The 230,686-nt window shown below is 63.1% G+C and carries 213 protein-coding genes, 5 tRNA genes, 1 pseudogene and 1 riboswitch (1 of these 220 running past the window's edge); of the genes and pseudogenes, 88 read left to right on the forward strand and 131 right to left on the reverse strand.

The genetic code is table 11. From position 1 onward, the window contains the following. Window positions 1-267: 267 nt before the first annotated feature. The 3 genes from EV664_RS06350 (at window position 268) to EV664_RS06360 (ending at window position 6,298) form a co-directional block, all read left to right on the forward strand. Entirely contained in the window at window positions 268-2,013 is a 1,746-nt protein-coding gene (locus EV664_RS06350; RefSeq protein ID WP_133494854.1) for a DEAD/DEAH box helicase, read from the forward strand. Between the two features lie 347 nt (window positions 2,014-2,360). Beyond that, window positions 2,361-5,411 carry a ligand-binding sensor domain-containing diguanylate cyclase gene (locus EV664_RS06355; RefSeq protein WP_133494855.1) on the forward strand — a complete coding sequence of 1,017 codons (3,051 nt, stop codon included), beginning with the start codon at window positions 2,361-2,363 and terminating at the stop codon, window positions 5,409-5,411. A 203-nt stretch (window positions 5,412-5,614) separates the two neighbouring features. Then, complete coding sequence (locus EV664_RS06360) at window positions 5,615-6,298, forward strand: HPP family protein (protein WP_229668151.1); 684 nt, start codon at window positions 5,615-5,617, stop codon at window positions 6,296-6,298. A gap of 317 nt (window positions 6,299-6,615) precedes the next feature. On the opposite strand, the gene EV664_RS06365 is transcribed toward EV664_RS06360, so the two are convergent. The 3 genes from EV664_RS06365 to lon all read right to left on the reverse strand — a co-directional run bounded on the left by EV664_RS06365 (window position 6,616) and on the right by lon (window position 9,588). Beyond that, a tRNA-Val gene (locus EV664_RS06365) sits at window positions 6,616-6,690 on the reverse strand. 75 nt (window positions 6,691-6,765) lie between these two features. Further along, window positions 6,766-7,038, reverse strand: coding sequence for an HU family DNA-binding protein (locus EV664_RS06370; protein WP_133495063.1), 273 nt, complete (start codon window positions 7,036-7,038; stop codon window positions 6,766-6,768). 153 nt (window positions 7,039-7,191) lie between these two features. Further along, window positions 7,192-9,588 (reverse strand): endopeptidase La, encoded by a 2,397-nt coding sequence (gene lon / locus EV664_RS06375; RefSeq protein ID WP_133494856.1) that lies wholly within the window; start codon window positions 9,586-9,588, stop codon window positions 7,192-7,194. Between the two features lie 166 nt (window positions 9,589-9,754). Between lon and EV664_RS06380 the strand changes: the two genes are divergently transcribed. Further along, the gene (locus EV664_RS06380; protein ID WP_133494857.1) at window positions 9,755-11,470 is read left to right on the forward strand and encodes a M1 family metallopeptidase; all 1,716 of its coding nucleotides are present in this window, start codon (window positions 9,755-9,757) and stop codon (window positions 11,468-11,470) included. A 616-nt stretch (window positions 11,471-12,086) separates the two neighbouring features. Here the strand turns inward: EV664_RS06380 and clpX are convergent. The 5 genes from clpX to EV664_RS06405 all read right to left on the reverse strand — a co-directional run bounded on the left by clpX (window position 12,087) and on the right by EV664_RS06405 (window position 17,066). Continuing rightward, complete coding sequence (clpX, locus tag EV664_RS06385; RefSeq protein WP_133494858.1) at window positions 12,087-13,364, reverse strand: ATP-dependent Clp protease ATP-binding subunit ClpX; 1,278 nt, start codon at window positions 13,362-13,364, stop codon at window positions 12,087-12,089. 211 nt (window positions 13,365-13,575) lie between these two features. Continuing rightward, on the reverse strand, window positions 13,576-14,235 hold the full coding sequence (locus EV664_RS06390; protein WP_133494859.1) for an ATP-dependent Clp protease proteolytic subunit: 660 nt from the start codon (window positions 14,233-14,235) through the stop codon (window positions 13,576-13,578). A 79-nt stretch (window positions 14,236-14,314) separates the two neighbouring features. Further along, a complete protein-coding gene (locus EV664_RS06395; RefSeq protein ID WP_133494860.1) occupies window positions 14,315-15,247 on the reverse strand; it encodes a glycosyltransferase family 2 protein in 933 nt (310 codons plus the stop codon). Window positions 15,248-15,282: 35 nt separating this feature from the next. Continuing rightward, window positions 15,283-16,917, reverse strand: coding sequence for a trigger factor (tig, locus tag EV664_RS06400; RefSeq protein WP_133494861.1), 1,635 nt, complete (start codon window positions 16,915-16,917; stop codon window positions 15,283-15,285). 64 nt (window positions 16,918-16,981) lie between these two features. Further along, window positions 16,982-17,066: transfer RNA gene (locus tag EV664_RS06405), tRNA-Leu, on the reverse strand. 115 nt (window positions 17,067-17,181) lie between these two features. Here EV664_RS06405 and EV664_RS06410 point away from each other — a divergent pair. Genes EV664_RS06410 through EV664_RS06425 form a run of 4 tightly spaced genes read left to right on the forward strand, consistent with a single transcriptional unit; the run spans window position 17,182 to window position 18,762 of the window. Continuing rightward, the gene (locus EV664_RS06410) at window positions 17,182-17,412 is read left to right on the forward strand and encodes a hypothetical protein (RefSeq protein WP_133494862.1); all 231 of its coding nucleotides are present in this window, start codon (window positions 17,182-17,184) and stop codon (window positions 17,410-17,412) included. A gap of 17 nt (window positions 17,413-17,429) precedes the next feature. After that, window positions 17,430-17,639: a hypothetical protein gene (locus EV664_RS06415; protein ID WP_133494863.1), complete on the forward strand. Its 210-nt coding sequence runs from the start codon at window positions 17,430-17,432 to the stop codon at window positions 17,637-17,639. An 11-nt stretch (window positions 17,640-17,650) separates the two neighbouring features. Then, entirely contained in the window at window positions 17,651-18,124 is a 474-nt protein-coding gene (locus tag EV664_RS06420) for an NUDIX domain-containing protein (protein WP_133494864.1), read from the forward strand. Between the two features lie 38 nt (window positions 18,125-18,162). Beyond that, window positions 18,163-18,762, forward strand: coding sequence for an SCO family protein (locus EV664_RS06425; protein WP_162848782.1), 600 nt, complete (start codon window positions 18,163-18,165; stop codon window positions 18,760-18,762). On the opposite strand, the gene EV664_RS06430 is transcribed toward EV664_RS06425, so the two are convergent. From EV664_RS06430 to gatC, 6 genes are all read right to left on the reverse strand, one after another. Next, window positions 18,759-19,721: a cytochrome c oxidase assembly protein gene (locus EV664_RS06430; RefSeq protein WP_133494866.1), complete on the reverse strand. Its 963-nt coding sequence runs from the start codon at window positions 19,719-19,721 to the stop codon at window positions 18,759-18,761. The genes EV664_RS06425 and EV664_RS06430 overlap by 4 nt on opposite strands. A gap of 385 nt (window positions 19,722-20,106) precedes the next feature. After that, window positions 20,107-20,391: a hypothetical protein gene (locus tag EV664_RS06435; RefSeq protein WP_133494867.1), complete on the reverse strand. Its 285-nt coding sequence runs from the start codon at window positions 20,389-20,391 to the stop codon at window positions 20,107-20,109. A 117-nt stretch (window positions 20,392-20,508) separates the two neighbouring features. After that, entirely contained in the window at window positions 20,509-21,159 is a 651-nt protein-coding gene (locus tag EV664_RS06440) for a peptidylprolyl isomerase (RefSeq protein ID WP_133494868.1), read from the reverse strand. Window positions 21,160-21,258: 99 nt separating this feature from the next. Further along, window positions 21,259-22,755, reverse strand: coding sequence for an Asp-tRNA(Asn)/Glu-tRNA(Gln) amidotransferase subunit GatB (gatB, locus tag EV664_RS06445; RefSeq protein WP_133494869.1), 1,497 nt, complete (start codon window positions 22,753-22,755; stop codon window positions 21,259-21,261). Between the two features lie 100 nt (window positions 22,756-22,855). Beyond that, the gene (gatA, locus tag EV664_RS06450) at window positions 22,856-24,337 is read right to left on the reverse strand and encodes an Asp-tRNA(Asn)/Glu-tRNA(Gln) amidotransferase subunit GatA (protein WP_133494870.1); all 1,482 of its coding nucleotides are present in this window, start codon (window positions 24,335-24,337) and stop codon (window positions 22,856-22,858) included. Then, window positions 24,337-24,624: an Asp-tRNA(Asn)/Glu-tRNA(Gln) amidotransferase subunit GatC gene (gene gatC, locus EV664_RS06455; RefSeq protein ID WP_133494871.1), complete on the reverse strand. Its 288-nt coding sequence runs from the start codon at window positions 24,622-24,624 to the stop codon at window positions 24,337-24,339. Before gatC ends, gatA begins: the two co-directional genes overlap by 1 nt. 173 nt (window positions 24,625-24,797) lie before the next feature. On the opposite strand from gatC, the gene EV664_RS06460 reads away from it, so the two are divergent. The 5 genes from EV664_RS06460 to EV664_RS06480 all read left to right on the forward strand — a co-directional run bounded on the left by EV664_RS06460 (window position 24,798) and on the right by EV664_RS06480 (window position 29,225). Continuing rightward, window positions 24,798-25,922, forward strand: coding sequence for a DUF3089 domain-containing protein (locus EV664_RS06460; protein ID WP_133495064.1), 1,125 nt, complete (start codon window positions 24,798-24,800; stop codon window positions 25,920-25,922). Between the two features lie 103 nt (window positions 25,923-26,025). Continuing rightward, the gene (locus EV664_RS06465) at window positions 26,026-26,421 is read left to right on the forward strand and encodes a DUF4168 domain-containing protein (RefSeq protein WP_162848783.1); all 396 of its coding nucleotides are present in this window, start codon (window positions 26,026-26,028) and stop codon (window positions 26,419-26,421) included. A 105-nt stretch (window positions 26,422-26,526) separates the two neighbouring features. Next, window positions 26,527-26,994, forward strand: a complete 468-nt coding sequence (gene ruvX, locus EV664_RS06470; RefSeq protein WP_133494873.1) for a Holliday junction resolvase RuvX — start codon at window positions 26,527-26,529, stop codon at window positions 26,992-26,994. A gap of 42 nt (window positions 26,995-27,036) precedes the next feature. Then, a complete protein-coding gene (locus EV664_RS06475) occupies window positions 27,037-28,026 on the forward strand; it encodes an aspartate carbamoyltransferase catalytic subunit (RefSeq protein WP_133494874.1) in 990 nt (329 codons plus the stop codon). Then, window positions 28,023-29,225, forward strand: coding sequence for a dihydroorotase (locus EV664_RS06480; RefSeq protein WP_133494875.1), 1,203 nt, complete (start codon window positions 28,023-28,025; stop codon window positions 29,223-29,225). Before EV664_RS06475 ends, EV664_RS06480 begins: the two co-directional genes overlap by 4 nt. Window positions 29,226-29,262: 37 nt before the next feature. Here EV664_RS06480 and EV664_RS06485 read toward each other — a convergent pair whose 3' ends face one another. Next, a complete protein-coding gene (locus tag EV664_RS06485) occupies window positions 29,263-30,465 on the reverse strand; it encodes an SPOR domain-containing protein (protein ID WP_133494876.1) in 1,203 nt (400 codons plus the stop codon). Between the two features lie 167 nt (window positions 30,466-30,632). Here EV664_RS06485 and EV664_RS06490 point away from each other — a divergent pair, with 167 nt between their 5' ends. After that, on the forward strand, window positions 30,633-31,595 hold the full coding sequence (locus tag EV664_RS06490; protein ID WP_229668149.1) for an SPOR domain-containing protein: 963 nt from the start codon (window positions 30,633-30,635) through the stop codon (window positions 31,593-31,595). Between the two features lie 7 nt (window positions 31,596-31,602). Here EV664_RS06490 and serB read toward each other — a convergent pair whose 3' ends face one another. After that, window positions 31,603-32,487 carry a phosphoserine phosphatase SerB gene (serB, locus tag EV664_RS06495; RefSeq protein ID WP_133494877.1) on the reverse strand — a complete coding sequence of 295 codons (885 nt, stop codon included), beginning with the start codon at window positions 32,485-32,487 and terminating at the stop codon, window positions 31,603-31,605. A 50-nt stretch (window positions 32,488-32,537) separates the two neighbouring features. Here serB and miaA point away from each other — a divergent pair, with 50 nt between their 5' ends. From miaA to leuA, 6 genes are all read left to right on the forward strand, one after another. After that, entirely contained in the window at window positions 32,538-33,461 is a 924-nt protein-coding gene (miaA, locus tag EV664_RS06500; RefSeq protein ID WP_133494878.1) for a tRNA (adenosine(37)-N6)-dimethylallyltransferase MiaA, read from the forward strand. Window positions 33,462-33,545: 84 nt separating this feature from the next. Continuing rightward, entirely contained in the window at window positions 33,546-35,291 is a 1,746-nt protein-coding gene (locus EV664_RS06505) for an acetolactate synthase 3 large subunit (RefSeq protein ID WP_133494879.1), read from the forward strand. A gap of 94 nt (window positions 35,292-35,385) precedes the next feature. Continuing rightward, window positions 35,386-35,901: an acetolactate synthase small subunit gene (ilvN, locus tag EV664_RS06510; RefSeq protein WP_133494880.1), complete on the forward strand. Its 516-nt coding sequence runs from the start codon at window positions 35,386-35,388 to the stop codon at window positions 35,899-35,901. A 101-nt stretch (window positions 35,902-36,002) separates the two neighbouring features. Further along, a complete protein-coding gene (gene ilvC, locus EV664_RS06515; RefSeq protein WP_133494881.1) occupies window positions 36,003-37,022 on the forward strand; it encodes a ketol-acid reductoisomerase in 1,020 nt (339 codons plus the stop codon). A 104-nt stretch (window positions 37,023-37,126) separates the two neighbouring features. Next, the gene (locus EV664_RS06520) at window positions 37,127-37,744 is read left to right on the forward strand and encodes a YceI family protein (protein ID WP_133494882.1); all 618 of its coding nucleotides are present in this window, start codon (window positions 37,127-37,129) and stop codon (window positions 37,742-37,744) included. A gap of 501 nt (window positions 37,745-38,245) precedes the next feature. Beyond that, on the forward strand, window positions 38,246-39,913 hold the full coding sequence (gene leuA, locus EV664_RS06525) for a 2-isopropylmalate synthase (RefSeq protein WP_133494883.1): 1,668 nt from the start codon (window positions 38,246-38,248) through the stop codon (window positions 39,911-39,913). 450 nt (window positions 39,914-40,363) lie between these two features. Here leuA and EV664_RS06530 read toward each other — a convergent pair whose 3' ends face one another. The 5 genes from EV664_RS06530 to EV664_RS06550 form a co-directional block, all read right to left on the reverse strand. Continuing rightward, window positions 40,364-40,990: a Pycsar system effector family protein gene (locus EV664_RS06530; RefSeq protein ID WP_133494884.1), complete on the reverse strand. Its 627-nt coding sequence runs from the start codon at window positions 40,988-40,990 to the stop codon at window positions 40,364-40,366. Further along, window positions 40,987-41,742, reverse strand: coding sequence for an adenylate/guanylate cyclase domain-containing protein (locus EV664_RS06535; RefSeq protein ID WP_133494885.1), 756 nt, complete (start codon window positions 41,740-41,742; stop codon window positions 40,987-40,989). Before EV664_RS06535 ends, EV664_RS06530 begins: the two co-directional genes overlap by 4 nt. Window positions 41,743-41,744: 2 nt before the next feature. Next, window positions 41,745-42,707, reverse strand: coding sequence for an adenylate/guanylate cyclase domain-containing protein (locus EV664_RS06540; protein WP_133494886.1), 963 nt, complete (start codon window positions 42,705-42,707; stop codon window positions 41,745-41,747). A gap of 525 nt (window positions 42,708-43,232) precedes the next feature. After that, entirely contained in the window at window positions 43,233-43,850 is a 618-nt protein-coding gene (folE, locus tag EV664_RS06545) for a GTP cyclohydrolase I FolE (protein ID WP_133494887.1), read from the reverse strand. A gap of 98 nt (window positions 43,851-43,948) precedes the next feature. Then, a complete protein-coding gene (locus EV664_RS06550; protein ID WP_211338479.1) occupies window positions 43,949-44,752 on the reverse strand; it encodes an ABC transporter substrate-binding protein in 804 nt (267 codons plus the stop codon). 95 nt (window positions 44,753-44,847) lie between these two features. Between EV664_RS06550 and EV664_RS06555 the strand changes: the two genes are divergently transcribed. The 8 genes from EV664_RS06555 (at window position 44,848) to cobS (ending at window position 52,363) form a co-directional block, all read left to right on the forward strand. Beyond that, window positions 44,848-45,840 carry a FecCD family ABC transporter permease gene (locus EV664_RS06555; RefSeq protein ID WP_133494888.1) on the forward strand — a complete coding sequence of 331 codons (993 nt, stop codon included), beginning with the start codon at window positions 44,848-44,850 and terminating at the stop codon, window positions 45,838-45,840. After that, window positions 45,834-46,604, forward strand: coding sequence for an ABC transporter ATP-binding protein (locus EV664_RS06560; protein WP_133494889.1), 771 nt, complete (start codon window positions 45,834-45,836; stop codon window positions 46,602-46,604). Before EV664_RS06555 ends, EV664_RS06560 begins: the two co-directional genes overlap by 7 nt. Window positions 46,605-46,628: 24 nt before the next feature. Continuing rightward, a riboswitch (cobalamin riboswitch) is annotated at window positions 46,629-46,822 on the forward strand. A 103-nt stretch (window positions 46,823-46,925) separates the two neighbouring features. Beyond that, window positions 46,926-48,914: a TonB-dependent receptor plug domain-containing protein gene (locus EV664_RS06565; RefSeq protein ID WP_133494890.1), complete on the forward strand. Its 1,989-nt coding sequence runs from the start codon at window positions 46,926-46,928 to the stop codon at window positions 48,912-48,914. A gap of 58 nt (window positions 48,915-48,972) precedes the next feature. Beyond that, a complete protein-coding gene (locus tag EV664_RS06570) occupies window positions 48,973-49,512 on the forward strand; it encodes a hypothetical protein (RefSeq protein ID WP_133494891.1) in 540 nt (179 codons plus the stop codon). A gap of 9 nt (window positions 49,513-49,521) precedes the next feature. Beyond that, window positions 49,522-49,929 carry a DUF1636 domain-containing protein gene (locus EV664_RS06575; protein WP_133494892.1) on the forward strand — a complete coding sequence of 136 codons (408 nt, stop codon included), beginning with the start codon at window positions 49,522-49,524 and terminating at the stop codon, window positions 49,927-49,929. Next, entirely contained in the window at window positions 49,926-50,936 is a 1,011-nt protein-coding gene (gene cobT, locus EV664_RS06580; RefSeq protein WP_133494893.1) for a nicotinate-nucleotide--dimethylbenzimidazole phosphoribosyltransferase, read from the forward strand. Before EV664_RS06575 ends, cobT begins: the two co-directional genes overlap by 4 nt. Window positions 50,937-51,095: 159 nt before the next feature. Next, window positions 51,096-51,659 (forward strand): histidine phosphatase family protein, encoded by a 564-nt coding sequence (locus EV664_RS06585; RefSeq protein WP_133494894.1) that lies wholly within the window; start codon window positions 51,096-51,098, stop codon window positions 51,657-51,659. Then, window positions 51,647-52,363 carry an adenosylcobinamide-GDP ribazoletransferase gene (cobS, locus tag EV664_RS06590; protein WP_133494895.1) on the forward strand — a complete coding sequence of 239 codons (717 nt, stop codon included), beginning with the start codon at window positions 51,647-51,649 and terminating at the stop codon, window positions 52,361-52,363. Before EV664_RS06585 ends, cobS begins: the two co-directional genes overlap by 13 nt. Here the strand turns inward: cobS and EV664_RS06595 are convergent. The 3 genes from EV664_RS06595 to EV664_RS06605 are packed head-to-tail and all read right to left on the reverse strand — an operon-like array spanning window position 52,348 to window position 55,714. Beyond that, window positions 52,348-53,802 (reverse strand): cobyric acid synthase, encoded by a 1,455-nt coding sequence (locus EV664_RS06595; protein ID WP_133494896.1) that lies wholly within the window; start codon window positions 53,800-53,802, stop codon window positions 52,348-52,350. The genes cobS and EV664_RS06595 overlap by 16 nt on opposite strands. After that, window positions 53,790-54,728, reverse strand: a complete 939-nt coding sequence (gene cbiB / locus EV664_RS06600) for an adenosylcobinamide-phosphate synthase CbiB (RefSeq protein WP_133494897.1) — start codon at window positions 54,726-54,728, stop codon at window positions 53,790-53,792. The genes EV664_RS06595 and cbiB overlap by 13 nt, the downstream gene beginning before the upstream one ends. Further along, the gene (locus EV664_RS06605) at window positions 54,725-55,714 is read right to left on the reverse strand and encodes a threonine-phosphate decarboxylase (protein WP_229668148.1); all 990 of its coding nucleotides are present in this window, start codon (window positions 55,712-55,714) and stop codon (window positions 54,725-54,727) included. The genes cbiB and EV664_RS06605 overlap by 4 nt, the downstream gene beginning before the upstream one ends. Window positions 55,715-55,768: 54 nt before the next feature. Between EV664_RS06605 and cobU the strand changes: the two genes are divergently transcribed. From cobU to EV664_RS06625, 4 genes are all read left to right on the forward strand, one after another. Next, entirely contained in the window at window positions 55,769-56,287 is a 519-nt protein-coding gene (gene cobU, locus EV664_RS06610) for a bifunctional adenosylcobinamide kinase/adenosylcobinamide-phosphate guanylyltransferase (protein WP_229668163.1), read from the forward strand. Between the two features lie 21 nt (window positions 56,288-56,308). Then, window positions 56,309-56,914, forward strand: coding sequence for a cob(I)yrinic acid a,c-diamide adenosyltransferase (gene cobO, locus EV664_RS06615; protein ID WP_133494899.1), 606 nt, complete (start codon window positions 56,309-56,311; stop codon window positions 56,912-56,914). 97 nt (window positions 56,915-57,011) lie between these two features. Continuing rightward, complete coding sequence (locus tag EV664_RS06620) at window positions 57,012-59,390, forward strand: TonB-dependent receptor plug domain-containing protein (protein ID WP_133494900.1); 2,379 nt, start codon at window positions 57,012-57,014, stop codon at window positions 59,388-59,390. Between the two features lie 18 nt (window positions 59,391-59,408). After that, a complete protein-coding gene (locus EV664_RS06625; RefSeq protein WP_133494901.1) occupies window positions 59,409-60,680 on the forward strand; it encodes an aminotransferase class V-fold PLP-dependent enzyme in 1,272 nt (423 codons plus the stop codon). 3 nt (window positions 60,681-60,683) lie between these two features. Here EV664_RS06625 and EV664_RS06630 read toward each other — a convergent pair. From EV664_RS06630 to EV664_RS06650, 5 genes are all read right to left on the reverse strand, one after another. Then, window positions 60,684-60,760 (reverse strand) — tRNA-Arg (locus tag EV664_RS06630). Between the two features lie 36 nt (window positions 60,761-60,796). Beyond that, on the reverse strand, window positions 60,797-61,258 hold the full coding sequence (locus EV664_RS06635) for a DUF1178 family protein (protein ID WP_133494902.1): 462 nt from the start codon (window positions 61,256-61,258) through the stop codon (window positions 60,797-60,799). After that, entirely contained in the window at window positions 61,255-62,079 is an 825-nt protein-coding gene (locus EV664_RS06640) for a carbon-nitrogen hydrolase family protein (protein ID WP_133494903.1), read from the reverse strand. The genes EV664_RS06635 and EV664_RS06640 overlap by 4 nt, the downstream gene beginning before the upstream one ends. Next, window positions 62,076-62,333: a glutaredoxin 3 gene (grxC, locus tag EV664_RS06645; RefSeq protein WP_133494904.1), complete on the reverse strand. Its 258-nt coding sequence runs from the start codon at window positions 62,331-62,333 to the stop codon at window positions 62,076-62,078. The genes EV664_RS06640 and grxC overlap by 4 nt, the downstream gene beginning before the upstream one ends. A 31-nt stretch (window positions 62,334-62,364) precedes the next feature. Further along, on the reverse strand, window positions 62,365-63,099 hold the full coding sequence (locus EV664_RS06650) for a ComF family protein (protein WP_133494905.1): 735 nt from the start codon (window positions 63,097-63,099) through the stop codon (window positions 62,365-62,367). A gap of 44 nt (window positions 63,100-63,143) precedes the next feature. Between EV664_RS06650 and EV664_RS06655 the strand changes: the two genes are divergently transcribed. Continuing rightward, a complete protein-coding gene (locus EV664_RS06655; protein WP_133494906.1) occupies window positions 63,144-63,980 on the forward strand; it encodes a class I SAM-dependent methyltransferase in 837 nt (278 codons plus the stop codon). Between the two features lie 157 nt (window positions 63,981-64,137). On the opposite strand, the gene EV664_RS06660 is transcribed toward EV664_RS06655, so the two are convergent. The 5 genes from EV664_RS06660 to EV664_RS06680 form a co-directional block, all read right to left on the reverse strand. Next, window positions 64,138-64,776, reverse strand: a complete 639-nt coding sequence (locus tag EV664_RS06660) for a glutathione S-transferase family protein (RefSeq protein WP_133494907.1) — start codon at window positions 64,774-64,776, stop codon at window positions 64,138-64,140. A 698-nt stretch (window positions 64,777-65,474) separates the two neighbouring features. After that, entirely contained in the window at window positions 65,475-66,152 is a 678-nt protein-coding gene (locus EV664_RS06665) for a DUF1013 domain-containing protein (RefSeq protein WP_133494908.1), read from the reverse strand. A 104-nt stretch (window positions 66,153-66,256) separates the two neighbouring features. Further along, window positions 66,257-67,279 (reverse strand): glycosyltransferase family 4 protein, encoded by a 1,023-nt coding sequence (locus EV664_RS06670; protein ID WP_133494909.1) that lies wholly within the window; start codon window positions 67,277-67,279, stop codon window positions 66,257-66,259. A gap of 5 nt (window positions 67,280-67,284) precedes the next feature. Continuing rightward, window positions 67,285-68,163: a UDP-2,3-diacylglucosamine diphosphatase gene (locus tag EV664_RS06675; protein ID WP_133494910.1), complete on the reverse strand. Its 879-nt coding sequence runs from the start codon at window positions 68,161-68,163 to the stop codon at window positions 67,285-67,287. A 120-nt stretch (window positions 68,164-68,283) separates the two neighbouring features. Then, a complete protein-coding gene (locus EV664_RS06680; RefSeq protein WP_229668147.1) occupies window positions 68,284-69,285 on the reverse strand; it encodes an NAD(P)H-quinone oxidoreductase in 1,002 nt (333 codons plus the stop codon). 83 nt (window positions 69,286-69,368) lie between these two features. On the opposite strand from EV664_RS06680, the gene EV664_RS06685 reads away from it, so the two are divergent. The 5 genes from EV664_RS06685 to EV664_RS06705 all read left to right on the forward strand — a co-directional run bounded on the left by EV664_RS06685 (window position 69,369) and on the right by EV664_RS06705 (window position 75,890). Beyond that, window positions 69,369-69,566 (forward strand): DUF1192 domain-containing protein, encoded by a 198-nt coding sequence (locus EV664_RS06685; protein ID WP_133494911.1) that lies wholly within the window; start codon window positions 69,369-69,371, stop codon window positions 69,564-69,566. Window positions 69,567-69,747: 181 nt separating this feature from the next. Next, window positions 69,748-72,066 carry an ATP-dependent Clp protease ATP-binding subunit ClpA gene (gene clpA / locus EV664_RS06690; protein ID WP_133494912.1) on the forward strand — a complete coding sequence of 773 codons (2,319 nt, stop codon included), beginning with the start codon at window positions 69,748-69,750 and terminating at the stop codon, window positions 72,064-72,066. A gap of 345 nt (window positions 72,067-72,411) precedes the next feature. Continuing rightward, window positions 72,412-73,878, forward strand: coding sequence for a sensor domain-containing diguanylate cyclase (locus EV664_RS06695; protein WP_133494913.1), 1,467 nt, complete (start codon window positions 72,412-72,414; stop codon window positions 73,876-73,878). Window positions 73,879-73,947: 69 nt separating this feature from the next. Continuing rightward, window positions 73,948-74,151 (forward strand): hypothetical protein, encoded by a 204-nt coding sequence (locus EV664_RS06700; protein WP_133494914.1) that lies wholly within the window; start codon window positions 73,948-73,950, stop codon window positions 74,149-74,151. Window positions 74,152-74,189: 38 nt separating this feature from the next. Further along, window positions 74,190-75,890, forward strand: coding sequence for a long-chain-fatty-acid--CoA ligase (locus EV664_RS06705; protein ID WP_133494915.1), 1,701 nt, complete (start codon window positions 74,190-74,192; stop codon window positions 75,888-75,890). A gap of 216 nt (window positions 75,891-76,106) precedes the next feature. On the opposite strand, the gene EV664_RS06710 is transcribed toward EV664_RS06705, so the two are convergent. Next, the gene (locus EV664_RS06710) at window positions 76,107-77,471 is read right to left on the reverse strand and encodes an NAD-dependent succinate-semialdehyde dehydrogenase (RefSeq protein ID WP_133494916.1); all 1,365 of its coding nucleotides are present in this window, start codon (window positions 77,469-77,471) and stop codon (window positions 76,107-76,109) included. Window positions 77,472-77,561: 90 nt separating this feature from the next. Between EV664_RS06710 and EV664_RS06715 the strand changes: the two genes are divergently transcribed. The 7 genes from EV664_RS06715 to ychF all read left to right on the forward strand — a co-directional run bounded on the left by EV664_RS06715 (window position 77,562) and on the right by ychF (window position 83,288). Beyond that, window positions 77,562-77,807, forward strand: coding sequence for an exodeoxyribonuclease VII small subunit (locus EV664_RS06715; RefSeq protein WP_133494917.1), 246 nt, complete (start codon window positions 77,562-77,564; stop codon window positions 77,805-77,807). An 8-nt stretch (window positions 77,808-77,815) separates the two neighbouring features. Further along, the gene (locus EV664_RS06720) at window positions 77,816-78,715 is read left to right on the forward strand and encodes a polyprenyl synthetase family protein (RefSeq protein WP_188656376.1); all 900 of its coding nucleotides are present in this window, start codon (window positions 77,816-77,818) and stop codon (window positions 78,713-78,715) included. Between the two features lie 38 nt (window positions 78,716-78,753). Beyond that, the gene (gene coaD, locus EV664_RS06725) at window positions 78,754-79,260 is read left to right on the forward strand and encodes a pantetheine-phosphate adenylyltransferase (protein WP_133494918.1); all 507 of its coding nucleotides are present in this window, start codon (window positions 78,754-78,756) and stop codon (window positions 79,258-79,260) included. Window positions 79,261-79,346: 86 nt separating this feature from the next. Then, on the forward strand, window positions 79,347-80,051 hold the full coding sequence (locus EV664_RS06730; protein WP_133494919.1) for a peptidylprolyl isomerase: 705 nt from the start codon (window positions 79,347-79,349) through the stop codon (window positions 80,049-80,051). Between the two features lie 10 nt (window positions 80,052-80,061). Beyond that, window positions 80,062-81,087, forward strand: a complete 1,026-nt coding sequence (gene queA / locus EV664_RS06735; protein WP_133494920.1) for a tRNA preQ1(34) S-adenosylmethionine ribosyltransferase-isomerase QueA — start codon at window positions 80,062-80,064, stop codon at window positions 81,085-81,087. Between the two features lie 54 nt (window positions 81,088-81,141). Next, window positions 81,142-82,113: a cation diffusion facilitator family transporter gene (locus tag EV664_RS06740; protein ID WP_133494921.1), complete on the forward strand. Its 972-nt coding sequence runs from the start codon at window positions 81,142-81,144 to the stop codon at window positions 82,111-82,113. Between the two features lie 74 nt (window positions 82,114-82,187). After that, on the forward strand, window positions 82,188-83,288 hold the full coding sequence (ychF, locus tag EV664_RS06745) for a redox-regulated ATPase YchF (RefSeq protein WP_133494922.1): 1,101 nt from the start codon (window positions 82,188-82,190) through the stop codon (window positions 83,286-83,288). Here ychF and EV664_RS06750 read toward each other — a convergent pair. Further along, window positions 83,278-83,796, reverse strand: coding sequence for a TspO/MBR family protein (locus tag EV664_RS06750; protein ID WP_133494923.1), 519 nt, complete (start codon window positions 83,794-83,796; stop codon window positions 83,278-83,280). The genes ychF and EV664_RS06750 overlap by 11 nt on opposite strands. A gap of 96 nt (window positions 83,797-83,892) precedes the next feature. Here EV664_RS06750 and EV664_RS06755 point away from each other — a divergent pair, with 96 nt between their 5' ends. After that, window positions 83,893-85,173: an alkaline phosphatase family protein gene (locus EV664_RS06755; RefSeq protein WP_133494924.1), complete on the forward strand. Its 1,281-nt coding sequence runs from the start codon at window positions 83,893-83,895 to the stop codon at window positions 85,171-85,173. 40 nt (window positions 85,174-85,213) lie between these two features. Next, window positions 85,214-85,663 carry a MaoC family dehydratase gene (locus EV664_RS06760; protein ID WP_133494925.1) on the forward strand — a complete coding sequence of 150 codons (450 nt, stop codon included), beginning with the start codon at window positions 85,214-85,216 and terminating at the stop codon, window positions 85,661-85,663. 39 nt (window positions 85,664-85,702) lie between these two features. Here EV664_RS06760 and EV664_RS06765 read toward each other — a convergent pair whose 3' ends face one another. The 5 genes from EV664_RS06765 to petA form a co-directional block, all read right to left on the reverse strand. Continuing rightward, window positions 85,703-86,347 (reverse strand): putative RNA-binding protein, encoded by a 645-nt coding sequence (locus tag EV664_RS06765; protein WP_133494926.1) that lies wholly within the window; start codon window positions 86,345-86,347, stop codon window positions 85,703-85,705. 729 nt (window positions 86,348-87,076) lie between these two features. Beyond that, on the reverse strand, window positions 87,077-87,625 hold the full coding sequence (locus tag EV664_RS06770) for an adenine phosphoribosyltransferase (RefSeq protein WP_133494927.1): 549 nt from the start codon (window positions 87,623-87,625) through the stop codon (window positions 87,077-87,079). Continuing rightward, window positions 87,622-88,482 carry a cytochrome c1 gene (locus EV664_RS06775; protein WP_162848796.1) on the reverse strand — a complete coding sequence of 287 codons (861 nt, stop codon included), beginning with the start codon at window positions 88,480-88,482 and terminating at the stop codon, window positions 87,622-87,624. The genes EV664_RS06770 and EV664_RS06775 overlap by 4 nt, the downstream gene beginning before the upstream one ends. A gap of 27 nt (window positions 88,483-88,509) precedes the next feature. Then, the gene (locus EV664_RS06780) at window positions 88,510-89,814 is read right to left on the reverse strand and encodes a cytochrome b (protein ID WP_133494929.1); all 1,305 of its coding nucleotides are present in this window, start codon (window positions 89,812-89,814) and stop codon (window positions 88,510-88,512) included. An 11-nt stretch (window positions 89,815-89,825) separates the two neighbouring features. Next, window positions 89,826-90,428: a ubiquinol-cytochrome c reductase iron-sulfur subunit gene (gene petA, locus EV664_RS06785; protein WP_133494930.1), complete on the reverse strand. Its 603-nt coding sequence runs from the start codon at window positions 90,426-90,428 to the stop codon at window positions 89,826-89,828. A gap of 181 nt (window positions 90,429-90,609) precedes the next feature. Between petA and EV664_RS06790 the strand changes: the two genes are divergently transcribed. The 3 genes from EV664_RS06790 to EV664_RS06800 are packed head-to-tail and all read left to right on the forward strand — an operon-like array spanning window position 90,610 to window position 92,508. Beyond that, window positions 90,610-91,062: a tRNA (cytidine(34)-2'-O)-methyltransferase gene (locus tag EV664_RS06790; protein ID WP_133494931.1), complete on the forward strand. Its 453-nt coding sequence runs from the start codon at window positions 90,610-90,612 to the stop codon at window positions 91,060-91,062. Beyond that, window positions 91,059-91,904 (forward strand): oxygen-dependent coproporphyrinogen oxidase, encoded by an 846-nt coding sequence (gene hemF, locus EV664_RS06795; RefSeq protein ID WP_133494932.1) that lies wholly within the window; start codon window positions 91,059-91,061, stop codon window positions 91,902-91,904. Before EV664_RS06790 ends, hemF begins: the two co-directional genes overlap by 4 nt. Before the next feature lie 4 nt (window positions 91,905-91,908). After that, a complete protein-coding gene (locus EV664_RS06800) occupies window positions 91,909-92,508 on the forward strand; it encodes a GNAT family N-acetyltransferase (protein ID WP_133494933.1) in 600 nt (199 codons plus the stop codon). Here EV664_RS06800 and EV664_RS06805 read toward each other — a convergent pair. Further along, complete coding sequence (locus EV664_RS06805) at window positions 92,472-93,203, reverse strand: hypothetical protein (RefSeq protein ID WP_133494934.1); 732 nt, start codon at window positions 93,201-93,203, stop codon at window positions 92,472-92,474. The genes EV664_RS06800 and EV664_RS06805 overlap by 37 nt on opposite strands. After that, window positions 93,200-94,042, reverse strand: a complete 843-nt coding sequence (locus EV664_RS06810; RefSeq protein WP_133494935.1) for a hypothetical protein — start codon at window positions 94,040-94,042, stop codon at window positions 93,200-93,202. The genes EV664_RS06805 and EV664_RS06810 overlap by 4 nt, the downstream gene beginning before the upstream one ends. 47 nt (window positions 94,043-94,089) lie before the next feature. On the opposite strand from EV664_RS06810, the gene lipB reads away from it, so the two are divergent. The 3 genes from lipB (at window position 94,090) to EV664_RS06825 (ending at window position 95,959) form a co-directional block, all read left to right on the forward strand. Further along, window positions 94,090-94,788, forward strand: coding sequence for a lipoyl(octanoyl) transferase LipB (gene lipB / locus EV664_RS06815; RefSeq protein ID WP_425326418.1), 699 nt, complete (start codon window positions 94,090-94,092; stop codon window positions 94,786-94,788). Between the two features lie 70 nt (window positions 94,789-94,858). Further along, a complete protein-coding gene (locus EV664_RS06820) occupies window positions 94,859-95,107 on the forward strand; it encodes a hypothetical protein (RefSeq protein ID WP_133494936.1) in 249 nt (82 codons plus the stop codon). Between the two features lie 165 nt (window positions 95,108-95,272). After that, window positions 95,273-95,959, forward strand: coding sequence for a hypothetical protein (locus tag EV664_RS06825; RefSeq protein ID WP_133494937.1), 687 nt, complete (start codon window positions 95,273-95,275; stop codon window positions 95,957-95,959). On the opposite strand, the gene queE is transcribed toward EV664_RS06825, so the two are convergent. The 7 genes from queE to EV664_RS06860 all read right to left on the reverse strand — a co-directional run bounded on the left by queE (window position 95,951) and on the right by EV664_RS06860 (window position 102,065). Next, window positions 95,951-96,586, reverse strand: coding sequence for a 7-carboxy-7-deazaguanine synthase (gene queE / locus EV664_RS06830; protein ID WP_133494938.1), 636 nt, complete (start codon window positions 96,584-96,586; stop codon window positions 95,951-95,953). The two genes, EV664_RS06825 and queE, sit on opposite strands and share 9 nt — an antisense overlap. Next, the gene (queC, locus tag EV664_RS06835; protein ID WP_133494939.1) at window positions 96,583-97,272 is read right to left on the reverse strand and encodes a 7-cyano-7-deazaguanine synthase QueC; all 690 of its coding nucleotides are present in this window, start codon (window positions 97,270-97,272) and stop codon (window positions 96,583-96,585) included. Before queC ends, queE begins: the two co-directional genes overlap by 4 nt. Window positions 97,273-97,332: 60 nt before the next feature. Further along, complete coding sequence (locus tag EV664_RS06840; protein WP_229668146.1) at window positions 97,333-97,743, reverse strand: hypothetical protein; 411 nt, start codon at window positions 97,741-97,743, stop codon at window positions 97,333-97,335. Window positions 97,744-97,818: 75 nt separating this feature from the next. After that, complete coding sequence (gene hslO / locus EV664_RS06845) at window positions 97,819-98,724, reverse strand: Hsp33 family molecular chaperone HslO (protein ID WP_133495072.1); 906 nt, start codon at window positions 98,722-98,724, stop codon at window positions 97,819-97,821. 145 nt (window positions 98,725-98,869) lie between these two features. Beyond that, window positions 98,870-99,817 carry an ornithine carbamoyltransferase gene (gene argF, locus EV664_RS06850; RefSeq protein ID WP_133494940.1) on the reverse strand — a complete coding sequence of 316 codons (948 nt, stop codon included), beginning with the start codon at window positions 99,815-99,817 and terminating at the stop codon, window positions 98,870-98,872. A 91-nt stretch (window positions 99,818-99,908) separates the two neighbouring features. Next, entirely contained in the window at window positions 99,909-101,099 is a 1,191-nt protein-coding gene (locus EV664_RS06855) for an aspartate aminotransferase family protein (RefSeq protein WP_133494941.1), read from the reverse strand. A 132-nt stretch (window positions 101,100-101,231) separates the two neighbouring features. Beyond that, a complete protein-coding gene (locus EV664_RS06860) occupies window positions 101,232-102,065 on the reverse strand; it encodes an ABC transporter permease (protein ID WP_133494942.1) in 834 nt (277 codons plus the stop codon). Between the two features lie 74 nt (window positions 102,066-102,139). Between EV664_RS06860 and EV664_RS06865 the strand changes: the two genes are divergently transcribed. Next, window positions 102,140-102,826, forward strand: a complete 687-nt coding sequence (locus tag EV664_RS06865; RefSeq protein ID WP_133494943.1) for a GcrA family cell cycle regulator — start codon at window positions 102,140-102,142, stop codon at window positions 102,824-102,826. Window positions 102,827-102,898: 72 nt separating this feature from the next. Here EV664_RS06865 and EV664_RS06870 read toward each other — a convergent pair whose 3' ends face one another. After that, a complete protein-coding gene (locus EV664_RS06870) occupies window positions 102,899-103,279 on the reverse strand; it encodes a hypothetical protein (protein ID WP_133494944.1) in 381 nt (126 codons plus the stop codon). Window positions 103,280-103,381: 102 nt separating this feature from the next. Between EV664_RS06870 and parE the strand changes: the two genes are divergently transcribed. Next, complete coding sequence (gene parE, locus EV664_RS06875) at window positions 103,382-105,364, forward strand: DNA topoisomerase IV subunit B (RefSeq protein WP_133494945.1); 1,983 nt, start codon at window positions 103,382-103,384, stop codon at window positions 105,362-105,364. 8 nt (window positions 105,365-105,372) lie between these two features. On the opposite strand, the gene EV664_RS06880 is transcribed toward parE, so the two are convergent. Next, window positions 105,373-105,621, reverse strand: a complete 249-nt coding sequence (locus EV664_RS06880; protein ID WP_133494946.1) for a hypothetical protein — start codon at window positions 105,619-105,621, stop codon at window positions 105,373-105,375. A gap of 309 nt (window positions 105,622-105,930) precedes the next feature. On the opposite strand from EV664_RS06880, the gene rpoB reads away from it, so the two are divergent. The 4 genes from rpoB to EV664_RS06900 all read left to right on the forward strand — a co-directional run bounded on the left by rpoB (window position 105,931) and on the right by EV664_RS06900 (window position 117,042). After that, a complete protein-coding gene (rpoB, locus tag EV664_RS06885; protein ID WP_133494947.1) occupies window positions 105,931-110,079 on the forward strand; it encodes a DNA-directed RNA polymerase subunit beta in 4,149 nt (1,382 codons plus the stop codon). 80 nt (window positions 110,080-110,159) lie between these two features. Further along, window positions 110,160-114,437 (forward strand): DNA-directed RNA polymerase subunit beta', encoded by a 4,278-nt coding sequence (gene rpoC / locus EV664_RS06890; RefSeq protein ID WP_133494948.1) that lies wholly within the window; start codon window positions 110,160-110,162, stop codon window positions 114,435-114,437. 192 nt (window positions 114,438-114,629) lie between these two features. Further along, window positions 114,630-116,417, forward strand: a complete 1,788-nt coding sequence (locus EV664_RS06895) for a methyl-accepting chemotaxis protein (protein ID WP_133494949.1) — start codon at window positions 114,630-114,632, stop codon at window positions 116,415-116,417. Window positions 116,418-116,595: 178 nt separating this feature from the next. Beyond that, window positions 116,596-117,042, forward strand: a complete 447-nt coding sequence (locus tag EV664_RS06900) for a hypothetical protein (RefSeq protein ID WP_133494950.1) — start codon at window positions 116,596-116,598, stop codon at window positions 117,040-117,042. A 376-nt stretch (window positions 117,043-117,418) separates the two neighbouring features. Here EV664_RS06900 and EV664_RS19160 read toward each other — a convergent pair whose 3' ends face one another. Genes EV664_RS19160 through modA form a run of 4 tightly spaced genes read right to left on the reverse strand, consistent with a single transcriptional unit; the run spans window position 117,419 to window position 119,678 of the window. Beyond that, the gene (locus tag EV664_RS19160) at window positions 117,419-117,580 is read right to left on the reverse strand and encodes a hypothetical protein (protein WP_162848785.1); all 162 of its coding nucleotides are present in this window, start codon (window positions 117,578-117,580) and stop codon (window positions 117,419-117,421) included. Between the two features lie 52 nt (window positions 117,581-117,632). Further along, complete coding sequence (locus tag EV664_RS06905; protein ID WP_133494951.1) at window positions 117,633-118,238, reverse strand: ATP-binding cassette domain-containing protein; 606 nt, start codon at window positions 118,236-118,238, stop codon at window positions 117,633-117,635. Beyond that, a complete protein-coding gene (gene modB, locus EV664_RS06910) occupies window positions 118,228-118,917 on the reverse strand; it encodes a molybdate ABC transporter permease subunit (protein ID WP_133494952.1) in 690 nt (229 codons plus the stop codon). Before modB ends, EV664_RS06905 begins: the two co-directional genes overlap by 11 nt. Then, window positions 118,917-119,678 (reverse strand): molybdate ABC transporter substrate-binding protein, encoded by a 762-nt coding sequence (gene modA / locus EV664_RS06915; protein ID WP_133494953.1) that lies wholly within the window; start codon window positions 119,676-119,678, stop codon window positions 118,917-118,919. The genes modB and modA overlap by 1 nt, the downstream gene beginning before the upstream one ends. Window positions 119,679-119,738: 60 nt before the next feature. On the opposite strand from modA, the gene EV664_RS06920 reads away from it, so the two are divergent. Beyond that, window positions 119,739-121,064: an alginate export family protein gene (locus EV664_RS06920; protein ID WP_162848786.1), complete on the forward strand. Its 1,326-nt coding sequence runs from the start codon at window positions 119,739-119,741 to the stop codon at window positions 121,062-121,064. Between the two features lie 13 nt (window positions 121,065-121,077). On the opposite strand, the gene EV664_RS06925 is transcribed toward EV664_RS06920, so the two are convergent. From EV664_RS06925 to EV664_RS06935, 3 genes are all read right to left on the reverse strand, one after another. Further along, window positions 121,078-121,410, reverse strand: coding sequence for a phasin family protein (locus tag EV664_RS06925; protein WP_133494955.1), 333 nt, complete (start codon window positions 121,408-121,410; stop codon window positions 121,078-121,080). A gap of 281 nt (window positions 121,411-121,691) precedes the next feature. Then, the gene (lepA, locus tag EV664_RS06930) at window positions 121,692-123,488 is read right to left on the reverse strand and encodes a translation elongation factor 4 (protein ID WP_133494956.1); all 1,797 of its coding nucleotides are present in this window, start codon (window positions 123,486-123,488) and stop codon (window positions 121,692-121,694) included. A 92-nt stretch (window positions 123,489-123,580) separates the two neighbouring features. Next, entirely contained in the window at window positions 123,581-125,869 is a 2,289-nt protein-coding gene (locus tag EV664_RS06935; protein WP_133494957.1) for a TonB-dependent receptor, read from the reverse strand. 248 nt (window positions 125,870-126,117) lie between these two features. Between EV664_RS06935 and EV664_RS06940 the strand changes: the two genes are divergently transcribed. From EV664_RS06940 to EV664_RS06955, 4 genes are all read left to right on the forward strand, one after another. Beyond that, window positions 126,118-127,419 (forward strand): FAD-dependent oxidoreductase, encoded by a 1,302-nt coding sequence (locus tag EV664_RS06940; protein WP_133494958.1) that lies wholly within the window; start codon window positions 126,118-126,120, stop codon window positions 127,417-127,419. Between the two features lie 102 nt (window positions 127,420-127,521). Continuing rightward, window positions 127,522-127,598: transfer RNA gene (locus EV664_RS06945), tRNA-Pro, on the forward strand. A gap of 96 nt (window positions 127,599-127,694) precedes the next feature. Beyond that, a complete protein-coding gene (locus EV664_RS06950) occupies window positions 127,695-127,901 on the forward strand; it encodes a hypothetical protein (RefSeq protein ID WP_133494959.1) in 207 nt (68 codons plus the stop codon). Window positions 127,902-128,088: 187 nt separating this feature from the next. Beyond that, the gene (locus EV664_RS06955; RefSeq protein ID WP_133494960.1) at window positions 128,089-128,487 is read left to right on the forward strand and encodes a cupin domain-containing protein; all 399 of its coding nucleotides are present in this window, start codon (window positions 128,089-128,091) and stop codon (window positions 128,485-128,487) included. 260 nt (window positions 128,488-128,747) lie between these two features. Here the strand turns inward: EV664_RS06955 and EV664_RS06960 are convergent, their stop codons facing one another. From EV664_RS06960 to EV664_RS06985, 6 genes are all read right to left on the reverse strand, one after another. After that, a complete protein-coding gene (locus tag EV664_RS06960; RefSeq protein WP_229668145.1) occupies window positions 128,748-130,796 on the reverse strand; it encodes a glycoside hydrolase domain-containing protein in 2,049 nt (682 codons plus the stop codon). A gap of 2 nt (window positions 130,797-130,798) precedes the next feature. Beyond that, on the reverse strand, window positions 130,799-131,125 hold the full coding sequence (locus tag EV664_RS19405) for a hypothetical protein (RefSeq protein ID WP_211338481.1): 327 nt from the start codon (window positions 131,123-131,125) through the stop codon (window positions 130,799-130,801). A gap of 121 nt (window positions 131,126-131,246) precedes the next feature. Beyond that, window positions 131,247-131,456, reverse strand: a complete 210-nt coding sequence (locus EV664_RS06970; RefSeq protein ID WP_133494961.1) for a hypothetical protein — start codon at window positions 131,454-131,456, stop codon at window positions 131,247-131,249. Between the two features lie 62 nt (window positions 131,457-131,518). Then, a complete protein-coding gene (locus EV664_RS06975; protein WP_133494962.1) occupies window positions 131,519-132,082 on the reverse strand; it encodes an FKBP-type peptidyl-prolyl cis-trans isomerase in 564 nt (187 codons plus the stop codon). 107 nt (window positions 132,083-132,189) lie between these two features. Beyond that, window positions 132,190-132,396, reverse strand: a complete 207-nt coding sequence (rpsU, locus tag EV664_RS06980; protein WP_007404630.1) for a 30S ribosomal protein S21 — start codon at window positions 132,394-132,396, stop codon at window positions 132,190-132,192. Between the two features lie 260 nt (window positions 132,397-132,656). Beyond that, entirely contained in the window at window positions 132,657-132,989 is a 333-nt protein-coding gene (locus EV664_RS06985) for a hypothetical protein (protein ID WP_133494963.1), read from the reverse strand. 371 nt (window positions 132,990-133,360) lie between these two features. On the opposite strand from EV664_RS06985, the gene EV664_RS06990 reads away from it, so the two are divergent. Next, window positions 133,361-133,804, forward strand: a complete 444-nt coding sequence (locus tag EV664_RS06990; RefSeq protein WP_229668144.1) for a GtrA family protein — start codon at window positions 133,361-133,363, stop codon at window positions 133,802-133,804. A gap of 12 nt (window positions 133,805-133,816) precedes the next feature. Here EV664_RS06990 and xth read toward each other — a convergent pair whose 3' ends face one another. From xth to EV664_RS07030, 10 genes are all read right to left on the reverse strand, one after another. Further along, window positions 133,817-134,593, reverse strand: a complete 777-nt coding sequence (gene xth / locus EV664_RS06995; protein WP_133494964.1) for an exodeoxyribonuclease III — start codon at window positions 134,591-134,593, stop codon at window positions 133,817-133,819. Window positions 134,594-134,599: 6 nt separating this feature from the next. Next, window positions 134,600-134,944, reverse strand: a complete 345-nt coding sequence (erpA, locus tag EV664_RS07000; protein WP_133494965.1) for an iron-sulfur cluster insertion protein ErpA — start codon at window positions 134,942-134,944, stop codon at window positions 134,600-134,602. Window positions 134,945-135,122: 178 nt separating this feature from the next. Further along, on the reverse strand, window positions 135,123-136,142 hold the full coding sequence (locus EV664_RS07005) for a M23 family metallopeptidase (protein ID WP_229668143.1): 1,020 nt from the start codon (window positions 136,140-136,142) through the stop codon (window positions 135,123-135,125). A gap of 227 nt (window positions 136,143-136,369) precedes the next feature. After that, complete coding sequence (locus tag EV664_RS07010) at window positions 136,370-137,185, reverse strand: ferritin-like domain-containing protein (protein WP_133494967.1); 816 nt, start codon at window positions 137,183-137,185, stop codon at window positions 136,370-136,372. After that, window positions 137,182-137,655 carry a peroxiredoxin gene (locus tag EV664_RS07015; protein ID WP_373287498.1) on the reverse strand — a complete coding sequence of 158 codons (474 nt, stop codon included), beginning with the start codon at window positions 137,653-137,655 and terminating at the stop codon, window positions 137,182-137,184. The genes EV664_RS07010 and EV664_RS07015 overlap by 4 nt, the downstream gene beginning before the upstream one ends. Before the next feature lie 2 nt (window positions 137,656-137,657). Beyond that, complete coding sequence (locus tag EV664_RS07020) at window positions 137,658-140,327, reverse strand: bifunctional [glutamine synthetase] adenylyltransferase/[glutamine synthetase]-adenylyl-L-tyrosine phosphorylase (protein WP_133494969.1); 2,670 nt, start codon at window positions 140,325-140,327, stop codon at window positions 137,658-137,660. Window positions 140,328-140,458: 131 nt separating this feature from the next. Continuing rightward, complete coding sequence (locus EV664_RS19165; protein ID WP_162848787.1) at window positions 140,459-140,608, reverse strand: hypothetical protein; 150 nt, start codon at window positions 140,606-140,608, stop codon at window positions 140,459-140,461. 25 nt (window positions 140,609-140,633) lie between these two features. Beyond that, window positions 140,634-141,269 (reverse strand): sigma-70 family RNA polymerase sigma factor, encoded by a 636-nt coding sequence (locus tag EV664_RS07025; protein ID WP_133494970.1) that lies wholly within the window; start codon window positions 141,267-141,269, stop codon window positions 140,634-140,636. A 112-nt stretch (window positions 141,270-141,381) separates the two neighbouring features. Beyond that, entirely contained in the window at window positions 141,382-141,525 is a 144-nt protein-coding gene (locus EV664_RS19170; RefSeq protein ID WP_162848788.1) for a hypothetical protein, read from the reverse strand. A gap of 43 nt (window positions 141,526-141,568) precedes the next feature. After that, window positions 141,569-142,369 carry a response regulator gene (locus tag EV664_RS07030; RefSeq protein WP_133494971.1) on the reverse strand — a complete coding sequence of 267 codons (801 nt, stop codon included), beginning with the start codon at window positions 142,367-142,369 and terminating at the stop codon, window positions 141,569-141,571. A 239-nt stretch (window positions 142,370-142,608) separates the two neighbouring features. On the opposite strand from EV664_RS07030, the gene EV664_RS07035 reads away from it, so the two are divergent. The 3 genes from EV664_RS07035 (at window position 142,609) to EV664_RS07045 (ending at window position 144,913) form a co-directional block, all read left to right on the forward strand. Further along, window positions 142,609-142,794: a NepR family anti-sigma factor gene (locus tag EV664_RS07035; RefSeq protein WP_133494972.1), complete on the forward strand. Its 186-nt coding sequence runs from the start codon at window positions 142,609-142,611 to the stop codon at window positions 142,792-142,794. 12 nt (window positions 142,795-142,806) lie between these two features. Next, window positions 142,807-144,390: a sensor histidine kinase gene (locus EV664_RS07040; protein ID WP_133494973.1), complete on the forward strand. Its 1,584-nt coding sequence runs from the start codon at window positions 142,807-142,809 to the stop codon at window positions 144,388-144,390. A gap of 385 nt (window positions 144,391-144,775) precedes the next feature. Next, complete coding sequence (locus tag EV664_RS07045; protein ID WP_133494974.1) at window positions 144,776-144,913, forward strand: entericidin A/B family lipoprotein; 138 nt, start codon at window positions 144,776-144,778, stop codon at window positions 144,911-144,913. 79 nt (window positions 144,914-144,992) lie between these two features. Here EV664_RS07045 and tatC read toward each other — a convergent pair whose 3' ends face one another. The 34 genes from tatC to EV664_RS07215 all read right to left on the reverse strand — a co-directional run bounded on the left by tatC (window position 144,993) and on the right by EV664_RS07215 (window position 183,746). Beyond that, window positions 144,993-145,757, reverse strand: a complete 765-nt coding sequence (gene tatC / locus EV664_RS07050; RefSeq protein WP_133494975.1) for a twin-arginine translocase subunit TatC — start codon at window positions 145,755-145,757, stop codon at window positions 144,993-144,995. Beyond that, window positions 145,754-146,206, reverse strand: a complete 453-nt coding sequence (gene tatB / locus EV664_RS07055) for a Sec-independent protein translocase protein TatB (protein WP_133494976.1) — start codon at window positions 146,204-146,206, stop codon at window positions 145,754-145,756. The genes tatC and tatB overlap by 4 nt, the downstream gene beginning before the upstream one ends. A gap of 56 nt (window positions 146,207-146,262) precedes the next feature. Continuing rightward, a complete protein-coding gene (locus tag EV664_RS07060) occupies window positions 146,263-146,511 on the reverse strand; it encodes a twin-arginine translocase TatA/TatE family subunit (RefSeq protein WP_133494977.1) in 249 nt (82 codons plus the stop codon). A gap of 63 nt (window positions 146,512-146,574) precedes the next feature. Then, complete coding sequence (gene scpB / locus EV664_RS07065) at window positions 146,575-147,171, reverse strand: SMC-Scp complex subunit ScpB (RefSeq protein ID WP_133494978.1); 597 nt, start codon at window positions 147,169-147,171, stop codon at window positions 146,575-146,577. Then, window positions 147,168-147,911 carry a segregation and condensation protein A gene (locus EV664_RS07070; protein ID WP_133494979.1) on the reverse strand — a complete coding sequence of 248 codons (744 nt, stop codon included), beginning with the start codon at window positions 147,909-147,911 and terminating at the stop codon, window positions 147,168-147,170. Before EV664_RS07070 ends, scpB begins: the two co-directional genes overlap by 4 nt. Window positions 147,912-148,297: 386 nt before the next feature. Further along, window positions 148,298-149,305, reverse strand: a complete 1,008-nt coding sequence (nagZ, locus tag EV664_RS07075; protein WP_133494980.1) for a beta-N-acetylhexosaminidase — start codon at window positions 149,303-149,305, stop codon at window positions 148,298-148,300. Between the two features lie 69 nt (window positions 149,306-149,374). Further along, window positions 149,375-150,103, reverse strand: a complete 729-nt coding sequence (locus tag EV664_RS07080) for an SPOR domain-containing protein (RefSeq protein WP_229668142.1) — start codon at window positions 150,101-150,103, stop codon at window positions 149,375-149,377. Then, entirely contained in the window at window positions 150,103-151,830 is a 1,728-nt protein-coding gene (argS, locus tag EV664_RS07085) for an arginine--tRNA ligase (RefSeq protein ID WP_133494981.1), read from the reverse strand. Before argS ends, EV664_RS07080 begins: the two co-directional genes overlap by 1 nt. A gap of 45 nt (window positions 151,831-151,875) precedes the next feature. Further along, a complete protein-coding gene (gene rarD, locus EV664_RS07090) occupies window positions 151,876-152,784 on the reverse strand; it encodes an EamA family transporter RarD (protein ID WP_133494982.1) in 909 nt (302 codons plus the stop codon). 43 nt (window positions 152,785-152,827) lie between these two features. Continuing rightward, the gene (locus tag EV664_RS07095) at window positions 152,828-153,991 is read right to left on the reverse strand and encodes a deoxyguanosinetriphosphate triphosphohydrolase (RefSeq protein ID WP_133494983.1); all 1,164 of its coding nucleotides are present in this window, start codon (window positions 153,989-153,991) and stop codon (window positions 152,828-152,830) included. After that, the gene (locus tag EV664_RS07100) at window positions 153,988-155,628 is read right to left on the reverse strand and encodes an SPOR domain-containing protein (protein ID WP_162848789.1); all 1,641 of its coding nucleotides are present in this window, start codon (window positions 155,626-155,628) and stop codon (window positions 153,988-153,990) included. Before EV664_RS07100 ends, EV664_RS07095 begins: the two co-directional genes overlap by 4 nt. 222 nt (window positions 155,629-155,850) lie before the next feature. Beyond that, window positions 155,851-157,398: a cell division protein FtsZ gene (ftsZ, locus tag EV664_RS07105; protein ID WP_133494985.1), complete on the reverse strand. Its 1,548-nt coding sequence runs from the start codon at window positions 157,396-157,398 to the stop codon at window positions 155,851-155,853. Window positions 157,399-157,508: 110 nt separating this feature from the next. Next, entirely contained in the window at window positions 157,509-158,768 is a 1,260-nt protein-coding gene (gene ftsA / locus EV664_RS07110) for a cell division protein FtsA (RefSeq protein WP_133494986.1), read from the reverse strand. 13 nt (window positions 158,769-158,781) lie between these two features. Further along, a complete protein-coding gene (locus EV664_RS07115) occupies window positions 158,782-159,720 on the reverse strand; it encodes a cell division protein FtsQ/DivIB (RefSeq protein WP_133494987.1) in 939 nt (312 codons plus the stop codon). Next, window positions 159,717-160,658, reverse strand: coding sequence for a D-alanine--D-alanine ligase (locus tag EV664_RS07120; RefSeq protein ID WP_133494988.1), 942 nt, complete (start codon window positions 160,656-160,658; stop codon window positions 159,717-159,719). Before EV664_RS07120 ends, EV664_RS07115 begins: the two co-directional genes overlap by 4 nt. Then, window positions 160,658-161,149: a DUF4262 domain-containing protein gene (locus tag EV664_RS07125; RefSeq protein ID WP_133494989.1), complete on the reverse strand. Its 492-nt coding sequence runs from the start codon at window positions 161,147-161,149 to the stop codon at window positions 160,658-160,660. The genes EV664_RS07120 and EV664_RS07125 overlap by 1 nt, the downstream gene beginning before the upstream one ends. Continuing rightward, window positions 161,146-162,075, reverse strand: a complete 930-nt coding sequence (gene murB / locus EV664_RS07130) for a UDP-N-acetylmuramate dehydrogenase (RefSeq protein ID WP_133494990.1) — start codon at window positions 162,073-162,075, stop codon at window positions 161,146-161,148. The genes EV664_RS07125 and murB overlap by 4 nt, the downstream gene beginning before the upstream one ends. Further along, entirely contained in the window at window positions 162,039-162,233 is a 195-nt protein-coding gene (locus EV664_RS07135; RefSeq protein ID WP_133494991.1) for a hypothetical protein, read from the reverse strand. Before EV664_RS07135 ends, murB begins: the two co-directional genes overlap by 37 nt. Further along, window positions 162,230-163,663, reverse strand: coding sequence for a UDP-N-acetylmuramate--L-alanine ligase (gene murC, locus EV664_RS07140; RefSeq protein WP_133494992.1), 1,434 nt, complete (start codon window positions 163,661-163,663; stop codon window positions 162,230-162,232). The genes EV664_RS07135 and murC overlap by 4 nt, the downstream gene beginning before the upstream one ends. After that, entirely contained in the window at window positions 163,660-164,778 is a 1,119-nt protein-coding gene (murG, locus tag EV664_RS07145) for an undecaprenyldiphospho-muramoylpentapeptide beta-N-acetylglucosaminyltransferase (RefSeq protein WP_133494993.1), read from the reverse strand. Before murG ends, murC begins: the two co-directional genes overlap by 4 nt. Then, entirely contained in the window at window positions 164,778-166,013 is a 1,236-nt protein-coding gene (locus EV664_RS07150; protein WP_373287497.1) for an FtsW/RodA/SpoVE family cell cycle protein, read from the reverse strand. Before EV664_RS07150 ends, murG begins: the two co-directional genes overlap by 1 nt. Next, window positions 166,010-167,293, reverse strand: a complete 1,284-nt coding sequence (gene murD, locus EV664_RS07155; RefSeq protein ID WP_133494994.1) for a UDP-N-acetylmuramoyl-L-alanine--D-glutamate ligase — start codon at window positions 167,291-167,293, stop codon at window positions 166,010-166,012. Before murD ends, EV664_RS07150 begins: the two co-directional genes overlap by 4 nt. Further along, complete coding sequence (gene mraY / locus EV664_RS07160; protein WP_133494995.1) at window positions 167,290-168,360, reverse strand: phospho-N-acetylmuramoyl-pentapeptide-transferase; 1,071 nt, start codon at window positions 168,358-168,360, stop codon at window positions 167,290-167,292. The genes murD and mraY overlap by 4 nt, the downstream gene beginning before the upstream one ends. After that, window positions 168,360-169,736, reverse strand: a complete 1,377-nt coding sequence (locus tag EV664_RS07165; protein ID WP_133494996.1) for a UDP-N-acetylmuramoyl-tripeptide--D-alanyl-D-alanine ligase — start codon at window positions 169,734-169,736, stop codon at window positions 168,360-168,362. The genes mraY and EV664_RS07165 overlap by 1 nt, the downstream gene beginning before the upstream one ends. 48 nt (window positions 169,737-169,784) lie before the next feature. Then, window positions 169,785-171,200, reverse strand: coding sequence for a UDP-N-acetylmuramoyl-L-alanyl-D-glutamate--2,6-diaminopimelate ligase (locus EV664_RS07170; protein ID WP_133494997.1), 1,416 nt, complete (start codon window positions 171,198-171,200; stop codon window positions 169,785-169,787). Continuing rightward, entirely contained in the window at window positions 171,197-172,915 is a 1,719-nt protein-coding gene (locus EV664_RS07175) for a peptidoglycan D,D-transpeptidase FtsI family protein (protein WP_133494998.1), read from the reverse strand. Before EV664_RS07175 ends, EV664_RS07170 begins: the two co-directional genes overlap by 4 nt. Then, the gene (locus EV664_RS07180) at window positions 172,912-173,505 is read right to left on the reverse strand and encodes a hypothetical protein (RefSeq protein ID WP_133494999.1); all 594 of its coding nucleotides are present in this window, start codon (window positions 173,503-173,505) and stop codon (window positions 172,912-172,914) included. Before EV664_RS07180 ends, EV664_RS07175 begins: the two co-directional genes overlap by 4 nt. Then, window positions 173,505-174,455, reverse strand: coding sequence for a 16S rRNA (cytosine(1402)-N(4))-methyltransferase RsmH (rsmH, locus tag EV664_RS07185; protein ID WP_133495000.1), 951 nt, complete (start codon window positions 174,453-174,455; stop codon window positions 173,505-173,507). The genes EV664_RS07180 and rsmH overlap by 1 nt, the downstream gene beginning before the upstream one ends. Further along, the gene (locus tag EV664_RS07190) at window positions 174,452-174,958 is read right to left on the reverse strand and encodes a division/cell wall cluster transcriptional repressor MraZ (RefSeq protein ID WP_133495001.1); all 507 of its coding nucleotides are present in this window, start codon (window positions 174,956-174,958) and stop codon (window positions 174,452-174,454) included. Before EV664_RS07190 ends, rsmH begins: the two co-directional genes overlap by 4 nt. 580 nt (window positions 174,959-175,538) lie before the next feature. Then, on the reverse strand, window positions 175,539-176,252 hold the full coding sequence (locus EV664_RS07195; protein WP_133495002.1) for a CPBP family intramembrane glutamic endopeptidase, BDIM_20840 family: 714 nt from the start codon (window positions 176,250-176,252) through the stop codon (window positions 175,539-175,541). A 75-nt stretch (window positions 176,253-176,327) separates the two neighbouring features. After that, window positions 176,328-178,169, reverse strand: a complete 1,842-nt coding sequence (locus EV664_RS07200) for an acetyl-CoA hydrolase/transferase C-terminal domain-containing protein (RefSeq protein WP_162848790.1) — start codon at window positions 178,167-178,169, stop codon at window positions 176,328-176,330. Beyond that, the gene (locus EV664_RS07205; protein WP_211338475.1) at window positions 178,169-180,244 is read right to left on the reverse strand and encodes a 3-hydroxyacyl-CoA dehydrogenase NAD-binding domain-containing protein; all 2,076 of its coding nucleotides are present in this window, start codon (window positions 180,242-180,244) and stop codon (window positions 178,169-178,171) included. The genes EV664_RS07200 and EV664_RS07205 overlap by 1 nt, the downstream gene beginning before the upstream one ends. Next, window positions 180,244-181,506 carry an acetyl-CoA C-acetyltransferase gene (locus EV664_RS07210; protein WP_229668140.1) on the reverse strand — a complete coding sequence of 421 codons (1,263 nt, stop codon included), beginning with the start codon at window positions 181,504-181,506 and terminating at the stop codon, window positions 180,244-180,246. Before EV664_RS07210 ends, EV664_RS07205 begins: the two co-directional genes overlap by 1 nt. Then, window positions 181,503-183,746 carry an acyl-CoA dehydrogenase gene (locus tag EV664_RS07215; RefSeq protein WP_133495006.1) on the reverse strand — a complete coding sequence of 748 codons (2,244 nt, stop codon included), beginning with the start codon at window positions 183,744-183,746 and terminating at the stop codon, window positions 181,503-181,505. Before EV664_RS07215 ends, EV664_RS07210 begins: the two co-directional genes overlap by 4 nt. Before the next feature lie 421 nt (window positions 183,747-184,167). On the opposite strand from EV664_RS07215, the gene EV664_RS07220 reads away from it, so the two are divergent. From EV664_RS07220 to aat, 3 genes are all read left to right on the forward strand, one after another. Continuing rightward, complete coding sequence (locus EV664_RS07220) at window positions 184,168-184,548, forward strand: hypothetical protein (protein ID WP_133495007.1); 381 nt, start codon at window positions 184,168-184,170, stop codon at window positions 184,546-184,548. A 148-nt stretch (window positions 184,549-184,696) separates the two neighbouring features. Beyond that, a complete protein-coding gene (locus EV664_RS07225; RefSeq protein WP_133495008.1) occupies window positions 184,697-185,434 on the forward strand; it encodes a ParA family protein in 738 nt (245 codons plus the stop codon). After that, window positions 185,431-186,159: a leucyl/phenylalanyl-tRNA--protein transferase gene (gene aat / locus EV664_RS07230; protein ID WP_133495009.1), complete on the forward strand. Its 729-nt coding sequence runs from the start codon at window positions 185,431-185,433 to the stop codon at window positions 186,157-186,159. Before EV664_RS07225 ends, aat begins: the two co-directional genes overlap by 4 nt. A 35-nt stretch (window positions 186,160-186,194) precedes the next feature. Here aat and EV664_RS19720 read toward each other — a convergent pair. The 5 genes and pseudogenes from EV664_RS19720 to EV664_RS07255 all read right to left on the reverse strand — a co-directional run. Beyond that, a pseudogene (locus EV664_RS19720) lies at window positions 186,195-186,677 on the reverse strand (DUF2155 domain-containing protein); the annotation flags it as partial. Beyond that, window positions 186,659-187,051, reverse strand: a complete 393-nt coding sequence (locus EV664_RS07240; protein WP_133495010.1) for an NADH:ubiquinone oxidoreductase subunit NDUFA12 — start codon at window positions 187,049-187,051, stop codon at window positions 186,659-186,661. The pseudogene EV664_RS19720 and the gene EV664_RS07240, both read right to left, overlap by 19 nt. A gap of 222 nt (window positions 187,052-187,273) precedes the next feature. Then, on the reverse strand, window positions 187,274-187,780 hold the full coding sequence (locus EV664_RS07245) for a DUF192 domain-containing protein (protein WP_133495011.1): 507 nt from the start codon (window positions 187,778-187,780) through the stop codon (window positions 187,274-187,276). A 5-nt stretch (window positions 187,781-187,785) separates the two neighbouring features. Next, a complete protein-coding gene (locus EV664_RS07250; protein ID WP_373287496.1) occupies window positions 187,786-188,358 on the reverse strand; it encodes a cold-shock protein in 573 nt (190 codons plus the stop codon). A 69-nt stretch (window positions 188,359-188,427) separates the two neighbouring features. Then, window positions 188,428-188,955, reverse strand: coding sequence for a regulatory protein RecX (locus tag EV664_RS07255; RefSeq protein WP_133495012.1), 528 nt, complete (start codon window positions 188,953-188,955; stop codon window positions 188,428-188,430). A gap of 141 nt (window positions 188,956-189,096) precedes the next feature. Here EV664_RS07255 and EV664_RS07260 point away from each other — a divergent pair, with 141 nt between their 5' ends. From EV664_RS07260 to nusG, 5 genes are all read left to right on the forward strand, one after another. Then, complete coding sequence (locus EV664_RS07260; protein WP_133495078.1) at window positions 189,097-190,845, forward strand: fatty acyl-AMP ligase; 1,749 nt, start codon at window positions 189,097-189,099, stop codon at window positions 190,843-190,845. A gap of 265 nt (window positions 190,846-191,110) precedes the next feature. Further along, the gene (locus EV664_RS07265) at window positions 191,111-193,339 is read left to right on the forward strand and encodes a putative bifunctional diguanylate cyclase/phosphodiesterase (RefSeq protein WP_229668139.1); all 2,229 of its coding nucleotides are present in this window, start codon (window positions 191,111-191,113) and stop codon (window positions 193,337-193,339) included. A 45-nt stretch (window positions 193,340-193,384) separates the two neighbouring features. Continuing rightward, window positions 193,385-193,460 (forward strand) — tRNA-Trp (locus tag EV664_RS07270). 246 nt (window positions 193,461-193,706) lie between these two features. Beyond that, entirely contained in the window at window positions 193,707-193,907 is a 201-nt protein-coding gene (gene secE, locus EV664_RS07275) for a preprotein translocase subunit SecE (protein WP_133495014.1), read from the forward strand. A gap of 7 nt (window positions 193,908-193,914) precedes the next feature. After that, window positions 193,915-194,451 carry a transcription termination/antitermination protein NusG gene (nusG, locus tag EV664_RS07280; protein WP_133495015.1) on the forward strand — a complete coding sequence of 179 codons (537 nt, stop codon included), beginning with the start codon at window positions 193,915-193,917 and terminating at the stop codon, window positions 194,449-194,451. A gap of 1,046 nt (window positions 194,452-195,497) precedes the next feature. On the opposite strand, the gene EV664_RS07285 is transcribed toward nusG, so the two are convergent. From EV664_RS07285 to EV664_RS07300, 4 genes are all read right to left on the reverse strand, one after another. Further along, window positions 195,498-197,030 (reverse strand): SulP family inorganic anion transporter, encoded by a 1,533-nt coding sequence (locus EV664_RS07285; RefSeq protein ID WP_133495016.1) that lies wholly within the window; start codon window positions 197,028-197,030, stop codon window positions 195,498-195,500. Between the two features lies 1 nt (window position 197,031). Further along, entirely contained in the window at window positions 197,032-197,715 is a 684-nt protein-coding gene (locus EV664_RS07290) for a carbonic anhydrase (protein WP_133495017.1), read from the reverse strand. Between the two features lie 76 nt (window positions 197,716-197,791). Beyond that, window positions 197,792-199,168: a sensor histidine kinase gene (locus EV664_RS07295; protein WP_133495018.1), complete on the reverse strand. Its 1,377-nt coding sequence runs from the start codon at window positions 199,166-199,168 to the stop codon at window positions 197,792-197,794. Window positions 199,169-199,181: 13 nt separating this feature from the next. Continuing rightward, entirely contained in the window at window positions 199,182-199,886 is a 705-nt protein-coding gene (locus tag EV664_RS07300; protein WP_133495019.1) for a response regulator transcription factor, read from the reverse strand. A 244-nt stretch (window positions 199,887-200,130) separates the two neighbouring features. On the opposite strand from EV664_RS07300, the gene rplK reads away from it, so the two are divergent. Next, window positions 200,131-200,562: a 50S ribosomal protein L11 gene (rplK, locus tag EV664_RS07305; protein WP_133495020.1), complete on the forward strand. Its 432-nt coding sequence runs from the start codon at window positions 200,131-200,133 to the stop codon at window positions 200,560-200,562. A 4-nt stretch (window positions 200,563-200,566) separates the two neighbouring features. Beyond that, window positions 200,567-201,265, forward strand: coding sequence for a 50S ribosomal protein L1 (gene rplA / locus EV664_RS07310; protein WP_133495021.1), 699 nt, complete (start codon window positions 200,567-200,569; stop codon window positions 201,263-201,265). A gap of 462 nt (window positions 201,266-201,727) precedes the next feature. Here rplA and EV664_RS07315 read toward each other — a convergent pair whose 3' ends face one another. The 3 genes from EV664_RS07315 to EV664_RS07325 form a co-directional block, all read right to left on the reverse strand. Beyond that, entirely contained in the window at window positions 201,728-202,504 is a 777-nt protein-coding gene (locus tag EV664_RS07315; protein ID WP_162848791.1) for an Hpt domain-containing response regulator, read from the reverse strand. Next, window positions 202,501-202,803: a hypothetical protein gene (locus EV664_RS07320; RefSeq protein WP_133495023.1), complete on the reverse strand. Its 303-nt coding sequence runs from the start codon at window positions 202,801-202,803 to the stop codon at window positions 202,501-202,503. Before EV664_RS07320 ends, EV664_RS07315 begins: the two co-directional genes overlap by 4 nt. Before the next feature lie 149 nt (window positions 202,804-202,952). Next, entirely contained in the window at window positions 202,953-203,465 is a 513-nt protein-coding gene (locus EV664_RS07325) for a L,D-transpeptidase family protein (protein WP_244923125.1), read from the reverse strand. Between the two features lie 569 nt (window positions 203,466-204,034). Here EV664_RS07325 and rplJ point away from each other — a divergent pair. Together rplJ and rplL are read left to right on the forward strand one after the other, a co-directional pair. Continuing rightward, on the forward strand, window positions 204,035-204,550 hold the full coding sequence (rplJ, locus tag EV664_RS07330) for a 50S ribosomal protein L10 (protein WP_133495024.1): 516 nt from the start codon (window positions 204,035-204,037) through the stop codon (window positions 204,548-204,550). 48 nt (window positions 204,551-204,598) lie between these two features. Beyond that, complete coding sequence (rplL, locus tag EV664_RS07335; RefSeq protein WP_133495025.1) at window positions 204,599-204,976, forward strand: 50S ribosomal protein L7/L12; 378 nt, start codon at window positions 204,599-204,601, stop codon at window positions 204,974-204,976. A gap of 503 nt (window positions 204,977-205,479) precedes the next feature. On the opposite strand, the gene EV664_RS07340 is transcribed toward rplL, so the two are convergent. From EV664_RS07340 to EV664_RS07350, 3 genes are all read right to left on the reverse strand, one after another. Then, a complete protein-coding gene (locus EV664_RS07340; protein WP_133495026.1) occupies window positions 205,480-206,097 on the reverse strand; it encodes a hypothetical protein in 618 nt (205 codons plus the stop codon). A gap of 100 nt (window positions 206,098-206,197) precedes the next feature. Further along, a complete protein-coding gene (locus EV664_RS07345; protein ID WP_133495027.1) occupies window positions 206,198-207,850 on the reverse strand; it encodes an amidohydrolase in 1,653 nt (550 codons plus the stop codon). After that, the gene (locus EV664_RS07350) at window positions 207,847-208,713 is read right to left on the reverse strand and encodes an NAD(P)-dependent oxidoreductase (RefSeq protein WP_133495028.1); all 867 of its coding nucleotides are present in this window, start codon (window positions 208,711-208,713) and stop codon (window positions 207,847-207,849) included. The genes EV664_RS07345 and EV664_RS07350 overlap by 4 nt, the downstream gene beginning before the upstream one ends. A 134-nt stretch (window positions 208,714-208,847) precedes the next feature. Here EV664_RS07350 and EV664_RS07355 point away from each other — a divergent pair, with 134 nt between their 5' ends. Beyond that, window positions 208,848-210,092 carry a threonine ammonia-lyase gene (locus tag EV664_RS07355; RefSeq protein WP_133495029.1) on the forward strand — a complete coding sequence of 415 codons (1,245 nt, stop codon included), beginning with the start codon at window positions 208,848-208,850 and terminating at the stop codon, window positions 210,090-210,092. A 169-nt stretch (window positions 210,093-210,261) separates the two neighbouring features. Then, a complete protein-coding gene (locus tag EV664_RS07360; RefSeq protein WP_133495030.1) occupies window positions 210,262-211,038 on the forward strand; it encodes an arginyltransferase in 777 nt (258 codons plus the stop codon). Between the two features lie 174 nt (window positions 211,039-211,212). Here EV664_RS07360 and EV664_RS07365 read toward each other — a convergent pair whose 3' ends face one another. From EV664_RS07365 to EV664_RS07380, 4 genes are all read right to left on the reverse strand, one after another. Beyond that, complete coding sequence (locus tag EV664_RS07365; protein ID WP_133495080.1) at window positions 211,213-212,022, reverse strand: transglutaminase family protein; 810 nt, start codon at window positions 212,020-212,022, stop codon at window positions 211,213-211,215. Then, the gene (locus EV664_RS07370) at window positions 212,022-212,957 is read right to left on the reverse strand and encodes an alpha-E domain-containing protein (RefSeq protein WP_133495081.1); all 936 of its coding nucleotides are present in this window, start codon (window positions 212,955-212,957) and stop codon (window positions 212,022-212,024) included. The genes EV664_RS07365 and EV664_RS07370 overlap by 1 nt, the downstream gene beginning before the upstream one ends. A 13-nt stretch (window positions 212,958-212,970) precedes the next feature. Further along, the gene (locus tag EV664_RS07375) at window positions 212,971-214,449 is read right to left on the reverse strand and encodes a circularly permuted type 2 ATP-grasp protein (protein ID WP_133495031.1); all 1,479 of its coding nucleotides are present in this window, start codon (window positions 214,447-214,449) and stop codon (window positions 212,971-212,973) included. Between the two features lie 124 nt (window positions 214,450-214,573). Then, complete coding sequence (locus tag EV664_RS07380; protein WP_133495082.1) at window positions 214,574-216,688, reverse strand: protein-disulfide reductase DsbD family protein; 2,115 nt, start codon at window positions 216,686-216,688, stop codon at window positions 214,574-214,576. A gap of 35 nt (window positions 216,689-216,723) precedes the next feature. Here EV664_RS07380 and EV664_RS07385 point away from each other — a divergent pair, with 35 nt between their 5' ends. Further along, window positions 216,724-218,355 carry an alkaline phosphatase family protein gene (locus tag EV664_RS07385; RefSeq protein WP_133495032.1) on the forward strand — a complete coding sequence of 544 codons (1,632 nt, stop codon included), beginning with the start codon at window positions 216,724-216,726 and terminating at the stop codon, window positions 218,353-218,355. 528 nt (window positions 218,356-218,883) lie between these two features. On the opposite strand, the gene EV664_RS07390 is transcribed toward EV664_RS07385, so the two are convergent. Next, window positions 218,884-219,834 (reverse strand): right-handed parallel beta-helix repeat-containing protein, encoded by a 951-nt coding sequence (locus EV664_RS07390; RefSeq protein ID WP_133495033.1) that lies wholly within the window; start codon window positions 219,832-219,834, stop codon window positions 218,884-218,886. A 205-nt stretch (window positions 219,835-220,039) separates the two neighbouring features. Between EV664_RS07390 and EV664_RS07395 the strand changes: the two genes are divergently transcribed. The 5 genes from EV664_RS07395 to EV664_RS07415 are packed head-to-tail and all read left to right on the forward strand — an operon-like array spanning window position 220,040 to window position 228,536. Continuing rightward, window positions 220,040-222,538, forward strand: a complete 2,499-nt coding sequence (locus EV664_RS07395; RefSeq protein WP_162848792.1) for a TonB-dependent siderophore receptor — start codon at window positions 220,040-220,042, stop codon at window positions 222,536-222,538. 4 nt (window positions 222,539-222,542) lie between these two features. Next, a complete protein-coding gene (locus tag EV664_RS07400) occupies window positions 222,543-224,564 on the forward strand; it encodes a glycoside hydrolase family 97 protein (protein WP_133495035.1) in 2,022 nt (673 codons plus the stop codon). Then, complete coding sequence (locus EV664_RS07405) at window positions 224,564-226,342, forward strand: alpha-amylase family glycosyl hydrolase (RefSeq protein ID WP_133495036.1); 1,779 nt, start codon at window positions 224,564-224,566, stop codon at window positions 226,340-226,342. Before EV664_RS07400 ends, EV664_RS07405 begins: the two co-directional genes overlap by 1 nt. Beyond that, window positions 226,309-227,223, forward strand: coding sequence for an ROK family protein (locus EV664_RS07410; RefSeq protein WP_229668137.1), 915 nt, complete (start codon window positions 226,309-226,311; stop codon window positions 227,221-227,223). The genes EV664_RS07405 and EV664_RS07410 overlap by 34 nt, the downstream gene beginning before the upstream one ends. Continuing rightward, entirely contained in the window at window positions 227,220-228,536 is a 1,317-nt protein-coding gene (locus EV664_RS07415; protein WP_229668136.1) for an MFS transporter, read from the forward strand. Before EV664_RS07410 ends, EV664_RS07415 begins: the two co-directional genes overlap by 4 nt. 3 nt (window positions 228,537-228,539) lie before the next feature. On the opposite strand, the gene EV664_RS07420 is transcribed toward EV664_RS07415, so the two are convergent. Then, window positions 228,540-229,568 carry a LacI family DNA-binding transcriptional regulator gene (locus EV664_RS07420; RefSeq protein ID WP_133495037.1) on the reverse strand — a complete coding sequence of 343 codons (1,029 nt, stop codon included), beginning with the start codon at window positions 229,566-229,568 and terminating at the stop codon, window positions 228,540-228,542. Between the two features lie 104 nt (window positions 229,569-229,672). Then, on the reverse strand, window positions 229,673-230,686 hold the 3' portion of the coding sequence (locus EV664_RS07425; protein ID WP_133495038.1) for a CitMHS family transporter. Its footprint extends 303 nt past the window's final position; only the last 1,014 of its 1,317 coding nucleotides appear in the window; the start codon falls outside the window, past its right edge; its stop codon occupies window positions 229,673-229,675.

Raw genomic sequence — 230,686 nt, forward strand, 5'->3', positions numbered from 1 at the left:
GCGCAGTATACGCAAATATCCGGCTTTTAAAGAAACCAATTTGCTTTATGGCTGGAGATGCGCGGCTCGTCGACCCTTTGGTGATGCGTAATGGCCCTCGCCGCACTGCACAAAAGAATTGAAGCCAAGCCCGCGAAAATATTGTATGACCCTTCGCCAAGCCGTCGTTGCGTTCGACTGGCAGGCCATGCGGAACCCGAGCCCGTGGCCGTTATCCGAACAAATCCCGCCCGCCGCGCCATGCGGTCCGGCCAATTCGTGAGCATCATGACCTTTTCCGCCCTACCGCCCGTTTTCGGCGAAGCCCTTGCCGAACGCGGCTATGAAACGCCCACCGCCGTGCAGGCCGCCGTTCTGGAGGCCGAAGCCGCAGGGCGCGACCTGATCGTTTCGGCGCAGACCGGATCGGGCAAGACCGTCGCGTTCGGCATTGCGCTGACCAGCGACCTTGCCGAAGCGCTGGGCGATTCCGCCGCCGCGCCGCTCGCGCTGATCATCGCGCCGACTCGCGAACTGGCGCTTCAGGTTAGCCGCGAACTCAGCTGGCTGTACGGCAAGACCGGCGCGCGCATCACGACCTGTGTCGGCGGCATGGATGCGTCGAAGGAACGGCGCGCATTGCGTAGCGGCGCGCATATCGTGGTGGGCACGCCGGGACGGCTTCGCGACCATCTCGAACGCGGCGCGCTCGATCTGTCGGCGATCCGTGCGGTCGTGCTCGATGAAGCCGATGAGATGCTCGACATGGGCTTTCGCGAGGATCTGGAGGAGTTGCTCGACGCGACGCCCGACGGGCGCCGCACGCTGCTCTTTTCCGCCACCATGCCCAGACCGATCGTCGCGCTCGCCAAACGCTATCAGCGCGATGCCCTGCGCATCTCGACCGCGGGCGACGATCGCGGCCATGGCGACATCGCGTTTCAGGCAGTGACCGTCTCGCCGTCGGAGATCGACGCCGCTGCGATCAACCTGCTGCGCTTTCATGAAGCCGAAACCGCGATTCTGTTCTGCGCCACGCGCGACAATGTCCGCCGCCTTCACGCCACGTTGCTCGAACGCGGTTTCGCAGCCGTGGCGCTGTCGGGCGAACATTCGCAGTCGGAGCGCAATCAGGCGCTTCAGGCGCTGCGCGACCGGCGGGCGCGCGTCTGCGTCGCTACCGATGTCGCGGCGCGCGGGATCGACCTTCCCAGCCTCAGCCTCGTCATCCATGTCGAGATTCCGCGCGATGCCGAAACGCTGCAGCATCGTTCGGGTCGTACCGGCCGCGCGGGCAAAAAGGGCACGGCGGTGCTGATCGTCCCCTATCCGCGCCGCAAGCGAGTCGAATCCATGCTGCGCGGCGCGAAGATCAAGGCGGACTGGATCGACGCCCCCACCCCCGAAGCGATTCGCGCGCAGGACCGCGAGCGGCTGATCGCCGACCTGCTTCGCCCGGTCGAGTTCGACGAAGAGGATCGCGCGATCGCGCAGCGCCTGATCGCCGAACGCTCGCCCGAAGACATTGCCGCTGCACTGGTTCAGGCGCATCGCGCCGCCATGCCGCAGCCCGAAGAGCTGATCGAAAACACGCCCGAAGCGCGGCGCGCTGCGCAGCAGGAAAGCCATCGTCCCGGCTTCGAGGATGTCGTCTGGTTCCGCCTCGATATCGGGCGCCGCCAGAATGCCGATCCGCGCTGGCTGCTCCCGCTGCTGTGCCGCCGCGGTCATATCACCCGCAACGAAGTCGGCGCGATCCGCATCGGCCCCAACGAAACCCATTTTCAGGTGCCGAGCACCATCGCGGGCAAGTTCCGCTCCGCGCTGGAACGCACTGCGAAGGAAGAGGGCGACGAAGCCAGCGTGCAGATCGAGCCTTCGAACGGGCCGAGCGATATGGGTCGCCGCGCCAATTCTGGGCGTCCGAACAAGCCCCCGCGCCATCACGCCAAACCGCGTGGCAGCGCGCCGGGTGCGAAGCGTCATGGTACAGCGAAGGACAAGCCGCGCGGGCGCAAGGACCGTCAGTCCTGATCCTCTGACGGCGCCCGGCATCGCGCCCGGGCGTCGTCGTTAAGGTTTCCGCGTCGGTAGCGGCCCCGGCGCGCCCGTGCTGAGCAGGTTGCCCCGGCCTCGCTCCGGTCAATCGGGTATCGGGCGGAAATCGATATTGTTCAGTTCGGTCGTGGCTGAGGCGATTTGCATCGTCTGACGGCCCCCTCCCCGCGCCACCGTTCGATGTCAGCCCGTATAGCTGACGCGGCACGGGGCGCGCCGATGGCCGCTTTCGCCCCGTGGAGTTTCGCGATACCAACCGGCCGGACCTGCCGGACTTAACCGGATATTCACCATGAACTGGCAGTTCTGATCTGGGGAGTTCGATGCGCCGGTTTGTCAATTCTGCGGTTCTGGCGGTGTTTTTCTGCGCCGCGCCTGCGACACGGGCCAGCGCGGCGGATATATGGCAGGCGTGGCGATCGCCCTCCTTTTCCACGCTGAAAGACCGATCGGCGCTCCCCCATCCCACCACGACCGCCATCATTCAGGACACGAGCGGTTTTATCTGGATCGGCACCCGGCGCGGCCTTGCCCGCTATGATGGTCAGCGCGTGCTGACATTCCTGCAAAAGCCGGGTGATCCTTCCGGCCTCACCGACAATTATGTCCGCAACCTGCTGGCGCTTCCCGGCGGCCGCGTGCTGGTCGGGACCAATGTCGGCGGCTTGCTGCGGTTCGACCCGACGACGAACCGGTTTGCCCGGTTGCAGTTGCAGGAAGCGGAAATCGGGGAGCGCATCTTCGGGCTGGCCGCCGACCATCGGGGCGGTGCGTGGATCGCATCTGATCGCGGCGTGGGTCATTTGCTTCCCGGTTCGGACAAAATCGAAGGAATATGGCGGGGCAACGGCAAGACCGTCCGCGCATTCGCCGTGCATCAGGACCGCGACGGTACCGTGTGGATCGGTTCGGGCAGCGGGCTGCTCGTCCGGCGACCGGGCGAATCGAATGTCCGGCAGTTCAGGGCACATGGCGCTGGAGCCTCGATCCTCAACAGCGATGCCATCTGGGCGCTGATGCGGGATCGTGCGGGACGGCTTTGGGTCGGAACCGGGAGCCATGGGATCATTTGTCTGACAGGGAAGGAGGCCAGGATTGCGGACGGCCTGTCGGCCGATTCGCCTCTTGTCCACCACCGAACGATCCGCGCCATCGCGCAGGACCGAAAAGGCCGCATCTTCATCGCCACGGACGGGATCGGTATGATCATGATCGACGGCGATCGCCCCCCGATCGCCTTGCGTCACGATGCCGAGCGGGAAAATTCCCTGCCGGGCGACACCGTCCGCGACATCTTCGTGGATCGCGACGGCGGAGTCTGGGCCGCGACCGACGTCGGCCCGGCATATCTTTACGCGAAGCAAAAGCCCGCATTCACGATTACGTCCGGCATGTCCGAACGGCGTAAATCGCTGGCTTCGAACGATGTGCGCGGATTGGGCGTGGATCGGCAGGGCCGGATATGGGCAGGGCTCGACAATGGCCGCATCGACATTCTCGACGGGAAAGCCGGTCTGGTGCGCCATATCGCACTGACCGGCGAATATGCCGGTCAGGACGTCAAATCGCTGGCAATCGCTCCGGATGGCACGGTGTACGCAGGGGCGCGGGGGCTGGTTGCCATCGACAGCAAAACCCTTGGCTGGCACGGAATTGATGTGCCCGGGGTGAACGGCGCGGCGGTAATTTCGCTTCTGCTGTTCGGCCATCGGCTGATGATCGGCACCTATGAAGGTCTGTTCATACGCGATCTACAGACCGGACGTTTAACCCGTTATGTTCAGAAGGGCGATGAAACCGGCGGGCTGCCCGGTAACGAGGTTATCAACATTACCGCCATCGGTGACAGCGTCTGGCTGTCCACCTCACGCGGGATCAGTCGCTTCGATCCACAGTCCGGAACGTTCGAGAATTATCGCAACCGGCCCGGCAACCCGAAAAGCCTGCCGCAGGACTATACGAGTTCAATCATAAAGGCGCACGGCCGGCTTTGGGTCGGGACCTATGGCGGGGTCGCCTATGCGCGGCTGGGAAAGGGACCCTTACGCTTCGGCGCGGTGACCGAACGCGATGGCCTTGCCGGCAACGATGTTTCATCCCTGGTTGCCGACGCTTCGGGAAAAATCTGGGTCGCAAGTTCGGGAGGATTGTCGGTCATTGACCCGGCGCGTGGCACCGCACGTTCGGCCAGCACGGTCGACGGGCTGCCGCAAACGACGTTCAATCGCCGCACGGCCGAACCGATGGCTGACGGAACATTGCTCTTTGGCGGAACCGGCGGCCTTACGGTCGTACAACCGAAGGCCATGCAACATGAACATACGAACGCGGCGGCGCTCGTCCCCACCACGCTGGAAATCGATGGTCACGTCCTGCCATTTGGCACGTTGGCAGGCGATGAAGCGGTCAATATCGGATCGGACGTTCGCAGCCTGCGCCTCGGTTTTGCGCTGCTGGACTTCGCAGCGCCGCAGGATATCCGCTACAGCTATCGCCTCGACGGGTTCGACGCGAACTGGGTATCGGTTCCGTCGGACACCCCCGCCATAGCGGCCTATACCAATCTGCCCGGCGGCGATTACACCTTACGATTGCGCGCGCGGGTGCCGGGGCTGGAGGGGCAGACCGTCGAGCATGTCCTGTCGCTGCACGTCGCGCCCGCCTGGTATCAGACATGGACGGCGCGTCTCGCGTTCATCATCGCGGCGATTTTCGCGATCATCGGGCTCATCCAGATTCGCACCGCGTTCATGCGGCACCGTACCCGCATGCTGGAACGTATTGTGGAAGAGCGCACCCAGGCGCTGGTGGAAGCCAATGCGGAACTGGACCGTCAGGCACGCACCGATGCGCTGACCGGCCTGCTCAATCGCCGCAGCATGATGGATCGACTGTCCGAAGAGCATGTGCGCGCCACCCGCTCAAGACCGCCGTTTTCGCTCGCGCTGGTCGATATCGACCGGTTCAAGGCCATCAACGACCGGTACGGCCATCATGTCGGCGACATGGTGCTGCGGGAGGTCGCTGCCAGACTGGCCGGCGCGGTTCGACCCGTCGACATTGTCGCCCGACTGGGAGGGGAGGAATTTGTCGTCCTGCTGCCCGAATGCGGCAGGGAAGACGCCGTGCTGCATGCAGAGCGCCTTCGCGACGTGATTGCCGACCCTCAGGTCGACGTCGACGGAGCCTGTGTTCCCGTCACCGTCAGCATCGGCGTGGCGGACTGGGTCGTCCTCGAATCTCCTTCCGCTACGCTTCAGCGTGCGGATAAGGCGATGTATCAGGCCAAACAGTCCGGTCGTAACGCAGTATTCGCTGCGCCGCCCGACGATTATCAGCCAGATGCCGACAGAACGGCACGGAAGCGGACATAGCACCGGTCGGGCCTTTCTCCGGTAATCGGCAGAGAGGAACTACCGGGTGCAGGGGCCGCCAGTTTGCACATGGTGGCGACGCGCGGCATCGCCCTGAAACCAGCCCGAAAAAGATTTCTTAAGCGGCAGTCACGATTTCGATGATGCACAGCGCAGGGCTATGCGGCATGCCGCGGGCGATCAGAATAGCGTAAGAGATTAGTTTGTTCCGCCTGACCAGTGCCCGTTTCACCGCTCTCCTGCCCCAACACGCGTTCGATCGTCTCGACTGGCTGCGTTCGGCCGCAGGCGCGTCGATCGGCATCGCTGCCGCGGCAACGATCACCATGATGCTGCTGGGAGGGGACCGGACCACTCTGCCCTGGCTGGTCGCGCCGATGGGCGCCTCTGCCGTGCTGATCTTCGCTGTGCCGGCCAGCCCGCTGGCCCAGCCATGGTCGGTGATCGGCGGCAATCTGTTCTCCGCAGCGATCGGGCTGGCATTCGGCCTCTGGGCGGGCTCACCGGCGCTGGCAGCCAGCCTCGCCGTCGGCACTGCGATCGCCGTGATGATCTTTGCGCGTTGCCTGCATCCCCCCGGCGGTGCCTGCGCTCTGCTCTGCGCGCTGGGCGCTGCGGGAGCGGACGGGTGGAGCTGGCCCTATCTCTGGCCCATCGCTGCCAATGTTCTGGCGCTCTCGCTGGCTGGGTTCGTGTTCAACAATGCCACCGGCCACAAATGGCCGCACCGCGCTCCGGCGAGCGATACCGCCAAAGCGCAGGCGGACATGCGCGAGGATATCGAAGCCGTGCTCACCGAATGGGACGAAGTGCTCGACGTGGATATCGACGATCTGCATGCCTTATTGCAGGCGACGAATGCCCGCGCGGCGCGGCGAACGGCATAGGCTGAGCTGTGCGATCACCAAGGGCCTGGCCGCAGCATCATCTAACGAGCGCCATTGATCCCGACCTGCCGCGCGATCGTCATTGCGAGCCCCGAAGCCGCGCGGTGATCCAGAGCATCCGCGCCTCGCTGGATCGCCGCGCGGCTACGCCGCTCGCAATGACGATCCGTAGTACGTCACATATGCTGGAATACAGTATCAGCGAGATGCTCAGCGTCGCCACATCGCTCCCGCACAGCCCGATCCGGTACCGGAAACGATCCAGTCGCCATCAACGCAAAAACCCCGCCTATCCCATGGGACGGCGGGGTTTTTGATGGTGGGCGCGGCTGGGATTGAACCAGCGACCCCTGCGGTGTGAACACAGTGCTCTACCACTGAGCTACGCGCCCGACGCCCGGCTTGTCAGCCGGACAGGTCGGGAGCCTCTATTGAAGCACCCGACCCTTGTCCAGTCCAAAGACTGATTAGTTCACCGAATCCTTCAGGCCCTTGCCGGCCTTGAACTTCGGCTGGGTCGACGCCTTAATGGTCATCGGCTCGCCGGTGCGCGGGTTGCGGCCGGTCGATGCCTTACGCTTGCTCACGGAAAAGGTGCCGAAACCAACCAGACGAACCTCATCACCCTTTTTCAGAGCGCCGGTGATCGAATCGAAAACCGCTTCCACGGCCTTGCTCGCATCGCCCTTGCTCAGCCCCGACTGGTCAGCGACCTGTCCGATGAGTTCCTGCTTGTTCATATTCGTCGAACCCCTGTTATCTTTAGTGGTTTGAAAAAATTCGTAGCCGCGTGACAGCGGGCACGTGGCCGAACGCGCAGTAAGGCCGCTCACATGCCCGCTGTCAAAAGGAAAATAACGATTTTCCGCGATAAACCATGAAAATACGGTGGATTAATGGGGTAGCGCGCCGCCTACCCCCCCAACCGGCTGCTGCGGCTGGGCAGCAAGCTCGTCCGCATCGGTCCAGTCGATCGGCTCCAGCGAATCGGTGAGAGCGATTCGCAGCACCTCATCGACATGGCTCACCGGGATGATTTCCAGCGCCTCGCGGATATTGGCCGGAATTTCGGCGAGATCCTTTTCATTCTCTTCGGGGATCATCACCAGCTTGATGCCGCCGCGCAGCGCGGCAAGAAGCTTTTCCTTCAGTCCGCCGATCGGCAGAACGCGCCCGCGCAGCGTGACCTCACCGGTCATCGCGACATCCTTACGCACCGCAACCCCTGACAGGGTCGAGATGATCGAGGTGACGAGACCGATGCCCGCCGATGGCCCGTCCTTGGGCACCGCGCCTTCGGGCAGGTGGACATGGACATCCTTGCGCGCGAAAATGCTGGGCTTGATGCCGTATTGCGGGGCCCGCGCCTTGACGAAGCTCAGCGCCGCCTCGACCGATTCCTTCATCACATCGCCCAGCTTGCCGGTCGTCTTGATGCTGCCCTTACCCGGCACGGTGACGCTTTCGATGGTCAGCAGTTCGCCGCCCACTTCGGTCCAGGCAAGCCCGGTAACCGCGCCGATCTGATGCTCTTCCTCAGAAATGCCGAAGCGATATTTGCGTACGCCCGAAAAGTCGCGAAGATTGTCGGGCGTGATGACTACGCTCTCGGCCTTGTTCTCGAGGATACTGCGCAGCGCCTTGCGCGCCAGCTTCGCGATTTCGCGCTCCAGCGTACGGACGCCCGCCTCGCGCGTGTAAAAGCGGATCAGGTCGCGCAGCCCCGCCTCGGTCAGTTCGAACTCGCCTTCTTTCAGGCCATGCATCTCGACCTGCTTTTCGATCAGATGACGCTGCGCGATTTCGACCTTTTCATCCTCGGTATAGCCCTCCAGCCGGATGATCTCCATCCGGTCGAGCAGCGGCTGCGGCAGGTTCAGCGTGTTCGCGGTGCACACGAACATCACGTCCGAAAGATCGATATCGATCTCCAGATAATGGTCGTTGAACTTGTTATTCTGTTCCGGATCCAGCACTTCGAGCAGCGCCGATGCGGGATCGCCGCGGAAATCCTGACCCAGCTTGTCGATCTCGTCGAGCAGGAACAGCGGATTGCCCGTGCCCGCCTTTTTCAGATTGGTGACGATCTTGCCCGGCAGCGATCCGATATAGGTCCGGCGATGGCCGCGTATCTCGGCCTCGTCGCGCACGCCGCCCAGCGACTGGCGAACGAATTCGCGTCCCGTCGCGCGAGCGATCGATTTGCCGAGCGAGGTCTTGCCGACCCCCGGAGGGCCGACCAGGCACAGGATCGGGCCTTTCAGCTTGTTGGTGCGCGCCTGAACCGCGAGATATTCGACGATCCGGTCCTTCACCTTTTCCAGCGCATAATGATCTTCGTCGAGCACCTTTTCGGCCTCGGTCAGATCCTTTTTCAGCTTGGATTTCTTGCCCCAGGGAAGGCCCAGCAGCACGTCGAGATAGTTGCGGACAACCGTCGCCTCGGCGCTCATCGGCGCCATGGTTTTCAGCTTTTTCAGCTCCGACTGCGCCTTGGCGCGCGCTTCCTTCGACAGTTTCAGCGCGCCGATCTTCTGGGTCAGCTCGGCGATCTCGTCGCCTTCGCCTTCTTCGCCCTCATTGCCGAGTTCGCGCTGAATCGCTTTGAGCTGCTCGTTCAGATAATATTCGCGCTGCGTCTTTTCCATCTGACGTTTGACGCGGCTCTTGATCTTCTTCTCGACCTGCAGAACGCCGAGCTCGCCCTCCATGAACGCGAAGACCATTTCGAGCCGCTTGGCGGGGTCGGTTTCGACGAGCAGCGATTGCTTATCGGCAACCTTGATTGCGATATTCGCCGCCACTGCATCGGCAAGCCGCGACGGATCGTCGAGCTCCCCCAGCTGCCCCGCCGTTTCGGACGGCAGCTTGCGGTTGAGCTTGGCGTAATTTTCGAACTGATCGATCACCGAGCGCATCAGCGCCTCGACCTCGGTGCCGTCGGCCTCCTGATCGTCGATCGGGGTAACATGCGCAGTCAGATAGTCGCCGGTCGCTTCGATCTTGTCGAGGCTGGCGCGATCCTTGCCCGCGACCAGCACGCGCACCGTGCCGTCGGGCAGCTTGAGCAGCTGCATCACCTCTGCCGATACGCCGGTATCGTACAGATCCTCGCGATCGGGATCGTCTTCCGCCGGGTCGAGCTGCGCGACGAGAAAGATTTCCTTATCGTCCGCCATCGCGGCTTCCAGCGCGGCAACCGATTTTTCACGGCCGACGAACAGCGGCACGATCATATGCGGAAAGACGACGATGTCGCGAAGGGGAAGGACGGGATAGGACTGTTTCATGCATACTCCGGATGACGCCGTACGCGGCGCTTGGTCTGACGTCATATATGGGGGATCGTAAAGCCTCCATCAACGTCAGCGCAACTTTCCGCAGGCGAAGCGCTTGCCAGCGCCCGTTTCCTGACCGAAACTACCGGCAATTCATTTGAGAATGGGGGCCGATACAATGAAATTTGGTAGCTTGTGCGCTGCCGGTCTGGTGACGCTGGCCGTGACGCCTGCGGCGCCCGCGCTGGCCGAAAAGGGAAAGCCCGAACTGACCGAACAGACGATGCGGTCGGGCGGCGCAATCCCTGAAGATCAGGCGAAGCTGCGCTTTACCGCCGCTGATCTGGCCTTCGAGGTGTTTCCGCAGACCGAGACGCTGCAGGGTGTGGCGACGCTCGATTTCACCACCACCGCAGCGCTCGACCGGCTGCTGATCGATCTCGACCGCAACCTGCCGGTCAGCGCGGTTTCGATCAACGGCCGGACGCTGAAGCCGGACGCATGGTCCAATCCGGAAGGGAAGCTGACCATCCGCCTGCCGCGCCGGATCGCGAAGGGCGGCGCGATCAAGGCGCGGATCGTCTATGGCGGCACGCCGCATGTCGCAGTGCGCGCGCCCTGGGACGACGGCATGGTCTGGTCGAAGACGCCCGACGGCAAACCCTGGGTCGCCACCACGGCGGAGGGCTATGGCTGTGACCTGTTCTGGCCGTGCCTCGACTTCCCCACCGGAGAGCCGGGCCGGGTCGATCTGCACATCACCGTGCCGAAGGGGCTGAAGGCGCCGTCGAACGGCGTATTGCGCGGCGTCGATACTCTGCCGGACGGTCGGACCCGCTGGAACTGGTCGGTCACCAATCCCAACACCTATGCGATCGCGCTTAACGTGGGTCCGTATGAGCAAATGAGCGGAACCTATAAGAGCCGATACGGCAACGAAATCCCAATGCAGCTCTGGTATCTGCCGGAGCATGAAAAGGGCGCGAAGCAGCTCTTCGCCGAATTCGCCCCCACGCTCGATTTCTTCGAAAGCGAGATCGGCCCCTATCCCTTCCGCTCCGAAAAAGTCGGCGTGGTCGAAACGCCCTATCTCGGCATGGAGCATCAGACGATCAACGCCTATGGCAATGACTATAAGCCTGCCGCCGAAGGGTTCGACTGGCTGTTCCAGCATGAATTTTCGCATGAATGGTTCGGCAATCAGCTGACCGCCGCGAACTGGGACGATTACTGGCTGCACGAAGGCTATGGCACCTATATGCAGCCCTTTTACGGTCGCTGGCGCGAGGGAGAGGCACGCTATGCCGCGATGATGCTGAAAATCCGCACCGGCATCGCCAATCGCGTTCCCATCGTCCGCGATAAGCTGCTGACCGAGGAAGAGGTCTATGAAGCCGGCGATGGCGGCCCCGGCCTCGATATCTACAACAAAGGCGCGTGGATGCTCCACACGCTGCGCAATCTGATCGGCGACGCCGCCTTTCGCGAAGTTACGCAGCGCGTCGTCTACGGCACCCCGGATCCGCGCCCCGGCAATTTCCGCCCCCGCTTCGGATCGACCGACGAATTCATCCGCACGGTGAATGACGTGACCGGGAAGGATTATGGCTGGTTCTTCCAGGTCTATCTGAAACAGGCAGCGCTGCCGCGACTGGAGCAGGAGCGCAGCGCCGATCGCCTGTCGCTGCATTGGGATGTGCCGGGCAACGGCCCCTTTCCGCTTCCGGTCGAGGTGCAGATCGGCGACCGGATCGAAACCCTCCCCATGACCGGCGGCAAGGGCAGCATCGCCATCCCCGAAGGCGCGCATGTGATCATCGATCCCTATGCCCGCATCCTGAAGGCCGATCCGGCAATCGAGCGGCTGCACGCATGGGAAGCGGCGCAGAAATAAGGGGGGCGGCTTATGCCGACCTGCCGAACCTATTATAACATCGTCAGGCGATCCACATCGCCCGCAGCCTCGCATCATCGACCGTAGCGGCCCACGCCGTCGGCCCCGGCCTCCGCCGGGGCGACGCATGGGGTTAACGGATTATATGCCCCGCGCTTTTCCACAATCGTCGCCCCGGCAAAGGCCGGGGCCACAAACGTCTGCCCTAATACCAGGCTGCGTTGATGTGCACCTATTCGCGTATTGCGATCCTCGCCAATAGTCGTCACCCCAGCGAAAGCTGGGGTCTGCGGGAGGCTTGGGGAAAACCGAGCCGCGCACCTGCAGCAGATGCCAGCTTGCGCTGGCATGACGGCGGGGGATGGGTCGCCATCCATGCAGCTCGGTATAACGCGCACCACGCCGTCGCCCCGGGGCAGGCCGGGGCCGCTACCGTCTGCCACAACCGAACCCGAACCCGCTTTTGCGGGGAGCGCAGCGACAATGCCGAACCATGAAGGGGCGCCGCAATCCGGAACCGCACGCGCGCGTCGCTCCGGATCACCGCAAAACAAAAGGGCCGAAGCATCCCTGCGGTGCTTCGGCCCTCTCAGACGGTCAATCCGCCGTCATCAGGTCAGGCAGCGTCCCCGCCGCCCGATCCGGCTTTCTTCTTTTCGGCATAGACGCGGACGGGTTCCTTGCGGCCCTCGACCACATCCTTGTCGATCATCACTTCATCGACGCCGTCCATGCCCGGCAGGTCGAACATGGTGTCGAGCAAAATGCCCTCGAGGATCGACCGAAGCCCGCGCGCACCGGTCTTTCGATCGATCGCCTTTTTCGCGATCGACACCAGCGCATCGTCGTTAAAGCCCAGATTGACCCCTTCCATGTCGAACAGCTTGCCATATTGCTTGACCAGCGCGTTCTTCGGTTCGGTCAGGATCTTGATGAGCGCATCCGAATCCAGATCCTCCAGCGTCGCGATCACCGGCAGGCGACCCACAAATTCGGGGATCAGGCCGAATTTCAGCAGATCCTCCGGCTCGACCTGACGCAGCACTTCGCCGGTGCGACGCTCGTCGGGCGAAGCGACATAGGCGCCGAAGCCGATCGACTTGCGCTGCAAGCGGTCGCCGATGATCTTGTCCAGCCCGGCGAACGCACCGCCGCAGATGAACAGGATGTTCGTCGTATCGACCTGCAAAAACTCCTGTTGCGGATGCTTGCGCCCACCCTGCGGCGGGACCGAGGCGACAGTGCCTTCCATCATCTTCAGCAGCGCCTGCTGCACGCCCTCGCCCGAAACGTCGCGGGTGATCGACGGGTTCTCCGCCTTACGGCTGATCTTGTCGATTTCATCGATATAGACGATGCCGCGCTGTGCACGCTCAACATTGTAATCCGACGCCTGAAGCAGTTTCAGGATGATATTCTCGACATCCTCGCCGACATAGCCCGCTTCGGTCAGCGTCGTGGCATCCGCCATGGTGAACGGCACATCGAGGATGCGCGCCAGCGTCTGGGCGAGCAGCGTCTTGCCGCAGCCCGTGGGGCCGACGAGCAGAATGTTCGATTTGGCGAGCTCGACATCGGCACCCTTCGCGCCATGGTTGAGCCGCTTGTAATGATTGTGCACCGCAACCGACAGGACGCGCTTCGCCTGCTTCTGACCGATGACATAATCGTCCAGAACGTCGCAGATTTCCTGCGGCGTCGGAACGCCGCCGTCCTTTTTCGACACCAGTGCCGACTTGGTTTCTTCGCGAATGATGTCGTTGCACAGCTCGACACATTCGTCGCAGATGAAGACGGTGGGGCCGGCGATCAGCTTGCGCACCTCGTGCTGGCTCTTGCCGCAGAAAGAGCAATACAAAGTGCTCTTCGAGTCGCCACCGCTCAATTTCGTCATAAAATCCGTACCTTTTCAGTCCGGTATTGTGGCCGCGAAGGACGATTTGGACACCGCCCCGGCGACCGGCCGGACTCGCTTACTTTACCCGACACCTTTGCGTGTCGATAGCCAATATGTCTATCCGATGATTGGCAAACAACCCGTTACACTGCAATAGCGCGCGGCACGAAGCGAAAGCTTGTTCGCCTCCGAGCCGCGCGCGCCATGATCAGCTGTCCGAAGACGGGGTCGGGGTCGTCGAACCTTCGTCCTTACCCGGGGCGGGGCGCTTTTCATATACTTCGTCGACGAGACCGAATGCTTTGGCTTCATCGGCTTCGAGGAAGGTATCGCGGTCCATCGCCTTTTCGATCTTTTCGAGCGGCTGACCGGTATATTTGCAATACAGATCGTTCATCCGGCGGCGAATGCGCAGGATTTCCTTCGCCTGAATCTCAATATCCGACGCCATGCCCTGTGCGCCTCCCGACGGCTGATGCACCATGATTCGGGCGTTGGTCAGCGCCACGCGCATGCCCGGTTCCCCGCTCGCGAGCAGGAAGCTGCCCATCGATGCTGCCTGGCCGATGCACACCGTGCCGACGCGCGGGCGGATATATTGCATCGTGTCGTGGATCGCCATGCCGGCCGTGACCACGCCGCCCGGCGAGTTGATGTACATCCAGATATCCTTGGTCGGATTTTCCGATTCCAGGAACAGAAGCTGGGCAGTGATGAGAGACGCCATCTGGTCCTCGACGCCGCCGGTCACGAACACGATCCGCTCGCGCAGCAGGCGCGAATAGATGTCGAAGCTGCGTTCGCCGCGGCTCGACTGTTCGATCACGATCGGAACGAGGGCATTCATGGGGTCGAAATTGTTCTGCATAAAATCCCGCTCGGTTGATTGGCCCGGCCAACATCGGCGCTCAGGCCGCGCGGCGCAAGGGGCCACGAAAAGGATGCGTTCAAACGCCCGGCGGCGGCTGCGCGAGATAGGCAAGCCTGCGCACCTCACGCCGCCCGCGCACCACGGTATCGAGGATCAGCCCGGTGAACAGGTTGAGCGCGGCGAGCAGCATCAGGCCGGTCGCAAGGATCGCGGTGGGAAAGCGCGGCACCAGCCCGGTCTGCGCATAGGTCAGCAGCAGCGGAACCGCGAGGATGATCGCCGCCAGCGCCAGCGCCCCCGCAATCGCGCCGAAAAACAGCATCGGCTTTTCTACGCGGTAGAGCGTCAGAATCGTCCGGACGATCCGCAAGCCGTCGCCATAGGTGCTGAGCTTCGACTCCGAACCTTCGGGCCGGGCGAAATAGCGCGTCTCCACCTCACCCACCGGCATTTTCAGCTCCAGCGCATGAACGCTGATCTCGGTCTCGATCTCGAACCCGCCGGTCAGTACCGGAAAGCTCTTCACGAACCGGCGGGAAAACACGCGGTAACCCGAAAAAATGTCGGTGAAGCTGCGTCCGAACAGCCGTGCGAGCAGCCCGGTCATCATCCGGTTGCCGGTGACATGGCCGCGGCGATAGGCGGCCGCTGCCTCATGCACGCGCGATCCCACCACCATATCGAGCCGCCCGGCGATCAGGCGTTCGACCATTTCGGGAGCAGCCGCCGCATCATAGGTCGCGTCGCCATCGGCCATGACATAGATATCGGCATCGACATCGGCGAACATGCGCCGCACGACATTGCCCTTGCCCTGACTGCGTTCGGACCGGACGATCGCTCCCGCTTCGGCAGCGCGCTCACGCGTATGATCGCGCGAATTATTGTCATAGACATAGATGGCCGCGCCCGGCAGCGCGGCGCGGAAGGCGGCGACCGTCTGCGCGATCGCCGCTTCCTCATTATAACAGGGCAGGAGCACCGCGACGCGCGGCGTGTCGTCGGTCATGGCTCCCGCCCCGATTCGATTCCCTTAATCCGGGATCAGTCTTCCTTCTTGGCAGCAGCCTTCTTGGCCGGCGCCTTCTTTGCAGCGGGCTTGGCTTCGCCGTCATCCGCCTTTTTGGTCGCTGCCTTTTTGGCCGGAGCCTTTTTCACCGGCTCAGCCGCTTCGGCATCGTCAGCCTTTTCCGCCGCCTTTTTGGCAGTTGCCTTCTTTGCGGGCTTTTCTTCTTCGGCGGGCTTTTCGTCAGCAGCCGCATCTTCAGCCTCGTCGGCCTTCTTGGCAGCTGCCTTCTTGGCCGGAGCCTTTTTCTTCGCGGCGGGCTTCGCCTTTTCGCCTTCGGCTTCGTCCTCGGCCTCGATCGCAGCTTCCAGCTCTTCGCGGGTTACTTCGCGATCGGTGATGTCGGCCTTTTCGAACAGGAAGTCGACGACCTTGTCCTCATAGAGCGGCGCGCGAAGCTGAGCAGCAGCCATCGGCTCCTGCTGAACATACTGCATGAACCGCTCACGGTCTTCGGGGCCGTACTGCTGCGCTGCCTGCATGATCAGGCGGCTCATTTCCTGCTGGGTTACTTCGACGCCATTCGCCTGACCGATTTCGGACAGGAGAAGGCCCAGACGCACGCGGCGCTCGGCGATCGAACGATATTCGTCGCGATCGTTTTCGAGTTCCTGCTTCGCGGCTTCCGGATCTTCCTCATGGCTCGCTTCATGCTCGAGCTGGTGCCAGATCTGCTGGAATTCCTGCTCGACCATGGTCGGCGGAACCGGGAAGTCATGACCGGCAGCGAGCTGATCGAGCAGCTTGCGCTTCATGTGCGTGCGGGTGAGGTTGTTGAGCTCCTGCTCAATCTGCCCCTTCATCAGCCCGCGAAGCTGTTCCAGGCTCTCAAGGCCCAGATTCTTGGCGAATTCGTCGTCGACCTTGGTTTCGCCCGCAACCTTCACTGCCTTGATGGTGAGGTCAAACGTCGCTTCCTTACCGGCCAGTTCCTTGGCGCCATAATCTTCGGGGAAGGTGACGGTGATCGTCTTTTCCTCACCAGCCTTCACGCCGACGATCTGATCTTCGAAGCCGGGGATCAGGCGGCCCGAACCGATTTCGACCGCCATGTCTTCACCGGTGCCGCCGTCAAAGGGCGTGCCGTCGACCTTGCCGACGAAATCCATGACGACCTGATCGCCTTCCTTCGCCTTGCGCGTCTTGGGCGCATCCTCGAACTGCTTCTGCTGGCTGGCAAGCTGTTCGAGCTGCTCGTCAATCACCTTTTCATCGGCGGGGACCGTCAGACGTTCGAGCGTCAGCCCGTCGATCGAGGGCGTGGGAACGTCGGGAAGCACTTCCAGCTCGACCGCGATTTCCGCGTCGTTGCCCGGCTCATAGCCATCCTTCAGCTCGACCGAAGGCTGCATCGCGGGGCGCAGCTTGTGCTCGGCGATCAGCGAATCGATGCCTTCACGAATCGAGGCGTTGAGCGCGTCCTGCGCAAGCGCTTCGCCGTGCATCTTGCGGATCAGGTTCGCGGGCACCTTGCCGGGCCGGAAACCGGGCATCCGCACCTGCGGAGCGACGCGCTTCACCTCTGCATCGACCTTTTTGTCGATATCCTTGGCGGTGATCGTCATGGTGTAGGCGCGCTTCAGGCCTTCGTTCAACGTCTCGACAGTCTGCATTCCCACGCTTTCAATAAAATTCCAGGATCTTTTTGGCAGGCGTCGCACTCACAGGGGCGGAAACTGGTGCGGGCGAAGGGACTCGAACCCCCACATCTTTCGATACTGGAACCTAAATCCAGCGCGTCTACCAGTTCCGCCACGCCCGCTTACGGACTCCGCCGGTCGGCGGGGTCTATAGCAGTCATATGCTTTGGGGCAAGTGTCCCGAAACTCATGGCCGCTTCCGTGCGTTTTTATCGGTCGAACGCAAGGAGATGCCCAATGTCCGATCAACCCGTGCCGGAGCCGTTTCCGCTTCCGGGCGAACATCCGGCCGAAACGCCGGTTCGGCCATCGCCCGAACCGACCCGCGCCCCGCCCGAAACGCCGGGCCATCCCGATCCCGGTCAACCGGGCGCGCCGCCGCCGGAAATCGCGCCGCCCGGCCCCGATATCGATATTCCCGATCCCGGTCCGGCGACGACACCAACCCCTACCCAGCCGATGGATTAATTTCTAAAGGAGCCGATATGTCTGATCCGAAACGCGACCCCTTCCCCGCCGATGAAGACCAGAAAGACGATCGCACCGACATCGAACAGATTGTCGAGGCGCGATCCGACGCAGTGAAACGCGGCGAAGGCGGCGAGGAGCCGGAGACATTCACTGATCCCGGCCTGCCCGACGGCGTCGGCGGTACCGGCGGCGTAGTGAAGAATCAGGACCGCGACGCCCAGTGACTTGTCGCTGAATGGCGCTTGCCCATCGCATCGTCGCGCGCGCGTTTCGTGCGTGGTTCTGGCTTCGCCGACCGCGCACGATCGGCGTGCGCGCGCTGCTCGTCGATCCGCATGGACGCATCGCGCTCGTCCGGCACCATTATACCCGCTTCTGGTATCTGCCGGGCGGCGGCGTGAACCGCAATGAGGATATGGGAAGCGCCGTGCAGCGCGAAGTGGCCGAGGAGGTCGGCATCGATGACGCGCCGATCGTCACGATTGCGGGCGTCTTTCACAATCGCCGCGAATATAAGGACGATCATGTCGTGCTGTTCGTGATGATGGTCGATGCGGATGCCGCCGCCCGCCTCCATGCCGCCGATCGCCGTGAAATTGCGGAGGCACGCTGGTTTGCACCCGACGCGCTGCCTGATACCGTGTCGCCCGCCACACGGCGCCGGATCGCGGAATATCAGCGCGGCGCAACCGGCCTCGGGACGTGGTAAAGGCTGGTATGCGGCCGATGCAAAGGCTAGGAAGCGGCATGAAATCCCTGGGCTTCGTGCTTCTCCTCCCGATCGCGCTCACCGGCTGCTCGAGCGGCGGCAGCGGCTGGCATGGCACCAATATCACCGGCAGCGTCCCCTCGCTCGCCTTTGACATGAAGCGGGCGGATACGGGCGCGAATGTCGATGGCGAAGATTTTCGCGGCGACGTCACCGCGCTGTATTTCGGCTATACCTATTGCCCCGATATCTGCCCGATGACGCTGTCCAATATGGGCCGCGCGCTCCAGCGCATGGGCGATGCGGCAAAGAATGTCCGCGTCCTGTTCGTCACCGTCGATCCCCGGCGCGACACCCCGGCGGAGGTGGAGAAATATGTGAAGGCGTTCGGCCCGCAATTTGTCGGGCTGACCGGCAGCGAAGATCAGCTGGCGCGCGTCGCAAAGCGCTATCGTGTCGCCTATTCGGTCTCCCCCGATCCCGATCCGGCGAAATATGAAGTGACGCATAGCAGCGCGCTGTTCATTTTCGACCGCCATGGCGAGGCCCGGCTGCTCGAAAATTCGCTATCGACCGACAAGCCCGATATTGCGGGTGTCGCCGACGATTTGACCCGACTGGTCCGCGAAAAGGATTAACGCCCGGTCCAGCCGCCGCTCGACACGCCGCCTTCGGGCGCGGGAGAGAGGCGCTCCTGTTCGCGGCGCATCGCGTTCAGGACGCAGATCAGGCCGATGACGCTCATCATCGCGGGCGGTATCCACACGATTCCGCCGCCCAGCCGCTGGTCCGACAGCGCATCGATGCCCGGATAGAGCCGCCCGCACCACGCATAAAAACCGTACAGATCGCGGTCCGCAAAGGCGATGATCGCCCCGCCGGCGATTTGCGGAAAGATGATGCCGACGCACATTGCGGCGCGCATGCCGAAACTGTTTCCCGCCGCTTCCCGCCCGCGGGGATCAAGCACCACTGCCCAGAAGAGCAGCCCGTCGACCACCATCGACCAGTTCATCACCGTGTAGAGCCCCGGATCGAGCATCGCGACGAAATGGACCGGCGGCCAGAGCCATAGCGCGATCAGGCCAAGGAAAAAGGCGATCGCGATTTCCGGCTGGCGAAAGAAACCTATGATCCGCCCGACATAGCGGTGCCGCGCGACGCGCCGGGCGGGCTCCGGCATCCCGGCGATGATCGTCTCCCACGGCCATGCCAGCGCGATCAGGAACGGGCCGAGATGGTGCATCACGACATGCTGCACTCGGTTGAGGAAGAACATATGCTGCGCCGCATATTCGAAATGTGTCTGAAGCACTGCCCAGATCAGCGCCATGCCGCTGAGGAACAGGATCGTTCGCCCTGCGCCGATCGGCACCCGGGCAAGGCCGCGCAGGAACCACCAGAGCGTGAAACCGGCGGCAAGGAACCATAAGGGCGAAAAGTCCCACGGCGCCCAGAAGGGCATCCATGAGGCGCGATAATGCGACAGCGCCCACAGCACGCACATCGCCGACAGCAACGCAGCGATGCCGGGCAGGTCGCCATGCCGCCGCGCCGCAGCGGCCAAACCGGATTGCATAGAAAATTCGGGCTTCACCGCACTTTTCTACACGGGCCGCAAGGCAAGCGCAAAGCCGGTGGCGTATTCCGGATGGCAGTAATACCAAACTGCATCAATGGCGAGCCATCCCCCGCCGTCATGCCGGCGCAAGCCGGCATGTGCTGCAGGTGCGCTGCTCGGTTCTCCCCAATCGCCCCGGAGACCCCAGCTTTCGCTGCGGTGACGACGGGTGACGAGGATCGCAATACGCGGATAGGTCCACATAATCGCAGCCGGGTATAAGCGTAACTCACGGGTCGCATCGTCATCGCGAGGCGTGCAGCGACGAAGCAATCTCACGATACGCACGTCGCGTCACGATAGCCGCCCGCTTGAGGCGCGCGCGACGACTATGCTTCAACTGCCTCGATGCACCCTGGTATCAGTCAGCGCTATCGCTATCGGGCACAGGTGGCGCATTCGCCTGCCCCTTCGCATCGCCCTGATCGCGATAGCGGCCCATTTCCTCGATCTGCTGCGCAGTCATCCCGGCATAAGCGGCGCGCGCCGCGTCGGAGATTGATACGATCACATCGGGGATTTCGGCGGTGCGGATATCGTCCTTGCCGCGAATGACATAGGCGGTATCGAAAAAAGGGCGAACCTTTACATAATCGACCATGAAAGCGGGATCATTGGCAATAGGTCGGGTCCCGTCAGCTGACATATACAGCTCCACTTCGATCAGATGCCCGCCTGATGCCCCGGAGTATACCGCAAATCGAAGCGCCGGTTAATATCGTAATCGACCCAATCCGGCCGTTAACCACGAATTGCGATTACGCTATTGCGCGATTCGCTTCGCGCTGAGAATCGTCACCGGATCGTCGGGCATTTCGCCCCTGAACGCACCGCGATCGTTCTTCTCCGGATCGACCGGCTGGTCGAGAATATGGATCAGGACATCGCGCCCCTCGACCACCTTTCCGAACGCGGCATAGCCCAGATTATCGCCCGGCGCGTCGGGATGTGCGTCGAAAGAGGGCCGCTGATCGCCGACCGTGATCGTGAATTCGCCCTGTGCAGTGTCGGGTTTCAGCCGCGGCATTGACAGCGTGCCGTCGGTGTGATGCAGGCCCGTCTCGGTCGTCGGTTCATGCTTAATCGGCGGAAACAGCTTTTTGGGATTGGTCTGCATCCCGAACTGAACGAAGCCGAATTCCGTATCGACCTTCACCACGCGATAGAATTTCGCGCCCTTCATCCGCCCCGAATCGACATAATGCAGGAAATTCTTCGCCGTGATTGGCGCGTCTTTCGTATCGACCGCAACCACCATCCGGCCCGCGCTGGTATCCAGCTCGACGCGCGGCCATCCGGCATAGGGGTCGGGCAGGCCCTTGACCGGGGCCGTCTGCTCCAGCTCCTGCGCCAGCGCAGCGGTGCCGCCAAGCCCCAGCAGGACCGCCGCCAACAGGGTCACCGTCAATCGCATCGCACCTCTCCGAACCCGGGATCGAGGTGAACCGAAGCAGACGAAATCCTACTTGTCCACCCCCGCCCTCTTTTCGATCGGAGGACGGGGGCGACTAGCTCAGCCCAGCGCCTTTTTCAGCAGTTCGTTGACAACCTGCGGATTGGCTTTGCCCTGCATCGCTTTCATCGTCTGACCGACGAAGAAGCCGAACAATTTGTCCTTGCCGCCGCGATAATCGGCGACCTTGTCGGGATTGGCCTCCAGCACCTTGGCGATTTCCGCCTCGATCGCGCCGGTATCGCTGGTCTGTTTCAGACCCTTTTCCTCGACGATCTTCGCAGGTGCGTCGCCGGTTTCGAGCATGATCTCAAGCACCTGCTTGGCGATGCTGCCCGAAATCGTGCCGTCGCCGATCAGGCCGAGCAATTCGGCACCGCGTTCGGGGCTGACCGGGCTGTCTTCGATATCCTTGCCCAGCCGGTTGAGCGCGCCAAACAGTTCTGAAATCAGCCAGTTGGACGCCGCCTTGGCGACTTCCGCTTCGCCCTTTTTCTGGACGCGCGCGCTTTCGGCGAGCAGCGCCTCGAACCAGCGCGCGGTGTCCGCGTCCGCCGTCAGCACCGCTGCATTATAGGCGGACAGGCCAAGCTCGCTTTCATAGCGGCCACGCTTGGCATCGGGCAGTTCGGGAAGCGTCGCGCGGCATTCGTCGAGAAACGCATCGTCGAGCACCAGCGGCAGCAGGTCGGGATCGGGGAAATAGCGATAGTCATGCGCGTCTTCCTTCGACCGCATCGACCGCGTCTCGCCCTTGTCGGGGTCGAACAGCCGCGTTTCCTGAACGATCCGTCCGCCGCTTTCCAGCACATCGACCTGACGCTGCGCCTCCTGCTCGATCGCCTGCATCACGAAGCGCACTGAATTGACGTTCTTCGTCTCGGTCCGGGTGCCGAGTTCACCGCCCGGTTTGCGCACCGAGACATTGACGTCGGCGCGCATCGACCCCTGATCCATATTGCCGTCGCACGATCCGACATAGCGCAGGATCGACCGCAGCTTGGTGAGATACGCGCCCGCTTCCTGCGGCGAGCGCATATCGGGGCGGCTGACGATTTCCATCAGCGCCACGCCCGAGCGGTTGAGGTCGACATAAGAGCGCGTCGGATGCTGATCGTGCATCAGCTTGCCCGCATCCTGTTCGACATGGATGCGCTCGACGCCGATTTCCTTGACTTCGGAATCGGGGTCTTTTTCATCGAGCTGCACGGTGATCACGCCCTCACCCACCAGCGGGTGGTAGAGCTGTGAAATCTGATAGCCCTGCGGCAGATCGGCGTAGAAATAATTCTTGCGATCGAAGCGCGACCATTTGTTGATCACGGCATTGATCGCCATGCCGGTACGCACCGCCTGACGAATGCATTCGCGGTTGGGCACGGGCAACATGCCGGGCATCGCCGCGTCGATCAGGCTGACCTGCGTATTCGGCTCGGCCCCGAACGCGGTCGGCGCGCCCGAAAACAGCTTTGCGTTCGACGTGACCTGCGCATGGACTTCAAGGCCGATCACGACCTCCCATTCGCCCGTCGCGCCCTGAATGCGGTAATTGCTCATCGCTTTGTTTCCGTTCGGGCTGAGCCTGTCGAAGCCCTGCCCTTCTTCCATAAAAGAGTACCGCCCTTCGACAAGCTCAGGGCGAACGGTGAGATAAGGCTCACCACCAGGCTTCCGGCCGTGCGGTGAACCCGGCGCGCTGTTCGAGCGCCAGTCCGGCATTCAGCACGCTTTGCTCGTCCATCGCCTTGCCGATGATCTGAAGCCCCAGCGGCAGGCCCTGCTTGTCCAGACCGCCCGGCACGCTCATCGCCGGTAACCCGGCAAGGCTCGACGGCACGGTGAAAACGTCGTTCAGATACATGGACAGCGGATCGGTCGTCTCCCCGAGCCCGAACGCGGCGCTCGGCGCGGTGGGGGTGAGCAGCAGGTCGCACTCGATCCACGCATTTTCGAAATCCCGCGCGATCAGCGTGCGAACCTTCTGCGCCTGCGTGTAATAGGCATCGTAGAAACCGGCGCTCAACACATAGGTGCCGATCATGATGCGGCGCTTCACCTCATCGCCAAAGCCCGCAGCGCGCGTCGCGGCATACATGTCCTGCAGCCCCGCCCCATCGGGCAGCTCGCGCTGACCGTACCGAACCCCGTCATAGCGCGCGAGGTTCGATGACGCCTCGGCAGGCGCGATGATGTAATAGGCAGGAAGCGCATATTTGGTGTGCGGCAGCGACACCTCGACGATTTCCGCGCCCGCATCCTTCGCCCAGTCGATACCCTGCTGCCACAGCGCTTCGATCTCCGGCGACATGCCATCGCTTCGATATTCCTTCGGAATACCGACCCGCTTGCCCGAAAGGTCGGCGTTCAGACCGGCCTCCCATTTCGGCACCGGCGCATCGAGCGAAGTCGCGTCCTTGGGATCGAAGCCCGCCATCGCCTCCAGCAGAATCGCGCAATCGGTGACGTCGCGCGCCATTGCGCCCGCCTGATCGAGCGAGCTGGCAAACGCGATCACGCCCCAGCGCGAACAGCGGCCATAAGTCGGCTTGATGCCAGTAATGCCGGTAAAGGCAGCGGGCTGGCGGATCGAACCGCCGGTATCGGTGCCGGTCGCCGCCGGGCACAGCCGCGCCGCGATCGCCGCCGACGAACCGCCCGACGATCCGCCGGGGGTCAGCGGTGCATTGCCGCCGCCTTCACGCCGCCAGGGCGACACGACATTGCCGAACGCGCTGGTTTCGTTGGACGAACCCATCGCGAACTGGTCCATGTTGAGCTTGCCCAACATCCCCGCGCCCGCGTCCCAGAGCCGCTGCGATACGGTGGACTCATAAGGCGGTTTGAAATCTTCCAGAATATGGCTGGCGGCTGCGGCCTGCACACCCTTTGTGCAGAACAGATCCTTCATGCCGATCGGAACGCCTGCCAGCGGGGCGAGCGTATCGCCCTTTGCCCGCGCGGCATCGGCGGCGTCTGCCGCTGCGATCGCATGGTCGGGCGTTTCGACGAGGAAAGCGTTCAGCGATTTCGCCTTTGCCACCTGCGCAATGAACGCATCGGCGGTTTCGCGGGCGGAGAACTCGCCCGAACGGATACCGTCGCGAAGCGCTTTTACACCAAGATCAGTAAGCTCGCTCATTATTCGATCACCTTCGGCACGGCGAAAAAGCCATGCTCTGCCTGAGGCGCGTTGGCGAGAACGTCGTCGCGGACATTGCCGTCGGTTACGACGTCTTCGCGCAGGCGCAGCGTATTGGGAATGACGGCGGTCATCGGTTCGACATTCGACGTGTCGACCTCCCCCAATTGCTCGACCCAGCCGATGATATTGTTGAGTTCCGGCACAAGGCGCTGAGCCTCGTCCTCACTGATCGCAATACGGGCGAGCGCAGCGATCTTTTCCACGGTTGCTTTGTCTACGGACATGCACGGTCCGCTAGCACCGGGCCCGCGCGCCGCGCAACGCTATTTACGCGAAGAAAGAGCGAAGCGACGCCTTTTCCGGGCCCTATGCTTGCATCCTTAGCCCATAGCGGCCAGCATGGCGGTGCCGTGCGCGGCTCCTGTCGCATGGTACCGCACCATCGATGGAGAGCCCGCTGGCCCGGAAATTCCTGTATGTCGTCGCGATTCTCATTGTGCTGACTCTGGCGGCGGCCTTTGCCTATCGCCTGTTCGGCGGCGCGATCCTGCGTCAGGTCATGGTGCCGTCCACTGCGTTCACACCGCAGGCGGCGACCGCTTCCGACGCCTATCGCGCCCCCGCTATGTGGATCGCCCGGCCCGACAAGCCGAACAATCCGGCACTCTGGACTCCGGAGGGATACAGTCCGGCGAAAAATCCGCCGGCGGCGGTGTTCTTCATCCACCCGACCTCGTTCCTTAAACGCAGCGCGTGGAACGCCCCGCTCGACGATCCCGAAGCCAATGCCCGCGCCGAACTGTTCCTGCGCGGTCAGGCGAGCGCGTTCAACGCCGTCGGCGATATCTGGGCACCGCGCTATCGTCAGGCGACGTTCGGTGCGTTCCTGACCGATAAGCAAAGCGCCGACGCCGCGCTGAACCTTGCCTATGGCGATGTCGAAGCGGCGTTCGAGGAATTCTTGCGCGAAGTCGGCCCCGACCGCCCGATCATCCTTGCCGGGCATAGTCAGGGCGCGCTCCACCTCACCCGCCTGCTGCGCGACCGGGTGGCGGGAAAGCCGCTCGCGAAGCGAATCGTCGCTGCCTATGTCGTCGGATGGCCGGTATCGCGCACCGCCGACCTGCCCGCGCTGGGTCTGCCCGAATGCAAGACGCCCGATCAGACCGGGTGCATCTTGTCGTGGGAAAGCTTTGCCGAGCCCGCCGATCCGCAACTCATCTTCGATACGTTCGATGCGCATCCGGGACTGGACGGATCGCCGCGCAAGGATACGCCGCTGGTCTGCACCAATCCGATTACCGGAAAAGCCGACGATACCGCGCCTGCCGAGGCCAATCTCGGCACCCTGTACCCGTCTTCCGACCTTAAATCGGCGGAGATCATCGCTGGGCGCGTGCCTGCGCGATGCGGCGGGCGCGGTTTGCTGCTGATCGGCGATCCGCCCGATGTCGGGCCTTATGTTCTTCCGGGCAATAATTACCATGTTTTCGATTATTCGCTCTTCTGGGCGAATATCCGCCAAGATGCCGGGCTGCGCATGCAAGCTTTCGGCACCGGCAGGGGCGATAAAATCGAGTGAATACTCCTGCCGACGCGCGGAGAGCACGGATCGTCACGGAATAGATTGAACCTTGGAAAGGATACGCACATTTCGCGTATCCCCTGTTATTGGGAGAATGAGTATGAAAACGATGATTACTTCCGCCCTGATCGCCACCGGCCTGACGCTCGGTGCACCGCTCGCCGCCGCGCAGACGAGCACCGATCAGTCGGCCCCTGCGCAATCGACCACCGAACCGACGACCCCGGCCACGCCCGGCGGCACCATGAACGCCGGCGCGACCGTCAGCGACGCCGAAGTCACTGCATTCGCGCAGTCGGCGGCCGAAATTCAGAAGGTGCAGGAGGACACCGCCCTTGCCGATGCCGACAAGCAGAAGCAGATGGTCGAAATCCTCGAAAAGCACAGCCTGACGCCGCAGCGGTTCAACGAAATCGCTCAGACCATGCAGTCGGATCAGGCGCTTCAGGAGCGCATCCGCACCGCGATGCAGGCCAACGCTTCTACAGCAGGCTGATCGGTCAAGCGACCCTTTCGAACGGGCGGGCCATCGCATCGGCGGCGGCCCGCCTGTTCTTTTGCGCATCGACAGCCGGGCGCTCCTCACCGTACAGCGGGGCGCATGATCACCAACTTCGCTCCGGACTATCGTGCCGCCCTACCCGATGGCGGACGCCTGCTCGGCCTTGATGTCGGCACAAAGACGATCGGCACGGCGCTGTGCGATGCGGGATGGAGCTTTGCCACCCCCGCGACGCTCATCCGGCGCGGTAAATTCTCGCGCGATAAGGCGGTGCTCGTGGATATGACGATAAAGCAGTTCGTGAAGGGGCTGGTCATCGGCCTCCCCCTCAACATGGATGGCAGCGATTCGCCGCGCACCCAGTCGGTGCGCGCTTTCGCTCGCAATATGGAGGATCTGAACCTCCCCATCCTCCTCTGGGATGAACGCTGGTCGACCGCGGCGGTCGAACGCGCGATGATCGAACAGGATACCTCGCGCGCGCGCCGTGCCGAGAAAGTCGATAACGCGGCCGCCGCCTATATTCTGCAGGGCGCGATCGACAGTCTGGTCGCTGGCGGGCTCTAACCCCTTGCCTCGCCCGCGCTGCGGGATTAGCGAGCCGCTTTAATGTCAGCATCCGATCACAACCCCGGTGCCGTCCTGAACGGCAGCGAAGCCTTCCCGCACCGGCACCTCACCGGCATTGCCGGGTTGCAGCCGCATGAAATCACCTTTCTGCTTGATGAGGCAGAGCGATGGGCACAGGCGAACCGCGCGCGCCAGCCCAGCGATCACCGCCTTGACGGCATTACGCAGATCAACGCCTTTTTCGAAAATTCGACGCGGACTTTGCTGTCGTTCGAAATTGCCGGCAAGCGGCTCGGCGCCGATGTCGTAAATATGGCGGTCGCGCAATCGAGCGTGAAGAAGGGCGAAACGCTGATCGACACCGCGATGACGCTGAACGCGATGCGTTCGGACGTCATCGTCATCCGCCATTCGAGTTCGGGCGCGGTGCAGCTTATCGCGAGCAAGGTCGATTGCCCCGTGCTGAATGCAGGCGATGGCTGGCACGAACATCCGACACAGGCGCTGCTCGATGCGCTGACGATCCGGCGGCGGCGCGGCAGCGTGCATGGCCAGCGCGTGGTGATTTGCGGCGACCTGATGCACAGCCGGGTCGCGCGATCGAACATTCTTGCGCTGACCGCTTTGTCGGCTGAGGTACGCGTCGTTGCCCCCTCCACCCTGATGCCGCCTGCGATCGAAGCGATGGGAGTCACCGCCTTTTCCGATTTCGATGCGGCGCTGGAGGGCGCGGACGTGGTGATGATGCTCCGGCTTCAGAATGAGCGCATGTCGGGCGCGTTCATCCCGTCGACGCGCGAATATCATCTTCGCTACGGCCTGACACCCGAACGGCTTGCACGGGCGAAGGAAGACGCGCTGGTCATGCATCCCGGCCCGATGAACCGGGGCGTTGAAATCGCATCCTCGGTTGCGGATCACCCGGAGCGCTCGGCGATTAACGAGCAGGTGGAAATGGGTGTGGCGGTGCGCATGGCCTGTCTGGACATTCTGACGCGAAAGGCGCGCGGCGTGGAGGGTTGGGCATGAACTATCGCTTCACCAATGCACGCATCGTCTGTCCCGAAGGCGGGGAACGGACCGGCAGCCTGCATGTCAGCGATGACGCAATCGTTGCGGATGGCGACGGCGAGGCAATCGACCTTGGCGGAAAGCTGCTCGCCCCGGCCATCGTCGATCTGGGCGTGTTCGCGACGGACAAGGCCGCCTTTGCAAAGGGCGGTATCGCGCGGATCGGCCTGATGCCCGATCAATCGCCGGTGCTCGACGATCCCGGCATTGTTCAGCGCGCCGCCGCGATGGGAAAGCCGGAACTGTGGGTCCATCCGATCGCTGCCGCGACCAAGGGGCTGGATGGGCTGGACCTTGCCGAAATGGCGATCTTTGCAGAAGCGGGCGCGCGCGCCGTCGCCACCGGACGCCGCTGGATCGCCGATTCGGGCGTGATGCGCCGGGTGATGGGCTATGCCCGCGATTGCGGTCTGACGCTGATCATTCACGCAGAGGATAGCGGTCTGACCAACGGCGCTGTCGCCACCGAAGGCGAAACGGCGACCCGGCTCGGCCTTCCCGCTGCGCCTGCCATCGCTGAAGCGCTCGCCGTCGCGCGCGACCTTGCGCTGGCCGAGGAGACCGGCGCTGCGATCCATTTCCGTCAGGTGACGACTGCGGGCGCGCTCGACCTGATCCGCCGTGCAAAGGCGCGCGGGATCGCCGTTACCTGCGGCATCACCCCGCCGCATCTGTATCTCTCCGACATCGATATCAGCGATTACCGCACCTTTGCCCGCCTCTCCCCGCCTTTGCGCAGCGAAGCGGATCGTCAGGCGGCGCGCGAAGCGCTTGGCGACGGAACGATCGATGTTCTGTGTTCGGGCCATGACCCGCGCGGGCCGGAGGAAAAGCGCCTGCCCTTCGCCGATTCGGCGCCGGGTTCGGCGGGCGCGGAAACACTGCTCGCGCTCGGGCTTGGGCTGGTGCGCGACGAGGTGGTTTCGATCGAGCGGCTGTTCGCGCTGCTATCGGCCAATCCGGGCCGCATTCTGGGTCTGGACACCGGGACGCTACGCCCCGGCAAGCCCGCCGACCTGATCATGGTCGATCCCGATTCGCCCTGGCGGATCAGCGCCGATGCGATGGCCGCAAGCGCTGGCAACACGCCGTTCGACGGTCTGCCGGTTCAGGGCAAGGTGCTGCAATTGTGGAAAGGCGGCGTTCGCATCCGCTGAATGCGCCGCGATAGCGACCGCTCGCTGCTGTTCGAAATCAGCGAGCGGCTAGCTGCGAATCCGGTTGCGCTGCCCAGTCGGCAAGGCGCTCGCCCGCATCGGCGCGGACGAAGCAGTGCCCGCCATCGGCGCGAATACGGGTGCACATGCGCGTGGCTTCATCACGCGCAAAGCCGCCGACCGACAGACGATAGAAATCGCGCCCGTCGATCGAGACATGCGCGCCCATCGGTTTCAGCCGCCCGATCGCGGCATGGCGCGCGATGATCCGCTGCCAGGCGGTTTCCGCCATGTCTGCATCGCGAAACGCACCGAGCTGAACAAAATAGCGTCCCTGCCCGGTGTTCGGCTGCGCCGCGACTGGCTGCACGACTTCCGCCCGGTCGGCGAAACGGATCTCCGCAGCTTTCGGTTCAGCCGGCACCACCGGCGCCTGGGCAGCGGGTTCAGGACTGCTCAATATCGCGACCGCTACAGGCACCGCCTGGCGGGTGAGCGCGAGCCGCTCCGGCTGCCCCGGATCATCGGCGGGCGTCACCTTCAGCAACGCCGCAACCCGGTCACGCCCGCTATCCGCCTTTGCCAGTTCCGCCCATTGCGCCAGGCGCGCATCAAGATCGGTCGGCGAAATATCGATCGACGCGATCGCCTTCGCCTCGCGCCAATGCCCGGTCAGGGCGAGCGCGAGCGCCAGATTCTGGCGCGCGGTCGCGCTTGCCCTCGGTCCGTGTGCAGCCGCGCTCAGGATCGGAATGGCGCGCTCGCCATCCCCGGCCAGCGCGAGCGCAAGACCCAGATCGCCCGGCACGATATCCGCGCCATGCGTCGTCAGCACCGAAAGCGCGCCCTCCTGATCCCCCGCCGCGATCCGCGCAAGCGCGAGGTTCAGCGCAGCCTCCCCATCGCGGGGCGCAAGCGACAGCGCATCGTCGAGTGCAGCCTCAGCCGACCGGAAGCGCCCCGCCTTCAGATAGGATTTGCCCAGCAACGCGCGATAGTCCGCGCGGTCGGGATCGGCTGCCACCGCCTGCTCCGCCGCAGCAATCGCGCGCTGCACCCTTCCCGCCGCGAGCGAGGTTCTCGCCCGGTTCGCCGGATCCGCACCTTCCTCTGGCGCCGTTGCATGATTGCTTCCGGCATCTGCGACGCCTTTCGACGAAGCGGCGCAGCTCGTCGCCGATCCGATCAGCAACGCCGACAGGACGATGCGGCTTGCCGATAGCAGTGCCGATTTGTGCATATTTGCCCCGAAAGCTTCGTAAATTTATACCTCCCTCCTAGCCATTGCCGCGTATAGAACTGGTTAACGCGCGACCTTTTACGAAAGCGGAACGCGATTTGCCGTTTGCGAAAGCTATATCGCGCTACAGGGGCTTCGACTTGGTTTCACACACGTACAGGCGGTCAATGAGCGAAAAGCAGGCCATGCGAACAGGCGTCGCCGCGTTGCTCCTGATCGCGCTCGCGTCCCCTTTTACCGCCTCTGCCGATGTGAAGGCGGGCGTCGAGGCGTGGCAGCGCGGTGACTATGCCGCCGCGATCGCGCAATGGCTTCCGGCGGCGGAACATGGCGATGCCGATGCGCAGTTCAATCTGGGTCAGGCCTATAAACTGGGACGCGGCGTTCCGCGCGACCTGAAAATCGCGCAGGGCTGGTATCGCAAGGCTGCGCTTCAGGGGCATTGGGAAGCGCAGGCCAATTACGGTCTCGCATTGTTCGAAAATGGCGATGTCGACGAATCGCTGCCCTGGCTGATCGGATCGGCACAGCGCGGGGAATCGCGGGCGCTATATGTTCTGGGCACGCTATATTTTAACGGCGTTCATGTGCGGCGCGACTGGGTGCGTGCCTATGCGCTGATGGCCCGCGCGGCAGCCGCGGGCCTGCCCCAGGCGTCGACGACGCTGAACGATATGGACAAATATCTCGCCTTTTCCGACCGGCAGCAGGGTCTGTCGCTAGCCCGCGATACGGCATGGAAACCGCCTGAGGACCAGCCGCTGTCCCGACAAGCGTCGAAACAGCCGCCGCCAACGGACACCGACGCGGTCGTTGCTGCAAAGCCGACACCGGCCGTCCAGCCGGTCTCGACCGCGCCTGCCCCGCCGTCCACCGACGCATCGAAAGCCCCTGCCCCGCCTTCGAACCCCGCCGGCGATTGGGCGATCCAGCTCGGCGCGTTCGGAGAACCCGGCAACGCACCCCGGCTGTGGCAGTCGGTCCGATCGCGCTTTCCGGACCGAAACGTCCGCTATGCAAAGACCGGCAAGCTCACCCGCGTGCTGGTCGGTCCCTTTGCGACCCGCGCCGGGGCGCAGGCGGCGTGCGAAAAGACCAGTCCCTGTTTCCCGGTCCGCTGGAACGATTAAGGGCCGCTCAGTCGGCCTCCACCCAGTCAGCGCGCGCGATTCCCTGCGCATAGAGCAGCGCGGTGAGGTCGGTGTGATCGATCCGCGCACCCGCCGCTGCCGCGACTACCGGCTTGGCATGGAAGGCGACGCCAAGCCCGGCAAGGCGGATCATGTCGAGATCGTTCGCCCCGTCGCCCACGCACAGCGTCGCTTCATCGGGGAGTGCCAGTTCGCGCCGCGCATCGACCAGCGTGCGCTGCTTGGTCGAGGCATCGACAATCGGCCTGGCGACCTTACCGGTGAGCGCGCCGTCGGCGATTTCCAGCCGGTTGGCGATCACCCGGTCGAACCCGATCCGATTTGCCACCGGCTCGGCAAAATGGGTGAAGCCGCCCGATACGAGGATCGCCGTCGCCCCGCCGGCGCGCATCGTCTGCACCAGCGTGCGGGCACCGTCGGTCAGCGTCACCCGCTCGTCGAGGCACTGGCGGATCGCATCGGCCGACAGTCCTTCAAGCAACGCGACGCGTTCGTCGAGCGCCTGCGCGAAATCCAGCTCGCCGCGCATCGCCTTTTCGGTCACCTCGGCGATCCGCTCCTTGATCCCGGCATAATCGGCAAGTTCGTCGATGCATTCGACCGTAATCATCGTCGAATCCATATCGGCGACCAGCAGCTTCCTGACCCGCCCGGCAATCGGCTGAACCACCACATCGGTGCCGGGCAGCGCTCCCTCCAGCGCGAGCCGCGCCGCATCGGGTCGCGCCCCGAATGCGATATCGGCGGCATAGCCCTCATCGATCCAGCCCCAACCTTCGGACAGACAGCCGCTATTGGCGAGCCGCGCCTCTGCCGCAGAAATATCGGGCGCGCTGAGCGTTCCCTTTGCTATCAGCGTGGCGATGAACATGGCGATCCTTTCAACTTTCGCAGCCTGGGCCGTGCCGGTGAGGCGGGACCATGGCTGACCCCCTGCCCCGCGTCGCGCTCATCGCAGGGCCGACGGCAAGCGGCAAGTCCGCACTCGCGCTGACGCTCGCCGAGGCGCATCGCGGTACCGTTATCAATGCTGACAGCGCGCAGGTCTATCGCGATCTGCGCATTCTCTCCGCCCGCCCTTCCCCTGAGGAAGAAGCGCGCGCGCCGCACCGATTGTTCGGCCATGTCGACGGCGCACAAAGCTATTCCGCAGCGCGCTGGGCCAGCGAAGCGAAAGAGGAGATTGCGCAGGCGCATGCCGCCGACCGCCTGCCGATTCTGGTCGGCGGCACCGGCATGTATCTGCGCACGCTGATCGACGGCATCGCCCCCGTGCCGGAAATCGACCCGCAAATTCGGGAGGAAATCCGCACGCGCCCCGTGGCCGATAATTACCGCCTGCTGCAAAGCGCCGATCCGACGGCTGCGGAACGGCTCCGCCCCACCGACACCACGCGTATTGCCCGCGCGCTGGAGGTAGTGAACTCGACCGGGCGCACGCTTGCCGACTGGCAACAGGCGAAAGTGGGCGGAATCGGGGATTCAATCACCCTGCTCCCCATCATCCTGCTTCCCGATCGCGCATGGCTGACCGAACGCTGCGATCGCAGATTCGCGATGATGGTGGAGCACGGCGGGGTGGAAGAAGCAATGACGCTGGCCGCGCGCAACGATGTTCCGGCGGATGCTCCGGTTCGCCGCGCGATCGGGGTGCCGCAGATCATCGACTGGCAGAGCGGCAGAATATCGAAAGAAGAAGCAGTTGCAGAGGCTCAGGCGGCAACGCGGCAATATGCCAAGCGCCAATATACTTGGTTTCGCAATCAGCCGCCGCCGGAATGGCAGCGGCGAACCGAGACAGAAACAATCCAATTGAAGGTGATATTTGAAACTATATTTTTCTGATTTGGGTTGACGCATAAGTTTTATGTCGTTAGCGGCATCCGTCCCGCCATGCTATTGCGTGTGCGAAATACAAGGAGACCGAACATGACCGAGAAGAATGGAGCCGATATCCTGGTCGAGGCGCTGTGCGATCTCGGCGTGGACGTTGTCTTCGGCTATCCCGGCGGTGCGGTCCTGCCCATTTACGACGCGCTGTTTCAGCACCCCCGAATCCGCCACATTCTGGTGCGCCACGAACAGGCCGCGACCCATGCGGCGGAGGGCTATGCCCGCGCGACGGGAAAGCCCGGCGTTGTGCTCGTCACCTCCGGCCCCGGCGCTACGAATGCAGTCACCGGCATCACCGACGCGCTGATGGATTCGATTCCCATGGTCGTCATCACCGGTCAGGTGCCGACGAGCCTGATCGGTACCGACGCCTTTCAGGAGGCCGATACGGTCGGCATTACGCGCCACTGCACCAAGCATAATTATCTGGTCAAAAGCCCGGAGCAGCTTGGCAATATCGTGCATGAAGCGTTTCACATAGCGACATCCGGCCGCCCCGGTCCGGTCGTGGTGGACATTCCCAAGGATGTTCAGGTCGCCAGCGCACGCTATTCGAAACCCGGCCCGATCCAGCACAAAACCTATCGCCCCGCGCTGAAGGCCGACAAGGCGCAGGTCGAACAGGCGGTCGATATGCTGGCCGCGGCCGAGCGTCCGATTTTCTATACCGGCGGCGGGGTGATCAATTCAGGCCCGGCAGCGTCACAGATCCTGCGCGAACTGGCGCGGATCACCGGCGCCCCGGTGACTTCGACGCTGATGGGTCTCGGCGCGTTTCCGGCTTCTTCGGACCAGTGGCTCGGCATGCTGGGCATGCACGGCACCTATGAAGCCAATATGGCGATGAACAAGGCCGATCTGATCGTCTGTCTGGGCGCGCGCTTCGATGATCGCGTGACCGGACGGCTCGATGCCTTCTCGCCCGAATCGAAGAAGATTCATGTCGATATCGACCGGTCGAGCGTGAACAAAAATGTCCGCGTCGATTTGCCCGTGATTGCCGATGTCGGCCATGTGCTGGAGGATATGGTCCGTATCTGGAAAAGCCGTCAGCTCAAAAAGCCCGATTTCGGCGACTGGTGGCGGCGGATCGAGGGCTGGCGTCAGACGCAGTGCCTCGATTTTCCCGAAGCCGACGACGCGATCATGCCGCAGCGCGCAATCCGCGCGCTTTGGGAAGCGACGAAGGACAAGGCGCCGATCATCTCCACCGAAGTGGGCCAGCATCAGATGTGGGCGGCTCAGCATTTCGGCTTCGAAGCGCCGAACAAATGGCTGACCTCCGGCGGCCTCGGCACCATGGGCTATGGCCTGCCCGCCGCGATCGGCGCGCAGCTCGGCAATCCGAAGGCGCTGGTGATCGACATTGCCGGTGAAGCGTCGATCCAGATGAACATTCAGGAGCTGGCCACTGCCACGCAGTATCGGCTGCCGGTCAAAATCTTCATTCTGAACAATGAATTCATGGGCATGGTGCGCCAGTGGCAGGAACTGACCTATTCGAGCCGCTACTCCGAAAGCTATAGCGATTCGCTGCCCGATTTCGTGAAGCTTGCCGAAGCCTATGGCTGGAAGGGCATCCGTATCGAAAAGCGCGATGCGCTGGAGGATGGGATCGCCGTGATGCTCGCGCATGAGGGGCCGGTTATGGTCGATTGCCGGGTGGCGAAGCTCGCCAATTGCTTCCCGATGATTCCCAGCGGCGCGGCGCATACCGAAATGCTGCTTCAGGCGAATGAGGTGTCGGGCACGATGGACGACGAAGCAAAGGCACTGGTGTAATGCCAGCCTCTCCGAGCGTCCCGGCGCAGGCCGGGACCGCCCTGATTTGCCATTTCCCCACGGCTCCGGCTCGCGCCGGAGCGACGAGGTAGTCATGCACCTGAAAGAAGAAACCCGCGAACGGCACACGCTTGCCGTCATCGTCGACAATGAACCCGGCATTCTGGCGCGCATCGCCGGCATGTTCACCGCGCGCGGTTACAATATCGAATCGCTTACCGTGACCGACATCAGCGAAGATGATCTGGTCAGCCGGATCACCATCGTCACCTCGGCCAGCCCGCATGTGATGGAACAGATTATTGCGCAGCTCGACCGGCTGATCCCGGTGCACAAGGTAATCGACCTCACCGTGCTGGGCGAGCATGTCGAACGCGAGCTTGCGCTGGTAAAGGTCGTCGGGCGCGGCGAGCATCGTATCGAGGCGCTTCGCCTCGCCGATGTTTATCGCGCGCGCGTTGTCGATGCGACGATCGAAAGCTTTGTGTTTGAAGTGACCGGCGGCAGCGAAAAGATCGACAAGTTCGTCGAACTGATGCGCGAAGTCGGGCTTGTCGAAGTCGCACGAACCGGCATCGTCGCCATTTCCAGAGGGAAAGACGCAGCCTGATCCCGTCCCAATCCTTTCCCGACAATCGGGAACCACACCCAATAGCGCCGGTCGATCGCATCATTCGTCCGCGCCGACATGACGAAGGGAAATAGAAGAACATGCGTGCCTATTATGATCGTGACGCCGATCTGAACCTGATCACTGACAAGAAGATCGCGATCCTCGGCTATGGCAGTCAGGGCCATGCCCATGCGCAGAATCTGCGCGACAGCGGCGTCAAGAATGTCGCGATCGCACTGCGCCCCGGCTCGCCCAGCGCAGTGAAGGCAGAAGATGCCGGCTTTCAGGTGATGAGCAATTCGGAAGCGGCCGAATGGGCCGATATTCTGATGATCCTTGCCCCCGACGAACATCAGGCAGGTATCTGGGACAGCGATCTGAAGGGCAAGATGAAGCCCGGCAGCACGATCGCCTTTGCCCATGGCCTCAACGTCCATTTCGGCCTGATCGAACCGCCTGCGGACATTGACGTGATCATGATCGCTCCCAAGGGCCCCGGCCACACGGTGCGCAGCGAATATAAGCGCGGCGGCGGCGTTCCCTGCCTGATCGCGATCCATCAGGACGCAACCGGCAATGCGCACGACGTGGCGCTTGCTTATGCCAGCGGCGTCGGCGGCGGTCGCAGCGGCATCATCGAAACCAATTTCAAGGAAGAGTGCGAAACCGATCTGTTCGGTGAGCAGGCGGTGCTGTGCGGCGGCATCACCCACCTCATCCAGGCCGGGTTCGAAACGCTGGTCGAGGCGGGCTATGCCCCCGAAATGGCCTATTTCGAATGCCTGCACGAAACCAAGCTGATCGTCGATCTGCTCTATGAAGGCGGCATCGCCAATATGCGCTATTCGATCAGCAACACCGCTGAATATGGCGACATCACCACCGGCCCGCGGATCATCACCGACGAGACGAAGGCCGAGATGAAGCGGGTCCTTGCCGACATTCAGTCGGGCCGCTTCGTCAAGAATTTCGTGCTCGACAATCGTGCGGGCCAGCCGGAACTGAAGGCCAGCCGAAAGGCTGCGGCCGCGCATCCGATCGAACAGGTCGGCAGCGAATTGCGCGCGATGATGCCGTGGATCGGCGCAAACAAGCTAGTGGACAAGGAAAAGAACTGATCCAATCGCTTTTCGCAAACGGATCGTTTCCTAATTTGCGTTTTTCATGGCGGGCGTTGCCGGATACGGTGACGCCCGCTTTTTATTTAACGGGAGACCTACGAATGCGCCGTACCGCCCTTGCCATCGCGCTCGCGCTCAGCGCAGCCCCCGCCCTCGCGCAGACCGTTCCCGCCGACATTCCGGGCAAAGGTTCGGTCAGCGATGTCACCGCCGGAACCTATATGGTCGAGCCCGGCCATACCCAGGTCGAATTCACCGTCGGCCATATGGGCATTTCGCCCTTCACCGGCGTGTTTTCGAACGCCGAAGGCAGCATGACGCTCGACCCCGCCAATCTTTCAGCGACAAAGCTGAACGTTTCGATCCCGATCGACAGCGTTCAGACGACAAGCGCAAAGCTTACCGAGGAACTGAACAGCGCCGAATGGCTCGACGCCGCGAAATATCCGAAAGCGGAATTTCGCTCGACCAGCGTTACGAAGACCGGTGCGGATACCGCCAATATCGCCGGCAACCTTACGCTGCACGGCGTGACCAAACCGGTGACGATCAAGGCGAAATTCTACGGCGCGGCAATGAACCCGATGAGCAAGAAAGCCAGCATCGGCTTTGTTGGCACCACCACGATCAAGCGCTCGGAATTCGGCGTGGACAAATATGTCCCGCTTATTTCCGATGAAACGGTGCTGACCATCCACGCAGCGTTCGAAAAGCAGTAAAACAGAAAATCCGGGTGCACCGGCGGCGCGTGTGGCGCGTCGGTGCACCCTTTCCATATGCTTCGGTTCGCAATCCACCGGCTGGCAGACCTTCAAATCCTGCACGCGGCTGCGAGAACAGCGCGAGCAGCTCGCTCGCTCATCGGGGCGACGTAGGGTTCGTCACCCTCATCGCGGTTTCTGAGCGTCATCAGCGAAACTAGCGTTTACGAGGTTCCGGGCGTCTGATTTCATCGAGCTGCTAATATCGCAGATCGTGCGGACATTGCTCTGACTGGCATACATAGCCTTACTTTCTTTCAATATTGCCGCAGCGCTGGACAAAAAGGCGCAAAGCGGTAAAGCTTTGCCCATGATGATTTCGCGGACGCTATCCGGCCTTCGACTTATCCGCCCTTAGGGCGAGCGCGTTCGTGCGCCCTCCCTAAGGGGTAATGTGCCGGAAATATCGTTCGTATAGCGCCGCTTGTTCAGCATTGCGGCCCAGCCGACAGGATCATCATGCTTCGCAACCCTTCGACCAAATACCGCCCCTTCCCGCAGGTCAATCTGCCCGACCGGCAATGGCCGAACCGCACGATCACGCAGCCGCCGCGCTGGCTTTCGACCGATATGCGCGACGGCAATCAGGCGCTGATCGATCCGATGGATGCGGAGAAGAAGAATCGCTTTTTCGACCTGCTCGTAAAGGTCGGGCTGAAGGAGATCGAGGTCGGCTTTCCCTCGGCCGGCGCGACCGAATTCGACTTTATTTCCGGGCTGGTGCAACAGGACCGCATCCCCGACGATGTGGTAATTCAGGTGCTTACCCAATCGCGGCGCGACCTGATCGAGAAGAGTTTTGAATCGCTTCGGGGTGCGAAAAAGGCGATCGTTCATCTGTATAATGCGGTGTCGCCGGCATGGCGGCGGATCGTTTTTGATATGAGCCGGGACGAAGTTCGCGAGGTTGCCACCAATGGGGCAATGATCCTTCGCGATCAGGCGGCGGCGCAGCCCGGTACCGACTGGCTTTTCGAATATTCGCCCGAGACGTTTTCGACCGCCGAGCTCGATTTTTCGATCGAAGTTTGCGAGGCGGTGATGGAAATCCTTCGCCCTACCCCCGAAAAGCCGCTGATCCTGAACCTGCCCGCTACCGTAGAGGCAGCGACGCCGAACATTTACGCCGATCAGATCGAGTATTTCTGCCGAAATATCCGGAACCGCGACAGCGTCGTGATTTCGCTGCACACGCATAACGACCGCGGAACGGGTGTGGCAGCTTCGGAACTGGGGCTTCTTGCCGGGGCCGACCGCGTCGAGGGGTGCCTGTTCGGCAATGGCGAGCGGACGGGCAATGTCGACCTCGTCACGCTGGCGCTGAACATGTACACGCAAGGCGTTGATCCGAAACTGGATTTTTCGGATATCGACAGCGTGATCGGCACGGTGACCTATTGCAACAACCTGCCCGTCCATCCGCGCCATCCCTATGCGGGCGATCTGGTGTTCACCGCCTTTTCGGGCAGCCATCAGGACGCGATCAAGAAGGGCTTTGCCGCGCAGGAAGCGCGCAATGACGAACTGTGGGACGTTCCCTATCTGCCGATCGATCCCAAGGATCTGGGCCGCGATTATGAAGCGGTGATCCGCGTCAATTCGCAGTCGGGCAAGGGCGGCGTCGCATGGGTGTTGCAGCAGGATCAGGGGCTGAAACTCCCCAAACGGCTTCAGGCGAATTTCAGCCGCCATGTGCAGGCGCTGGCCGATGAAAGCAGCCGCGAACTGAACGCCGCCGACATCTGGAGCGCGTTCCAGAGCGCATACCGGCTGGAGAGCGGCCAGCCGATCCAGCTCGTCGAATGGGACGAGCGCCGCGCGGCCAATGGCGAGCGTATCTTTACCGGCACGATCGAAGTCGATGGCGTCGAAAACAGCATCAGCGGACGCGGCAACGGCCTGATCTCCTCGGTGCTCGGCGCACTGGAGGAGGCCGAGGGCATCCGCCTCGACGTGCAAAGCTATGCCGAACACGCCATCGGACAGGGATCGAACGCCCGCGCCGCCGCCTATGTCGAGGCGACCGATGCTGAGGGGCACACCCATTGGGGCGTCGGCATCGACGAAGACGTCGCAACCGCCAGCGTGCGGGCGGTGCTTTCGGCAGCGAACGCGGCACGGGGGTAAGCGGGGCGGGGCGGCCGGCAGTGCCCGCCGTGGCGCGCTGTTAACTCCCGGCTTCGGGTTTGTAGCTGAATCCCGCGCTGTGGGTGGATGCGTTTCGAACCCGCTCGCATCGAGCGGGTTCAAAGCGCAAACAGTTCGTCGGGCTGCGTTACTTCCACGGACACCCGAACGGATGCCGCATCGATCTTTCGATAATGGTTGGGAAGCAGACGAGCAGCTTTCGAGTGCGCAAGCGGCGGTAGCGCGCGACGGCAGCTACCGGACCAGGGTCGGTCGTTTAACCGCCGCCCGGCGATCGTCCGATCCCGATGAAAGCTGACGAGCGAGTTGATGCTGGCGAACGATGGGCAACCGGAAAGAGTCTTCGCGGGGACGCGTCTGTATGAGGCTTACCAAGTGAACGTCGGGGTGAAAGTTCTTGTGGGGCGCTAGTGGCGAAGCCCTGCGCCTTCAGGTATTTAAAACGATGGCCACCAAAGTAACCGCCAACGCGGGAAGCCCGAACCAGATTGCCTTTTTGAGAGAGGCATATTTTCCGTCACAGACTTTGGATACGTCGAAGCAGTGTTTCAGACGCGCTTCCGTGATTGCTGCCGGATCGTGTGCGGCCACTTCGCTGACATAGTTTGCGGCATCGTCTTTCGCGGCGACCGATCCAAAGAACACAATTCCCTCACCCGATTTCGAAGCCAGCCTCGGCGCGACCACGCGAAAAGAAAAGAATGCCGAAATCACGAGGAGAAGGACAGAGACGATAAGTGAAGCGTATGGCCATGACAATACTGGTGCCAAAAGCGCGTCTTTAATTTTTTCCGTTCCAATCAGGTACACTAGAACACCCGAAGCTATTGTGAACGTCCACGCGGCCTTCGTATCGGCCAGCGATATGTAATCTCTAACGTAACCCTCTTGAAAGCCCGCGAAATCCGCGTGGTGTTCCTCTAAAGGGGATAGCGAAGATGGCACGATTTCCCCGCGGCCTGTTTCCGGTACAGCCAGAGATGGTGCGCTTCGAACCTCTTCCACGATCAGCGCGGGTGTATGTCCGGCGCTAGCAGATTGATTTTGGTCGGTCATGCTGTCGGAATGTTCCATCGTCCGCGATAAACCCAGAAGGCGTAAGGCACGTTGTTATCGGTGTCGAACCAGCCCGTCTCTGCCGTTTTGAAAGTAACATACTCAGACTGCCAGAAGGCGGGCAAACCCTCGTACACTTTTGTCCCGATCAGAATTGTATTCGGATCAGCGAAAGCCAGCATCTTGCTCGCAATATTTGCCGTCGTTCCTATAGCAACTATGCCGTTAAAATTGCGGGCGACACCCACTTGGGCGATGGTGATCGGGCCGTGATCGAGGCAAATTCTGAAATCGAGCGGGATAAGCCCCGCGTTCTGGATCAGCGGATTCACAATGGTCGTTGCTGCGCTGAACATCGTGAGGGCGGCGGCGACGGCGGTCTGCTGTGAGGTAACGCCGCTTGCCGCGTTGCGGGTAAAATAGGCCATTAGGCCATCGCCCGTGTTCTTCTCCACAGTGCCGCCATAGTCGAGAACGATGCGGATCATCTCGCTGAAAAACAACGACAGGACGCGGAGGTTGTTCTCCTGCTCCATCTCTGTCCAAGACGGGCGGCTCGAAAATTTGCTGATGTCCAAGAACATCACTGTGGCATCAATGCGGCGGCCTGCGTGAAGCGGAAGGTCACCACTGGATGGAACAACCCGCCCTACCGCAAGCTGACTGCGCTCGCGGATTTTGTCCACCGCCGCTAGATTCCGCCCCACCTGTTTCATAAGGTAGGCCCGTGTAAGTTTGTTCGGATCGGACACAGCTATTCCACCTTGTAGACCTGATAGCCTTCTATGCCGACCTCGGCGCCGTCGAATTCCACTTCTTCACACCGCTCCAGCCATTGCACATGCACCAGCTCGTAGAGACCGCGTCCGATCCGCAATTCGTTCGCGGCGGCGGTTTGTTCGATTTTGACGGCGCGGTTGAGAGCATCGCTTGCCACTTCCGGCGCTTCAAAGCCTGTTGCGGGTACGATGATTTTCCGCAGACGCGCCGCGCCGCAATCGGCTCCTACCCGTATGGTAAGTAATGGCAATCCAGCCGCCTCCAAGGCCGGGTTTACGGACCCGCGCATGACCGCAAGGAATGTAAGCCCAAGATCGACGGTATTGTCGCATTGGGTCGTGTAGCCCTCGCTGTCGATGGTGGCGATGAAGCCGTCGCCTGTCGTCTTCAGGATAGCGCCGTGAAAGTGACCGACGGAGGTGGCAAGCTCCCTCAAAAAAATGCCGTATGCGCGCTCGAAGCCTTCGGGATCACGGCGACGGAGGCCACTGCTTCCGCAAATATCCACCGATAAAAAGGTCAGGAAGCGCGTGCCTCCTGCAAATGAAAGTTGCGATTGCGGGCGTGCCTTTTCCGTCGGTACAACATAACTTTCACCGCGAAGCTCGGCGGCGATCGCACCTTGCCTTACAGAAGCATATTGGCTGGCGGATTCAATGGACGGTGGATTGTAAATCAAGGGCAAATCGCCGAACTTCGCCACGGCCATTTCCTTAACGGCTTCTTCTGAAACTATCGTGCGAAGGAATTTGTCTAGATAGTGACGTTCGCCGTTCACTTCTATAATCGAATAACGCCTCCTATTGGGCTGAATGCGAACAGTAACCATCTGGGTCGCTTCATCTGATCGAATTGGCTCGATCTCGAAATCGAACCGCGCACGCACCTTGCCTGCCTCGTCTTTGTCCCGCCAATCGTTATCGCGATCTGTCGTCATTCGTCATGCTTACCGCTTCAGCACAAAATTCCATACCTGATTCAATTTGTAATCGCACTGTGCTGGAGGCAGAGCTATCGCTCTCCATAACAAATGTCGGTCGCGGCGCTCAGGGAACGACCGCGTTTAATCGGCGGCAGAGCGGGTCGTGCCATGTTCGCAATGGCGGCTATCCAAAGACAGCTTTCCAGAACTTGCCATTCCGCTTCCGGCCAGCGCAAATCAGACGAGGTTGGCACCGGGGCAAGGCTGGAGCGTCCACTCTCGCTGACAGCCGTCGTTAAAGTGGCAACGTCGGAACGACCGCTTAGTCCCAAACCTCGCCTATCTTGCGTTTGAGCGCCAAGATGATGACCGGCGGGTTTCTGGGTCGCGATGGTGCTCGTGAATGTCCATATCCGGGCGCGAAAGCGGCCGCCTGTTTTGTAACCCTGATTTCCTGACGATCCGGCACATAGCGCGTCGGCTGCCTTCGTCGCCGTTATTCGGACCGGCCGCGAGCAGCGCCCGCCGCCGCTTACACGATCAATACCCCATCAATTTCAGCACTTCGGCGCGGCTGCGGGGGTCTTCGCGGAAGATGCCCATCATGCGGCTGGTGGTCATGGTGACGCCGGGGGTGCGGACGCCGCGCGCGGTCATGCATGCATGGGTGGCGTCGATCACCACTGCGACGCCGCGCGGGGCGAGATGCTGCCAGATGCAATCGGCGACTTCGGCGGTCAGGCGCTCCTGCACCTGCAACCGCCGGGCAAAGGCGTGGAGCACGCGCGCCAGTTTCGAAATGCCGACGACCCGATCCTGCGGCAGATAGGCGATATGCGCCTTGCCGATGATCGGGGCCATGTGATGTTCGCAATGCGACTGAAAGGGAATGTCTTTCAGCAGCACGATATCCTCATAGCCGCCCACTTCCTCGAACACGCGCGCAAGATGCTGGGCGGGGTCGTCGGTATAGCCCTGGCAATATTCCTTCCATGCGCGCGCCACGCGCCTCGGCGTGTCGATCAGCCCTTCGCGCGCCGGATCGTCGCCCGACCAGCGGATGAGCGTGCGAATTGCCTCCGCCACCTCCTCGGGAACCGCGATCTTGCCGTCATCATCGTACAGGTCGCCGTCATCGGGGCTGGGAAGGTCATTCATTCGGTCGGTCTCTCAATTCTTCGTAGCTGTCGCCAAAAGAGCGGCTTCGTTTCGCCCGCATATCGGACGGCAGGCGCCATGGGACAAGGGTACGGGTGTCAGCGTTGCAGCTGGCGGGCAAGGCTTTCGGCGGCAAGAACATAAGCGGGGCCGCCGCAGACCGTCCATGCCTGAGGCACGGAAAGGCGCGGAATATCGCGGAGCAGCGGATGGTGCAGCATCTCGGTTCCGCGGTCGGTGACCTTGTCGGTCGCGCTTTCGACCATCAGGAAATCGGGATGGGCGAGCGCCATTTCCTCCAGCCCCATGCGCGAAAGAACCGGCTTGTCGAGCTTCGTCGCCAGATTGACGAGGCCGAGGCGGCGCATCAGATCGTCGATCAGCGTGCCCGTCCCGGTCAGGAACCCGCGCCGCTGATAATAGGCCGCGACCCTGCCCCTTCCCGGATTTTCGGGAAGCCGGGCAAGCCGGGCGTTCATTCGCGCGATGAGCGCTTCGCCGCGTTCAGGATGGCCGACCGCGCGGGCGATGTCGCGAATCTGGGCGAGGATCGCGTCGTAGCTGTCGGCGCTGGGCACCTCCCGTATCGCGATGCCGCGCCCGCGCAGCCGATCGACCGTGGCGCTGCGCAGATAGGGGCTGACAAGGATGAGGTCGGGATGGAGGAGCAGCACCTGCTCCGCTGATCCTTCGGAAACGGGGAGATTGCGCGCAGCGGCGGCGGCGGCCGACATTTGCGGGTCGCGGGCGAATTGGGTGAGCGCGGCGATCTGATCCCGGTCGGCGAGCGCGAGCAGATATTGGTCCGCGCACAGGTTGAGCGATACGATGCGGTGCGGCGGCGCGGGCGCCGCTGCGGCGGTCAGGAGCGGCAAAGCGAGGAGGATCACGCGGCGAAGCATGATCGGCCTTTGCCAAAGCGCATGGCTTCGCGCTAGGGCGAGCGCGTTCCGGTGCATCGGTGCCGGACAGGTTCCGACCCGAAAGCCGAGGCGAATTGCGCGCATCCCCTTCCCTGTTGCTGCCATCGCTGCTGGTGCTGGTCGCCATTGCGGCGCTGCTTTCGATCGCGATCGGCAGTTCGTCGCTGCCGGTATCGACGATGGTCGACGCGCTTACGGGTAAGGGCGATCCGGTGATTCGCGCGATCCTGATCGAGCTGCGATTGCCGCGCACGATTTTGGCGCTGGCGGTGGGTGCGATGCTCGGCCTGTCCGGGGCGGCACTGCAGGGCTATCTGCGCAACCCGCTGGCCGAACCGGCGGTGCTGGGCACGTCGAACGGGGCGGCACTGGGCGCGGTGATCGCTTTTTATTTCGGGCTGTCGAATGCATGGCCGCTTGCCCTGCCGATCATGGCGATCGGCGGAGCGCTGGCGTCGCTCGCGCTGCTGTTCCTGCTCGCCGGGCGGTCGGAGAGCCCGCTTACCCTGATCCTTGCGGGGATCGCGGTGGCGACCTTTGCGGGGGCGGGGATCAGCCTTGCGCTTAACCTCTCGCCCAACCCCTTTGCGGGGATGGAGGTGATGGTGTGGCTGATGGGCAGTCTGGAGGATCGATCGTTCGATCATGTCCTGATCGCGCTGCCGTGCATCGCCGTAGGCATGGCGCTGCTGCTATGGGATGGCCGCGCGCTCGATGCGCTGACGCTGGGCGAGGATGGCGCGGCGGCGCTGGGGACCGATCTTGCGCGCACGCGGTTGCGCCTGTTGCTGGGCGTGGCGATCGGCGTGGGCGGCGCAGTGGCGGTGTCGGGTGCGATCGGCTTTGTCGGGCTGATCGTGCCGCATCTGGTGCGGCCCTTTACCGATCGCAGCCCGTCGGCAATCCTGATCCCCTCAGCGCTTGGCGGTGCTGTGCTGCTGACGCTGTCGGACGTGCTGGTGCGGGTGATCCCGGCGACGACCGAGCTTCGCCTCGGCGTGGTCACGGCGTTTCTGGGCGTACCGGTATTCCTGTTCCACCTGATGCGCGAGCGGCGGCTATGGTAGAATTGGTGGCGGAGCAGGTCAGCGTGACGCTGGGCAGGCGCGCGGTGGTGCGCAGCGTGTCGGCGCGGCTGCGTGCGGGGGAGTTTGTCGGAATTCTCGGCCCCAATGGCGCGGGCAAATCGACGCTGGCGCGCGCGCTGCTGGGGCTGGTGCCGAGCGAGGGCGCGGTGATGCTGGACGGCGAACGAATCGCGACATTGCCGCGCAAGCAGATCGCCCGAACCATCGCCTATCTGCCGCAGGGCCAGACATTGCACTGGCCGCTATCGGTCGAGCGGCTGGTCGCGCTGGGTCGGCTTCCGCATCTCGCCCCCTATTCGCGAATCAGTGCGGCCGACCGGGAGGCGATCGCGCGGGCGATGCGTGTGGCCGAAGTCGACGCGCTGGCGGGCCGTATCGCGACAGAATTGTCCGGAGGGGAAAGGGCTCGTGTCCTGCTCGCCCGTGCGCTGGCCGTCGAGGCACCGGTGCTCGTCGCCGACGAACCGCTGGCCAGCCTCGACCCCGCGCATCAATTGCAGGGCATGGAGATCATGCGCGCAGAGGCGGACGCCGGGCGGCTGGTTGTCGCGGTATTTCATGACCTTAACCTTGCCATGCGCTTTTGCGACCGGTTGCTGGTGCTCGATGGCGGGCGGCTGGTCGCGGACGGGAACCCGTGCGACGTGCTCACCCCCGATCTGCTCGCTGAGGTCTATGGCATCAGCGCGATGTTCGGCACGGGGGAACGGCCCGGCATCGTGCCGATGCAACGATTGCGTTGACGCCCTCCCCGTCCGCGCCGTAAAGGGCCGCGTATAGCGACAGGTTCCCCCTGACCGGGGATCAAAAGGGAACGGGGTGCGATACCCCGGCTGCCCCTGCAACTGTGAGCGGCGAGCCTTTGCGCCACATGCCATTGGGATCGATGATCCTGAGAAGGCGGCGCAAGCCAAGGCATTGACCCGCGAGCCAGGAGACCTGCCCGTCGCTGTCGTCCATCGGCCGACCAGGGTGTGTCGGGCGGGCGGGGCAATCCCCGAGTGACGGCATTGTGGAACTCCGGCGCAGCTTCGCGTCGGAGAGCTTTGTCTTGTGGGGAAAGAATGAAGATTGCCCAGTTGCTTGCCGGTGCAGCGTTGCTCGCGCCGGGAGTCGTTCACGCGCAACAGACCGTCGAAGCGCCGCAGCCCGACGCCGCCGCCATGCCCGCCCGTTCTGAATCGGGCGGCAGCAATGCGGGGAATGACGATATTCTGGTCACCGCGACCCGCTCTCCGCAATCGATCGACCGGATCGCGTCGTCGGTGACGGTGCTCGACAAGAAAACGATCGACCGTGACGGCGACCTGTCCGTCGCCGATCTGTTGCTGCGCACGCCGGGCGTCAGCCTGTCGCGCAACGGCGGATATGGCACCGCGACCTCGCTGCGCATTCGCGGGGCGGAGAGCGACCAGACGGTGGTGGTGATTGACGGGGTGAAGCTGAACGATCCGTCCTCCACCGGCGGCGGGTTCAATTTCGGCAATCTGCTCGTCGGCGATGCAGCGCGGATCGAAGTGTTGCGCGGGCCGCAATCGATCCTGTGGGGCAGTCAGGCGATCGGCGGTGTCGTCAACATCGTCACCCCCCTGCCCGACCGCGATCTGGAAGGGAGTTTCGATGTCGAGGCAGGCAGCCGCAACACGGTGAGCGGCCGTGCGGCGATCGGCGGGACGACCGGCCCGCTCGCCTGGCGCATCGGCGGGCAGAGCTTTACGACCGATGGTGTTTCGGCGCTTGCTCCTGAATTTGGCGGCCAGGAAAAGGACGGATACACCAATCGTTCCGCCGCAGGGCGCGCGCTGTTGACGCTGTCGCCCGACATCAGTGCCGAAGTGCGCGGCTATTATGGCCATGGCCGTACGGAGATTGACGGGTTTAGCGGCGACACCCCCGAATATTCGCTGAATGACGAATTTGTCGGCTATGCGGGCCTGAACTTTGCGCTGTTCGACGGACGGCTGCGCAACCGGGTTGGCTATGCCTATACCGATACCGACCGCGACAATTACAATCCGGCGCGCGAGCGGGAGCAGACGTTCGACGCATCGGGCAATAATTATCGGCTTGAATATCAAGGCAGTCTGGCCGTTACCGACCGCATCGATGCGACGTTCGGCGCAGAGCATGAAATTGCGCGCTTCAGCAGCGTGTCGCCACCTGCATCGCTTGCCACGCCGGTGCCGGACCCGGCGCGCGGCCGGACCGAGATCAACAGCGTCTATGGTCAGGTGAATGCCGAGATCATCGACGGGCTGACGCTGACCGGTGGCATCCGCAATGACGATCATAACCGCTATGGCGCAAAAACGCTGTTTTCGGGCGGCGGCGTGTGGAAGCTGCCCAGCGGGACGGTGCTGCGCGCCAGCTATTCGGAAGGGTTCAAGGCACCCTCGCTCTATCAGCTATATTCCGAATATGGGAATGAAGCGCTGTCGCCCGAACGCGCCAAGGGCTGGGAAGCGGGCGCTGAACAGCGTTTTCTGGACGAGCGGATTGCGATCGGCGCGACCTATTTCGAGCGGCGTTCGAATAACCTGATCGATTATTTCGGGTGCAGTGGCGACGGCACCGACCCGATGTGCTTCGTGCCCGGCACCGATACGCCGCGCTATGGCTATTACAGCAATGTCGCGCGCGCCTTTGCGCAGGGAATCGAAGCGGCGGGCCGGGCGAAATTTGGCGGCCTTTCGGTCAATGCCAATTACACCTGGACGCTGTCGGAGGACCGCTCGCCCGGATCGGCAACCGAGGGCAACCAGCTTGGCCGCCGTCCGCGCCATAGCTGGTATGCATCGGCCGATTACACCCTGCCGCAGGGCGCGTCGTTCGGCGGTGCCGTTCGCTGGAGCGGGGAAAGCTTTGACACCGTGTCCCACGCAACCCGGCTCGACAGCTATACGCTGGTCGACCTGCGGCTCGACGTGCCGATTTCGGATCGCGTGACGCTGTTCGCGCGCGGCGAAAATGTGTTCGACGAGGCGTATCGCACGGTCGCCCGGTACAGCACGCTGGGCCGCACGATCCGGGCTGGACTTCGCGGACGATTCTGATCGACCTGAGCAGCACCCATCCCCCGAAACGGGATCAAGGAGAGGCATGATGACGAGCATGGTTTCAAATCGCAGCGCATCCACATTGTGGATCATGTTGCTGACCCTTGTCAGCACGGTGGCGACATTGGCGCTTGCCTGTGCAACGCCCTATGCCGCGCTTGCCGCACTGGCGGCGACGCGGATGCGGCTGCGCGACGGGGTGCTGCTGATGGCAGCGGCGTGGGGCGCCAGTCAGGCAGTCGGCTTTTGCGTGCTTGGCTATCCGCACAGGACAAGCACCTTTTTGTGGGGCGCGGTGCTGGGCCTTGCCGCGATTGCGGGCGTTGTCGCGGCGCGATTTGCGGCGCAGCGCATCCCGGCAAGGCACGGTGCGGTGACGCTTGCCATCGCGCTGATCGTTGCGACGATCGCGATCAAGGCGGTGGTGCTGATCGGGGCGCTCAATCTGGGCGGCGTCGCGATTACGCTGTCGCCATCGCTCACCTTTCAATCCTTCGTTCGGAACGCGGCATTCCTGATCGGGCTGGTCGGCGTCTATCACCTCGCCCGCCGGGTAGGGGTGCCCGCGCCCGCGCTGCGCGCAGCGTCGGTCTGATTTCGGGCAATGCTGAAACCGGCATCCGACGGCGTCGCGGTGGTGGCATGCAATACATGCCGCCACTCGGCGCAGGCGCGCGAGGATGAACAGGGCCGCAAAGGGGGCGCTGCACTGGTCGAGGCCCTGCACCGGGTAAAGGCGTCGGACGCTGCCTATGACGGCGTGGAAGTGCAGGAAATGCCATGTCTCTTCGCCTGTTCCCGGCATTGCACCGTGCATCTGCGCGGACCGGATCGGGTCGGCTATGTCATGGGCGATTTCACGCCCGATGAGGATGCGGCGCGCGCGATCCTCGATTATGCCCGGGCCTATGCCGACAGCGAATGGGGCAGCGTCCCCTATCGCGACTGGCCGCAAGGGGTAAAAGGGCATTTCATCACCCGTACCCCGCCGCAAGGATCGCTGGTCGAATGAACCGCTGCCCAAGTGTCGAAGCATTTAATGCAAGCCTGACCGCGCTGCCGGAGGCCGACCGGGAAGCACGCGATGCAGCGGCGGCGCGGCAGGGACAGCTTACCAAGCCGCCGGGGTCGCTGGGTCGGCTGGAGGAAATCGCAATCTTTCTTGCCGGGTGGCAGGGTTGCGAAAAGCCGGCGATCGAGCGCGGGCGGGCGGTCGTCTTCGCGGGCAATCACGGTGTCGTAGCGCGCGGTGTGAGCGCATTCCCGGCCGAAGTCACTGCGCAGATGGTAGCCAATTTTCGCAATGGGGGCGCAGCGATCAACGCGCTGGCCGGGGCTGCCGGGCTGACGCTGGACGTGGTGCCATTGTCGCTCGACCGGCCAACCGCCGACTTTACCCAAGCGCCGGCGATGGAGGCGCAGGAGTGCCTCGCCGCGCTGAATGCGGGGGCGGCGGCGATTGCGGATGCCGACCTGCTGGTGCTTGGCGAAATGGGTATCGGCAATACGACATCGGCGGCGGCGCTGGCACTGGCGAGCTATGGCGGGACTGCAGCAGACTGGGTCGGACCGGGAACCGGCGTGGATGCCGAAGGGATTCGGCGCAAGATCGACACGGTCGAGGCGGGGCTGGCGCTGCATCGCGATTCACTGACTACCCCGTTCGAGATTTTGCGTCGGCTTGGCGGGCGCGAGATCGCGGCGATTTCGGGCGCGGTGCTCGCGGCGCGCATGGCGCGGGTGCCGGTGGTGCTTGACGGGTTCATCGCAACATCGGCGATTGCGCCGCTGACCGTACGCAATCCGGCGATTACCGCGCATTGCATTGCGGGCCATTGCTCGGCGGAGCCGGGGCATCGCCGGTTGCTGAGTGCGCTTGGCCTGACGCCGCTGCTTTCGCTCGACATGCGGCTGGGCGAAGGAAGCGGCGCTGCCGTGGCGGTGCAGATCATCCGGGCGGCGCTTGCCGCGCATGGGGGCATGGCGACCTTTGCCGAGGCGGGGGTTTCGGGCGGGTGATAGCATGTTGCATCGATCTGAATCTATGAGACGATCGTCATTGCGAGCCCCGAAGGGGCGCGGCAATCCGGAAGCGTCGCGCGCATTGCCGGATCGCCGCGTCGCTGCGCTGCTCGCGATGACGATTAAGGTATTGGGTCAAGCATACTACAAACCGGTATGACCTGCTTCCCACTCCATCTGATGCGGCATGGCGAGACCGCGCTTGCCGGGCGGATGGTCGGGCATCTCGATTGCGATGTGCTGACAAGCGGCGTGGCGGATTGCGCGCGTCAGGCGGCGGGGCTTGGCGTGGATCGGATCGTCGCGTCCGACCTGATGCGCGCGCGGCGCAGTGCTGAGGCCGTTGGCAGGACGGAAACCGATCCGCGCTGGCGCGAACTGGATTTCGGGGCATGGGACGGGTGCGCCGCGTCGGAGTTGCCGCCCGATGCGCTTGGCCGGTTCTGGGACGACCCAGATGCGAATCCGCCACCGGGCGGGGAGCGCTGGTCGGCGCTGGTGGCGCGGGTTGCCGCAGCGATTGCCGACCTGCCGCCCGTCCCGACACTGATCGTGACGCATGGTGGACCGATGCGCGCGGCGCTCCATCATTTATGTGGGTTTTCGATCGCGCAATGCTGCGCGTTCGACCTGCCCTGCGCGTCGCTGCTGAGTTTGTCGGTATGGGACGGCGATGTGCGCACGGCGCAGATTACGGGGCTGCGATCATGCGCGGCCTGATCGTCGCGCTGAATTTCCTCACGCGCCTGCCCGGCCCGCGCGTCGATGCGGGGCCGGAGGATTTTGCCGCCGCGATCCGGCTGTATCCGCTCGTCGGGCTGGTGATCGGGGCGCTGGTCGCGGGTGCGGGCTGGCTGGGGGGGCAGGCCGATCCGTGGCTGGGCGCGCTGGCGGCGCTGCTGGTGTGGGTGTGGAGTACCGGCGCGCTGCATCTCGACGGGCTGGGCGATATGGCCGATGCGCTGGGCGCGGCGCATGGCGACCCCGATCGGATGCTCAGCGTGATGCGCGATCCGCATATGGGGAGTTTCGGGGCGGTCGCGCTGATCCTGCAACTGGCGGCGAAGCTGGTGCTGCTGCATCTGCTGCTGCCGGTGGGTTGGGCGGTGCTGGTGGCGATTCCTGCGGTGGCGCGGATCGGGCCGCTGGTCTGGGCGCGGTTCCTTCCCTCGCTACGCCCCGGCGGGCTGGGTGCGAGCGTCGCGGGCGCGACGCGGGTGCGCGATCTGATCGGCTGGGCTCTCGTGCTGGCGGGCGCGTGTGTGCTGTTGCCGGTGCTGATCGCGGTGCCGCTGGTGCTGGCGGGGCTGGGCCTTTGGTTTCGTGCGCGGCTCGGCGGGATGACCGGCGATGTCCATGGCGCAGGGATCGAGCTTAGCGAGAGCGCGCTGCTGGCGCTGGCCGTGCTTTACGCAGCGCTCTGAGCAATCGCGATCATCGCGTCGATATCGAGGCTGGCTTCCAGCGCTTCGGCGATCTCGTCAAGCGCGGCGTGAATGTCCGCGTCATGATCGACGCCGCTGCCCGCCGCGCCGATCCGCGCCAGCCATGCCGCGCGCTGAGCAGCATCGCCCAGCAGGCCGTGGATATAGCTGCCCGCAACCAGCCCATCAGCCCGCATCGCACCCTCGCCGCGCCCATCCGACAGGCGAGTGAGCGGCCGTTCGGCATCGGGCCCAGTCGTTTGCCCCATATGGATTTCATAGCCTTGGAAGCGCGCGCCCAGCGCCTCGCCGGACACCTCGCGCAGCACTTTATCGCCGCCGATCACCGTTTCGATATCGAGCAGGCCAAGCCCGGCAATCTCGCCCGGAGGCCCCTCAATCCCCTCCGCGTCGGAAATCCGGCGGCCCAGCATCTGATAGCCGCCGCACAGGCCGAGTACGGGCCGCCCCTTTCGCACATGGGCGAGGATATCGACCTCCCACCCCTCGGCGCGCAGGAAAGCCATATCGGCGCGCGTCGCCTTTGATCCGGGCAGGACGATCATCGCCGCATCGGGGATCGGCTCACCCGGCGGGACCATCACCAGCTCGACACCGGGTTCGAGGCGAAGCGGGTCGAGATCGTCGAAATTCGCGATGCGCGGGGTAATCGGGCACGCGATGACGAGGCGCTCGGCCGCGCGAGCGGCGCTGCGTTCGAGGATCACCGCATCTTCGCTGGGAAGGCGGCGCGCGGCGCGCACCCATGGTACGATACCGAAATCGCACCAGCCGGTGTGCTGCTCGATTGCCGTCATACCATCGGCGAACAGCGCAGGATCGCCGCGAAATTTGTTGATCAGGAAACCACGGATCATCGCGGCGTCTTGCCGGTCGATCACCGCATGGGTGCCGACGATCGAGGCGATCACCCCGCCCCGGTCGATATCGCCGATCAGCACGACCGGAACATTGGCGGCGCGGGCAAAGCCCATATTGGCGATGTCGCCGCTGCGCAGATTGACCTCAGCGGGCGATCCTGCTCCTTCGACCACCACGATATCGGCGTCGGCGGCGAGGCAGCGATAGCTGGCCAGCACCTCATCCAGCAGCCCGGCCCGCCCCTCCCGCCAGTTGGCGGACCCGAGCGTGCCGCGCACGCGCCCACGCACCACCAGCTGCGAACTCCGGTCACCCTGCGGTTTGAGCAGCACCGGGTTCATATCGACCGTTGCGGGCGTGCGGCACGCCATTGCCTGTGTCGCCTGCGCGCGGCCAATCTCTCCGCCGTCCGCTGTCACCGCTGCATTGTTGCTCATATTTTGCGGTTTGAACGGGCGGACGCGCAGGCCCCGATTGGTCAGCGCGCGGCAGATACCGGCGACGAGCACCGATTTGCCGACATCCGACCCGGTCCCCTGAAACATCAAAGCGCCCATATCACTCCCCCGGCGATCAGCCATAACAGCGCGCAGGCGCGAACATAGATGGTGAGCGCCTTTGTCAGGTCAGCCGCCGTTGCTGCGCGCCCTTCCCCGCCGATCCACGGCTTTTTCTGACGAACACCGTCATAGGCAATCGGTCCGGCCAGCGCGATGCCCAGCGCGCCTGCCATCGCCGCTTCGGGCCAGCCCGCATTGGGCGAGGCATGGCGTCGATGATCGCGCGCCATTACGCGCCAGCCGCCGATACCGGCGATACAGATCAGCAAGGCGGACAACCGGGCGGGGATGAAGTTGAAAAGGTCATCGCACCGCGCCGAGGCCCAGCCGAACGCACGAAACGGTTCTTCCTGATGGCCGATCAGGCTGTCGGCAGTGTTGATCGCCTTATAGGCCCAAAGCCCCGGCAGTCCGGCGAAGAGCAGCCAGCACAGCGGCGCTGCCACGCCGTCGCAAAAGCTTTCGGCAAGGCTTTCGATTCCGGCGCGCGCCACACCCGCTTCGTCGAGCGATGCGACATCGCGCCCGACGATCCGCGCGACGGCTTCCCGCGCCGCCGCCATGTCCCCTGCGCCAAGCGCCCGCGCGACGGGGCGGACATGCACATACAGGCTATGCTGGGCGAGGCCGGGCCATGCGAACACGCCCGCCGCGATCCAGCCCCAGCGCCCGAACAGCGCGTAACACAGCGTCTCGATCGCAAGCCCTGCGATGATGGCGATGAGGATGAGGAGCAGCAACGTAACCACGCCCAGCGCCCGGCGTACTGCGGCGCTTCGATCGGGCCGGTTCCACCGCGCCTCGCACGCCCCGATCACGCGCGCAAAACCGCCAACCGGATGGCCGATCGCGGCATAGAGCCGGTTGGGCCAGCCAATCGCCGCATCCAGCGCCAGCCCGATCAACGCAACCGGGTGGATCATTGCGCCAGCGCCGCCTCCAGCCGATCCCATGCCTCTGCCGTTCCGGGCAAACCGAAGCGCAGCCAGTGCGGATGATCGGCAAAGGGGCGCACCAATATCCCGGCGCGGGCGAGCCGGTCGAACAGCGCGGGCGCGTCCTCGACCTGCGCCAACCGGAACAAGGGGCACGCCCCACTCGCTGCCATGCCGTGCCGTTCGAGCAATGCGTCGAGCGCGCGGGCGTCACGCACGATCCGCTCGCGCGTGGCGGCAATCCATGCATCGTCGCGATAGGCAACGGTGCCCCAGACAATCGCCTCCGCCGATACCGGCCAGTCGCCGAGCAGCGCCCGCAGCCTTGCCAGCACCACCGGCGGCGCCACAACGAACCCCAGCCGCAGCCCGGCCAGCCCGAAAAATTTGCCGAAGGAGCGCAAGACGATCAGCCGGTCTGCTCCCCTGCTTTCCGGCAACACACTTGCCCCCGGAATGGCGTCGGCAAAGGCTTCATCCACGACCAGCCAGCCCCCATTGCGTGCCTGATCGCTTGCCAGTCCGAGCAAGGTCTCAGCCGCAATCAACCGGCCATCGGGGTTGTTCGGATTGGCGACGAGCAACGTCCCGTCCATCGCACCAAGACGATCAGGGCGGATCGTTTCCGAGGCAATATCGACATGGGTCCCGTAACAGGGCGTAACCGCCCGCACCGGCCCGCCCAGCCCCAGCGCGGGGAGCAGACGAAGCGCGATCTCGCTACCCGGCACCGCCGCCACCCGATCGCGCGCAACGTCGAAATAGTCCGCCGCCGCCGCCTCCAGCGCAGCAAGCGTGTCCCGCGCCGGAAGCGACGCCCGATCCACCGTGAGGGGCGCAGACGGTGCCCACGCAACCGGGTTGATGCCCGTCGAAAGGTCGATCCACGGCTGCAGCGCATCCGGATACTGGCGCTTCGCATGGTCGATCCTGCCGCCATGATGGGTGAATGTCGCCGATTGTGCTTGCGTCATGCCGCCCGCCATCGCCATTCGGGGCCGCACAGGCAAGCAAGAAGGACCGCGACCATCACTGCGAAATCGATTCTGATCCTTGGCGGCGCCCGGTCGGGCAAGAGCAGCCATGCGCAGCGGATCGCCGAAAGCGTTCCGGGGGAGCGCATCTTCATCGCGACGGCGCAAGGCTTCGATGACGAGATGCGCGATCGGATTGCCCGCCACCGCGCCGATCGCGACGAACGCTGGCGCACGGTCGAAGCGCCGATGGACCTGATCGCCGCGATCCGTGCAAATGATGGATCGGAGCGGGTGATTCTGGTCGATTGCCTGACATTATGGCTGTCGAACCTGCTGCTTGCCGAACGCGATCTCGACGCCGAAACCCACGCGCTGGCCGCGCTGATCCCGACGCTTGGCGCAACCATCATCATGGTCAGCAATGAGGTGGGACTGAGCATTGTCCCCGACAATGCCCTCGCCCGCCGGTTTCGCGATGCGGCGGGAACGCTCAACCAGCGGCTTGCCCGGATTTGCGAGGCTGCCGATTTCGTCGTGGCGGGGCATCCGATCCGTCTCGGTGCATCTTAACATCTGAACAAGGAGCCGATCATGGCCGATACACGCGACGAAGCGCATAATGCGAAGATGAAGAAGGTGAAGGCGGCGCATGACAAAATCGTCGCCTCCAAAACGGTCGAAAAAGGGCTGATCATCGTTCATACCGGACCGGGCAAAGGCAAGACCAGCGCCGCGCTTGGCATGGCGATCCGCGCGATCGGCCATGATATGAAGGTCGGCATCGTCCAGTTCGTCAAAGGCGCGATGGCGACCGGGGAAGCGGCGGTCTTTGCAAAGTTCGACAATGTCGAATTCAAACCGATGGGCGAAGGCTTTACCTGGGAAACACAGAACCGCGCCCGCGATGTCGAGGTGACGCGTGTTGCGTGGGAAGAAGTAAAGCGGATGATCGCCGATCCCAGCTATGACATGATCATAGCCGACGAGCTCAACATCGTACTGCGCTACGACTATCTGCCCGTCGATGAAGTGCTGGAAGCGCTGGCCGGTAAGCGCGACGCCGCGCATGTCATCATCACCGGGCGCAACGCCCCCGATGCGCTGATCGCGGTTGCTGATCTGGTCACCGAAATGGCGCTGGTGAAACATCCCTTCCGCGAACAGGGGGTGAAGGCGCAGGCGGGGATCGAGTTCTGATCCCAGCCGAAATATTAATTCTGCAATCAATTTTACATATTCGTGCAATCTGCCGTCGTTAGCCGCGGCCCCGAACCATTTCTGAAGGGGTCGCGGCATGAAAAATCGTCTGTTTACTGCGCTTGTCATTCTCCAGTGCGGCGCGTCGATGCCTGCACTGGCGCAGACCACCACCAGCGCCGACTATAACCCCCCGGCGGGCGGCAACGATATCGTCGTGACCGGCACGCGTGAGGCGGGACGGACGCAGTTCGATGCGATGGCGCCGGTCGACGTCATTTCGGGCGATGCAATCAATCAGGTGGTTTCCGGCGACCTGTCGGACGGACTGGCTGAATTGCTGCCGTCGTTCAATGTGCAGCGTCTGCCCGCCGCCGACGGACAGGCATTTGTCCGCCCCGCCACGCTGCGCGGCCTTTCGCCCGACGAAACGCTGGTGCTGGTCAACGGCAAGCGGTTCCATCGCTCTGCGCTGCTCGGCACGCGCGGTTCGCAGGGCCCTGACCTTTCGGCGATCCCCAGCTTCGCGATCGGGCGCGTCGAGGTGCTGCGCGATGGTGCCGCCGCGCAATATGGATCGGACGCGATTGCGGGCGTCATCAACATCATGCTCGACGACACGCCGGGCATTTCGGCTTTCGCACAGGCTTCCGAATATTATGAAGGCGACGGGAAGGAATATCAGACCGGCATTCGCGGCGGGCTGGCGCTGGGCGATCGCGGCAGCGTCGTCTTTACCGGCCAGTATGACCATGCCGAAGCGACTTCACGCACGCGTCAGCGCCCCGACGCTATCGAATTTCAGGCGGCACATCCCGATCTGGACGTGCCCGATCCGGTGCAGCGCTGGGGCCAGCCGGATCTGGAATCGGTCGCGGCCACGGTAAACGCGCATTACGAAATCGCTGATGCCGCCGATCTGTATGGCTTTGTGCTGGTGCGCGACGGCGAAGGCGTGACCGATTTCAACTGGCGCAATCCCGATACCACCGGCAGCGTGTACGGCAGCAGCCCCGCCTTTCCCGACTTTTCCTTCCGCAGCATCTATCCGGCAGGATTTTCGCCGAAATTCGGCAGCAACTATAGCGACCTGCAAAGCGTAGCGGGCGTTCGCGGCGACCTGTCGGATGCGTTCTCGTACGACCTGAGCGGTTCGGAAGGGCGCAGCCGCATCCGCTACACGCTGAAAGAATCGCTCAACGCCTCGCTCGGGCCGCAAAGCCCGACGCAATTCTATCTCGGCATGCTCGAACAGCGCGAATTCAATCTGAACGCCGATTTCGTCTACAAGCTCGACGCAGGCATGTTCCGCCCCGTGAACATCGCGTTCGGCGGGGAGCGGCGCGTCGAAACCTATGTGATCGGCGCTGGCGATCCTGCGTCTTATGCGATCGGCCCCGGTGCCAATAGCGGCCTTGCCCCCAATTCGAACGGCTTTCCCGGCTTCTCCCCGCTTCAGGCAGGGGAACATGGGCAGCGCAGCTATGCCGGATATATGGATGTCGAGGTGCAGCCGGTCGAGGCGCTGACGCTGGGTGCCGCCGGGCGGTATGAGGATTTTTCGGTGTTCGGCGACACCTTCAATTACAAATTCTCCGGCCGCTTTGAATTCACCCCCGCCGTTGCGCTGCGCGCGACCTATTCCACCGGATTCCGGGCACCGACGCCGGGCCAGCTTTACTCCACGCGCACGTCGCAGGGGCTGGACACGAATACGCTTCAGGTGTTCACGTCCGGGCGGCTGTCGCCGAGCGACCCGATCGCGGTCGCGCTTGGCGCACAGCCGTTGAAGCCGGAAAAATCGGACAGCGTCACCGCAGGCCTGACCTTCCGTTCCGATTTCGGCCTGTCGGGCAGCGTGGATGCGTATCAGATCAAGCTGAAGGACCGGTTCGGCCAGTCCAATTCCTTCGCGGTTCCCGCCGATATCCCGAACCCCAACCAATATACGTCGGTAAGTTTTTTCACGAACGACTTCGATACGCGCACGCGCGGTGTCGATGTAGTGCTGAACTATGTTCGCGCAGTCGGGCCGGGTCAGGCGACGATCAGCCTTGCCTATAATTACAACAAGACCAAGGTGACGAGCGCACCGAGCGCCAGCATTCCGGGCGATACCCAGCGCATCGTGTTCGAAGAGCGCCTGCCGCAGCATAATGCAACGGGTCGGATCAACTACACCGTCGGCCCGCTGACGCTGATGGCGCGCGGTCGCTATTATGGCGCATGGACCGACTCTTCGGGTAATGCGTCGGGCGACATTTTCCAGCGGTTCGGGGCGCGGGCATTTCTCGACGTCTCGGCCGAATATCGCTTCGCCGATCATTTCTCGATCCGTGCCGGGGCGGACAATGTGCTCGACACCTATCCCGACGAAGCGACGTTTCAGGCCAATCGCGGGCTGATCTATTCGCGCAACGCACCCTATGACACCGATGGCGGCCAATATTATGTCCGGCTGGGGATGGACTTCTGATCGCGGAGGACATGAAGCGTGACAATTGATCGACGCCGCTTCCTTGCGGGAGCGGCGGCGGCATCCGGTGCCGCCCTGCCGCTTTCGCCTGCGCTCGGCCAAATTGCCGGTGCCGATAAGGCGCCCGACAACCATGCATATTGGGCAAAAATCGCCGATCACTACGACGTCGTTCGCGATGTGGTTCAGCTGGAAAACGGCAATTGGGGGATGATGGCGAAGCCGGTTCTGGCCGAGTATCAGCGCCGGGTCGCGTATGTGAACCGGTTCAATAGTTACTATTCCCGGCGCGACATGGGGACCGATATTCGGGCGGTTTATGCGCGCCTTGGTCAGGCCCCGAACGTCGATCCTGCCGAGCTGGTGCTGACCCGCAATGCGACCGAAGCGCTGAAAGGCCTGATCGGCCAGTATAATCGTCTGCGTCCCGGCGACAGCCTGCTATACGCCGATCTCGATTATGACAGCATGCAGGCGTGCATGGAATCGCTGGGGCGCTTACGCGGGGTGAAGGTGCGCCGGATCGCGCTTCCCGAACCGGCAAGCCATCAGGGGCTGATCGACGCCTATGCGCGGGCGTTCGATAAAGATCCGAAAATCCGGCTGGTGCTGCTGACTCATCTCAGCCATCGCACCGGGTTGGTCATACCGGTGCGCGAGATCGTGGAGATGGCGCGGGCGCGCGGGATCGATGCGATCGTCGATGCGGCGCATAGCTGGGGCCAGCTCGACTTTACCCTGCCCGCCACCAATGCCGATTTTGTCGGGCTCAATCTGCACAAATGGATGGGTGCGCCGCTGGGCGTCGGCGTGATGTATGTCCGCAAGTCACGGATCGACGCGATCGATCGCGACATCGCCAATGATGCCGCCGCGACCGGAATTCATGCACGCGTTCATACCGGAACGGTCGATTATGCAGCACAGCTGAGCGTTCCCGCCGCACTCGATTTTCAGGAAGCGATCGGCGGACCGGCACGCGAAGCGCGGCTTCGCTGGTTACGCGACCGCTGGGTGGGGAAGGTCCGACCGATAGCGGAACTGGAGATTCTTACGCCCGAGGACAAACGACTTCACAGCGGAATGACGTCATTTCGCCTGCGCGGACGGACGAGCAGTGCCGACAATCAGGCGCTGGCGAAGCAGCTTCTCGAACGATACGGCATTTTCACCGTCCATCGCGACGGGCTGGCCAGCGGATCGTGCGTTCGCGTGACCCCGGCGCTGCATAACGATGCTACGCATATGGACCGGCTGGCCGACGCGCTGATCGACCTGACATCGGCGTAAAGTTGGTGTCCCGGAGAGGATTCGAACCTCCGACCTACGGATTAGGAATCCGGCGCTCTATCCTACTGAGCTACCGGGACACTCGCTGCGCTAGGTAAAGCCGGGACCCGATTCGGTCAATTGCGGGCCGAAGGCGGGACGACCGGAAATGGCAGCGGCGCGACCTCCACGCCTTCGTCGATCAGCGCGCGGGCCTGTTCGATCGTCGCCTGTCCATGGATGGGCGCGGCCGCTTCCTCGCCGCTATGCATGGCGCGGGCGCGGTCGGTAAAGGCGGTGCCGACCCATTGGGATTTCTCCAGCGCCTTTTTCTGCGCTTCGGCGAGCATCGCGAGCGCCTGTTTGACCGCTTCGGGCGGGGGCGCCTCCCCTTCCTGCTTAGGCGCGGCAGGCAGGTTTTCGCGGCGATTGCCCTTGGCAGCGATGTTGGGAGCCATGACTGCTTTTTCGACGCTGCTGTCGCCGCATAGCGGGCACGCGATCAGCCCCGATTGCTGTTGTTCGGCATAAGCCTCGCTCGACGCGAACCAGCTTTCGAAAACATGGCCAGTGCCGCATTTCAGATCGAAGACGATCATCCGATGCGCTCTACCGGCGGGATCGCACGGCGGTTGGCGAGCGAGGGCAGACGCGAACGCACCTCGGCGATCCGTGCGGAATCGATGTCGGCAAAGCCGACACCCGCTTCCTCCCCCATATCGAGCAGCACGTCGCCCCAGGGATCGACGACCATCGAATGCCCCCAGGTCGCCCGGCCGTCCTCATGCTCGCCGGTTTGCGCAGCGGCGATGACGAACGCGCTCGATTCGATCGCACGGGCGCGCAGCATCACCTCCCAATGCGCTGTTCCCGTCGGGCGAGTGAAGGCGGCAGGGATAGCGAGGATCGTAGCCCCCGCGTCGCTCATCGCGCGATACAGATCGGGGAAGCGCAAATCGTAGCAGATGGAAAGGCCAAGCGGGCCGATCGGCGTATCGACCACCACGGCTTGCTCGCCCGGTGCATATACGGACGATTCGCGCCAGCTTTCGCCGGTGTCGAGATCGACATCGAACAGATGCAGCTTGTCATAGCGCGCGCGCACCGCGCCGCGATCGTCGATCACAAAGGTACGGTTGGCGCGCCGGCCATCGTCGCGTGCCAGCGCGAGCGAGCCGAGCGCCACCCAGATGCCATGTCGCGCCGCCGCCTCGCTCACGGCAGCGAGCACCCTGTCGTCGCGCTCGGGCACGATATGCGCTGCCGAGCGCGGGCGGTTGCGGTCGAGCAACCCCGACATTTCGGGGGTGAACAGCATGACCGCGCCACCATCGGCAGCGCGCTTCACTGCATCGACGAGGAAATCCGCATTGGCCGCCGGGTCGATACCCGACGTCATCTGCGCGACGGCGACCTTCATTGCGCCAGCAGCGGGTCGAGCCCCTGTTCGCGGTCAAGCGCAGCCAGCTCGTCCGAACCGCCGATATGCCGGTCGCCGATAAAGATCTGCGGCACCGTCATGCCACCGGATGCGCGGTCGATCATCTCGGCGCGCTTCGCCTGATCCATGGTGATGTCATATTCGACATAGTCCGCGCCCTTCTGATCGAGCAGCGCCTTGGCGCGCGAGCAATAGGGACAGAATGCCTTGGTATAGATTTCGACTTTTGCCATGGGGTACAGGTGTGGCTCACCTGCGAGATTGTCAATCGCCCTCCCGGTCGGGAAGTACACGGGCAAAGGCGGCGACCGCGACTCGCGCGGCCCCTGCCCGCTTCAGCACGCGGATACAGGCGTCGGTCGTCGCCCCGCTGGTATAGACATCATCGACCAGCAGAATTGCGCGTCCCTTCACACGCTGCGACGCGCGGGGATTGAGCATAAAGGCCCCGGCCAGCACCTTCGCGCGCTTGCTCGCCCCCATTCCGCGCAGGGTCGGGGTTCGCCGTACACGGATCAGCGCATCGCGCGCGACATCGACGCCGCTGCGCTGCGAAAGCCCCTCCGCAATCAGCACCGCCTGATTGAACCCACGCGACCAGATGCGCGACCGGTGGAGCGGCACGGGGACAATCAGGTCCAAGCCCGACGGCACCACTCGCGCCATCATTCGCGCGGCGGTTTCGGCATGGGCCATGCGCCGCCCATATTTGAGCTTCAGCATCAATTCGCGCGCCACCGCACCATAAGCGACGGCAGCATGGAGCCCGTCATGCAGCGGGGGCTCCGCAATGCAGGCGGCGCACTCTGCCGCCGGGCCGCGATCATGGTCGAACGGCAGGCTGCACCGCGCACAGGCGGGCTGTCCCAGAAATTCGGTCTGCGACCAGCAGGTGGGACATAGCCGATGATCGGCCTCGACAATTTCGCCGCAGGAAGGGCAGCGCGGCGGCAGGGCAAAGCGAATCGCATCGCGCAGGATCGTACGGGCGAATTGCACTCCCCCTTGTCGCCGCACGCGCGAGGCGGCACAAGCGCCGCATTGTGAGCGCTCCTGAAATCTTTTCGCCCCTCGCCCGCCGCCTGCGCCGCGATCGCGCCGCGCCGGGGTTTTCCGACTATCGCTTCGTGTATGACTTCATGCGCGAAGGGATTGAGGAGCGGCTGGACGCGGTAAAGCGCGACTTTACCGATATTCTCGATCTCGGCTGCTGGGACGGCAGTTTCGCGCCGCCGCCCGGCGCGAACATCACCCGGGTCGATCCGGGGTCGCGCTTTGCCGAGGCAGCAGGCGGTATTCAGGCGGAGGAGGACCGGCTTCCCTTTGCCGAGGCGAGTTTCGATCTGGTCGTCGCGATCGGCACACTCGACACGGTCAATGATCTTCCCGGCGCGCTGACGCTTATCCGCCGGGCGCTGCGGCCCGACGGGCTGTTTCTCGGCGCATTTTTCGGGGCGGGGAGCCTCGCCACGCTGCGCCGCGCGCTGATGACGGCGGAAAGCGAGCGCCCCGCCGCGCGAATCCATCCGCAGATCGATGTCCGTTCGGCGGGCGATCTGCTCGCACGCGCAGGCTTTGCGCTGCCCGTCGCCGATACCGAGAGCCTGAACGTCCGCTATGGCGATATCTTCGGCCTGATCCGCGATCTTCGCGGCATGGCGGCGACCAATGTGATGAAGGAGCGCAGCCCCCTGTCGCGCACGACGCTGGGCCGGGCGGCGCAGGCCTTTGCCGATCTCGCCGATCCCGACGGGCGGACGCGCGAGCGGTTCGAGGTCATCACCGTCACCGGCTGGGCACCCGATCCATCGCAGCCCAAACCCGCCCGACGCGGCAGCGCGAGCGCTTCGCTCGCCGAGGCGCTGAAGGCGCGCGATTAGGCCGGAGCTCACCCCGGACCCAATCCGCGCCCCGTCGCGCCGCCGCCCTATCGATAGTGCATTGCTTTCGTTGGCAGTCAGATCGAGCGGACGCGGCCAGCGCCGACAAACAACGCGCCGGCCTGTCTCTCGCCCCGACAGCCGCTATCTGCGCGCATCAGGCAGGCGCGGCCGCCGCCTCCTGCTCCGCGATCAGCGCATCGTCGATCTCGCTCGCGCGCTTATAGGCAGGCCGGGCGAAGATACGGTCGAGATAGGCCCGGAATGCCGGCCGGTCGGGCAGCATGCCGAACTGTATGCCCCATCCGAGTTGCGATCCTAAATACACATCGACCGCCGAAAACCGCTCACCCGTGAGAAACGCCTTCGCCGACACCGCATGCTCGATCACATCGAGCACCAGCTCATGGCTACCATAGCCTGCCATGCGCGACTGTTCGGCATTCACGGTAAAGCCGAGCGCCTTGTTCGTAACCACCTGTTCGACCGGCCCGGCGGCGAAAAAGAACCAGCGATAATAATCGGCGCGCTCGGCAGGATCGGGGGAAAGACCGGCATCGGGAAAGGCATCGGCGAGATAGGCGCAGATCGCGCCGCATTCGGTAATGACGCGGTCCTTATGGCGAATCGCGGGCACCTTGCCCATCGGATTGACCGCGAGATACTCCGCCGCCTTCATCGTCGTGGCAAAATCCAGCAGCCGCGTTTCGTAAGGCTGCCCCACTTCCTCAAGCATCCAGCGCGCGATCCGTCCGCGCGACATTGGATGGGTGTAGAAAATCAGATCATCGGCCATCAAGCTTCTCCTGAGTCGCAATGGAACATATTGAGAACGATATTTCCTGTGCGTCAAGCATTTTCCAACGTTCGGGCAACCGGTCCGCACCGCCAAAGCGGCGCTATCCGTCGCAGTGCCGATCCGGCAGCCGCCGGCGCTGCCCGCCAGCTCCGCCCGGCTGATTCCGACCTGCGTTGATCCGGACCTATTGTAGCACCGTCACCCGCGAGCACCGAAGGGGGCGGCAATCCAGTGGCGGCACACACCTCGCCGGATCGTTTCGTCGCCGCATTTCCTGCAAGGGCGAATTTGGGCTGGGGCGGTGGCAAACGGGTGCGGCCCCGGCCTTCGCAGGAGCGACGCATAGGATTATACCAAGCTGCGTTGATGTGGACCCCATCCGCGTATTGCGATCCTCGCCACCCGTCGTCATCCCAGCGAAAGCGGGGGTCTCCGAGGGCTTGGGAAGAACGGAGCAGTGCAGCTGCAGCAGATGCCAGCTTCCGCGGGCATGACGGAGCGGGATGGGTCGCCACCCATGCAGCTTGCTATCAGCGGCTTGTATGCACCGCGATTGCTGCAATCGTCGCCCCGGCGCAGGCCGGGGCCGATGGCGTGGGGCGCTATGGTGGCGTGCAGCGGTGGCGGTTGCCGGAAATGCTCTGGCGCACCGATCCCCTCAGCCATATGGGAGGCATAGCCGCCTCCCATCGCGATCAGCGCTTGAACGGGTCCTCGAACGCGGGCTTTTCGCCCTCGGTTTCGGCGCGCGCAGCCGCTTCGGCATCGAGCGCCGCCTGTTGCCGCTCGGCGCGCAGTTCCTCGATCAGCGCTTCGCGGTCACCTTCGAGCCGCGTGTCGGTCGGCTGTTCGATGCCCGCCGCCTTCGCTGCCTTGGCCACGATGGCGTCGAGTTCGCGCTGCGAACACAGGCCCAGCGTCACCGGGTCCTTGGGCGTGATATTGGCGATGTTCCAATGGCTGCGATCGCGGATCGCGGCGATGGTGGTGCGGGTGGTGCCGATCAGCTTGCCGATCTGACCATCCGAAATTTCGGGATGGTTGCGGATGATCCATGCGATGCCGTCGGGCTTGTCCTGCCGCTTCGAAACCGGCGTATAGCGCGGCCCCTTGGTACGGCGGACCTGTTCAGGGCCCTTTTGCATCTTCAGGCGATAATCGGGGTCCTTCTGACCCTTTTCGATTTCCTCCATCGTCACTTCATGCGCGCGCACGGGATCGCGCCCGGTAAGCTTGGTGGCTGCGGTATCGTCCGCGATCGCCTGCACCTCCAGAATGTGCAGGCCGCAGAAATCGGCGATCTGCTGAAAGGAAAGCGCGGTATTGTCGACCAGCCAGGAAGCGGTCGCATGCGGCATCAGCGGCTGTGACACGAGGAAAATTCTCCACAAACAATAAGGGCCGCCCCTCACGGAGCGGCCGACTTCTATTGCCCGATCTAATCGCCATTGCCGCCAAGGGCAAGGGGGCGCGGGCGTTATGCCGCGCGAAGGTCGCCCTCGATCGGCGCGAGCGCGCCCAGAAACTGCTCCGCACTTGCTTCCCAGGTGAAGCTGCGACCATAAGCCGCGCAATCCGCCCGATCCTTCAGCAGCGCCTCGGCAATCGCCTCTTCCAGCCGCTCGGCCATCGCCCCGACCTTCGGGATCAGCACGTCGACCGGGCCACTGACCGGGAAAGCGGCAACCGGCGTGCCGCAGGCAAGCGCCTCGATCATGACCAGCCCGAACGTATCGGTACGGCTGGGAAAAACGAAGACGTCGGCAGCCGAATAGATCGCGGCAAGGTCAGCCCCGAAGCGCGAGCCGAGAAAAATGGCCTCCGGATAGCGCGGCTCCAGCGCGCCGCGCGCCGGACCGTCGCCGACTACGACCTTCGTTCCGGGGTGATCGCTTTCCAGAAAGGCTTCAAGATTCTTCTCCACCGCCACCCGGCCGACATAGAGCTGCAAGGGGCGCGGCAGATGCGCGAGCGAGGCTTCAGGCGTCACATTGTCGTGGAAATGGCGCAGATCGACGCCCCTTCCCCAATGGCTGACCTGAGAAAGCCCGTGATCGACCAGCGTTTTGCGGATCGACGGGGTGGAAGCGAGAATCGCCTGGGCAGGCGTGTGAAACCAGCGGATATAGCGCCAGATCCACTCCGCCGGCACGCCCGATCGCGCCGAGACATAGTCCGGAAACTGCGTGTGATAGGCCGTGGTGAACGGAAAGCCCCGTTTCAGACACCAGCGGCGCGCGGCGAGGCATATCGGCCCCTCGGTCGCGAGATGAATGGCGTGCGGAGCGAAATCGGCGAGTAATTCGCCAACGCTATGCATTCCCACCACTGCCAGCCGGATTTCGGGATAGGTCGGACAGGGCAGCGAATAGAAACGGTCGGGCGAGACGATCATGATCTCATGCCCCTGCCCTTCCAGAATCGCGCGCACCGATTGCAGGGTGCGGACGACACCATTGACCTGCGGTTCCCACGCATCGGTTACCAGTGCGATCTTCATCGGATTCAGGCAGCGGCAGCCTGAGCCACGTCAGGCTCCGCTTCCGGTTCGCGCTTCGCTATTTCATCGGCCCAGTGGAGAATTTCCATGCGCCCGTCGAAATGTTCGACCAGCGCGGTGCAACCCTCGACCCAGTCGCCGTCATTATAATATTCGATATTGTCGATCAGCCGGGCATCGGCGGTGTGGATATGCCCGGCAACGACTCCGTCGACGCCGCGCGATCCCGCCTCCCGCGCGACAATCTCTTCAAAATTGGAGATGAATTCGACGGCGTTCTTGACCTTTTTCTTCGCGTGTTTCGACAGCGACCAATAAGGCAGGTTCATCGCCCGGCGATAGAGGTTCACCCAGCGGTTGAGCGCCATCATCGCGGTATACGCAGCATCGCCAAGATGCGCGAGCCAGCGGTGCGACAAGGTGATCGCGTCAAATTCGTCGCCATGCAGCACCAGCAGTCGCCGACCGTCGACGGTTTCATGCACCGCCTGCCGCCGGATTTCGACGCCGCCGAAATTCAGCCCGGTGAACTGGCGAAACATCTCGTCATGATTGCCCGGAATATACACGATGCGCGTGCCGCGCTTCGCCCGCTTCAGGATTCGCCAGACAATGTCGTTATGCGCCGAGGGCCAGTAGAATTTCTTCTTCAGCCGCCAGCCGTCGATAATATCGCCGACCAGATACATGGTGTCGCTGTCGACATGGTCGAGAAAGTCGATCAGCATCTCGGCATTGCAGCCGCGCGTGCCCAGATGGATGTCCGAAATCCAGACGGTGCGATATTGCCGCCGCTCTTCGACCATTTTCTCCGGAATCGCGGGCTGACCCGCGGTGAATTCGGCAAGGTCGCCGTCGACCGGTAATCTCGTAATCGTTGCCATCACTCTCGCAACCACCCCTGATGCCCATCGTCAGGGGGACTATGCGCGAAGAATGTTACAGTTCGGGCGGCGCGATTTTCATGGGCCTGTAACAGTAAAGCGTCGCGCGATGACGAATCATTACTGGCCGGTGACCAGCACGATCTTTCCGACATGTTCGCCCGCATCCATACGCGCATGCGCATCCGCCGCGCGTTCCAGCGGAAAGGTCTTGTCGATCAGCGGTTTGAGGCGCCCGGCCTCGACATGCGGCCATACGATGCGGTGCAGTTCATCGGCGACCAGCGTCTTGAACTCCGTATCGCGCGCGCGCAGCGTCGATCCGGTGAGGATCAGGCGCCGCTGCATGATGGTGAAAACCGGAATTTCCGCTTTCGCCCCGCGCTGCACCGCGATCGAGACATGGCGCCCGTCTTCCGCCAGACATTTGAGGTTGCGCGCGACATAGTCGCCCCCGACCATGTCGAGCACCGCCGCCACCCCCTTGCCGCCGGTGATTTCCTTCACCGCCTCGACAAAATCCCGGCTTTTGTAATTGATCGCATGGTGCGCGCCATGCGCCCGCGCGGCCGCGCATTTTTCATCCGAGCCACAGGTAACGATGATCCGCACCCCGAACAGCCCGGCAAGGGTGATCGCCATGGTACCGATCCCGCTGGTCCCGCCGTGCACCAGCACGGTATCGCCGTCCGAGGCATAGGCCCGTTCGAACAAATTGGTCCACACGGTGAACAGCGTTTCGGGCATTGCGGCAGCTTCCTCCAGCGACAGCGCGGGCGGCACGGGCAGGCACTGGCCGACCGGGGCGACCGCATATTCGGCATAGCCGCCCCCGGCGATCAGCGCGCAGACCTGCTGCCCCATCATCTCGACCCCGGTGTCCGCACCCGTCGCGACGACGGTTCCGGATATTTCGAGGCCCGGGATCGACGGAGCGCCGGGCGGCGGCGGATATTTGCCCTCGCGCTGCATGACGTCCGGTCGGTTGACCCCGGCGGCGGCGACGCGGATCAGCACTTCGTCCCGGCCCGGCACAGGAACCGGGCGCTGCACCGGGACCATCACTTCGGGCCCTCCCGCGTCGACCGGATCGATTGCCGTCATCATATCGGGAAGCGCCATGATCGTCTGTATACCCTTAAAGCTCTGTTCGTTCGCGGCGCCTTATTGACATCCGTTCGCCCAGGGTCAACGCTGTCGATCTGATGGAAGCAGACGATTCCTTCCCGCCCCGCCGGGGTGACCTTGTCGCCGATCTGAGGCGGCAGGATCTCGCACCCCTTTCGGTGGCCGAACTCGAAGCGCGCATCGCTGCGCTGGAGGGTGAAATCGAGCGTACCCGTTCCCATATGGAACAGTCGGAGCGGCATCGGGCAAGCGCCGAAGCATTGTTCAAACGATGATCAGGGCCGCGCCTTTCTCCTGGGGGGCAGCTCGATTTCGGGGACGACCGGCCCCGGCGCACAATCGGTTTTCGCTGCATCGCAGCAGCATAGAATACATGGACTTGAGTCCGAACTGCCTGCTTCCGACATATGATGAAAGGGTTCGCACACTTCCTGCGTCCCGCTGGAGTACGATGTAATGCCAAGTTTTGCTTCCGCCCTGGAATCCACGCTGCACAAGGCGCTCGAAGCCGCCTCGTCGCGTCGTCAAGAATATGCGACGCTGGAGCATCTGCTGCTCGCGCTCGTCGATGACGAGCATGCGTCGAAGGTGATGACTGCTTGCGGGGTTGATCTGGGCGAGCTGAAAACGACTGTCGCGCACTATCTCGACACCGAACTCGACGCGCTGAAGGTCGAGAATGTCACGGATCCCTCGCCCACCAGCGGATTTCAGCGCGTGGTTCAGCGCGCGATTCTGCACGTCCAGTCGTCGGGCCGCGATGAAGTAACCGGCGCGAATGTGCTGGTTGCGCTGTTCTCCGAACGCGAAAGCTATGCCGTTTATTTCCTGCAGCTGCAGGATATGAGCCGTCTCGACGCGGTCAGCTTCATCGCACACGGCGTGGGCAAAGGCTCGTCGCCGACCGAAGCCTCTACCCCCAAGGGAGCGGAGGAAGAAAAAGCGGCGAAGAGCGACAAGGGCAAGGGCGAAAGCGCGCTCAAGCAATTCTGTGTCGACCTCAATGAAAAGGCGGAGAACGGCAAGGTCGATCCGCTGATCGGGCGCGGCCCCGAAGTCGATCGCACCGTGCAGATTCTGTGCCGCCGGTCGAAGAATAATCCGCTGTACGTCGGCGATCCCGGCGTCGGCAAAACCGCGATTGCCGAAGGGCTTGCCCGCAAGATCGTCGAGGGCGACGTCCCCGATGTGCTGAAGGAAGCAGTCATCTATTCGCTCGACATGGGCGCACTGCTCGCCGGCACCCGCTACCGCGGCGATTTCGAAGAGCGGCTGAAACAGGTCGTCAACGAACTCGAAAAGCTGCCGCATGCGGTGCTGTTCATCGACGAAATCCACACCGTCATCGGTGCCGGCGCAACCAGCGGCGGCGCGATGGATGCATCGAATCTGCTGAAGCCCGCGCTGTCGGGCGGCACGATCCGCTGCATCGGTTCGACGACCTACAAGGAATTCCGCAATCATTTCGAAAAGGACCGCGCGCTGCTGCGCCGGTTCCAGAAGATCGACGTCAACGAACCGAGCGTCGAGGATACGATCAAGATCCTCACCGGCCTTCGCGGTGCCTTTCAGGATCACCATGACGTCAAATACACGCCCGATGCGATCAAATCGGCGGTGGAGTTGTCGGCACGCTACATCAATGACCGCAAACTGCCTGACAAGGCGATCGACGTGATCGACGAAGTCGGCGCGATGCAGATGCTGGTCCCGCCCAGCCGCCGCAAGAAAACGATCACGCCCAAGGAGATCGAGGCGGTCATCGCCACCATGGCGCGCATCCCGCCCAAGAGCGTGTCGAACGACGATACCAAGGTACTCGCAAGCCTCGAGACTGATCTGAAACGCGTCGTGTTCGGGCAGGATCAGGCGATCGAAGTGCTGTCGAGCGCGATCAAGCTCAGCCGGGCGGGCCTTCGCGACCCCGACAAGCCGATCGGCAATTATCTGTTCTCCGGCCCCACCGGCGTCGGCAAGACGGAGGTTGCGCGTCAGCTTTCCGAGATCCTCGGCATCCCGCTTCAGCGCTTCGACATGAGCGAATATATGGAGCGGCATTCGGTCAGCCGTCTGATCGGTGCGCCTCCGGGCTATGTCGGCTATGATCAGGGCGGCCTTTTGACCGATGCGGTCGATCAGAATCCGCACAGCGTGCTGCTGCTCGACGAGATCGAAAAGGCGCATCCCGATCTGTTCAACATCCTGTTGCAGGTAATGGACAACGGGAAGCTCACCGATCACCACGGCAAGACGGTCGATTTCCGCAACATCATCCTGATCATGACGACCAATGCCGGCGCATCCGACATGGCGAAGGAATCGATCGGCTTCGGCAATATCAGCCGCGACGATGTGCAGGAGGAAGCGGTGAAGAAGCTCTTCACGCCTGAATTCCGCAACCGTCTCGATGCAATCGTACCGTTCGCCTATCTGCCGACCGAAGTCGTCAGCCGGGTGGTCGAGAAGTTCATCCTGCAACTCGAACTGCAGCTCGCCGACCGCGACGTGCACATCCATCTGGATGACGGCGCCAAGGCATGGCTGACCGAGCGCGGCTATGACAAATTATACGGCGCGCGCCCGATGGGCCGGTTGATTCAGGAGAAGATCAAGCAGCCGCTGGCCGAGGAATTGCTGTTCGGCAAGCTGGTCCATGGCGGCGAGGTTGCGGTCAAGCTGAAGGACGATGCGCTCTCGTTCGAGATCACGCCCGCCGCGCCCAAAAAGCCTGGCAAAAAGGGCGGCGGCAAAAAAGCGCCTGCCAAGGCGAAATAGCCGCTTACTCATCCTGAGGGATCAGGAAAGGGCCGGGCCGAAAGGTTCCGGCCCTTTTTGTGCGGAACGCGAAATTTACCCCTTGTTGCCGAATAACAACTATAACCGCCCGCCATGGAGGGGCGGGTGCGATTCGTTCGGTTTTTTGTGATTCTGGCAGTATTCGCTGTCGGACTTTTTTCCCCCGATCCTTCCCATGGCTCCGGCGCAGTCATCGGCCTTCCGCTGGATATCTGCATCCTACGCGCCCGACCCGACATGACTCCCCGCAATTTGTTTGCTGAGCCGCAGCGGTTCGACTGCACCACGCCCCAGCGTGATTTTGGCGATGGCGACTTTTGGGTGATGTCCCAGTTTCTCGGCAATCTGGCCAGCGCACGAGGCAGAAACGCCGTCAGGATCGATAATCTCTGGGAAGAACGCATCACCCTCTATGCGCTCTACCCTGACGGCACCATTCGCGGCTGGCCCTATGATCAGCGCGCCAAATCCCGGCACACCGAGCTGGGCGCCATGGTGCAATGGTCACTGCCGAGTGGGTACGGCACGCCGCAACGATTGCTCTGGCGGATCGAGGGTTCGGCCAATATCCGCGGAATTATAGGGGATGCCCGCCTCGCAACCCGCCCCGAAGGCGCACGGGCCAATCTGGTCATGGGGTCGGTCTATTCGGCGTTCGGCGGGCTGTGCGCTGCCCTGCTGGTGTATAATCTGGCGATGTGGGCGGCATTGCGCCATCGGTTCCAGCTTGCCTATTGCGCGATGGTGATTGCGCTGGGCGGTTATGCCTTCACGTCTTCAGGCGCGATCGCCTGGTGCTGGCCCGATATGCCGGTGAACGACCGGGCGCGGCTGAATTACATTCTGCTGGCCTGCACGGTGTCGAGCGCATTGGTCTTCGCACGCGGATTTTTCGGCGACCGCGTCGGTGGTGTCTGGATGACGCGACTGTCGAACATCTTTATCGCGGCGCTCGGTATCTCGACCGCTGCGTTCGTGGTCCTTACGCCATGGCATATTACCCTTCTCGATAACATCGTTTCGCTCTGCTTCGCAGCGATCCTGCCGCTCATCGTCGCGATCATCTGGACCGCATGGCGACAGAAAAGTCCGTATCTATGGCTGTTCTCGCTCGCCTGGCTGGCGCCGGTCCTTTCGGCAACGTTGCGGATCGGGGCAAGTCTCAACCTGTGGCCCGGCTCGTTCTGGATCGACAATTCGACCATCGGTGCGATGGCATGCGAAGCGGTCATATCGACGCTCGCCGTGGTCTATCGTATCCGGGCGATCAGCAGGGAACGCGACGAAGCGCGCGCGCATGAACTCGCGGCGCGGATGCTGGCCGATACCGACCCGCTGACGGGCCTGCTCAATCGTCGCGCCTTTCTTGCCCGCGCCACCAGACGCGGCGGCATGCAGACACTGTTCCTCGCCGATCTCGATCATTTCAAACAGGTCAACGAAACGCTGGGCCATGACGGCGGCGATGACGTGCTGCGCGTATTCGCGCGCACGTTGCGCGCGTCCGCCCCCGATTCGGCACTTGTCGCTCGCATCGGGGGCGAGGAATTCGCGATTATCCAGCCGAAATCCGCTGCGATCGATCCCGAAGAGCTGCTTACCCGATTGCGCACCGCGCGAATGCCGTTCGATATCAGCGTGACAGCAAGCATCGGTGTCTGTTCAGGACCGCTCACCAATGAAGTGGACTGGAAGCGCCTGTATCACTGCGCCGACCGCGCGCTCTACGCGGCCAAGGCGGCGGGGCGCGACCGGGCACGTCGCGCCGAGGAGGTTTCGGTCGCAGCGTGAAGCGCATTGCCCGCGCTTCGAAACATGGGTATCGTTTCGGATAAGAAAAAGAGATCGGAGGCGGAGGCGATGAAAGGACGGCGCGTGGCGATGCTGGTGATTCTCCCCGGCCTGTTCGCGGTGGCGGCGATGCGCCATCCTTCGGCGGATATCAGCATCCTCACCCATGACCGGTCCGACCCGTCGCCGCACCGCGTTCAGGCGGGTCTTGACCTTGGAATCGCTGCCTTTTCTCTGCTGGTCACGTGGACCGCAAATCAGCGCCACGCATGACCTTGCTTCGCCCCTGTTCGCTGCTTACACATGTGTAAATGACAGATCCGGTCCATATCTGGCGCAACGCCTATCAGCATCCCGGTCCCTGGGACCGGACGTTCGAACCGATGTCGATGGTGTCGCTGTTCGAAAAATCGGCAGCTTCGCACCCCGATGCTCCGCTGCTCGATTTTCTCGGCCGCAAATATAGCTATGCCGAGACGCTGGACGGTGCGAACCGGGTGGCGTGCGGGCTGAAGGCAATGGGCTATGGCCCTGGCGACCGGATCGGCCTGTTTCTGCCCAATGTGCCGCATTATGTCGCGGCCTATTACGGTATTTTGAAGCTCGGCGCGACGGTGGTAAATTTCTCGCCGCTCTACACCGTCGACGAACTGGCGCATCAGGTCGAGGACAGCGAGACCCGATTGCTCTTCACCATTTCAGCGACAGCACTGCTGCCCACCGCGCTGAAGGTACTTGAAAAGAGCGGGCTCGAACGGCTGGTGGTCGGATCGGTCGCGGGCGCACTGCCGCCGGCGAAATCGCTTTTCTATCGTCTGTTCCGGGGAAGCGAAGTCGCCAGGAAACCGGACGATTCGCGCATTACTGCCTTTTCGGAACTAATCGCGAATAACGGCGAATGCGTCGCCCCCACGATCGAGCCCGAACATGATGTCGCGCTGATCCAATATACCGGCGGCACCACCGGCACGCCGAAGGGCGCGATGCTGACGCATCAGAATCTGTCGGCCAATGCGCGTCAGGTTGCGCTGCTCGACCCGCAGCTGGGTCAGGTAACCGACCGCATCGTCGGGGTGCTGCCCTTCTTCCACGTCTTCGCCAATACCTGCGTGCTCAACCGCACCGTGGTGACAGGGGGCGAGATCGTCATGCTGCCGCGCTTCGATGCCGGGCAGACACTCGCGGCGATCGAGCGGACCGGCGCGACTGCGCTTCCGGGCGTGCCGACCATGTATCAGGCGCTGCTCGACCATCCGAAAACGGCGAGCACCGATTTCTCGTCGCTGCGTGTCTGCATTTCGGGCGGCGCGCCGCTCGCCGCCGAACTGAAGCAGCGGTTCGAAAAGATCACCGGCGCGACGCTGATCGAAGGCTATGGCCTCTCCGAAAGCTCGGGTGTGGTGTCGAGCAACCCCTATGAGGCGCTGAACAAATCCGGGACCATCGGCCAGCCGATTCAGGGAACACGGGTGCGCCTGATCGACAAGGAAGACCCGACAAAACATGTCGCCGAGGGTGAGCCGGGGGAGATCGTCGTTTCGGGGCCGCAGATCATGCTCGGATACTGGAACCGTCCCGATGCCGATGCCGAAGTGTTTGTCGACGGCCTGTTCGGCGGTCAGCAAAAGCGCCACTGGCTGCGCACCGGCGATGTCGGCATCATCGACGAGGACGGGTTCATCAAGATTGTCGACCGGCTGAAGGACATGATCGCGGTCGGCGGGTTCAAGGTCTTTCCCAGCCAGATCGAGGCGGTGCTGTACCATCACCCGGCGGTGAAGGAAGCGCTGGTGATCGGCGTGTCCGATGATTATCGCGGCGAAAGCCCGCGCGCTTATGTCACGCTGAACAGCGGGGAGACTGCGAGCGGGGAGGAAATCGCCGCATGGCTGAACCCGCAACTGGGCAAGCATGAACGTGTCGACAAGGTCGTGGTGCGCGATGAAATGCCCAAAACGATGATCGGCAAGCTCGACCGCAAGGCATTGCGCGCGGAAGTCGGGGTAAGCTGAATGCGGCTCCGGGCAGGAGCGCCGGCATGGCGCCCCTGCCCGTTCCGATTGTCATGCCGATTTGCAGTTAGCCTGACTCCCGGCCAAAATCGTCATCGCGAGAAGCGCAGCAACGAAGCAATCCAGCGGACGCATGCGCTGCGCTGGATTGCCGAGCCACTTTCGGGGCTCGCAATGACGTTGGTGTCATAAGTCGGGATCGATACAGGCTGCCTATTATCCCGGCATCAGCACCGTTTTCATATTCATGAATTCGTGCATGCCCCAAGGGCCGAGTTCGCGGCCATGGCCCGACAGCTTCACCCCGCCGAACGGCGCTTCGGGGGTCGATGACAGCATCTGGTTCACCGCCGTCATGCCCGCCGCGATATCGCGTTCGAACCGCTCCTGCTCTTGTGCGTCGCTGGTCCAGACGCTGGAACCCAGACCGTAGGGAATGTCGTTGGCAAGCGTAATCGCCTCGTCAATGTCATCGACCCTGAACAGCATCGCAATGGGTCCGAACACTTCTTCCTTCGCGACATCGGCATCGCGCGGTACGCCGGTCAGCACGCCGGCAGTCAGATAAGCGCCCGGCGAATCGAGCTTCTCACCGCCGAATTCCAGCGTTGCGCCCGCTTTCTGCATACGATCGAGCTGCTCCAGCACCGTATCGCGCTGCTCGAAGCTCGATAGCGGTCCCATATCCGTTCCGTCGTCCATCGGATCGCCTGCTTTGACCGCCTTCATGCCATCGAAGAATTTGGCGGCGAATTCGTCATAGACATCGCTATGGACGATCATCCGCTTGCCGCAGATGCACGACTGGCCCGTATTCTGAATCCGCGCAGTAACCGCCTGTTTCGCGGCTTCGTCGATATCGGCCGAGGGCATCACGATGAACGGATCGGAACCGCCGAGTTCGAGCACAACCTTTTTCAGCTTGCGCCCGGCGGTTTCGGCGACCTTCGATCCCGCGCCTTCGCTGCCGGTCAACGTCACGGCGACGACGCGGTCATCGCTGATGACCTTGTCCACCGCGCCCGATTTGATCGCCAGATTCTGGAATAATCCGTCGGGGCCGCCCGCCTTCTTCACCATCTCTGCAAGCGCGGCCGCCACCCCTTGCGTGATCGAGGCATGTTTGAGCAGGCCGACATTCCCCGCCATGATCGCGGGCGCCATGAAACGCACCACCTGCCAGTAGGGAAAGTTCCACGGCATCACCGCCAGCACGGGGCCGAGCGGCAGCCAGCGGATCCGTGCCGCGCCCTTCGACACTACGACGTCGCTCTGTTCCAGAAATTCGGGGCCGTGCTTTGCATAATGGCGGAACGCCGCGGCGCATTTCTCCACCTCTGCGATCGAGGATTTCAGCGTCTTGCCCATTTCGCGCGTCGCGATTTCGGCGAGCCGCTCCTTCTCCGCTTCGAACAGATCGCCCAGCCGGGCGAGCAGGGCGGTACGCTCGTCGAGCGCGCTGGTCCGCCATTGCCGGAAGGTCGCATCGGCACGGGCAAGCGCCGCCTCGACCGCAGCATCGTCCATTTCGGGGATCGGTTCCAGCTTCTCACCGCTGGCGGGGTTGGTACGTTCAAACATGGTCGCAAAATCTCCTGATCTTTGCCGTCTGAACGTCCCTCGCCAACTGGGAGTTGCAATCACCGGGTGAGCCGGGCCATAGCGCAGGGCATGGCTGAAGCGCGCGACATTTCCGAACTATCCTTTGAAGAGGCCCTGCAAGAGCTGGAACGCATTGTCGGGCGGCTGGAAAGCGGCGATGCCGCGCTGGAGGAAGCGATCCATCTCTATGAGCGCGGCGATGCGCTGCGCCGCCGCTGTGCCGACCGGCTGGACGCGGCGCAGGCGCGAATCGAGGCGATCCGCCTCGACCCCGACGGCAAACCCACGGCGACACAGCCGTTCGACGCAGGATGATTTCTGACATGGCGGATGCTTCGTTCGTGCTCGCTTCGGCGATGAAAAATATCGCTGCCGAGGTGGATCAGCAGTTCGATGCGCTGCTCGAGATTCCGGACGATCCGCGCGCCGATCTGTATCGCGCGATGCGTCATGCCGCAATCGGCGGCGGCAAGCGGCTGCGTCCGTTGCTCGTTCATGCAACCGCTGCGCTCTATGGCGTAAAGCCCGAACAAAGCCTGCGCGTCGGGACGGCAATCGAATGCATCCATGTCTATTCGCTGATCCACGACGATCTGCCTGCGATGGACGATGACGATATGCGGCGGGGAAAGCCGACCGTGCATCGCGAATTCGATGAAGCGACGGCGGTGCTGGCGGGCGACTGCCTCCATGCGCTGGCGTTCGAGATACTGGCGCACGAGGCGACGCATCGCGATTCGCATGTCCGTGCCGAGCTGGTGTTCGAACTCGCTCGCGCCGCCGGCCCTGCCGGAATGGCGGGCGGGCAGATGATGGATCTGAAGGCGGAGGGCGCGACCTTCGACCTGCCGACCGTCACCCGGCTTCAGGCGATGAAGACCGGCGCGCTGATCTCCTGCTCGGTCGAATCGGGCGCGATTCTGGGGCGCATTCCGCCAGAGGCGCGCACCGGCATTCGCGGCTATGCGCATGATATCGGCCTCGCCTTTCAGATTGCCGACGATATCATAGATGTCGAAGGGAATGAGGAACTGGCGGGCAAGAAGCTGCGCAAGGACGGCGATGCGGGCAAGGAGACGTTCCTGTCGCTGCTCGGCCTCGAACGTGCGCGCGAACAAGCCAAAATGCTGGTGGAGCAGGCAATCGAACATCTGCGCGATTTTGGGGATGAGGCCGATTTGCTGCGCGACATCGCCCGCTTCACGCTTGCCCGGAACCACTGAACCGTTCGGTTTCACAACGCCCTTACGGGAGAATGACGATGACCATGCGCACCGGCGTGTATCCCGGCACGTTCGACCCGATCACGCTCGGCCATATGGACATTATCGCGCGCGCCGCGCGGCTCGTCGACCGGCTGGTGATTGGGGTAACGACGAATCCGTCCAAAAACCCGATGTTCTCTGTCGAGGAGCGGATGGCGATGGTCCGGCGCGAGGTTGCTGCGCTGGAGGGCGATATCGCGGTGGTCAGCTTCAATGCGCTGCTGATGGACTTTGCCGAGCGCGAGGGCGCGTCGATGATCGTGCGCGGCCTGCGCGCGGTCGCCGATTTCGAATATGAATATCAGATGGCGGGCATGAACCAGCAGCTCAACGATCGCATCGAAACGGTGTTTCTGATGGCCGATGTATCGCTGCAACCCATTGCCAGCCGGCTGGTGAAGGAAATCGCGATGTTCGGCGGCGACATCCATAAGTTCGTCGGTCAGGACGTTGCCGCAGAGGTGGAAGCGCGCGTGACGAAAATCGGTCGCAAGGGCGACTGACGCTGCTTGTGCCCATTCACATTGGCGCAAGCGTGATTATGGTTTAAGTCCGCCGGATCAGTTCAGCGGGATTTTTTGGGGAAGTCATGCGTTTTATCGGGTTTCTGGCTGCATTCACGGCGGCCATGACGGCGGTTCCGGCGGTCGCACAGCAAAAGACCATTCCGTCGACCCATGCTGAGGAAGCGCCTGACACCACCGACAAGGCCAATCTCTGGCTGCTCGACCTTTCGACCGGCGGTCGGGTGACGATCCTGCTGCGTCCCGATGTCGCGCCCAAGATGGTCGAGCGGATCAAGACGCTGACCCGCCGCCATTTCTATGACGGCACCATTTTTCACCGCGTCACCGACCGCCCGCTTCCCATCGCGCAGGGCGGCGATCCGACCGGGACGGGCACCGGCGATTCCGATCTTCCCGACGTTCCGGCGGAGTTCAACTACCTCCCCCATGCGCGCGGCGCAGTCGCGGCGGCACGGACCGAGGATGAAAATAGCGCGAACAGCCAGTTCTACATCATGTTCCGCCCCGCGCTTTCGCTCGACAAGCGCTATACGGTTTTCGGGCGGGTGATTAAGGGCATGGAATATGTCGACGAGATTCATCGCGGCGAGCCGCCGAAAGATCCGTCGCGCATCCTCCACGCCTATATCGCATCGGATAATCCCCCGCCCTATCAGCCTGGTCCGGCGACCGTGAACCCGGCGCTCGGCGATCCGGGTGACATCACGCTGCCGGCAAAACCGGCTGCGGCGCCCGCAAGCAAGCCTGCGCAAAAGCCGAAAAAGTAAAGCGGGCGCAATGCGCGTCGACGATTTCGATTTCGACCTTCCCAATGACCGTATCGCGCTGAGGCCCGCAGCCCCGCGCGATACGGCACGGATGCTGGTCGTGGGCAGCGATGCGATGCTTGATAAGAGCGTCGCTGATCTGCCCGCGATGCTGCGCGCGGGCGACTGCCTGATTTTCAACGATACGCGGGTGATCCCGGCGCAGCTGGAAGGGATGCGCGGTGAGGCGAAGATCGGCGCGACGCTGCACAAGCGGGAGGGGCCGCGCGAATGGCGTGCCTTTATCCGCAATGCCAAAAGGCTGCGCGACGGCGACGAAATCGATTTTTCGAACGGCGTTACCGCCGTCGCGTCGGATCGGGCAGCGGATGGCAGTTTCCGGCTGAGCTTCGGCGGCATCGAGCCGGTCGAGCTGCTGCTCGAACGTGCCGGGCATATGCCATTGCCGCCCTATATCGCGTCGAAGCGCCCGACCGACGAACGGGACGCGCAGGATTACCAGACGATGTTCGCGCGAGAGGCGGGCGCGGTCGCCGCTCCTACCGCCGCGCTGCATTTCACCCCCGCGCTGATCGAAGCACTGGCGGACGCGGGTGTCGAAACCGCTACGCTGACCCTGCATGTCGGCGCGGGCACCTTCCTGCCGGTAAAGGCCGACGATACCGACGATCATGTGATGCATGCCGAATGGGGCCGGATCGACCCGGCGACCGCCGACCGGCTGAACGCCGTCCGGGCAAAGGGCGGCCGCCTGATCGCGGTCGGCACCACCAGCCTGCGCCTGATCGAAAGCGCGACCGGCGAGGACGGCGTGGTGCGTCCGTTCGAGGGCGATACCGCGATCTTCATTACCCCGGGCTATCGCTTTCGCGGGATCGACGGGCTGATGACCAATTTCCATTTGCCGCGATCGACCCTGTTCATGCTGGTTTCGGCGCTGATGGGGCTGGATCGGATGCAGGCGGCCTATGCCCATGCGATCGCGAACGACTACCGCTTTTACAGCTATGGCGATGCGAGCCTGCTCCTCCCCTGACGCAGCGCATCATGCGCTAGCATCACATGGCCGACCGGCCTTATGGCGGCAGATATGAGCGCGAATCATTCCCATAGTTACGGGCACGGACAGGGGCACTCCCATGACCATGGGCACAGCCATGCCCTTGGCCACGGTCATGCTCATGCGCCAAAGGATTTCGGCCGCGCCTTTGCGATCGGCACGGCGCTCAACATCATCTTCGTCGTGGTGGAGGGCGGCGCCGGAATCCTGTGGGGTTCGATGGCACTGCTCGCCGATGCGGGCCATAATCTCTCCGACGTTCTCGGCCTGCTGATCGCCTGGGCCGGGGCGGAGCTGACCAAAAGGCCGCCGTCGAAGCGCTTCACCTATGGCCTTCGCGGATCGTCGATCCTCGCCGCGCTGGGCAACACCCTGCTGCTGATGATCGCGGTCGGCGCAATCCTGCTTGAAACGGTGCAGCGTTTCGCCGATCCGCCGCCGGTTGCGGGCGGCATGGTGATGATCGTCGCGGCTGTCGGTATCGTTATCAACGGCATTACCGCATGGCTGTTCGCCAGCGGGCGCAAGGGCGATGTGAATATTCGCGGCGCGTTCCTGCACATGGCTGCCGATGCCGCCGTCTCGGCCGGCGTGGTGATCGGCGGCGGCCTGATCCTGTGGACCGGCGCGGAGTGGATCGACCCGGTCGTCAGTCTGCTGATCGTCGCGGTGATCCTGTGGAGCAGCTGGGGCCTGTTCCGCACCTCGGTCAATATGGCGTTGCAGGCCGTGCCGCCGGGTATCGATCATGATGCGGTGGTTGCGGCGCTCTATTCCCTGCCCGGCGTCGCGCATATACATGACCTGCATATCTGGCCGATGAGCACGACCGAATCGGCGCTCACCGCGCATCTTTATATGCCCGGCGGGCATCCGGGGGATCGCTTCCTGATCGAACTTCAGGAACGCCTGCTCCACGATTTCGGGATCGACCATATCACCGTGCAGATCGAAACGAGCGAGGATGCCGGGTGCCGGATGCATGGCGAGCGAACCGTCTGATCGCCTCGCCACTGGCATAACCGCGCCGCATGGCTTAGGGGGTGCGGCTTCCAATCGAATATACGGGATGACCCATGGGTTTTCGTTGCGGCATCGTCGGCCTGCCCAATGTCGGCAAATCGACGCTTTTCAACGCGCTGACTGAAACGGCGGCGGCACAGGCGGCCAATTACCCCTTTTGCACGATCGAGCCGAATGTCGGCCAGGTGGCGGTGCCCGATCCGCGCCTCGACCAGCTGGCAGAAGCGGCGGGATCGGCGAAGAAGATCGAAACCCAGCTTGCGTTCGTCGATATCGCCGGGCTGGTACGCGGGGCGAGCAAGGGCGAAGGACTGGGCAACCAGTTTCTCGGCAATATCCGCGAAGTCGACGCGATCGTCCATGTCCTGCGCTGCTTCGAAAATGACGATATTCAGCATGTCGACAATCATGTCGATCCGATCGCCGATGCAGAGACGGTCGAAACGGAACTGATGCTTTCGGACCTCGAAAGCCTCGAAAAGCGCGTGCCCAACCTTCAGAAAAAAGGTCAGGGCGGCGACAAGGATGCAAAGGCGGCGGCGGTGGTCCTGTCCCGCGCGCTCGACCTGCTGCGCGACGGCAAGCCCGCTCGCCTGACCGAGGTCAACGACCCCGAAGAGGCGCGTATCCTGGAACAGGCGCAGCTGCTGACTGCCAAGCCGGTCCTGTATGTCTGCAACGTCAACGAGGATGAAGCGGCAGAGGGCAATGCCTATTCGGCGCGGGTGTTCGAAAAGGCGAAGGCGGAGGGCGCGGAAGCCGTCGTCGTCTCTGCCGCGATCGAGGCGGAGATCGCCACGATGGACCCTGCCGAACGCGGCGAGTTTCTGTCCGAACTCGGGCTCACTGAAACCGGCCTCGCCCGCGTTATTCGCGCAGGTTATAAACTTTTGAACCTACTCACCTTTTTCACCGTCGGTCCCAAAGAGGCGCGCGCATGGACGGTCGAGGCGGGCGCAAAGGCGCCGCAAGCAGCGGGAGCGATCCATACCGATTTCGAACGCGGCTTCATTCGCGCCGAAACCATCGCGTTCGACGATTATGTCGCGCTGGGTGGTGAAGCAGGCGCGCGCGATGCTGGCAAGCTGCGCGCCGAGGGCAAGGAATATGTCGTTCAGGACGGCGATGTGATGCTGTTCCGCTTCAACGTCTGATGCGTCGGGCGCCGCGATTGCGGCGCCATATTTCGCTCGCCAGCACCGTGGCGAAGCCAAGCCATGCGACCAGCGGCACCCCGGCAGCGGCGGCAGGCCGATCGACCTTCGCCGCCGATCGGACATAGGCCGCCCCGCTGCCGAGCATCGCCGCGCTGGCCAGTGCACCGGCGCCCGGCAGCCGCGCCCGAAAGAAAATCGCGCTCCACCCGGCGATTGCAGCCTCATTGACAGCCCATAAGGCGAGCGCACGGTCGCGCCCGGGCCCGCCGGGCGTTCGCAGCAGGCGATAGGCGCCGCTCGCCAGTCCGATCTGGATCGCCGTCCATGCGACCCCGAACGCAGCATCGGGCGGCGTGAAGCCGGGTTTGTCGAGGCTGCGATACCAGTTCTGAATGTCCGGCTGTTCGGGCGTCGGGCTGTCGCGCGAACCGATCCATGCGGCGAGCGCGGCGGTGCCCGCCGAAATCGCGAGGGCAGATAGCGGGGACAGGGTTCGGTTCGCCATGGATCGTCTCCTCATGGCTTTCCGGACGCGCGAATAGCGGCGCAGTTCCGGAGCCATGTCTTTCTTTTGACGCTTTACGATGGCACAGGCGCAGCCATGCGTTACCCCATATCGTTCGTCGTCGCGGCGTTTGCTGCGCTGGTCTCTGCCTGCACATCGCAAACCACCACCGCCCCTCCTCCCGCCGCCGTAGCCGCGAGCGAGGAAAAGGCGCCCGTTACGATCCTCGTTTCCATCGACGGTTTTCGCGCAGATTATCTCGATCGCGGGGTCACACCCAATTTGTCGGCGCTGGCCCAAAGCGGGGTATCGGCCCCGATGCGCCCGTCTTTCCCGTCCAAGACCTTTCCTAATCATTGGGCGCTGGTGACCGGCGAATATCCGGATCACAACGGAATCACCGCCAACACCATGGAGGACCCGCGCCGACCGGGGGAAACGTTTACGATGGCGAGCGACGACCCCTTTTGGTGGAACGAGGCGAAGCCGATCTGGGTCGCTGCCGAACAGGCGGGAATCCGCACCGCAACGATGTTCTGGCCCGGTGCCAACGTCGCATGGGGCGGCAAGCGGGATGACGAATGGCCGCATGAGATCGAAGGCGGCACGCGGCCCGAGGACTGGCAGCAATTTAACCAGGCAGTGAGCGGCCGGCAGCGAGTGAATACGGTGCTCGACTGGCTGCGCCGCCCGGCCGAGATCCGGCCGAAATTCGTGACATTATATTTCGATACGGTCGATACCGCCGGGCATCGCTATGGCCCCGAGGGCAAGGAAACGACACAGGCGGTGGCCGATGTCGATGCGCTGATCGGAATGCTGCGCGAGGGGCTGACGCGTCTGCACCAGCCGGCCGATCTGGTGATCGTTGCCGATCATGGCATGGCCGCCATCTCCAAAGACCGGGCGATCGTGCTCGACACCATCGTCGATCCGGCCGATTTCCGACTGATCGACAGCGGACCCTTTGCCGGAATCGTCCCCCTTGCAGGGCATGAAGAAGAGCTCGAAAAGGCGCTTCTCGTCCCCCATCCGCACATGCAATGCTGGCGGCGCGGCGATATTCCGGCGCGCTTCCATTATGGCAGCAATCCACGCGTGCCGCCGCTATTCTGCCTCGCCGAAACCGGTTGGCAGATCGTAGCGACGCCGGACAAGGCGCATGACGGCGGCACCCATGGCTATGACAATCGCTCGCCCGAAATGGCGGCTTTGTTCATCGCGAACGGTCCGGCCTTTGCGGCGGGCGAGACGCTGGCCCCCTTCCTCAATGTCGATGTTGAGCCGCTGCTGAGGGAGCTTATCGGCCTGCCGCGCAATCCCCAGGCGGATGGCAGCGCAACGCCGTTCGCACGCGTATTGCAGGGATCACGATGATCCTCTTGCCAAATCGCGCGAAGGGGCAGAACCTCGCGCGATGCGTTATCTCGAAGATATGGAAGTGGGCCAGCGCGAAAGCTTCGGCAGTTATTCTGTAACTGCCGAAGAGGTCGCGGAATTCGCCCGCAAATACGATCCACAGCCTTTTCACCTTTCCGATGAGGCGGCCGCGAAGACTCATTTTGGACGAATCGCCGCAAGCGGCTGGCATAGCTGCGCCATGATGATGGCGATGCTGGTCGCCCATTTCGAAAAGGTGCAGCTGGCGAGCCATGGTGCGGCGGGGGTTGACGAACTGCGCTGGCTGCGCCCCGTCTATCCCGGTGATACGCTACGGTGCGAAAGCGAAGTTGTGGAGGTTCGCCCTTCGCGCAGCCGGCCGGAAATCGGCACGCTGCGCACGCTGGTGACCGTCCTTAATCAGGAAGATGTCGCGGTATTACGCTGCATCACAATCGCGCTGATCGGGCGGCGCGGCGAAGGCTGAAACCGCCGCCGCGCCTTCAGGCGCGGCGGCCGGGCGCAATCAGTCACTGCGATTTTGCGGCGGCAACCGGCGGAAGCGCTGCGGATTCGGCGAGCCGCGCTGCGGCGCGTTCCAGTCACGCTCCGGCCTCTGTCGATCGGCTCCGGGTCGAGGGCCACGATTCCATTGCCGGGGCGGAGCTGCGCGATCGCCACCCGGCTGAGGCCGGGCGGACGGGCGGCCCGAATGGTTTCGCCAGTCGGGGCGGCGATCGCCGCGATGATGGTTACGATCGCCTCGGGGACGATCGCGATTCCAATCGGGTCGATGATCGCGGTCGGGTCGCGGCCGACCATCCTGATGGCGACCGCGATAGCCGTCCCAGCGTCCGGGCATCGCGTGACGCGGTCCGCGCCAATGGTTGCGGCGATTCATCCAATATTCGCGCTGGCGCTGGTTCCATCGATAGCGGCGATTGGCGTTATCATAGACATAATAGCCGGTGCCGGGATAATAATAATTGCCGTAATAGCCCCAATACGGATCGCCATAGGCACTGCTATAATAGCCGGGCGTATACCCACCCGAACCATAGCCCACCGACACGCCCGAATAGCCATAGCCGTCTTCGTAACAGCCGCCGAGTGCGCCGGTCATTCCAAGCGCGATGATAAGTCCGGCCTTACGCAGGAACGGTATCTTCATGTTCACTCTCCCGCGCGCAAAGACGGATCGCAATCGTACCGGACGCGCCAAATTATTGATTGCACTCATATTTGCATGGCACGTGTGAATTTCACCTGACTAATTGCAGGTGATCGGACCGGCACCGGGCGGGCGTACTGCCAAGCTGCAATAATCCGGACTCACCGCCAGGATCGTCATCACGAGAAGCGCAGCGACGCGGCGATCCGGCGATGTGCAGCGCCGCTTCTCCATTGCCGCGCGCGTTCGGGGCTCGCAATTGTTGCTATGCTGGGGGGCTCGGGTGGTGGCAAACGGCAGCGGCCCCGGCCTTCGCCGGGGCGACGATTGTGATAATCGTGGTGCATAAAGCGTTGACACTATGCATCGCCCCGGTCTTCGCCGGGGCCGTGAGCGTGTGGCGCTATGGTGGCATGGAGCGGTGGTGGTCGATGCGGCGTGATGCGAGCCTGCACGCGGCCCAGCACTCTGGATTGCGTGACGTTGGTACAATAGGTTCGGAACAACGCCGGTCGGTATTACTCCATGCGGTCCTTGACCTATGTGCAACGCCCTCGCTCCCGCCCGTTCGTGTCGAGCATAGTCGGGACACGTTGCGCTAACGCTTCCCGACTGCGCTTCGCAAGCGGAGGCAAAAGGGATATCCGGACATTCGGAAGGATGGTGCTGGGGAAGCGCCTGATATGCGAGCGGACAGCCCTACAACCGCCGCTCACGCAACTATCGCAGTCAGTCGCCCTCGAACGCGACCAGCGCGGAGACCGCAATCCCGTCGCCGCGCAAGGCATCTGCGCCACCCAGATCGGGAAGGTCGATGACGAACGCCGCCTGTTCGACCGTAGCCCCGGCCTTTCGCAGCAAGCGAACGGCTGCGCGGGCAGTGCCGCCGGTGGCGATCAGATCGTCGACCAGCAATATCCGCGCACCGGGCGCACAGGCATCGGCATGGATGGTGATCCGGTCAGTGCCATATTCCAGCGCATAATCTTCGACGATCGTCGCGCCCGGCAATTTGCCGTCCTTGCGGATCAGCAACACGCCAGCGCCCAGTGCGAGCGCGACGGCAGGGGCGAATACGAATCCGCGCGCTTCGATCCCGGCGACCAGATCGATTTCGCCCTCGACGCCGGCTATCATCCGCTCGACCGCCAGCGCCAGCCCCTCGGGATCGAGGAGCAGCGTTGTGATGTCGCGAAACTGAATCCCCGGCTTGGGAAAGTCGGGGATCGTGCGGATTCGCCGCCGGATATCCTCATTTGCTTCGGCGACAAGCGTCAATGTTTGATCCCGCGCCAGATGTTACGATACGCGCCGAAGGTCAGACCAGTGAAGATCAGCAGGAAGATCACTGCCCCGAACCCCGTGGCGTGGCGCTTGGCCAAATTGGGTTCCGCCGTCCACATCAGGAACGCCGAAACGTCCTTCGACATCTGATCCACGGTCGCTCTGGTCCCGTCCTGATATTGCACCTGTCCGTCCTGGGTGAGCGGCGGCGGCATCGCAATGTTCAGATTAGGGAAATAGGGATTGAAGTGCAGCCCGGTGGGCACGGTGAAATCCGGGAACTCCTTCGCCAGCGACTTTCCGTCATGCGTGAAGGTCTTCGGGTCGGTATAGCCGGTCAGCAGCGAATGAATGTACGCTGGACCGCCCTCACGCGCCTTCGCCATCAGCGAAAGATCGGGGGGAATGGCATTATTGTTTGCCGCGCGCGCCGCGACATCATTGGCAAAGGGAAGCGGGAACCGGTCCGACGCAACATTGGGCCGCGTCGCGGGCTCGCCCGTATCCTTGTTCACATCGGGCTGCTCGATCTGCCAGCCGGCAGCGATCGCCTTTACCTGCGCTTCGGAATAGCCGATCTTTTCCAGATCGCGAAAGGCAACCTGTTTCAGCGAGTGGCACGCCGAACAGACTTCCTTATAGACCTGAAAACCACGCTGAACCTGACGATAGTCATAGGTTCCGAACGGGCCGTCCGAATGCAGCGCCAGCGGTTCGGGCTCAAGGTGGAATTCCTCCTCGGCCGTCGCCTTGGGCGGGTTGGTGATCAGCTCGGACGCAGTGCCCCAGAGCGCGATCAGCAGCACGAACGCAAACGCCGCGCCGATGATGTAATTGATATATCGCAGGATCAGCGAAACCATGACTATCCTTGCCCCCTATTCGGCCGGTGCGACGTTACCGTCGACTGCCGTTTCGCTCATGCGCGATCCGCTTTTTCCCTGAAGCACTGCCTCAGTGATCGAATTGGGCAGCGGACGCGTGCGTTCCAGCGCCGAAACGATCGGAAGAATGATGAGGAAGTGCGCGAAATAATAGCCGGACGTGATTTGCCCCAGCATCAGATATACCGGCGTTGCTTCCGACCCGCCGACATAGCCGAGCACCAGCACATCGACGACAAGGATCCAGAAGAACACGCGATAGACCGGCCGGAAATTGGACGAACGCACCGGCGATTTGTCGAGCCATGGCAGGAAGAACAGCAGCAGGATCGAGCCGAACATCGCCAGCACGCCCCATAGCTTCGCCGGCAGGATGAAATCTGCGGTGAACGAACGCAGGATCGCGTAGAACGGCCAGAAATACCATTCGGGAACGATATGCGCCGGGGTCGAAAGCGGGTTCGCTTCGATATAATTGTCCGGATGGCCCAGATAATTGGGCGCGAAGAACAAGAGCAGCGCGAAGACCAGCAGGAATACGCCGACGCCCACACCGTCCTTGGCGGTGTAATAAGGATGGAACGGAACGGTGTCCTGCGGCCCTTTCACCTCAACGCCGGTCGGGTTGTTCGATCCGGGAATATGCAGCGCCCAGATGTGGAGGATGATCACCCCCGCAATCACGAAGGGCAGCAGATAATGGAGCGAGAAGAAACGGTTGAGCGCTGCCTGATCGGGCGCGTAACCGCCGAGCAGCCAGATGCGGATATTCTCGCCCACCACCGGAATGGCGGAGAAGAAGCCGGTAATCACCTGAGCGCCCCAAAAGCTCATCTGCCCCCAGGGGAGCACATAGCCCATGAACGCGGTCGCCATCATCAGCAGGAAGATCACGACGCCGAGCATCCAGACCATTTCGCGCGGCGGCTTATACGATCCGTAATAAAGCCCGCGGAAAATATGGACATAAACGACAATGAAGAACATCGACGCGCCGTTGGCGTGCGCATAGCGCAGGAACCAGCCCGCGTTCACATCGCGCATGATGCTTTCGACCGAATCGAACGCGACGCCCGCATTGGCGGCATAATGCATCGCGAGCACGATGCCGGTGATGATCTGGATCGCCAGCGCGGCTCCCGCCAGAACGCCGAAATTCCAGAAATAATTCAGATTGCGCGGCACCGGATAGCCGGCACCGATCGCGCCATATACCAGGCGCGGCAGCGGCAGCCGCTGATCCAGCCACTGCATGGCCGGATGCTTTGGTTTATATTCTTCTGCCCACGGAAAGCTCATCGTCTACCCCCTCACCCGACCGTTACGTGCGTATCCGATGTGAATTCATATTCCGGAACGAACAGATTCTTCGGCGCCGGCCCCTGCCGGATGCGCGCCGCCGTATCATAAGCGGAACCATGACAAGGACAGAAATAGCCGCCGAACGGGCCCTTATTCTCACCCTCGCCCGCGCCCAGCGGAACGCAGCCCAGATGGGTGCATACGCCCAGCGTGATCAGCCAGTTCTTGTGCCCGGTCTTGGTCCGCTGTTCCAGCGTTTGCGGATCGCGAAGCTCGGAAAGCGGCACTGCCTCCGCCTCGGCGATCTCCTTCGGCGTCAGGTTGCGCACGAACAAAGGCTGTTTGCGAAAGCTCGTCTTGATTGCCTGCCCCGGTTCGATCCCCGCCAGATCGACTTCCGTCGTGGACAGCGCGAGCACGTCGGCCGACGGATTCATCTGATTGATCAGCGGCAACGCGACCACGCCTGCGCCGACACCGGCAAAGGATACCGCCGCTATGGACAGAAAATCGCGGCGCCGTACGTCGCCATCCGTATCCCCATGTTCGGAATCGCCCTCTTTTTCGAGAAAAGGATCGGGATTTTCTAACGTTTCGTCGACCGAAGCCATTCAAAGTCCCTTACGGTTCGTACCATCGATGAGCCTCCGCGCTCTCGACCAAAATAGCTGGTAACAAGACATCCTCTCCCGACCAGCCCGCCGTCGTGGTGATAAACGGGCTATGATGGATTTGCCAATAGCGATTTAGCCTGCTTGCTTTGCTGCGCCGCGAGATACTATGCCCGTTTCGATGCGTGTTGCTCTGTTTCAGCCCGATATTGCGGGCAATGTCGGGACCATTATCCGATTGTCGGCATGTCTCGACACGCCGGTCGATCTGATCGAACCCATGGGATTTGCCTATTCCGACCGCGCGCTTGCCCGCGCCGGAATGGACTATGCCGAAGCGCCCCGCGTCACCCGCCACCCCGACTGGGACGCATTCCGGGCAAGCTGCGGCACTGCGCGGCTCGTCCTGTTCACCACTCGCGCGGCGACCGATCTGCCGCACGCGCATTTTCAGGCCGATGATATTTTGCTGTTCGGATCGGAAGGCGCGGGCGTTCCGGATTCGGTCCATGACGCAGCGGAGTATCGCGTGCGAATCCCGATCGTCGCGACGATGCGCAGCCTGAATGTCGCGGTAGCAGCGGGAATCGGCCTTGCCGAGGCGCTGCGACAGACTAAGGGATGGCCGGCATGACAATTGAACTCGACCCTCAGCAACAGGCGGCGCGCGACTGGTTCGAACAGTTGCGCGATTCGATCTGCGCTGCGTTCGAGGCGATCGAGCGCGAGGCGGGATCGGACGCTGCGTTCGAATATACCCCTTGGCATCGCGACGATCCTTCCGGCGCGCCGGGCGGCGGCGGCGTGCGCGGTCAGATTAAAGGCAAGGTGTTCGAAAAAGCCGGGGTCAATGTCTCGACCGTCGCGGGCACGTTCGAAGGCGAATTCGCGAAGTCGATCCACGGTGCGGCGGAAGACCCGAGCTTTTTCGCGACGGGGATCAGTCTTGTCGCGCATATGGCCAATCCGCATGTCCCGGCCGTGCATATGAACACCCGCTTCCTTGTCACCACGAAACGCTGGTTCGGCGGCGGAGCGGATCTCAACCCGCCGATTCCCTATGGCGAGGACACGCAGGATTTTCATGCGCGGCTCAAAGCAGCGTGCGATGCGCATGATCCCGAACATTATCCGCGCTTCAGCAAATGGGCGGACGATTATTTCTATATCCCGCATCGCAAGGTGCATCGCGGCGTCGGCGGCATTTTCTACGACCATCTCGAAGGCGATTTCGACGACAATTTCGCCTTTACCCGCGATGTCGGCAGCGCGTTTCTGGATATCTTCCCGAAGCTGGTGCGCCGCCGGATGAACACGCCGTTCGACGAAACCGACAAGGCGCGTCAGCTTAGCTGGCGCGGGCGCTATGCCGAATTCAACCTCGTCTATGATCGCGGCACGACCTTCGGGCTGAAGACGGGCGGCAATGTCGATGCGATCCTGATGAGCCTGCCGCCGCTCGCCGCCTGGGAATAAGCCGATGGGCCTGATCGCGGTACCGCCGGGCGAGGTCGCGACGATCGTCACCACGCTGGAAATGACAAGGCGGCCGCTGCCCGCGCCGATCCCCGATTCGCCGCTTCGGCTCGTGCGCTGGCCCGCCCCGCGGCTCGACGCCTATCGCACGCTGTTCCGCCGGGTGGGTGCGCCATGGCTATGGTTCTCGAGGCTGGTAATGGCCGATTCGGAGCTGGCCGCGATCGTCGAAGATGCGAAGGTGGAGGTCTTTGCCGTTACTGACCGGCAGGGAATCGAGGTCGGGCTGCTCGAACTCGATTTTCGCGAGGGCGCGCAATGCGAATTGTCTTTCTTCGCGCTGGTCCCCGAGCTTGCCGGAAAAGGGCATGGCCGCTGGCTGATGGCCCATGCGCTCAGCCTCGGCTGGCGCAGCGGGATCGAACGTTTATGGGTGCATACCTGCACGCTCGACCATCCGCGCGCGCTGCGCTTTTACCGCAAAAGCGGTTTCGAGCCGCTGAAACAGACGATCGAGACCTTTGCCGATCCGCGCCTCACCGGTCATCTGCCGCGCGAATCGGCGCCTCACGTCCCGCTTTTCGATCCCGCGAGCCGCCGATAACAGGCGACGCGGAACAGCAATTCGACGATCGTCGCGGCCATGCTGACCGCCGCCGCCGCTGCATAGACGATCGCTGTCAGAACCGGACCGTCGCCTGCCATCGCGCGAATATCACCGATCACCAGAATCACCGCATTGGCACCGAACATGATCGCAATCCCCGCAAAGGCCAGCGTCCAGCTATTGCCCCTGGTCAGCTCCAGACTGCGCGCCACGGCCTGAAGCGGATTGTCGATCCGCTCGGCGATCAGCGCCGGGCCGCTCACAAAGCTACGTCCGTAGAAATAGATGCCCGGCACGATCAGCAGTAACAGGCCGAGGAAAAATCCGACCTGCACGGCGAGCATCGTCAGGAACAGCAGCAGCGCGCGTGGCAGTGCGAGGCGCAGCGTCTGCCCCACCGTCGCTTCGGGGCGCAACAGCAGCTGATACAGCGCCGCCGTTCCGATCGCTCCGATGGCCAGTGTGACGAGATAGGAGGGTATCGCCGACGCCAATATGTCGAGCATCGCCGCCTGCGCGGCCGCCGGGTCGGTCGAGGCATCGACCGGCGGCGTGGCCGGATCGGGCGTCAGCAGCGCACCGGCAAAGGGCGGCAGAAACAGGAACGGCGGCGCGATCCGCATGATAAGGTCGCGGCGCGCATGCCAGAGCGCGCGCGCGTCCGCAAAAATGGCGGCCAGGTCAATTTTCATTCGAATGATGCTGCTTCGGATCGGAAGGGGCGGGAAAGCGCGAGATAGAGTTTGGCGAGAAATGCGACCTGAATGACGCTGACGATCGTCAGCACGATCCCGCTGGCGCAGGCGATCAGGATCGCGGAGAGGCTGAAACTGCCTTCTCCGCCGAGAAATAGCAACAGGATCGATCCCAGCACCGTCTTCACCGCAAGCTGAGCGATCAGCGCGACAATGCCGAACAGCAGAACGATGCCGATGATCGCAGCGCCATACCCTCGGGTCAGCTGCCAGGACCGGCGCAGCGCCGACAGGCCGTTGCGTTCGGCCACGATCACCGGCGTCGTCACGATCAGCCGCGCGATCAGCACCACCAGCGCGACGGCGTAGAGAATCGCGTAGAGAACGACAAAGGCGAGATAGAGCGGCGAAACATCGGGCGCGTGCATCGCGCCCTGCCCCATCCCTGCGCGCCAGAAAACGAAAAGCACCGGCAGCGCGAGGACCATCAACACGATCGTCACAAGCACCAGAATGCCGATCACGGCGGGAAGGCGGCGAAGCCCGGTTCGCGCGGCGGCACCGGCCGACAATGGCTCCAGCGCCATCGCGGTAATGCTGATCTGCGCCCACAGCGCGATAACGGCGACCAGAAAGCTGATCAGCGACGCAGCGATCCCGGGCGCGGTTTCGGAACCCGTTTCCGCCTGAACCATCTCGGCGAGCTGGCCGATGGTGAGCGGAACGAACAGGCCCAGGATGACGAGCGGCAGCAGCGCCCGTTTGTGCGCGCGCAGAAAATCAGCCATTGCGTTCCAGACGCTTTCCATCTTGACCATCGCGGGGCGCTTCCTCATCTCAACGCGGCACTTTCCCGCTCTACCCAAGCCCTTTGCGATTGCCAATGCCGCCCTTTCCTGCTTCCGCTGTCATGAACGTCGAATGGGATGTCGCGCCCGGCCTGACCGACTATCGCGAAGCGGTAGCGGCGATGGAAGCGCGTGCCGCCGCCATCCGCGGGGGCGAAGCGGGCGAACGCGTCTGGCTGGTCGAACATGCGCCGCTCTATACCGCCGGCACCAGCGCCGACCCTGCCGAGCTGATCGATCCGCGCTTTCCCGTGCATGCCACCGGACGTGGCGGACGCTATACCTATCACGGGCCGGGGCAGCGGGTCGGCTATCTGATGCTCGACCTTGCCGCGCGCGGGCGCGATGTGCGCCATTTCGTCCATAGCCTGGAAAACTGGATCATCGCGACGCTCGGCGATTTCGGGATCGAGGCGCGCGCCGAACCGGGCCGGGTCGGCATCTGGACCGGCACCGGCGCGAATGAGGCGAAGATCGGCGCGATCGGCATCCGGGTGCGCCGCTGGGTCACGCTACACGGCTTCGCGGTCAATATCGCACCCGATTTGTCGCATTTTGGCGGAATCGTGCCGTGCGGCCTCGGCCAGTTTCCGGTCACCAGCATGGCGGCACTGGGGAAAGATGTCGGCATGGCGCAGTTCGACGCTGCGCTGCAAAACAATTTTCCGCTTTTTCTTCAGTTACTTGGTCAGGAACAGAAAAGTGCACTTGAGGGCGGATTGCTAAACGATTAATGTCCAGCCCGGTTTGGGTATTTAAACGGTTTAACAAAACCACCTGCCAACATTTTCTAAGGAGCTATAAATGCGTGCAATCATCTCCAAGGTCGTGACGGGTTCGATGATCGCCGGGGCGGCGCTGATGGTTTCGGCCTGTGGCGGTTCGGATGAAACCACTCCGGCAAACACCACCGTCACCGAAATGAACTCGACCGATCCGATGATGGACGGCACCATGAGCGACAATATGTCGATGGTCGACGGTACCATGGGCAATGACGCGATGCTCATGAACGACACCATGACCAACGAAATGACCGGCAACGAGATGTAATCTCGTCCGGCATTTCGGTGTCAGACAAGGGGCCGTCCGGGCAACCGGGCGGCCCTTTCGATTCCGCAACGATTCGATTTGCCGATTTTGCGTAAAAATCGCTTGGGCGCGGAATGGAAATTTTATAGTCGATAGGATATATTCCCGTCGGGGCAGAGGATGAAAATGCGCGTATTTCGTATCTTAGCGGTGGCTTTCGCCGCCATCACCAGCCTTTCGGCGGCACCCGCCTCAGCGCAGTTCTTTCTCAAACCCGCCGATCTTTCGGGTCCCCGCGTGACCGGCAATGAACCCGGTATATTGGGCCAGACGCTGACCGGCGCGACCCAGACCGAACTCGACGCTGCGCTGGTGTGGAATCTGCGCGCCGCGCTGAATGTCGCCGCCCTGCAATGCCGCTTCGCCCCGAGCCTGTTCACACGCGAATATTATAATTCGATGCTGGAAGATCATGCCGAAGAACTGGCCAAGGCATATAAGACACTGGGCGGCTATTTCGAACGAACGAGCGAGAATAAGAAACAGGGCGTTACTGCGTTCGACCAATATGGCACGCGGCTCTATTCGGGTTTTTCGACTGTCGGCGGTCAGCTGAGCTTTTGTCAGGTGGCGAGCGATATCGGCAAGGAAGTGCTGTTCTCGCCGCGCGGCTCGATCGACAGGATCGCGCATGAGCGGATGTACGAATTGCGCCGCAGCCTGCTGGCATGGGGAGATCAGGCCTATCGCGGCTATTTCGCGCTCGCTATTCCCCGGCTTCCCAATTTCAACGACGATTGCTGGGACGAGAGCGAATATCGCGCGAAACGGTGCGGCGATTTCTTCGCGAGCAACGACAGCAAATCAGGGTAAACCCAGCATTTTGTGCGTCTGCAGCGTGAGCCGCCAGCGCGGCCGCGCCATGGCGAACGCAATCGCCGCGCGCAGATTTTCCTCGCGCGCGGCGCTGTCCATCGGCTGGACGAGGAAATTGGCGAAGTCCCAATGTTCCAGCGAGTCGATATCGATATGGTCCTGCGGCCAGACGAGCTTCAATTCATCGCCGCGCCGCTGAACCACCTCGCTGCCCGCTTTCGGGCTGATACACACCCAGTCGATGCCGGGATGCGCGGCGATCGTGCCGTTGGATTCCATCGCGATGGCAAAGCCCTGATCGTGAAGCGCGTCGATCAGCGCATCGTCGATCTGCAGCATCGGCTCGCCGCCGGTCAGGACCACGAACCGCTCGCCCCGCGCCGCATCGCCCCAGGTGACGGCGGCCGCCCCGGCAAGCGCGGTCGCGTCCGCAAAGCGCCCGCCGCCCGGCCCGTCCATTCCGACAAAATCGGTGTCGCAGAACCGGCATATGGCGCTTGCCCGATCGGCCTCACGCCCGGTCCACAAATTGCACCCGGCGAAGCGAACGAACACCGCGCGCCGACCGGCATGCACGCCCTCGCCCTGAAGGGTGAGGAACATTTCCTTTACCGCATAGCTCATGGCGCGGTGGCGTAACGGGTCGGGTCTTCGATACCCGCCTCTTCAAAGCCTTTCGACCGCAGGCGGCAACTGTCGCACAGGCCGCAATGCAGCCCCTCGGGCGTCGGGTCATAGCAGGACCAGCTGAGTCCCATATCGATGCCCAGCCGGGAGCCTTCGCGCACGATATCGGCCTTGCTCATATGCTGAAGCGGGGCATGGATGCGGAACCGCTCGCCCTCGGCGCCCGCCTTGGTCGCGAGTTCGGCAAGCTGTTCGAACCCGACGATGAATTCTGGGCGGCAATCGGGATAGCCCGAATAATCGAGCGCATTGACCCCGATAAACAGGTCGCGCCCGCCCATCGCCTCTGCCCAGCCGAGCGCGAGGCTGAGGAAGATGGTATTGCGGGCAGGCACATAGGTGACCGGGATGGTGTCGCCGACGCCGTCCTTTGGCACGTCAATATCTGCGGTCAGCGCCGATCCGCCGAACGCGCGCAGGTCGAGCGGCAGAATGATGTGCCGCTCCGCCCCCAGATAATCGGCGATCCGGCGCGCTGCATCCAGCTCCACCTGATGGCGCTGATTATAATCCACCGACAGCGCGAGGAGCCTGTACCCCTCCGCTTTTGCCCGCGCGGCGACGGTCATGGAATCGAGGCCGCCCGAAAGCAGCGTTACGGCATAGCGCATCTGGTCAGTCATTCGGCACCGCTAAAAGCGATGGCCGCGAACCGCAATGGCGTTCGCGCGGGTGGAAAAAGATCATTTCGCGCTGCAAACACCGGTTTTGCGGGCATCGATCAGCATATTGAACGGCATGCCGTTCCACACGCCCTGCGTTTCGATTTCGACCCGGCGGGGCGTTTCCATACGCAGCGTGGTACGGCCATGCCCCTTGCCCGGACAGGTATAATGCACCGTGCCGCTGCGCGGCTGATTATCGATGACGAAGCGCGAACATTCATCGCTGGAATAGGCGACCTGTATCAACGCGACCTTATCGGGCAGGCAGACCGACCGGTCCAGACCGCCCGGCTTGTCCTTCTCGGTAAGCTGCCATTTGCCCGTTTCCAGCGCGTCGATCACGGCAATGCCGGATTTGGGAGCCGCAGCCCCTGCCAGCACCGGCAACAACGCGACGATCGACAGGCGCATCCAGAACCGGTTTTTCATCGCCTCACCTCCCGCATGAGAAATTCGCGCCGGGACGAACCGGCAGGGGCGGCCCGGCAAAACCGGACCGCTCATTCACGCTTTCAGACTTTCAAGCGCCACCGGAAAGGTTTTGGCGCAAAAGGCACAATCCACCCCGATCACACCGTTTTCCGCCATCGCCTCGCGTTCCGATTCGGGGAATTTGGCGAGGACCTGACCGATATATTCGGCGTCGCAGCGGCAGCCGCGGCTGAGCGACACAGCGCTGAGCGTGCGAACCTCTCGCTCCTCATTGTACAGCCGCCAGACCAGATTTTCGAGCGGGATGCCCGGATCGCCCAGCTCATCGACGCCCATCGTCGCTGCCAGCGTTTCGACATGCTGCCATTCGGGATGGTCGAGCCGGGTATGGATACGGTCGCGCCCCTCCTCTCCTTCAGGAAGATGCTGGAGGAACAGGCCCGATGCCACCATCGCCCCATCGTCGCGACGTCCCGCATTCAGGCGAACAAGGCTGGGGATCTGTTCGGATTGGAAGAAGTAATTTTCCGCCGCTTCCGAAAGCGTCGCGCCGTCGAGCGGCACGATGCCCTGATAGCGCTCGCCCGTTGTCGCCTGATCGAAAGTAATACCCAGAAATCCATTGCCGAACAGCGCAAACAGGCTGGGCTCGTCTGGCCCTTCGCCCAGTTTGTCGGCATCGAACTGGACATAGCCGCGCAGCTCGCCGCCCTTAAAGTCGCAGACCATCAGATCGACAATCCCGTTCTGCGTCTGCGCCTGCATGGTAAGCTGACCGCCCGCATCCTTCAGCGTCGAGCCGAGCAAGGCGGTGAGCGCCAGCGCTTCGCCGAGCAGCCGCTCGATCACCGGCGGATAGGCATGGGCGGCAAGGATTTCCTCGATCACGGGGCCGAGCCGGACCAGCCGCCCGCGTGCATTCTTATCGGGAATCGTGAAGCCGATCGCACGATCCAGATCGGGGGTGTTGGTATCGATATTCAAAACAAACCTCGTCATCCCCGCTTTGCAGCCGGGACCCATCGTCCAAAGGCAATGCGGGCATCCGGTTAATTACTGGACACCCGCGTTCAGAGATTAAATAGGATGGTTCGGCGGCGTTACAATGCACCGCACAAAAGGATCAGCCGATCTGGCCGAAACACCATCGCAGAATCGACTTCTGACCATGAAGCCGGTTTTCCGCTTCGGGCCAGATCAGCGATTGCGGGCCATCGATCACCGCCCCGACCACTTCCTCGCCGCGATGCGCGGGAAGGCAATGGAGGAACACCGCATCGGGCTTTGCGCGTGCCATCAGCGCTTCGGTGACCTGATAGGGCATCATGGCAGCAAGCTTTTGCTCTGCATGTTGCTGACCCATCGAAATCCACGTGTCGGTGACGATGACATCAGCGTCGGCGGCAACGGCTTTAGGGTCGCGATGAATCGCGATTTTTGCGTCGCTGCCCGATAGGCGCGCAGACGCTTCGTCGATCCAGCGGCGTTCGGGATCATAGCCTTCGGGGCAGCCGATATCGAGCGAGAAGCCGAACAGCCCCGCCGCTTCGATAATCGAGTGGAGCACATTGTTGCCGTCGCCCAGCCACGCCCATTTGCTGCCCGCCAGCGCTTTGCCCGCCTCGGTCACGGCGAGCAGGTCAGCGACGATCTGGCAGGGATGCGACGCGTCGGTCAGGCCGTTGATGACGGGGACGCTGGCATAATGCGCCATTTCCTCCGCCTTGGCATGATCGTCGGTACGGACCATGATCGCGTCGCAATAGCCCGACAGGACGCGTGCGGTATCGGCAACCGTCTCACCCCGGCCGAGCTGGGTCGATGCGCTGTCGAGCACCAGAGCGCTTCCGCCCAGCTGGCGCATCGCCATGTCGAAGCTGACGCGCGTACGGGTCGAGCTTTTTTCGAATACCATGGCGAGCGTGCGCCCGGCGAGCGGCGCGTCGTCATCCGGCGCGCCTTTGGGTTTGCCTGCGCGCGCGGTTTTGCGTGCGTGCGCATCGGTAAGAATGGCAGAAATACCGTCGGTGCCGGCGTCGGAAAGGTTCAGGAAATTGCGATATTCGGTCACGAGGTTTCTCTCCTCAAACCGCCCTGCGGGAACGGGCAGAAGGAGCGCTTAGCGCCCGCCCTTCCCGCACGAACGGCGTAATTCAGCGCTGTCAGTCGTCGGTCGGCGGCACATAAGCGCGGGCGCCCGCGCTCAGCTTCTCGACCGCTTCGTCGATATGGCTCTGTTCGATGATCAGCGGCGGAAGCAGGCGGACGGTATTGTCGCCCGCAGCGACCGTCAGCAGGCCGTGATTGTCGCGCAGATGCGCCACGAAATCGCGGCTGGGATGCTTCATTTTGATACCCAGCATCAGGCCGTGTCCGCGCACCAGTTCGAACAGATCGTCATGGTTCGGGATCATCTGTTCCAGCGCCGACCGCAGGCGATTGCCCATCGTTTCGACATGTTCGAAAAAGCCGTCCTCCAGCATCACATCGAGCACAGCCTCGCCCGCTGCCATGGCGAGCGGATTGCCGCCATAGGTCGAACCATGCGTGCCGAATACCATACCCTTGGCCGCTTCTTCAGTCGCAAGGCACGCGCCGAGCGGGAAGCCGCCGCCGATGCCCTTTGCCGCCGCCATGATGTCGGGCGTGATGCCGTACAGTTCGTGCGCGAAGAACTTACCGGTCCGGCCATAGCCCGCCTGCACTTCGTCGAGGACGAGCAACAGGCCGTGCTCGTCGCACGCCTTGCGCAGCCCTTTGAGGAACGCCTCATCCGCCGGGCGGATGCCGCCTTCCCCCTGAATCGGCTCGACAAGGAAACCAGCCGTATTGTCGTCGATCAGCGCAAGCGCGCCTTCCAGATCGTTGAAGTCGGCATATTTGAAGCCGGGGGCAAGCGGTTCGAAACCTTCGCGCATCTTGGGCTGGTTGGTCGCCGAAATCGCGCCGATGGTGCGACCGTGAAACGCGCTGCCAAAGGTGATGAGCGTGTGCCGCTGTGCATTGCCATTGGCGAAATGATAGCGGCGCGCAGTCTTGATCGCGCATTCGACCGCTTCGGCACCCGAATTGGTGAAGAAGACCGTGTCGGCGAAGGTGTTGTCGACCAGCCGCTGGGCAAGATGCTCGCCCTGCGGCGAACCGTACATGTTCGACACATGCATCAGCGTCGCGGTCTGTTCCTGAATCTTCTTCGTCAGGTGCGGATGGCCATGGCCGAGGCAGTTCACCGCGATTCCGGCGGCGAAATCAAGATAGCGCTCACCGCGCTCGCCGATCAGATAGCAGCCCTCCCCTCGCACCGGGCGCACGTCGCACCGCGGGTAAACGGGCATGAGCGCTGGGATCGACATGGCAGGACTCCTTGAACAGTCTGGCTTGGTAAAAACACCTTGGTGAAACGAAAACGGGCGGTCCGTCGGAACCGCCCGGATGCTGCTTTTACGTGGGAGCGTGGAGAAACGTCAACACACTCGCTCGCTCGCCTAATTCTTGATCTTCCACCCGCGTTTCAGCGCCGTGTAGCAGATCAGCCCCATGACGATGTCGAGGCCGAGGATCACAAGGCTTCCCCACCAGGGCGAATCGCTCACCCCCAGAAAGCCGTAGCGAAAGCCGGAGATGATATAGAAGAACGGGTTGAAGTGGCTGAACGTCTGAAACGCAGGGGCAAGCCGCTCGATCGAATAGAAGGTGCCCGACAGCAGCGTCAGCGGGGCAACGACGAAGTTCGTGACCGCCGCAGCATGATCGAACTTTTCCGCCCAGATCGATGTCAGAACGCCGATAAAGGCAAGGAATACCGCGCCGAGAAAGCCGAACCACAGGATCGCCCAGAGGTGGATCGGCGCGACATGCACGCCGGGCCACAGCGCCATCGCGAGCCAGACCGTCGCGCCGACGCAAAAAGCGCGGGTGACGGCGCCGCCGGTCAGCCCGGCGAGCAGCTCGGCGGTCGACAGCGGCGGCATCAGATAATCAACGATCGTGCCCTGCATCTTTCCGGCGAGCAGCGAGAAGCTGGCATTCTGGAACGCATTATTGAGCATTCCCATGATGATAAGGCCCGGCGCGATGAAATCGGCGAAATGCACGCCCATGATATCCGCACGCCCGCGCCCGCCCAGAGCGATCGTGAAAATCACCAGATAGAGCAAGGTCGTAACCGCAGGCGCCCATACGGTTTGCAACTGCACCTTGAAGAAACGCCGCACCTCCTTGATATAGAGGGTCTTCAACCCGCCCCAATTGACGTTTCGGAAAATCGGAACGCCGGGGCTGGCCAATCGGTTTTCGCCGGAAATGGGCTGGTCGGTCATGGCAGCATCGCGTAGTCGTTGCGCCGCCGCCCCGCAAGCCGGTGCGAAAAAGTTAGTGCTGGGGAATATTACGAATGAGCTGGACCGAAGAACGCATCGCCACGCTGAAAAAGATGTGGGAATCGGGCATGACGGCGAGCCAGATCGCCGAGGAACTTGGCGGGATCAGCCGCAATGCAGTGATCGGCAAGGCGCACCGCCTTGGGCTGCAATCGCGCCCCTCGCCCGTGAAGGGCGCCGAGGGCGATACGAAGAAAAAAGCAGCGCCCAGGGCAAAGGCAGCGCCCGCGCCGAGCGCAGCGGCTGCGCCGGCCCCTGCCCCGACTCCGCCGCCCGCGCCCAAACCGGCACCTGCCCCCGCCCCTGCCCCTGCCCCTGAAATGGAGGCAAGCGACGAGGATGAGGTGGAGGAAAAGGCGCCCCGTCCGATCGTTCGCTCGGTCGGCCCCGGCGGCTTCATTCGTCAGAACCCCGCCGATCAGGCGCCCCCCGCGACGCCCGCCCCGCCCCGCCGGCTCGTCCCCGCCAAACCGTCGGACGAGATTGCGGGCAAGACGAGCCTGCTCGACCTGAATGAGCGGATCTGCAAATGGCCGATCGGCCATCCGGGTGAACCCGATTTCCATTTCTGCGGCGAAAAGGTGAACCCGGGCTTCCCTTATTGCGTCGAACATTGCGGCCACGCTTATCAGGCACAGATGCCGCGCCGCGACCGCCGTCCGCCGCCGCCGCTGCCCTATGGCGGCCCGCGCGTCCGCTAAGACCGGCTGAAACAAAAAAGGCCGCCGCATCCGACAAGGAGCGGCGGCCTTTTTTTGGTCATGCAAGTGCGATCAGCCGGGGGTGAACAGCCCCTGCAGCCCGACCAGAATCGCGATGATCCCGAAAATGGCGAGAACCAGTCCGCCGCCGGTCGTGCCGCTACGTTCGATCGCATGATCGCTCGACCGCCCTTTCAGCCGGTCCCAGAGCAGCGCGACACCGACCAGAATGCCGACCACTTCATAATGGAAAAGGTGCGGGCCGCTGGTCAGATGGACGATCAGATAATAGCCGCCCGCGACCAGCGCGACCACGCCGATGATCCAGCCGAACGGGGCGAGTTTCGACGCGCCGCGCGACAGATCGTCACCCACCTTCGGGCTTTGCCGCAACAGCGCGACGGCAAGCAGAAACCCGCCAAGGATATTGGCGAGATCGAGCAGTAACGACATTGGCCTTCCCTTTCGAACATGATGCTTCGGCTGCGCAACGTCCGATATGCGCCGTTGTTCACCGCTTGCGCCGGGAAGGCGCGGCCCTCTATACTCGCTGTCATGTCCGAAGACCTGTTCGACGCCGGTTCGCCCGCCCCCAAAGATGATTATGACGCCTCTTCGATCGAGGTGCTTGAGGGGCTGGAACCCGTCCGGCGGCGGCCGGGCATGTATATCGGCGGCACCGACGAGCGCGCGCTGCATCACCTCGCTGCCGAGGTTATCGACAATGCGATGGACGAAGCCGTCGCGGGCCATGCGAACCGGATCGAGGTGACGCTGGAGCCGGGAAACCGCCTGACCGTCACTGATAACGGACGCGGTATCCCGATCGACCCTCACCCCAAATTTCCCGACAAATCAGCGCTGGAGGTCATTCTTTCCACGCTGCATTCGGGCGGCAAGTTTCAGGGAAAGGCCTATGCGACGTCGGGCGGGCTGCACGGCGTCGGGGTGAGCGTCGTCAATGCGCTGTCCTCCGATACGGTGGTCGAGGTCGCGCGCGACCGCAAATTATACCGCCAGCATTTTTCGCGTGGGACTACGCTCGGCCCGCTTGAACATGCGGGCGCCGCCCCCAACCGGCGCGGCACGATGGTGCGTTTTACCCCCGATACAGAGATTTTCGGGCCGGAAATGCAGTTCAAACCCGCGCGGCTGTACAAGCTGGCCCGGTCCAAGGCCTATCTGTTCGCTGGCGTTGAAATCCGCTGGAAATGCGCGCCTGAACTGATTTCGGACGACACCCCGGCAGAGGCGGTGTTCCAGTTTCCGGGCGGGCTTGCCGACCATCTGAAGGAACAGGTGGGGCCGCGCGAATGCGCGACGGCGGATTTCTTCACCGGGCAGCAGGATTTCCCCGATGCGCAGGGCAAGGTCGAATGGGCCGTCGCCTGGCCGCTCTGGAGCGAGGGCAGCTATAGCTGGTATTGCAACACCATCCCGACGCCCGATGGCGGAACGCACGAACAGGGGCTGCGCGCCGCGCTCGTCAAGGGGTTGCGCGCGTTCGGCGACCTGACGGGGCAGAAAAAGGCGAAGGACCTTACTGCCGACGATGTCATGACCGGCAGCGAGCTGATGCTGTCGGTCTTCATTCGCGATCCGCAATTTCAGAGCCAGACCAAGGACCGGCTGACCAGCCCGGAGGCCGCCGGTCTGGTCGAGCGTGCGGTCCGCGATCATTTCGACCATTTCCTGTCGCTCAACATGGAGCGGGGCAAGGCGCTGCTCGGCTATGTGCTCGAACGCATGGACGAAAGGCTTCGCCGCAAGCAGGAGCGCGAGGTCAAGCGCAAGACCGCGACGAGCAGCCGCAAGCTGCGCCTGCCCGGCAAGCTGACCGATTGTTCGGCCGATGCGTCCGAAGGCACCGAGCTTTTCATCGTTGAGGGCGACAGCGCAGGCGGCAGCGCCAAACAGGCGCGCGACCGCAAGACTCAGGCGATTCTGCCGATCCGGGGCAAGATCCTGAACGTCGCATCGGCGACTTCGGCAAAGATTCTCGCCAATCAGGAGATTGCCGATCTGATTCAGGCGATGGGATGCGGCACGCGCAAGGAATGCCGCCCGGGCGATCTGCGCTATGACCGGATCATCATCATGACCGATGCCGATGTCGACGGCGCGCATATCGCCACGCTGCTGATGACGTTCTTCTTTCAGGAAATGCCTGAAGTGGTGCGGCGCGGGCATCTCTATCTCGCTCAGCCGCCGCTCTATCGCCTGACCTCGGGCACCAAGAGCCTCTATGCCCGCGACGATGCACATCGCGCCGAGCTGGAGGCGAAGGAGTTCAAGGGCAAGAAGGTCGAAGTGGCGCGGTTCAAAGGGCTTGGCGAGATGAATCCGGGCCAGCTTCGCGAAACGACGATGGATCCGAAAAGCCGCAGCCTGACCCGGATCACCTTGCCGCAGGAATATGAGGAGCGCGCCGGGGTGAAAGATCTGGTCGACCGGCTGATGGGTAACAACCCGGCGCATCGCTTTGCATTCATTCAGGAAAATGCCGGACGGCTCGACGAGGACGTCATCGATGCCTGAGCGCTACGCTATTCACTGAGCGATTTCTGCTGAAACCGCGCGCGGCTCCACGCACCGGCGAGCATCAGAACCGCGCCCAGCGCAATGACGGCGATCGCCAGCCATGGCGGCACGACGCCGTCGCGCGCGATGATCGCCAGCGCCCCGCCGATGATCGTGACGATCAGGCTGGCGATACGGAACGACCGCCCGGCGCGCAGGAATTCGCGGTGCCGGGCAGCGCGGCGGCGTTCATCTTCGGGGTCGGTCTGAGCCATCCGGCGAGTGTAGCGGTCTCGCCCGCGCGGTCCAAATGCGAATTGTTTGCGCACGCGCCGACCGGCCGCCGGGACGATTGACTTGAAGGACCCGGCTTCCTATATCCGGCTTCCCCACCGATCGGGAAAGCAGGCGCCGTCGCGCAGCGCAATGCAAGGGATAGATCGGGCCGGGTATAAGAGACGCTGAAAAGCTGCGGTTTCCATCATGGGAGACTTGCGGCCTTTTCGCGTTTCATGGCGTGCCTGCCCCCGGAGGGTTTTCCGGGCGAGACGTTCGACGCACACGACAAAAGGCTGACAAGCAACATGGCGACCAAGGCAATCGAGGGCGGTACGGTAAAGCGCCGTATCCGCAAGGTATTCGGCGACATCCACGAAGTGGTGCAGATGCCGAACCTGATCGAGGTTCAGCGCGAATCCTACGAACAGTTCCTGCGCTCCGATCCGTCGATCGATTATGTGTCGGGCCTCGAAAAGACGCTGCGCAGCGTGTTCCCGATCCGCGATTTCGCGGGTACGGCGGAGCTGGACTTCGTCAACTACGAGCTGGAAAATCCCAAGTTCGATACCGAGGAATGCCGTCAGCGCGGGATCACCTATGCAGCGCCGATGCGCGTCACGCTGCGCCTGATCGTGTTCGAGGTCGATCCCGATACCGAAGCCAAGTCGGTGCTCGATATCAAGGAGCAGGACGTGTACATGGGCGACATGCCCCTGATGACGTCGAACGGCACGTTCATCATCAACGGCACCGAGCGCGTCATCGTCAGCCAGATGCACCGTTCGCCGGGCGTCCTTTTCGACCATGATCGCGGCAAGACGCACGCGTCGGGCAAATATCTCTTCGCCGCGCGCGTCATTCCGTATCGCGGTTCGTGGCTCGATTTCGAGTTCGATGCCAAGGACATCGTCAATGTCCGTATCGACCGGAAGCGCAAGCTCCCGGTTACCAGCCTGCTTTATGCGCTGGGTCTGAATTCGGAAGAAATCCTCAACCATTTCTACAACCGTATCAGCTGGGTTCGCGGCGAAGGCGGCTGGCAGATCCCGTTCGCGGTCGAAAACTGGCGCGGTCAGAAGCCGGCATTCGACATTGTCGATGCCAATTCGGGCGAAGTCGTGTTCCCGGCGGGTCAGAAGATTTCGCCGCGTGCCGCCAACAAGGCCAAGAAGGACGGCCTTGAAGCGCTGCTGATCCCGACGGAAGAAATTTATGGCCGCTATTCGGCCTATGACCTGATCAACGAAGCGACCGGCGAGATTTATATCGAAGCCGGTGACGAAGTGTCGCCCGAAAATCTGGAAAAGATCGACCAGTCGGGGCTCGATCGCATCGACCTGCTCGACATTGACCATGTCGCGACCGGCCCGTGGATCCGCAACACGCTGAAGGCCGACAAGGCCGAAGAGCGTCAGCAGGCGCTTTCCGACATTTATCGCGTGATGCGCCCCGGCGAACCGCCGACCCTCGAAACCGCCGAAGCGCTGTTTGCCGGTCTGTTCTTCGATCCGGAACGCTATGACCTGTCGGCGGTCGGCCGTGTGAAGCTGAACATGCGCCTCGACCTCGACGCCGAGGATACGGTCACGACGCTGCGCACCGAAGACATCCTTGCAGTCGTCAAGACGCTGGTCGATCTGAAGGACGGCAAGGGCGAAGTCGACGATATCGACAATCTCGGCAACCGCCGCGTGCGTTCGGTGGGCGAGTTGCTGGAAAACCAGTATCGCGTCGGCCTGCTGCGCATGGAGCGTGCCGTGAAGGAGCGCATGTCCAGCGTCGATGTGTCTACCGTGATGCCGAACGACCTGATCAACGCGAAGCCCGCCGTTGCTGCGGTTCGCGAATTCTTCGGCTCGTCGCAGCTGTCGCAGTTCATGGACCAGACCAACCCGCTGTCGGAAGTCACGCATAAGCGCCGCGTTTCGGCACTTGGGCCGGGCGGTCTGACGCGTGAGCGTGCAGGCTTCGAAGTCCGCGACGTTCATCCGACGCACTATGGCCGCATCTGCCCGATTGAGACGCCCGAAGGCCCGAACATCGGTCTGATCAACAGCCTCGCGACGTTCAGCCGCGTCAACAAATACGGCTTTATCGAAACGCCGTATCGCAAGGTGATCGACGGCAAGGTGACCGACGAGGTCGTCTATCTGTCGGCGATGGAAGAGCAGAAGCACACGATCGCACAGGCGAATGCCGAGCTGGCCGAGGACGGCAGCTTTGTCGAGGAAATCATCTCCTCGCGTCAGGCCGGCGAATTCCTGATGGCGATGCGCGATACCATCACGCTGATGGACGTCAGCCCGAAACAGCTGGTGTCGGTCGCTGCCTCGCTCATCCCCTTCCTCGAAAACGATGACGCCAACCGCGCGCTCATGGGTTCGAACATGCAACGTCAGGCGGTGCCGCTGGTCCGTGCCGAGGCGCCGTTCGTCGGCACCGGCATGGAATCAACGGTTGCCCGCGATTCGGGCGCTGCCATCGCTGCCAAGCGCGCAGGCGTAGTCGATCAGGTCGATGCGGCCCGTATCGTTATCCGCGCCACCGGCGAGGTGGATGCGAATGAAAGCGGCGTCGATATCTATACGCTGATGAAGTTCGAGCGGTCGAACCAGTCGACCTGCATCACGCAGCGTCCGCTGGTGAAGGTCGGCGATATCGTCAATGTCGGCGATGTGATCGCGGACGGTCCCTCGACCGAGTTCGGCGAGCTGGCGCTGGGCCGCAACGCGCTCGTCGCGTTCATGCCCTGGAACGGCTACAACTACGAAGACTCGATCCTGATCAGCGAACGCATCGTGAAGGACGACGTCTTTACCTCGATCCATATCGATGAATTCGAGGTGATGGCCCGCGATACGAAGCTGGGTCCGGAAGACATCACCCGCGACATTCCCAATGTCGGCGAGGAAGCGCTGCGCAACCTCGACGAAGCGGGCATCGTCTATGTCGGAGCCGAGGTCGAACCGGGTGACATTCTGGTCGGCAAGATCACGCCGAAGGGCGAAAGCCCGATGACGCCGGAAGAAAAGCTGCTCCGCGCGATCTTCGGCGAAAAGGCAAGCGATGTGCGCGACACCTCGCTGCGCCTGCCGCCGGGCGTTGCCGGTACGATCGTCGATGTGCGCGTGTTCAACCGCCACGGCATCGACAAGGACGAGCGTGCACTGGCGATCGAGCGTGAGGAAATCGAGCGCCTGCGCAAGGACTCGGATGACGAACGTGCGATCCTCAACCGTGCGACCTGGTCGCGCCTTCGCGAAATGCTGCTGGGTCAGACTGCCACGGCGGCACCCAAGGGCGTCAAGAAGGGCGTCGAGATCGACCATGACGTGCTGGAGAGCGTGGACAACCACGAATGGTGGAAGTTCGCGGTTGCCGACGACAATGTTCAGGCGAATCTCGAAGCCATTAAGGGCCAGTATGACGAAGCGGTGAAGAAGATCCGCGACAAGTTCGAGGATCGCCGCGAGAAGCTGGAACGTGGTGACGAGCTGCCCCCGGGCGTGCTGAAGATGGTCAAGGTGTTCGTCGCGGTGAAGCGCAAGCTGCAGCCGGGCGACAAGATGGCCGGCCGTCACGGAAACAAGGGCGTCATCTCGCGGATTCTGCCGCAGGAAGACATGCCGTTCCTTGAGGACGGTACTCCGGTCGATCTGGTGCTCAACCCGCTCGGCGTGCCAAGCCGTATGAATGTCGGTCAGATCTTCGAGACGCATCTCGGCTGGGCTGCCCGCAATCTGGGCATGCAGGTCGCGCGGCAGCTGGAAGACTGGCGTGAGGCCAATCCCGATGCCAAGCCGGGCGAAATGCCCGATGCGGTCCGGGACCGGCTGAAGGAGATATATGGCGAGCATTACGCCGCCGATATTGACGCTCGCGAACCTGAACAGGTGGCCGAGCTGGTCCACAATATCCGGACCGGCGTTCCGATGGGCACTCCGGTGTTCGACGGCGCGCGCGAAAGCGACGTGACCGCGATGCTGGAGCTGGCGGGCCTCGATTCTTCGGGTCAGTCGACGCTGTTCGACGGGCGTACGGGCGATGCGTTCGACCGCAAGGTTACGGTGGGCATCATCTATATGCTGAAGCTGCACCACCTTGTTGACGACAAGATCCACGCGCGTTCGATCGGGCCGTACAGCCTCGTCACCCAGCAGCCGCTGGGCGGTAAGGCGCAGTTCGGCGGTCAGCGCTTCGGGGAAATGGAGGTCTGGGCGCTTCAGGCGTACGGTGCCGCCTACACCCTGCAGGAAATGCTGACGGTGAAGTCGGATGACGTGGTCGGCCGTACCAAGGTCTATGAGGCGATCGTCAAGGGCGACGACACGTTCGAGGCCGGTATCCCCGAAAGCTTCAACGTGCTGGTCAAGGAAATGCGCTCGCTCGGCCTGAACGTCGAACTGAAGTCCATCGACGAACAGGACGACGGCATGGCCGAGGCGGCGGAATAAGGAACCGGGCGCCGCGTCGCCGCGCGGTGCCCCTCCCCCCCGCCCGTCAGAGATATCTTCCCCGAAGGGAAACATAAGACATGAACGAACTTACCAATTTCGCGAACCCGCTGGCGAAGCCCGAAACCTTCGACCAGATTCAGATCGGCATCGCATCGCCCGATCGCATCCGGTCGTGGAGCTTCGGCGAGATCAAGAAGCCCGAAACGATCAACTATCGCACGTTCAAGCCCGAGCGTGACGGCCTGTTCTGCGCGCGCATTTTCGGTCCGATCAAGGATTACGAATGCCTGTGCGGCAAGTACAAGCGCATGAAGTATAAGGGCATTGTCTGCGAAAAGTGCGGCGTGGAAGTGACCGTTTCGAAGGTCCGCCGCGAACGCATGGGCCATATCGAACTGGCAGCGCCGGTCGCGCATATCTGGTTCCTGAAATCGCTGCCTTCGCGCATCGGCCTGCTGCTCGACATGCAGCTCAAGCAGCTTGAGCGCGTGCTGTATTTCGAAGCCTATATCGTCACCGAACCCGGCCTCACTCCGCTGGAAAAATACCAGCTGATGACCGAGGACGAGCTGCTCGACGCGCAGGACGAATATGGCGAGGACGCTTTCTCCGCCGGGATCGGCGCGGAAGCGGTCAAGGCCATGCTGATGGACCTCGACCTCGAAACCGAGCGCGAAGACCTTCTGAAGGAACTGGCCGAGACCAAGTCGGAGCTGAAGCCCAAGAAGATCATCAAGCGGCTGAAGGTCGTCGAAAGCTTCATCGATTCGGGCAACCGTCCCGAATGGATGATCCTTGACGTCGTTCCGGTCATTCCGCCCGAACTGCGCCCGCTGGTGCCGCTGGACGGCGGCCGCTTTGCAACGTCGGACCTCAACGACCTGTATCGCCGCGTCATCAACCGTAACAACCGTCTGAAGCGGCTGATGGAGCTGCGCGCGCCGGACATCATCGTGCGCAACGAAAAGCGCATGCTGCAGGAATCGGTCGACGCACTGTTCGACAATGGCCGTCGCGGTCGCACGATCACGGGTGCCAACAAGCGCCCGCTTAAGTCGCTGTCCGACATGCTGAAGGGCAAGCAGGGCCGCTTCCGTCAGAACCTGCTCGGTAAGCGCGTCGACTATTCGGGCCGTTCGGTCATCGTGACCGGTCCGGAACTCAAGCTGCACCAGTGCGGCCTGCCGAAGAAGATGGCGCTCGAGCTGTTCAAGCCGTTCATCTATGCCCGCCTCGACGCCAAGGGTCTGTCGATGACCCTGAAACAGGCGAAGAAGTGGGTCGAGAAGGAGCGCAAGGAAGTCTGGGACATTCTGGACGAGGTGATCCGCGAGCATCCCGTGATGCTGAACCGCGCACCCACGCTCCACCGTCTCGGCATTCAGGCGTTCGAACCGGTGCTGATCGAAGGTAAGGCGATTCAGCTTCACCCGCTGGTCTGCTCGGCCTTCAACGCCGACTTCGACGGCGACCAGATGGCCGTTCACGTTCCGCTGAGCCTTGAGGCGCAGCTGGAAGCGCGCGTCCTGATGATGTCGACCAACAACATCCTGTCGCCCGCCAACGGCAAGCCGATCATCGTTCCGTCGCAGGACATGGTGCTGGGCCTTTATTATCTGTCGATGATGAAGGAAAAAGAGCCGGGCGAAGGCATGATCATCGGCGATATGGCCGAGGTACATCAGGCGCTCGACAGCGGCGCGGTGACGCTTCACACGAAGATCACCACCCGCGTTCCGCAGACCAACGACAAGGGCGAAGTCTATCTGAAGCGTGTCGAAACCACGCCGGGCCGCCTGCTGATCGGTGAGAAGCTGCCGCAGAGCCACAAAGTGCCGTTCGAAACGATCAACCGCCTTCTGACCAAGAAGGATGTCGGCGACGTCATCGACGAGGTCTATCGCCACACCGGTCAGAAGGAGACCGTGCTGTTCGCCGACGGCATCATGACGCTTGGCTTCCGCCACGCGTTCAAGGCCGGCATTTCGTTCGGCAAGGACGACATGGTGATCCCGGATTCGAAGGACGGGCTGGTCGAGGAAACCCGCTCGCTCGTCGCCGATTACGAGCAGCAATATCAGGACGGCCTGATCACCCAGCAGGAAAAGTACAACAAGGTCATCGACGCCTGGAGCCGTTGCGGCGATCAGGTGGCGAACGCCATGATGGACGAAATTCGTGCGGTGCGTCACTATGAGGACGGTCCGAACAAGGGTCGCGAAAAGCCGATCAACTCGATCTACATGATGTCGCACTCCGGTGCGCGTGGTTCCCCGGCGCAGATGAAGCAGCTCGCCGGTATGCGCGGCCTGATGGCGAAGCCGTCGGGTGAGATCATCGAAACGCCGATCATCTCGAACTTTAAGGAAGGTCTGACCGTCCTTGAATATTTCAACTCGACCCACGGCGCGCGTAAGGGTCTGGCCGATACGGCGCTTAAGACGGCGAACTCGGGCTATCTGACCCGTCGTCTGGTGGACGTCAGCCAGGACTGCGTCATCATCGAGGAAGATTGCGGCACCGAACGCGCGCTGGAAATGAAGGCGATCGTTCAGGGCGGTTCGACGATCGCGTCGCTCGGCGAGCGTATCCTTGGCCGTACCACGGCAGAGGATGTGGTCGATTCCAAGACGGGCAAGGTCGTCATCCCGACCGGCACCCTGCTGGACGAAGCGATGGTCGCGCAGATCGAAGAGATCGGCGTGCAGGGCATGAAGATCCGTTCGCCGCTGGTCTGCGAATCGAAGATCGGTGTCTGCGGCAAATGCTATGGCCGTGACCTCGCTCGCGGTACGCCGGTGAATATCGGTGAAGCCGTCGGCGTCATCGCGGCACAGTCGATCGGTGAACCGGGTACGCAGCTGACCATGCGCACCTTCCATATCGGCGGTGCGGCGCAGCTGAACGAACAGTCGAACCTTGAGGCTCCGGCCGACGGTACGGTCGAGTTCCGCGATCTGCGCATGATCGTCGACCAGCGTGGTCGCCGCGTGGTGCTGAGCCGTAGCGCAGAGCTTGCCATCCTCGACGAGGAAGGCCGCGAACGCGCGGTCCACCGCATCCCCTATGGCGCCTATGTGATGTTCGACGATGGTCACATCGTCAGCAAGGGCGACCGGATGGCGGAATGGGATCCGTACACCATGCCGGTGATCACCGATCACCCCGGTACGGTGAAGTATCAGGATCTTATCGACGGCAAGACGCTGACCGAACAGGTCGACGAAGCAACGGGTATCGCCCAGCGCGTCGTCACCGAATATCGCGGCAAGTCGAAGGAAGATCTTCGTCCGCGCCTTACCCTGACGGGCGAGGATGCGAGCGAGGCCGGTCGCTATATGCTTCAGCCGGGTGCGGTGATCAGCGTCGAGGACGGCGCACAGGTGAAGGCGGGCGACGTTCTTGCCCGTGTCGCCCGTGAATCGGCCAAGACGCGCGATATTACCGGTGGTCTGCCGCGCGTTGCCGAACTGTTCGAAGCGCGTAAGCCGAAGGAAAACGCGATCATCGCGAAGGTTTCGGGGCGCGTCGTGTTCGGCAAGGACTATAAGGCGAAGCGCAAGATCGGCATTCAGCCCGAGGACGGTGATGTCGTCGAATATCTGGTGCCGAAGTCGAAGGTTATCGACGTTCAGGAAGGCGACTATGTCAAGCGCGGTGAGAACCTGATCGGTGGTTCGCCCGATCCGCATGACATCCTCGAAGTGCTGGGCATCGAGCCGCTTGCCGAATATCTCGTCAGCGAGATTCAGGAAGTCTATCGACTTCAGGGCGTGAAGATCAACGACAAGCACATCGAGGTGATCGTTCGCCAGATGCTGCAAAAGGTCGAGATCACCGAGGCAGGCGATACCACACTGCTCCCCGGGGAGCAGGTCGACCGCGAGGAAATGGACGCGATCAACGAGAAGCTGGGCAAGAACCAGGCACCCGCTCAGGGCAAGCCCATCCTGCTCGGCATCACCAAGGCGTCGCTGCAGACCCGCAGCTTCATCTCGGCAGCGTCGTTCCAGGAAACCACGCGCGTCCTCACCGAAGCATCGGTGCAGGGCAAGCAGGACACGCTGATCGGCCTGAAGGAAAATGTCATCGTCGGCCGGTTGATCCCGGCAGGTACCGGCGCGGGCATGAACCGGATGCGGATTGCCGCAACCTCGCGCGACGCCGCCCTGCGTGCCCAGCAGCGCAAGCTGCAGGAAACGCTGATCGCCGCGAACAGCGCGAAGGAAGAGCATGAGGCCGAACTGGCGCAGGACCCGGTCGACGCGATGGTCACTTCCGATGCGCTGGAGCGTGTCGAGACCAGCGGCGATGGCAGCGACGAAGCGGCGGGCGATTATCTGAACAAGGACTGATCGCCGCTGCCGCTTCGCAATGTGCGAGCGTAAAAAAACCGCCGTCCGGCAGCTGTCGGGCGGCGGTTTTTCGTATCCGGAAAGGGGGATGGCGACGGCCGGAAATCGCCCTTTGCCGCAGGATATGACCGAAGACCGGGCTAAGCGTCTATAAAGTCTCCGAGTCCTTTCCTCTTCCGGAGATTCAGCCCGATGACTGGCCTGTTCGGCAAAACATCGCTGGCGACCAAAATCACGGTTCTGACGCTGGGCGCATTGCTGCTGCTGGCGCTGACCGTGTTCGTCGTGAGCACCCGCATCGTCACCGCAAACGCCACCCGCGCGGCGGAGGAAGCACAGGAAGCCAATATGCGGGTCGCATGGTCGGTGCTGCACAAATATGGCGCTGACTTTCGTCGCGACGGCGACACCATCTATGTCGGCGACAAGGCGATCAACGGCTGGAACGATCCGGTCGACGAAGTGAAGCAGCTGGTCGGCGGCACCGCGACAGTTTTTTCGGGCGATACGCGCGTCGCGACCAATGTGATGAAGGATGACGGCACGCGCGCGGTCGGGACCAAGCTTGCCCGCAACGCCGCGTATGACGCAGTGCTGGTGCGCGGCGAGCCGTATCGCGGTCAGGCCGATATTCTGGGAAAGCCGTTTTTTACCGCCTATGATCCGATCAAGAACAAAGCGGGCGAGACGATCGGCGTTCTCTATGTCGGTCTTCCCAAAGACAGCCTCATCGCCGATCTTCACGAACTGGAGGCGAAGCTGGGCGTCGCGGTCGCGCTGGTGACGCTGATCATGGCGGCGCTGACCTTCATCCTTGCCAATCGCATGTTCCGCCCGCTGGGCCAGCTGAGCGATGCGATGGGCAGAATCGGCAATGGCGATACCGAGATCGTCGTTCCTGCACGCGAGCGCGGCGATGAAGTCGGGCGCATGGCGGCGAGCCTGGAGGGCTTTCGTCAGGCAGCAATCGCAAAACGGTCGGCCGAAGCGCAGCAGGCAAAGGCCGATGCCGAACGACAGACCGTCCTTGCCCAGCTGGGAGCCGCGCTGGCGCGGATCGAGCACGGCAAGCTGACCACGCCGATCGACACCCCCTTCCCGCCCGCATTCGAACCGATCCGCCACAGCTACAACAGCGCGCTCGAATCGCTCTCCACGCTGGTCGGCGAAGTGAAGCGGCGCGCGGGCGCGATCCGCACCGGATCGGAAGAAATCACGCATGCGTCCGAAGACCTCGCCCGCCGGACCGAAGCGAATGCGGCAAGCATCGAGGAAACCTCCGCCGCGGCGACGCAGATCAACGAACGCCTGCGCTCCAGCGCGCAATCGGCGGGCGACACCGTCGCGCGTGCCGGTCAGGCGGGAACACTGGTGAAATCGGGCCGTCAGGTCACCGATGCCGCCGTTCAGGCAATGCAGCGCGTCAGCGAAAGCGCGCGCGGCATCGACGATGTGATTGAGGGGCTCGACAAGATCGCGTTCCAGACGCGCGTGCTTGCGATGAACGCCGCTGTCGAGGCAGGCCGGGCCGGGGAAGCGGGTGCAGGCTTCGCGCAGGTCGCCGATCTGGTGTCGGCACTCGCCATGCGCGCCGAAACCGAGTCGAGCCGCGCGCGCGAGCAATTGAGCGTCACTCAGTCCGAGATCGAAATCGCCGTGGGTGCGGTGGGTCAGGTCGATGGCGCGCTGGTCGAAATCGTCGAGGGCGTGAGCGAGGTGAACCGTCTGGTCAGCAGCATGGCCGACGATAATCAGGCGCAGGGGTCGGCGGTGTCGCAGGTGACGAGCGCGATCGGCACGCTTGAATCCTCGACTCAGCAAAATGCAGCGATGGTGGAACAGACCTCGGCCGCCGCGCGCAACCTGCTGGGCGATGTGCAGGCACTGGCCGAGGCTGCGGAGCGCTTCGAAACCGCACGTTCGGCGGCTGTGCGCGGCGCGCCCGCGCAATCGCTGAAGGCGGTGGAAATGGCGGCGTGACGCACGAATAATGCCTGCGTTTTCCCGGACCCTTCGCGAGCGAAACTCGTTGTCAGGGCAAAGCTGGAGCGGTTGATCTGATCTGCATCAGAACAACCATCCCAGATCATTGTTTTGACGTATTTTCTGAACCGCCAGGTGATTCCACCTGACTGGGAAATGCTCTGATGGGAGGCAGATGATGCGCGGCATCGTGACAGGAGTGATTGGCGGAGCGCTGGCCGGGGTCGGCATGACCGCTGTGATGATTGCGGAGCGACGGATAACCCGCCGCGATCCCCGGCGGGGCGCGGCAGGCGATGCGGTGAGGCCCGCCGTGCGCGAGGACCATGCGGCCGTCGACAAGGGCAACAGCGCCGGTCACCTGATCGCCTCGGCCGGGTTCGGCGCTACCTATGCGCTGCTGCGCCGGTGGGTGCCCGGCCTGCCTGCCGCCGGTATCGGCACCGCTTATGGTGCAGGCATCTATGCCATCGATATGGCGCGCGCCGTGCCTGAACACGTCGGCAAGGTCGAACGTAGCCCGCGCGCCGTCGCGGGTCAGGTGGCGCTGCAACTGCTGTTCGGGGCGGGCACCGCGCTCGCCGTCGCGATGATGACCCCGCGCGAGAATAAGAACGCCTGATACCAACCTGCAATAACGCGGACTCGCTGCCGGGATTGTCATCGCGAGAAGCGCAGCGACGAAGCGATCCAGCGATGCACGTGGCGGTTCTGGATTGCCACGCGCCTTCGGGGCTGGCTGCGCTTCTCGCAATAGCGGGTCTGGGTTGGGGGGGTGGCAGACGATGGCGGCCCCGGCCTGCGCCGGGGCGACGATCATGGAAATCAAGGTGCATATGAGCCGCTAACCCCATGGGTCGCCGCGGCTGATGCCGGGGCCGATAGCGTGCGGCGCTGTGGTCGCAGCAAACGGCCTGAGGCAAGGCTGCCGGCGCTTTGGTGCTCTGGCTCGCTTGACGTTGGTAAAACAGGTTCGGATCAACGCAGGTCGATATCAATCAACCGGGCGGGAGGCGGGTGAGCGAGGTTTCGACCGCCCGCTTTTCGTCTTCGCGAAGGTCGCTTTCCCCGTCGTCGCTTTCGACACGGGCTTCGTGCTCGCGTTCGGCCTCCGCCTCCAATGTTTCGGAAGCGAGCGGTTTTTCTTTCCTGTCGGTCATGGCAATCGGCCTTTGTTCAGCGTTCGGATAGTCTTCGAACGCCTCAGCCGAGCTATATCTCCACGATGCGCGTCGCCAGCCGCTCCGCCTCGCCATGATCATGGGTGACCATCAGGATCGGCAGGCGAAGGTCGTCGCGGACGCGCTCGATCACGGTCATGATCTCTTCGCGCCGGGGCCGGTCGAGTGAGGATAGAGGCTCATCAAGCAACAGAAAGCCCGGCAGGGAGAGCAGCGCACGCGCGATCGCGACCCGCCTTGCCTCTCCCCCCGACAGAGTACGCGGCCAGCGGGCGAGCAAATGGCCGATGCCGAGTACGTCGGTAAGCCGGTCCAGCTCCTCCCCCGCCCCTCTGGCGCCATATAGCAGATTGGCGCGCACGCGCAGGTGCGGGAACAGCCGCGGCTCCTGAAACACATAGCCTGCGCCGCGCCGTTCGGGGGGAAGGTTCACGCCGCTCGCCGAATCGAACAGCGTGCGGCCATTGACCACGATCCGTCCTCGTTCCGGGGTGAGCAGCCCGGCGATCATGTTGAGCGTGCTCGTCTTCCCGGCACCCGACGGGCCGAACAGCATTGTCAGCCCGTCGGGCGCGCTGAACCGACACGCGACCATCGCGTCGCCCACGCGGCGCTCGACATCGACTTCAAAGAACATGGAGCCCCCTGCCCGCGCGCCGGGTAAGCATTTCGGACGCGATCAGCGCGGCCAGCGCGAGCAGCACCGATATGCCCGCCAGCCGCAGGATCGCCGCGTCGCTGCCCGGCACCTGAAGCTTCGAATAAATAGCGAGCGGCAGCGTCTGGGTTTCGCCCGGAATGTTTGAGACAAAGGTGATCGTAGCGCCGAACTCGCCCAGCGCGCGGGCAAAGCCGAGCACCGCTCCGGCGATCAGGCCGGGCAGGCTGAGCGGCAACGTGATGGTACGGAACACGCGCCACGGCCCCGCGCCCAGCGTACGGGCGGCGCTTTCCAGCCTGGTATCGACCGCCGCAATCGAAATCCGCATCGCGCGGACCATCAGCGGCAATGCCATCACCGCCGCCGAGATCGCCGCGCCGGTCCAGCGGAACAGCACCGTGCCGCCGAACAGATCGATCAGCAGCGCGCCCAGCGGCCCCTGCGGCGCAAAGGCAAGGAGCAGCATCCATCCGGTAACCACCGGCGGCAGGACGAGCGGCAAATGGATGATGCCGTCGAGCACGACCTTGCCCGGAAAGTCACGCCGCGCGAGCAGCCATGCCAGCGCGAATGCGAGCGGCAGGCTGCACAATATCGCGACACCGCTGACCTTCAGCGACAGGGTGACGATCCCCCATTCCTCCGCCGACAACATCAGCGGGTGGCAAAGCCGAACCGGCGGAAGATGGGAGCCGCCCGACCGATTAGGAAGCGGCGAAATGCCTCTGCTTCCGGGTTGGTCGATGCCTTTAACCGCGCGACCGGATAGCGGATGGGGGGATGCGAATTGTCGGGAAACACGCCCGCGACGCGGACTTTCGGCGACGCCGCCGCATCGGTCGCGTAGACGATGCCGAACGGTGCTGCGCCGCGCTCGACCAGCGCCATCGCGGCGCGGACATTCTCCGCCTGCGCGACTCTGGGACGCACGGCATCCCAGATGCCGAGCGATTCGAGCGCTGCCTTGCCATATTTGCCCGCCGGCACCGAATCGTAAGCCGCCATGGCGATCCGCCGATCACCGATCAGCCGCGCCAGATTGACGCCGGGTTTCAGCGTCAAATGCCCCTTCACCGAAGCAGGCACGATGAGCACCAGATGGTTGCCGAGGAACGTCGTGCGGCTGCCCGGCACGATCTTTCCCTGCTGATCGAGATAATCCATCCATGCTTCATCGGCGGACACAAACAGATCGGCCGGCGCGCCGGTCGCTGCCTGCCGCGCCAGTGCCGAGCTTCCCGCGAACGACAGCACCGGGCGCGGATGCCCTGATTTCGCCCAGGCATCGGCAACGGCGTTCATCGATTCCTGAAGGCTGGCGGCGCACAGCACCAACGGCCCCTTTTGCGCTGCCATGGCGGGTCCGCCCGACAATGTCGCGAGCAGCAATATGCATGTGGCAAGGAAGTTCTTCATTATAATCCCGATGGTAAAATACCGATGCGCTATATTTCGCGATATATAGCAATGATCGGCATGGCGATACGCTCCCTCCTTTCCGCTGGCTGCATCGTCAGCACCTTCGTTGCGCCCCCTGCACGGGCGCAGGACAATTCGCGCCTCACCGTCCATGGCCAGCTGCGCGCCCGGGTCGAGGCGCTGGACGGACAGTTCCGACCGGGCGCTGCTGGTTCCGATGCGGTGCTGCTGCTGCAAACCGATATCGCCGCGGAATATCGCGGTGCCGGCTGGCGGATCGGTGGCGAGCTGGTCGATGCGCGCGGTTATTTCGAGCGCAGAAATTCATCGATCAGCACGAATGAGGTCAATGCGATCGAACCGGTTCAGGCCTATATCGGCGCCGATCTGGCGAAGGGGCTCAGCGCGACGGCCGGCCGGTTCACGCTTGCCCTCGGCAATGGCCGGCTGGTCGCGCGCAACAATTTTCGCAACACCACCAATGCCTTTACCGGCGCGCGGCTCGACTGGAAGCGCGACGATGCGACGGCGACTGTGTTCTGGACAATGCCGCAGCGCCGCCTTCCCGACAATGCGGCGGATATTCGCGACAATGCGGTCCGGTTCGATAAGGAAGGCAGCGCCGAGCAGTTTTTCGGCGGCTATGTCAGCCTGAAGTCGGGACAACACGATACGCTGGATCTGTATGCGCTCCGCCTGATCGAGCGCGACGCGGCCGATTTCGCGACACGCGACCGGCATTTGCTGACCAGCGGCGTCCGGTTCGAACGCGCCCCCTCCCCTGCCAGAGCCGATGCCGAGATCGAGGCTGCATGGCAGACCGGATCGACGCATCGCACCAGCGCACCGACCGATACGGATCGGGTCGGGGTAACCGCATGGTTCGCCCATGCCGAAGCGGGATGGACCTTTGCCGCGCCATGGCGTCCTCGCATCGCATTGTTGTTCGACTATGCCAGCGGCGACAGCGGCAAGGGGCGCTATGGCCGGTTCGACTCGCTGTTCGGCGCGCGGGTGCGCGAATTCGGTCCGACCAGCTTTTACGGTCCGGTCGGCCGATCGAACCTGATCAGCCCAGCGATCCGCATCGAAGCGGTGCCCGAAAAAGCATGGGATGTTGTCGCTACGGTGCGCCTGCTCCGGCTCGACAGCGCGACCGACAGTTTCGCCAATAGCGGGGTGCGCGATCGGAACGGCGACGCCGGGCGAAACGCCGGAGCGCAATTGGACGGCAGGGTCCGCTACTGGCTGGTCCCGAAGCGCGCCCGGCTTGCGCTGGGCGCGGCATGGCTCAGCAAAGGCCGGTTTCTCACCTCCGCAGCCAATGCGCCCGCCACCGGCGATACGCATTATGGCTATGCGGAGGTGACGTTCAGTTTCTGATGGACGGCAGCGCTTATTTGCGCCCGGTCATCTGACTGATCGCGCTGCGGCCCATATTCGCGATCATCTCGCCGATCTCGCGCGCCTGCGCTACTGAGCGGCCGCCCTGTTCGCGCATATACTCGGACTGAATGCGCATCACTTCGCTCAGGTCGTTCGCCTTTGCGGCTTCGCGCATGGCGCGGAACGCTTCCTGCGTATTGGTTTCGGCCTGATCGAGCATCTTCATGCCCAGTTCCGAACCGGTTTCCATCATCGTAGATGCACTCTCGCGCATCCGGTCAGCTGCCTCCTGCCCCGCAGCCTGCATCTTTTCGCCAGCCTGCTTCGCGCTTGTTTCCGCCATTCGCTATCTCCTTTAGGTCGGCCGGGAACGGTGGATAATAACGAGCATTCCCGCGTCCGGTGGACGCGCGAGATGCCGTTACGGTTCCCTGAACTTCGAAGGCGAAAGCAATATTTCCTGTTAATGTAAGCGTGGCTTCCTGAGGCAGTCGTCATCGCGAGAAGCGCAGCGACGAAGCGATCCGGCGATGCGGATGCCGCCGCTGGATTGCCGCGCCCCTTCGGGGCTCGCAATGACAATCGCTGGTCACGATCCGGTTTCGGAACCATGAACGCGCGATATCAATTATCGTCGCCCATTTTCAGCGCCGCGATGAACGCTTCCTGCGGGATGCTGACCGAACCATATTCGCGCATCCGCTTCTTGCCTTCCTTCTGCTTTTCCAGAAGCTTGCGCTTACGCGTAATGTCGCCGCCATAGCATTTCGAGGTCACGTCCTTGCGCAGCGCGGCAATCGTTTCGCGTGCAATCACCTTGCCGCCGATCGCCGCCTGAATCGGGATCTTGAACAAATGGCGGGGGATCAGATCCTTCAGCCGCTCGCACATATGCCGCCCGCGTGCCTCTGCCTGACTGCGGTGGACGATCATCGACAGCGCATCGACCGGCTCGCCATTGACCAGCACGTTCATCTTCACAAGGTCGCCCTCGCGATAGCCGATCTGTTCATAGTCGAAGCTGGCATAGCCACGGCTGATCGATTTCAGACGGTCATAGAAATCGAAGACGACTTCGTTGAGCGGCAGTTCATAGCTGACCTGCGCACGCCCGCTGACATAGGTCAGGTTCGTCTGAATACCGCGGCGGTCCTGACAGAGTTTCAGGATCGGCCCCAAATATTCATCGGGCACGAAGATATCGGCCTTGATCCACGGCTCCCACACTTCATCAATCGTGGCGGGATCGGGCATGTCCGCCGGGTTGTGAAGCTCCACCTCCCCCGCATTATGGTTGAGCTTGATTTTGTACACCACGCTCGGCGCGGTGGTGATGAGGTCGAGATCATATTCGCGCGTCAGCCGCTCCTGAATGATCTCAAGGTGCAGCAGGCCGAGAAAGCCACAGCGGAAGCCGAAACCGAGCGCAGCGGAGCTTTCCATCTCATAGCTGAAGCTCGCATCGTTCAGGCGCAGTTTGCCGATGCTCTCCCGCAGCTTTTCGAAATCATTGGCATCTACCGGGAACAAGCCGCAGAACACTACCGACTGGACTTCCTTGAACCCCGGCAACGCCTTGGCAGCGGGCTTCTTGGCGTCGGTGATCGTGTCGCCGACCGCCGTCTGCGCCACTTCCTTGATCTGCGCGGTGATGAAGCCGACTTCGCCGGGGCCAAGCTCGTCGAGCTGGGTCAGCTTGGGGCGGAAACAGCCGACACGATCGACCGTATGCGTCGTTTCATTCTGCATGAACTTGATGAGCTGACCCTTTTTGATCCGCCCGTCCATCACGCGCACCAGAATGACGACGCCGAGATACGGGTCGTACCACGAATCGACCAGCATGGCTTTCAGCGGTGCATCGCCATCGCCGGTCGGCGGCGGCACGCGCTCGACAATCGCGTCGAGGATTTCCTCGATACCGATCCCCGCCTTGGCGCTGGCCAGCACCGCGTTCGAGGCATCGATGCCGATAATATCCTCGATCTCGGTCCGCACCTTTTCGGGTTCGGCGGCGGGAAGGTCGATCTTGTTGATGACGGGCACGATTTCATGGTCGTGCTCGATCGACTGATAGACGTTCGCCAGCGTCTGCGCCTCGACCCCCTGCGCCGCATCGACGACAAGCAACGCGCCCTCGCACGCGGCAAGGCTGCGCGACACTTCATAGGCAAAGTCCACATGGCCCGGCGTGTCCATCAGGTTGAGGACATGCCCCTTCCAGTCGAGCCGCACCGTCTGCGATTTGATGGTGATGCCGCGCTCACGCTCGATATCCATATTGTCGAGCACCTGCTGCGACATTTCGCGCTCGGTCAGCCCGCCGGTCCGCTGGATCAGCCGGTCGGCAAGCGTGGATTTGCCATGATCGATATGCGCGATGATAGCGAAGTTGCGGATCTTGGATGTATCTATGGCCATGATTCCGCCGCCGTTAGCAGGATGCGGGCCAAGTGCGAAGAGGCTGATAGCGGGCCGGACGCGATATCCGGCCCGCGATCAATCATTTCCGATCAGAAACCGCCGGTCAGCGAAACGCCGATGACGCGCGGTTCGTTAAGAACTGCGGCCATGTAATTTTCGATAACGCCCTTCAGATTCTTCTCGTTGGTGATGTTGCGGGCAAAGATCGCCGCTTCCCATGCACCATTGCCGCCGCGATAGCCGATGCGCAGGCCGCCCTCGAAATTGCCGTTCGAAGTAAACTCGACGCTCTCATAGGGGACGTAGCTGGTATAGCCCTGAATATTCCAGTCGGTCGCGATGAACATCGCACCATCCCGGCTGACCGGCACATCGTAGCGCGCCTGAATATTGGCGTTATATTCGGGCGCATTGGGCAGCGGGTTGCCGTCGATCTTTGCAAGGAATGCAGGCGAACCGAACAGCGTGATCTGGCGGAACGGATCTTCGACCGTGCACACCATCTGACCACCAAAGGCGCAGGTCTGTACCTCGACATTCTTGTCGTCGATTTCGGTGTGGAGCAGGCTGAGCCCACCGGTGATGGCAAGATTGCGAACCGGGTGCCATTCCAGCTCGGCTTCCATCCCATAGGCCTTTGCCTTGTTTGCGTTCAGCAGCACGCCGTTGCCGTTTGCATCGTTGCCGTTCAGCTGAATATCGTCGACCGTGTAATAGAAACCCGTCAGGTTGAAGCGCAGCCGGTTGGAGAACTGGCTCTTCAGACCCGCTTCCCACGACAGGATGGTTTCCGAATTGGCAGTGGTGAAGTCGGAATTGAACACTGCCGAGCGCCCCTGAATCGTCGGACCACGAAAGCCCTTGGCGACGCGCGCATACAGGCTGAGATCGGGGTTCACTTCATACAGCGCGCTGACATCCCAGCTTGGCTTGGTATCGCTCAGCCGGACATGGCGGCGACCATTATAGGTCACCGTGCCGTCGGCACGGTCGGCGGTCTTCAGCAGGTCCGTCGTCTTGGTATCTTCGGTAACGCGCGCACCGGCGGTGATCGTCAGCTTCGGCGCGACGCGATAGCTTGCCTGACCGAAGAGCGACCAGCTGGTGTTGACGTTATGCAGCCGCACCCAGTTGTTCGGGTTGTTCGCCGCACCTTCCAGAAAATAGGCGCGCTGATAGAAATCGGTGATGTCGCGCGAATCGAAATAAAAGGCGCCGACCTGCCATTTCAATGCGCCATCGCCGTTGCTGGCAAGGCGCAGTTCCTGCGTCCACTGGTCGAGGTCGCGGATCTGGCCCATCGATTCGCCATAGCCGACCCCGCCGAAATCGGCTGCCGCGCCGCCATCGGTATCGCCGCGGCTATAGCCCGAAGTGGTTTCATAGCCGGTGATCGACGTCAGCGTTACGCCGCCGAAATCCCAGTCGGCATGAATCGAACCGCCATAGGTGTCGTACGATTGCGGGTTGTTGTCCGCCTCATCGAAACGCACCTGTTTCCACGGCGCGTTGGTGATCTTGTTCGATCCCTTGGTCAGGCCGGCACGACGGAACAGCGTCGAGGTGCCGTCATACCAGCGGCCATGGACCGACCCAAGCAGCGAGAAATTCTCGGTCGGCGTCGCAAGCAGCTGAAGCCGCACGTCGCGCTCGTCAAAGCCGCCCATCGCATCTTTTTTCGGAACGCGGGTGCCGTCATCGCTTGGCCCTTCGAAGCGATTGTCGACCCAGTTGTCGCGGTGCTGAAGCAGCGCCGAGAGGCGAAACGCAAGCTTGCCCTCAATAATCGGACCACCCACGCCCGCGTCGATATTGACGCTGTTATAGCTGCCATAGCTGGCGCTGGCGCGACCGGTAAATTCCTCACTCGGGCGGATCGTGTCGAATTTGATGATGCCCGCTGTGGTGTTGCGGCCGAACAGCGATCCCTGCGGCCCGCGCAGCACTTCGATCTGCGCCACGTCGTAAACGGGGTTCGATTTCAGAACGACATGCTCCAGCACGATATCGTCCTGAATGATCGATACCGGCTGCGACGCGCCGAGGTAGAAATCGTTATTGCCCAGCCCGCGAATGTAGAAGCGCGGGAAAATGCGCCCGGTGGTCGTTTCGACATAGACGTTGGGCAGCTTGCCCGACAGCGCCAGCAGCGTGTCGTCGCCCGATGCAGTGAAATCGCGCAGCGTCGAACCGCTGATCGTCGCCACCGAAAGCGGCACGTCCTGCTGATTTTCCGGCCGCCGCTCCGCCGTGACGACGATGTCCTGCAACCCGTCTTCCGGCGCCACGTCCTGCGCGAACGCTGCACCCGGCATCACGATCGCGGCAAAAGCCGCCCCGACCAGCAATCGCGACCGGATACCCTTTGAAACTGTCATTGATGATGCTCCCTGCATTAGTCATGCGCAGGGCGAGGCAGATATCGGCGATTCTTTCGCCGACACGCGCCGCTTGCCTTATTTCTAAAAGTCGGTTTCCCGCCCCCCGCAATTCGCGCCGCTAGGCCGCTATTGTGGCGCTTTGGTGACAAACAGCGCTTCGCCCGTCGCATCGTGCATTTTGGCCGGTTTGCAGTGGCTTCCGGCCCCGCATCGGGATAGGCTCGCGGTCAAAAGGAGAGACTGCCATGCGCCATATCGCCGTCATCGGGTCCGGCCCCGCCGGTTACTATACCGCAGAAGCAGCGCAGAAGCAGTTCGGCGAGGATGTGCGCGTCGATATCATCGACCGGCTGCCGGTCCCCTTCGGCCTCATTCGAACAGGCGTTGCGCCTGATCATCAATCGATCAAGGGCGTCGCCCGCCGTTATGAAAAGACCGCGCTGACCGACAATGTCCGCTTCGTCGGCAATATTTCGGTGGGTGAGCACATCAGCGTCGACGAACTTCGCGAGCTGTACGACGCAGTCGTGCTGGCAACCGGCGCGCCTGCCGACAAACCGCTCGACATTCCGGGCGCCAACCTGCCCGGCGTGATCGGTTCGGCGGCCTTTGTCGGCTGGTATAACGGCCATCCTGATTTCGCCGATCTGGCGCCGCCGCTCGACGGGCCGGGCGCGGTGGTGATCGGCAACGGCAATGTCGCGCTGGATGTCGCGCGCGTGCTGGCCCGCGCGGAGACCGAATTCGAAGGTTCGGACATTGTCAGTCATGCGCTCGCGTCGCTCGCCGATGCGAGGATCGATTCGATCACCCTTCTCGGCCGGCGCGGGCCGCACGAAATTGCGATGACCGCGAAAGAGCTCGGTGAGCTGGGCAGCCTGACGCGCGCGAGCGTCCGGGTCGATCCCGACGACCTGCCGCCGGTTGAGCGCGACGCCGGACTGGATCAGGGGCAGCGCAAGGCGGTCGGGCATCTGCGCGCCTTCGCCGGGGCGGAGCCGACCGACAAGCCGCTGCGCATCACCTTCGATTTCTTCGCTCGTCCCGTTGCGATCGAGGGCGATGGCCGGGCCGAGCGCGTGCTGGTCGAACGCACGCGGATCAGCGAGGACGGCAAGGTAGAGGGCACGGGCGATATCTACCCCCTCCCCGCCGGGCTGGTGATCAGTTGTATCGGCTATCGCACCCCGCCGCTGCCCGGCGTGCCCTATGATTCGCGCGCCGGACGCTTCGCGAATGACGAAGGACGGGTCGCCCCGGGCCTGTACGCCGTGGGCTGGGCGCGGCGCGGGCCGAGCGGCACGATCGGCACCAATCGCCCCGACGGCTATGCGATCGTCGGAAAGATCGCGGCGGATATCGGCGACGACAGCGGCAAGCCGGGACGCCCTGCGCTCGATTCGCTGCTCAGCGAACGCGGCGTCGAACCCGTCACCTTTCGCGACTGGCAGAAAATCGATGCGGCAGAGATCGCCAACGCCCGAACCGGCAGCCCGCGCGAGAAATTCACCTCGATCGAAGCGCTTTTGGGGGCAAGAAACGGATAAAGTGCAAGACAGTGCTTGCGCACCCCCAAATCGCTTTGTATAGGCGCGCCTCCAAGCTCAAGCCGGTTCGCTCCCGAAAGCGTTACGTGAACCGGACTCCGTCGGGGAGTAGCTCAGCCTGGTAGAGCACTGCCTTCGGGAGGCAGGGGCCGGAGGTTCGAATCCTCTCTCCCCGACCATTTATTGCGAAATCATTGAAAACACGTTCAATCCTCTCTTGAGGAGAGACTCTGCACCCCGGAGTGTTCCCCTCGCTGTACACGGACGTGCATGCGATGAAGCATCCCGAACTGGCTCGGCGCGGATACTTTTTCTTCTATCTCGTCCGCCGGTGCGAAGCACTCGGCGTGTTCTTCACGATCATCGGCCATGTCCCCAAGGCCGCTTTCGTACCCCGAAACGATCCCTGGGGCAGCGCCGCCTCGCGACTGCGCGGCGTCGCCATGTGGACGACGGCACCGCGTTATACGGTCGCGGGGTGAACCTTATCCAGAAATAGCGCGAGAAGGGCCGCGTCCATCGCCAGGAAGCGGCAGCTTCGCGATCTCTTCCCCGATATCGAGCGCAAGGACTTCCTCGCGACGCTTGCGGTCGTTCTTACCGACTCAGCGGCGCCCCGATTGCTGCCGCACGATCGGTGTGTATGATGGCTTCGATCAAGGGGCAGATATGAATTCGATCCGCCCTATCCTGGAGGTTCGAGTGCTATCGCCAACTACGCTTGCTACGGCGTTTGATCGTGTAACTGACTATTGGTCACCGAAAGTGATCGGTCAGGTTAACGATCAGCTTCTCAAGGCTGCGAAGCTGAAAGGCGAATTCGTCTGGCACGCGCACGATGGGCAGGATGAATTGTTCTACATCGTCAAAGGCTCGCTGCGGATCGAGTTTGAGAATGAAGCCGTCGATCTCAAGGCGGGCGATTTCCTCACTGTACCGAGCGGCGTCCGCCACAATCCTATCGCGCAGGAGGAATGCTGGGTTTTGCTGATCGAGCCCGCCTCGACAAAACATACCGGTGAGGAGATGACGTCCCGCACGCGAAGCCTGGAGGAACAGCTTAGCTAGCGACCATTTTCTTCATTTTCTTCGCAATACCCCGAAGTCCCGTGGCTATTGGCGATCCGAACGCGTCGTCACAGGTTCTGAGCGAGGTTGGAGCAAACGCCAGGACCTTGGTTTGGCAAAACGAACGGCGGACGTCGCCCCGGTTCTGATTAAAACGGAAAGGCCGCTTTCCGCCCATCGCGTCCGACGCTCTGCCCTGAACAATGGTCCGCTTTAAGGGACGTGCGGCTGATTTGGGGATTCCTTTTGTCAACCCGGCTCTAATCCACAGCTGTGGCACGCTCTGTTCGGACGATCAGAGTACCGCCCGCGATCAGCCGCTGATGGGTGAGGCGAAAATCGCGCAGCGGCTGGCCGTTAAAGGATGCGCTCACGACGTGCCCATCGGCGGGACCGGAGCGTTCGATATTGAGCGTTCGTCCCGGCGCAACCTGCACGCGTGCATGGCGGAAGGCAGGCGTCGTCACGACATACCAGGGCTCGCCCGGCACCAGCGGGTAGAGCCCGAGCGAGGCGAAGACGTACCAGGATGTCATCGCGCCCGCATCATCGTCCATCCCATCGGCAAACCCTTCCGGCGCGAGCGCGAAGCTGGGGCCGATAAAGGGCTGAGCGCGCTTGCGGCTGTTGACATAGGGATGCGCGATGGGCTGCGTAAGGATCGTGTGGACCAGATCCGCCGTCGGCTGCGGACGGCCGAGCGCCGCGAAAAACCAGGGCACCTGAATATCCGGCTCATTCGTCATGTTGAACAGATTGGCGTCGAAGAATTGATCGAGCTGGGCAAGCATGGTGTCGCGCCCCAGCGTCGCTTCCATCCAGTCGAGATCGAATATCGGCGCCCAGCGATATTGCCACAGCGTTCCCTGATACAGGCCATGCGCCTTCACCACATCGGCATCGGCGCCCAGCGGTTCGAACACCCGGCGCCACATCGCGCGATAGCCATGCGCGCGGTCGAGAAAGCGCGCGGCAAGATCGGCATCGCCCAGATCGCGCGCAAGCTGCCCCGTGGCCCAGTCGTCATACGCCGCCTCGATCTGCTGATCGGGGGTGCTGCGTTCCAGCCGGTCGCTATCAGCTGCCATGCCGCGCAGCGCGGCCTGAGCGTCGAATCCGTCAATCCCCTTTCGCCGCATATCGAGCAGCGCGATTCCCGCATGTTCGGTCCGCACCGTGATAAAGGGTTCGTGCGCGCTCGCCCATTGCGGCTTGCCCGCTGCGTAGAGCGCGACGAGCGAACGGGCGATATCGGCGCTGCGCTCGGGCTGAAGCAGTGCCAGAAGCGGCAATTGGGTGCGGTAATTGTCCCAGAGCGACCAGCTGGCATAGCGGGTCGTTCCCGGCGCTGACGTTGCGATCCGCCCGTCGCTTTCGCGATGGCGGCGGTCGGGATCGTCGATCGCGACCGGCGTGGCGAAGACGCGGAACAGCGAGGTATAGAATAAGGCTCGCTGCTGCCAGGGGCCGTCGACCGACACGCGCCCTAGCGCTTCATTCCAGGCATCGCGCGCAGCCGCGGCGACGCTGTCAAACGACCGGTCGCCGAGTTCGGTGTCGCGCACCAGCGCCGCGCCGTCGGTATCGACGCTCGACAGGCCGGTGCGGACCTCGATCACATCGCCCGCAGCGACAGTCATCGGCAGCGCCATCACGCCCGCGCCCTGCGCCGTCAGCGCGGTATCGATCGGGTGGCCGTTGCGGGTGACGCTGCTCGCGGTGTAGATCGTATAGACGCCCTGATCGCATACCGTACCCGCGCTTAGCTGAGCACGGACATCGTTCGCGCCGCTCGTCAGCCAGCGCGTGGCGTGACGGGTGGTATAGCTATGCCCGCCATCAAGGCGCAGCAGGACCTGCCCGGCCCTGGGCAACGTGAAGCGCAGCATTCCCGCGCCGCGTGTCGCGGTCATCTGTGCCGCTATATCGTCGCCATAGCGGACCGAATATCGTCCCGCCTGCGCGCTCTGGCTTGCCTCGGTGATCGGCGCGGCTGCTGGCGCTCCGACATAATCAAGCGAGATCATCAGATCGCCACCCGCCCCGCCGCAGCCCACCCCGATCGCGCGGGTGTGCGAAAAGCCGAGCAGGACAGGTGCGCTGAATGCATAGCCATTATGGTTGTGCGGCTCGGTATCCGGGCCAAGCTGGACCATCCCGAACGGCACGTTCGCCGCCGGAGTCAATTGTCCCGAATCGCCCATCGTGCCGACAAAGGGATCGACCAGATCGGCGGGAGTTGCCGCCGGTCCGACGGGGGCGAGCTGGGCGGGAGACAAAGCGGCCAGCGCAAGCAGGGCAGTGATCATCGTCAGGGGTCTAGCGGATCGCGCGGATCGTGTCGCAGCGATAGTGACGATGGGTGGAATCCAAGGTCATGGGGTGAAAGCCGCCGACCGATAGCGCCTGGTTGATAGCCGAGTTCGTGCGATTGCGGGATCGTACGCCTCACCATATACCAGCCCGGAAAAGGGCTGGTTCCGCCGGCGGCAAAGCTGCCCCGCACAAAGTGCAGGTCCGTACCGCAAATCGCCGAGGAGGTCAGCCGAATGACCGCATCGGCAGGTTCGCGGATCTGGGGTTCGGGGACGTCGTCCATGCGAATGCCGCCGACGCGGTGCCAGACTACTGCCTTCATGGGGTATCCCATTTGCGTGAGAACCCAAAGCGAAGGCGTCGCCCGCGCTCCCCGGACTGAACCGGGTGAATCGAACGACGCGGCGTGTCGGACAAAAGTCGCGCCGGAACCGATGCCCCCCCTATTCGCGCTCTTCGAAGGTGCGCGCCGATGTCGGGAGCGAGATTGTGCAGCGCACTCCGTCTTCGCCGAACGCATAGCTGGTTTCGGCGCGCAGCTGATAGGGCAGTGCCTGTTCGATCAGTTCGCGCCCCTGCCCCTTGCGCCTAATGGTATCGTGGTCGATCGGGACGCCCACCCGCTTCGAACCGTGCCCGGTAAGAATTCTCACAATCCGAGCGCTATATTAGTCGCTCTCGATCGCCCACCGCCCCGGTCGCAACAAGCCGCAACTTATTGTCCGGGAGCGGTCTGGTTCTGGCCCGGCTGCGCGCCCTGCATCTGCTGCATCATCTGCATCTGGCGGAGATAGGCTTCCGGAAGAAAATCGATCATATCGACATCGAATTCGAGGATCGAATTGGCCGGAATGGGGCCTTGGGCGGTATCGCCATAAGCAAGTTCGGGCTTGATCCAGAAGCGGTATTTGGAGCCCTTCGGCATCATCTTGAGCGCTTCGGCGAAACCCGGCACCACGCCGTTTACGGGCAGCGGCGTCTGCTTACCCGAATCGAAACTGGTGCCGTCGGTCAGCTTGCCCTCATAATTGACGAGAGCGACGTCTTCATCGGTTGGGGTCGACCCCTTGCCCGCTTCCAGCACCTGATACTGAAGCCCCGATTCGGTCGTCTGCACGCCCGGCTGACGCGCATTGCGCGCGAGCCAGTCAGCATTGGGATCGGAAGGCGCTGCAAAAGCAAGCGCCGCCCCCGCCAGAACCGCGACGACAATGCCGATCCAGAGCCAGACAAGATAGCTGCGCTTTACGGGCGCAATAGGCACGGCGGTCACGGACATAGCGATTTCCTGTAAAGAGGCGGGGCGAACGTCGCGCCCCGCTTACTTTCGCAAAGAGACTGGCGCAAAAAGAATGGCGAACCCTGAAAAAGCTTCGCCCGGCGCAATTACCGTGCGCCGTCGCGCTCAGCGCGCTTACGCTCCAGCTTGCGGGCACGCCGAACCGCTGCCGCACGCTCGCGAGCGCGCTTTTCGCTCGGCTTTTCATAGTGACGGCGAAGCTTCATTTCGCGATACACGCCCTCACGCTGCAGCTTCTTCTTGAGCGCGCGCAGTGCCTGGTCGACGTTGTTGTCGCGAACGATGATTTGCATAAAGCCGTCTGACTCCGAATCTTACTATTCAATAGAAAAGGGTCGCCGGAAACACCCGTTTCAAGCGCAGGTGAGCGAGATAGGGTGATTCCTGACCAAAATCAAGCAAAACCGTCCGGTTTCACAAAAAGCCGCACTGGTATGCAGGGCCGGGATGCGCAGATCATGTGCGGCGAACTCTGCAAATTTACGGCTTATAAATGAAAAAGCCGCCTGCGTTCGGCAGACGGCTTTCCCTGTCACGTCTTAAAAAGACGAGATCAGTTGCTGTCGGGCGTGTCGTCATCGTCCGTAGCGACGATAACGCCACCAGCAACGATGCCTGCCGCGATGACGAGCGGAATGATTGCCGAACCGGCAATATCGCTCTTCTTGTTCAGCTTCGTCGAAGCGCGAACGTTCGAAGAAGCCTTGGTCACCGAAGCCTGAGCCGACGGTGCAGCAGCCATAGCGGCCGACGAAGCGAGCATGCCCGCAACTGCGCCCGAAACCATAAACGTACGAATGATCTTCATCATCGTCTCCCCTTGATCAACAAAATCCGCCACTCGGCCAAAAAGCAGCCTTCCGGAAAACCGGGTGTGGCAGACCATCCCATTAACGCATCATATATGCTGCAGTTCAATGACCTGAGCAGACAAATCCAGCCGATCAGCGATTAACCGGCGCGTTTTGACATATCTGCAACGGTCGAACCACTATGACACCGCCCCCCGAAAACCGCGCAAAAAGCCCAAATCCGGTGAACGCCGGCGAGGTATCACAGGAAATCATTACAAACTACTAACGATTTCGCCTTTGCATCAAAACGGATGAAATGTGCCGTAAACGCCACGGGTCGCCGCGGTGAGGTGGGGCGGCAAGACATTGATGATTCGGGTTAAAGCGTTCTTCGCCGTTCGTATTTTTTTCGCGGCAAAGGTCCTGCGGTGAAACCAGCCTTGTCCTGCTCCGTTGAGCGCGCGTGTCCGTCCCAAGCCTGACCCTGTCGCGCAGAAAAAGCCTGTTCGCCCGCCTCATCAGCCAGCGCGGATCGCAGATGTTCGTTCGCAATGCGATCAGCTCGGCAGGGACCTTCGCCATCGATATCGCGCTGTTATGGCTGCTCGTCGGGAAGCTGGCGCTCGACAAGCATCTCGCCATCGCGATCGCCTTTTTTATCGCCAATGCAGTCCATTATGGTCTGGCCCGAAGCTGGATCTTTCCGGGAAGCGAGCGCGGTCTGCTGATCGGCTATTGCTATTTTCTCGCCAATGCCTGTCTGGGGCTGGCACTGATCATGGCCGCGTTCACCGTGCTGAATGGTGAGCTGGGCATATATTATATGACTGCCCGGCTGATCGCCTCGCTCGGCGCGGGGATCATCGTCTTCTGTCTAAATGCGACGTGGAATTTTCACCAGCTATAGCGGCAACACCGGCTATGCCTTGTTCAGGCGAACCCAGGTCGGGGCATGATCGCTCGCCTTTTCGAGCCCCCGATAGCGCTTGTCCACGCCTGCATCGGCAAAACGATCGGCGGCACGCGGGCTGAGCAAAAGGTGGTCGATACGGAATCCCGCATCGCGCTGCCATGCACCCGCCTGATAATCCCAGAAGGTCCAGACGCCGCCGCGCGGGAAACGCGTACGCAGGCTGTCGGTCCACCCCTGCGCCACCAGCCGGCGATAGGCGGCACGCGATTCGGGCTGCATCAAGGCGTCGGACGCCATGGCGTGGACCGAAAATACATCATCGTCATGGGGGATGACGTTATAATCGCCCGCCAGCACCACCGCTCGCTCTTCGGCCAGCAACGCCGAAGCGCGATCGATCAGCCGATCGAACCAGCCCAGCTTATATTCGAATTTCGGCCCCGGCACGGGATTGCCGTTGGGCAAGTAAATCGACGCAACGATCAGACCATCGACCTCCGCTTCGAGATACCGGCTCTGCACATCATCAGGATCGCCTTCCAGCCCGCGCTTGCGTTCGACCGGGTCGGCGTCGCGGGCAAGAATGGCGACGCCGTTAAACCCCTTTTGCCCGTGCCAGATCGCGCCATAGCCCGCATCGCGAATATCGGATTCGGGAAAGGTCTCGTCCGAGGATTTCAACTCCTGCAGACAGACGATATCGGGCTGTTCGGAATCGAGATATTCGATCAGACGCGGCAGACGCGCCTTGATGCCGTTCACATTATAGCTGACGATCTTCAAGCGCGATCAGACCGCAAAAGAGGAGCCGCATCCGCATCCCGCGGCTGCATTGGGATTTTCGACGCGGAACGCCGCCCCGCCGAGCGATTCGACGAAATCGACCGCGCTGCCGCGCACTAGATCCATACTCACCGAATCGACGACCAGCCGGACGCCGTCGGTATCGGCGACTATATCATCGGCCTCGACCGTGTCGGCGAGGCCGAATTTATATTGAAACCCCGAACAGCCGCCGCCCTCGACCGACAGGCGAAGCATTGCGGGTTTGCCCTGTTTCTCCGCAATCGCCGCCACACGGGCGGCCGCTGCGGGAGTCAGATGAACAGCGTCATGGGGAAGCGTATCGGCCATGTGTGCAAGATAGGATTTGAAAGGCGGGGCGGCAAGTAATGCGTGGTCACGGCGATAGCGATCTAATTGCCTTACCCCGCTATCGCATCCTGTACCCGCAACATCACCGCCGACACAAAAAAGGGCGCGCCTTGCGGACGCACCCTTTCGATATTTGTTCAGAACCGGTCCGAAGCGATCAGTCTTCGGCAGGACCGCCTTTAGCAGCATCGGCATCCGCCGAAGCGAGATAGGTGCCGCTTTCCAGATAGGGTTCGGGATTGACCGCGTGCCCGTCGATGCGGACTTCATAATGAAGATGGCTGCCGGTCGAACGCCCCGTCGATCCCATCAGGCCGATGACATCGCCGCGATGCACGCGCTGATGATCGCTGACCATGATCTTCGACAAATGGCCATAGCGGGTTTCGATACCCCGGCCATGATTGATCTCGATCAGATTGCCGTACCCGCCTGCGCGACCGGCACGATCGACGATCCCATCCGCAGTAGCGTAGACCGGCGTACCCAGCGGACCCGGAATATCGACACCCGAATGCATCGCACCATGTCCATTCAACGGATCGTGGCGAATGCCGAACGTGCTGCTGAACGTCACATGCGCCACCGGCTTGGTCGACGGGATGGAGATCACTGCCTGTTCGAGGCTGTCGAGCTTCTTCCACGCCATGAACAGCGAATGGAACTGCTTGTCGGCTTCGCTGCTCGCTTTCATCTCGCTCGCATCGATCGGCTCGAACGGTCCGCCGACACCCGGCGCAATCTTTTCGGGCGACAGGCCCAGCTTGCGAAGCTGTTGCGCGGTTTGAGTATAGCGCGCCTCGGCGGCCTGACGCGCTTTTACCGCAAAGGCCACCTGGCGCATTTCCGCTTTGCGCAGCGGCGCTGTTGCGTCGGCGGCAAGCGGACTGGACGCACCGTCTCCGCTCAGCATCGCGGCCAGATCAAAATCGGACGGATCGCCCTTGCCGCTCAGCACTGCCGCGATCAGCTTCTGCCGGCTTTCCACGGCAGCGGCACGACGCGCCGCGACCTTTTTCACCATTGCGACATCGGCCTGCATCGCGGCGACACGATCGCGCATCCGGGCGAGTTTCGCTTCCGGCGAATTGCTGTCGGTAGCGGCGATCAGCCCGCCCGCTGCAGCCACCACGCCATAGCCGGAAAAGCCGAGCGCCACCGCAGCAACGCCCGCCATCAGTGCCTGGCTATGCCCCGAAACGCTGAACCGACGAAGATCCCGCCCATCATGAAGAATAAAATCGCGTGTGATAAAAAAATTGCGGAACCGCGAAGCAAATGACGCGTTCGAACCCTGGTTGGTGATTTCCATTATTCCCCGGCGATCATTGTGCGAACGCCGTGGCGGCACCCGCAAATTTCAAGATTGACCCCGGACCGCTTGCCCCTGCGGCCCTTCAGACATCAGAAATCCTGTCGGTTCTTCGCGAAATTCGCAAGGGGCGCATAATATTCGCGCGTTAAACCGGCCCGGCTACGCGCTGAGTCGTTGAACGGAGGCTTAACGATCCCGCGGAAATAGCGCGCGACAAGCATTCGCCACTCGGTTTCGGGCATGATTCGATCCGATTCGCAGGAAAATTCGAACCATTTTGTTCCAAATCCGACATGCCGAATTTCGTCGGTATAGATACGCTGCAAAATGCGTGCGCTTGGCTCGTCGCCGCTGCCTTGCATTCGCTCGACCGTCTCCGGCGTAACGTCCAGCCCCCTCGCCTCCAACACCATCGGCACCACGGCAAGGCGGGCGCGCGCATCATGCGCAGTGCCATTCGCCGCTTCCCAAAGCCCCGCATGCGCCGGCAGCGCGCCGTACCAGCTGCCCAGCGCCCTCAGCCGCCGGTCGAGCAGCGCGAAATGCATCGCTTCGTCAGCGCCGACCGACAGCCAGTCATCGGTAAATTCGCGCGGAAACTGCCTGCCGAACCGCCCGACCATATCAAAAGCGAGGTCGATGGCGACAAATTCGATATGCGCCAGCGCGTGGAGCAGCGCGATCCTCGAGCGTTCGGATCCCGCCCGACCGCGCCTTGGCATGCGGTTGGGTGGCAGCAGTTCGGGATGCTCGGGACGACCCGGCTCGTCCGGCATCGCGACGCCGAAATCATGCGACAGCCTGCCTCGCCGCCACTCGCGCACCGCCGCCCGCGCCGCCTTCACCTTGGCATAGGGGTCGGCGTGGAGCAGCACGTCACGGCAAGCGGCGGCAACGGGGGTCACGCGGGTTCGAGCGCCTTTACCGCTTCGAGCACCTTTTCGGCATGGCCGGGCACGCGCACCTTGCGCCAGATCTGCGCGAGCTTGCCGTCCGCGTCGAACAAAAAGGTCGAACGATCGATGCCCATATATTTGCGGCCGTACATATTCTTTTCGACCCAGGCGCCGAACGCTTCGAGCACCGTGCCGTCGGGATCGCTGGCAAGCGGTACGGTGAGGTCATATTTGTCGATGAACTTGCGATGCTTTTCCGGGCTGTCTTTGGATACGCCGAGGATTTGCGCGCCTGCCCCCTGAAACGCTTCCAGCATCGCGCTGAAATCCTGCGCCTCGCGCGTGCAGCCGGACGTGTCATCCTTGGGATAGAAATACAGGATGAACGGCTTGCCCGCATATTCCGATAGCCGGATCGTACCGCCGTCCGTCGACTGAAGCTCCAGATCGGGCAGCGTATCGCCTTCGCTGATCGTCATCGTCATTCTCCTTTTGTCGGCCGGATCAGGCCCTCCCAGCAATCGCGCACCTCCTGACGCGTCGTGTCGAACGAGGCAAGCATCGCGTTCCAGCTTTCGGCACGCACCGCGCGTGCCACCAGCGCGCGGCTCGCCTCAGCCGGCGGCTGTCCGTCGGGCGCGACGAGGCGCAGCGTCACCAGCAGCCGCGTGAGGAAATCATGCGCCGAGGCAAGCGCGGGCGGAAGCAGCCCTGCCTCGATCAGCCCGGCAATCGCCCGGCCGAGATCGGTGGAAAAACCGCTTCGGTGGCAAAGCTGCTGCACATGCACCGCGAATTCGAGATCGACCAGTCCGCCGGGGAGCAGCTTTGCGTCGAGCGGACCGAGCGGCGGCTTATGGGCTGCCATTTCCTCGCGCATCCGCGCTGCCTCCGCGGCGATCGGCCTTTCCGGCCGGGCGCCCTGCAGCACTGCGTCGATCGCTTGGGTAACTGCGCCGCGCGCTGCGTCCGACCCGAAGACCGGTCGCGCACGGGTCAGCGCCATATGCTCCCAGGTCCAGGCGTCCTCGCGCTGATAGCGGGCGAACCCGGCGAGCGAGACCGAGATCGGCCCCTGCGCGCCCGACGGACGAAGCCGCGTATCGACCTCATAAAGCGGTCCGGCAGCGGTCGCGACCGACAGCGCGCCAATGATCCGCTGGGCAAGGCGATTATAATACATCACCGCGCCCAATGGCTTGGCACCGCCCGATTCCGCCGAATGTTCGCCGGTGAACAAAAAGATGAGGTCGAGATCGGAGGCATGGGTGAGCGCACCGCCCCCGAGCCGACCCAGCGCGAGGATCACCAGCTCGCTGCCCGGCACCGTGCCATGGACCTGCGCAAACTGCGCGATGGTCGCGCGTGCGATGACCTCGATCGCCGCTTCCGCCACCCGCGCATAGCCCGCCGATACGGCGAGCGGATCGCTCGCCCCTGCGATGATCTGCGCACCGAGGGCGAAACGCTTCTCCCCGACGACGCGGCGGACATGATCGAGCAACGCTTCATAATCGCCGCTACGGTCGCGCGGGGTCATATCGGTGATCAGCGCGGGCACCTCCCCCACCGGGTCGAGCGCGCTGGCATCGATCAGCCCGTCGAGCAGCGACACACGAAGCCCCAGCGCATCGGCAAGCGTCGGGGCATGGCTAAGGATCGCGCTGAGCAGCGCAGCAAGCGACGGCTGTGCTTCGAGCAGGCGGAAGAAATTGATCGCGCTGGGCAGCCCGGTAAGTAATTTGTCGAGGCGGAGCAGCGCCGCATGCGGATCGGCGGAGGCGGCGAGCGCATCGACCAGTCCGGGTAGCGCGGCCTCCATCGCCTCCTTGGCCGCCGCCGTGCGCAGCGCGCGATAGGAATTGCCGCGCCATTTGTCGATCAGCCGGACCGCGCCTTCGCCATCGGCAAAGCCGGCCGCCTCCAGCCGCTCGCGCAGCCTTTCCGGATCGGCGGGAAGCGCATTGTCGCCCTCCCCTTCGAGCGCGTCATAGCGTTTGGAGACCATGGCGACATGCGGACGCAGCAGATCGAGCAGCGCTTCGCCGCTTTCCAGCCCGTGCAGGGCAGCGACATTGGCCAGCGCTTCGGGCTTTTCGGGCAGAAGATGCGTCTGCCGATCGTCGATCATCTGCACGCGATGCTCGATCGTGCGCAGCAGGCGGTACGCATCGGACAGCATGGATGCATCCTCCTGCCCGATCCAACCCGCTTCGGCCAGCGCAGCAAGCGCATCCATCGTGGCGGGAGCTCTCAGCGCGACGTCCCGTCCGCCGTGGATCAGCTGATGCACCTGCGCGAAAAATTCGACTTCGCGAATCCCGCCGCGCCCGCGCTTCAGGTCGAAGCCGGGGCCGAATTGCTGCACATCGTCATAATGATCGCGAATCCGGCTGCTGATCGAGCGGATTTCGCCGATGGTGCCGAAATCGAGCGAACGCCGCCAGACAAAGGGCTGGATCGCATCGATGAAATGCTCGCCCAGCGCAATATCGCCCGCCGTAGCGCGGGCGCGGATGAACGCAGCACGCTCCCATGGCAGCGCCTGCGATTCATAATAAGAGATTGCGGCGCCTACCGGCAGCGCCGGCGGCGTCGCCTCGGGCGAGGGCCGCAGCCGAAGATCGACGCGCAGCACATAGCCATCACCGTCGCGCGCCTGCAAAAGCTCCACCACACGCCGCGCGATCCGCGCCGCGCCATCCTCGACCGACTCGTTCGACCGATGCGGCAGCGTCGCCGGATCGTAGAGAAATATGGGATCGATATCGGAGGAATAATTGAGCTCGCGGCTGCCCTGCTTACCGAGCGCAATCGCGACAAAACCGCGCGGTTCGGCATCGGGGACGCGCTCTGCAATAGCGGTACGGATCGCGACATCCAACGCCCGGTCGGCGAACCCGGTCAGCAGCCCGGTGACTCGCTCCAGCGAATAGCGAGCGGACAGATCGCCGATCGCAGTGACGAGTGCCAGACGACGCCGGGATATGCGCAGGCGTCGCGCCGGCGGCATTTCAGGGTCATCGACCCAGCTTCGCGCGATCGGATCATTCAGCGCCGCTTCGATATCCAAAACGAAATCCGGTTCGCGATTGATAATCATCGAAAGAAACGGTGAATGGCGAACCGCCCGATCGAATATCGCCTGCATTCCTCCACCCCGATTCTTATATTGTCCGTCGATATTCGCGGTCATTCATCGCAAAAACGGCAACCAAATGCCAAAGCCGGTGTTGATAGTATATGATGCCGCACAATCATTCTTCAGGCGAAAGCAGTTCTTCAACGCCGGTTACGGTTGAAGTGCCCCGCGTCTATGACGGCTTGGGCGCTGCACTGAAAAAAGCCTATGGGCGCGATGCCGGTCTGCCCGATGACATGCTTCGTGCGCTTGACCGGCTTGATCGTGTCGAGCGCCGGGGCAAAAGCCACTAATCCGGCCTCCCTCGCGACCGGATCACCGGTCGCGGCTGAGATGATCCACTTCGCCCATGATCGATTCGAGCGCACTGGAATTTTCGACAGCGCCTTCCGAACGCGGAGCGAGCTGCCCTTCGCTCAGAATATTTTCGAGCGCCACCCGGCCACGCGCAACGCGGCTCTTGATCGTACCCACCGCAACGTTGCAGATCTCCGCTGCTTCTTCATAAGCGAAACCGCCCGCGCCCACCAGGATCAGCGCCTCGCGCTGCGGCTGCGGCAGGTGCAGCAGCGCGCGCTGCATATCGGCGAGCTCCACATGCCGGTCCTGACTTGCCGGTGCGGCAAGCAGTCGGTCAGCGACGAGATCGTCCCACTCGCCCTTGAACCGGGCGCGGCGCATTTGCGACAGATAGAGATTGCGCAAAATGATGAAGGTCCAGGCACGCATATTGGTGCCCGCCTGAAACCGCTTGCGCGCGGCCCAGGCTTTCATCAGCGTTTCCTGCACCAGATCGTCGGCCACATCGCGACTACCCGACAGCGAACGGCCAAAAGCGCGCAGATGCGGGATCACCTGCGCCAGCTGATCTTTGAATTCATTATCGGGCAGCGAGACATGCTCGTTCTCACCGGATTTTTCCGGCGCACCCTGTTCGTTCGATACCGTCATCACATCTCATTCAGAACAAAGGACAATTCAGCCGGGCCGAGCAACCGGTCTCCACACATAGGCGCAGGGGAACGCGAATGCCAGAGCAGCAGCCGGGCCGATATGGAGCGGATCAGGTTCCGCTCCATACGATGACGGCAAAAATAATCACGATGATGACCATCGAGATCGCAAGGATGTACCGGGTCATGTGCGGCGTTGCCCCCGCCCGGGCCCGGTCGGTATCCACATGAACTTCTTCGTCTTTATCGGTCATGTGGATTCAACCTCCGAAACTCGTTTTGGGTCCGTATCGTATTTCAACCTTCCGCCGGAACGGTGGTCTGATCGAAAAAGAGCGCCTGACTGATGGCCGCTTTGACCGTCGAACGCTGGAACGGTTTGGTGATGAGAAAGGTCGGCTCGGGCCGCTCACCGGTGAGCAGTCGCTCGGGGAACGCGGTGATGAAGATCACAGGAACATTGAACTCTTCCAGAATGTCCTTCACCGCGTCGATGCCCGAACTGTCATCGGCAAGCTGGATATCGGCCAGCACCAGACCGGGGCGATCCTCCATGGCAAGCGCGACGGCCTCGTCGCGGGTAACGGCGACGCCGGTCACATCATGACCAAGATCGCGAACGATGGTTTCGATGTCCATCGCGATGATGGGCTCGTCCTCGATGATGAGGACTTTGGACCGGGTCTGTTTCTCGATTTCTTCCAGCGCCTCGCTGACCAGCCGGTCGACCTCTTCGGGAGTGGTATCGATCAGATAGGCGGTATCCTCTACCGTGAAACCTTCCATTGCCGTCAGCAGCAGCGCCTGACGCGATACCGGAGCGATCCGGGCGAGACGCGCACGTGCGATTGCTTCACCGCCCGAGGATTGCTCACGCGCCTCCCAGTCGTCGGGATGGGTCGAGGACCAGATGCCCTGAAACATGCGATACAGGCCGAGACGCGGATCAACATCCTTCGGAAATTCTTCGGGCGCCGCCACGATCGCCTCCAGCGCGGCGCGAACATAGCGGTCACCTTCCTGCTGGCTGCCCGTGAGGGCCCGGCCATAGCGCCGCAGAAAGGGAAGGTGCGGTGCAAGCTGCTGTCCTAGCGACATGGGTAGATGCGTCTCCTACAGATTACCGGCGGAAATTGTGCCGGGAACGTCATTTTGAACAATACCGGAAGCGGAATGCGTAGCCGCCGCCCCCAAAAAGCGCCAGACCATGGAACCAACGAAAGTCTATTTGGTTTCATACCGATCAAATGACGGGGTAAAGCGCCCTGTACTGCGTAGCCGGTGTCTTGACGTATCCGCGTTTTCCGGCGAATTGCGGCCGAATTTTTGAGGGGAAAATGGTGCGATCCGACGCCGATCGACAGCAGGAAGACAAGGCAGTGCCGAAGGAAGACAAGTCGCCGGCTCCGGGAAAGAAGGGGTCCGACGGCGATGTCGGCAACGCGTTGCGCGCGGTATATCGCGAGGCAATTGACGAAGATGTGCCGGACGAGATGCTCGACCTTCTGAAAAAACTCGGCTGACCTTGTGATGCGATGACCGATTCAGAAGGACAGCGCGAAACGGCTGACAGGTCGGCCTTCGCGCTGGCCCGATTGCCCACCGGGGCAAAGGTTTTTCTCATTCTGAGCGGCGCCCTGTTGCCACTCGCCCTGATTGCCTTTTTCGCGACGCTGCAAACCACGCGGGTCGCCGATCTGGAGGCGCGCGCCCGACTGAGGGTCGCCGCTGCAGAGGGATCGCGATCGCTCGCCAATGAACTTGTCGGCGATATGACCGCGCTTCGCGTCGCCCTTAACGCACTCGAACGCGATCCCGGGAACCGGCCCGGCTGCGCCCGTGTTCAGGGCGTATTCGCGCAGCAATTCGCCGCCGGAACCAAATTCGCCGTCTATGGTCCCGATCAGCGGCTGCTGTGCGGCGACGAAATGACCTATCCGGTGCCCGAACCCGATCCCGGTGATCGGTTCAATGCAGAGATCATTGCCGGCAAGGGACTGCTTCTATCGGTGCGCAGCGATCAGTCGCCGGCGCATGCTGTGGCATTTTTCCCGACCGATTTCCTTTCCCGCGTCGCCCGGCCCTCCGGGTTCGTTCCGCCCTATGCTGCTTCGCTGACGCGCGACGATACGCATCTTACGCTTGAAACGCTTGCTTCGCGGGGGCCGCTCGACCGGCGCGAGGAGATAGAGACCCCGCTCGGCCTGGACGGAATCAGTCTCGATATGTCGGTGCGCGCTGCGCCGATCACGTCGCCGCTGCTGGTATCCATGCTGCTGCCGCTGATCATGTGGGCAGCGGCGGCTGGGATAGGCTGGTTCGTGGTCGACCGGCTGCTCATCCGCCCGCTGCGCCGCCTGCGCCGCAATGTCGGCGAATATAAGCCCGGCGAAGTGATCGACCCCGTACCGATCAGCCACATGCCCGCGCAGGAGATTCGCGAGCTCGGCGATACGTTTGTCGAGATCAGCAAGACGGTGCGCGCACATGAAGCCGATCTTGCCGAAGGGCTGGTACGCCAGACGCGTCTGACGCGCGAAGTCCATCACCGGGTGAAGAATAATCTTCAGGTCATCGCCAGCCTGATCAATTTCCACGCACGCAGCGCGCATGGCGAGGAAGCGGGGCAGGCCTATGCCTCGATCCAGCGCCGTGTCGACGCACTCGCCGTGGTGCATCGCTATCATTATGCGGAGATGGAAGAAAATCGCGGGCTGGAACTGCGCTCGGTGCTCGGGGAACTTGCGTCCAACATTCGTGCGACCGCGCCGCCGGCATCGTCGGGTCTGCGCATCATGCTCGATCTCGACCCGTTTCTGGTGTCGCAGGACACCGCGGTCGCGGTCGCGTTTCTGCTCACCGAGCTGGTCGAGCTGGCGATGAAATGTTCGCCGACGGCCGCGATCAACATCTCGCTGAAACCCGCCGAAAAGACGCAATGCGCAATTCTTCGGCTGAGCTCGCTCGCGCTGATCCAAAGCGATCGCTTCGACCTGCTCACGGAGCAGCGTTATGGCCGGATCATTCTCGGCCTTGCCCGTCAATTGCGTGCCCAGCTGCACCATGATCCGCTGGCCGGCGCGTATGAAATCAGCATTCCGGTGCTGGGAATCGCGTAGTTCCCGCCGAAATTCGCAGGCCGATAAAAATTTGCCGGACGTCAGGAACCACCATCGCCCGATCACGTTCTACACTTCGGATAGCGACCTTTTGCCCCCCCGCTCTCGCTATCCAAGACATGGGCCCGGAAGCATCAACCCCCTCCCCCCCCCCGGTGGTGCTTCCGGGCCTAAATTATATCAGCCCTTCCTGCTCCGCGCTGTCATTGCCGATACGGAACGTTTCGCGCTTTGGGGCATTTTTCTTTCGCTCTGAGCATCGATCCCATAGCGCCGAACTGGCGGCGGGATCGGCAAATGCTCCGGCCATTGGATCGGATCGGCCCGGGCGATCGCGGGCATATCCGCCCCGCCCGGAACGATCCAGCGAGTGATGGAGATCGACATGCGTAAGAAGTTTCTGACCGTTGCCGCACTTGCCGGCGTTATGCTGGTTTCGGCCTGCAATACGGTCGAAGGCGTTGGCCGTGACGTATCGTCGGCGGGCGATACAGTGGCGAAAACGGCCGACGACGCGAAATAATAATTCCCCCTTGATCACGCTTCAGGCCGCGAGGAAACTCGCGGCCTTTTTTGCGTCTATCGCTGACCCAGGAGAACGATCAGGCGGTATCGGCCTGTTCCGCCGCCTGTTCGCGCTTACGCTCGGTAAACCAGATGCCGATCAGCGCGAGCTCGTAGAGAATGCATAGCGGCACCGCGAGCAGCAGCTGCGATCCGATGTCGGGCGGGGTGAGCACTGCCGAAATCGCAAAGGCACCGACGATCGCATAGCGGCGTGCGCCGACAAGCTGCTGGCGAGTCACGATCCCGGCCCGTTCGAGCAGCATCAACAGGATCGGCAGCAGGAACGCGAGACCGAAGGCGAACAGGAACTGCATCACGAAATTGAGATAATTGCCGACCGAGGGCAGCGCCTCCTGCTCGATCCCGCCGAAATTCCCCTGATAGCTCAGCAGGAAATGCAGCGCGACCGGAACGGCGACATAATAAGCCATGGCCGCGCCCAGCAGAAACAGCGCCGGGGTCGCCAGCAGAAAGGGGAGCAGCGCCCGCTTTTCCTGCCGGTAGAGGCCGGGAGCGACGAACTGCCAGAGCTGGTTGGCGATGATGGGAAATGAGACCATCAGCGCAGCGAAGAACCCCACTTTGATCCGGACGAAAAAGGCCTCGAAAATCTCGGTAAAGATGATTTTTTGCTGCCCGGCATGGAGCAGCGGCTGGACCAGAAACGCGAAAATCTGCTCGGCAAAGGCATAGCAGGCGAAAAACGCGACCAGCAGCGCCGCCACGCAATATAGCAACCGTCGCCTGAGCTCGATCAGATGGTCGAGCAACGGTGCCTGGCTGTCGTCGATGTCCCTCATTGCGGCTTATCACCCGCCGGACGGTCGGATTCGGGCGCGTCGGCGTTCGGCGGGTTGTCCTCGCCCGCCGGGGGCGCCGGCGCATCCTGTTCGTCCACAATCATCGGTTTTTCGGTCATCACAGCCGAATTTTCCGGATCCGGACCTTCGCTGGCGGTGCCATGCGCTGCGCCGCCGTCATCCGAGGGTGCAGGAAGCGGCGCGGGAGTCGGGCCGGGATGTTCGCGCATGATCCGCGCATTTTCCTCTGCCCATTTCTTTTCCATTTCGGCCAGTTCCGCCTCGCGGACCATGGCGTCGAAGCCAGAGCGGAACTGGCGCGTGACCGAACGGGCACGGCCCACCCAATAGCCGACGACTCGCATCGCCTTGGGCAAATCCTTTGGACCGATAATCACGAGCGCGACCAGCGCGACGACGATCAGCTCGGTCGGAGCGATGTCAAGCATGTACGTCCTGTCGGGCCGGGGCGGCGAAGCGCCCGGCCATGTTCAACGGCGAAAAATCAACGCTCTTCGCGGTGACGGTCGGCTTCGTGCTCGTAATGCGGTTCGCTGACCGGCTTGGACTCGATCCGCGAAGGTTCCTTCCCGCTTTTCGAATCCTTCGGCTCTTCTTCGTCGGTCATGCCTTGTTTGAAGCTTTTGATACCCTTGGCGACGTCGCCCATCATGTCGGAGAACCGGCCCTTGCCGAACAGCAGCAGGATAACGATTCCCAGAACGAGATAATGCCAGATACTCAGGCCACCCATGGTGTTCCTCCGATAGCAGGGAAAGCGCGAAAGACAGAAATGCGCTTCCCGGTTCACCCCTTATTACCCATTATTGTTACAGCTTTCCACCTCATCGTCATCCGATCCCATGCTCGCCTGTTCCATGACAAGGTCGACGGGATCGAGCAGACCGGCGGCGCGCAGATCGTCGATCCCCGGCAGATCGCGGCGGCTCGCCAGACCGAAATGGTCGAGAAAGCCGGGCGTCGTGGCATATTGCAGCGGCCGCCCGGGTAATTCGCGGCGGCCCGCAGGGCGCACCCACCCCGCCTCCATCAGCACATCGAGCGTGCCCTTCGATATCTGAACACCGCGAATCGATTCGATCTCGGCGCGGGTGACGGGTTCGTGATAGGCGATGATCGCCAGCGTTTCGGTGGCGGCGCGCGACAATTTGCGCGGCTCCTCGCGATCGCGGCGCAGATAATGCGCCAGGTCCCCCGCCGTTTCGAAATGCCAGCGATTCTCCCGCCGGACGAGGTGAATGCCGCGCGGGGCATAATCCTCAGCCAAAGCATCAAGCGCGGCGCGAATATCGGCATCGCCGATATGGCCGCGGATTTCGGCAATCGTCATCGGCGCTTCGGCAGCGAAGAGCAGCGCCTCCACCGCACGCATGGTCTCATCCGGCGGAGTCATTGCCGTGCCTTCAGATAGAGCGGCGCAAACGCCGATTGCTGGCGCAATTCCACCTTGCCCTGACGCGCCAGTTCGAGCGCGGCCAGAAAGCTGGAGGCAAGCGCCGATTTGCGAAAGCCGGGATCGGCGACATCGGGCAGGAAGCTTGCCAGCATTGCCCAGTCGATGCGTTCGCCCAGCATCGATTCCACCCGGCGGATCGCGGTTTCCAGCGTCATCACCGGGCGCTGCGCCACGACATGCAGGACCGGCCGCGTGCGCGCACTGACCCGGCCATAGGCAGAGATAAGGTCGTAAATCTCCGCCTGCCAGCGCGCGGTGCGGACGGTACGCAGCCCCTCGGGCGCGCCGCGTGGAAAGATGTCGCGGCCCATCCGGTCGCGCGCCATCAGCCGCGCCGCCGCCTCACGCATCGCATTCAGCCGTTCGAGCCGCAATTGCAGACGCATGGCAAGCTCTTCGGGGCTGGGTTCGACTTCGGGATCGCGCGGCAGCAACAGCGAAGATTTGAGAAAGGCGAGCCATGCCGCCATGACGAGATAATCCGCCGCGACCTCCAGCTTCAGCGCGCGGGCATTTTCGACATAGCCGAGATATTGTTCGACCAGTTCGAGGATCGAGATTTCGCGCAGATCGACCTTTTGCGTGCGGGCAAGCGCGAGCAGCAGGTCGAGCGGCCCTTCCCAGCCCTCGATATCCAGTTCGAGCGTGTCCTGATCGTCTGCGGTCGTTTCGGGCATGGCGCAGGGTAAGCGAGTCGTCCGGGCCTGAGCAAGCATCGCAGCAGGCAAGCGAGCGCGGAAGTTGTGGAACTTCACACTACGTCCCCCCTTCCTCCCGCTCCCCGTAAAGCGCGCTGCGGGGACGGGAGCGGTGGAAGAGGCAGCCGAAGCGCGAAGCATGGCGCGGGGTGTGACAGAATGCGGCTGTGTAGGACAGCGGGATTTTTGATGGGATCGATAGTTTGCCACAGCGCCGGTTGGTTTTTGGTCGATTGGGCATCGCCGATACTATGCCGGCCGGAATCCAGTGAAACGGGGCCGCGTTTGAGATTCTGGATCCCCGCTTTCGCGGGGATGACGTTGGGATATGGCTCGCGATATGGGGGGGCGGGCCGAGCGGTATTTCAGCTTAGCGCGAGGAGTGTGTCCCGCTTTGCGATAAGTTCGGCGAAATCGGCATCCTCCGGGCCGTCGGCGATCGTCGCCATGGCACGGCTTAGCCGTTCGCGGCTTTCGGGCGTGATCTCGCCCAGCGCCGCTGCGATGTCGACCATCTCTTCCATGCGCGCCCAGCATTCGAGCGCAAGATCGCATCCCGCCGCGATCGCGCCTGCGGCCTTTTCGCCCGCGCTGCCCGACAAAGCCTTCATATCAAGATCGTCGCTCATCAGCAGACCGGTGAAACCGATCCGGTCGCGAATAATCTCGCTGATGACGGTGGGCGAAAGCGTGGCGGGGCGGTTTTCGTCCCATGCGCGATACACGACATGCGCGGTCATCCCCATCGGCGCGTCCTTCAGCGTCGCAAAGGGCGCGATATCGGTCTCCAGCGCGTCCGCCGGAGCATCGACGACGGGAAGCTCCTTATGGCTGTCGACCACCGCGCGGCCATGGCCGGGCATATGTTTGACGATGCCGACCACTCCGCCTTTGCGCAGCCCGTCGATCGTCGCCCGGCCGAGCGCGGCGACGCGCAGCGGTTCGTCGCCGAGCGCGCGGTCGCCGATCGCATTGCTGGTTTCGGGCCGGACGATATCGAGCAGCGGCAGCGCATCGACATTGATCCCGACCTCGGAAAGCATCAGCCCCAGTGCCTGGGCATTCACCCGCGCCGCTTCGATCGCCGAGGCAGGTGCAATATCGTACAGACGGCTGAAAACGGCCGGAGCGGGAAAAGCGGGCCATTCGGGCGGTTGCATCCGTGCGACGCGCCCGCCCTCCTGATCGATCAGGATCGGCAGATCGTCGCGTCCGGCCAGTGCGCGCAGCGAATCGGTGAGGGCGCGAAGCTGTTCGCGGTTTTCGACATTGCGCCGGAAGAGGATATAGCCCGCCGGGTCGCTATCGGCGAAAAAGCTGCGCTCATCGGCGGTAAGGCTGGTGCCCGACAGGGCGTGAATGACCGGTTTCATAGGGGCATGGCTATCGCATCCGCCGGGCAAAGGCACGTGTTGTCGCGGCGGGCGCGCCTCCCTGCCCGATCATGGGATATAGCAATTCTCGCCTGCGATTTTCAGCTTGCCGCAAAGCTCCTTTGCCTGCGGTGCGCTGCCCGCATTGACGCGCAGGCGATAGACGGTCGAATCGTTCACCTCCGCCTTTTCGACCGACGGGCTGAGCGGCGCGAGATAGGCGAAGCGTTCGGAGAGGCGCTTCCACGCGCTGTCGGCGCGCGATTTATTCGGGAAGGAGCCGAGCTGGACCAGCGATCCGCTGCTCCGGCCGGGAGCGGTCGAGGGCGCAATCATGGTTTTCCGCGGCGCTACCTCGGCTGCATCCTGCGGGACCGGTGCGACCACTTTCGTGGCGCCCGCGTCAGCCCCCGGCTTTGGCCCCGGTGCACGCGAACCCGCCACCGGCTCCTCGGGAATCGCCCCGATATCGACCGATCCGTTCGAAATGCCGCCGTCGCTGGTAACGAAGCGCAGATCGCCGTCACCGGCGACCTTCATCCCGCCGGTGTCGCCGGGCTTTACCTTATAGGGGCCGGGCTGCGCCTGAATCAGATCGCCCGATCCGGACGCGCCATGGCTGCTGTGCAACCACCACCAGCCGAAAATCGCGGCGGCGATCAGCGCAAGTCCGATTCCCACCAGCACCAGAACGCCGCCCAGTCCGGAGCCGTTCTCATCGCGCTCCGCTGTTTCGGCCTTTTCCAGCCAGCTCAGCCGGTCGTCCTCATGATCCTCGCCGGCGCTGCCCATGCGCATCAGTGCATCTCCTCAACCGCCTCGACCCCCATGATCGCGAAGCCGTTGCGGATAATCTGCCCGATCGCATCGGCGAGGTACAGCCGCGCACAGGTGAGCGGCGCATCTTCTGCTACAACGAAGCGGCGACCCGGCTGGTCATTGCCGACATTCCACAGCGCGTGGAAATCGGCGGCAAGATCGTAGAGATAGAACGCGATGCGATGCGGTTCGCGCGCGAGTGCAGCGCCCTCTACCAGCCGGGGGAATTGCGCCGCGCGCTTCACCAATGCGAGTTCCTGCGCGTCGAGCCGCGACAGGTCGACGCTGTCGCATAGGATCCCTGCATCGGTGGCGCGGCGCTTGAGCGATGCGATGCGGGCATGGGCGTAATTGACGTAGAAGACCGGATTGTCCTTCGACGCTTCGACCACCTTGGCAAAGTCGAAATCCATCTGCGCATCGGCCTTGCGCGTCAGCATGGTGAAGCGGACGACATCCTTGCCCACTTCGTTCACGACATCGGCGAGCGTGACGAAATTGCCCGAGCGTTTGGACATTTTCACCGGCTCGCCGCCACGCAGCAGGCGCACCATCTGCACCAGCTTGACGTCGAAGCGCGTCTTGCCGCCGGTCAGCGCGGCGACGGCGGCGACGATGCGCTTGACCGTGCCGGCATGGTCGGCGCCCCAGATGTCGATCAGCTGATCGGCGGTCTCGCTCTTCTGGAAGTGATAGGCGAGGTCGGCCCCGAAATAGGTCCATGCGCCGTTCGATTTTTTGATCGGACGGTCCTGATCGTCGCCGAACTTCGTCGAACGAAACAGCGGCAGTTCGACCGGTTCCCAGTCTTCGGGCGTTTCTCCCTTCGGCGCTTCGAGCATGCCGTCATAGACGAGGTCGTGCTCGCGCAGCCATTTTTCTGCAGCTTCCGGCTTGCCCGCCGCCTGAAGCTCCGCCTCGGACGCGAAAACATCGTGATGGATGCCGAGCAGCGCGAGGTCGGCGCGGATCATCTCCATCATCGCGGCAACCGCCTGTTTGCGGAACAGGCCCAGCCATTCGCTCTCGTCCGCGCCGACATATTTGTCGCCATATTCGGCAGCAAGTTTTTCGCCGACGGGCTTCAGATATTCGCCCGGATACAGCCCTTCGGGGATTGCGATGCTCTCGCCCAGCGCTTCGCGGTAGCGCAGATGCGCCGAGCGCGCGAGGACATCGACCTGCCCGCCCGCATCGTTGACATAATATTCGCGGATCACCTTGTGGCCCGCAAATTCCAGCAGGCTGGCGAGCGCATCGCCGACCACCGCGCCGCGGCAATGGCCCATATGCATCGGGCCCGTAGGGTTGGCGGAGACATATTCGATATTGACGGTCACGCCATCGCCCATGGTCGAGCGGCCATACCCATCGCCCTGCGCATGGATATTTTCGAGTTCGCCGCGCCAGCTGTCATCGACAAGCCGCAGGTTGATAAAGCCGGGCCCGGCAAGCTCCGCACTTGCCACCTCGTCGATCGCGCTCAGCTTTTCGACCAGCTTTTCGGCGAGCGCGCGCGGATTGGTTTTGGCGGGCTTGGCCAGCACCATCGCGGCATTGGTGGCAAGGTCGCCATGCGCAGAATCGCGCGGCGGCTCCACGGTGATGGGTGCGCGGTTGAGCCCTTCGGGCAGGTCGCCCGATGCGACCAGCGCGTCGAGGGCATGATTGAGATGATCGGCAAAGCGAGCGTAAAGCGTAGTCATGCGCGCGCAGTTAGCGCAACAGCGCCGATCCGCAAAGCGCCTCTGTCACTCGGCCGGTGCCGGGCGCATTCGCCGGGCATTGCGCAGCCCGTCTCCGGCATAGATGATGAGGCCGGTCCAGATCAGCGCGAAGCAGATGATATGCGGCGTCGTCATCGCTTCGCCGAACGCCAGCACCGCGAGCAGGAATTGCAGCGTCGGAGCCAGATATTGCAACAGGCCAAGCGTCGAATAGCGCAGCCGCCGGGCAGCGGCGTTGAACAACAGCAAGGGTGCCGCCGTCACTGCGCCGAGCAGGACGAGCAGCACGGTGATGCTGACCGAACTGCCAAAGGCAATCGTGCCAGCCGCCGCGCTCCAGATCAGATAGCCGCTCGCAATCGGGAGCAGCAGCATCGCCTCTACCGCCAGCCCTTCGAGCGATTGCACCGGTGCCATTTTACGCACCAGCCCGTAAAATCCGAAGGAAAGCGCGAGCGTCAGGCTGATCCACAGCCCTGCCGCCGCGCCCGCCGCGAGCACCGCCACCCCGGCAGCGGCGAGCGCCACGGCGAAGCTCTGCACCCGGTTCAGCCGCTCGCCGAGAAAGATCATGCCGAGGAGAACGTTGATCAGCGGATTGAGAAAATAGCCAAGGCTGGCCTCGAGCACATGCGAATTCTGCACCGCCCAGATATAGGTCAGCCAGTTGAGGCAGATGAGCAGCGCGCTCAGCCCCAGCATCGCGACGACGCGCCAGCTGGTGAATACCGCGCGCAATTTGTCGGTGCGCCGGGTGATGAAGGTGATGGCAAGCAGCAGTACCAGCGCCCAGCAGATGCGGTTGGCGAGCACCTCGACCGCCGGAACCGACTTCACCGCCTTGAAATAGAGCGGCAAAAGCCCCCAGCAGAGATAGGCGCCGGCACCCATAAAAAGGCCGGCACGGTCGATCGGATGGGTCGCGTTGCTCATGTCGGGCGCGGTAGGAGCGTCGCCGCTGCACCGCAATAAAGAATCAGAATAGCCCGTCCAAGCAGGGCTCTCCTACCACTTCGCGATAGCGCTGGATCGCATAACGGTCGGTCATGCCGGCGATGAAGTCGGCGATGTGGCGGTTTCGCCCGGTCGAATCCTGCGGCATCGGGTCGGGCCAGCCTTCGGGCATCAGCGCGGGATCGGCGCGATAGGCCGCGAACAGCCCGGCGACAATGCCATGCGCGCTGTCGGCGGCGGCAAGCTGGCGCGGATGATGGTAGAGATTGGCGTACATGAATTTCTTCAGCCGCCGTTCGTCGTCGCGCATTTCGTCGGAGAAACTGCCCAGCGTGTGCCCGGCGGCGCGCACCGCATCGGCGCTGTCGACGCCGCTTTCTTCGATCCGGCGTCGGGTTTCGGCGATGAGATCGTTGACCATCAGCCCGATTTGCGACCGGATCAGCTCGCCGATCAGCCGCTTTTCGGGGACATCCGAATGCCGCTGCCGAACCGCATCCCATCCGCGCGCGACCAGCGGCACGTCAAGCAATTGCTCCAGCGTCAGCAACCCCGCGCGCAATCCATCGTCGATATCGTGATTGTCATAGGCGATATCGTCGGCGATCGCCGCGACCTGCGCTTCGAGCGACGCGTGCGAGCCGAGGTCGAGCGGGAATGCCGCATCCGCTTCGGCCAGTGCCCAGCCGGGACGGCGCACCGGGCCATTATGCTTGGCCAGCCCCTCAAGCGTTTCCCAGCTGAGGTTGAGGCCGCGCCAGCGCGGATAGGGACTGTCGAGCCATGTCAGCTGACGCAGCGTATGGCCATTATGGTCGAACCCGCCATCGGCGCTGAGCGCCTGTTTCAGCGCCGCCTCCCCCGCATGGCCGAACGGCGGATGGCCGATATCGTGCGCCAGACACAGCGCTTCGGTCAGGTCTTCATTGAGGCCGAGCGCGCGCGCGATCGTCCGCCCGATCTGCGCCACCTCAAGGCTGTGAGTCAGGCGGACGCGGAAATGATCTCCGTCGGGCGCCATGAACACCTGAGTCTTGTGGCGCAGACGACGAAAGCTGATCGAATGGATGATCCGGTCGCGATCGCGCTGAAAAGCATCGCGCGGGCCGCGAGTCTCTTTTTGTTCTTCGTGAAGCCTGCCGCGCGTGCGCTCCGGGTCGCAGGCCCAGGGCGCCAGCCCGCTCATTTCAGCTTCAGCTTTTGGACGGCTTCGCCCTTTTCGCTGTTCCAGCCAAAGGCCGATACGCCCTTTTTGGCAAGCGCATTGACGAAATCCTGTGCATCGCCCGCACTGTCGAACGGGCCGACCAGCACGCGATTGGTCGCGCGCAGCTTCGCGGTCCACGCCGTTTTGCCCCGGAACAGTTCAGGCGCATCGTCGGCCACCCGCTTATAGGCGCGCGCGAGCATATCCTCATTCGCGCCGCCCGCCACCTGTACCCAGTGACGCGCGGGATCGGTTTCGACCGGCAGCTTTGCCTTGGGTTTCGGCTTAGGCTCCGGCTTTGCCGGCTTTTCCTGTGCCTGTTGCGCTTCGCTCGCGCCTTGTTCGGATTGTTCGGCGACGGGGCGGACGGGCGTGACGCCCAGTTCGCTCGCCGGAACGCCGACGCCGCTCATGATCGCGGCCAGCCTGTTGCTCGGCTGATGCACCGGCGTGCGCTTTGCCGGGGTTGCGGCGGGCCGGACATCGACCATGCGCCCCGATGCAGTGACCGCAGGCGGCGGCGCGAGCGGCGCGCTTGCCTGGCGCGGTGCAGCGGGGCGTTGCGACACTTCCGTCGCCGGGCGGGCGGAGGCTGTATTGGTCGCGCCGGAAGGGGCGACCGCAGTGCGTTCGGGCGGCCGCACTGCCGCCGTGGCCGCAGGCGGCGGCGTGGAGGGGGGCGTGGGCGCAGGCGTGGGCGTGGGCGTGGGCGTGGGCGTGGGTGTCGCTTCGGCAACCGGTTCAGCCCGCGTTACCGGCGGGGCAAGGCGTTTGTTGCTACGTCCGGTGCGACCGCGCTTCTGCTTCTTCGCCTTGCGCACCGGTTCGACCTGAGCGACTCGAGTCTCCGCCTGCTCGGCGGGCAGCGACGGCGCGAGCCGCGCATCGGCAAGCTGATCCGGCCCCAGCCGCAACCGCCCGAAATGCACCGCATGCGCCCGCTCCGCCGGAGACAGCCGCGCCAGCTCGCGAAAATAAGGCGCGAAATCGGGGCCGAAATTGGGGAACATGGTCGAAGCGATCTTGTTCGCCCCCGCCGCATCGCCGTTCATCGCAAGGATAAAGGCCTGTGCCCGCCATGCGGCCTTATCCTGTTTGCGCAATAACGGTTCGAGCAGGTCAGCGGCCTTGTCGGTATCGCCCGAAATGCCGAGCGACAGCGCCAGCCGCCGGGTCAGTTCGTTGTCCGACCCGTTTTTCGCCATTGCCAGCCGATAGTCGCGCTGCGCCAGATGCGGATGGCCCAACAGGTCATAAGCAAGACCGCGATCGGCCGCATAGCGCGCCGGGTCGAGCCCCTCGGCTTCCGCCTTGTTGAACAGGCGAAGCGCTTCGCCGGGACGTTCCATCGCGACCAGCGCCGACGCGCGCCCCGCCGGAATGCGCGGATCGTTCGGTGCCTGTTTCTCGGCTCGTTCAAAAAATTGCAGCGCGGCCGCCGGATCGGCCAGCTTCACGTTCAGCAGCCCCGCCGAGATCAACGCATCCACATTGTCGGGATCGCGCGCCAGCGTGCGCATATCCTCGGCCAGCCGGTCGGCATTGGGCGTGGGGCCGAGCACGACCTCCTGCGCACCCGCAATGCCACCGATCGAGGCGGCAAGGAGCGCGGCCACAGCCGCCGCATAGCGAACAGAGCTTCCGATTCTCATTCCTGACCGGCGGTAAAGGGGATCAAGGCACAACCCAATAGGATGCGAATCAAAAATCGACGGGCCGTACCGCCGGAACGGATAACCGGCAGGCGATGGCGCCGAAGGTGCGATCCTGCCCGGCACCGGAGCGGCTCCCGGCCCGCGCGCGGCGATGTGCGGCGGACCGGGGCCGGTGCCGGAGGCTTACTGGTTGTTCTGACGGTGCAGGAAGCGCGGAATGTCGAGCGGGCGACGCCCCTCGCCTTCGCCGTCTTCCTCGCGCGAGGTGCTGCGCGCATTCGACATGCGCTCGAACAGCGTGCCCCCGGTCTTCGGCCGGTCGCGTTCGGTCGGGGTCGCGGGTGCTGCGGGCTTTGCTTCGCTCGTTTCCTCATCGTCCAGACCGGGCGTCAGCCAGCGGCGGCGCGGCGCGGCGGCCGGTTGCGATGCGGCAGCGCCATCGTCGCGCTCCGCACGTCCCATCGGCGCGGGGCCGCGGCGGTTCGAATCAGATTCGGGAACGACCGTGTCCGACCCCAGCAGCAATTCGTCCTCATCCTCAGACGCGCGTCCCGAAGGAGCGCGATCCCCGGCATCGCGGGGGGCTTCCTTGGGCTGCGACGGCGCAAAGGATTCGCGCGGCTCGTCGCGATCCGCGGCAACCGGCTGCTCAGGTTCGGGCGCAGGCGCGGGAGCGCCGCCTTCGGCACGGCGCGGCGCGTTGAACGAGAAGCTCCGCGTCGGCGCCTGCTGCTCGCGCATTGCCGGACGCTCGCCCTCAATATCGTCGTCCTCGATGCCCGTGGCGACGACCGACACGCGAATCTTGCCGTCGAGTTCGGTGTTGAACGCCGAACCCCAGATGATGTTCGCATCCTCATCGACCAGTTCGCGGATATGGTTCGCGGCTTCGTCGACTTCGAGCAGGCGCATATCCTCGCCGCCGGTGATCGACACGATGACGCCCTTGGCCCCTTTCATGCTGACCCCGTCGAGCAGCGGGTTGGCGATCGCCTTTTGCGCGGCTTCGATCGCGCGGCTGTCGCCTTCCGCCTCGCCCGTGCCCATCATCGCCTTGCCCATCTCCTGCATCACCGAACGGACGTCGGCGAAGTCGAGGTTGATGAGGCCGGGCATGACCATCAGGTCGGTGATGCCGCGAACGCCCTGTTGCAGCACCTCGTCCGCCATTTCGAACGCTTCCTTGAAGGTCGTGTTCGCATTGGCGATCAGGAACAGATTCTGGTTCGGAATGACGATCAGCGTGTCGACGAACTTGTGCAGTTCCTCAATGCCCTGATCCGCAGACTTTGCGCGGCGCTTGCCTTCGAACGCGAACGGTTTGGTCACGACCCCGACGGTCAGGATGCCCATGTCGCGCGCAGCCTTCGCGATCACGGGAGCCGCACCGGTGCCGGTGCCGCCGCCCATGCCGGCCGCGATGAAGCACATATGCGATCCCTGCAGCGCTTCCTGCACTGCCTCGATCGTCTCTTCGGCGGCGGCGCGACCGATTTCGGGCCGCGATCCGGCACCCAGCCCCTGCGTAATCTTCGCGCCCAGCTGGATGCGGTTCGGCGCGGTCGACTGTTTCAGCGCCTGCGCATCGGTATTGGCGACGAAGAAATCGACGCCCTGCACTTCCGCGCGCATCATGTTCGCGATCGCGTTGCCGCCCGCACCGCCTACGCCGACGACGCTGATCTTGGGGGTCAGCTCGTCAACTTCCGGCGGAAGGAATTCGATACTCATCTCGTCATCTCCCCGTGTACCCATACTTTGGGCAACGCATGAATTCATACCCGTTGTGCATCATCACAACCGGCGGTTCCAGTCCAATCGGGACCGGAAGTCGCCAACATTTAATAATTCGCCCGAAATGCCGCCCATAAACGGCGAAGCACCGCACCGGCATTGGGCCGCACCACCATCTGATGCTGCGGATCGAGCGCCCGTAGATCAATCGGGTCGGCCGCTGCAAACATTGCGAGTCCGGCAAGCGTCGCAAAGCCCGGCCCCGCATGCGCATCGGGAAGCGCGCTCAGCCCGCGCGGACGGCCGATCCGCACCGTCCGGCCAAGCGCCTGTTGCGCATAATCGGCCATGCCCTTAAGTTCCGCCCCACCGCCGGTCAGGACGATCTGCCGTCCGACCGGTTCTTCGAAGTTCAGCTTGCGAAGCTCTTTCTGTATCTCGCCCATCAGCCGGTCGAGCCGCTGGCGGATGACTGCAATCAGCTGCGCCCGCGTGATCCGCGTCCCCTCGCTCTCATCGTCCGACGCTACCGGGGCGACATCAATCATGTCGTGATTGTCGCGCGGCGTCATATTGGCCGAACCGTAAAAGCATTTCATCCGTTCGGCCTGCGCCCGGCGGGTGCCGAATGCGCTGGCGATATCGTCAGTGATATCGGCCGCGCCCATCGGGATGGAGGCAAGACCGGTCAGCATCCCTTGCGAAAATACCGACACATTCGTCACCGCCGCACCGATTTCGACCAGCGCAACGCCAAGATCGCGCTCCTCATCCGACAGACAGGCATGGCCGGTGGCGAGCGGCGCCGCGACGATCGATCGCACCTCAAGATGCGCCGATCGCACGCACAGGTCGAGATTGCGGATCGGCGACCCTTCGGTGGCGACGACATGGATTTCGACGCCCAGCCGGTCGGCATGCAGGCCCAGCGGCGTCTTCACCCCCGCCAGCCCGTCGATCGTATAGCGCGTCGGCTGCGCGTGCAGCACCATCCGGCCATGGGGATCGATCGCATTGCGCCCGGTCTTCAGCAGATGGTCGATATCGCTCTGATCGACCCGGTGCCCGCCAAGGTCGATTTCCAGCTTTACGAGGTCGGAAATCAGCCCGCCTGCGGAAAAGCTGACCCACACATCCTCGATATTGAACCCGGCGATCTTTTCCGCCTGCTCCACCGCTTCGCGCACGGCAAGCTCGGTCGCGGCCATATCGGCGATATAGCCGCGCTTGACGCCTTTGCTCTCGCGCTGGCCGGTGCCGAGCACGACCAGTTCGCCGCCATCGCCCTTTTGTGCGATCAGCGCGCAGACCTTCGACGATCCGATGTCGAGCGCGGTAATCAGTCCTTCGGGTGCCTGCCGTGCCATATGCTTGTCCCCTTTACCCCGCCGCGCCGGTCGCGGTCTGGCTGTTGTTCGTGGCGGCGGGAGCGCTGCCCTGAATCACCTTGTCATCTTCGTCGGGCATGCGCACCACCAATCGCGCGGGGTCGCGCATGTCGAGGCGGATATAGCCCTTGCCCAGCAGCCCCTGCGTGCCGTCAAGTTCGGCGAATTTGGCGAGCGCGCGCGCTGCCTCCGCCTTACCTTCGGGCAGTTGCAGCCGCTCGCCGCTCTTGAAGATCAGGTCCCAGCGGCGATTGCCGATCCAGGTCGCGGCGCGCACCATCGGTTTCAGCGCGGGCGCTGCTTCCATCAGCAGCTGGAATTGCGGCTCCTGCTCGTTCGCGCCGTCGCCGATCACCAGCGGCAGGTCGGGCATGCGCTGCGGCGATACCGGTTCGAGCAGCACGCCCTTCGCATCGATCAGCATCAGCTGGCCTTCATTCTGCCAGATCGCGGCGGGCCGGCGCTCGACAATGTCGATGACCAGCGTATCGGGCAGGCGGCGCGAGACGCGCGCATCGGCGATCCAGCCATAGCCGAGCAGGCGCTGGCGCACCGTGCCGAGATCGACCAGCGGCATCGCGCGCGATTGCTGATCGAGCGCCATGGCATAGACCGACATGCGATCCATGCGCTTCAGCCCCTGCACTTCGATCTGATTGACGCGCAGGCCTGCCCGCCCGACCGCCTCGGCAGCGCCGGTGTAGATTGCCTGCGGCACGCCGAACCATGTCGCGACCGCAATCGCCGCTGCGCCGATCGCTGCCGTAATCGTCCATGCGATGATGCGGTGGAGCGTGTGCTGGCTGACCGGCAGCGCAGCGATCAGCCGGTCGAGAATCGAGGGGCGGCTGGCGCGCGCGCCCTTGCGCCGCTTCGCATTGGCTGCGGGGCGGCGTGGACTGGAAGTATTTCGGGTGGCGGCCCGGCTCATCGCGCCTCCGGCATGTCGGCCATCACCTCTTCAACGATGCGCTGAACCAGATCGGCATAGCTCATGCCGATATGCCGCGCCTGTTCGGGAACCAGACTGAGCGGCGTCATCCCCGGTTGGGTATTAACCTCCAGCAGGAACAGCCCGTCGACGCCCAGATTGTCGTCCCAGCGGAAATCGGCGCGCGACGTGCCGCGACAGCCAAGCGCGCGATGTGCGTCTAGTGCGATGCGGCGACATGCCTCTGCAATTTCGTCGGGCACATCGGCGGGGCAGACATGTTCGGTCAGCCCGTCGGTATATTTGGCGTCATAATCGTAAAAGCCGCTCTTGGGCTTCAGTTCGGTAACGGCCAGCGCGTCATCGCCCAGCACGGCGGTGGTCAGCTCGCGCCCGCGAATGAACGGCTCGGCGAGCAATTCGTCGAATTCGTTCCATGGCCCCTTCGCATCGCGCGCGATCGGATTTCCGAAATTGCTTTGCTCGGTCACGATCGCGACGCCGACCGACGATCCTTCATTGACGGGTTTGAGGACATAGGGGCGCGGCAGCGGGTCGCGGTCGAACAGTTCCGCCGTTTTGACCACGCGCCCGCCCGGCATCGGAATGCCAAGCGGCACCAGTGTCTGTTTGGTAAGCTGTTTGTCGATCGCGATGACCGAGGTGACCAGCCCCGAATGGGTATAGCGCAGCCCCATCAGGTCGAGCATGCCCTGCACCGTGCCATCCTCGCCCGGCGTCCCGTGCAGCGCGTTGAAGACAAGGTCGGGCTTCAGCCCGGCAAGCGTGGTCGCAACGCTGCGGTCCATATCGACCCGGCTTACGCGATGGCCGAGGCTTTCCAGCGCATCTGCAACGCCCGTGCCGCTCATCAGCGACACGTCACGCTCCGCCGACCAGCCGCCCATCAGAACCGCGATGTGGAGGGTCTGACTCATCAGTGGGGCTTTCCAATATACAAAACAGGCTGATCCTCATGAATCTCCTGAGGAGCTTCATCGTCCCAAGGATAGTAGCCGCTGTAGCTCCAAACGAGCTGCATGGCGGCGGCTAGCGGTTGTCCGGTTCGCCATTGGTGGTACCACATGGCCGAATTGAAATAGTCTCGAACGAAATGGTCGGGATGAACCTGGCGCGCAACGCAGGTCTCGTCATAGCCCTTGAGCAAACCTTCGATCGCTTTCCCGTCCGTAATGGTCAGCCCATTGCGACACTGACGGAACGCTTCTTCAACCGCGTACCGGCCCATCGAGCCATCAAGCCCAAGGATAATTATCTCAGGCTGACCGACAGTCTCCCAGAAACCCACCGAATAGGAGAAAGAGGAAGTGATGTCCTCCGGGTCAAAGACGGAGACGATTTGGTAGCCATTTTCCTGAACACTGGAAATGACGCGCTCTTCGTATTCGCTGAGTCCAGTGCCGCTCATTGCGCCTCCCCCACCCGGCGAATTTCCCATTCGAGGGTAATGCCGCTTTGCGCCTTCACCTTTTCGCGCACTTCCTCGCCCAGCGCTTCGATATCGGCGCTGGTCGCATTGCCCAGATTGAGCAGGAAGTTGCAATGTTTCTCGCTCACCTGCGCATCGCCCTTGCGAAGCCCGCGGCATCCGGCGGCATCGACCAGCGCCCATGCCTTCTCCCCCGGCGGGTTCTTGAAGGTCGAACCACCGGTTTTCGATCGCAACGGCTGCGCCGCCTCGCGCTCGGCGGTGATGCGGTCCATTTCGGCCTGCACCGCCTGCGGATCTTTGGGATAGCCGCGAAAAGTCGCCATCGTCACGATCGCCCCATCGGGCAATTCGCTATGCCGATAGCTGTAGCTCAGTTGCTCGGCGGCGAACGTGCGCCGCTCGCCGTCGCGCATCACCACATCGCAGGACAGCAGGATATCGGCGGTTTCGCGGCCATAGGCGCCACCGTTCATCCGTACGAACCCGCCGACCGTGCCGGGGATCGAGCGCAGAAATTCCAGCCCGCCTATCCCTGCATCGCGCGCGGAGGAGGATACGAGAATACCCGACGCCCCGCCGCCGCAGCGAAGCGTGATTTCATCAAGCCGCTCGACCGTTGCGAACGGCTTGCCCAGCCGCACCACGACGCCGCGCACCCCGCCGTCGCGCACGATCAGATTGGACCCCAGCCCCAGCGGCATCACCGGCATGTCGGCCGGGATCGCGGCGAGAAATTCAGCGAGATCCGCGCTGTCCTTCGGTTCGAACAGCCATTGCGCGCTGCCGCCCGATTTGAACCAGACCAGCGGAGCGAGCGGCGCATCGGACGTCAGCCGCCCGCGCGTCTCAGGAAGCGCAGCTACATTCACCCGCCACCCCACATCTTCGTCCAGCGCTTCCATGCGCGCATATTGGCTTCGCTCGCCTCGATCCCGGCGCGTTGCAGATCGTGGAGCTCCTGCCCCATATCGAGCATCTTGCGCGCCGCATCCATCTGCGCCTGTTGCGCGTTCAGGATTTCGCGCTGCATCGCCACCGCCGTACTGAACCAGTCGCTCATTTCGTCGTCTCCGTCAGATGACCGCGCACCGCATCGGCCAGCCCCGCCGCCCATTTGGTGATATCGCCCGCGCCAAGGCAAATAATCTGATCGCCCGGCGCGATCATCCCGGCCAGCGCAGCGGCAAGATCGTCCGGCCCCTCGACCGTCGCTGCCGAGCGGTGGCCGCGCCATTTGATACCCTGCGCCAGCGCCGCTGCGTCGATCCCCTCGACCGGGCTTTCCCCGGCCGCATAGACCGGCGCGACCAGCACTGCATCGGCATCGTTGAACGCCTGCTGAAACTCATCCATCAGGTCGCCGAGCCGCGAATAGCGATGCGGCTGCACCACGGCGATCACGCGGCCCGTCGCGCTCTCCCGCGCCGCCGACAGAACCGCGCGGATTTCGACCGGATGATGGCCGTAATCGTCGATCACGACTGCCGGACGCGCGCCGCCAAGTTCGATCTCGCCCACCTTGGTGAAGCGGCGCTTCACCCCGCCGAATTTCGAAAAACCCTCGCGCACCGTCGCATCCTCGATGCCCAGCTCCAGCGCTACCCCGATCGCGGCGAGCGCGTTCTGAACATTGTGGCGCCCGGGCATGGGAAGGTCGATCCCCTCGATCACGCGAAGCTGCCCGTCGCGCGCGCGGACCACCGCGTCGAAGCGGTTGCCGCCCGGATAGGGCGTGACATTGGTCCCGCGAATATCCGCTTGTCCGGCAAAGCCATATGTGACGATCCGCCGGTCGCGGACACGCGGAATGATCGCCTGCACTTCGGGATGATCGAGGCACAGCAGCGCCGCGCCGTAAAAGGGCACATTCTCAACGAACTCGATGAACGCATCCTTCACCCGGTCGAACGAGCCATAATGGTCGAGATGTTCGGGATCGATATTGGTGACGACCGCAATCGTCCCGTCGAGCCGCAGGAAGCTGCCGTCGCTCTCATCGGCCTCGACCACCATCCAGTCGCTCGCGCCCAGCCGGGCGTTCGACCCATAGCTGTTGATGATGCCGCCATTGATGACGGTGGGATCGACCCCGCCGAAATCGAGCAAAGCCGCCACCATGCTGGTCGTCGTCGTCTTGCCGTGCGTTCCCGCCACCGCAACGGTGGATTTCAGCCGCATCAGCTCGGCAAGCATTTCGGCACGGCGAACCACCGGAATGCGCTTTTCGAGCGCCGCCTCGACCTCGGGATTGCCGCGCTTGATCGCGGTGGAGATCACCACCACCGCGACGCCGTCGACATTCTCGGCGCACTGGCCGATCTTCACTTCGATGCCCTTGGCGCGCAGCCCCTCGACCACATAGCTTTCGGCGATATCCGACCCCTGAACGCTATAGCCCAGATTGTGCATTACCTCGGCAATGCCAGACATGCCGATGCCGCCAATGCCGACGAAATGGATCGTGCCGATATCGGTCGCGACGCCCTTCATCGCGCAATCTCCTGTTCGGGGGAAGAAATCGCCTCCACGAGATCGGCGAGCGCGGTCACTGCATCGGGGCGGCCGCAGCTGCGCGCGTGCATCGCCGCAGCGGTCAGGCTTTCGCCATCGGTGCCGAGCGCCTGAATCTGGCGGGCGAGTTCAGCGGGGGTGAAATCGCTCTGGGGAATCGTGCGCGCGCCCCCGGCTTCGGTCATTTCGCGCGCATTGGCCGTCTGATGATCGTCCATCGCGCTGGGCAGCGGAACGAGGATCGCGGGGCGACCCGCCGCAGTCAGTTCGGCGATGGTCGATGCACCGGCGCGCGCGATGACCAGATGCGCGGCCGCAAGGCGTTCGGGCATGTCGGGAAGATAGGACGCAATCTCCGCCTTTATGCCGTGCGCAGCATAGCCTGCCCGCACCGCGTCGATATCCTCGGCGCGCGCCTGATGCGTCACCTGCATCGCCGAACGGAAATGCAGCGGCAGTTGCGCCAGCCCGTCGGGCACGACCTGCGACAATATGCTCGCGCCCTGACTACCGCCGGTTACCAGCACGTGCCAGGGTTCACCGTTTTCCGGCACGGGAAAAGGCATATTGCGCAGCGCCAGCACCGCCTCTCGCACCGGATTGCCGACCAGATGCGTCTTGCCGCGATATTTCGCGTCGAGCCGCTCGACATCGGGATAAGCGGTGGCAATTCCATCGACCTTGCCCGCTGCCAGACGGTTCACCCGGCCAAGCACGGCATTCTGTTCGTGGATGATCGTCGGCACCTTGCGGCTGAACGCGGCGAGCAGCGCAGTCATTGCCGGATAGCCGCCGAACCCGATCACCGCATCGGGGCGCATCTCGCGGAACAGGCGGATCGCCATCGCGCGGCCACGCCACATCTGCGCACCCGCCTTTGCCCAGCCCAACGGATTTTTGCCGCCGAACCGACCGGCGGGAAGGACATGCGTGTCGATATCGTCGAACAGGCCGGGAAAGCGCACGCCGCGAGCGTCGCTGACCAGCGCGACCTCAGCCCCGCGCCGCTTCAGCTCTGCGCCGAGCGCGGCCGCGGGCACCATATGGCCGCCGGTTCCGCCCGCTGCCAGAACATATCGCTTCGCTTCGCGCATCAACCACTCCACCCGGTGCCATAAGACGAACGGGCCAGATACGGGTTTCGCCGCGTAAATGCGAGGAGCAGTCCCATGCCGATCGACAATGCGATCATCGACGACCCGCCATAGCTGATGAACGGCAGCGTCATCCCCTTGGACGGGGCAAGGCCGGTATTCACGGCCATGCTGATCATCGCCTGCACCCCGAACTGCGACACCAGCCCGGCAGCGGCGAGCAGGCGGAAGGCGTCATCCTCTTCGAGCAGCTTGACCAGCACCCGGACGACCAGCGCCATGAACAGCAGCGCGATGACCGCGCATGCGATCAGGCCGAACTCCTCTCCCACCACGGCATAGATATAATCGGTATGCGCTTCGGGCAGGCGGAATTTGACCGTGCCCGCGCCGGGGCCGCGCCCGAATATACCGCCTGCGGTCAACACGGCATGCGCCATATCGGTCTGATAGCTGTCGGCAGCGCCCGCCGCCGCATCGCCGAACAGGAAGCTGTCGATCCGCGCCCTTGCCGTGTCATAGAACAGATAGGCGCTGATGATCCCGCCGATCCCGGCCGCCCCCAGCGCCGCCATGACTCGCGGCGAAATTCCGGCGACCATCAGCAGGATCAGCCACACCGCCCCGAACACGATCGTCTGCCCGAAATCGGGCTGCAGCATCAGCAGGAAGACGATCAGCCCGGTGATTGCGGCGGTGATCGCCATGACCGGCAATTTGTCGTCTTGTGCGCGCAGCGACAAAATCCATGCGGTCGACACGATGAAGAACGGTTTCAGAAATTCGGACGGCTGAAACTGCGCAAAGCCATAGCCGATCCAGCGCCGCGCGCCGTTCGCATCGACACCGATCAGCGGCACCGCGGCAAGGCAGACCAGACACGCGAGCGCGCCGAGCAACGCCATGCGCCGCGCAACATGCACCGGCAGCATCGACACGACCAGCAGCACCGGCACCGATACGCCGACCCATCCGACCTGACGCCAGAAATAATACATCGGCGGCACCTGATGCGCCGCATCCGAATAGCGCTGCGCCGATGCGGGCGAACCCGCCGCCACCGCGACCAGCCCGATGGCGATCAGCAGAAACGCGATCAGCAGCAGCACCCGGTCGATATCGCGAAACCAGATGCCGAGCGGCGACCGGCTCGCCCGGCCAAGCTGTTGCTCGACGCGTGCCTTCATGCTTACCCCGCCGGGTCCGAGACCACCGCTACGCCACACATCGGTCATGCCAGTGCCTCCACTTCAGCCCGGAACGCATCGCCGCGCGCTTCATAATCGCGAAACTGGTCGAACGAGGCGCAGGCGGGGGACAGCAGCACCGTCTCCCCCCGCACGGCGTTCGCCGCCGCCCGTTCGATGGCGGCCTTCAACGTGCCGCACCGCTCGACCGGCATTTCGCTGGACAGCAACTCGGCGAAGCGGTCGCCCGCCGCACCGATCGTATACGCGCGCCGGACATGGGCAAAGCCGGGACGGCATGCGTCGAGATCGTCGCTCTTGGCCTCACCGCCCACAATCCAGTGGATGCCGTCATAGGCGGCAAGCGCAGGCGCGGTCGAAGCCGGATTGGTCGCCTTGCTGTCATTGACCCACAGCACGCCGTGCAGCTCGCGCACGCGCTCCATACGGTGCGGCAGTCCGCCGAACGTCTCCAGCCCGCGATCGATCGCTTCGTTATCGATACCCAGCGCTTCGCACGCAGCGATCGCCGCAAGCGTGTTCTGCGCATTGTGCGGTCCCTGCAATGCGGGCCAGCGCGACTGATCCATACAGATGCCCGGCGCGATTTTGGTCAGCGTCTCGCCTCGCGCCGAGAGCGAGCGCGCGACTGCATAGGATGCCGTGTCGGAAATGCCGATAATCGCGTGATGCGCGGGCGACTGCATCGCGAACAATCGCGCCTTTGCCGCCGCATAGCCTTCGAACCCGTCATAGCGGTCGAGATGATCGGGCGTGATGTTCAGCAGCACCGCGACATCGCAATCGAGGCTTTGGGTAAGGTCGATCTGATAGCTCGACAGTTCGAGCACATAGACGCCCCCAGCAGGCAGCGGATCGGCACCAAGGATCGGCAGCCCGATATTGCCGCCCAGCCGGGCGGGGATGCCTGCCGTTTCGCAAATATGGTGGATCAGCGCGGTCGTCGTCGATTTGCCGTTGGTGCCGGTGATACCGACGACCTTATGCGGCGGCAGCTCTGCGCGGGCCTGAGCGAACAACTCAATATCGCCGATCACCGGCACATTCGCTTTTGCCGCATGGGCAGCAATCGGATGCCGGTTCAGCGGGACACCGGGCGACACCACCACGCCCGCAAATCCGTCCAGATCGATGTCGAGCGGATCGGCGAGGGTCGCGCCGCTGATCTCCGCACGGCGTTCTTCATTGCTGTCCCACGCGGTGACTTCGGCCCCGCTTTCCACCAGCGCGCGCACGCTCGCCGCGCCGGAGCGTGCCAGCCCCAGCACCGCAAAGCGTTTTCCGCGCCAGGCGGGGTTGGTGATCACCGCAGCTTCAGCGTCGACAGGCCGACAAGCGCCAGCACAAGTGCAATGATCCAGAACCGAATGACCACGGTCGGTTCGGACCAGCCAAGCTGTTCGAAATGATGGTGGATCGGCGCCATCTTGAACACGCGCTTTCCGGTGCGTTTGTAGAAAAACACCTGAATGATGACGCTCATCGCCTCGACCACGAACAGGCCGCCGATGATGCCCAGCACGATTTCGTGATGCGCGACGACCGCGATCGTGCCCAGTGCGCCGCCCAGCGCGAGGCTGCCCGTATCGCCCATGAACACGGCGGCAGGCGGCGCATTGAACCAGAGGAACGCCAGCCCCGCCCCGATCATCGCGCCGCAGAAAATGGCGAGGTTGCCCGCCCCTGGCACATGCGGGATGCCGAGATATTCCGCGAATTTCGCATTACCGGCGAGATAGACGATGATCATGAATGCAACCGCGGCGATGATGACCGGCATCGTCGCCAGCCCGTCCAGCCCGTCGGTCAGGTTCACCGCATTGCCGAATGCAACGATCGTGAACGCGGCAAAAGCGATGTAGAAATAGCCGAGATCGATCGACACGCCCGAAATGAACGGCAGATACAGATGCGTGCCGGTCTGCTGGACGATCAGCCAGCTTGCGATGCCGGCGATAATGAACTCGCCCAGCAGCCGCGTCCTGCCCGAAACGCCCGCCGTGCTTGCCTTTCGCACCTTGTCGTAATCGTCCATGAATCCGATCGACCCGAACCCGAGTGTCACGAACAGACATGCCCAGACGAACGGGCTGGTAAGGTCCATCCACAGCAAAATGCTGATCGTCATCGCGGTCAGGATCATCAGCCCGCCCATGGTCGGCGTGCCGCGCTTGGCAAGGTGCGATTGCGGGCCATCGGTGCGAATCGGCTGGCCCTTGCCCTGCCGCACGCGCAGCCACCCGATGAAGCGCGGCCCGATGATCAGACCGAACAGCAGCGCGGTTCCCACCGCCCCGCCGGTGCGGAAGCTGAGATACCGAAAGAGGTTAAGGGCACTGGGAAAGCCCAGATATTCCGCGATGAGGTAGAGCATTATCCTTTTCCCGCCAGCGCCGCGACGACCGCGCCCAGCCCTATGCCGTTCGAACCCTTGATGAGGACCGCATCGCCGGGCGCCAGTTCCGCCAGCAGGCGGTCGCGCGCAGCAGCGGCGTCGGGCACATGGACGAAATCGATCCTGCCCTCAAGCGCCTTTGCCAGCGCCTTCATCTCTTCGCCCACCAATATGGCCCACTTTATGCCCGCTTCACCGACCGGCCCGGCAAGCGCTGCGTGATACTCCGCGCTGCCGACGCCAAGCTCACGCATATCGCCCAGCACCGCCAGCTTGCGCGTGGCCGTCTGCGCGGCGAGCACGGCGAGCGTGGCGCGCATCGAGGAGGGGTTCGCGTTATAGCTTTCGTCGATAATCCATGCCTCGCCCTCGCCCACCGGCACCGCGAAGCGCGCACCGCGCCCGGGCAGCCCGCCCAGATCGGCAAGCGCCAGCCCGGCCGCGGCCAGATCGCCGCCGACAGCCTGCACCGCTGCCAGCAGCGCAAGCGAATTCGACACCCAATGGTCGCCGGGCTGCGAAATGGTGAAGCTCAACTCGGTCTCGCCCAGCCGCGCAGTCACGAAGGTGCCGCCAGACAACGTCCGCATCCGCTCGATCGGATGGACCTCAGCGCCTTCGCTCAGGCCGAAGGTCACGATCCGCGCCGCATGGGGCTTCGCCGCCGCGATCAGCCGGTCGCAATGCGGGCTGTCGAACGGAACGATCGCGGTTCCGCCGGGCTGAAGCCCGATAAAGATTTCGCCCTTGGCATCGGCGATTGCACTTTCGTCGCGGAAAAATTCGGTATGCGCGGGCGCGATCGCAGTGACGATGGCGACATGCGGACGCACCAGCTTTGTCAGCCCGGTCAGCTCGCCCGCATGGTTCATCCCCATTTCGAAAATACCATAGCGCGTGTCGCGCGGCATCCGGGCAAGGCTGAGCGGCACGCCCGTATGGTTGTTATAGCTTTTGACCGACCGATGCGCACTGCCCGGCCGAACGCGGTTGAGCGCGGCGAACAGCGCTTCCTTGGTGCCCGTCTTGCCGACCGATCCGGTCACCCCGATGACCTTGCCCGCCATCCGCTCGCGCGCCGCAGCACCAAGCGCGTTCAGCGCCGCGCCGGTATCCGCAACCCGGACATGCGGATGCGCGCACTGGGTCGAAACGATCGCGCCGGCGGCGCCCTGCGCAAATGCCTGATCGAGAAAGCGGTGGCCGTCGGTCGTCTCGCCCGACAGCGCGATAAACAGATCGCCCGGCCCGATCTCGCGACTATCGAACGCCACGCCGGAGACCGAAAAATCAGCGCTTGCCGTTCCCGAAACGGCAGCGGCGATCTCCGCAGAGGTCCAGAGCGGATCAACCATGCGCAAAGCCTCTTATTTTCGTGCAATCCCCACTGGCGGGCCGGGCCGTCACGCCGCCACCTCGCGCGCGACGGTGACGTCGTCGAACGGCAACACCATGTCGCCCACGATCTGCCCTTGTTCATGCCCCTTGCCCGCGATCAGGACGATGTCCTGGGCATTCGCCTCGGCAATGGCGGCGGCGATGGCTTCGCGGCGACCATCGACCTCGCGCGCCTCGCGAGCGCCTTTCAGGATCATCCGCCGGATCTCCGCCGGATCCTCCCCCCGCGGATTGTCGTCGGTCACGATCACGCTGTCGGCATGTGCGGCAGCGACCTGCCCCATGGGTTCGCGTTTGCCGCGGTCGCGATCGCCGCCGGCGCCGAACACCACGATCAGCCGCCCCGCCGCATGCGGCTTCAGCGCCTGCATCGCTGCTTCCAGCGCGTCGGGGGTATGGGCGTAATCGATATAGACCGGCGCGCCGCTGCGCGTAATCACCGCACGCTCCAGCCGCCCGCGCACCGGTTGCAGCCGCGACAGCCCGGCAAGCGTCGGCGCCACCTCCCCGCCGGTCGCAATCACCAGCCCGGCGGCGATCAGAGCGTTCGCCGCCTGATACGCGCCGATCAGCGGCAGGTTGACGGCATATTCCCGTCCTCCGGCAGCGATCACCAGCCCCTGCCCCAGCAAGGTCGGATCGCGAGAGACGAGACGGAGAGTATCGCCATGCTTCCCAACACTGATGAGCCGGTTGCCGCGCGCACGAGCGAGGTCGATCACCCGGTCAGCATTGGGATCGTCGACCCACACCACCGCAGCGCCGTCGGGCGCAAGCACTTCGGAAAACAGGCGCAGCTTGGCGGTGAGATAGGCCGCCATATCGCCATGATAATCGAGGTGATCGCGGCTGAGATTGGTGAACGCTGCCGCGCGTACCGGCACGCCCTCGGTACGATATTGCGACAGGCCATGGCTCGACGCTTCGAAGGCGAGATGCGTTACGCCTTCGCGTGCCAGCCCGCCGACATTGGACAGGAACGTCACGACATCGGGCGTGGTCAGCCCGGTCTTGGCATTATCGCCCTCGATATTGATGCCCAGCGTTCCGATCGACGCTGCGTGCCTGCCCGCCATGCGCCAGAGCTGTCGGGTCATTTCGACCACTGAGGTTTTGCCGTTGGTGCCGGTGACCGCGATATTGGTTTGCGGGAAAGGCGCGAAGAATTTCGCCGCCAGCAGCGCAAACGCCTCACGCGGGCGGCGATCGGCGATATGCACCGCGCCCTCGACCCGCGCATCGGGCCGCGCGACCACGGCGATCGCGCCGGACGCAATCGCAGCGTCGATATAGTCCTCGCCATTCACCCGAGCGCCCTCGAAAGCGCCGAAAACGGTGCCCGGTGCGACCTTGCGATGATCGATCGCAAAGCCCGTTACGGTCGCGGTCTCATCGCCGCCGGTAAGCGCGCTCAGCTTCATTGCGCATCCTTTGCGGTCTTGTCGCCCGGCGGGTGCCAGAGCAGCGGCGTGATGTCCGATTCATCGATATCGCGATGTTCGTCGGGACGAACCCCCAGAACCGGTCCGGTGCGCTCGATCACTGCCTTCACCACCGGCGCTGCGTTCCACGCGGCAGTGGTAAAGCCATAGGTTTCCTTGGTTCCGACCGGCGAATCGAGCATCGCCACCACCACATAGCGCGGATCGTCCATCGGGAAAGCAGCGGCAAAGGTCGACACGTTCTTGTGCCGCGAATAGCCGCCGCCGCTCGACACCTCAGCGGTGCCGGTCTTGCCGCCGACGCGATAGCCGGGCGCATCGCCCTTGCGCCCCGTCCCGTCGAGCACGACCAGCCGCAGCAACTGGCACAGCCGCGCGCTGGTGGCCGGGGAGAATACGCGCTTGCCCTTCGCCGGATGGTCGGATGCCGCCTTCAGCAGCGTCGGCGGATACAGGATGCCGCCATTGACCAGCGAGGCATAGGCAGTGGCAAGGTGCAGCGGCGTGACGGCGATGCCATGGCCATATGCCGTGGTCATGGTCGTCGTCCGCCCCCAATAGCCCGGCCACAGCGGTGCCATTTTCTCCCGAATCTCGATCGGGCTTTCGCGGTCGAAATCGAGCTTGTGGAACAGGTCGCGCATTTTCTGCTCGCCCATCAGATCGGCGATTCGCGCAGTCGCGATGTTCGACGAATAGATCAGCGTTTCGGGAATGTTGAGCCAGCGCTCCTGCTCATCGCCCGGATCGTCATGAATGGTGAAGCGCCCGACCTTCATCGGCTTGGTCGCGTCGAAGCGGCGCGCCATCGACGTCACCGTGCCGGTGTCGATCGCCTGCGCCATGGCGAGCGGCTTGAACGTCGAGCCAAGCTCATAGCGCGCCTGGGTGACATTGTTGCGCAGCTCGTCCTGAGTCGCATGGCGGATATTGTTCGGATTGAACGTGGGCAGCGACACCATGGCGAGCAATTCGCCGCTATGCACGTCCATGACGATCCCGGCAGCGCCCTTTGCCTGAAACTTCGCCATCGCCTGGCTGAGTTCGCTCTCCATCGCTGCCTGTACGCGCAGATCGAGCGACAATTGCAGCGGCTGGGCGCGCTCGGCCGGATCGGTCAGCCGTTTGTCGAAGGCGCGCTCGATCCCGCGCATGCCGTGCCCGTCGAACCCGGTAAAGCCGAGCGCATGCGCCGCAAGCGTGGTTTGCGGATAAAGGCGTTCCGGCTCGCGCGCGAACGCAATTCCCGGTTCGCCCAGCGCATTCACCTTCTCCACGGTTTCAGGCAACGCCCGACGCGACAGATAGGTGAACGACGTGTCCATGCTAAGCTTATGATAATAATAAGCGAAGTCATGATCGGGCAGCAGCGCGGCAAGGTTCGTCGCGAGCTCGCGCTTGTCGCCGATCACCTTGCGCGGATGCACGCCGATCGACCAGCCGTCGATCGTGCGGGCCAGCGGTGCGCCGTTGCGATCAACGATATCGCCGCGCGACGGCACGAACTGGGTGGGCGCTGCCCCCGCGCTTTCCGGCGATGTCGAAACGGCAAGCATTCCCAGCCGGCCGATGATCAGCACGCCGCCCGCCAGAAACAACAGCATCAGGATCATCAGCCGCAAATGCGCAGCGGCCACCAGCGGCGATCTGCCGCCGGTGGCGCGCTCACCGGGCTGGGCGACGACGACGATCAATGCGGCCTTGCCTCCGCACGGGCTCCGCGCATCAGGTCGCCGAGCGTCGATTCGCTGAGCAGGCGTTCATCGAGCATCGCGACGGTGCGATCCTTTGCGGTGTCGAGCGCGGCGGTGGCAACCGGCGCTGCGCGGCGCTGCGTGGATACCGCCGCGCGGCCCGGCACAGGTGCCTCGGGCTCCTTGACGTCGAGCGCCGCCTCAGGCGCTGCGTCGGGCATGCCCGGCCCGTCGGTCAGCACCGGCGCATGCGGCACTACCAGCGAGGCATAGGCGACCGGGCCATCGGGACGCCCGCCATTGTCCAGTTCGGCCACGCCCTGCGCGCCGGCATCCAGAAACTGGTCCGGGCGCGGTGCCGACAGCGCCAGCAGATCGCCGTTCCAGCGTTCGAGCTGCGCCATATTCGCGCGCGTCTTGATCTCCGTATCGAGGTCGCGAATATCCTTGTGCGCCTCGACAATGGCGCGGTTGACGGATTCGACGCGGCTGCGCTCCGCCGCGACTTGCGACGTCACCAGATAGCATCCGGGCGCGACGATCGCCGTGCACAGAAACCATCCGAACCCCTTGAACCCAAAGGCCGCCATTATAGTCCTCCACTCATCTTTGGCGCTGCGGCCGTGCGGCAGGCCGCGCGCAACGTTGCCGAACGGGCACGCGGATTGCGCAGCAATTCGGCTTCTCCCGGGCGCACCGCGCGCGCCGGGCTTTCAAAAGTCGGTTCGGCGGCCTTTTCGACCACCGGCATGTGCCGCGAACCGCCCGGCATGGAACCGCTGCGTTCGCGAAAGAAATGTTTGACCAATCGGTCCTCAAGGCTGTGAAACGTCACGACGACCAGCCGCCCGCCCGGCTTCAGCACCCGCTCCGCCGCAGCCAGCGCTTCGACCAGTTCGTCAAGTTCGCGGTTGAGATGAATCCGGATCGCCTGAAAAGTCCGCGTCGCCGGATCCTTCTTTTCATGCGGCCGATGGTTCAGCGCCTTGCGCACCACTGCGGCAAGCTGCGCCGTCGTTTCCAGCGGGCGCGCCGCAACAATCGCCTTTGCCACACGGCGCGATCGCGGCTCTTCGCCATAGCGGTAGAGCACATTGGCGATCGTCTCTTCCTCAGCCGTGTTGAGGAAGTCCGCTGCACTTTCGCCCGACTGGCTCATCCGCATGTCGAGCGGGCCGTCCGCCTGAAACGAAAATCCGCGCTCCGCCTGATCGAGCTGCATCGACGACACGCCGATATCCAGAACGACGCCATCGACCGGCGCGGCATTGATCCGCTCCAGTTCAGCGGCAAGCGCCGAAAACGGCGCTTCGATCAGCCGCAACCGGCCATCGCTCGCTGCAACAAGGGATTGGCCGCCTTTAATCGCGTCCGGATCGCGATCAAAGGCGACCACCTCGGCTCCCCGCTCGAGGATCGCACTGGTATAGCCGCCCGCGCCAAAGGTCGCATCGACATGCCGCTCGCCCGGCTGAATGGCGAGCGCCGCGATGACTTCGTCCAGCAGCACGGGGATATGGGGCTGGGTGGCGCTGCTCACAGCTCAATCCCCTTCTGGTCGAGCAGATAGCGGCACAATTTGACCATCATCGGCAGCGCATGTTCATAGGACAGCAGGGTCGCCGGGTCCCAGATTTCGATCTCCTCACCCGCGCCATAAAACAGGGCATATTTGCCGATATTGGCATGAAAGCGCGGAAAGCCGCCAAGGATGAAGCGGCCGGAGCTATCGTACTGAACATAATCGCCGCCGCCGGCCATCGCGCGAATCTTGTTATCGGCATCGACGGCGCGCTCTTCGGGAAGCTGGGCGGCAAGCTGCTGCGCCTGACGGATGCGCTGTTCGCCGCGCACCTGATCATAAGCGAGAAGGCAGGGAGCGCGTTCATGCGCGCTGATCAGGAACTGGCGGGCACCCTTTGAACCGGGTTCGGCAGGGCAGTTCATTTCGAGGGTTCCGCGCAGGCTCGACGGCATGGCGACACGACCCTTGTCGTCCACCTGCTGCAAACCATTGCCGAAATATACACCCCGTTCTGACACGCCTCATCCCTTTGCGGCGTACGCGATCCCATCCCCGCAAACGGCCCTTACCGCCCACGGGGCCAATCAACTGAAAACTGGGAATTCACCCTGTGGTCGATTGTGTACCCCCTTTATAGCGGGAGAGCAATGGGCCGGATGGGGATTTCAGGGTATTTTGCCCCACTAACACGGGTGTTCACGGTATGTCCATGGGCAGTGCCGGGGAGGATGGCGCAAAGCTGCGGGTTTCGCGCAAAGGCGTGTTCTTCGGCACGCGAGCAGACCGGGGCGATGGCGGGAAATCCGGGGAAAGCGATACGAAGACGGCGAGACAAACCCGTTTCCCCGGCGGGAGCCCGGGCCACGCGAAGCCCCCCTTGTCCCACCGAAGGTCTGCGCCGTGAGAAGCCCCCGTCGCCGCGGCTCAGGCCGGGGCCGCGCGCGTTTGCCAACGCGTTATCCGCGATCCTACCCTACCCCGCCGCAGCGAGGCGCATCAGCATCTTGCGGCCCCGGCCCGCGCCGGAGCGACGATGATGGGGAAGCCGGTCAGGATGCGGACGCCTTAGCTTTGGCGCACCCTGCGTTGAAAGCGAGGTTAAATCAGCAGCGACAGCGAATTGCCGACATTGTGGAGCACTATCGGCAGAGCAACGCTGCCGGTCCGCAGGCGCAGCCAGACCGCGATGAAAGACGGCAGCGCGGTAAGCGCCATCGTCATGGCATCGAACGAGAAGTGCCCCTTGGAATAGCCGAAGGCGTGCGCCATTCCGAACAACATACACGATAGCACCGCGCCCCAGCCCCAATCCACGCCAAGCAACCGTATTCTGCCGCTAAAGGCCTGATCGAGCGCAAGCAGCAAGATGCCGCGATAGAAGATTTCCTCCTCGACACCGGGCATGGTCAACTGAAAAGCGATCTCTTCGCCATTGCTCTTCCCGCCGGGAAAGATCAGCGCGATGGCGACGAAAAAGCCGCAATAGAGCAGCGCAACCGGTATTGCCGCTTTCAGGCTACCCGCCTGTTGCCCGAGGGTGATGCCGGAGCGCTTCCATCCGAATGCCGGCAGGCTGGCGATGAAGAGGCTTGCACATAGCGCGAGCAATTTGCCTTCCCAGTTCCATTCGCCGCCGATCAGATCGGGCATCGCACCATAGGCCAGGGTCAGACAGGCATCGTTGACCGCGATCAGCAGCATCGCCACGAAAAGCCAGCGAGGCGCAAAATGCTGGCGATCTGTGACTCCGAAAAAGCTTCCGATCACGAGCAGGAGAAGCAGCGTTCCGCCGATACCGATGACGCCATCCACGACCATGTCCCGCAAACCGTGTTACCGATATAACACGGCATAGCGGCACAGCCGGAATTGCGCAATAGCGTACCCTTACCCCCTTGCCAGCTTCCATGCGCCCAGCATGAGGCGGCGATAGAACATGTCTTTGGGGCCGTGGCCGAGCTTCATCCGGTTGAACGCAGCGCGCTGTTCGGGGCCCGGGCGGGCCGCCATTCCGGCGAGCAGGGTTCTCGACAATGCCTTTTTGGAACTGCCGCATTGCTTCAGATGCAGCAGCGCAGTCATGGCGAGTGCTTCGGCATCGGTGAAGTCGCTGCCGAACGGGAATTGCGGGAAGAAACCGGTCGCGCGCGGTCCTGACAGGATTTCCTCCAGCCGGTCGGGGTTGTTCTGCCCCACCTCTATCTTCGCATCCTTTACCTTTTCCGCCGCGCCCGCCTGTTTCAGCAGATCGCCCGCAAAGCGATGATCGGCGATGGCGACCATGCGGCGGATGCATTCGGCATCGCTCTGCCCTTTCAGCCATGCGACGCCATATTCGGTGATGATGACGTCGCGCATGTGCCGCGGAATGGTGGTGCGGTCGAGTTGCCACACGATGTTCGATTGCGTTTCGCCGTCATGGGTGCGGGTCGCTTTTACCATAAGGATCGCATTGGCGTCGCGCAGGGCAAGCGCCTGTTCGACGAAATCATGCTGGCCCCCTACCCCGCTGATGACGCGGCCATCGGCGAGCGTGTCGGACTGCACCGCGCCGAACACATCGGCCATCATCGCGTTGTTGATAAGGCGCGCATCGACACGGTCGCGGCGCTTTGCCGCTTCGTCGCCATAGAGCGTGTTGGTGAAGGACACGCCGGTCATGTCGAAATCGGCGCGCTGCGCTTCGGGCATGGCTTTCAGCCGGTCGTAGAAATCGCGGCTGCCGACGAAAAATGCGCCGTGCAGGACATGCCCGCTGGCCGAGCGGCGTTTGAGGATGCCCGCGTCGTAGAGGTCGAGAAAGCCGTCGACGAACATCTCGCTTGCGCCATACAGGCCGCGCTCGAACGGGGCGGTTTCGCGGGGTTCGTCGGTCAGTTGCGCGATCAGTTCGCGGAAGAGCGTATTATGCTTGTGCCGCAGGATCAGCGCATAGGTAACGGCATCGCCGAGCGAGCCGATGCCGATCTGAAGCGTACCGCCGTCTTTGACGAGGCTGGCGGCGTGGAGGCCAGCCACATATTCCGCCGTGGAAACCGGGCGGCGAGGCGCGGCGAAGATGGGGAATTCGCAGCGAGGATCGTCGAGGATCGCGTCGAAATGCTCGGCGGAGATTTCGGCGGTGCCGGGCATGAAGGGGAGGTCGCGATTGACCTGCCCCACCATCAGAAAGGGTTCGCCCTTTGCGCGCATCGCCTCAAGCTCAGGCAATATATCGAGCGTGACGTCAGTGTTCGAGGCAAGGCTGTAGCGCGGCTTCGGCCCGCTTTCATCGACCGCGATCAGCTGCGCCAGCAGGTTGATCGGACGGGTCAGCAGCGCATCGGGCGCGGCTGCGGAATAGTTCACGCTGATATAGGCCTGCTGCATCGCAGCATTGCCCATCCACGCCCCCGAATTGAAGAAGAATTCGGCGACATGGACATTGTCGGGCAGGCTGCCGTCGCGCAGCGCTTCGGCATAATCCAGTTCGACATAGCCATGGAAATGGCGCTCGGCGAACGGGTCCATCAGCCGCGCCTCAAGCTCCGCGCTCGCACGCGGGCGTTCGAGCGTCAGCGCGGTGAGGATGTCGAGGCTGAGCGCCTTATCGTGGCGCGCGCGTTGAAACAGAGCATTGGCGATATGCGTCGCCTTGCCGATGCCCAGCGGGAGACCGGCCCGGACGTCGCGCCCGAGCCGTTCCAAGATCCAGCCTGCCAATATGTCGGCGTCGGCGAAGCGCTCCATCAGCCTTCGGCTTTCCTCCACCATGCGCTGGGTTCGAAGCGCTCGCCATATTCGTCGGCAAGCGCGGCCAGCGTCTGCCGCACATCGGTAAAGCCGCGCGAACGCGCATAATGGATCGGCCCGCCCCGGAACGGCGCAAAGCCGGTGCCGAAGATCATCGCGGCGTCGGCGCTGTCGGCATCGGCGACGATCCCGCCATCGATGCAGCGCGCAACCGCGTCGAGCAGCGGCAGGACCAGCCGGTCGCGCATCGCCTCGGTGGGCGCTTGCTTAACCTTGTCCTTTTTGGGTTTTCCGTCCCAACCATAGTCATACAGCCCCTTGCCCGTCTTGCGACCCAGCTCACCCGCTGCAACCTTGTCGCGCAGCCATTGCGGGATTTCGGGCATCGGCCGGTCGAGATCGCGCGCCAGCGATTCAGCAACGGCAAGGCAGATGTCGAGCCCGACCTGATCGGCGAGTTCGACCGGCCCCATGGGCATGCCGAAATCTTCCGCCGCGGCGTCGATCCGCTCCTGCTGCTCGCCCTCATCGATCATCAGCAGCGCTTCGCCGAGATACGGCATCAGCGCGCGGTTGACGAGGAAGCCGGGCGAAGCCTTTACCGGCAGCGGCTGGCGCGAAATATCGCCGACGAATTTCAGCGCTGTCTCATACGCAGCGTCGCTCGATTTATCCTGCTTCACCACCTCGACCAGTTCGAGCCGCGAGACGGGGTTGAAGAAGTGGATGCCGACGAACCGTTCGGGATTTTTCAGCCCCTTTGCCAGTTCGTTGAGGTCGAGGCTGGACGTGTTGGTGGCGAGCACTGCATCCGGCTTCATCTTCGCTTCAAGTCCGGCATAGATTTTGTGCTTCAGGTCGACGCGTTCGGGGGCGGCTTCGATGATGAGGTCGGCGCTGACCACACCATCGCCCTTAGGATCGGGGATGAAGCGGTCGCGCGCGGCGAGCAGTTCGGGGCCATCCAGCTTGCGCTCGAACAGCTTGCTTGCCGATTTCATCGCCTTGCCCAAAGCCTCACGGCTGGGATCGGCGATGGTGACGGTCATGCCCTGAAGCGCTGCCCATGCGCCGATTTCCGCGCCCATCGTGCCAGCGCCGACGACATGAAGATGTTCGACGCCGGACTTGCCCTTGCCATTCGCCTTTAGCCGTTCGCGAAGGAAGAAGACGCGGATCAGGTTTTGCGTGGTTTCGGTGGGGAGCAGATTGGCGAAGCTCTCGCGCTCCGCTGCAAGCATATCGTCGAGCGATCCGCCATGATCTTCCCACAGGTCGATCAGTGCATAGGGGCTGTCATAATGTTCGCTGGGCGCCTGCTTCTCGGTCTCGGCGCGCATCTGACGCGCGATCGCGACGCGGGCGGGATAGAAATTCATCGCGCCAGCCATCGCGCCGGGCGATTTGCGCTCCACCTTGCCGGTGAGCACGGCATTTACCGCGTTGGAGATATCGCGTTCGGGAACCACCAGATCGACGATGCCGAGACGCTTTGCCTTTTTCGCCTTTTTGGTCTTGCCGGTCAGCATCATCTTCATCGCCTCGACAGGGGCGATGCGATGGGTCAGGCGGGCAGTGCCGCCAAGCCCGGGATGCAGGCCGACCAGCACTTCGGGAAAGCCGAAGCTTGCATCTTCGCGGGCGACAATGAAGTCGCAGGCAAGCGCGAGTTCCAGCCCGCCGCCGACGCAGATGCCATGCGCGACACAGACGGTCGGGATGTCGAGCGCAGCAACGCGATCGACGACTGCATTGGCCTCTTCGATCTTCGCCTTGATCTCATCATTGCCCTTCAACCCTTTGAACTGGTTGAGGTCGGCGCCCGCCGCAAAGCCCGATTGCTTCGCCGAACGGAAGATCACCGCTTCCCAGCCGCCGCCCTCAACCTCGTCGAGCAGTGCGTCGAGTTCGCGGAAAACCGGCTCGTTGAAGGTATTGACCGCCACATCCTGACGATCGAGAACGAGCCAGAGCCGCTTGCCGTCCTCATGCTTGATCCAATGGGTGCCGCGAATGCCGGTGGTGCCGGTGAGCGGCGTGGGACTGAGAAATTCTTTCGCACTTTTGGTCATTACAGCGCCTCCACCAGCATTGATCCGCCCTGACCGCCGCCGACACATTCGGTGGCGATCCCCTTTTTGCCGCCGGTGCGGCGCATAGCGTTGATAAGGTGAAGCACGATCCGGGTGCCGCTGGTGCCGACCGGATGGCCAAGGCTGATCGCCCCGCCATCGACATTCAGCTTGTCGCGGTCGATCCTGCCAGCCGCACCTTCAAGGCCCAGCACCTCGCGGCAGAATTGCGCGTCTTCCCATGCGGCGAGACAACCGAGCACCTGCGCAGCAAAGGCTTCGTTCAGTTCCCAGGTGTCGATATCCGACAGCGTCAGTCCGGCGCGCTGCATCAGCGGGGTCGAGCTCATCACCGGGCCGAGACCCATGATATCTGGCGCGAGCGCTGCCCATTCGCTGTCGACGATCTTCGCAATCGGCTCCAGCTTATGCTCTTTCACCGCCTCTTCGGAGGCGAGGATCATCCAGCAGGCACCGTCGGTGACCTGACTGGAATTGCCCGCAGTCACATCGCCATATTTTTCGAAGACCGGCTTCAGCTTGGCGAGCGATTCGATGCTGCTGTCGGGGCGGACGCCGTCGTCATGGTCATAGACGGTGCCGTCGGGGGCGAACATCAGTTCGACCTCGTCATCGAGCCAGCCCTCTTTCTGCGCACGGGCGAGGCGATGATGGCTTTCCATCGCATAATTATCCATCTGCCAGCGGCTGATGCCGAAGCGATGCGCGACGACTTCCGCCGTCTGACCCATCATCAGCCCGGTGACCGGATCGGTAAGCCCCTGTTTCAGGCCGATTTCGGGGTTGAGATAGGAAAAGTCGAAGGCACGAAGCGCGGCAAGCTGCTGCCCCGTTGTCTTTGCCGACTGGAATTTGCCGAGCCAGCCAGCCGCCTTGTCCGACAGGATCAGCGGTGCGCGGCTGAGCGCCTCGGTGCCGCCCGCGAGGACAAGGTCGATATCGCCATGTGCGATGTTGCGGAACGCATCGTCGAGCGACTGCATCCCCGACCCGCAATTGCGGTGGACGGTCCATGCCGGCATTTCGTCGCCGCAGCCGAGCCGCAGCGCCGCGACGCGGGCGACGTTCATTTCGCCCGCAATCTGGTTGGCACAGCCTAAAATCACCTGATCAAAGGCGGTAGGCGAAAAACGCTGTCGCATCAGCAGCGGACGGCCGCATTGTACGGCCAGATCCGCAGGGCTGAACGGACCGGGCTTGCCGCGCGCCTTGATAAACGGCGTGCGACTGCCGTCGATCACATAGACTGGACGAGCTTCAGATCTGGCTGTTCGGGTGATGGTCCCTGCTCCTTCTTCTTGGCGAGGCCGGTAAGCTCTGCCGGATCGAAATCATCGGTGGCGACGACGCGCGCCACGGCTTCACGCGTTTCGGCAACGGCCGCACGCTCTGCATCGTTCAATGCGTCTTCGCCCTGTTTGCGCAACCGGTCACGTAAGATCTGGGTACGTTCGACCAGCTCCATCGCATGTTCGAGTTGCGCCACAGGCTGATGTTCGGGGCCGATATGCACGCCGCAGGCGATGCGGTCACGCTGCGGCCCGCGCTTCATCAGCATATCGGCACAGGCGAAGATGGTATCGTCGCTGGCCCCGCGCGGATGGCTGCGGAACGGCAGGCTGACGAGACGCATGATCTTGTCGAGCACCGGCAGCGGGAAATTGACGAAGATGGCGTCGAACCGCTCCTCGATCCGGGCAAAGCCGGTGGCGCAATTCCATTCGACCAGCGGCAGATCCTCTTCGAGACAGCCTTCGTCTTCCCAGCGCTTGAGCACTGCGCTCAACAGGTACAGTTCGGACAGAATGTCGCCATAGCGCGCGGAAATCGATTCCTTGCGCTTCAGCGTGCCGCCGAGCGAGATCAGCGCGACCTCCGCCGCCGTGGCGAGCGCAGCGGCATAGCGCGACATCTGCTTGTAATAGCCCTTGATCGGACCGGCATCGGGCGCGCTGGCAACGGCACCGCCCGACCACGACGCCGCGAGCGACGTGCCGAGATTTTTGAAGATATGCCCGGCATGGCCCCACACCGTGTCATCGAACTTCTCGATCGCGCCCTCGCCTTCGGTGCCCAGCGCTTCCATCTCATCAAGCAGATAAGGATGGTCGCGGGTCGCGCCCTGACCGAAAATGATCAGGCTGCGCGTCACGATATTTGCGCCTTCCACCGTGATGCCCACCGGCACCGAGCGATAGACATTGCCGAGATAGTTGAGCGGACCGTCGATAATCGCCTTGCCGCCATGCACGTCCATCGCATCGTCAACGACCTGACGCATCCGCGTGGTGGCGTGATATTTCATGATGGCGGAGACAATTGCGGGGTGATGCCCCTGATCGATCCCGGCGCAGGTGAAGCGACGCGCCGCCTCAAGCTGATAAGCAAGCCCGGCGATGCGGCCCAGCCGTTCCTTCACGCCTTCGAACTTGCCGACCGGGATACCGAACTGTTCGCGAATACGGGCATAGGCGCCGGTGGTGCGCGCGGCGAGCACGGCGGCCGCAGTTGCCTGTGTCGGAAGCGATATGCCGCGACCAGCGGCAAGCGCGGCCATCAGCATCTTCCAGCCCTGACCGATCTGCTCCTGCCCGCCGATGATCGCGTCGAGCGGCACGAACACATCCTTGCCGCGGACGGGGCCGTTCTGAAACGCCTGAAAACTCGGCAGGTGGCGGCGGCCATGTTCGACGCCGGGCGTATCCGTGGGGACGAGCGCAACCGTAATGCCAAGCTCTTCCTTATCGCCCAGGAGATGATCGGGGTCGGACAGTTTGAAGGCAAGGCCGAGCACCGTCGCGATCGGCGCGAGCGTGATATAGCGTTTGGAGAAGGTGATGCGCATCCCCAGCACCTCCTTGCCATCGACCGTCTGTTTGCAGACGACGCCATGATCGACCATCGAAGAGGCATCCGAGCCGGCTTCATCGCTGGTCAGCGCGAAGCACGGGATTTCGCGGCCATCGGCAAGGCGCGGCAACCAATGGTCGCGCTGCTCCTGCGTACCGAATTGCAGCAGCAATTCGCCAGGCCCGAGCGAGTTGGGAACCATGACCGTTACGGCGCCAGCGACCGAGCGGGTGGAGATACGCTTCACCACCTCGCTATGCGCGTAGGCGCCGAAGCCGAGGCCGCCATATTCCTTGGGAATGATCATCCCGAAGAATTTGTCGCGCTTCAGCGTGTCCCAGACATCGGGCGGCAGATCGAGATCCTCCGCCGAAATCTTCCATTCGTCGAGGCGGTCGCAAAGGTCGGCAACCGGGCCGTCGATAAACGCCTGCTCCTCTGCGGTGAGCGAGGCAGGCTTCATATCGCGCATCGCCTGCCAGTCGGGGGCGCCCGAAAACAGCTCGCGATCCCACCAGGTGTCACCCGCTTCCATCGCTTCGCGTTCCGTAGACGAAAGCGATGGCAGTGCATTTTTAGCCAGATTGAAAATCGGCTTTGAAAGCAGGTTGATACGGATCTTGTCGAGCATGGTCACTGTCCTTGGGTACGGTGAAAAGCATCGCGTTTCCGCCATGCTTTCGCTTTCTAAAATGACCCGGCACGCGCGTTGGTTCCCTGATCCGCGCGCGAAATCAGCAGCTATGGAGCCGCGCGATGTTCCTCCCCTGTTCCGATCTCCGCATATAACGTTACGGCAGTGCGAGCGCGCCGCATCGCAGCGAATCGACAAATACCTCGGGCGCCGTACGATGCCGCGCTTGCCCGCCATGGCGGAGCGTTCCGAAGAGGCATGAAAATCGCGTCCGGCATCGGTCGCGGACGGCACGATCTTCACCAGTAAGCCCGTTCAGACAAAGCGGAATGTGCCATCGCGGCGCAACATGCCCTATCCGGCCTGTTTGTCTGCCATCTTGACGTGAGCCTTCGCATACGCAAAGCAGCGCCTCGCTATGATCAAACGCATCCTCCCCCTCGCCGCCGCGCTCATCGCGCTCCCCCTCGCCGCATGCAACAAAGACAAGCCGGAAGAGGTGACCAGCACCTCGCCCGATCCGATGGCGTCGAAGCTTGCCAATGCGCCTGCGGTCGAGCTGCCGCCGTCGATCAAGGCCAGCAAATCGCTGCGTTGCAGTGACAACAGCCTGCTTTATGTCGACTTCTTCTCCGGCGATAAGCAGGTCAATGTTCGCACGAAGGAAGACGGCACCGCCACCACGCTGAAGTCGGAAACGGCCGGCGGCCCCTGGACCAGCGGTGAAGACAAATTGTCGGGCGACGAAAACAAGGTCACCTATACCCATGACGGTAAGTCGCTGACCTGCCACACCTAATCGCGATCGGGCCGGTTCTTAGGGGCTGGTTTCTTATCTGACAGGACAAAGGCCGGCCATTCGCGCCGGCCTTTTTCCTGCGCATTCCCCTTGCACCGCGCCGCTTCGCAGGCCAGTTTTGCCGGGCAATTCAGCCAAAGGAGGGAATGTGGCGACGATCGCCGTCTACAGTCTCAAAGGCGGTGTCGGAAAAACGACGCTGGCCGTCAATCTGGCCTGGTGCGCGGCGCGCAACTCGGCGCGGCGGACCCTGTTATGGGATCTCGATCCGCAGGCTGCGTCGACCTATATTCTGACGCCCCGGAAAAAGCAGGGCGATCGTGCGCAGGCGATTTTCACCAAAGATGTTGCTGCCCGCAAGCTGGTACGCCACAGCGATGTCGAGGGACTCGACCTGATCGGGGCGGATCGGTCGCTGCGCCAGCTCGACCACGTGTTTCACGAACTGGACAAGAAGAAGCGGCTGGCCAAATTGCTGGGCGAACTGGACGGCGATTATGATCGGCTGGTGCTCGATTGCCCGCCCGGCCTTACCGAAACCAGCGAACAGGTGATGCGCGCCGCCGATATCATCATCGTGCCGGTCGTCCCCTCCCCTTTATCGATCCGCGCCTTTCAGGAGATGGAGGAGCATATCGCGAAGCTAGGCAAAAAGGGCGCGCCGCTGATGCCGGTGCATTCTATGGTCGATCGTCGCCGCACGCTGCATCGCGAGAGCATCGAACGCCATCCCGAATGGCCGGTCATTCCCATGGCGAGCGCGATCGAGGCGATGGGCGTGCATCGCGCGCCGCTCGGCAGCTATTCGCCGCGCAGCGCGGCCAGCAAGGCTTTTGCCGATCTCTGGCGCGCGATCGAGACGCGGCTTGCCGGGCGGGGGAAATGAGCGGCCGCTTGAGCCAGCTCGATCCGCAGCTCGTGCTGCGAGCTTATGCCATGGGCGTATTCCCGATGGCCGATCATCGCGATGCCGCCAATGTTTTCTGGGTGGAACCGAAACTGCGCGGCATCATGCCGCTCGACGGGTTCCATTTGTCGCGCTCGCTCAAAAAGACGATCAATTCGAACCGGTTTCGCGTCACCGCCGACACCGCCTTCGCCGATATCATCGCGCTGTGCGCCGAATCCGCTGAGGATCGGCCCGATACCTGGATCAACCCGGCGATCGAAGACGTGTTCGGCACGCTGCACGAAGCGGGCTATGCGCATTCGATCGAGTGCTGGCTCGACGGCGAGCTGGTCGGCGGCCTCTACGGCCTTGCGCTGGGCCGCGCCTTTTTCGGCGAAAGCATGGTCAGCCGCGCCCGCGATGCGTCGAAGGTCGCGATAGCATGGCTGGTCGCGCGGCTGAAAGTGGGCGGCTTCACGCTGCTCGACTGTCAGTTTCAGACCGATCATCTCGCTTCGCTGGGCGCGATCGAAATCCCGCGCGACGATTATGTCGGATTGCTCTCCGCAGCTGTCGGGGACGGCGTTTCGGCGGGGACCGGTTCGCTGCCCTGCGCAGGTGCCGATTTCTTCGCGCTGGAGCGGCTTGCCGGAGAACCGGACGAAACCGGCTCGCCACCCTCCGGAAAGCTCATCTCGCAGCTTTTGGGCCAGACATCGTAAACCGGGTCCTGCACGACATTCAGCGCCGGGCGTTCCTTATAGAGCCAGCCCGAAAAGACCCGTTTCCAGCTTTTCTGATCCGCCTGCAGGCGATCGACCTGAACAAAGGCACCGGTATACTCTTCGGGCTCCCAGGGAGCGGTCCGCTCACACGCCCGAAGCCGCACGGTCAGCCCGCCGAGGCGAGCCGATTGCCCGGGCTTCAGCCTGATATCCCGGGTCTGGCCATTGCGCTTGTTGAGGATGCCTAATGTCGCGACGCGCTCTTTCATCGGCGTCGCGCCCTTATTGGGATCGTTCAGGCTGTCGACCTGAACCGTGACGATGTCCGAATTGCCGCTGCCCCGGTCGAGCACGGCAAGCTCATCGGTTTCGGGAGCAGCCTGAGGAGCGGTCGGGCGGTGGCTGCGCCGATAGGCCTCAATGCCCTGCCACACGCCGATGCCGATCAGCACGGCGGCGATCAGGCCGCCGCCCCACAGGAGCAGCCGCTTACGATTCACGCGTCCGGCGTCCATGCCTCATAATCGCCGGTCGCGCGGACCCGCGCTCCGCCAAGATCGAGCGCACCGGGCGGACGATAGGCCAGCGCCGTACCGGTCAGATTCGCGGTCGCCGGCTTTTCCCAGCGACGGACCGGCGGCAGCGCGCGATCGGGCACATCGTCGATCTGATGATGCAGCCAGCTGAACCATTCGGGCGGCACCCGGCTGGCATCGTTCGCACCGTTATAGATGACCCAACGGCGCGCACGACCGTGCATGTCGGTGCCGCCCTCATAATACAGGTTGCCCAGATCGTCTTCGCCGACCTGCTTCTTGCCCGACAGGCCGAGACGAGTGCCGAAGGTGGCGCCGTTCCACCAGGTGAAGATCGTTGAAAGGATGCCCATGACCTGCGCGATTACCGCGATGCAGGCCGAACGGCAACTATCCTTTGCAACCCGCGTCCGCTTTTTAGGCTTGCCCCGGTGATGCGCCCCCCGGCACCCAGTATCGGTTTGTCCGCCAATCGCGCGGGCGAACCGGGGCGCTTTACAGCATCATGCCGTCATATCAGGCTCTGGCAGGTCTGAACTCCGGGTCGTGACCGCGAGGAGCAATGCACCCTGACATTATTGCGCGGGCGCGTCCCAGTTCACTTTGTCGCCCTCATCGATGCCCAGTTCGGCCGCACGACCCCCGCGCAGTTCCAGCACGGCGGATACCGGTTCGCCCGAATCGACCGGGGTTTCGCTGAACGGCACCGTATTGTCGGCGATCCGCGCGATTGTGTGGTCGGGTCGAATGAAGATGATGTCGAGCGGCGACGGCGTGTTCTTCATCCAGAAGGTAGCGACGCGCGGGGCCCCGCCGCCCGGCGGATAGGGCGCGAACAACATGCCGCCATCGTCGGGAATATCGGTGCGGAACATCAGCCCCTTTTGCTGCTCGGCCTCCGTACCGGCGACCTTCACGACGAAGCGGTGCGTTTCGCCATTGCTGACGATCGAGAGGTCGACCGTGTTTTCCGCTGCGGCCTTATCCCGGTTCGCAAGCGCGGCGCTTTCGCCGCCGCTGCATCCGGCAAGGCTGAGGGGCGCCGCGCCGAAAGCGGCGATGAACAACCAGATTGTACGCATGATACTTATTCCGCTCTTTCAACAACCACCGCGAGCGGCCCCTTATCGCCCGCGACGACCCGGGCGCGCAATGGCTGATCGGGCTCGACTTCCTCGATTCCGGCGCGGCGCAAGGTTTCCATATGAACGAAAATGTCGCGGCTATCTTCACCGCGCACCAAAAAGCCATAGCCTTTCAGCCGGTTGAACCATTTGACGGTTACCGGTTCGAACGGCCCGGCCGATGCGATCAGTTCCAGCCGGTCGATCCGGTCGCCGCCCGACCGGTCGCGCACCGGCTCCACCGCGTCGGTCAGATCGATGCTGAGGATCCGGCTGGCCTGAAACCCGCGCTGGCGCTGCACCGCCAGACATTCGACCCGCGCCCCTTCGGGAAGACTGCGGCGGCCATGTTCCTGAAGTATCGAAAAATGCACAAGTATATCGCCGATATCGGCGTCATCGTCGCAGACGATGAAGCCGAAGCCGCGCGTAACATCGAACCATTTCACCGCGCCCCGGCACGGCAACCCCTCTTCCTGCATGTCCGGCGCGTCGTCCATATCGACTTTCGACGCACGTGTCGTTTCAGCACGCATGTTTCTAACTCCCCCTGTCGGAGATTTATCACAAGCTTACATGCTGCGGCAACGACGACAACCATCTATCTATTCATATAGAAATTGCGTGTCCTCCCCGGGTTGCAGACCGGCAATGGCGCGCGAAATCGCAAAATCATGACCGGCGCGCAGCATCGCGGCAATATGCTTTTCCCGAACCTCACGCTCTTGGAAAACTGCGGAAAACGGGCCGATCCGCTTGCGCCGGGCAAAGGCGATCGCGCTGTCGACGCGGCGCTCGGCAATTTCGGGAGCAAGCGCTTCGGCATCGGCGCCGTCAATCCCGGCCTGATACAATGCCTGCCCCACCCGTCGGGCACCAAGCCCGCGCCGCGCCATCGCCGCCGCGCGCATCTCGCCGAACGCGCGATCGTCGACATAGCCAAGATTCGCGAAACGCTCGACTAGCCCCTCGATATCGGGCATGGCGTCCGCGCTACCCCGCTCACGCAGTTTCCGGGCGAGATAAGCGGCCAGTTTCGCGCGGGTTGTGGCATATCGCTCGACATAGCGAAGGGCCAGCCGTTCGAGCGCGGCAGCGTCCAATGGAGGCGGAGGAGTGAGGCGGCGAGGCATTGCGCCATGATTATGCCACACTGCCATCCGATTTTGAACGATACTGCGTAGCATTCAGCGCCATCCCGTTTGGGAGGAACCATGGCACAACGCAACGAAGGGCAAGAGATTATTGTGATGACGGGTGAGATTGCAGAACCGATGAACAAGCGGCAGACGGCCGCCGGGGATATGCAGCCCACACCGACCGGCGATGCACTGCCCCGCCGGTTCGCCGATTTTGCCACTCTGGGTGAGGCGCTGGATTACGCTGCCACGGGCGAGCGCGGCCTGAATTTTCACGATGCGCGCGGCACGCTGACGCGCCCCTATCCGTTTCGCGAATTGCGCGACGATGCGCTGGCTCAGGCGTATCGCCTGATCGCGGCGGGGGTGAAGCCGGGCGAGCGGATCGCGCTGATCGCCGAAACCGGTCCCGATTTCGCCAGCCTGTTCTTCGGCGTCGTCTATGCCGGCGCGTGGCCGGTGCCGCTGCCGCTGCCCACCTCGTTCGGCGGCGCGCAATCCTATATCGATCAGCTTCGCGTACAGCTTGGCAGCTGCGATCCGAAGATGCTCTTCTATCCCACCGAACTCGCCGCGATGGCGGGCGAAGCAGCGACGCAATGCGACGTGACCGGCATGGACTGGCAGGAATTTTCAGGCCGTGAGGCAGCGCCGTGCGATCTGCCGCAGGCAAAGACCGACGACACCGCCTATCTGCAATATTCCAGCGGATCGACGCGCTTTCCGCACGGGGTCGCGATCACGCACGGCGCGCTGCTCAACAATCTGGCCGCGCACAGCCATGGCATGGCGCTGGAGCCGACCGACCGCTGCGTCTCCTGGCTGCCCTGGTATCATGATATGGGGCTGGTCGGATGCTTTCTGTCGCCGATCGCCAATCAGGTTTCGACCGATTATCTGAAGACCGAGGATTTCGCCCGGCGTCCGCTGGCATGGCTCGACCTGATCAGCCGCAATTCGGGGACCACCCTCTCTTATTCGCCGACCTTCGGCTATGATATCTGCGCGCGGCGCATGTCGAGCCAGACGCGCGCGTCCGACCGGTTCGACCTGTCGCGCTGGCGCGTGGCGGGCAATGGCGCGGACATGATCCGCCCCGACGTCATGCAGAGCTTCGTCGATGCCTTTGCCGATGCTGGGTTCAAGGCGAGCGCCTTCCTGCCAAGCTATGGCCTTGCCGAAGCGACGCTTGCCGTTTCGATCATGCCGCCGGGCGAAGGCATTCAGGTGGAACTGGTCGAAGAGACTCAGCTTTCGGGCCAGTCGGGCGAAGCAAACCGTCCTCAGCGGTTCCGCGCCATCGTCAATTGCGGCAAACCCGTGCGCGACATGACCGTCGTAATCCGCGAGGAGGACGGCACGCCTTTGCCTGAAAAGGCGATCGGCAAGGTCTGGTGCAAAGGCCCCAGCCTGATGACCGGCTATTTCCGAGATCCCGAATCCACCGCCGCGTGCATGGCCGATGGCTGGCTCGATACCGGCGATATGGGATATATGTCCGAAGGCTATGTCTATATTGTCGGCCGGGCGAAGGACATGATCATCGTCAACGGCCGCAACCACTGGCCGCAGGACATTGAATGGGCGGTCGAGCAGCTTCCCGGTTTCAAGGCGGGCGATATCGCTGCGTTCGCGATCACCACGCCGGGCGGTGAAGAAACCCCCGCCGTGCTGGTCCAGTGCCGCACCTCGGACGAAAGCGAGCGGCTTCGCCTGCGCGGCGAGATCAGCGAACGCGTCCGTTCCGTAACCGGCATGAACTGCGTCATCGAACTGATTCCGCCGCGCACCCTGCCCCGCACCAGTTCGGGCAAGCTCAGCCGCGCAAAGGCGCGCAACCTCTATCTCAACGGCGAGATCAAGCCCTATGACGTCGCCGCCTGACGGGGCGGCGGCATAGGGGCGAGGCCCTGAGACTTGATATTGGCAGAGGTCGTACTTTTTCGCACCGGGCCATTGCGCGACCCGTCAGCCGAACGTGCCTCTGCATAACGAGTCGCTAACCAGAAGCTGATATTCGAACGGGGTGACCGATCAAAAATCCTCCCGTTTCGCGAAGCCGAAAATCGGCCTTTGGGCGTTTCTTGCATTATCGCCAGGCGCCGATTCGCCCGAATGGAAGCAGATTCGCGCGGCGCAAATCAGGGCGATGCCCCGCCCCGCGGCATATATGATCGTCGTCAATGTCGCGGTCCTTGCGATAACCGGCATCATTATCGGCATGCAGATACCGGTCTGGCAGCTCGGCACGTGGATGCTTGCGGTGGTTGTGGCGGCAACGCTGGTCGCGAACCGGCAACGGATGGCGGCACAACAAAGTGACGGTGCAATCCATTCGGTCCGCCTTAATCTGGGCGTCGGCATCACGATGTCGATCGTCTGGGCCGTGCCCTCGCTGCTATTCCTGCCGCAGCTTTCGCCGATGATGGCGGTCGAGCTGGCAAGCGCAATCATATTGCTGATGATCATCACCAGCTTTGCCATGGCGACGACACCGGCGGCGGCACTCAGCTGGCTGTTCATCGTCGGAAGCACATTGAGCCTGGCGCTTTTCCGGAACGCCATGCCGCTATCCGGCTGTGTCACTGCCCTCACCACCGGGGTGCTGCTCATGAGCAGCTTTTCGCGCGCCAGGATGCTCTTGCGACTGCGTAGTAAGGAAATCGCGCTGGCACAGAGTGACGAAACGGTCAGCCTGCTTCTGTACGAATTCGAGGAAACGCAATCGAGCTGGCTTTGGGAAATCGATGCGCAGCGCTGCATCGTGCGTCCGGGGGCTCGCTTCGCCAAGGCGCTGGAACGCGATGCTGCAACGATCGAAGGCAAATCCCTGCTGGAGATATTGGCGGGTACGAGCTGGGAAAGCGGCGCGTTCAGCGACGAGCTGCGCATGCTTGCCGCCAGGCTGAAACAGCGCGAGAGCTTTCGCGAACTGGTGCTGCCGGTACGGATCGGCGATACGGAGCATTGGTGGGAACTGGCCGCCAGCCCCCGATATGACGATAAAGGAAATTTTCGCGGCTTTCGCGGGGTCGCGTCCGATGTAACCGAACAGCGCCAATCCGAAGAGCGGATCAATCGCATGGCCCGCCACGACGCGCTCACCGGCCTGCCCAACCGGCTGCTGATCAACGAAACGCTGGCCGATGCGATGCAGGGCGCCCAGCATCAGCAGCATCGCTGCGCGTTCATGATGATCGATCTCGACCGGTTCAAATCGGTGAATGATACGCTGGGCCATCCTGTTGGCGACCGCCTGCTGCGCCGCGTGTCGGAACGACTGAGCGGGCTGGTCAGCGGGAATGAGATGATCGGGCGACTGGGCGGGGACGAATTCGCCGTGGTCATTCGCAACGCCAATGATTCGGTTCATGTCGAGCAACTGGCGCTGAAGATCATCGACACGCTTTCACAGCCCTATGAAGTCGATCAGCACACCCTGTATATCGGTGCCAGCGTGGGTGTCGCAATCGGGCCGCGCGACGGGCGCACCGCCGAAATGCTGGTGCGATCGGCCGACCTCGCTTTGTATCAGTCAAAGGATGATGGCGGCGGATCAGCCCATTATTACGATCCGAAGCTCCATGTGCAGGCGGAGGAACGCCGCGTGCTGGAAATTGCGCTGCGCAGCGCGATCGACAGCGATCAGTTCCATATTCATTACCAGCCGGTGGTCGATGCAAGGACAGGCCGGCTGGTCGGTTTCGAAGCGCTGCTGCGCTGGACGCACCCGGGCTATGGCGATGTCGAGCCAGCCAAATTCATCCGGCTGGCCGAAGAAACACGGCTGATCACCCCGATCGGGGCCTGGGTGCTGCGCACTGCCTGTCGCGAAGCCGCGACCTGGCCGGAAGCGTATCGGATCGCCGTCAATATCTCGGCCGAGCAGCTGCACAGCCCCGGATTCGTTCAGAGCGTTGCCGATGCGCTGGAGGAAAGCGGCCTTGCCGCGCACCGGCTCGAGCTGGAGGTGACTGAAAGCGTATTTCTGGACGAGGGAAGCAATGCGATCACATCGCTGGAAAAACTGGTCGCGCTCGGGGTCCGGCTGAGCATGGACGATTTCGGAACCGGCTATTCGGCGCTCGGCTATCTTTCGCGAATCCGCTTTGCCGCGATCAAGATCGATCGCAGCTTCGTGCGCAGCGCCGCCACGGGCAAGCTCGAATCGGTCGCGATCCTGCGCGCGGTGGTCACGCTTGCCGAAAGCCTTGGCATGGGGACGATCGCGGAAGGCGTTGAGAGCGCGGAGGAGCATCGCACGGTGCAGGATTTCGGCTGCTCGCACGTTCAGGGCAATTATTTCGCACGCCCCATGCCGGCGGACGAAGCGCGCAACCTGATAAACAACACGGCTTTTTCGATCGCCGTCGCCTGACCCCTTGTCGAGCGTGTCACTTGCGGCTACAGGCCGGGGCCGCACAGGAGTGTAGCTCAGTTGGTAGAGCATCGGTCTCCAAAACCGAGGGCCGGGGGTTCGAGTCCCTCCACTCCTGCCACTTTCGGCCTATCGGGCGGAACAGTGCGGTATTTTGCGTTGCTCGCAATATCCTGAACATCCGGAATGACGATGACGTGCCAGTATGACTGGCGCCCCCTTGCCCTTACCCCGGCAAGGCGTTAGATGCGTTAATCTAATCCGACAGCGTGGATGGCCCGGCACCGGTCTCTTGCAAAAGAGCCGGGCCGCGGACCTGTGCCCCGCGGACCGGATTTTTGGTTGAACAGTCAGTGAGTGAAGCGAAGTGGCGAAGACGTCCCCGGTCGAATTCATGCGGCAGGTAAAAGCGGAAACCGCGAAAGTAACCTGGCCCACCCGTCGCGAAACGGTCATGACCGCGGTCATGGTCGTCATCATGACGACGGTTCTCGGCCTCTTCTTCCTGGGCGTCGATTCGGTCTTCGACCAGATCGTCTCCTTCCTCCTCTCCCTGGCACAGAAGTAAGAGATTCATGGCGCGCTGGTACATCATTCACGCCTATTCGGGTTTTGAGAACAAGGTTCGCGAGGCAATCCTGTCCGAAGCCGAGCGGCTTGGCCTGGAGGCCGGAGTCGATCAGGTCGAGGTTCCGACCGAAACCGTGACCGAGGTTCGCCGCGGCAAGAAGGTACAGTCGGAGCGGAAATTCTTCCCCGGCTACGTTCTCGCCAAGCTGAACATGAACGACGACATCTATCACCTGGTGAAGAATACGCCGAAGGTGACGGGCTTCCTCGGATCGAGCGGCAAGCCGCAGGCGATCACCGAGGCAGAGGCCGCACGCATCCTCAACACCAAGGAGGAGGCGGCAGCCGCGCCCAAGCATCAGGTCAAGGTCGATTACGAAATCGGCGACAGCGTCAAGGTGCTGGAAGGCCCGTTCGCCAGCTTCAACGGCGTGGTCGAGGAACTCGATTTCGACAAATCGAAGGTCAAGGTTTCGGTGTCGATCTTCGGTCGCGCCACCCCGGTCGAACTCGATTTCGAACAGGTCGAACGCGGCAAGTAATTGCCCTACACAGGCTCGCATGCGCGATCCTGCTGAATATCAAAAAGCCCGGCAAGCGGTTCGCCGCTTCGCCGGGCTTTTTGTTTTGAAGTGAGACCGCGCCGGGTGGGCATCGCGTAGAGCGCCGTTCCAGACATATTCGCGCTGTGTGACCGGTCCGGCTCTGCGGCGTGGCGCGAACCACCATCGATGGGCTTGCGGGGTTCAGCGCAGCCTTAGGGCATATACGTCGCGCGCCGCCCTAACCCACCCGTTCGTGTCGAGCGAAGTCGAGACACGTTCGGACGGCTGCGGCATGTCTCTTCTGAATCGACTGGCGCTCTCGATCATGCAGGACCTGTTCGGGCATCCACCGCCCCTCATCATTCGCGTCAGATGCAAAGCCCGCGAACGGGGTGATACCGACCTTTCGTTGATCCGAACCTATTGTACCAGCGTCCAGCGATCCGGAGCGCCACACCGCCCGCAGCCTCGCATCACGCCGCACCAATCGCCACCGCTCCGCGCAGCCATAGCGTCACACCCCATCGCCCCGGCCTCCGCCAGGGGGTTAGCGGCTTGTATGCGCGATTTCCACAATCGTCGCCCCGGCGAAGGCCGGGGCCGCCATCGTCTGCCCCCTTACGAGGAGCATAGCGGCAGTTGCGAGCCTCGAAGAGGCGCGGCGATCGAGAAGCGGCGCGCACATCGCTGGATCGCCGCGTCGCTGCGCTCCTCGCGATGACGACCTTGCAGTGAGTCCGGCTCATTGCAGCTTGGTATACCGCGCGTGGCCCGGGCAAAAGGCTTCTCGATACCCTAACGACGCTCGGCAAAGCCTTCGCTCGAAGCCGACCGCAGTGGCGCTGAAAAGGTGGACCAGCCGCCCGGCACCCATTCCCCTGATCAACGACACCGCCCATAAAAAAGACCCGGTGCGCCGGGGGGAAGCACACCGGGTCAGTTTGCAAACCGTCATGGGAACGGGCAGGCATTGCGCCCGATCCTGCTGGTTCGCAGGGACCTCTCCGGCACCCGGGCCATGCCCGGATGCCTTATCTCTGTGATTACGCCATCGCCGAGGCGAGCTTGCGATGATGCGGGGCATCGGAATGCTCCACCTCCACCTCGACCCCGCGATCGCGGCGGCGCTTGATCGCATCGGCCATCAGTTCGCTGACCGTATGATCAGCATAATGCAGCCCCCTCAGGTCGATGCGCAGCCGGCCATGGTTGGGCAGCCGGTCGAGCAGCCCCGCAACCTTGCGGATCGCGATTGCCGTCGCCTTGCCCTCCAGCACGACTTCGTGATGGTCCTCGGCATGCTTCTGCTCCTCGACATTGAGGCGCATGCCGCGCACCTGCGGCAGCAGCTCAAGCGCGGTGAGCGCAAGGCCGACGATCACGCCGGTGAGCAGATCGGTGGTGACGACCAGCACGAAGGTTACCGCCCAGATCAATGCCGGGAACGGACCATAGCGGTGGAACAGCTTTTGGACGTCCTGCACCTTGATCAGCTTGGCACCGACCACGACCAGCACACCGGCCAGCGATGCCGTGGGCACCAGCGACAGGACGAAGGGCAGCAGCGAGACGAAACCGAGGATCCAGATGCCGTGCATGATCGCCGATGCACGCGTCATCGCGCCCGCCTGCACATTGGCGGAGCTGCGCACGATCACGCCGGTCATCGGCAGCGCGCCGACCAGACCGCACAGGAAGTTGCCGACGCCCTGCGCGCTCAGTTCCTTGTCGAATTTCGACTGGACGCGGTCCTGCATCTTGTCGACCGCCGCGGCCGAAAGCAGCGTTTCCGCACTGGCGATGAAGGCAAAGGCAAAGGCCAGACCGATCATCGACGGATCGGTGAGCATCGACATGCTTTCCGCGGTGGGCAACGTCACTTCGGCGGCAAGATTGCTCGGCACCGAAATGCGCTGGATCGAGAGGCTGCCGATCACCGCGACCACCGTACCCGCAACCACGCCGATCAGCGCGCCGGGGAGCAGGCGAAGCGCACCGGGTTTGAACTTTTCCCAGGCGAGCATCGCGCCGATGGTCACGACACCGACCAGCAGCGCCTGAAGGCCATTATCGTCCAGCCCCAGAAACGCGCCCGGAATGGCGGCCATATTGGCAATGCCATCGCTGCGCGGGCTGTCATCGATCAGCACATGGATCTGTTGCAGCAGGATCACCGCGCCGATCCCTGCCAGCATGCCGTGCACCACCGCGGGCGACACGCCCCGGAAATAGCGACCGAGCTTCAGCAGGCCGCCGGCAAACTGGATGACACCGGCGAGCAGTACCACCGGACCGAGCGCGGCAAGGCCGTGCTTTTGCACCAGATCGAATACCAGCACGGCAAGGCCCGCCGCCGGGCCGCTGACCTGTAGCGGGGCACCGGCGAACGAACCGACGACGATGCCGCCGATAATGCCGGTGACAAGGCCGAGTGCCGGCGGCACGCCCGATGCGATGGCAATGCCGAGGCAGAGTGGCATCGCGACCAGAAAGACCACGAACGAGGCAGCGAAATCGCGCCCGAACGTATCGGGGACGAAGCCGCCTTTGCTTCCGCTTTTTGTGGAGCCGTTCATATCAGGCAGCCTCTACCGCGAGCGAGCGCGCCACGCGGCGCGATGCCGGAATGGCGACGGGAAGCGGCTTGTCGTTCGACACGGTGTGGAACACACCGTCCGGACCCTGTGCCCGGATCTCGCCCGATTCGATGTCGAAGAACCAGCCGTGCAGCGCGAGTTTGCCCTGCGCCATGCGGGCGGCGACCGAGGGATGGTTCTGCAAATGGAGCAGCTGGATCGAAACATTTTCGAGCACCAGTGCCTGAATCTGCTCCGCCTCGTTCATATGGCCGCAGCAGCTCTTGACCACTTCAAAGGCCGGCTCGCTATGCGCCAGCCAGGATTTGACGTTGGGCATGGTTTCCAGCGCTTCGGGGTTGAAGAACGCCTTCATCGCGCCGCAATCCGAATGGCCGCACACGACGATGTCGCTGACTTCCAGCGCCACGACCGCATATTCGACCGCCGAGGAAACGCCGCCATTCTTCATCGCGAAGGGCGGAACAATATTTCCCGCATTGCGGCAAACGAACAGTTCGCCGGGCGCCGACTGGGTTATCAGTTCGGGCACAACGCGCGAATCGGCGCAGCTGATCATCAGCGTGCGAGGGCGCTGACCATCCTGCGCGAGCTTACGGAACAGGTCCTGCTGGCCCGGAAATACGGTACTTTGAAAGCGGGACACGCCGTTGATGATATCCATTGCGGTACTCCATCGCTGTTGCCCGGAACGGGCTTTTGCAGAATGGAATATGACGGCTGGAGATTGCCGCAATGCATCAGATATGTATCAAAATATTGCCGTGCCGCTTTCCCGCGTCGGGCGACGGACCGGCGATCGGCAGGCGCAACGTCGCAACCAGTCCCGGCGATGCATCATCGAGCATCAGCGTGCCCTCGTGCAATTCGACCGCGCGCTGTACGACCGACAGGCCAAGCCCGAAACCGCGCGTATTGCGGGCCCGCGCCTCGTCCACACGATAAAAAGGACGGAGCACTTTTTCGCGCAGATCCTGAGGAATGCCCGGCCCATGATCGCGCACCGCGATAATGGCGGATTCCCCCTCAGCGGCGAGACTCACCTCCGCGTCCCCGCCATATTTCAGCGCATTGTCGATCAGATTGGTCAGCGCGCGACGAAGCAATACGGGACGCACCCGCGCCTCCAGCCGGTCGGGGGCATCGAGCCGCACCGCCGCATCGCCCAGCGCCATGCTGTCGACCAGCGAGCGCAGCATCGCGGCGAGATCGACCGGCTCCACCGGGTCAGGTTCGCTGCCGTCGCCGCCCGCCAGATAATCGAGCAGCGTGTCGAGCATCGCGCTCATTTCCGCCACATCCGCCGCCAGCTCCTCACGGTCGCCGGGATGTTCGCGCCCGTCGAGCCGCAGGCGCATCCGGGCGAGCGGGGTGCGCAGATCATGGCTGACCGCGAGCAGCGATCGGGTGCGGCTCTCGACCAGCTCGGCGATGCGATCCTGCATTTCATTGAACGCACGGGCGAGGCGGCGAAGCTCCTCCGGCCCCTCGGTCTCCACCACCACATGGCGGTGCGAATGGCCGATCCGGTTGGCGGCGTCGGACAAAGCGCGCAGCGGCGATGCCACCGACCGAACGACATAGGCCGATACCAGCGCCACGATGCCGATCAGAAACAGCAGTGAAAACAGCCAGTCGCGCGACGGCGTCCATCCGCTGACGGGTTCGCGCGAGCGAAACTCGATCCACCGCCCCCCACGCGTTTCCAGCCCGCCGATCAGCCTTTTGGGGCGCGGCGCGACAGGTCCGGAAACATCGACACGCAGATTGCGGGCACGAAGCGAGGGTTCCCATTCGACGATCGCGTCACGCGCCGCTTCGCTCAGCGGACCGGCATTGCCGACCGGCGGCGGGGTGTCGGCGATCGCGAAGGCGACGTGCCGCGTCGACAGGCTGGGCGCGACCTCGGCCCAGCGGGCGGACGGCGTACGCGACAGCACGCGCTCGGCAACGACCAGCTGTTCGGCGACGCGATGCGCTTCGGTCGAGCGGAGCAGCACGCGTTCGGCCTGCCCCACCAGCACGAACGTACCGAGCAGCGCGAACAGAATCGCGCCGAGCAGGACCAGCGTCACCCGCCCGGTAAGCCCGCCGGGCCAGAAACGCAGCCGCATCATCGGGGCGCGCCGGTCATTGCCGCTCGACGGCGGGAACGAACATATAGCCGGCGCCGCGCACGGTGCGGATCAGCTCCTCCTGCCCGCCGCCATTGCTGCCCAGCTTCGCGCGCAGGCGGCTGATCAGCACATCGATGCTGCGGTCCGACGATCCGGAAAAGCGCTCACGCGACTGTTCGAGCAGGAAGTCGCGGCTGACCACCCGCTGCGCCGAATCGGTGAGCGTGAGCAGCAGCTCATATTCCGCCCCCGACAGCGGCACCATTTCCCCATCGGGCGCGAATACCTCGCGCCGGTCGAGATCGACCCGCCAGTCGCCGAAGCGCAAATTGCGCGCCGGTTGCTGGGGCACGATCTGATTATTGGTGCGGCGAAGCACGGCGCGCACCCGCGCGACCAGCTCTTCCGCGCCGAACGGTTTGGACAGATAGTCGTCCGCGCCCAGTTCCAGCCCGACGATACGGTCGGTTTCCTGCCCCCGTGCGCTGATGATGATGATCGGGACGGCACTTCGTGCGCGCAGCCAGCGACAGATATCGAGCCCGTTGGTGCCCGGCAGCATGATGTCGAGCACGACGAGCTGGAACGCGCCTTCGGTAAACAGCGCCTGCATTTCGGCCGCCGTGCCGACCCCGGTCGCTTCGAAACCATGGTCGCGCAGCGTTCGGGCGATCAGCAGACGGAGCGGCGAATCATCTTCGACGATGAGAATCTTCATTGTTCCTATGCGTTACCCAAGCAAATGCCGCCGCGCCATCCCCCGGAACAGCTGCGGGCGGGATCGATATACTGCCGGGGCCGACACATTGCATTTCCTCTCGCCTTGCGCTAAGGGCACGCGCTTTCCGGCAATATGCGTTGGGAAATCGCGCGGGAGGACCATAAAAGGTCCGTCCGAACCGCTAAACTTGAACCGGGCGAACCGGGGCCTGCCCCCTCGCCCAGCAACAGAGTGAGGACATATGGCCAAGAAAATTACCGGCTATATCAAACTTCAGGTGCCTGCCGGCGCCGCAAACCCGTCGCCCCCGATCGGCCCTGCTCTGGGTCAGCGCGGCGTGAACATCATGGAATTCTGCAAGGCCTTCAATGCCGCCACCGGCGACATGGAAAAGGGCATGCCGATCCCGACGATCATCACCGTCTATGCGGATCGCAGCTTCACCTTTGTGACGAAGACGCCCCCGGCGACCTTCCTCATCAAGAAGGCGGCGAACATCAAGTCGGGTTCGAAGGAACCGGGCAAGAACATCATCGGCAAGATTCAGCGCTCGAAGCTGGCCGAGATCGCCGAGACGAAGATGAAGGATCTGAACGCCAACGATATCGAAGCGGCGACGAAGATCATCGAAGGCTCCGCCCGCGCGATGGGCCTCGAAGTGGTGGAGGGCTGAACCCATGGCGAAGCAGACCAAGAAGCAGAAGGCACTGGCCGAAGCCGTTGACGCCAACAAGCTGTACGGCATCGATGAAGCGATCGAGCTGATCAAGAGCAAGGCGAATGCGAAGTTCGACGAAACCGTCGAACTGGCCATGAACCTGGGCGTCGATCCGCGTCACGCAGACCAGATGGTCCGCGGCGTCGTGAACCTGCCCAAGGGCACGGGCAAGACGGTTCGCGTCGGCGTGTTCGCCAAGGGTGCGAAGGCGGAAGAAGCCAAGGAAGCAGGCGCAGACGTGGTCGGCGCAGAAGATCTGATGGAGCAGGTTCAGGCTGGCAACATCAACTTCGACCGCTGCATCGCGACCCCCGACATGATGGGCGTTGTCGGCCGTCTGGGTAAGATCCTGGGTCCGAAGGGCATGATGCCGAACCCGAAGCTGGGCACCGTCACCATGGACGTGAAAAAGGCCGTTACGGACGCCAAGAGCGGCCAGGTCGAATATCGCGTCGAAAAGGCCGGTATCATCCATTCGGGCATCGGCAAGACGAGCTTCCCGACCGAAGATCTGCGCGCGAATTTCGACGCGCTGGTCGATGCGGTCGTCAAGGCGAAACCGTCGGGTGCCAAGGGCAAATATGTCCGCAAGATCGCGCTTTCCAGCTCGATGGGTCCGGGCGTGAAGGTCGACACCACGGGTGTCGCCGGCGCCTGATCCGCGACCAGCCGAAAATAAAGGAGGCCGGGAAGCGATTCCCGGCCTTTTTTTACATCGCGTCCGTAAAGGCGGCACGGCAACCTTGTTGCAGCAGGGGCTTATACCGACCTTTGGTTGATCCGAACCTATGGTAGCGCCCCGGAGCGCCGCACCGCCCGCAGCCTTGCATCAAGCCGCTCCGCGCAGCCATAGCGCCACACGCCATCGGCCCCGGCTTTCGCAGGCGTGGCGGATGGTGTCAGCGGCTTAAATGCACCGCGATTTCCGCAATCGTCGCCCGGCCGCAGGCCGGGGCCGCCATCGTCTGCCACCCCCTCACCCAAACCCGCCCTCGCGAGCGCAGCGACATTGCGAGGCCGGAAGGCGCGTGGCAATCCAGAGCAGCGCGCAGATCGCTTCGTCGCTGCGCGTCTCGCGATAACGATCCCGGCAGTGAGTCCGGGTTGTTGCAGGTTGGTATTATGCCGCAGGGCTGGTCCAGAACCCGCTATCGCGGCGAACCTCGTCCAATATCGCCAGAAACTCGGCGATCAGCGCGCGAAGCTGTGCGGGATCGGTCGGATCGATGTCGTCTGTCATCGCGCGCAACGCTCGCTCTACGTCGCGCGCCGCATCGCCCAGCCGCACCGCATCGAACAATGCCGACGATCCGGCAAGCTGATGCATCAGCGTGCACAACCGCTCGACCCCCGCATCCGGCAGCTCGGGCGTTGTCGCCAGCAACGTTTCCGCACATTCCCGGCAAGCCTCGCAGCGGCGGACAAAGGCTGGCACCAGCGGAAGCACCGCAGGATCGATATCCCTGCGCAAATCCTGCGCCGGTTCATCCTGAGCGATCGCGCCCGCGCCGGTCCACCGGTCGATCAGGCTGACCAGCGCCTTTGCACGCAGAGGGCGCGACAAATGCCATTGCATCCCCGCCTCAACACAGGCGGCAACTTCCGCATCGTCACCATCGCGGCCCAGCGCGATAATCGGCATATCCTGTTCGCTGACGCCCAACGTGCGGATACATCGGGTCACGCCCAGCGCGTCAAGCATCGGCAGGTCAAGGTCGATCAGCATCAGCGCGGGTGTGCGATTTTCCCGCCACGCCCGGGACACGACTCCTACCGCAGCGGCACCGTTCCGCGCGCGAACCGGCGTGATCGTCAGCTCGGTCAGAATCCGGCTGATCTCCGCCCATTCCGCGTCTTCATGCTCGGCGATCAGGATGACGGGGCTGTGAAATGTCATCGCCGGACGCCTCGGTTGCATTCTGCACCTTCATGCAGCGCGGAAGCCGATGCGACAATGTCCATCACCCGATTTTTGTATCCGGAACGGAACTGAGCAGCCGGAAACGGCATGGCCGCGCAGTCTTCCGGCGGCCGGGCCAGCATTTCCTCACCCGCGCACCCACCGGCAATGCAGAAAAAGTGATCGGCATCGTCAGTCGGAGCAACTGGCCGCGAAAGTACAGCAGCGCGTGCCGGAGCGCAGAAGCGGCGGCGCGCAACGGCGCTATCGCCCTCATCGTTCAGCATGATCCGCATCGCGCACTCTCCCACCGATCGCACCCACAACCGGTTGATCCGGATCAGTAAAGTCTGTGCGTATGGCCCTCTATTCTAGATGGCTTCGGCAAGGATCGGACGGGGAAAATCCCTTTTTCGGCCCCGCTTCGTCCTGAGAAAGGAACCAGTCAGCTGCCCGTCGCGATATCCCCGGCATTCGATTCCAGCGCGGCAAGATGGGTCGGCGCATAGATTGCGGGCATCCAGTCGCGGGTCACCAGCACGCTGTCGCCGAGATGCGCGGCCGCGAACAACAGCTTCGCAAAGGCGACCGGCACCCCGATACAGCCATGCGTCCCATATTGGGGATCGATATCCGACCCATGGATCGACACGCCGTCCCAGGTCAGCCGAAGCGTATAGGGCATCGGCGCATCGCCATAGGTGCTCGACCGATGATCAGCGTCCTTTTGCAGGATGGGAAAGGTGCCCAGCGGGGTCGGGCGATCGTCCACGCCATACAGGATAAACGTCCGCCCGATCTCCACCCCGCCGCGATAAACATAGAGCTTCTGCGCGCTCAGATCGACGACGACCCGCACCCCTCCTCCGACAGGAGCGCCGCTTTCGTCCCACGCATATTCGCCCGGCCGGATCGGCGAATCGAGTTCCATCACCATGGTCACATCGGTCGGACGCATAGCGCGAGTCGCTGCCTCTGCTGATAGCGGCGTCAGAATGGTCCCGCATAACAAGGCGAAGAATGCGATCTGCCGAGCCCGCACGGCGTTAACCTTTCCAGCAATATCAGACAAAAGCCTCATCGGTCCGATATGCTCCGTTTTCGGCCATTTTCCAGTAGTCAAATAACCATTGTTCCACGCCGGGACGAAGCGACAGGTCGTTAATCTTTGGCGCAGGGAGCATGGAATCGCGACGGACGGGGATTGACTTCGCCGCCATATCGGCTAATTGCGCGCCTTCGCATGACCGGGCTTGCCCGCCATGCGTGCCGTCCGAGACAGCGGGTGGGCGTTTCGCCCTTAATCTCCCGCCAAGACGGGGAAAGATATTTTTCCGACTGCTTGCGACCTATCGCTGCATTCGGGTCCAGCCAGTGCTCTCAGACGCCTCTGGCCGCGACGATTCTGCTCCCCCAACGGACAATTGATGCAGGGCGTGCCCTGCGACATGTCGCCTGACCGCGACATGGTGAAGTGAACCGGATGCGGGGTGTTTTGGCCCTTCATCCATTGTTGAGGAGACCGGCATGGATCGTTCCCAGAAGACCGAGGCCGTTGCCGAGCTGAACCGCACCTTTTCCGAGGTCGGCGTGGTGGTTGTCACCCGCAATCTCGGCCTGACCGTCGCCCAGGCGACCGAGCTCAGGAACAAGGCGCGCGAAGCCGGTGCGACCTATAAGGTTGCCAAGAACCGCCTTGCCAAGATCGCGCTCGATGGCACCGACTATGCATCCCTTGCGGACATGCTTGTCGGCCCGACGGCGCTCGCCACATCGGAAGACCCGGTCGCTGCCGCAAAGGTAGTGGTCGACTTCGCCAAGACCACGGACAAGCTGGAAGTGGTCGGCGGCGCGATGGGCAGCACCGTGCTCGACGCGGAAGGCGTGAAGGCGCTTGCTTCGCTTCCGTCGCTTGATGAACTGCGTGCCAAGATTGTGGGCCTCGTACAGGCGCCCGCAACCAAGGTTGCGACGATCGCTCAGGCACCGGCAGCACAGCTTGCGCGCGTGTTCGGCGCTTATGGCGCCTCGGAAGCCGCATAAGGCTTTCGCGACTTTTCTATTCATCTGATTTGATACTGGAGTTTTATAATGGCTGACCTGAACGCGCTGGTTGACCAGCTTAGCGAACTGACCGTCCTCGAAGCTGCTGAGCTTTCGAAGATGCTCGAAGAAAAGTGGGGCGTTTCGGCTGCTGCGGCAGTTGCAGCAGCTCCCGCAGCCGGCGGCGGCGCCGGTGCGCCCGCTGAAGAAGCCAAGGACGAATTCGACGTCGTTCTGACCGGCGACGGCGGCAAGAAGATCAACGTCATTAAGGAAGTCCGCGCCATCACCGGCCTGGGTCTGACCGAAGCAAAGGCGCTGGTCGAAGGCGCTCCGAAGCCCGTCAAGGAAGGCGTTTCGAAGGACGAAGCCGAGAAGCTCAAGAAGCAGCTCGAAGAAGCAGGCGCGACCGTCGAGCTCAAGTAAGCTCTTCGGCTGCACTCGCAGCTTTGCAAGAAAGGGGCGGTCCGGCGACGGGCCGCCCTTTTTCTTGTGCGTGCGATTCGGCGCGCATCGATTCAGGGGAGCGCGGGGTGCGGACCGTCTTTGAACTTCGCAAAGGCGCGGCACCTGCCTCGACTTCGCCGGAGAGACGAAAACGCGTCTCGACTTCGCTCGAAACGAGCGGCGGGCATGGGGGGAAAGAAAGTCGCCGCGCGCCTTCCCGTCGGCGTCCTTGCCCCCTCACCGTTCGCTTCGAGCGAAGTCGAGACGCGTATTCCCGAACGGCACTCCTACCCGCATCGCCCTCCTCCGAATGCAGGAACCCGCAGAAACGGGCGGAGCGTCTGAGACCTTTTCAAGATTCCCGCCTGCACGGAAATGACGGGAGGGGCGCATTCCGTTCGTCATTCCCCCGCATGCGGGAATGCAGCGACAGTCACGCAGCGCTCGCTTCACCGTGCCCCGGCAAGCGCTGCCCCCGCGCCTCACATATGATATTCGACCTGCTTCAACAGTGCGCGGCGGCGGCGGAGTTGGCGGATCTGGTCGGTGGACAGGCTGAGCGGCTTGACGCGCGAACCCTTCGCCGCGGCATGATCGAAATGAAAGCTGCGCGTTGCGCCGACCGGCAGGTCCTCACGCGAATAAAAAGCGACGACGGTCAGGTCGAACTGGTCGACCTGCGTCGCCGCCACTTCGTTTTCGTCATTCGCAGCGAGCATCACCTCGACGATCTCATGGAAATGGCCGATATCGAGATACTGCCCGGTGTTAAGGCTGCCCTGCCCCATTTTCGAGCGCGGATCGTTGCCGAGATCGTCTGGCAGGTCGCGCAGGTCGGTCAGCGGCAATTCGATCTGCCGGTCGCCGACATGCAGCGTGCCGATCAGGCTTGTGACATAAAGCGGCTGGCTGCTCATATTGGTTACGAGACAGCGGCTGCGCATCCCACGCCCCGCCGCGCGGGTGATGAGGATCGAGGAGCGGCGCGTCGCGCGAAACTGGACCAGCAGCAATTGTAGATAGGTGACCCACACGACCACCATCAGGAAATTGAAGAAGATGCTGATCGCGGCGCTGTGCGCGCTGATCCATTGCCACATGGCCTGTCTGTCCCGGATTCCAGCTGTCAGGGCGAGCCGCTAGCCCGCCCGGCGCACCAAGGTCAACCGCAGGCCGATGCAAGTCCTGCTCACCCCTGCCCTATTTGCGCTGCCAGACCAGCCGTCCGCCGACCCAGGTTTCGAGCACTTTTAGCGCGCGAAGCTCGGTCGGAGAAGCGAGCAGCGGATCGCGATCGACGACAAGGAAATCGGCCATCCGACCCGGAGCCAGCGTACCGAATTCCTTCTCCGCAAAGCCTGCATAGGCCGCGCCCTGCGTGAATGCCGCCCATGCCTGTTCGCGCGTCACTGCCTGTTCAGGATGCCACCCGCCGAACGGCATCGAATCCGCATCCTGCCGGGTAAAGGCCGCTGCCCAGCCGATGAACGGATCGGGGTCCTCGACCGGATAGTCCGAACCGAAAGCGAGCGGGACATCATGATCGACCATCCAGCGCCAGGCATAGGCGCCCTGCAAGCGATCCTCGCCCAGCCGCGCCTCGGCCATATGCATGTCCGAAATCGCATGGACCGGCTGCATCGATGCCACAATGCCGTGCTTTTCGAACAAAGGCAGGTCCGCCGGGTCGACGATCTGCGCATGTTCGATGCGCCAGCGACGATCGCCCTTATAGGTTTCGGAAAGTTCGCCGATCGCGTCGAGCACTTCCCTGTTCGCTGCATCGCCGATCGCATGGACCGCGATCTGGAACCGGTCCATCGCACCGCGGCTCATCAGGTTAAGGAGCTGGTCCTGCGACAGCAATTGCAGCCCCTTCTGGTCGGGCGCGTCGCTATAGGGCGCCTTCAGCAATGCCCCGCGCGACCCCAGTGCGCCATCGGCATACAGCTTGATCCCGACCACTTTCAGGCGATCGTCATACAGCCAAGGCGTCGGCCCCGGCCCTGCGATGGTCGCCGCAACCTCCGGGCCGCGCGCATAGCTCATGATCCGCACGCGCAGATCGCCCCGGTCGCCCGCGCGGCGATAGGTCATCCAGTCATCGAGCGTCGTGCCCATATCGGCGGTTGCGGTGATGCCGTCGGACAACAATTTCTGCTGCGCGCGGATGAAGGCGGCGTCATAATCGCGCGGATTCGGTTTGGGCACGACCGTGTCGATCAATTGCGTGGCGGCATCGACAAATACGCCGCTCGGTGCGCCGTCCGCCCCCTTTTCGATCCGCCCGCCCGCCGGAGCCTTCGTCTTCGCGGTGACATCGGCGGCCTTCATTGCGACATCATTGGCCCAGCCTGCATGGCCGTCGGCGCGCGACAGCCAGATCGGGCGGTCCGAAATCCCGGCAAGGTCCTGCGCCGTGGGAAAGCGGCCCAGTCCCCACTTCTCCTGATTCCAGCCGCCGCCCAAAATCCAGGGCCGGTCGGGATTGGCGGCGGCAAAGGCAGCGATCTTCGCCTTTGCCTCTTCCAGCGAGTTAGTATCGGACAGGTCGAGCGACAATTCGCGAAAGCCAAGGTCCATGACATGGCCATGCGCATCGATCATGCCGGGGATCAGCACCGCACCGTGCAGGTCGTTGCGCCAGTCGAGCGTCTCGGGCCGTTTGTCCTTACGGCTGAGCAGCTTCACGACGCGCCCGTCCTTGCCGATCAGCAGGCCGTTGAAATGGACGACCTCGCCTTTGTCGTTCAGCGCGATCCCATCGACATTGTCGATCAGCGCATCGGCATGGGCAGTGCCCGCTAGTAACAAAGCGGCGGCGGCGATCGCCCCGCGAAAACGCGATTTCACTTAGGGATTCTCCGCACCAGCGCGCTCGTATCCTGACGCGAGCCGCCCATTTTCTGCACTTCGGAATAGAATTGATCGACCAGCGCGGTCACCGGCAGTTGCGCACCGTTACGCTTCGCCTCATCCAGCGCCAGCCCCAGATCCTTGCGCATCCAGTCGATCGCAAAGCCGAAATCGAATTCGTCCCGCGCCATGGTCTGCCAGCGATTGACCATCTGCCAGCTTTGCGCCGCACCGCCCGAAATCGCCTCGAACACCTTGTCGAGATCAAGCTCGCTTGCCTGTGCGAAGCGAAGCGATTCGGCGAGGCCCTGAATGACCCCGGCGATCGCGATCTGGTTGCACATCTTGGTCGTCTGACCCGCGCCTGCTTCGCCGACATGGACGATGCGCGCAGCATAGGCCTGCATCACCGGCTCCGCCTTCGCCATCGCCGCATCGCTGCCGCCGCACATGATCGACAATTTGCCGTTTTCGGCCCCTGCCTGTCCGCCGGACACGGGCGCATCGACGCTTTCGAACCGCCGCGCCGCCGCTTCATCGGCGAGCCGCCGGGCGATTGCGGCGGAAACCGTGGTGTGATCGACAAAGACGCTGCCCGGCTTCATCGCATCGAACGCGCCGTTTTCGCCAAGCGTCACCGATTCCAGATCATCGTCATTGCCGACACAGGCAAAAACGATATCGCAGTCCCTCGCCGCTTCCGCAGGCGTCGCAGCGGCTTTGCCGCCATGCTTCGCCGCCCATGCGTCCGCCTTTTCGCGCGTCCGGTTGAACACCATGACGTCATGTCCTGCCGCGACGAGATGCCCCGCCATCGGCGCGCCCATGACGCCCATTCCGATAAATGCCAGCTTTGCCATGCGCCCCTCATAAGCAGACGGCCTCCAAGGCACCAGACCCCATACCCTCAGCAAAGGCATGTTTCCCCGGAGCCCGGGATCGGCTACCACCCACGCCCGAACATCCACCATCCAAGCGACGGAACCCATCAGGCATGGCCACACAGGCTGACACCAGCAACGACGCCCTCCCCGTTACCATCGACGATATCCGGATGGCGGCGGACCGGATTCGGGGATCGGTCGTACGTACCCCGACACTTGTCAGCCGTACCCTTTCGGACATGGTGGGTGCCGAAATATTCCTGAAGTTCGAAAATCTTCAGTTCACCGCTGCTTATAAGGAGCGCGGCGCGCTCAACACGCTGCTTCAGCTGGACGAGAGCGCGAAGGAAAAGGGCGTGATCGCCGCATCGGCAGGCAATCACGCACAGGGCCTTGCCTATCACGCGACCCGGCTCGGCATCCCGTCGACCATCGTTATGCCGACGATCACCCCGACGGTGAAAGTGACCCAGACTGAGGGCCATGGCGCCAACGTCGTATTGTTCGGCGAAACCTTTGACGATGCCTATGCGCATGCGCGTCAGCTGGAGGGGGAGCGCGGCTATACCTTCGTTCACCCCTTTGACGATCCGCGCATCATCGCGGGTCAGGGGACGATCGCACTGGAAATGCTGGAGGACGTGTCCGATCTCGACACGCTGGTCGTGCCGATCGGCGGCGGCGGCCTGATCTCCGGCATCTCGACCGTTGCAAAGGCGCAGGAGCGCGGCATCGAAGTCATCGGGGTCGAGGCCGAGCTCTATCCGTCGATGTACAACCGCATCAACAATGCACAGCGCGCATGTGCGGGTGATACGCTGGCCGAGGGTATTGCGGTGAAGGAGCCGGGCGCGATCACGTCGCGCTATGTCGCGGCCAATGTCGATGACATCTTGCTGGTCAGCGAACGCGCGCTCGAAGAATCGGTGAGCCTGCTGCTCCAGATCGAAAAGACCGTGGTCGAGGGTGCGGGCGCGGCGGGGCTTGCCGCGATGCTGACCTATCCCGAACGGTTCAAGGGGAAGAAGGTCGGCACCGTCCTGTGCGGCGGCAATATCGATACCCGCCTGCTCGCCAACGTCCTGCTGCGCGATCTTGCCCGGTCAGGCCGCCTCGCCCGGCTGCGCATCCGCCTTCAGGATCGGCCCGGCGCGCTGTTCAACGTGGCGAAGATCTTCCACGAACAGGGCGTCAATATTATCGAAGTTTATCATCAGCGGGTGTTCACGTCGCTGCCCGCAAAGGGGCTGATCACTGATATCGAATGCGAAACCCGCGATGAAAAGCATCTCGACCGGCTGATCACTGCGCTGCGTGATTCGGGATATGAGGTGAGCCCGGTCGAGCTCGCGTGACGTACGCGGTCCCGGCGCATGCGGTGCGGGGACCGTGCTTCGCGAAAGCATCGGGTACAGGGGGCGATTCTTAACTTTCTTTCATAGGGAAACGACTTTTCAACCTATCCATGCGTCTGCATAGTTACATGAAGATATGGCCCGCCATCGCGCGGAAGGGATCAGCATAGTGACCGCACCGTTTCGATTTCCCCGGTTCTTCGTGACCAGCCCGGCGCCCTGTCCCTATCTGCCGGGGCGTCAGGAACGGAAGGTGTTCACCGAACTGAACGGCCCGCATGCGGGGGAGCTGAACGACGCGCTGGGCCGGATCGGATTTCGCCGCAGCCAGTCGGTCGCCTATCGCCCCAGCTGCGCGGGGTGCGCCGCCTGCGTGTCCGTTCGGGTGATCGCCGAACAGTTCGAATGCAATGCGACTCAGCGAAAGCTGATGCGGCGCAATTCGGACCTGATCATCACCGCGTGCAAGCCATGGGCGACATCCGAACAGTTCGACCTGCTGCGCCGCTATCTCAACGACCGCCATCCGGGCGGCGGCATGGCGACGATGGATGAGAGCGACTATGCCGATATGGTCGAACATAGTCCGGTCGATTCCTATGTCATTGAATATCGTGAGCCGGCGGAGGACGGCAGCCGGGGAAAGCTGGTCGGCGCGTGCATCACCGATCGTCAGGGCGACGGCCTGTCGATGATCTACAGCTTTTTCGAAAGCGACGGCGACGGGCGAAGCGGGCTCGGTACCTTCATCATCCTCGACCATATCATGCGGGCGAAGGCCGCTGGGCTGCCTTATGTCTATCTCGGCTATTGGGTGAAGGGATCGGCGCGCATGACGTACAAGACACGCTATCGCCCGCTGGAAAAACTGGGGCCGAACGGCTGGTCGCTACTGACCGATGGCGATGTCGAACCGGTAGCAGCGAAACAGCATCAGGTCGCCTGATACCGGGATGCAGTCAGCATGAATTACTGACCCGGTCGTCATCGCGAGGAGCGAAGCGACGAAGCGATCCAGTGATGGCGCGCGCCGCTGGATTGCCGCGCCCCTTCGGGGCTCGCAATGAAGATGATTGGGCAGGTTTGGATCCAAGCGCTTCGGATCGTCCGATACGCGCAATCAGTTCTGCGCGGCGCCGACCAGAATCTCGACCTCCAGCCGCTCGTCGCCCGCCCCCGATCGCGACCCTGAAAAGGGCGCGGTTCCGGCATCGTCCAGACCCACCGCGACGCGCACATAGCATTGGTCGGGCGAAATGCCGTGGCTGGGATCGAACCCGACCCAGCCCAGACCGGCAATATGGATTTCGGCCCATGCGTGCAGCATCGCGCGCGGATGTTCGTCGCTCTGCGCGCGATAGCCCGATACGAACCGGGCGGGCAGATCGGCCGAACGCGCAGCAGCGACGAGGATGTTGGCGAGTTCGCGCGCGCTTGCCGCTCCGGCGGCAAAGGCTTCGGCGGCGGTGCGCTTGTCCTCGGGCCGTGCAGCACGCAGCTCCATCCGCTCGCCCAGCGCGCAGTTCAGCGCATGCAGCGTCTCGATGGTCGCGCCCTTCTCCAGAAAGCGCTTCGCGAAGCCGGCAATCCCCTCGCCCGGCACCGTGCGCGGCGATCCGCGCAGGAACAGTTCGGGCGGCAGCGGTTCGGCCGCGCCGCGTACGATCCCGTCGGCATTGTCGTCGGTCAGCACCTCGCCCGTGACCAGCAGGTCGAGCGAGTCGAGCGGGCCCGGCACATACACCATGGTGACTTCGTTGCCGAACCCATCCTCCTGCTTTTTCAGCCGCGCGTCGCGATCCACATCGATCCGCCAGGCAATCACCGTCTGATGATCGGTATCGCAAGGGCGCATGCGCAATGCCTGAACGATCCGGTCCTGCGGTTCGTCGAACCGATAGCGGGTAAGATGATTGACCGCGATCCGCATCACACGAACCGGAACTGGCGGGCAATCGCTGCGTCCAGCATGGCGTTTTCCCGGATAAATGCCTGAAGATACTCGTGAAGTCCTGCCACGATAACTTCATGTGCGCGAGTCTTTTGCATCCTTGCCAGCCGTGCGCGCGCCATCCGGTCGGCCTCGCCCTGCAACCCGGTACGCTTGCCCAGCATGGCGAGCACTTCGACGCATTCATCGACGCACGCGGCGAGCGAGCGCGGCAGTTCGGGTCGGGTCATCAGCAATTCGATCACCGCGCCGGGGTTCAGCCCCTCGCGATACAGCCAGCGATAGGCAGTGACGGCCGACACCGTCTGCAGGATCGTCGTCCACTGGTCGCGATCGACAATGCCGCCGACCTGCTCGCCTTCGGGCAGCAGCAAATGATATTTCACGTCGATCAGCCGCGCGGTATTGTCCGCCCGCTCGATCGCGCCACCCAGCCGGATGAACCAGGTCGCCTCATTCTTCATCATCCGGTGGAGCGCACCTTCGAACCCGCGCATCTCCGCCTTGACCAGCTCGACCAGATTCAGCGTCGCTGTATTGCCGCCCGGTTCGCCCATCGATTGAAATTGCAGCCATGCCCGGTTGATTGCGGTCCATGCCTCGCGAGTAAGCGCGGTTCGCACGGCGCGAGCATTGTTGCGCGCCATGCGGAGGCATTCGATGATCGATCCGGGATGCGCGCTGTCCACCGTCATGAAGCGCGAGACATTTTCCTGCGTAAAGCTTTCCCCGGTTTCGGCGAAGGCATCCTCATTATAGGTCACGATCAGCGCGCTTCGCCATGCATCGTCGCCTGCGGGCCGGGCGGACAGCGCATCGAGCCGCACCGTCGCCTCGATCAGCCGGGCAATGAAATCGGCGCGCTCGGTATAGCGGCCAAGCCAGTAGAGCGAGCTTGCCGTGCGCGAAAGCATGACCGCCATGGTGCTAAGCCTCCCCGCCCTGCGACTGGCTCTGCCGCTGTACCGGTGCGCCATCGTCGAGCAGCACGAAACTGTCCTTGGTGCCGCCGCCCTGACTCGAATTGACGACCAGCGATCCTTCTTTCAGTGCGACGCGCGTCAGCCCGCCGGGCACCACCTGCGGCTTGCCCTTGCCGGTCAGGATGAAGGGACGGAAATCGACATGGCGCGGCGCGATACCGCTCTGGGTGAAGGTCGGCACGGTCGAAAGCGCCAGCGTCGGCTGGGCGATATAGCGTTCGGGCTCTGCCTCCACCGCTTTGCGGAAATCGGCGATCTCCTCGCGCGTTGAAGCAGGCCCCACCAGCATGCCGTATCCCCCCGATCCGTCGACCAGCTTCACCACCAGTTCGTGCATATTGTCGAGCACATAGCCAAGCGCATCGGGTTCGCGGCAGCGATGCGTCTCGACATTGGGAAGCCGCGCTTCCTCACCGGTATAGAAGCGAACAATCTCAGGCATATAGCTATATATCGCCTTGTCATCGGCAATGCCGTTGCCGGGCGAGTTGATCAGCGTGACATTGCCCGCACGATACGCCGCCATGATCCCCGGCACGCCCAGCATGGAATCGGGACGGAATACGAGCGGATCGAGGAAATCGTCATCGATCCGCCGATAGATCACATCGACGCGCACATAGCCGCCGATCGTGCGCATATAGACCACATCGTCATCGACGAGCAGGTCGGCGGGCTCGACCAGTTCGATCCCCATCGAATCTGCGAGATAGCTATGCTCGTAATAGGCCGAATTGAAATGGCCGGGGGTCAGCACGACGCAGACCGGGTCCGCCTCCCGCCCCACGGGGGCGACCGATCGCATCGTACCGTGGAGCATGTCGGGATAGCTGTCGACCGCAGCGACGCGGAATTCGCGAAACAATTCGGGGCATAGCCGAAGCATCGCCTCGCGATTTTCGAGCATGTAGGACACGCCGGACGGGGTGCGGGCGTTATCCTCCAGCACGAAGAAATCGTCGGGCCCGGTTCGCACCAGATCGATGCCGCAAATATGCGCCCAGACCTGATGCGGCGGACGAATGCCCGCAACTTCGGTGCGGAACTGCGGATTGCGGAAGATCAGTTCGGGCGGAAGAATCCCCGCCTTCAATATTTCGCGCTTCCCGTAGATATCGTTCAGAAAAGCGTTGATCGCCCTTACCCGCTGGATCAGCCCTTCAGAAAGCCGGCGCCATTCGTCAGCGAGGAAGATACGGGGAACAAGATCGAAAGGAATGATTCGTTCGGATGCTTCCTTGTCGCCATATACCGCAAAGGTAATTCCCAATTGGCGAAAGGTCGCTTCGGCCGATTGCAGTCTTCGTTCAAACTCTTCCGATTCAGTACTTTGCATCCACGATGAAAGCGCGGAAAATTCGGCACGCGGATTATCAGGACTGCCATGGCCCCAGATTTCGTCGAAAGCGCGCGATCCGATCATTCCATCTCCCAAAGTCGCGGAAGCGGGTTTCGGTTCCATGCTGCAACGATTTTGTGCGGTGCACAAGGGCCGTCCGGGTATTTTCTTCGTTATACCTCGCGCGGCCGTGTCATAATATTACAGGTCAGTCGGCCCCGCGGACGCCGGCTTCGGGCAGTCCGGCCAGGATGGCCGGGGTGAGCAGTTGCGGCAGGACGCGAGGACGCGGATCGCCCGGCGCGTACCAGAGATAGAGCGGGACCCCGGCGCGGTTATGCGCTTCGATGAAGCGACCGAGCTCCGGATCGCCGTCGGTCCAATCGCCGACCAGCACCGCGACATCATGATCGGCAAAGGCTTTCGCGACGGTCTGCGTTTCGATCGCTGCCTTTTCATTCACCTTGCAGGTGAGGCACCAGTCGGCGGTGAAAAAGGCAAAGACCGGACGCCCCTGCCCGCGCAGCTCAGCAAGCTTCGCCTCGCTGAACGGCTGCGCGCCGAGCGAAGCGCCCTCGGTGGTGTGCGAGGTCGCCACCGGCCGGATGACGAACAGCGCGCCCAGCGCAACCACGCCGAGGATCAGCGCCGGGATCATTGCACCCGCTTTCCCCCGCTGCTGCCGCGTGCCGCTCCACCACAGGCCGAGCGCGAGCAGCAAGGCAGCGCCCAGCCCAGCCGCCATGCCGTCTGCCCCCGCCTGACGCCCCAATATCCAGCTCAGCGCAAGCGCGGTCACGAACATCGGCACCGACAATATATGGCGGGCAGTCGCCATCCATGCGCCGGGCTTCGGCAGGCGGCGGCGAAGCGCGGGGATGAACCCGATCGCGAGGAATGGCAGCGCCAGCCCGACGCCCAGCCCGGCAAAGATCGCCAGCGCGCCATACCAGGGCAACACCAGCGCCGCTCCCAGCGCTGCGCCCATGAACGGCCCGGTGCAGGGCGTGGCGATGAACGCGGCAAGCGCGCCGGTGGCAAACGCGCCCGCTTTGCCGCTGTCCGCGCCGCCGCTCGCCATGCGTCCGACAAAGGCGGGCATGGCGATTTCGAACAATCCGGCAAGGTTAAGCGCGATCGCGGTCACCAGCATCAGCAGAAAGGCGATGATCGCCGGATTCTGCAACTGAAATGCCCATCCCGCCGCCGCGCCCCCTGCCCTTAAGCCCAGCAGTACGCCGCCCAGCGCGACACAGGTGAGCACCACTCCGGCGCTATAGGCGAGCGCCTCGCCACGCGCATGCGCCTCCGTCTCGCCCGCACGGGCAAGGCCAAGCGCCTTCAGGCTGAGGATCGGAAAGACGCAGGGCATGATGTTGAGGATCAGCCCGCCGAGAATCGCGCCGCCCAGCGCGGTCAGCAGCAGCGCCCAGTCGAACCCGTTTGCCGGACCCGCCGGAACCGCGCCGCGCTTTGCGGTAACGATCAGCCCCGTTGCGTCCCCGGTCTTGAGCACGCCACCGAACGCATTGCCGGGTGCCTCCCCCGCTTTGGTCGCGATCAGCAACCGGTCGCCGTCGCGCCCGATCCTTTGCGGCGCTGCATAATCGATCGCACCGCTTTTGAACGGGAAGAACCACGCCGCATCGCCCAGCGCCGCATCGGCCGGAAAGGGAATCGCGATCCGCAGCGCGCCGTCGCTATCCGTAGCGAAAGCAGCCTGCGACCCCAGCGGCTTCGGCAGCGCCCGGCGCCAGCGGTCGAACCGCGCGCGACGTTCGGGTGAAATTGCGCCGTCGCCGACGGTCAGCCGGGCGCTCAGCTCGGTCTTTTCGGGCACGCAGATTTCGTTCGTGCAGACGAGATAATCGAGCTTGACCGATATCGGCAGGGCGGTCCCCGGCTTTGCGTCTTTCGGCACGCTCAGGCGGGTGAGCAGCGCAAACGGCCCTTCATAGACATAATTCATGATGCCGGAGATCGTCAGCGTCTGCGGCACCGGATATTGCAGATCGCCGACGCTTGCGCCTTCGGGCAGCGTCCATGCCGCACGCGGCGCGATCCCCGCCTCGCCCGGATTGCGCCAATAGCCGTGCCAGCCCGGCTGCGGCCGCGCGGCGATGGCAATCGTTACCTCGTTGCCCGGCGCAGGCGCATCGCTCTCCGCGACCAGCGCCATCGCGATATGACGGCCGCTGCCGTCGAGCTGCGCCTCGGCACGACCCGGAAACAGCAGCAATGCCGCCAGCAATGTCACAATTGCGAAACGCAAGATCGTCAAACCCCCGCTTGTTCCGGCGCCGTCTATCGAGGATAGCGGCATCCATCCTTCTTTAGCTGTCATTGGAGACGCCTGTCATGCGTTTCACCGCTTTTGCCGCCATTGCCATCCTGCTGACGCCTCTTCCTGCCATGGCGCAGCAGCGTGAAGCAAAAAAGCCCGATCTGATCGTTGCGATCTCGGTCGATCAGTTTTCCGCCGATCTGTTTCAGGAATATCGTCAGCATTTCACCGGCGGGTTCAAGCGGCTGACCGATGGTGTCGTGTTTCCTTCGGGCTATCAGAGTCATGCAGCGACCGAAACCTGCCCCGGCCATTCGACGATCCTGACCGGCGATCATCCCTCGCGCACCGGCATTATCGCCAATCACTGGATCGACCTTCACGCCGCGCGCGAGGACAAGAATGTCTATTGCGCCGAGGATGAAACCGTTCCGGGCAGCAATTCCGACGATTACACCGTGTCGGACAAGCATCTGAAGGTGCCGACGCTGGGCGAGCGGATGAAAAAAGCCAATCCCGCAACCCGCGTCGTATCGGTTGCGGGCAAGGACCGCGCTGCGGTGATGATGGGCGGCCATGATGTCGATGAGCTTTGGTGGTGGGACGGCAAGCAGTTCACCAGCTATGCGAACCGCAAAGCGCCCGCCGCCGTCACCCGCGCCAATGCAGCGGTGGCGCAGCAGATCGCAACCGCGCAGGCGCCGCTCCCCCTCTCCCCCTTTTGCGAACGCCATAGCCAGGCGATTCCCGTGGGCGACGGCAAGAGCGTCGGTACCGGTCGCTTCGCGCGTGCGGCGGGCGATGCAGGTGCGTTCCGCATCTCGCCCGAATTTGACGGCGCGGTGCTGGCACTGGCCGCTGGCCTCATTCAGGACATGCAGCTGGGCAAGGGCAAAACGACCGACATTATCGATATCGGCGCGTCGGCGACCGATTATGTCGGCCACACCTATGGTACCGAAGGCAGCGAAATGTGCCTGCAACTGATGTCGCTCGACCGCGATCTGGGCGATTTCTTCGATTTTCTCGATTCGACCGGTGTTGATTATGTCGTCGTGCTGACCGCCGATCATGGCGGCAACGACCTGCCCGAACGCGAGAATATGCACGGCATCCCCGATGCGAAGCGAGTCACCGGATCGATCTCGACCAAAACGATCGGCAAGGCGGTCGCCGACGAACTGGGCCTTTCCGAAAACCCGCTGCACGGCAGCGGCGTGGGCGACATCTGGGTCGACCCTTCGCTGACACCCGGCATGCGCGACAAGGTGATCGAAGCAGCCGCAAAGCGCTATCGCGCCGATCCGCAGGTCGCGGCGGCTTTTACCCGTGACGAGATCATGGCGACGCCGATCTCGCACGGTCCACCCGAACAATGGTCACTGATCGAACGCGCCCGCGCTTCGTACGACCCGCAGCGGTCGGGCGATCTGCTCGTCGCGCTGAAGCCGCGCATCACGCCGATCATCGATCCGACGCACGGTTCGGTCGCGACGCATGGCAGCATCTGGGGCTATGACCGCCGGGTGCCGATCCTGTTCTGGCGCAAGGGCATGGCGGGCTATGAACAGCCGCTCGGCGTGGAGACGGTAGATATCATGCCCAGCCTCGCCGCGCTGATCGATCTGCCGCTCGCCCCCGGCGAAGTCGATGGCCGCTGCCTCGACCTCGATCCCGGCCCGGCAAGCACCTGCCCGGCGAAGTGATTTGGGGGGGGACGGCGCGAACGGTTCGCGCCGCCCCTCATCATGCCGGACCGGGTTCCGGCATCCACCGCGCGGCAAGAGCAGGTGGCGAAGCGTTCGCGGCACCGCGATACGGTTGATCCGAACCTATTAATCCAGAGCGCCACGCCGCCCGCAGCCTCGCACCACGCCGCTCCGCGCAACCATAGCGCCAGACGGTAGCGGCCCCGGCCTCCGCCGGGGCGACGCATGGTGTCAGCGGCTTATATGCACTGCGATTTCCACAATCTATACACCGCGACTGCAATCGTCGCCCCGGCGGAGGCCGGGGCCGCTACCATCTGCCACCACCCCAACTCAACTCGCTTTTCCGAAGTGCGCTCGACCGTCGTGAGCCCCGAAGAGGCGCGCCAATCCGGCAGCGCGCACATCGCTGGATCGCCGCGCGGCTACGCCGCTCGCGATGACGAATCCTTTGTTCATTCGTAGAGACCGCAACCAGGTTCGACGTCCTGCTGCCTGCGCTATTCATGAACGGCAGCGCGTCCCCTATCGCTGCTCGAACCTGCGCACCCCCTGCCCCAGTCGGTTGTCGGCAACGGCGATCGTGTCGCGGGTTGCGCTCGCCACAAAGGCGGGGCTCCTCGTCTGCCCCGGCGCGAGCGTCGCGACATTGTCGGTGATCGTCAGCCCGGTCGAGGGATAGTTCCGCGCCTCTGCCGCGACCATGATGAACGCAGTCCAGTTCTCCTTGTTCGCGCCCTGAACGAAGGCGTTGCGCGCGATCAGGCCGGTTCCGCCTTCGGAAAGGTCGATCATATAATTGGTCGCGCTGCCGCGGCTGTCATCGAAACTATTGTCGGTGATCGTCACATGCGGCACGCGCAGCTTCACATAATGCCCGCCGGTGCCGCGTTCGAAGCGCGAGCGGGTGATCGTCACGCTGCCCTGATTGGCGAGATAGATGGAATGGCTGCAATCGGGCGTCTGGTCGCACTGACCCAGTCCGGAAAAGGTCGACCGGTCGATGACGATGCGTTGCCCCGTCGGCTGGCCGCCCAGAATCCCTTCCTGACTGTCGAGAAAGCGCGAATCGGATACCGACAGATCGCCCATCTCCGTGCGGATGCCCGCTCCGTTGCCGTCCGCCACCCGCATGTTGCGAAAGGTCAGCCCCTCGACCTTCGAACCGCGCCCGCGCAGCACCAGCGCCGCCTTGCCTTCGCAGGTCGTGCCGTCGAAAATAACGCTTCCCGGCGTCTCCGCGCGGAAGGTGATGACCCCGCCCTGCTGAATCGCGCAGTCATGATAGGTGCCGGGTGCGATGGTAATGACCGCCACTCCGTCGCGCACCGAACTCACTGCCTCCTGAAGTTTCCAGAACCCCTGATTGGAACCCGAGACCTGAAATGGGGGCGCACCCGCCTGCCCGGCCCGGACCGGAGATGCGGCAGCGGCGGCCATGCATATCAAAGCAGCGGAAACAAAATAACGGCGCATCAAATGGCTCCCATGCCGGGCAACAGCTCTGGATAAGCCATAGCGGAGTGATTGCGAAGCTTCGGTTAAAAATCCGGGACCGGTCCGGTGAGCGCAGGCGAAAAGCGCGATGGCAAACGTTTTCTAAAAACCTATTGCAAACGTTTTCCATATGCGGCATGACAAAATGAAAGCGGGCCGACCCGCACATAACAGGGAGAGGATCATGACGCGTTCCGTTCGTCGCGCGCTGCTGCTTTCGGCGGCTTTTTTGGGTACCGGCAGCGGCGTTGCCCATGCCGGCACCATCGCCGGTGCCGGGCAGGATCAGCAAAGCGAAGTAGCATCGACCGATGCGCCGCAGGCCGATGACGCGCTGGGGCTCAACGACATCATCGTTACCGGCACGCGCACCGGAACGCGCAAATTCGAAACCTCATATGCGATCACCACGATCGACGATGCGCAGATCGCCGAAAAGGCCCCGCTCAGCGTTGCCGATCTGATCTCTTCCACGCCGGGCATTTATGTCGAGAGTTCGGGCGGCGTGGTCGGCAACAATGTCTATTCGCGCGGCCTTCCGGCCGATAATTACCGCTATCTGCCGCTACTCGAGGACGGCCTTCCGGTCTGGGAAGAGGGGGCCGGTGCCTTTACCAATGCCGATGAATTTTTCCGGGTCGATGCCACCGTCGAATCGCTTCAGATCGTTCGCGGCGGCTCGGCGTCGATCACTGCCTCCAACGCGCCGGGCGGCGTGGTCAATGTGCTGACCAAGCGCCCTACCCGCACGCTTCAGGGCATGGTGAAGGGCGAAATCGGCGACTGGGACCACTATCGCGTCGACACCAATATCTCCGGCCCGCTGACCGAGGCATTGTCCTTCGTCATCGGCGGCTTTTATCGCGAGGATAACGGCCTGCGTGATCCGGGCTTTACCGGCAATCAGGGCGGTCAGATCCGCCTCGGCCTGCAATATGACTTCACCGATGGCGGTTCGGCGTTCCTCAGCTATCGCAAGCTCGATGACAAGAATATCTTCTACACCGCCATCCCGCTGGCCAGCCCGCATCAGGGGCTGCCGGGGCTGGATGCGGGCGACGGAACGCTGGTCAATACCGACTTTGCGCGGCTGACCGTGCCCGACGGCAATGGCGATTTTTCAAAGCGGGTGAACCTCACCCATGGCGTCCATACCAATACCGACACCTTTACCTTCATCTTCAACAAACCGTTCGGCGACGGATGGGAAGTCAATGACCGCGCCCGCTACACCAACGGGTTTGTCGATTTTACCGGCCTGTTTTCCTCCGGTGTCGCGACGAGTCAGGGCTTTCTCGACAATGCGCTGACCAAATTGCAGGCCGCGCGTCCCGACACCGTTTCGGCCACCTATGTCGATGCAAAGACCGGAGAGCGCGTCGCAGCAGGCAATCTGGGCAACCAGCTCGCGCTGACCGAAAGCATTTTCAACACCTATGTCGACCTGAAAAATGTCATCAACGATCTGTCGGTGACCAGGAAGCTGGACACCGGGATCGGCACCCATATGCTGACCGCCGGTTATTATTTCAGCCATTTCACCCAGACCCAGACGTGGAACTGGAACGACGTGCTGGTCGAGGGCATCAACCGCCCGCGCTTTTTCAACGTCATCGGGCTGGATTCGGCGGGTCAGGAAACCGTCTCGCTCAGCGATGACGGGCTGATCAACCTGCACAGCAATCTTCAGCGTTTCCACGACAATGTCACTATCAACGCCTTTTACCTGACCGATGCATGGCAGGTGACACCTGCGCTGCGCATCGATCTCGGCATGCGCTATCATCATGTCAGCAAAAAGGGCACGATTGCGGAGACGACGCGCCGCAATCTCGGCGATCCGACGACATTGGCAGATGATTCGGTGCTGGTCTTCACCGGGACCGAAACTCCCTATCGCTATTCGACCGGCCAATGGGCCTTTTCGGGCGGCGCCAATTATGAATTCAGCAGCCGCGTAGCCGCGTTCGCCCGTTACAGCCGCAGCTTCCGCGTGACGCCCGAATTCGCGCAATGGTTCGGCGGGGCACCGGTCGAAAACCGGATCGATCTGGTCGAGGGCGGGCTGAAATACAGCACCCGGCCTTTCTCCGCCTTTGTCACTTTATTCTACAATAATTTCCCCAATGTCGCCTTCCAGACGCAGGAAGCGGGGCCGAACGGCACGACGATCACCCGCAATGCGAACGCCGCCGCCCGGTCCAAGGGGATCGAGGTCGAACTGACCGCGCGCCCGGTACGCTTTTTCGACATATCAGCAAGCGGCAGCTATCAGGACATTTCCTATACCGGCTTTTCGGGCAACAATCTGGAGGGTGATTTTGATTTCAGCGGGAATCAGATCGTACGCCAGCCAAAGGTGATGTTCTCCGTCCGCCCCGCCCTGCACTTCGCGTCCGACGCGGTGAACGTGTTCGGCGAAGTCGCCTATACCGGCAAACGCTATGTCGATGTCGCCAACAGCATCGTGCTGCCGTCCTATACCGAGGTCCGGCTGGGCGCGAACTGGAAGATCACCCCCAGGCTTTCGGCCGAGCTGGTGGCGACCAATCTGTTCAACGAAATCGGCCTTACCGAAGGCAATCCGCGCACCGGATCGATCGTCGGGGTGCAGGAGACGGCGTTTCAGGGCCGCCCGATCTTCGGTCGCCGCATTCGCGGCAGCCTGACCTACCGGTTCTGATCGAATGGGCGCGACCACGGCAAAATGGCACCGTCCGTTCGTTTTCTGCGCGAGCCTGCTGGCTGCCTCGCCTGCCGCCGCGCAGCAATGGCAGGCGATCGCATCGCCCGACGGACGGATCACCGTCGAGGTCGCGCTCGATCAGGGCGAGCCTGTCTATCGCGCTTCGTTCAACGGGCAGCCGGTGCTCGACCGGTCGCGGCTGGGGATGGAGTTCACCAACGCGCCACCGCTCGACCGCGATCTGACGCTCGTCACCAGCCGGCGGACGGCGAAAGACGAACGCTGGGAACAGCCATGGGGCGAGCGCCGCGCGATGCGCGAACAGTATCGCGGCCTCGACCTTATCCTGAAGGCAAAGGACGGGCGCACATTGGGCGTGGAATTTCGCGTCTTCGATGACGGGTTCGGCTTTCGCTACACCCTGCCCGGCACGCCGGACCAGCCCATGGTGGTCAGCGACGAAACCAGCGAATTTCACTTTGCGCAAAATTATCGCGCCTGGTCGATCCCCGCCTATCGCGACAAGTTCAGCGAGTATGAATATAGCCGATCGGCGCTGTCAGCGATCCAGACGGCGGAAACGCCGCTGACGCTGGAGGGCAAGGGTGTCGCAATGGCGATACACGAGGCGGCGCTGGTCGATTTTCCCTCGATGAACCTTCGCATGCCCGACGAGAACAGCCGCACGCTAAAGGCCGATCTGTCGCCCTGGTCGAACGGCGACCGGGCGCGGGTGACCGGCGGGCAGACCACGCCATGGCGGGTGGTGATGATCGCCGACAATGCCGCGCGGCTCGCCGATTCCACCATCATCCTCAACCTCAACGAACCCAATCGACTGGGCGATGTCAGCTGGGTGAAGCCGCAAAAATATGTCGGCATTTTCTGGGGGATGCATATCGGCAGGCTCACCTGGGCGCCGGGACCGAAACTGGGCGCGACCACCGCGCGCGCGATCCGCGCGATCGACTGGGCCGCCGCGCACCAAATTCAGGGCGTGCTGGTCGAGGGGTGGAATATCGGCTGGGACGTGCCGGAATGGTGGAAGAACGGCCATTCACGCTTCGTCTTTGACCGGGCACAACCCGCATTCGACATGGCGCAGGTCGCGGCGCATGCGCAGGCAAAGGGGGTCGACCTGATCGGCCATCACGAAACCGGGGCGCAGGTGCATGACTATCTGAACGCGCTGGAGGCTGCGCTCGATTATTACGACCGCTATGGGGTGCATATGATCAAGCTGGGCTTTGTCGGCACCCGCCTCGACAGCAGCGAATGGCCCGACAGCCAATATGCGGTCGAAAGCCTGCAAACCATCGTAGAGGCAGCCGCGCGCCATCACACCGCGATCTTCCCGCATGAATCGGTGAAGGATACCGGCCTGCGCCGCACCTGGCCCAATCTGATGAGCCGGGAGGGCGCACGCGGGCAGGAATATAATGGCGGCAGTCCGGACACCGGCAATTCGCCCGATCATACGACGATCCTGCCCTTTACCCGCATGCTGTCGGGACCGTTCGATTTCACGCCGGGGATTTTCGGGTTCGATTACCGCGACACCCGGCCGCATAATCGCGTTCCATCGACGCTTGCGCACCAGCTGGCGCTGTTCGTCGTGCTCTACAGCCCGGTTCAGATGGCGGCCGACCTTACGGAGAATTACGATCGCTATCCCGACGCCTTCCGCTTCATTCAGGATGTTCCGACCGACTGGGAGGCATCGCGCACGCTTCAGGGCGAAATCGGCGAGTTCGCCGTGGTCGCGCGGCAGCAGCGCGGCGGTGCCGACTGGTATCTCGGCGCGATCACCAATGACGATCGCCGTGTGCTGAGCGTGCCCCTCGATTTCCTGACCAAAGGACGCCGCTATGAAGCGCAGATATATGCCGACGCCCCCGACGCCGACTGGCGCACCGCGCCCGAACGCTATCGGATCAGCAGCCGGATCGTGACGGCGGACGATGCGATGACGATCGACCTTGCCTCGGGCGGCGGACAGGCAATCCGGTTCAGGGCGCTTTGATGGCGGATCAGAGCATCGCCGCCGCGACGCTTCGGCGTCAGCTGGAGCGCCTGTACGGCGCGCAGCACGATATCGACGTGCTTTCCGATCGGGTCGATGCGCTGCTCGCCGCGCGGGCGGCCGAGCGCTCGCCCGAGTTGCAGGCGCTTGATGCGCAGCGCAGCGCCGATCCCGACTGGTTCGTCGCGCCCGACATGATCGGCTATTCGACCTATGTCGACCGGTTCGCCGGGACGGTGGAAGGATTGCGCACGCATGTTCCGCACCTGGAATCGCTGGGCGTGCGCTATCTTCATCTGCTCGCTCTTCTGAAGGCGCGCGAGGGCGATAGCGACGGCGGTTTTGCAGTCGCCGATTATCTTTCAGTCGAACCGCGCCTCGGCACCATGGCCGATGTCGAACGGCTGGCGGCGCGGCTGCGCAAGGCGCGGATCAGCCTGTGTGTCGATCTGGCGCTCAACCACACCGCCGACGATCATGGCTGGGCACGCGCGGCAAAAGCGGGCGACCCGCACTATCGCGATTTCTATCACACCCTCTCACGCGAGGAAGCGATGGAACGCGAGGCGCATCTGCCGCAGGTCTTCCCCGCTACCGCGCCCGGCAATTTCACGCCCGTCCCCGAAATGGGCGGCATGGTGTGGACGACTTTCTACCCCTTTCAATGGGATCTGAACTGGGCCAACCCCAATGTCATGCTGGCGATCATCGATACGATGCTTCGCCTCGCCAATCACGGGGTGGAGGCATTCCGGCTCGATTCGATCGCCTTTCTGTGGAAACAGGCGGGGACCGATTGCCGCAATCTCCCGCAGGCGCACTACATCGTCCGCGCGCTGCGGGCCGCGCTCGACATCGTCGCGCCCGCGACGCTGTTAAAGGCCGAGGCTATCGTGCCGACCGCATTCGTTCCGCCCTATTTCGGCGCGGATGACGGTGCCGGGTTCGAACCAGAATGCCATCTGGTCTACAATAATTCGCTGATGGTGGCAGGGTGGACCGCCCTTGCCGAACAATCGGCGGCGCTGCCCGATGCGATCATCCGGGCGAGCGGCGGCCTGCCGCGCGGCGCGAACTGGCTGAGCTATGCGCGCTGCCATGACGATATCGGCTGGGGCGCGGTGCTGGGCGACCTTTACACGATCGATCCCGACCCGGTTGCGCGGTTGCGCAGGGCGGCACGGTTCATGGAAGGCGCTGGCGACAGCTGGGCGCGCGGTGAGCCCTTCCAGTCGGACGGATCGGCGCTGCACGGCACCAACGGCACCATGGCCTCGCTCGCAGGGCTGGAAGCGGCGGGCAACGATGCGCAGGCGCGCGAAGCGGCGTTTCGGCGTATTCGCTTGCTGAATGCCTTGTCGATCGCCAGCGGCGGCCTTTCGACCGTCTATATGGGGGATGAGGCGGGGCTGCTAAACGACAGCAGCTATCGCTCCGATCCGCAGCGCGCGCATGAGGGGCGCTGGCTGCACCGTCCGGCCATGGACCGGGCGGCGCTGGAAAGCGCGGATGCGAAGCGGATCACCGGCGACCTTGCCGCGCTGCGCGATGCCAGAATCGCGAGCGGCGGTGCGGGCGCTCCGGCAGCGCTGGACAGCGGCGATCCGACGGTGCTCGCTATTGCATGCGGCAGCGACCGGGTGTTCCTCAACTTTTCGGACCGGCCGGTAACGATCCCGGCACCGAAGGCATGGCAGGACCGGCTGACCGGCGCACGATTGGGAGAGACGATGATGATCGAGGCATGGCAGGTCGTCTGGGCGGGACCAGCAGCATGAGCGCGCCGCTCTTCGGCTGTATCGAGGCGGGCGGTACCAAATTCGTCCTCGGCGTCGCGCGCGGGCCGGATTCGGTCCTGCGTACCGGGCGCATCCCCACCACCACCCCCGACGAGACCATCGCCGCAGCGATCGCTTTCTTCGCCCATGCCGCTGAGGCGGAGGGACCGTTCGACGCGATCGGCATTGCCTCTTTCGGCCCGGTCGAGCTTGATCGCACCGCGCCCGGCTGGGGCCATATCACCCAAACCCCCAAAGCGCATTGGAGCGGCGCGGATATTGCCGGACCGTTCGCCCGCGCCTTTGCCTGTCCGGTCGGCTTCGACACCGATGTCAACGGCGCGATACTGGCTGAATTTTTGTGGGGAGCGGCGAAGGGCTGCGATGTCGCCACCTATGTCACCATCGGAACGGGGATCGGCGGCGGCCTGCTGATCGACGGCAGGCCGGTTCATGGCGCACGCCACCCCGAAATGGGCCATTTCCTGCCGCGCCGCCATCCGGACGACACAGAATTTGCGGGATGCTGCCCCTTTCATGGCGATTGTCTGGAAGGGCTGGCGAGCGGCCCTGCGATCATGGCGCGCTGGGGCGCGTCGCTGTCCGATCTTCCCGCCGACCATCCCGGGCATGCGATCATCGCCGGCTATCTGGCGCAGCTCGTCATCGCGCAGCGGGCGCTGCTGTCGCCGCGCCGGATCATTCTGGGGGGCGGCGTCATGGGAACGCCGGGGCTGATCGACCGCGTGCGCGCACAGGCGGAACAACTGGGCGGCGGCTATTTCGAGGGCGCGGACATTGACCGGCTGGTCGTGGCACCGGGACTGGGCGATCAGGCGGGCCTTCTGGGCGCGCTCGCGCTGGCGCAGGGAGCTGGATGATGCGCCCCGCCGCCCCGCCCCGCCTGTCGCTGATGCGGCTGGTCGAGATGAATCTCGGCTTTCTCGGCCTGCAATTCTCCTTCGGGCTGCAACAGGCGAATATGGGGCCGATCTACGGCTATCTGGGCGCCAGCGAAGCCCATCTGCCGCTGCTCTGGCTCGCGGGGCCGGTCACCGGGCTGCTGGTCCAGCCGCTGATCGGTGCGATGAGCGACCGGACGATGACCCGGATCGGGCGGCGCACCCCCTATTTCCTTGTCGGCGCGGTGCTGTGCAGCCTGTGCCTGCTGGCGATGCCGTACAGCCCGTCGCTCTGGGTCGCGGCGAGCCTGTTATGGATCCTCGATGCCGCCAATAATGTGACGATGGAGCCGTATCGCGCTTATGTCGGCGATCGGCTTCCCCCCGATCAGCGCGCGGCGGGGTTCCTCACCCAATCGGCCTTTACCGGGCTTGCCCAGACACTTTCCTATCTCGCGCCCTCGCTGCTCGTCTGGATCGGGTTCAGCAAGGATGCGGTGGATGCCAACGGCATTCCCGACATCACGCGCATCGCGTTCCTGATCGGCGCAGTCCTGTCGCTGTCGACGATCCTGTGGTCAGTGCTGCGCGTTCCCGAACTGCCCTTGCCCGAAGCGGAGCGCGAGCGGTTATCGGCCACGCCGCTGACGTTGCGCGGCGCGCTGTCCGACCTGTTTGCGGCGATGCGCGAGACACCTGCCCCGATGCGTCAGCTTGCCCTGGCTATGCTGTGCCAATGGTATGCGATGTTCGCATATTGGCAGTTCATCACCTTCGCGCTGTCGCGCTCGCTGCACGGCACGGTCGATACGAACAGCACGGCGTTTCGCGACACCGCGCTGACCGTGGGACAGCTGGGTGCAGCCTATAACGCCGTCGCCTTTGTCGCCGGGCTATGTCTGGTGCCGGTCGCCCGGCGCTGGGGCGCGAAACATGCGCATGCGTTCTGCCTGCTCGCGTCCGGAGCGGCGATGCTGGCGATCCCGATGCTGCGCAGCGAGACCGCCCTGTTCGTCGCGATGCTGGGCATCGGCGTGGGCTGGGCCAGCATGATGGGCAATCCCTATGTCATGCTGATCGACATGATCCCGCCCGAACGTAACGGGGTCTATATGGGCATTTTCAACATGTTCATCGTCCTTCCGATGATGATCGAAAGCCTGACCGTGCCGCTTTTCTACAACCATATGCTGGCGGGCGATGCGCGCAACGTCATCCTGCTTGCCGGGGTGCTGATGCTGGCGGGGTCGATCGCGACGCTGCGGGTGCGCGTCGGCGAACGGCCAGCCTGAGCGTCAGGCGCTTGCCCGCACCACCAGTTCGGGAGGAAGCGAAAGCGAATGCGCTTCTTCATTCGCGATTCTGCGGAACAGCAGATCGACCATCGCCTCTGCCGCGCGCTTCAGGTCCTGCCGGATGGTCGTCAGCGGCGGCGTGGTGAAGGCGGCGAGCCCGACATCGTCATAGCCGATAACGGCGACATCCTCGGGCACGCGCCGCCCCCGTTCGATCAGCGCGCGCATCGCGCTCATCGCGATGACATCGGACGCCGCCACTACGCCGTCGGCGTCAAAATCTCGCGCCACCGCCTCGGCAAGCCGTGCATAGGCGGCGTCCGCCGTCAGATGCGTTTCGATCTGGCCATCCGGGGCAATCCCCGCCTCCTCGCACGCGCGGATAAAGCCGTCCCGGCGCGCGGCGATTTCGGGAATATCGGTCATCCCGGCAAAGACCAGCCGCCGCCGCCCCGAATCGATCAGCCGCTGCGCCGCCATCCGTCCGCCGGCGAAATTATCGGTTCCGACCGAACAGTAATTCTGACCCGCCCGATACTGGCCCCACACGACCAGCGGCCGATAATTTACCGCGACGCGGCTCAGCTCCGCTTCCTGATCCGACTGGCCGATCACCAATATCCCGTCGACCCGGCCCGACCGGGTGATATTCGACAGCCAGCCATGCGTCGGCGCGCTGATCTTGGACAGGACAAGCTCCGATCCCTGTGCCGAAATCGCATCGGCCAGATGGCCGATCAGCGCGATGAAAAAGGGGTCGGAAAAGGTCTGCGCGCTTTCATGACCCAGCGGCAGCGTGACGGCGACCGCATCGTTGCGACCGAGCTTCAGGCTTTGCGCAGTACGGTTGATCTGAAACCCATGTTCGTCGGCCAGCGCGCAGATACGCTCGCGCGTCGCGGCGCTGACATAGCCGCGATTGGAAAGCGCCTTTGACACGGTTCCGACCGAAACCCCGGCCACAGCGGCGAGTTCGGTGAGTGTCTTGGCCGTTTGTACGCCGCCAGGTGGCGTAGCCTTGCGAACCATGGGTAATCGTCTCTGTTTTGTCCGGCATCGCGATTAGCCGAAGGACGATGCGCTTGCCATATTAATGTCATCACTTGGCGGAAGCACTTCGTCGCGAAGCTGCCTTAAAGGCCTATCGCACCACAAAAAATCGCAGCGACAAGCATGATCAGGCTGGCGGCATAGAGCCAGAGAAACGAAAATTTCTGATGCGCAGCGAGCTCGATCCCGCTCAGCCCGGCAACCAGAAATGTGGCGGGGGTCAGCGGGCTCACCGGAAAACCCGTGGTCATCTGACCCAGCAGCGCCGCCTGCGCGACCGAACGCCCCTCGCCCCCGAAGCTCTCGTTGAGGTGCGCCAGCACCGGCAGCACGCCGAAATAAAAGGAATCGGGGTCGAACACCATGCTGACCGGCATCGCGATCGCACCGACCATCACCGGCAGATGGCGGCCGATATGCGGCGGCACATGATCGGCGACGCTCTGCGCCATTGCAGCGATCATGCCGCTGCCGTTCATGATGCCGGTAAAGGCGCCCGCCGCGATCAGCACGCTTGCCATCAGCAAAGCGGCGCGCGAATGATTTTCGACGCGTTGCCGCTGAGCCTCCGCATCGGGATAGTTGATCGCCAGCGCCAGCGCGGTGCCGATCATGAATGCGATGACCGGTTCCACGGCGCCGCTCACCATCACGGCGATGACGATCAGCATCAGCGCCGCATTCACCGGCAGCAGCCGGGGCCGCAGCGCGTCGGTATCCTGATGACCCCCGGTCTGCCCGCCCGATATGGCGGCCTGCTCACCCACAGCGGGGGCAAGCGGGCGGCCCGCTGCGATCCGCCGCTCCTCGCGCCTGCCCAGCCACCAGGAAGCGGCAAAGACAAAGATCAGCCCGGCGAGCTGCGCCGGGATCATCGGGGTGAAAAGCTCGCTCACCGGGATTTTCAGGGCCGCCGACGCGCGCAGCGTCGGTCCCGTCCACGGGAGGAAATTGACGCCCGCCGCCATGGAAGCGGTGCAGGCAAGGATACGGCGATCCATGCCGAGCTCATCGTATAACGGGCGCAATGCCGGGATCGTCACCAGAAAACAGACAGCCCCCGATCCGTCGAGATGGATCAGTAGCGCGAGCACCGC

Origin of the sequence: Stakelama pacifica, assembly GCF_004361835.1 — a bacterium.
GTDB lineage: Bacteria > Pseudomonadota > Alphaproteobacteria > Sphingomonadales > Sphingomonadaceae > Sphingomonas > Sphingomonas pacifica.

Bases quoted from the DNA above. Each gene is read 5' to 3' on its own strand.
- EV664_RS06350 (WP_133494854.1), top strand. From the start codon at position 268: ATGACCTTTTCCGCCCTACCGCCCGTTTTCGGCGAAGCCCTTGCCGAA.
- EV664_RS06355 (WP_133494855.1), top strand. From the start codon at position 2,361: ATGCGCCGGTTTGTCAATTCTGCGGTTCTGGCGGTGTTTTTCTGCGCC.
- EV664_RS06370 (WP_133495063.1), bottom strand. From the start codon at position 7,038: ATGAACAAGCAGGAACTCATCGGACAGGTCGCTGACCAGTCGGGGCTG.
- lon (WP_133494856.1), bottom strand. From the start codon at position 9,588: ATGAAACAGTCCTATCCCGTCCTTCCCCTTCGCGACATCGTCGTCTTT.
- EV664_RS06380 (WP_133494857.1), top strand. From the start codon at position 9,755: ATGAAATTTGGTAGCTTGTGCGCTGCCGGTCTGGTGACGCTGGCCGTG.
- clpX (WP_133494858.1), bottom strand. From the start codon at position 13,364: ATGACGAAATTGAGCGGTGGCGACTCGAAGAGCACTTTGTATTGCTCT.
- EV664_RS06390 (WP_133494859.1), bottom strand. From the start codon at position 14,235: ATGCAGAACAATTTCGACCCCATGAATGCCCTCGTTCCGATCGTGATC.
- EV664_RS06395 (WP_133494860.1), bottom strand. From the start codon at position 15,247: ATGACCGACGACACGCCGCGCGTCGCGGTGCTCCTGCCCTGTTATAAT.
- tig (WP_133494861.1), bottom strand. From the start codon at position 16,917: ATGCAGACTGTCGAGACGTTGAACGAAGGCCTGAAGCGCGCCTACACC.
- EV664_RS06410 (WP_133494862.1), top strand. From the start codon at position 17,182: ATGTCCGATCAACCCGTGCCGGAGCCGTTTCCGCTTCCGGGCGAACAT.
- EV664_RS06415 (WP_133494863.1), top strand. From the start codon at position 17,430: ATGTCTGATCCGAAACGCGACCCCTTCCCCGCCGATGAAGACCAGAAA.
- EV664_RS06420 (WP_133494864.1), top strand. From the start codon at position 17,651: ATGGCGCTTGCCCATCGCATCGTCGCGCGCGCGTTTCGTGCGTGGTTC.
- EV664_RS06425 (WP_162848782.1), top strand. From the start codon at position 18,163: ATGAAATCCCTGGGCTTCGTGCTTCTCCTCCCGATCGCGCTCACCGGC.
- EV664_RS06435 (WP_133494867.1), bottom strand. From the start codon at position 20,391: ATGTCAGCTGACGGGACCCGACCTATTGCCAATGATCCCGCTTTCATG.
- EV664_RS06440 (WP_133494868.1), bottom strand. From the start codon at position 21,159: ATGCGATTGACGGTGACCCTGTTGGCGGCGGTCCTGCTGGGGCTTGGC.
- gatB (WP_133494869.1), bottom strand. From the start codon at position 22,755: ATGAGCAATTACCGCATTCAGGGCGCGACGGGCGAATGGGAGGTCGTG.
- gatA (WP_133494870.1), bottom strand. From the start codon at position 24,337: ATGAGCGAGCTTACTGATCTTGGTGTAAAAGCGCTTCGCGACGGTATC.
- gatC (WP_133494871.1), bottom strand. From the start codon at position 24,624: ATGTCCGTAGACAAAGCAACCGTGGAAAAGATCGCTGCGCTCGCCCGT.
- EV664_RS06465 (WP_162848783.1), top strand. From the start codon at position 26,026: ATGAAAACGATGATTACTTCCGCCCTGATCGCCACCGGCCTGACGCTC.
- ruvX (WP_133494873.1), top strand. From the start codon at position 26,527: ATGATCACCAACTTCGCTCCGGACTATCGTGCCGCCCTACCCGATGGC.
- EV664_RS06475 (WP_133494874.1), top strand. From the start codon at position 27,037: ATGTCAGCATCCGATCACAACCCCGGTGCCGTCCTGAACGGCAGCGAA.
- EV664_RS06480 (WP_133494875.1), top strand. From the start codon at position 28,023: ATGAACTATCGCTTCACCAATGCACGCATCGTCTGTCCCGAAGGCGGG.
- EV664_RS06485 (WP_133494876.1), bottom strand. From the start codon at position 30,465: ATGCACAAATCGGCACTGCTATCGGCAAGCCGCATCGTCCTGTCGGCG.
- EV664_RS06490 (WP_229668149.1), top strand. From the start codon at position 30,633: ATGAGCGAAAAGCAGGCCATGCGAACAGGCGTCGCCGCGTTGCTCCTG.
- serB (WP_133494877.1), bottom strand. From the start codon at position 32,487: ATGTTCATCGCCACGCTGATAGCAAAGGGAACGCTCAGCGCGCCCGAT.
- miaA (WP_133494878.1), top strand. From the start codon at position 32,538: ATGGCTGACCCCCTGCCCCGCGTCGCGCTCATCGCAGGGCCGACGGCA.
- EV664_RS06505 (WP_133494879.1), top strand. From the start codon at position 33,546: ATGACCGAGAAGAATGGAGCCGATATCCTGGTCGAGGCGCTGTGCGAT.
- ilvN (WP_133494880.1), top strand. From the start codon at position 35,386: ATGCACCTGAAAGAAGAAACCCGCGAACGGCACACGCTTGCCGTCATC.
- ilvC (WP_133494881.1), top strand. From the start codon at position 36,003: ATGCGTGCCTATTATGATCGTGACGCCGATCTGAACCTGATCACTGAC.
- EV664_RS06520 (WP_133494882.1), top strand. From the start codon at position 37,127: ATGCGCCGTACCGCCCTTGCCATCGCGCTCGCGCTCAGCGCAGCCCCC.
- leuA (WP_133494883.1), top strand. From the start codon at position 38,246: ATGCTTCGCAACCCTTCGACCAAATACCGCCCCTTCCCGCAGGTCAAT.
- EV664_RS06530 (WP_133494884.1), bottom strand. From the start codon at position 40,990: ATGACCGACCAAAATCAATCTGCTAGCGCCGGACATACACCCGCGCTG.
- EV664_RS06540 (WP_133494886.1), bottom strand. From the start codon at position 42,707: ATGACGACAGATCGCGATAACGATTGGCGGGACAAAGACGAGGCAGGC.
- folE (WP_133494887.1), bottom strand. From the start codon at position 43,850: ATGAATGACCTTCCCAGCCCCGATGACGGCGACCTGTACGATGATGAC.
- EV664_RS06550 (WP_211338479.1), bottom strand. From the start codon at position 44,752: ATGCTTCGCCGCGTGATCCTCCTCGCTTTGCCGCTCCTGACCGCCGCA.
- EV664_RS06560 (WP_133494889.1), top strand. From the start codon at position 45,834: ATGGTAGAATTGGTGGCGGAGCAGGTCAGCGTGACGCTGGGCAGGCGC.
- EV664_RS06565 (WP_133494890.1), top strand. From the start codon at position 46,926: ATGAAGATTGCCCAGTTGCTTGCCGGTGCAGCGTTGCTCGCGCCGGGA.
- EV664_RS06570 (WP_133494891.1), top strand. From the start codon at position 48,973: ATGGTTTCAAATCGCAGCGCATCCACATTGTGGATCATGTTGCTGACC.
- EV664_RS06575 (WP_133494892.1), top strand. From the start codon at position 49,522: ATGCTGAAACCGGCATCCGACGGCGTCGCGGTGGTGGCATGCAATACA.
- cobT (WP_133494893.1), top strand. From the start codon at position 49,926: ATGAACCGCTGCCCAAGTGTCGAAGCATTTAATGCAAGCCTGACCGCG.
- EV664_RS06585 (WP_133494894.1), top strand. From the start codon at position 51,096: ATGACCTGCTTCCCACTCCATCTGATGCGGCATGGCGAGACCGCGCTT.
- cobS (WP_133494895.1), top strand. From the start codon at position 51,647: ATGCGCGGCCTGATCGTCGCGCTGAATTTCCTCACGCGCCTGCCCGGC.
- EV664_RS06595 (WP_133494896.1), bottom strand. From the start codon at position 53,802: ATGGGCGCTTTGATGTTTCAGGGGACCGGGTCGGATGTCGGCAAATCG.
- cbiB (WP_133494897.1), bottom strand. From the start codon at position 54,728: ATGATCCACCCGGTTGCGTTGATCGGGCTGGCGCTGGATGCGGCGATT.
- EV664_RS06605 (WP_229668148.1), bottom strand. From the start codon at position 55,714: ATGACGCAAGCACAATCGGCGACATTCACCCATCATGGCGGCAGGATC.
- cobO (WP_133494899.1), top strand. From the start codon at position 56,309: ATGGCCGATACACGCGACGAAGCGCATAATGCGAAGATGAAGAAGGTG.
- EV664_RS06620 (WP_133494900.1), top strand. From the start codon at position 57,012: ATGAAAAATCGTCTGTTTACTGCGCTTGTCATTCTCCAGTGCGGCGCG.
- EV664_RS06635 (WP_133494902.1), bottom strand. From the start codon at position 61,258: ATGATCGTCTTCGATCTGAAATGCGGCACTGGCCATGTTTTCGAAAGC.
- EV664_RS06640 (WP_133494903.1), bottom strand. From the start codon at position 62,079: ATGAAGGTCGCCGTCGCGCAGATGACGTCGGGTATCGACCCGGCGGCC.
- grxC (WP_133494904.1), bottom strand. From the start codon at position 62,333: ATGGCAAAAGTCGAAATCTATACCAAGGCATTCTGTCCCTATTGCTCG.
- EV664_RS06660 (WP_133494907.1), bottom strand. From the start codon at position 64,776: ATGGCCGATGATCTGATTTTCTACACCCATCCAATGTCGCGCGGACGG.
- EV664_RS06670 (WP_133494909.1), bottom strand. From the start codon at position 67,279: ATGAAGATCGCACTGGTAACCGATGCGTGGGAACCGCAGGTCAATGGT.
- EV664_RS06675 (WP_133494910.1), bottom strand. From the start codon at position 68,163: ATGGCAACGATTACGAGATTACCGGTCGACGGCGACCTTGCCGAATTC.
- EV664_RS06680 (WP_229668147.1), bottom strand. From the start codon at position 69,285: ATGGCGCTTCCCGATATGATGACGGCAATCGATCCGGTCGACGCGGGA.
- EV664_RS06685 (WP_133494911.1), top strand. From the start codon at position 69,369: ATGGAAGCAGACGATTCCTTCCCGCCCCGCCGGGGTGACCTTGTCGCC.
- clpA (WP_133494912.1), top strand. From the start codon at position 69,748: ATGCCAAGTTTTGCTTCCGCCCTGGAATCCACGCTGCACAAGGCGCTC.
- EV664_RS06695 (WP_133494913.1), top strand. From the start codon at position 72,412: ATGTCCCAGTTTCTCGGCAATCTGGCCAGCGCACGAGGCAGAAACGCC.
- EV664_RS06700 (WP_133494914.1), top strand. From the start codon at position 73,948: ATGAAAGGACGGCGCGTGGCGATGCTGGTGATTCTCCCCGGCCTGTTC.
- EV664_RS06705 (WP_133494915.1), top strand. From the start codon at position 74,190: ATGACAGATCCGGTCCATATCTGGCGCAACGCCTATCAGCATCCCGGT.
- EV664_RS06710 (WP_133494916.1), bottom strand. From the start codon at position 77,471: ATGTTTGAACGTACCAACCCCGCCAGCGGTGAGAAGCTGGAACCGATC.
- EV664_RS06715 (WP_133494917.1), top strand. From the start codon at position 77,562: ATGGCTGAAGCGCGCGACATTTCCGAACTATCCTTTGAAGAGGCCCTG.
- EV664_RS06720 (WP_188656376.1), top strand. From the start codon at position 77,816: ATGGCGGATGCTTCGTTCGTGCTCGCTTCGGCGATGAAAAATATCGCT.
- coaD (WP_133494918.1), top strand. From the start codon at position 78,754: ATGACCATGCGCACCGGCGTGTATCCCGGCACGTTCGACCCGATCACG.
- EV664_RS06730 (WP_133494919.1), top strand. From the start codon at position 79,347: ATGCGTTTTATCGGGTTTCTGGCTGCATTCACGGCGGCCATGACGGCG.
- queA (WP_133494920.1), top strand. From the start codon at position 80,062: ATGCGCGTCGACGATTTCGATTTCGACCTTCCCAATGACCGTATCGCG.
- EV664_RS06740 (WP_133494921.1), top strand. From the start codon at position 81,142: ATGAGCGCGAATCATTCCCATAGTTACGGGCACGGACAGGGGCACTCC.
- ychF (WP_133494922.1), top strand. From the start codon at position 82,188: ATGGGTTTTCGTTGCGGCATCGTCGGCCTGCCCAATGTCGGCAAATCG.
- EV664_RS06750 (WP_133494923.1), bottom strand. From the start codon at position 83,796: ATGGCGAACCGAACCCTGTCCCCGCTATCTGCCCTCGCGATTTCGGCG.
- EV664_RS06755 (WP_133494924.1), top strand. From the start codon at position 83,893: ATGCGTTACCCCATATCGTTCGTCGTCGCGGCGTTTGCTGCGCTGGTC.
- EV664_RS06760 (WP_133494925.1), top strand. From the start codon at position 85,214: ATGCGTTATCTCGAAGATATGGAAGTGGGCCAGCGCGAAAGCTTCGGC.
- EV664_RS06765 (WP_133494926.1), bottom strand. From the start codon at position 86,347: ATGAAGATACCGTTCCTGCGTAAGGCCGGACTTATCATCGCGCTTGGA.
- EV664_RS06780 (WP_133494929.1), bottom strand. From the start codon at position 89,814: ATGAGCTTTCCGTGGGCAGAAGAATATAAACCAAAGCATCCGGCCATG.
- petA (WP_133494930.1), bottom strand. From the start codon at position 90,428: ATGGCTTCGGTCGACGAAACGTTAGAAAATCCCGATCCTTTTCTCGAA.
- EV664_RS06790 (WP_133494931.1), top strand. From the start codon at position 90,610: ATGCGTGTTGCTCTGTTTCAGCCCGATATTGCGGGCAATGTCGGGACC.
- hemF (WP_133494932.1), top strand. From the start codon at position 91,059: ATGACAATTGAACTCGACCCTCAGCAACAGGCGGCGCGCGACTGGTTC.
- EV664_RS06800 (WP_133494933.1), top strand. From the start codon at position 91,909: ATGGGCCTGATCGCGGTACCGCCGGGCGAGGTCGCGACGATCGTCACC.
- EV664_RS06805 (WP_133494934.1), bottom strand. From the start codon at position 93,203: ATGAAAATTGACCTGGCCGCCATTTTTGCGGACGCGCGCGCGCTCTGG.
- EV664_RS06810 (WP_133494935.1), bottom strand. From the start codon at position 94,042: ATGAGGAAGCGCCCCGCGATGGTCAAGATGGAAAGCGTCTGGAACGCA.
- lipB (WP_425326418.1), top strand. From the start codon at position 94,090: ATGCCGCCCTTTCCTGCTTCCGCTGTCATGAACGTCGAATGGGATGTC.
- EV664_RS06820 (WP_133494936.1), top strand. From the start codon at position 94,859: ATGCGTGCAATCATCTCCAAGGTCGTGACGGGTTCGATGATCGCCGGG.
- EV664_RS06825 (WP_133494937.1), top strand. From the start codon at position 95,273: ATGCGCGTATTTCGTATCTTAGCGGTGGCTTTCGCCGCCATCACCAGC.
- queE (WP_133494938.1), bottom strand. From the start codon at position 96,586: ATGAGCTATGCGGTAAAGGAAATGTTCCTCACCCTTCAGGGCGAGGGC.
- queC (WP_133494939.1), bottom strand. From the start codon at position 97,272: ATGACTGACCAGATGCGCTATGCCGTAACGCTGCTTTCGGGCGGCCTC.
- EV664_RS06840 (WP_229668146.1), bottom strand. From the start codon at position 97,743: ATGAAAAACCGGTTCTGGATGCGCCTGTCGATCGTCGCGTTGTTGCCG.
- EV664_RS06855 (WP_133494941.1), bottom strand. From the start codon at position 101,099: ATGTCGATCCCAGCGCTCATGCCCGTTTACCCGCGGTGCGACGTGCGC.
- EV664_RS06860 (WP_133494942.1), bottom strand. From the start codon at position 102,065: ATGACCGACCAGCCCATTTCCGGCGAAAACCGATTGGCCAGCCCCGGC.
- EV664_RS06865 (WP_133494943.1), top strand. From the start codon at position 102,140: ATGAGCTGGACCGAAGAACGCATCGCCACGCTGAAAAAGATGTGGGAA.
- EV664_RS06870 (WP_133494944.1), bottom strand. From the start codon at position 103,279: ATGTCGTTACTGCTCGATCTCGCCAATATCCTTGGCGGGTTTCTGCTT.
- parE (WP_133494945.1), top strand. From the start codon at position 103,382: ATGTCCGAAGACCTGTTCGACGCCGGTTCGCCCGCCCCCAAAGATGAT.
- EV664_RS06880 (WP_133494946.1), bottom strand. From the start codon at position 105,621: ATGGCTCAGACCGACCCCGAAGATGAACGCCGCCGCGCTGCCCGGCAC.
- rpoB (WP_133494947.1), top strand. From the start codon at position 105,931: ATGGCGACCAAGGCAATCGAGGGCGGTACGGTAAAGCGCCGTATCCGC.
- rpoC (WP_133494948.1), top strand. From the start codon at position 110,160: ATGAACGAACTTACCAATTTCGCGAACCCGCTGGCGAAGCCCGAAACC.
- EV664_RS06895 (WP_133494949.1), top strand. From the start codon at position 114,630: ATGACTGGCCTGTTCGGCAAAACATCGCTGGCGACCAAAATCACGGTT.
- EV664_RS06900 (WP_133494950.1), top strand. From the start codon at position 116,596: ATGATGCGCGGCATCGTGACAGGAGTGATTGGCGGAGCGCTGGCCGGG.
- EV664_RS19160 (WP_162848785.1), bottom strand. From the start codon at position 117,580: ATGACCGACAGGAAAGAAAAACCGCTCGCTTCCGAAACATTGGAGGCG.
- EV664_RS06905 (WP_133494951.1), bottom strand. From the start codon at position 118,238: ATGTTCTTTGAAGTCGATGTCGAGCGCCGCGTGGGCGACGCGATGGTC.
- modB (WP_133494952.1), bottom strand. From the start codon at position 118,917: ATGTTGTCGGCGGAGGAATGGGGGATCGTCACCCTGTCGCTGAAGGTC.
- modA (WP_133494953.1), bottom strand. From the start codon at position 119,678: ATGAAGAACTTCCTTGCCACATGCATATTGCTGCTCGCGACATTGTCG.
- EV664_RS06920 (WP_162848786.1), top strand. From the start codon at position 119,739: ATGGCGATACGCTCCCTCCTTTCCGCTGGCTGCATCGTCAGCACCTTC.
- EV664_RS06925 (WP_133494955.1), bottom strand. From the start codon at position 121,410: ATGGCGGAAACAAGCGCGAAGCAGGCTGGCGAAAAGATGCAGGCTGCG.
- lepA (WP_133494956.1), bottom strand. From the start codon at position 123,488: ATGGCCATAGATACATCCAAGATCCGCAACTTCGCTATCATCGCGCAT.
- EV664_RS06935 (WP_133494957.1), bottom strand. From the start codon at position 125,869: ATGACAGTTTCAAAGGGTATCCGGTCGCGATTGCTGGTCGGGGCGGCT.
- EV664_RS06940 (WP_133494958.1), top strand. From the start codon at position 126,118: ATGCGCCATATCGCCGTCATCGGGTCCGGCCCCGCCGGTTACTATACC.
- EV664_RS06950 (WP_133494959.1), top strand. From the start codon at position 127,695: ATGAAGCATCCCGAACTGGCTCGGCGCGGATACTTTTTCTTCTATCTC.
- EV664_RS06955 (WP_133494960.1), top strand. From the start codon at position 128,089: ATGAATTCGATCCGCCCTATCCTGGAGGTTCGAGTGCTATCGCCAACT.
- EV664_RS06960 (WP_229668145.1), bottom strand. From the start codon at position 130,796: ATGATCACTGCCCTGCTTGCGCTGGCCGCTTTGTCTCCCGCCCAGCTC.
- EV664_RS19405 (WP_211338481.1), bottom strand. From the start codon at position 131,125: ATGAAGGCAGTAGTCTGGCACCGCGTCGGCGGCATTCGCATGGACGAC.
- EV664_RS06975 (WP_133494962.1), bottom strand. From the start codon at position 132,082: ATGTCCGTGACCGCCGTGCCTATTGCGCCCGTAAAGCGCAGCTATCTT.
- rpsU (WP_007404630.1), bottom strand. From the start codon at position 132,396: ATGCAAATCATCGTTCGCGACAACAACGTCGACCAGGCACTGCGCGCG.
- EV664_RS06985 (WP_133494963.1), bottom strand. From the start codon at position 132,989: ATGGTCTGCCACACCCGGTTTTCCGGAAGGCTGCTTTTTGGCCGAGTG.
- erpA (WP_133494965.1), bottom strand. From the start codon at position 134,944: ATGGCCGATACGCTTCCCCATGACGCTGTTCATCTGACTCCCGCAGCG.
- EV664_RS07005 (WP_229668143.1), bottom strand. From the start codon at position 136,142: ATGGCGGGCGTTGCTGCGGTGGCGCTCGGCTTTTCCGGCTATGGCGTG.
- EV664_RS07015 (WP_373287498.1), bottom strand. From the start codon at position 137,655: ATGACGATCAGCGAAGGCGATACGCTGCCCGATCTGGAGCTTCAGTCG.
- EV664_RS07020 (WP_133494969.1), bottom strand. From the start codon at position 140,327: ATGCAGGCGATATTCGATCGGGCGGTTCGCCATTCACCGTTTCTTTCG.
- EV664_RS07025 (WP_133494970.1), bottom strand. From the start codon at position 141,269: ATGACGGTATCGAACGAACAGGGTGCGCCGGAAAAATCCGGTGAGAAC.
- EV664_RS19170 (WP_162848788.1), bottom strand. From the start codon at position 141,525: ATGACCGATAAAGACGAAGAAGTTCATGTGGATACCGACCGGGCCCGG.
- EV664_RS07030 (WP_133494971.1), bottom strand. From the start codon at position 142,369: ATGTCGCTAGGACAGCAGCTTGCACCGCACCTTCCCTTTCTGCGGCGC.
- EV664_RS07035 (WP_133494972.1), top strand. From the start codon at position 142,609: ATGGTGCGATCCGACGCCGATCGACAGCAGGAAGACAAGGCAGTGCCG.
- EV664_RS07040 (WP_133494973.1), top strand. From the start codon at position 142,807: ATGACCGATTCAGAAGGACAGCGCGAAACGGCTGACAGGTCGGCCTTC.
- EV664_RS07045 (WP_133494974.1), top strand. From the start codon at position 144,776: ATGCGTAAGAAGTTTCTGACCGTTGCCGCACTTGCCGGCGTTATGCTG.
- tatC (WP_133494975.1), bottom strand. From the start codon at position 145,757: ATGAGGGACATCGACGACAGCCAGGCACCGTTGCTCGACCATCTGATC.
- tatB (WP_133494976.1), bottom strand. From the start codon at position 146,206: ATGCTTGACATCGCTCCGACCGAGCTGATCGTCGTCGCGCTGGTCGCG.
- EV664_RS07060 (WP_133494977.1), bottom strand. From the start codon at position 146,511: ATGGGTGGCCTGAGTATCTGGCATTATCTCGTTCTGGGAATCGTTATC.
- scpB (WP_133494978.1), bottom strand. From the start codon at position 147,171: ATGACTCCGCCGGATGAGACCATGCGTGCGGTGGAGGCGCTGCTCTTC.
- EV664_RS07070 (WP_133494979.1), bottom strand. From the start codon at position 147,911: ATGCCCGAAACGACCGCAGACGATCAGGACACGCTCGAACTGGATATC.
- nagZ (WP_133494980.1), bottom strand. From the start codon at position 149,305: ATGAAACCGGTCATTCACGCCCTGTCGGGCACCAGCCTTACCGCCGAT.
- EV664_RS07080 (WP_229668142.1), bottom strand. From the start codon at position 150,103: ATGCGCATGGGCAGCGCCGGCGAGGATCATGAGGACGACCGGCTGAGC.
- argS (WP_133494981.1), bottom strand. From the start codon at position 151,830: ATGACTACGCTTTACGCTCGCTTTGCCGATCATCTCAATCATGCCCTC.
- rarD (WP_133494982.1), bottom strand. From the start codon at position 152,784: ATGAGCAACGCGACCCATCCGATCGACCGTGCCGGCCTTTTTATGGGT.
- EV664_RS07095 (WP_133494983.1), bottom strand. From the start codon at position 153,991: ATGAGCGGGCTGGCGCCCTGGGCCTGCGACCCGGAGCGCACGCGCGGC.
- ftsZ (WP_133494985.1), bottom strand. From the start codon at position 157,398: ATGAGTATCGAATTCCTTCCGCCGGAAGTTGACGAGCTGACCCCCAAG.
- ftsA (WP_133494986.1), bottom strand. From the start codon at position 158,768: ATGGCACGGCAGGCACCCGAAGGACTGATTACCGCGCTCGACATCGGA.
- EV664_RS07115 (WP_133494987.1), bottom strand. From the start codon at position 159,720: ATGAGCCGGGCCGCCACCCGAAATACTTCCAGTCCACGCCGCCCCGCA.
- EV664_RS07120 (WP_133494988.1), bottom strand. From the start codon at position 160,658: ATGAGTCAGACCCTCCACATCGCGGTTCTGATGGGCGGCTGGTCGGCG.
- EV664_RS07125 (WP_133494989.1), bottom strand. From the start codon at position 161,149: ATGAGCGGCACTGGACTCAGCGAATACGAAGAGCGCGTCATTTCCAGT.
- murB (WP_133494990.1), bottom strand. From the start codon at position 162,075: ATGGAAGCGCTGGACGAAGATGTGGGGTGGCGGGTGAATGTAGCTGCG.
- EV664_RS07135 (WP_133494991.1), bottom strand. From the start codon at position 162,233: ATGAGCGACTGGTTCAGTACGGCGGTGGCGATGCAGCGCGAAATCCTG.
- murC (WP_133494992.1), bottom strand. From the start codon at position 163,663: ATGAAGGGCGTCGCGACCGATATCGGCACGATCCATTTCGTCGGCATT.
- murG (WP_133494993.1), bottom strand. From the start codon at position 164,778: ATGCGCGAAGCGAAGCGATATGTTCTGGCAGCGGGCGGAACCGGCGGC.
- EV664_RS07150 (WP_373287497.1), bottom strand. From the start codon at position 166,013: ATGACCGATGTGTGGCGTAGCGGTGGTCTCGGACCCGGCGGGGTAAGC.
- mraY (WP_133494995.1), bottom strand. From the start codon at position 168,360: ATGCTCTACCTCATCGCGGAATATCTGGGCTTTCCCAGTGCCCTTAAC.
- EV664_RS07165 (WP_133494996.1), bottom strand. From the start codon at position 169,736: ATGGTTGATCCGCTCTGGACCTCTGCGGAGATCGCCGCTGCCGTTTCG.
- EV664_RS07170 (WP_133494997.1), bottom strand. From the start codon at position 171,200: ATGAAGCTGAGCGCGCTTACCGGCGGCGATGAGACCGCGACCGTAACG.
- EV664_RS07180 (WP_133494999.1), bottom strand. From the start codon at position 173,505: ATGGCGGCCTTTGGGTTCAAGGGGTTCGGATGGTTTCTGTGCACGGCG.
- EV664_RS07200 (WP_162848790.1), bottom strand. From the start codon at position 178,169: ATGGAGCGCTTCGCCGACGCCGACATATTGGCAGGCTGGATCTTGGAA.
- EV664_RS07205 (WP_211338475.1), bottom strand. From the start codon at position 180,244: ATGACCAAAAGTGCGAAAGAATTTCTCAGTCCCACGCCGCTCACCGGC.
- EV664_RS07215 (WP_133495006.1), bottom strand. From the start codon at position 183,746: ATGCTCGACAAGATCCGTATCAACCTGCTTTCAAAGCCGATTTTCAAT.
- EV664_RS07220 (WP_133495007.1), top strand. From the start codon at position 184,168: ATGATCAAACGCATCCTCCCCCTCGCCGCCGCGCTCATCGCGCTCCCC.
- aat (WP_133495009.1), top strand. From the start codon at position 185,431: ATGAGCGGCCGCTTGAGCCAGCTCGATCCGCAGCTCGTGCTGCGAGCT.
- EV664_RS07240 (WP_133495010.1), bottom strand. From the start codon at position 187,051: ATGGGCATCCTTTCAACGATCTTCACCTGGTGGAACGGCGCCACCTTC.
- EV664_RS07245 (WP_133495011.1), bottom strand. From the start codon at position 187,780: ATGCGTACAATCTGGTTGTTCATCGCCGCTTTCGGCGCGGCGCCCCTC.
- EV664_RS07250 (WP_373287496.1), bottom strand. From the start codon at position 188,358: ATGCGTGCTGAAACGACACGTGCGTCGAAAGTCGATATGGACGACGCG.
- EV664_RS07255 (WP_133495012.1), bottom strand. From the start codon at position 188,955: ATGCCTCGCCGCCTCACTCCTCCGCCTCCATTGGACGCTGCCGCGCTC.
- EV664_RS07260 (WP_133495078.1), top strand. From the start codon at position 189,097: ATGAACAAGCGGCAGACGGCCGCCGGGGATATGCAGCCCACACCGACC.
- EV664_RS07265 (WP_229668139.1), top strand. From the start codon at position 191,111: ATGCCCCGCCCCGCGGCATATATGATCGTCGTCAATGTCGCGGTCCTT.
- nusG (WP_133495015.1), top strand. From the start codon at position 193,915: ATGGCGCGCTGGTACATCATTCACGCCTATTCGGGTTTTGAGAACAAG.
- EV664_RS07285 (WP_133495016.1), bottom strand. From the start codon at position 197,030: ATGAACGGCTCCACAAAAAGCGGAAGCAAAGGCGGCTTCGTCCCCGAT.
- EV664_RS07290 (WP_133495017.1), bottom strand. From the start codon at position 197,715: ATGGATATCATCAACGGCGTGTCCCGCTTTCAAAGTACCGTATTTCCG.
- EV664_RS07295 (WP_133495018.1), bottom strand. From the start codon at position 199,168: ATGATGCGGCTGCGTTTCTGGCCCGGCGGGCTTACCGGGCGGGTGACG.
- EV664_RS07300 (WP_133495019.1), bottom strand. From the start codon at position 199,886: ATGAAGATTCTCATCGTCGAAGATGATTCGCCGCTCCGTCTGCTGATC.
- rplK (WP_133495020.1), top strand. From the start codon at position 200,131: ATGGCCAAGAAAATTACCGGCTATATCAAACTTCAGGTGCCTGCCGGC.
- rplA (WP_133495021.1), top strand. From the start codon at position 200,567: ATGGCGAAGCAGACCAAGAAGCAGAAGGCACTGGCCGAAGCCGTTGAC.
- EV664_RS07315 (WP_162848791.1), bottom strand. From the start codon at position 202,504: ATGACATTTCACAGCCCCGTCATCCTGATCGCCGAGCATGAAGACGCG.
- EV664_RS07320 (WP_133495023.1), bottom strand. From the start codon at position 202,803: ATGCGGATCATGCTGAACGATGAGGGCGATAGCGCCGTTGCGCGCCGC.
- EV664_RS07325 (WP_244923125.1), bottom strand. From the start codon at position 203,465: ATGCGTCCGACCGATGTGACCATGGTGATGGAACTCGATTCGCCGATC.
- rplJ (WP_133495024.1), top strand. From the start codon at position 204,035: ATGGATCGTTCCCAGAAGACCGAGGCCGTTGCCGAGCTGAACCGCACC.
- rplL (WP_133495025.1), top strand. From the start codon at position 204,599: ATGGCTGACCTGAACGCGCTGGTTGACCAGCTTAGCGAACTGACCGTC.
- EV664_RS07340 (WP_133495026.1), bottom strand. From the start codon at position 206,097: ATGTGGCAATGGATCAGCGCGCACAGCGCCGCGATCAGCATCTTCTTC.
- EV664_RS07350 (WP_133495028.1), bottom strand. From the start codon at position 208,713: ATGGCAAAGCTGGCATTTATCGGAATGGGCGTCATGGGCGCGCCGATG.
- EV664_RS07355 (WP_133495029.1), top strand. From the start codon at position 208,848: ATGGCCACACAGGCTGACACCAGCAACGACGCCCTCCCCGTTACCATC.
- EV664_RS07365 (WP_133495080.1), bottom strand. From the start codon at position 212,022: ATGCGGATCGCGGTCAATCATCTTACCCGCTATCGGTTCGACGAACCG.
- EV664_RS07370 (WP_133495081.1), bottom strand. From the start codon at position 212,957: ATGCTTTCGCGCACGGCAAGCTCGCTCTACTGGCTTGGCCGCTATACC.
- EV664_RS07375 (WP_133495031.1), bottom strand. From the start codon at position 214,449: ATGATCGGATCGCGCGCTTTCGACGAAATCTGGGGCCATGGCAGTCCT.
- EV664_RS07380 (WP_133495082.1), bottom strand. From the start codon at position 216,688: ATGCCGCTATCCTCGATAGACGGCGCCGGAACAAGCGGGGGTTTGACG.
- EV664_RS07385 (WP_133495032.1), top strand. From the start codon at position 216,724: ATGCGTTTCACCGCTTTTGCCGCCATTGCCATCCTGCTGACGCCTCTT.
- EV664_RS07390 (WP_133495033.1), bottom strand. From the start codon at position 219,834: ATGCGCCGTTATTTTGTTTCCGCTGCTTTGATATGCATGGCCGCCGCT.
- EV664_RS07395 (WP_162848792.1), top strand. From the start codon at position 220,040: ATGACGCGTTCCGTTCGTCGCGCGCTGCTGCTTTCGGCGGCTTTTTTG.
- EV664_RS07400 (WP_133495035.1), top strand. From the start codon at position 222,543: ATGGGCGCGACCACGGCAAAATGGCACCGTCCGTTCGTTTTCTGCGCG.
- EV664_RS07405 (WP_133495036.1), top strand. From the start codon at position 224,564: ATGGCGGATCAGAGCATCGCCGCCGCGACGCTTCGGCGTCAGCTGGAG.
- EV664_RS07410 (WP_229668137.1), top strand. From the start codon at position 226,309: ATGGCAGGTCGTCTGGGCGGGACCAGCAGCATGAGCGCGCCGCTCTTC.
- EV664_RS07415 (WP_229668136.1), top strand. From the start codon at position 227,220: ATGATGCGCCCCGCCGCCCCGCCCCGCCTGTCGCTGATGCGGCTGGTC.
- EV664_RS07420 (WP_133495037.1), bottom strand. From the start codon at position 229,568: ATGGTTCGCAAGGCTACGCCACCTGGCGGCGTACAAACGGCCAAGACA.